Origin of the sequence: Paraburkholderia sp. PREW-6R, assembly GCF_039621805.1 — a bacterium.
Taxonomy (GTDB): domain Bacteria; phylum Pseudomonadota; class Gammaproteobacteria; order Burkholderiales; family Burkholderiaceae; genus Paraburkholderia.
Window position 1 is genome coordinate 1492505 of sequence record NZ_CP155073.1, and the last position, 230686, is coordinate 1723190.

Below are 230686 nucleotides of genomic sequence, written 5' to 3' on the forward strand. Positions count from 1 at the left end.
CAAGTATTTGCCGCCGCAATAAGCGATACGACCATGCCGAAATCGAAGCGCCGCCCGCCGCAAGCCGAGTCTGAGACGATCAGCGATGCCTTGTCCGCCTCGGTGGACGAAAGCGGCGCTTCGGAAGTGGAAGAAGAGGTTGCTGAAGAACGCGATCTCGACGAGCGCCAGGCCGGCGCAGAAGAGAGCGGCGAGGCGCGCGAAGGCACGGCCGAAGCGCCGCCGGACGCAGACGATTTTCGCGCGCTGTTACAAGCCGAACTCACGGCTGACACAATTCAGCATTACCTGAACCGTATCAGCGTCAAACCGCTGCTCACCGTCGAGGAAGAGCAGAAGTATTCGCGGCTCGCCAAGGCGGGTGAATTCGAAGCGCGCCAGGTGATGATCGAGCGCAATTTGCGCCTCGTCGTGAGCATCGCAAAAGGTTATCTGAATCGCGGCGTGCCACTGCTCGATCTGATCGAGGAAGGCAATCTCGGACTGATGCACGCGATCGAAAAATTCGATCCCACACGCGGCTTCCGATTCTCCACTTACGCCACCTGGTGGATCCGCCAGAGCATCGAGCGCGCGATCATGAATCAGGCGCGCACGGTGCGGTTGCCGGTTCACGTCATTCGTGAGCTTAACCAGGTACTGCGCGCAAAACGCCATCTTGAAAAGAACTCGATGAACTCGGGCGAAGCCGCCGAGCGGCGCGACGCCAGCATCGACGATATCGCCTATCTGACCGGCAAGACCACCGACGAGGTGACCGACATCCTCGCGCTGAACGAGCACACCGCGTCGCTCGACGCGCCGCTCGATCTCGACCCGGCGAGCAGCCTGCTCGACCTGCTGTCGGACGACCAGAGCCAGTCGCCGGACGCCGAAGTGCAGCACCGCGAACTCGAAACGCTCACGCGCGCGTGGCTCGCCCGGCTGTCGGACAAGCACCGCCATGTGATCGAACGCCGCTTCGGTCTGAATCACATCGAGCCCGCCACGCTCGAAGAGCTGGCCGATGAAATGGGCCTCACGCGCGAGCGGGTCCGCCAGATCCAACAGGAAGCGCTCGTGCGGTTAAAGCGCTTCTTCGCCTCCAACGGTGTTCGCAAGGACGCCGTTCTCTAACCTGATGACACCGATTCTTGTTTTCGACATCGAGACGATTCCCGATGTCGCCGGCATTCGCCGCCTCGAAGATTTGCCCGCCAGTCTGTCCGATGCCGAAGTCGCCGAGCACGCGTTCGCCGCGCGCCGCGAAAAAACCGGCAGCGATTTCCTGCCGCACCATCTGCAACGCGTCGCCGCCATTTCCTGCGTGTTTCGCGACAACAACGGCTTTCGCGTGCGCTCGCTCGGCACGCCGGAAGACGGCGAAGCGGCGCTCGTCCAGTCGTTCTATCGTGTGATCGAAAAGTACACGCCGCAACTCGTGTCGTGGAACGGCGGCGGCTTCGACCTGCCGGTATTGAACTACCGTGCGCTCGTCAATGGCATTCCGGCGTACCGTTTCTGGGATCTCGGCGAGGACGACCGCGAGTTCAAGTGGAACAACTACATCAGCCGTTACCATGCGCGTCACACGGATCTGATGGACGTGCTCGCGATGTACCAGGCGCGCGCCAACGCGCCGCTCGACGCGCTCGCGAAGATGTGCGGGTTTCCCGGCAAGATGGGCATGGACGGCAGCCAGGTGTGGCACGCTTACCAGCAAGGGCGAATCGACGAAATCCGCAATTACTGTGAGACGGATGTCGTCAACACGTATCTGCTGTATTGCCGGTTCCAGTTGATTCGGGGCGCGTTCTCCGCTGCCGAGTACGCCGACGAGATCAACCTCGTGAAGAACGCGCTGGCCCTCGAAACGGCGCCGCAGTGGGCCGAGTACCTCGCCGCGTTCGACGCCTGAGTCGAAGCGGAACTCGACGGCCGACTCGTCGCCGAATCCAACGCCCGACCTGACGCGCGACCCGTCGTCCGATTCGACGCCGCAGCCCGATCGTCTACAATCTTGCCTTTCCCCACAAGATTGTCAGGAAGTCGCAGGTGTCCACAACTGCTCCACAACGCCGCTTGCCAAAACGCCCCAAGCCACACAGGCAGCACAAGTCGAATAAGGCACGCCAGGCCCATGCGCCGGCGCCTCGGTCGGTCGTCACGGGCAACGAGCCGGTTATCGAGATCGTTTCGCTCGACATGGAAGCGCGCGGCGTTGGCCGCATCGAAGGCGAAGACGGCGCGCCCGGCAAGGTAATCTTCGTGGAAGGCGCGCTGCCCGGCGAGCGCGTCAGCTATTCGACGCATCGCAGCAAGCCGAAATACGAACAGGCTGAAGTCGTGCAGGTGTTCCGCGAGAGCGTCATTCGCACGAAGCCGAAATGCATGTACTTCGATATCTGCGGCGGCTGTTCGATGCAGCATCTCGATATTCGCGCGCAGGTGGCGGTCAAGCAGCGCGTGCTCGAAGACAATCTGCAGCATCTGGCCAAACTGCGTCCTGAAACGGTGTTTCGGCCCATTCACGGACCGGCGTGGGGTTATCGTTATCGCGCGCGTCTGGCCGTACGCTTTCTGCCGGAAAAGGGCGGCATGCGCATCGGCTTTCACGAGAAGAAAAGCAGCTATATCGCCGACATGAAAACGTGCGAGGTGCTGCCGCCGCACGTGTCGGCAATGCTGATGCCGCTGCGCTTCATGGTGCGCAAGTTGTCGATCTACGACCGCATGCCGCAGATCGAACTGGCGGTGGGCTCGTCGGTGACGGCGTTGGTCGTGCGCAACCTCGAACCGATCACCGAAGCCGACGAACAGGTGCTGCGCGATTTCGCCGACGAGCACAACGTCCAGTTCTGGCTGCAGCCGAAGGGTCCGGATACGGTCGCGCCGTTCTATCCGCTCGACGTGCAGCTCGATTACACGCTGCCCGAGTACGGCATCCGCATGCCATTCAAGCCAACCGATTTCACGCAGGTGAACCACGCGATCAACCGCGTGCTGGTCAGCCGCGCGTTGCGGTTGCTTGCGCCGTCGCGCACGGATCGCGTGCTCGACCTGTTTTGCGGTATCGGCAATTTCACATTGCCGCTCGCGCGGATATCGAAGGAAGTGGTGGGGATCGAAGGCAGTGAAGTGCTGACTTCACGCGCGCTCGCCAACGCCGAACTGAATGGCGTGGCGGGACATACGTCGTTTGCGTGCCGCAATCTGTTCGACGTGACCGCCGACGACATCCGCGCGCTCGGCCACTTCGACAAGTTTCTGATCGATCCGCCGCGCGAAGGCGCGCTCGCCGTCGCCAAGGCGCTTGCCGAAATCGCGCAGAGCGGCGCAGGACCGCTGCCGACGCGCATCGTCTACGTGTCGTGCAACCCGGCAACGCTCGCACGCGATGCGGGGCTGCTCGTGCACGAGGCGGGCTACCGGCTGGTTGGCGCCGGCGTGGTCAATATGTTCCCGCATACGTCGCACGTGGAATCGATTGCTTTGTTCGAGCGCGATTGATCGGACGCGGTGTGGGCGGTGCACGGCCGGCGTTTGTGCAGGTGAAATAAAAAAGCCACGAAAATGATCGTGGCTTTTTTCATTTGCCGGCTGATTCGGGCAGCGCGGCTTTCAGTCAGTCTGAACCCAATGGCGATGAGCGCGCAAAGCCGCTCAGAACTGCCACCAGGACTTCTCCGTACCCGGACGCGCATGGCCGGTGATGTACGGGCTGTCCGGGAACGTACCGGCCAGCACGCGGCGCGTGTCGTCGGCGAGTTGCGGCTGGTTCAGCTTCTGATACGACAACACCATGATATGCAGCGCGTCTTCGATCGCCGGCGCGTTCTTGTACTGCGTGAGCGCCAGTTGTGCGCGGTTGATTGCAGCAACATAGGCGCCGCGACGGTAGTAATAGTCTGCCGCGTGAACCTCGTGCGACGCCAGCGCGTTCACGATATACCGCATGCGTTGCGCGGCATCCGGCGCATACTTGCTGTTCGGGTATTTGTCCACCACGACCTTGAATGCGTCGTACGACTCGCGCAGCGATTTCGGGTCGCGCTCGCTCATGTCCTGACCGGAGAAGCGGCCGAACAGACCAAGGTCGTCGTTGAAGTGAATCATGCCCTTCAGGTAGTACGCGTACGAAATGTCCGGGTGATCCGGGTGCAGCTGGATGAAGCGGTCGATCGCCTGGTCGGCCGCCGCGTTCTCGTTGTCTTTCCAGTTGCAGTACGCGACGTTGATCTGCGCCTGCTGCGCGAAGTGGCCGAACGGGTCACGGCCTTCCAGCAACTCGAAGTATTTCGCGCACTTGCCGTAATCACCACCGGTCAAGGCGTCGTTCGCCTCCGTATATAATTTGTTGTTGTTCCACGTTGCCGTTTCGTCCGTCTTTTCCGGCAGGCCGTGACAAGCCGCAACAACGGCGACGGCTGCAGCGCACGCAATGTATCCGGCCACTTTCCGGGCCGCCTTCTTGATGGCCGCCAAATTGATCGCCGCTTCAGTGATGGTGTTCAAGGCTCGCATTTTCCAGTCTAGCTTTACGTCCAGGTGACCCAGACTCAATGACCCGCTCAAATACTCCAGGCGCCGCAACTGGCGCAGGGAATAGCAACAAAGATTATAGCTTAAGCGCCGAGCCCTCCGACGCATTGGAGAACGACTCGCTCGACGACGATCTCGGCAGCGACGCCCTTGCCGCCGCGGCCGTGAGCGCGGTGCCGACCGTCGCGAGTCCGGTCGCGGACGAAAGCCCGCGCAGCGTCGTGGTGCCGGACGAACTGGCCGGCGAGCGGCTCGACAAGGTGCTCGCGCGCGTGTTTCCCGAATTCTCGCGCAACCGCCTGCAAAGCTGGATCGAGGCCGAACGCGTGCATGTCGACGGCAAGCCGGCGAAGATCCGTCAGCCGGTGCCGCTGGGCGCGACCATCGAACTCGTGCCGGATCTGCTGCCCGAGCAACTGGCGTTCACGCCGGAGCCGGTCGCGCTCGACATCGTGTACGAGGACGACACGCTGGTCGTCATCAACAAGCCGGCCGGCATGGTCGTGCATCCGGCCGCCGGCAACTGGAGCGGCACCCTGCTGAACGGTCTGCTGTACCGTTATGGGGATGCTGCGGCGGGGCTGCCGCGCGCGGGCATCGTGCACCGGCTCGACAAGGAAACGTCCGGGCTGATGGTGGTGGCGCGCACGTTGGAAGCGCAGACCGATCTCGTGCGCCAGCTGCAGGCGCGCACGGTGAAGCGCCGCTATCTCGCGCTCGTGTGGGGCAACATGCCTGAAGAAGGCACGATCGACGCGCCGATCGGCCGCGATCCGCGCGAACGCACACGCATGGCCGTGGTGAAGAGCGCGTCGGGCAAGCCCGCGCGCACGCATTTCCGGCGCGTCGATTCGGCGATCTGGCAGCGTCAGCCGGTCACGGCGATTCACTGCGATCTGGAGACGGGCCGCACTCACCAGATTCGCGTGCATTGCGCGCACATCGGTCATCCGCTGCTCGGCGACCCGGTGTATGGACGCGCGCGCGGCCAGCGCTCGGTGACGCCGTTGCCCGACGGTTTTGCGCGTCAGGCGTTGCATGCGTGGCGGCTGGGTCTGGTGCACCCGACAACCGGCCGCACGATGCAGTGGCGCGCCGACGCGCCGGCGGACATGGAACAGTTATCGGCGGCGCTCGGTCTTGGCCGCGACGACGCGGGCGCGTTCGACCAGACGTACTATGAGGAAGACGACTACGACGCATCGCTCGATGGAGAAGAAGACGAATTCTTCAACGACGACGACGCTGACGACACCGCCCACCCCGACGCCGACGACGAGGACGATCACGCATGAGTTTGCCCGAGCTGAGCTTTGCCGATGTCGTGCAACCGGCGTGGAACGTGTCGCCGCGCGTGCGCGCGCTCGTCACCACCCGTAACGGCGGAGTGAGCGAACCGCCGTTCGGCCGCTGGAGCCACGGCGTGGATCAGCCTGGGGGCCTGAATCTCGGCATGAAGTCGGGCGACGATCCCGCCGCCGTCGCCGCTAACAGGGCGCGGCTATTGAGCCTTGCGGGCGTCGATGAGGCGGCCTGGCTCGAACAGATTCACGGCGCGGGCATCGTGCGCGCGGAGGACGTGCTGGCGCAATTGCGTGTGAGCGGCACGCCGACGCGCGCCGATGCGAGCGTTACCGATCGCGCGGGCACCGTATGTGTCGTGATGGTGGCCGACTGCATGCCGGTGCTCATCTGCGACGAAGCGGGGCGGGCGGTCGGCGCGGCGCACGCGGGGTGGCGCGGACTGGCTGCGGGCATCGTCGAGCAGACCGCGCAGCGCGTCGCCGGACTCGCCGGTGTCGAAGCATCCTTGTTGCATGCGTACCTGGGGCCGTCGATCGGGCCCGACGCATTCGAGGTCGGTGCAGACGTGCGTGACGCCTTCATGAACGGTGTCGACGGTGCACAACGCGATGCGACCGCGAACGCGTTCGTCGATCATCCCCGTCACGCGGGCAAGTATCTCGCCGATCTGCCGGCGCTTGCGCGGCTGAGGCTGCAGCGGCTCGGCGTAACGCGCATTACTGGCGGCGATCTGTGCACGGTCACGCTGCGTGAGCAGTTCTATTCTTATCGGCGTGATCGCGAGACGGGCCGCATGGCCGCGCTCATCTGGATCGACGATCACGCGCAGAGCATCGCGGACTAGCCGCGTGTCGCTATCGGCCTGCCCGATACGTCCGACCCCTGTCTGCCTTTATGCGGGTTTATTCTGAGCGGCGCCGCGCGGTTTTGCTGCGCTGCCAGAATTGCGCGCGCTTGCGTGAATCTGCCGCAAAATGGTGGCCTCACGAATCGATAAACACATCTAAGCCCGTGCAATCTGGCAGCTTTTTTCCCTCATGCGATCCCGGTTCACGTCGCGCGTAAAAGCGCGATCTGCTACACAGGGAAAACGATAATTAAAAAACTATCGCACTGCGGCAAAATCAGGAACAAGCATTGACATGCCTTGCGATGGGGAGCAAGAATGTTCCTCACAGCTCCTCGCACATGGGACAGGGCGTGACGAGGCGGCGAGCAATCGCCCGCGTGCGCATAACCTGCCTTCTCAAACCGTCCGCAAGGACTCACCGGTCAAAAGCAGGCATGGCAGCATCACATTCCTCAGCTTCCCCCCGCACGGACTCCTCAACGGAGAAGACGCAGCAGGCCGGCACGAGCAGCGCAGCCCCAGCCGCCGGCATGCAGCCGTTTATCGACGCATGGATGAACGCGTGGCGCTCGCTCGGCGTGGACCCAGGCGGCAACGGCATGCCTTTCGCCATGCCGCAGACGCCGCACGCACAACAAGCGCCGCAGATGCCGCAAATGCCACAAATGCCGCAGTTTTCCGGCATGCCGCAGATGCCGTCGCTGGCATCGGTATTTCAGGGCCTCTTTCCGGGTGCGACGCCGGGTGTGATTCCGGGTCTGCCATCGGGCGCTTTCCCCGGTCAATTTCCCGGTATGCCTGACTTCACGAAGCTGGCTGCCAGCGCGATGCCGTCGCTGCCGTCGTTCGCCGGTCTGAGCATTCCTACGGCAGCGATTCCTGCGGAGCGTCTGCAGAAACTCCAGGCAGACTATTCACGCGACGCAATGGAATTGATCCGGCAATCCGCCGGATCGACTGCGAGGCCACCCGAACTCAAGGACCGGCGCTTTAGCGCCGAAGCATGGAGCGCGACGCCCGCTTATGCATTCACCGCGGCGTGGTATCTGCTGAACGCACGCTACCTGCAGGAAATGGTCGACGCGCTCGACACCGAACCGAAAGTGCGCGAGCGTATCCGCTTTGCGGTTCAGCAATGGACCGCCGCGGCCGCGCCGAGCAACTTTTTCGCGCTGAATCCCGAAGCGCAGAAAACGCTGCTCGAGAGCAACGGTGAGAGCTTGCGCCAGGGCGTGATGAACCTCTTGAGCGACCTGCAGCGCGGCAAGATTTCGCAAACGGACGAATCGCGTTTCGTGGTCGGAGAGAACCTCGCGAACACGGAAGGCTCGGTGGTGTTCGAGAACGAGATCATGCAGCTCATTCAGTACAAGCCGCGTACGGCGACCGTGCGTGAACGCCCGCTGCTGATCGTGCCGCCGTGCATCAACAAGTTCTATATCCTAGACCTGCAGCCGGAGAACTCGCTGGTTGCGCACGCGCTCGACTCGGGCCACCAGGTGTTTCTGATTTCGTGGCGCAACGCCGATGCGTCGATCGCCCACAAGACATGGGACGACTACATCGGCGAAGGTGTGCTCGAAGCGATCGCAACCGCCAGCAAGATCAGCGGCCGTGAGCAGATCAATACGCTCGGTTTCTGCGTGGGCGGCACGATGCTCGCCACCGCCCTGGCCGTCGCCGCGGCGCGCGGTCAGCGTCCCGCGTCGTCAATGACGCTGCTCACCGCCATGCTCGATTTCTCGGACACCGGCGTGCTCGATATCTTCGTCGACGAGGCGCACGTGCAGATGCGCGAGCAGACCATCGGCGGCAAGAACGGCACGCCGCCGGGACTCATGCGCGGCCTCGAATTCGCGAACACGTTCTCGTTCCTGCGGCCGAACGATCTGGTGTGGAACTACGTCGTCGACAACTACCTCAAAGGACGCACGCCGGTGCCGTTCGATCTGCTGTACTGGAACAGCGATTCGACGAGCCTGCCCGGTCCGATGTATGTCTGGTATCTGCGCAACACGTATCTCGAGAATCGCCTGCGCGAGCCCGGTGCGTTGACCACCTGCGGCGAACCGGTCGATCTCACCAAGATCGATGTGCCCACCTTCATCTACGGTTCACGCGAAGACCATATCGTGCCGTGGCAAACCGCCTATGCGTCGGTGCCGCTGCTCGCCGGGCCGTTGAAATTCGTGCTGGGTGCGTCGGGGCATATTGCAGGGGTGATCAATCCGCCGGCCAAGAAAAAGCGCAGTTTCTGGATGCTCGAGGGCGACGCGCAGGCGCTGCCGGAGAGCGCGCAAGCGTGGTTCGATCAGGCAACCGAGCTACCCGGCAGCTGGTGGCCCGAGTGGACCCGCTGGCTCGATCAGCAAAGCGGCAAGAAGATCAAGCCGCGCGCCGAAGCAGGGTCAGCCGAGTTCCCGGTGATCGAGCCGGCGCCGGGGCGCTACGTGCGGGTACGCGAGTAGGACCGGAACAGGGTTCAGAAGCAACGTGATTTTTAACTTGACGGGCAGCGGTGCGTCTCGCCGGCAGCCCGGAGGATATGGAAATGACTGATGTTGTGATCGTATCGGCCGCGCGGACGGCAGTAGGCAAATTCGGTGGGTCGCTCGCGAAGGTCGCCGCGCCCGAACTCGGCGCCACGGTGATTCGCGGCGTGCTCGAGCGTGCCGGGATGAAGCCCGAGCAGGTGAGCGAAGTCATTCTCGGCCAGGTGCTGACGGCCGGCTCCGGCCAGAACCCGGCGCGTCAGGCGCTTATCAAGGCAGGCTTGCCCAACGCCGTACCCGGCATGACGATCAACGTGGTGTGCGGCTCGGGCCTGAAGGCGGTGATGCTCGCCGCAAACGCGATCATTGCGGGCGACGCCGACATCGTGGTGGCGGGCGGCCAGGAAAACATGAGTGCCGCGCCGCACGTGCTGCCGGGTTCGCGCGACGGGTTCCGCATGGGCGACGCGAAGCTCATCGACTCGATGATCGTCGACGGCTTGTGGGACGTGTACAACCAGTACCACATGGGCGTGACCGCGGAGAATGTCGCGAAGGAATACGGGATCACGCGCGAGCAGCAGGACGCGTTCGCGGCGCTGTCGCAGAACAAGGCGGAAGCCGCGCAGAAGGCGGGCCGCTTCGACGCCGAAATCGTGCCGGTCGAGATTCCGCAACGCAAGGGCGAACCGCTGCGTTTCGCGACCGACGAATTCGTGCGCCACGGCGTGACGGCTGAATCGCTCGCGGGCCTCAAACCCGCGTTCTCGAAGGAAGGCTCGGTCACCGCGGCCAATGCTTCCGGCCTGAACGACGGCGCGGCGGCGGTGCTGGTCATGTCGGCGAAGAAAGCCGAGGCGCTCGGCCTGACGCCGCTTGCGCGCATCAAGGCATACGCCACGTCGGGTCTCGATCCAAAGCTGATGGGCATGGGTCCGGTGCCGGCTTCGCGCCGCTGCCTCGAACGCGCGGGCTGGACGCCGGCCGACCTCGACCTGATGGAAATCAATGAGGCGTTCGCCGCGCAGGCGTGCGCCGTCAATCAGCAGATGGGTTGGGACACGTCGAAGATCAATGTGAACGGCGGCGCGATCGCGATCGGCCATCCGATCGGCGCATCCGGCTGCCGGATTCTCGTCACGCTGCTGCACGAAATGCAGAGGCGCGATGCGAAGAAGGGTCTGGCTTCGCTGTGTATCGGCGGCGGCATGGGTGTGGCGCTCGCGCTCGAGCGTTCTTGAGAAGGCGGCGCGCGTTAAGGCGGGCGAGCGTCGAGCCGGCGCGCTTGCCGCCCACCTCGCCGCGCGCCCAACCAGACAGTGCCCGCGCACGGGCGCATGGCGGCAGGCAATGCGGCACGCATGGCAGTAGACGGTAAGCGGTAGGCAGGGCCTCGTCGGCCGGTCGCCCGGCGGCAGCGGAGATGAAGCGAGAGACGAGGGAAGAGGCAGCCGGTCGGCGCCTCGAAAACGATAACGGAGTGTAGTTTATGACAGAGCGAATTGCGTACGTAACGGGCGGGATGGGCGGCATCGGCACGAGCATTTGCCAGCGGCTGCACAAGGAAGGCTACAAGGTCATCGCGGGCTGCGGCCCGAACTCGCCGCGCCGCGTGAAGTGGCTCGACGAGCAGAAGGCCCTGGGCTTCGATTTCATCGCGTCCGAAGGTAACGTCGGTGACTGGGAATCCACCAAGGCCGCGTTCGACAAGGTCAAGGCCGAAGTCGGCGAAATCGACGTGCTGGTGAACAATGCCGGCATCACGCGCGACGTCGTGTTCCGCAAGATGACGCATGAAGACTGGACGGCGGTGATCGACACCAACCTCACCAGCCTGTTCAACGTCACCAAGCAGGTGATCGACGGCATGGTCGAGCGTGGCTTCGGCCGCATCATCAACATTTCGTCGGTGAACGGCCAGAAGGGCCAGTTTGGCCAGACCAATTATTCGACCGCGAAGGCCGGCATTCACGGCTTCACGATGTCGCTCGCGCAGGAAGTGGCCACCAAGGGCGTGACGGTCAACACCGTGTCGCCGGGCTACATCGGCACCGACATGGTCAAGTCGATCCGTCCCGACGTGCTGGAGAAGATCGTGGCGACCATTCCGGTGCGCCGCCTCGGTCAACCGGACGAAATCGGTTCGATCGTCGCGTGGCTTGCATCGGACGAATCGGGTTTCGCGACGGGCGCTGATTTTTCGCTGAATGGTGGTTTGCATATGGGCTGAGTCACGGCGCACCGCTCACGAAGCGGCGCGCTTCGGCTCAGATGGTTCCGGCGGCGTCCCGCTCGTGCAATCGCCCGGTTGCACGGCCGGCATGACGCCGTTTCCGCGCTCAACTCGCGCTCAAAGGCGTTACATGACTACTACTACAAAGAAAACAGCCGAACGACTGATCAAGAAATATCCGAATCGTCGGCTCTACGATACCGAGACAAGCACGTACATCACGCTGACAGACGTGAAGCAGCTCGTGCTCGATCAGGAGGATTTCAAGGTCATCGATGCGAAGAGCAACGAGGATCTGACGCGCGCCATCCTGTTGCAGATCATTCTCGAGGAGGAAAGCGGCGGCCTGCCGATGTTCTCGTCGTCGATGCTGTCGCAGATCATCCGTTTTTACGGGCATGCGATGCAAGGCATGATGGGCACGTATCTGGAAAAGAACATCCAGGCCTTCATCGACATTCAGGCGAAGCTCGCCGACCAGTCGAAGAATCTGTACGAAGGCAAGGCGATGAATCCCGAGGTCTGGTCGCAATTCATGAACATGCAGGCGCCGATGATGCAGGGCATGATGACCAGCTACATCGAACAGTCGAAGAACATGTTCGTGCAGATGCAGGAGCAGATGCAGAACCAGGCGAAGTCGATGTTCGCGACGTTCCCGTTCACACCTGGCGGCGCGGTCAATGCGGGCGGTGCGGCCGCTGCGCCGTCCACCTCGGCCGCGACCACGCAAAGCAATCCCGAACCCGAGAAGAAATAAGGCATCAGCAGGGTACGAAGAGAGGGGCGAAGCCGTGCGCGCTGCGGCTCGCGGGCGGCATCGCGGTACGGTCGGGGTACAATCGCGGACCGCGTCTAGCGCGCATTGTCCTTGGTACGTCGATCCGGCCGCTTCGCACCGCGCGAGTTCGACCATGTCGCGAGTGCGGCATGGCCTTCGCAAACGCCGCTCCGGTCGTTCGGCCGCTAATGTCCCTCATGTTCCAGCCGCCCGTTTCCATGCTGCATTTCTCCTTCGCTTCGTCTCGCGGCGCTCGCCGGTTGTCGACGCGGTTCGCCGCATGAGCCGGCTTTTTCTCGCTCCGATGGAAGGCGTCGCGGACTATGTGCTGCGCGACGTACTGACTGGCGTTGGAGGATTCGCCGGCTGCGTGTCCGAATTCATTCGTGTCACGGGTTCGCTGCTGCCCAACCGTGTCTACGAGCGCGAGGCGCCGGAAGTGTTGCACGGCGGACGCACGCTTGCCGGCACGCCGATGGTGGTGCAACTGCTGGGCAGTGATCCCCGATGGATGGCGCTGAACGCAGCGCATGCCGCGACGCTGTCGCCACATGGCGTCGATCTCAACTTCGGCTGTCCCGCGAAGATCGTGAACCAGCACGGCGGCGGGGCCATGCTGCTATCGGACCCGAAGCAACTTAACCGGATCGTCGCCGCGGTTCGCGCGGCGGTGCCTGCCGGCATCCCGGTGACCGCAAAAATGCGGCTGGGTGTTTCCGATACCGCACGAGCGGTCGACTGCGCGGTGGCATTGGCCGAAGCCGGCGCGGCCTCTCTCGTCGTGCACGCGAGAACGCGCGACGAGGGCTACAGGCCGCCTGCGCACTGGGAGTGGATCGCGCAGATCGATGCGGCCGTGGATGTGCCGGTCGTTGCGAATGGCGAGGTCTGGACCGTAGCCGACTGGGAGCGTTGCCGCGCCGTCAGCGGCTGCGCGGACGTGATGATCGGGCGCGGCGCCGTGTCGGACCCATTCCTCGCATTGCGGATTCAGGGGCTGATGGAACGGTTGCCTTGTAAAGACGAATGGCCGGTGGTGCTGGGCTTTCTCGCCGGTTATCTCAGGAAGCTGCAGAACCGCGTGGCCTGCCGACACGAGCACGGGCGCGTGAAAATGTGGCTCGGCTATCTGAAGCGGACATGGCCGCAGGCAGCCGGGATGCACGACGCCGTCCGCCGCCTGAACGATTCGCGCGAGATCCTCGCCGCGATCGAGAACGCGCTGGCGCTCGAACAGCCGATGTCGGACTGCCGGGATGCGTCGGCTGGCGAACTGGACGCAGCCATGTTCAGCGCCGCTTGAGCCGGTAGGAAGCTCACGCGCGGGGCGGCCGCCTGCCCCAAGGTCTTTGATCGGGAAAGCGCCGGGCCGGCGACCCGGCGACCCGGCGAACCACGCATCGGCAGATCATCGCCAAACCTGGCGCGGGCGCTACAAGCGCCCCTCGCGGTACAATGCGAGGTTACGTTTACCGCCTTCTGCCGGACCGCCCCCATGTCACAAGTTTCGTCCTCTTCGTCCCCCGTCACGCCCGTCCAGGCTGCCCCCAAAGTCGGCTTCGTGTCGCTTGGCTGCCCCAAAGCCCTCGTCGACTCCGAACAGATCATCACCCAGCTTCGCGCCGAGGGTTACGAGATTTCCGGCACGTATGACGGAGCGGATCTCGTCGTCGTGAACACCTGCGGCTTTATCGACGAGGCCGTGCAGGAATCTCTGGACGCGATCGGCGAGGCGCTGAACGAAAACGGCAAGGTGATCGTCACCGGCTGTCTCGGCGCGAAAAAGAGCGGCAGCGGCTCGGGCCTGATCGAAGAAGTGCATCCGAAGGTGCTCGCCGTGACCGGCCCGCACGCCGTTGGCGAAGTGATGCAGCATGTGCACACGCATCTGCCGAAGCCGCACGATCCGTTCGTCGATCTGGTGCCGGCTGCGGGTATCAAACTCACGCCGCGCCATTACGCATACCTGAAAATTTCCGAAGGCTGTAATCACCGCTGCACGTTCTGCATCATCCCGTCCATGCGCGGCGACCTCGTGTCGCGCCCGGTCGCCGAGGTGATGCTCGAAGCGGAGAATCTCTTCAAGTCCGGCGTGAAGGAACTGCTGGTCATCTCTCAGGACACGAGCGCGTATGGCGTCGATGTGAAATATCGCACGGGCTTCTGGAACGGCAAGCCGATCAAGACGCGCATGACGGAGCTGGTCGGTGCGCTCGGCGAGCTGGCCGCGCAATACGGTGCGTGGGTTCGTCTGCATTACGTGTATCCGTATCCGAGCGTCGACGAAATCATTCCGATGATGGCCGAAGGTCCGTTCAAAGGCCACGTGCTCCCGTATCTCGACGTGCCGTTCCAGCACGCGCATCCGGAAGTGCTCAAGCGCATGAAACGCCCGGCGAACGCAGAGAAAGTGATGGAGCGCGTGAAGGCATGGCGCGAGATCTGTCCGGATCTGACGATTCGTAGCACCTTTATCGCGGGCTTTCCGGGCGAGACGGAAGAACAGTTCGAAACGCTGCTCGATTTCATCCGCGAGGCGGAGCTGGATCGGGTCGGCTGCTTTGCGTACTCGCCGGTCGAAGGTGCGGGCGCCAACGAACTCGACGGCGCACTGCCCGACGAAGTGCGCGAGGCGCGCCGCGCGCGTTTCATGGAAGTGGCCGAGGAAGTGTCGGCCAGACGCATCGCGAAGAAGGTCGGCAAGACGCTGAAGGTGCTCGTCGACGAGATCAACGCCGATGGCGGCATTGGCCGCACGGCTGCGGACGCGCCGGAGATCGACGGCGTGGTGTATATCGCGCCCGCCACGAAGGCGTCGAAACGCTACAAGGTGGGCGATTTCGTGTCGGTGAAAATCACCGGCGCAGATGGTCACGACCTGTGGGGCGAGGTCTGACCGGTCGCGGGAAGCGCCAGCACGCACCCAGGCAGGATCACTAATCGAGACCAGAAAGGAGCGAGCGATGCAACGTGAAGTCGTAGTGGTCAGCGGAGTACGAACGGCAATCGGCGGTTTCGGCGGCAGTCTGAAGGACTTTGCGCCGACCGATCTGGCCGCTCGCGTCGTGCGTGAAGTGCTGTCGCGTGCCGACGTGTCGGGCGACGAAGTCGGCCATGTGGTATTCGGCAACGTCGTGCATACCGAGCCGAAAGACATGTACCTCGCGCGGGTTGCCGCGATCAATGGCGGCGTTGCTCAGCACACGCCGGCGCTGACCGTGAACCGGCTGTGCGGCTCGGGTCTTCAGGCCATCATTTCAGCGGCGCAGAGCGTGCTGCTTGGCGATGCGGATATCGCGATCGGCGGCGGCGCGGAAAACATGAGCCGCGCACCGTATTCAATGCCGGCCGCGCGCTTTGGCCAGCGCATGGGCGACGCGCGCCTCGTCGACATGATGGTCGGTGCGCTGAACGACCCGTTTCAGTCGATTCACATGGGTGTGACCGCGGAAAATGTCGCGCGTAAATACGACATTTCGCGCGACGCACAAGATGCGCTCGCACTGGAATCGCATCGCCGCGCGGCCCATGCGATCACGAGCGGCTACTTCAAGGAACAGATCCTGCCGGTGACGCTGGCGTCGAAGAAGGGCGACGTGGTGTTCGACACGGACGAGCACACGCGCATGAATGCTTCGGCCGACGACTTCGCGAAGCTCAAGCCCGTCTTCGCGAAGGAAAATGGCACGGTGACGGCCGGCAATGCGTCGGGCATCAACGATGCGGCGGCGGCGGTCGTGCTGATGGAGCGCAGCGTGGCCGAACAGCGCGGCGTCAAACCGTTGGCGCGGCTCGTGTCTTACGCGCATGCGGGCGTCGATCCGGCTTATATGGGCATCGGCCCGGTGCCCGCGAGCCGCAAGGCGCTCGAGCGCGCCGGCCTCACGGTGGCCGACCTCGACGTGATCGAGGCCAATGAAGCATTCGCAGCGCAGGCGTGCGCGGTCAGCAAGGAACTCGGCTTCGATCCGGCCAAGGTCAATCCGAACGGCTCGGGCATCTCGCTCGGACATCCGATCGGTGCGACCGGTGCGCTGATTACCGTCAAGGCGCTATACGAGTTGCAGCGCGTTGGCGGCCGTTATGCGCTGGTGACGATGTGCATCGGCGGCGGGCAGGGTATTGCTGCGGTCTTCGAGCGGATCTGACGATCATTCGTTATGTGTAGCCCGCAGACACTGGGCCTGCGGGCTACGCGCGTCACCCGCGCAATATCTGGCATCACCCGCGCGGAACAGGCAATGAGGAAGAAACGGATGCAGCAAATACAAGCGATTCGACGCGGGCCGCGCCATCGCGGCTGGGCAACAATGAGCGCGGCGATATGGCTGTGCGTCAGCGTCGGCTTCACTCTCGTACCCGATGCGGCGCAGGCGGAAAGCGACGCAGTCAAGGAATTGGCGGCGCCGCCGCCGATTCAGTTGCCGCTGCGACCGAGCGCCGAGTTTGCGAAATTTCCGCGTTATGCCGGCATGCTCGGCGCGCGTCAGATCGTGTTGCGCCTCGGCCCGAAAACCGATGACCCTTCTGGCGTTCACGGCGAGTATCAGTTCACGGATACCGGCGAGGTCATCCTGATCGCCGGCGACCGCGACGGCGACACGCTCGAAGTCGAGGAGTCGAACGACGGCACGCACATTACCGGGAACTGGGTCGGCAAATTTGCCGCGGATGGATCGGTGGCGGGCGACCGGATGAATGTCGACGACTCCGATCCACAAGGCTTCGATCTGAAGCCGCTTGCCGCAGGGCAGCCCGTGCCGCCTCCTGGCGCACCGGCTGTGGCGTCGGGCAAAGCCGACGATACGCCGCAGGGTGCGGCGTCGTCTTCCATGGCGCCGGCTGCGGCGTCGGCGGCTGCAACGGGCGGCCATGCCGTTGGCGGCGTCGGCAACCTGCAAACGGGCGAATGATCGTGCGGCCGCGCGTGCTCGGTGATCTGCGCGCGGTTTTGCAACCTGCAAGTCGCTATGGGATACGTCCGATGCACGCTTCTTCGCGCGTCACTTCGTCTGCACTTCACTGAACAACACCATGACCCAAAACAAACTCAAACGCGGTCTGCAAACCCGCATCGTCAGGACCGAGGACCAGATTACGCCGGGCTTCGAATCGTTCTCGGTGCCGGTCACGCGCGCGTCGACGGTCGTGTTCCCCGATCTCGCCACGATGCGCGCGCTCGACTGGAAAAACGACGCGCAATGGCGCTACGGCCTGCATGCCACGCCCATTTCGATTGCGCTGGCGCAGCGCCTTGCCGCGATCGAGGGCGGCAATCATGCGTTGCTGCAACCGTCGGGGTTATCGGCCATTTCAAACGTCTACTTTGGGCTCGTCAAATCCGGCGACGACGTGCTGATTCCCGACAATGTGTACTCGCCGAACCGCGATCACGGCGACTGGCTGGCGCGCGACTTTGGCGTGACGGTGCGTTACTACGATCCGATGATCGGCGCGGGCATTGCCAGTCTGATCCAGCCGAATACGCGCCTGATCTGGCTGGAGGCGCCCGGCTCGGTGACGATGGAAGTGCCCGATGTACCCGCGATCACGGCGGCGGCGCGCGCGCGCAACGTCGTCACGGCGATCGACAATACGTGGTCGGCCGGTCTCGGCTTCCGTCCTTTCGATCACGGGGTGGACATTTCGGTGCAGGCGCTGACGAAGTACCAGTCGGGCGGCGGTGACGTACTGATGGGCGCGACGATTACCGTCGATAGCGAATTGCATTTCAGACTGAAGGCGGCGCGCATGCGCATGGGCCTCGGCGTTTCGGCGGACGACTGTTCGCTGATTTTGCGCAGTTTGCCGACCATGCAGTTGCGTTTCCAGCAGCATGATCGCGCGGCGCTCGGCCTCGCCCAATGGCTGAAAACACGTCCGGAAATTGCGGCGGTGTTGCATCCGGCGCTGGCCGACTGTCCGGGTCACGAGTTTTACGAGCGCGATTTCACCGGCGCAGGCGGCCTGTTTTCAGTCGTGTTCGACGCGCGTTACAGCCCGGCGCAAATCGACACGTTCTGCGAATCGCTCGAACTCTTTTCGCTCGGCTGGAGTTGGGGCGGTGCGCATAGCCTTGCCATGCCGTACGACGTCGCATCCATGCGCACGGCCGCCCAATGGCCTTATCGCGGCACGCTCGTGAGGTTTTACATCGGCCTCGAAGAAGAGGCCGATCTGCGCGCTGATATCGAACAGCGTTTGACGGCGCTGGGCTGATCGTTCGGCCGATAGTGGCCTGACGTTCGTCCATCTGTTTCAGACGAGCCTGCGGGGAATACCGGCCGATTTCAGAAGAGCCGCAGCAGGCCGTCGAGCCCCACATGATTGAACGCTACGCTGGCCGCTTCGCGTACTACCGGCTTTGCGCGGAACGCAACGGAGAAGCCGGCCGCGGCCATCATCTTCAGATCGTTCGAGCCGTCACCCATCGCAATCGCACGCGTAGGTTCAATGCTCAGTGCGGCACAGGTTTCGCGCAAGGTCCGCGCTTTCACCTCCGCGTTGACGATTTCGCCGACGACCTTGCCCGTCAGCTTTCCGTTCACGATTTCGAGCGTGTTGGCACGCGTGAAATCCAGTCCGAGCCGCGCCTTCAGTTTTTCGGTGAAGAAGGTAAAACCACCCGACACCAGCAGCGTTTTCAGGCCAGCCGCCTTCGCGCCCGCGAGCATCCTTTCCGCGCCGGGCGACAGTTGCAGGCGCTCGTCATACACGCGTTCGAGCGCGCTTGCGTCGAGGCCCTGAAGCAGCGCCACGCGACGTGTCAGGCTCTCGTTGAAGTCCTTGATTTCACCGCGCATGGCCGCCTCGGTGATCGCGGCCACTTCGGCCTTGAGTCCGCAAAAGTCGGCGATCTCGTCGATGCATTCGATCGTGATGAGCGTGGAGTCCATGTCCATTGCCACCAGACCAAAGTCGCGCAACTGCCGATCGGCGTCGACATACGCATAGTCCAGTTCGTGCGTGGCGCAATAGGTTTGCACATCGGCGCGTTGCGCGCGGTCCGCGCCGGCGATGCGGACCGCGTTGGCGTCGACCGGGGTGACCCGTGATCCGCGCGCAAGCGCAACGAGCGTTGTGTGGTGGTCGGCAGACAGAGGGCCGGTGCTTTGGATGACGAGATTCATGGACGAATGGACGGCGCTTTTCACGCGGATCAGGACGGGGAAGGGCAAGGAGAAGCCGCAACGAAAACTGCACTCAAAACGGTACGAACCGGGCAACGTGTGCGCAGTGTGCTGCCACGCCGCCATTGTAACGGGTCGGCCAGTGGCGTTTGACCGACCTATAACCGTCCTCACCCGAAACAGACCGTAGCTTTTGCCGACTTATCGCAAGACTTACAGTCCAGGTGTCACATCACAGCGACTTTAATGCTGCTGTCATCCGTATAAGCCGTGGCACGCTTGCTGCTTGTCCGTAGGTCTTGGGCTCGCGGGCCCTGGACTCACGGGAGTGCGCGATGGCACACATGATCTGGAAAGGCGCAATCAGCTTTGGCCTCGTCCACGTTCCGGTGCAGTTATACCCGGCGACGCAGTCGGAGAAGGTCGGCTTCAATCTGCTGGATAAGCGCTCGATCGATCCGATCGGCTACAAGCAGATCAACAAGCGCACGGGCAAAGACGTCACGCGCGATAACATCGTGCGCGGATTCGAGTACGAGAAGGACAAATATGTGGTGCTGTCCGACGACGAAATCCGCTCGGCCAATCCCGAGTCGACCCAGACTGTCGACATCCTTGCTTTCGTCGACGCACCCGACATCTCCTTTCTCTATCTCGACACGCCTTATTACCTCACGCCCGACCGCAAGGGCGACAAGGTGTACGCGCTGCTGCGCGAAGCGATGAAGGCCTCGGGCAAGATTGGCGTAGCCAGTGTCGTGCTGCACAACAAGCAGCATCTGGCCGCGTTGATTCCCGTCGGGCCGATGCTGGCGCTGAATACGCTGCGCTGGGCCGCGGAAGTACGCGACATGGACGAGTTCAAAGTGCCGGCCGACGGCGTGAAGGCGGCAGGCGTCACGCCACGCGAGCTGGACATGGCGAAGAAGCTGATCGACGACATGAGCGACGCCTGGGACCCGGCCAATTATCACGACACGTTCCGCGACGACATCATGGCGCTCGTCGATCGAAAGATTCGCGCGGGCAAGACCGAGGAGATCACCGATGTCGAAGCGCCGCATGAAGCGCGACAGTCGGCTGACATTCTTGATCTGTCCGATCTGCTGAAGCGTAGTCTTGGGCGCGGCAAAGCGAAGCCCGCATCGGGCGGCCGCAAACGTGCCGCCGACGATGAAGAAGACGAGACCGATGCCGATGCCGGGAGCGCCGGGTCAGCCGCACCCGCGCGGAAAAAGGCGCGCACCGCTCGCCCATCGACGACGACGCGCAGCGCGCGTGGCAGCGGCAGCAGCGGCAGCAGTGGCGGTAGCGCCAAATCCGCGCCAGCAGCGCGCAAGCGCCGCGCCGCGGCGTAGCCCAAGCCGACCCGCCAGCAGCGGCATGCTCTTCTCATCTCCGACGACGTCATCATCGCCATGAACGACAGACTCGATCTTTACAACCGCAAGCGCCGCTTCGACGAAACGCCGGAGCCTTCCGGCACCGCTGCGCGCCGCAAAAGCGCGGGGCGCGGCAAGGCGGCGCGTGCATCGGCGCATGCGTTGTCCTATGTGATCCAGGAGCATGACGCAAGGCGACTGCATTACGACTTCCGGCTCGAACTGAACGGCACGTTGCTGTCGTGGGCCGTGCCGAAGGGCCCCAGCCTCGACCCGTCGGTCAAACGGCTCGCCGTGCATGTGGAAGATCATCCCATTGAATACGGCTCGTTCGAAGGCGAGATTCCGGCGGGCAATTACGGCGCGGGCACGGTGATCGTCTGGGATCGCGGCACCTGGGAGCCCGTGGGCGGAGAGAAGGAAGCGCTGCGCTCGTACGAGGCCGGCAAGCTCAAATTCACGCTCGACGGCGACAAGCTGCAGGGTGGCTGGACGCTGGTGCGCAGCCATATGCGCGGCAGCGGCGACAAGGAGCAATGGCTTCTCATCAAGGAACGCGACGAGGCTGCGCGCAATGAAAGCGAGTACGACGTTCTGAAGGAGCGCCCCGGAAGCGTGCTGAACGGCGGGAAAGCGGCGGCAAAGCGCGCGTCTGGGGCGTCGGGCAAGGTGTCGCGTGCTGCGGACGGTCAGTCCGCCGCCAGCTCCGCCAGCAAATCCGCAGCGGATAAAAAGACTGCCGCCGCGTCCGCTGCCAGTGCCCAGCAGACCAGCGCGAAAGGAGCCAGCCGCCGCCGCGCAAGCCCATCCGGCGACCCCAAACGACCCGACATCGTCGCGACGCGCAGCAGCGAATCGCTGCGCGAGCTGGCCGCGTCTCCGTCGATCGAGGGCGCGGTCAAGGCGAAGTTGCCCGCCACCTTCAAGCCGGAACTGGCGACCCTCGTGGACGCTGCGCCACCCGGCGATGAGTGGTCATACGAAATCAAGTTCGACGGCTACCGCGTTCTGGCGCGCATCGAACACGGCGCAAAAAGCGCGACGAAGAAAGGTGCCGTGCAAGTCTTCACTCGCGCGGGCAACGACTGGACAGCGCGCTTCGGCAAGCAGGTTGCGGCCCTGGAGCAACTGGACATAGAAAGCGCGTGGCTCGACGGCGAAGCCGTGGTGCTGGACGGGAACGGTGTGCCGAGTTTTCAGGCGCTGCAAAACGCGTTCGATTCGAACCGTCCGCAGGACATCGTGATCTACCTGTTCGATCTGCCGTTCCTGAATGGCTACGACCTGCGCGAGGTGCCGCTCGAACAGCGCCGCGCGATTCTGCGCGCGTTGCTTGACAACGAGCGCGACGACAGCCTGCTGCGCTTTTCGAACAACTTCGATTTCAGCGCCGACGATCTGCTGCGCAGCGCGTGCGACATGGCGCTCGAGGGAATCATCGGCAAGCGGCGCGACAGTGGCTATGTGTCGGGACGTTCATCGTCGTGGATCAAGCTGAAATGCCGCCGCCGCCAGGAGTTCGTGATTGGAGGCTATTCGGAACCGGCAGGCAGCCGCGCGGCGTTCGGTGCGTTGCTGCTCGGCGTGTACGACAGCAAGGGCAAACTGCAATACGCCGGGCGGGTGGGCACGGGCTTTGACGCCGCATTGCTGCGCTCGGTGAAGAAAGAGCTCGACGCGCACGAAACCAGCCGCATGCCGTTTGCGTCGCAGCCACGCGAGCGCAGCCGCACACCGGTGCATTGGGTCGACCCGGTGCTCGTCGCCGAATGCAATTTCGCTGAATGGACGGGGGACGGCATCGTGCGCCAGGCATCGTTCGTAAGTCTGCGAAACGACAAGCCCGCGCGTCAGATCGTCAAGGAAGCACCTCGCAAAGGAGCCGACGTGCAACAGCAAACCGATACCGCGGGCGACGCCGCGCCGAAAAAAAAGGCGCCGCGAAAGACCGCCGCCGGATCTGCGAGGTCCGACGCTGCCCCGGAGCCGACGGCGTCCAGGAAGACTGCGTCTGGGCCGACCGCGTCTAAGCCGACCGCGTCTAAGCCGACCGCGTCTAAGCCGACCGCGTCTAAGCCGACCGCGTCTAAGCCGACCGCATCCAAGCCGACTGCATCGAAGCAGACTGCGACGAAGCAGTCCGCATCTAAGCCGACCGCATCCAAGCAGGCTGCATCCAAGCAGACTGCATCCAAGCCGACTGCATCGAAAACGCCGGACTCCAAAGCATCGAACACGCCCGGGGAAATCGCCGGTGTGCGTGTATCCCATCCCGACCGTGTCATCGACAAGACGTCGGGCACACGCAAGATCGATCTGGTGCGCTACTACGAGTCCGTCGCCGAATGGATGTTGCCGCATCTGCAAAACCGCCCGGTCTCGCTTGTGCGCGCGCCGGAGGACATTGGCGGCGAACTGTTTTTCCAGAAGCACAGCCAGAAGCTGTCGATTCCGAATGTGACGCAGCACCCGGGGCTCGACGCCGGGCATCCACCGCTCATTACCGTCGATACCCTCAAGGCGCTGGTCGGCGCCGCGCAGATGGGCACGGTGGAATTTCACACGTGGAATGCGGTGGTGTCGAATATCGAGAAGCCGGACCGAGTGGTGTTCGACCTCGACCCGGACGCGTCGCTCGGCTGGGAACGGATGATCGAAGCCGCGCAGCTCACCCGCTCCCTACTGGAAGAACTCGGGCTTACGTCGTTCTGCAAGACGAGCGGCGGCAAGGGATTTCACGTGGTCGTGCCGCTCGCCAAACAGGCCGGCTGGGACGAGGTCAAAGACTTTTCGCAAGCGGTCGCACAGCACATGGCGACAACGCTGCCCAAGTACTTCAGCGCGAAGATGGGCGCGCAGAACCGCAAGCAGAAAATTTTCGTCGACTACCTGCGCAACAACCGCGGTTCCAGTACGGTCGCGGCGTTCTCCGCACGTGCGCGGCCGGGACTGGGCGTGTCGGTGCCGCTCGCGTGGGACGAGGTCGCGAGCACGACGGGCGGCGACCAATGGACTATCGAGAATCTGCACGAGCGCCTCGCCGACCTCAAGCGCGACCCGTGGGCGGATTACGCGAAAACGCGCCAACGCATCACCGCAGCCATGAAACGACGCCTCGACGAAGCGAAGTAACGCAGTCACGCCCGAGAGGCTCGCTGATGGCAACAACAAGGAGCACACGATGAAGACATCACCGCAATCGTCCGACGGCGACAAGCAAGCCGATCCGCACGCGGCCAAACATGCCGATTCGATGCAGGAGGCCGCCGCGCCGCTGCCGCACGAAACCGACCAGCATTCCGAATCACAGCACGAGGACAATCCGCGCCAGATCGGCAAGCAGGCGCACAAGGATGTCGAAAAAGGATTGCAGGACACCGATCGGCGTGGCGGCGGCGAGTACCAGCAGCAGACGCAAAACGACGCGCACGCGGACGTCAATTCGGACGGCAAATCCGACTGACCGTGTAGGCAACGCGTCGGTTGACACGCTTTAGCGCGGCATATGGGCCGGTGGCTTGCGTGCGCTTCTGCGGCTGTTCGCCGGCGCGTTGCCGTGGCTTGCGGGGGCGACGTCCCAATAGGGCGGATCGCCGAAATGCGCGGCAAGGAACTCGATGAACGCGAGCGTCCTCGGCGGCACGAATGCGCGGCTCGGATAGACTGCCCAGATCGCGACGTGGTCGGCGAGCGGGTAGCTGTCCAGCACGCTAACGAGTTCGCCGCTGCGCAGATACGGCGCAACGTCCCACGTCGATTTGAGCGCAATGCCGAAGCCTGCGAGCAGCGCGTCACGGATCACTTCGCCGTTATCCGTGACAAGCCGTCCGCTGACGCGCACGTCGATGGAGCCGGCAGGCGTGACGAATGCCCAGTCGCGCTGACCGGATAGAAGGATGCACTCGTGTTCCACCAGGTCCGACGGGTGATGAGGCGTGCCGCGCGCGGCCAGGTAAGCTGGCGCCGCGCACAGCACGCGCCGGTTCACGGCCAGCTTGCGCGCGACGAGCGACGAATCCTTCAGCGCGCCGATCCGGATGGCCACGTCGATTCCCGCATCGACCAGATCGACCAGCTGGTCGGTCAGCCGCAAGTCCACGCTGACGCCCGGATAGCGGCGCAGAAAGTCGCTGATCACAGGCGACACGTGTTGTCGCCCAAACGACGAGGGCATCGACACCCGCAGCCGCCCCTGCGGCTCTGCCTGCGCGCGTCCGACCGACGCACGCGCGGCCGCGGCGGCGTCGAGCAGCGCTTCGGCACGCGTCATGAACACTTCGCCGTCCTGTGTCAGGCTGACGCGGCGCGTGGTCCGATGCAGCAGCCGCGCGCCCAGCAGTTTCTCCAATTGCGCAAGGCGTGCGCTCGCGACGGCTGCCGACAGTCCGAAATCGCGTCCCGCCGCCGACACGTTGGCGAGCAGCGCGGCCCGCACAAACAGCGCGACATCGAGCAGATCGAGCCGTTCGCGGTCATTCGACGCGGTCTTTGACGAGCCCGTTGTGTCGTTCATTTTCAGGATATTCAAAAGAATGTTTCAGCCATTATGATGGTTTTCCGAAATTAAAAATCCCCTTAGCATGGCGCCACTGGATCGGCAGCGCCGCGTCCCTTGCGCCGTCTGACCGGTCCGCCACTTGATTTGAACAACAGGAGCTCGTATGAAAGCCGTAGGTCTTTATCGCTATCTGCCAATCGATCACGCGGAGTCGCTGGTCGATGTCGACATGGCGCAACCCGAAGCCACGGGCCACGATCTGCTGGTGAAGGTCGAGGCAGTCTCGGTCAATCCCGTCGATACGAAAGTGCGCGCGCCGAAAGACACCGTCGAGAAAGCGCCGCGCGTGCTCGGCTGGGATGCCGCCGGCACGGTCGTCGCGGTTGGCCCGGATGTCAATCTGTTCAAGGTCGGCGATCCGGTGTTTTACGCGGGCAGTATTACGCGGCCAGGCGCGAACAGCGAGTTTCATCTGGTCGATGAGCGGATTGCCGGGCGCAAGCCGGCATCGCTCGATTTCACGCACGCGGCCGCCCTGCCGCTGACGGCGATCACCGCGTGGGAAGCGCTGTTCGACCGGCTCGGCGTGTCGCCGCAAGGGGCGAACGAAGGTCAGTCCGTGCTGATTTTCGGCGGTGCGGGCGGCGTGGGCTCGATCGGTATCCAGCTGGCCAAACAACTCGCCAAGCTGAAGGTGATCGCCACTGCGTCGCGTCCGGAATCGGCGAAATGGGCAAAGGATCTTGGCGCGGATCATATCGTCGATCATTTCGGCGACGTGCCCGCGCAGTTGAAGGAACTCGGCATGGGGCAGGTCGACTACGTGCTGATATTTAACGATACCGACAAGAATTTCCCCGTCGCGGCTGACGTCATCAAGCCACAGGGCGGTATCTGCTCGATCGTCGAAAACAGCAAGCCGGTGCCGGTCGAACTGTTGAAGTCGAAGAGCGCCGCGTTTCACTGGGAATTCATGTTCACGCGTTCCATGTTCGCCACGCCCGACATGATCGAGCAGCATAAACTGCTGACAGAAGTGGCGCGTCTTTTCGATGCGGGTGTGCTGCGCACGACCGTCGGCCAGGACCTCGGCAAGATCAACGCGGCGAATCTGCGCCGCGCGCATCAGATACTCGAAGAAGGGCGCGCGATCGGCAAGCTGGTGTTGACGGGATTCTGATCGCCGTTCCATATTGACGGCCAACCTGGCATACGAGCCGGCGACGCAGCGTTGCGCGCCGGCTCTTTTTGATTGCCGGCGAGGTTGCCGGGCTCATGGCGCGCGTTCTGGCTCGACTCCTCGCTCGCCACATCCCGCACGCAGAAAATGAGGCGCCGCAAGCGGGTTAACACCCGATCCGAGCGCGTCGCACAGCATGTCGCTTGGCGTTAGACTGGTGGGGCATCATGCTAAAACAGTTGCGCGTCTTGCGGCCGGTGGCACCGCAGTCCAACGGGGCGGCATTAGCGTTGGGCGCTGTACAGGCAGTCACGCCGGAAGAGGCGCGCAGCGGCACAACAAGGAGGTGACAGTATGAACTCCCGCTTCAGACTCTCCGCCGTTTCAGTTGCCGTTCCTCTCGCCTGCGCGCTCGCGTCCGGCGTTCTCGCGCCTCTCGCACACGCGGCCACGCCGATCACCGTCACGTCCCAGTCCGCTCTCGACGGCCCGATCCGTTACACGGTGCGCGTCACGTCGAAGCAGTTCGGCGATTCCCAGGAAACACGCACGATCCGCTCTGGCGAGTCGGACGACTTCACGTGGAAAACGGTGCCGCCCGGCGGCGCGGTGCCCGCCACGGACGCGTGCCCGAATTACGCGTCGCTGCCGCTCGACAGCAACGGCGCGATGATTCGCCAGACGCAGATCCGCTTTGCGCCGGTAGTGGGCAGCGACGGAACCGCGACCGTGCAGATGAGCTTTCAGGCGCAGATGCCGCATGGCGTGAAGAGCGTCACGAACGCCGGCAAAACGCTCAAGTGTCCGAACGACGTCACCGTCAGCCAGATTGTGCGCTTCACGATGCCGACCAACGGCAGCACGAAGACGCTCACGCTGAGCGACGGCACCGCCGTGGCGGTCAGCGCGAAGCGCTAGACGCTTCCTGTTAGCGCGCCGACCCGGCGCGTTCAACGAGCCGCGCCGCAAGGAACCGGTGTTCGGCTGAAAAGAGACGCCGATAGGTCAGCAGCACCGCGCCGACCGTGCCCAGCGCGGACGATGCCGCGATCAGGAACATGATCACGATCTGGTATCGCACCGCCTGCAACGGCGACTGTCCTGCGAGCACCTGTCCGGTCATCATGCCGGGCAGGCTCACCACGCCGACCACGGCCATCTGGTTGAGCGTCGGCATCATGCCCGCCCGCACCGCCTGGCGCGCCGGCGCCTGTGCGGCTTCCCAACGCGTCGCGCCAAGCGCAAGCGCCATGTCGACGCGATCGCGCCGCGATGTCAGTTCCTCGGTCATCCGTTCGATGCCGAGCGAGACGCCCGTCAGCGTATTGCCGAGAATCATGCCGAGGATCGGAATGGCATATTGCGGCTCGTACCACGGGTGAATGCGGATCACCGCGAAGAGTCCTACCGCGCCCACGAGCCACGAACTCACCCAGATCGACACCACGCTGTCCGCGCGCTGGCCGGCATAAGTGCGGCTGCCGCGATTCGCCCCGGCAAATCCTGCGATCAGCGTCATCAGGATCATCAGCGGCAACACCACGAACCAGTGGCCGTTGCGGAACACCCAGCCGAGCACGTAGCCGATCGCCAGCAACTGCACGACGGTTCGCACTGCCGCCCATGCGAGCTTGCGTTCCAGATCGAGTTTGAGGGCGACCGAGATCGCGCCGTTCACAACGATCAGCAGCGCCGCAATCGCGACATCCCACAAACTCAGATTCTGCAAGGTCATGGCTGGAGTTCCCCGTGTGCGGACGTGACCGCTGTTTCGTCGAGCACACCGGCGCGCATGCTTAGATGCCGCTCGCTCATGCGCGCCGCTTGCGCAGGATCATGCGAGACCCAGATCGACGCACGACGGCTGCGATCGGCGTCGAACCATGCACGCACCAGCCCCTCGATCGCGAGCGACGACTCCGGGTCGAGCGACGCGGTCGGCTCGTCGAGCAGCAGGACTTCGGGCGCGAGTTGCAGCACGCGGATCAGCGCGGTGATCTGCGCCTCGCCGCCGGATAACTCGCTCGCGTGTTTGTCGAGGAAGTCGTCGCCACGACCGGCCTGCGCGGCGAGACTCGCTGCGCGCGCACGATCGAAGCGCACATCGCGGTAGGCCTGCAGCGCGAACGGATAGCGCAGGTTGTCTTCGACATTCCCGTCGAGCAGCGCGGGACGTTGCCGGATATAAGCCACACTGCGCCGGTAACGCGGAATGCCGGCGCGGGCGACCGGCGCACCGTGCCACAGGATGCGCCCCGCATCGAGTGGATCGAGCAGCGCAAGCGCTCGCAAGAAGACGCTTTTGCCCGAACCGGACGGTCCGCTGATCGCGACACGGTCGCCTGCTTGCAGTGCAAAGGTGGTCGCCTGTAAAAGCATCTGGCCACGCGAGGCTTCGCGCCGCACGATGCCCTCGGCGAGCACGACGGGATCGCCGGCTGTATCCGGTCGCGATGGCGAAGGACGCATCAGGTCTGAAGTGGGTTTCAAGATGTGAGTGGGGTCCTGAAGCTGGTGGGATGATGCGGCAGAAAGCTTATCGCAACGTTAAGCGAGGTTCAGCACTGCGAAAGCGGCATACGCGAGAACCGCTGCGTGGCGGTAAAACGCTGAAAGCCGGGCACGATCCGTGCTATCGAGTCCACACTGTTCAAAAGAAGACGGAGCGGCTCAATGGCAGTGTCGAACACGATCGGAAGACGGATCGGAAAAATCATCGCGTGGCTGGTGGCGATCATTGTCGTTCTCATTGTGGCGCTGGTCATTTTCATCCTCACGTTCGACTGGAATCGCGCACGCCCATATATCAACGACAAGGTGACGCAGGCGATCGGCCGTCCCTTCGCCATCAACGGCGATCTGAAAGTGGGCTGGCGGCATCCGGTCGGCGAAACGGGCTGGCGCGCGTGGGTGCTCTGGCCGCGTTTCTCGGCGGCCAACATCACGGTGGGCAATCCTGATTGGGCCAGGCGTCCGCAATTCGCCACGCTCGACGAGATCGACTTCGAAGTCAAGGTCCTGCCGCTGCTCGCGCATGACATCGTGATCCCCGTCATCAACCTGGTGAATCCGTCGGTCGATATCGAGCGCGTGCTCGACGGCCGCAACAACTGGACGTTCAAGATGGCGTCGTCGAGCGGGCCTTCCGAATGGAAGCTCGACTTGCATGACATCGCCTTTTCGAAGGGCAATATCGCGTTGTCGGACCAGCAGAACAAGGTCGATCTGCAAATGGTCGTGGATACGCTCGGTCAGCCGATTCCGATCGGCGAAGCGATGAAGCAGCAGGAGGAGGCGTCGCGCCGTTCGTCGGCCGACGCAATCGGCAAGGCGGGCGCGAGCAAGCTGACGCAGCAGGCCAACGCGCAGGCAGCGTCCGAGGCCGCGGCGGCTTCCGCCGCTGCCGCCTCGGGCGCTTCGGCGACGGACATCTCCGCGTCGGGCGCCACGCCGGCCACCGGCGCATCGGGTGCGCTGGTGACAGGCGCGGCGAGCGGCGGCGCAATGGCGTCGGCACCGGCATCGAACGCGAGCGGCGCGAATGCGACGGCTGCGTCGAAGCGCGAGATTCCGCCGTATGCGATTGGCTGGACCGTCAAAGGCACTTATAACAGGACGCCGGTATCGGGCAGCGGCAAGGTGGGCGGTGTGCTCGCTTTGCAGGACGCCGACCGGCCGTTCCCGGTGCAGGCCGACGTGAAGGCGGGCGACCTGCATGTCGCGCTGGTCGGAACGATCACCGACCCCGCGCACCTGGCGGCCGTGGATCTACGGCTCTGGCTGCAAGGCAACAGCATGGCGAAGCTCTATCCGCTGACCGGCGTGACGCTGCCGGACACGCCGCCTTATGCAACTGAGGGGCGGCTCGTCGGGCAGTTCAAATCGAGCGGCAACGTTTTTAAATATGAAAATTTTACAGGCCGCGTGGGCGGCAGCGATCTCAATGGCTCGCTGACCTATACGGCGCGTAAGCCGCGTCCGTTGCTTCAGGGCGAACTCGTGTCGCACCTGCTGCGCTTTGCCGACCTCGCGCCGATCGTGGGTGCCGATTCGAATGCCAGCAAGGCCAAACGTGGCGATGCGGCCGCGCAACCCAGCAACAAGGCGCTGCCGGTCGAAGAATTCCGAACCGACCGCTGGAAAGCCATCGACGCCGACGTGAAGTTCACGGGCCGGCGCATCGTGAAGGACGAGAATCTGCCGATCACGGATCTGTACACGCACGTGGTGATGACGGACGGCGTGCTCTCGCTCGAACCGCTGAAATTCGGCGTGGCCGGCGGGTCGCTCTCGTCCAACATTCATCTGGACGGCAGCGGCACGCCGCTGAAGGGCCGTTTCGCGACTTCGGCGCGACATCTGAAGCTCAAGCAACTGTTCCCGAACGTCAAGACGATGCAGAGCGCGCTCGGTGAAATCAACGGCGACGCAGCGTTGACCGCGACCGGCAATTCGCCGGCGGCACTGGCCGCGTCGTCCAACGGTGAGGTCAAGGCGCTGATCACCGACGGTACGGTGAGCCGGCTCATCATGGAAGCCGCGGGCTTGAACGTGGCGAACGTCATCTATGAAAAGCTGTTCGGCAATCGCGATGTGAAGATCAACTGCGCGGCGGCGGACTTCGTCGTCACCAACGGTGTGCTCGATTCACGCATCTTCGCGCTCGACACGGACGACGCGGTCATCGATATCGACGGCAACGTGAACATGCGCGACGAAACGCTGGACCTCGGCGTGCATCCGCATACGAAGGGCTTCCGGATTTTCTCGCTGCGCTCGCCGCTGTATGCGAAGGGCACGTTCAAGGACCCGCACGTGGGCGTCAACGCGGCGGCTCTGGCACTGCGCGGTGGCGCGGCAGTCGGGCTGGGACTGATCAATCCGTTCGCGGCGTTGATTCCGTTGCTTGCGCCGAGCGACAACAAGCCGCTGCCCTGCACGCAGTTGCTCCAGCAGGTGCGGCAGGCGCCGACAGCACCGCCGCCGGGCGTCAAGCAGCAACCGAAGCCGGCGATCTCGCTGGAAGGCGCGCCGGTGAACAAGTCGTCGAGCGGGTCTTCGTCGGCGCCGGGCGCTGCGTCACGCAAGCCGGCGGTCATGTCGCCGGCGAGCGCCGCCGAGTACAAGGGGAGCTGAAGATGCCGATCGTATTGCCCGCCAACTGGCTAGGCTGGCTGCTGGGCAGCGGGTTGGCCTTCGCTTTCCTTTGGATAATCAGTGTGCCGCCGATGCGTGAGCGCGTCGGCGAGACGTTGGCCGAGTAGGCGGGGCAGTGGGAAAGACGCCTGCGTGACTGACAGGCGGGTTGAATCAGATAACCTGGCTCGCGTCGTCTAGCGCAGCGAGCGTGGCGCGGCATCACCGGCCGCATCCTGCCGACGAACACCGCGACGGGCACCCACGCGGGTGGCGCCGAATTCCGTCAGGATCTTGCCGCGGGCGCGGCTTGCGAACACAAGAAAACCGAAACCGTCGGCCTCGTACCAGTAGCCGCCGTTTTCGAGACCGTCGAGCGGTTGCTCCAAGGCGTTCGTAATGGATTCGACACAGCGCCGCCGCAACTCCGCGGGCGCCGGGTAGGGCGGTTGCGCGCCACGCACGCTGCATAGGAGCACATCGAGCCCAGGCAACACATGCGCGTACAGTACCGGCTCGTCTTGCGCGCGAGCGCGCGCAATCTTGGTATCGAGCTGGCCGAACGGCTTGAAATGCCGTAGCACCGCGAGAAACGACTCATCGCCGTCCACCTTCGCGCGCCTACGCTTTTTCGGGAAGGACATAAAAATTCGCCTGAAAAAGAATTGCAGAAAACGCAGCGTCCTCATGCGACAACTCCCGGCTTCGCGCGCCGCACGTCGATCTTTTATAGCATACGACAAGGCCGGATTCACGGTGATTCGACGACTGCGCCGCCTCACCGCTCACCGCACGAATCATGCCGAACCGCCTCGCCGCGCGCTTTCACATTCCAGCACATGTGTCTCCATTCACTTCAATCATAGACGCACGAGGCCGCAAAAAAACATCTCCCATCAATAAAAAAGTCAGTTTTGTGTGAGCGGCCGCCCGTCGGCGCTCCGTTGAAATATCTCGAATTCGCGTCGATAATGGCCCGTCCGGCTGCACTGCGTCGTGTCCGCCAGTCCGTTGTCAGGCATTCGTCTTCAGGGCGGAGGCGACCGGTCTCGCGGGCCGCTGCGGCTTGAACGACCTTTGGGCGAACATGAAACTATCCACCAAGGGTCTGCTGCTGATTGCAGTGCCGAGCGTGCTCGAGCTGGCGCTTCTTGGCGTCGTCTTCGATACCCAGGAACAGACGGCTCAGGCCGCGCAATGGGTCAACAATAGCAAGCAGATCCTTTATCAGTCGTCGGCTATCGTCGATCCGCTCCTGCGTCAGGCTGCGCGCGTGCGCACGGGCATGGCGGTCGGCGATCCGTCGTTCATCGACCGCCATACGGTATGGGTCGATGTGGGCGACCGTCTTGCCAATCTCGACGCACTCGTGGCCGACACACCGCAACAGGTCGCTCGCGTGCAAAAGATGAAGCAGGCGATCGACGCATACCGTCTTCAGACCGTTTCCATTTCGCAAGCGTTGCATGCGGGCCAGAGCCCAGGGTCGTTCGTCGCGCTGGAGACGGGCGCGCTGCCTCGGCAGATCGCCGTTTTTCGAGACGAGCTTGCTGCGTTCGGCGAAGAAGCGTCGCGTCTCGATGCCGCGCGCGGCGCGGCGCTCGCGCGGCGTCGCGAGCGTCAGCAGTATGCGCTGATGGCTGCCGTCCTCGGCTCCATGCTGGTCTGGGCGGCCACCGCAGCGGTGTTCGCGCGCAGCATCGGCCGGCGGCTCGAAGTGCTGACCGGCAATGCCGAGCGGCTTGGCGGCGATCGCCCGCTGGCGCCGCCGCTCTCCGGCAACGATGAGATCGCCGCGCTCGACGCCGTGCTCCATCAGACCGGCGCGCGGCTGCGTGCCGCGGAGAGCGAGCAGGCGAAGCTGAAGGCGCGGCTCGAAACGCGCGCGCAGGAACTTGCGGGCGTCAACGAAGAGTTGCGCCAGGAAACGCAGGACAACGAGATGTTCATTTACAGCGTGTCGCATGACCTGCGCTCGCCGCTGGTGAATCTGCAAGGGTTTTCTAAGGAACTGCAGGTGTCGTGCGACGAGTTGAACGAGATCGTCGCCGGCGCCGGACTGCCGGAGCACGAACATCGACGCATGGCGCATATCCTCGAAGGGGACGTGCGCGAGTCCTTGCAGTATCTGCGCACGGCCGTCACGCGCGCAGCGGCGATCATCGACGCGCTGTTGCGCATCTCGCGCGCCGGCCGCCTCGAATACCAGTGGCAGCGGGTGAGCGTGGGCCGCGTGGTGAACCGGGTGGTCGATGCGCTCCAGCCGTCGATCGCCCAGCACGCGGCCGTCGTCACCGTGCGCGAGTTGCCGCCGGTATGGGGCGACCCGAGCGCGATCGAGCAGATTTTCAGCAACCTGATCAGCAATGCGCTGAATTACCTCGATTCGTCGCGTCACGGGCGAATCGAGGTCGGCGCACTGGAACCCGAACCGGTCGACGAAACCGAACCGCACGCCGTGCGCATGCGCACCTATTACGTGCGCGACAACGGCCTCGGCATTCCGGCCGCCTACATGTCGAAAGTGTTTCGCGCATTTCAGCGCCTGCACGGCGAGGTGGCGCGCGGCGACGGAATCGGCCTTGCAGTGGTGCGGCGAACCGTCGAACGGCACGGCGGCCGCGTGTGGGTCGAGTCGGCAGAAGGGGCGGGGTCGACGTTCTTTGTCGTGTTACCCGAGCAGCCCACGCGCATGTGATGCGCGGCGCCACATGGACAATGGTGTGGAGAAACAAAAAGGGCAGGCATAATCAGGGTGTTAGCACGGAGGGCATATGAGTCACGGGGAAACGGTCAGCATCGTGCTGGTCGAAGATGACGACGGCCACGCCACGCTCGTAGAGCGTAATTTGCGCCGCGCCGGCGTCACGAACTGTTTCGTGCGCTTTCGCGACGGGCAGGAGGCGCTGGCCTATTTTTTTGGACCGCTCCCGGCGTCCTCATCCGATGTCGCAGCGAGCGCCGCCGCATTGACCACCGACGCCGGTCTCGCCGCCAACCCGGCACCGCAGGCTGCGGCTCATACGCTTCCGTCGCGCGAAGATCTGACGAACTTCGTCGTCCTGCTCGATCTGAAAATGCCGCGCGTGGACGGGTTTGAAGTGCTTCGGCGGCTCAAGGAATCGCCACAAACGGCGGCCGTGCCGGTCATCATCCTGACCACGACCGACGACCCGCGCGAGATTGCGCGCTGCTATGAACTCGGCTGCAACGTCTACATTACGAAGCCGGTTGAATACGATGCGTTCATTGAGGCCGTGCGCCGCCTCGGGTTCTTTCTTCAGGTGGTGAAGCTTCCGCCGGGGCATCGGCTCGCTGCGCATTGACGCAAGCGTCGCGTGAAGCCGCCTGAAACATGCACGTCGCAAGATCAACATCCGACCTCGTCATAGAAGACTCCGCATGACCGAAGATGTGTCCACGCAGCATGCCGCGTACGTACTCGTCGTCGATGACGACGAAGGCATTCTGCGCCTCGCTCGTAAATCGCTCGAACGGGCCGGGTGCCGCGTCGCGCTCTGCTCCAGTGCCGACGCCGCGCGTGAACGGCTTACCGCTGGCGGCCCCGACCTGCTCGTGCTCGACTACCAGCTAAGCGGGCCCGAAACCGGGCTCGACTTCTTTCGCCGGTTGCGCTCGGAAGGTGTGCGGATTCCCGCCATCCTCGTGACCGGTTTCACGGACGAGTCGCGTGTGATCGAAGCGTTGCGCGCGGGCGTCTCGGACGTCGTGCCTAAATCGGGCGGCTATCTGGATTATCTGCCGGAGGCGGTGGAGCGCGCGCTGTCACAAGTGCGTCTGCAACGTGCGTCCGACGAAGCGTTGCTGCTGCGTGACCGTGAACAGCATTACCGCACGCTGTCCGAAGCTTTGCCGCATCTCGTGTTGACCTGCAACGCCGCGGGCGATTGCGATTTTTTGTCGAAGCAGTGGTACGACTACACCGGCTTGCCGGAAAACAGTTCGTACGGGCTCGCGTGGCTCGACGCCGTGCATCCGGACGACTGCGAAGAGATCCGTCGTAGCTGGCTCCATGCGGCGGGCGGCAACACCGGCGACTATCGGCATGAGATGCGGATTCGCCGTGACGATGGCGAATACCGCTGGTTCGACGTACGCATGGTCGCCATGCGCGATGCAGAGGGCAACATCAGCAAATGGTTCGGCAGTTGCACGGACGTCCACACGCAGCGCGAGGCGATCGAGGAGCGCGAGCGGCTGCTTGCTTCCGAGCAGGCCGCGCGCCAGACCGCCGAGGAGGCCAACCGGGCCAAGGACCGTTTTCTGGCCATGCTGTCGCACGAGTTGCGCACGCCACTCACGCCGGTACTCGCCGGCGCGAGCATGCTGGAGCGCATGGCGGACTTGCCGGAGCCGGTGCGTTCCAGCGTGCGCATGATCCGCCGCAACGTCGAACTGGAGGCGCGGCTGATCGACGACCTGCTCGATCTGACGCGCGTGGCGAACGGCAAGCTGCGACTGTCGCTCGAAACCGTGGATGTGCACGAAATGATGGACAGCGTGCTCGACCTGTTTCGCAGCGAAATTCAGGTCAAGCAGCAGGACGTGCATGTGCACAAGAACGCGAAGCATCATTACGTGCTCGCCGACCGCGCGCGTTTGCAGCAGATGCTCTGGAATCTGATCCGCAACGCCGCGAAGTTCACGCCGGACGGCGGCCATATCTACGTGCGCACGCGCGACGAGCGCATGCACGTGCAGATCCTCGTCGAAGATACGGGTATTGGTATCGAGCCCGAACAGATCGGCAAACTCTTCAATGCATTCGAGCAGGGCAGTCAGAACATGACACGCCAGTTCGGCGGCCTGGGTCTCGGGCTTGCGATCACGAGAGCACTGACCGACGCGCACGGCGGCACGGTCATGGCACAGAGTCCCGGTGCGCACTGTGGCGCAACCTTCACCATTACACTGCCGACCGCAGCCGCGCCCGAGCCGGTGCTGCCAGTGGCGGAGCCCGACCAGGTGCATCCGGCAGGTCTGCTGACTATTCTGCTGATCGAGGATCACCTCGATACCGCCGAGGTCATGGAGCAACTGATCCGCAGCCTGGGTCACGATGTCACGACGGTGGGTCGTGTGGACGACGCACTGGCTGCCACGCAGTTACAGACGTTCGATCTGGTCGTGAGCGACGTCGGGTTGCCGGACGGCACCGGCCTCGATTTCATCAAGGCCTTCCGCGAGCACTCGGATGCGCCGGCTGTTGCGCTGACTGGCTTCGGTACAGACGAAGACGTGCGGCGTTGTCTGAGCGCCGGCTTTACGTCGCATCTGACGAAGCCGGTTAATTTCAGTCAGCTTGAGACAATGATCGAGAGTGCGGTGAAGCGGAAAGGGACGACCGACGCGTCCCACTGAGAGATGCTACTGCCCGTGATGCACGGGACGGTGCATGCAGCGTGGCGGCATCAGGCAAGTCAGGGGCCGCTTGAGCGGCTGCATGAGCGGCTACCTGAGCGACCACCCGGTCATGCAAAAGATGCGAAAGGCCTGTTGCGCGTGAATCGCAACAGGCCTTTTACCGCGCTCGCCAACGAGCGCCGTACGTGTGACGTGCTTCTACGCTTAACGCGGCGGCGCGTTCTTGAGCGAGTCGCGAATTTCACGCAGCAGCAGCACGTCTTCCGGCGTGGGCGGCGGCGCGGGCGGTGCTTCGACCGGCTTACGCAGATTGTTGATGAACTTGACCATCAGGAAAATGATGAAAGCCAGAATGATGAAGTTGATCGCCACCGTAATGAACGAGCCATAACCGAACACGGCCACGCCTGCCGTTTGCAGATCTTTATACGATTCAGGACTGCCTTTGAAACTGGGCGGTATCTCGCCGAGCCTGATGAACTTGTTGGAGAAATCAAGGCCGCCAGTAGCAAGACCGACCACTGGCATGATCAGGTCTTTAACAACCGAATTGACGATGGTGGAAAACGCGCCGCCGATAATCACACCGACTGCGAGATCCATCACATTGCCTTTGAGAGCAAATTCCTTGAATTCCTTGATCATGCTCATAGAGGTTCCTCCTGGACATCGATAGTCGAATGATACCAACCTGAGAGGGATAGGCTAGCCCCTCACGCAGGAAAAACCCGGATTGAATTGTCATTCGGGAAACTGCGACCCGCTATGGCGCGCACGTTCCAGATGCGCGGCAAAACTGACCGGGTCGGTATTGGTGCCGCACAGCAGCACGCCCACGCGCTTGCCACGCACCTCGTCACGCAACGGTCCCAGCAACGCGGCCGTTGCCGCCGCGCATGCGGGCTCGACTGCAAGCTTCAGTTGTCCGAACAAGGTGAGCATGGCGGAGCGCAACTGATCGTCCGATACCGTTACGAGCTGATCGATATGACGGCGGCACAACTCATAGCTATATTGCTCGGTGTGCGGCGCCATCAGCGAATCGGCAATGCTGTGCATCGGGCCCATCTTTACCGTGTGATTGGCGGCAAAGCTCTTGCCCATGGCGTCCGCGCCTTCAGGTTCGACACCGTAAAGATGCACACGCGGATTCGCAAGACGCATGGCGGTCGACACGCCCGCCGCGAGTCCGCCGCCGCCGATCGGCACGATCACCGCTTCGAGGTCCGGCGTTTGCGTGGTCCACTCGTAACCGAGCGTGGCCGAGCCGAGCACCGTGCGATAACCGTTGAACGGATGCACGAAGTAGCGGCCTTCTTCCGCCTCGATGCGACGCACGAGTTCGAACGCTTCGGCGAGGTCCTCGGCGTAGACGATCTCGGCGAGATATTGGCGGCACAGCGCGACACGCGCCGGATTGGCGCCTCTGAACAGAACGACCTTCGCGCTGATCCCCAGCCGCATGGCCGCATAGGCGACGGCCACCGCATGATTGCCGCCCGACACGCAGGTCACGCCCGCGCTGCGTTGTGCGTCCTCGAGGGCGAGCAGGTTGCTGAACGCGCCGCGCGCCTTGAAGCTGCCACCCGCCTGCAGCAGTTCGAATTTGAAATTCACCACTGTGCCTTCGAGCGAGGCGAAGTCTTGCCGGTCTAAAACCGGCGTGCGTGTGACCCACGGCGACAACGCAAAATGCTGGGACGCGATGTCGTCGAGCGACGGGATCGGCTCGCCGTCGATCGTTTGAGCGGTGTGCGGCGGGATGGCGGCTGACATGGCGTGGGCGCGGTTCTCTGGATAGAAGTCGGACTCTTGTTAAACGTCAGTCGGTTTCACTGCGCGTGGGCCTCGACCGACATGCTGTGAATGAATTTCTGCAGGAAGCGCTCGCACGCGGCGAGCTGGTCCAGCGCAACGAATTCATTCGCTTTGTGCGCCTGTTGAATATCGCCAGGCCCGCACACAATGCTCGGAATGCCGGCTAGTGAAAAGAGTCCGGCCTCGGTGCCATACGCGACCTTGCGCTTGTCCTGATCGGCAGTGAGCGCGCGCACGAGTTGGGTAATCGCGGCCTGTTCGGACGAATCGAGTCCGGGCGCCGCCGCAATTCGGGTTAGCTCGATGGCCCCCGACGGATGCTCGCGCAGCATTTTCGGCAACAGCGTCTGCTGTGCGTACTGCTGGATACGCGCGAAGATCGGCTCCGGATCGAGCGTGGGCAGATTGCGGAATTCGAACTGGAACTTGCACTCGGCCGGCACCGTGTTGATGGCGTTGCCGCCTGTGATGGTGCTGGTCTGCGCGGTGGTGAAGGGCACGTCGTACAGTTCATCGAACGGACCCTGTTCACGGAACTGGTCGGCCATGTCACGGATGTAGCAGATCAGACGCGCGGCGTATTCGATTGCGTTCAGGCCCTTCGGCGTCAGCGACGAATGCGCCGCCTGCCCACGTACGCAACACTGGTAGGCGTTAATGCCTTTGTGCGCGACGATCGGGCGCATGCTGGTCGGTTCACCGACGATGCAGCCGTCCGGCTTCACACCGCGCTTCATCAGGTCGGCGATCAGCAGCGGTGCGCCCACACAGCCTACTTCCTCGTCGAACGAGAGCGCAAAGTGAATCGGCTTGGCGAGCTTCGTGCGTTGCATGTCGGGCACGAGCGAAAGCGCCGCGCCAATAAAACCCTTCATGTCACAGGTGCCGCGGCCATAAAGTTTGTCGCCGCGAATTTCCGGTTTGAACGGGTCACTGTCCCATTGCTGGCCATCGACGGGGACGACATCCGTGTGGCCGGACAGCACCACGCCGCCGTTCGTTTCGCCGTCGTGCGCCGGAATGGTGGCAAACAGGTTGGCCCATTTGCCGCTCTCGTCGGTGGTGAGCGTCGATTCGACGCCGGCCGCGCGCAGTTCGTCGCGCACGGTTTCGATAAGTCCAAGATTGGGATTGCGGCTGACCGTGTCCATTGACACGAGTCGGGTGACCCACGCAAGCGAAGCAGGAGACTGGGAAGATTGCTGTGACGACTGCGCTGATTCAGCGACGTGAGACATGACAAGACTCCGGCATTGGGGTCTTTCGATCATACCCAAAAAAAACTCTACCGTATGCGGCAGAGCGCGTTGCGCACCGCAGCACGGACCGACGGGGCTGGCGGAAAAGCGCGATACGTACCCCGCTTTTACGCCATGCCGTGACGCCTCAAGTCATGACCGGGTGCAGAATTCAGCAGGCGGTCAGCGCGCGGCCGCGCTGACCGCTGCCGTCCCACGACCCGGCGTGCCGAGCGCGCGCAACGTTTCCTTCACGGTAGCCACGCGCACTGCGAGATCGGGGCTGCGCGTTTCAATGCGCAGCTTGTCCTGTCCCGCGAGCTTGATGTGCTTGTGTTTCTGCACCATTTCAATGATCCGCATTGCGTCGATCGGCGGATTCGGGATGAACTGCAAGCCGATCACGGCTTCGCCCGCGTCGATCTTCGAAATGCCCAAAGGCTTTGCGGCGAGCCGCAAGCGATGGGTCTCGATCAGCGCGTGCGCCTGCGGCGGCAGCTTGCCGAAACGGTCGATCAACTCCTCCTGAATGCCGTCGATCGAATCGTTGTGCTCGCAATTAGCCAGACGCTTGTAAAGCGACAAACGCTCCTGCACGTCGCCGCAATAATCGGCGGGCAGAATGGCGGGCGCATGCAGATTGATCTCGGTCGTGGCGGCGAGCGGCGCGGTCAGGTCTGGCTCCTTGCCTTCCTTGAGTGCCTTCACTGCGTCGTTCAGCATGTCGGTGTAAAGCTGGAAACCGATCTCCTGAATCTCGCCCGATTGTTTGTCGCCGAGCACTTCGCCCGTGCCGCGAATTTCCAGGTCGTGCATCGCGAGATAGAAGCCCGAACCGAGTTCCTCCATCTGCTGGATGGCTTCGAGACGACGCTGCGCCTGCCTCGTCAGCCCTTGCGGATCGTGCACGAGCAGATACGAATAAGCCTGGTGATGCGAGCGGCCCACCCGCCCGCGCAACTGGTGCAACTGGGCAAGGCCGAACTTGTCCGCGCGATGGATCAGGATGGTGTTGGCGCTGGGCACGTCGATACCGGTTTCGATAATCGTCGTGCACAGCAGAACATTCGCACGCTGCGCGACGAAGTCACGCATCACGCGTTCGAGTTCGCGTTCGTGCATCTGACCGTGCGCCACCGCGATCCGCGCTTCGGGCACGAGCGCTTCGAGCATCTGCCGGCGATTCTCGATCGTCTCCACTTCGTTGTGCAGAAAGTAAACCTGGCCGCCGCGCTTCAATTCGCGCAGCATGGCTTCACGGATTACGCTGTCTTCCTCGCGACGCACGAACGTCTTGATCGCGAGGCGCTTTTGCGGCGCGGTGGCGATCACCGAGAAATCGCGCAAACCTTCGAGCGCCATGCCGAGCGTGCGTGGAATCGGCGTGGCGGTGAGCGTGAGCACGTCGACTTCCGCGCGCAGCGCCTTCAATGCTTCTTTCTGACGCACACCGAAGCGGTGCTCCTCGTCGATGATCACGAGGCCGAGCCGCTTGAACTGCACGTCGGAGGAGAGCAGCTTGTGCGTGCCGATCACGATATCGACACTGCCTTCGTTGATCTGCTGGATTGCCGCGTTGACTTCCTTCGTGGACTTGAAGCGCGACAGTTCGGCAATGCGTACCGGCCAGTCGGAGAAGCGGTCCGTGAAGGTTTGCGTGTGCTGTTCGGCGAGCAGCGTGGTGGGCGAGAGCAGCGCGACCTGTTTGCCGCCCATGACCGCGATGAACGCCGCGCGCAACGCCACTTCCGTCTTGCCGAAGCCGACGTCGCCGCACACGAGGCGGTCCATTGGTTTGCCGCTCGTCATGTCGCCGATCACGGCGGCAATCGCGGCGGCCTGGTCTGGTGTTTCCTCGAAGCCGAAGCTTTCGGCGAACTTCACGTAGTCCTTCGGTTCGAGCGCGAACGCATGGCCCGAGCGTGCTGCGCGGCGTGCGTACAGGTTCAGCAGTTCGGCTGCCGTGTCGCGGATCTGCTGGGCGGCCTTGCGCTTGGCCTTTTCCCACTGGCCCGAGCCGAGCGAATGCAACGGCGCGCTTTCCGGATCGGCGCCGCTATAGCGCGAAATCACGTGAAGCTGCGCAACGGGCACGTACAGCTTGCTGTCGCCCGAATACTCGAGATGCAGGAACTCGGTCTCGCCTTCACCGAGATCCATGGTGACGAGGCCCATATAGCGGCCAATGCCGTGCTGTGAATGAACGACGGGGTCGCCCACTTTCAGCTCGGACAGATCGCGCACCATCGAATCGACGTTGCTCGCCTGTTCCTGACGGCGGCGCCCCGCGCGCCGTGCGAGCGGCCCGTAAATCTCGGTCTCGGTGATGATCGCGATGCCGTCGGCGGGCACGGCAAAGCCATTGGCGAGCGGCGCGACGCCGAGCGAAAAACGGGCGTCGCTTTGCAGCCAGTCATGGAAGCTGTCGCTCGAAGCGGGTCTTAGTTGATTGTCCGCGAGCAGTTGCAGCAGCGTTTCGCGCCGGCCGGCCGACTCGGCGGCAAACAGCACGCGGTTCGGCGTGGTGTCGAGGTAGGTTCGCAGCGCCGCGACCGGATCTTCCGCGTGACGGTCGATCGCAAGATTCGGCAACGGGATGGACCAGCCGCCGCCTGCGTTGGCCGGTAGCACGAGTCGCGCAAACGGCTTGGCGAGCGTGAAGAAATCCTCGTCTGACAGAAAGAGCCGCTGCGGTTCGAGAATCGGCCGGTCGCGATCGTGCGACAGGAAGTTGTAGCGCTGCTTCGTGTCGTTGCTAAAGCGCCGGATCGCCGCGTCCAGATCGCCGACGAATGCGAGTTGCGCGCCTTCGGGCAGATAGTGGAACAGCGTGGCGGTGTCGTCGAAGAACAGCGGCAGATAGTATTCGATGCCGGCGGACGGCACGCCGTTGCCGATGTCTTTATAGATCGACGCGCGGCTCGGGTCGCCCTCGAAGGTTTCGCGCCAGCGGCTGCGAAAGGCGGTGCGCGCCGCTTCGTCGAACGGGAATTCACGGCCGGGCAACAGACGCACGTCTTTCACCGGGTACAGGCTGCGTTGCGTGTCGGGATCGAACGCGCGGATCGAGTCGACCTGATCGTCGAACAAGTCGATCCGGTAGGGCAGTGGCGAGCCCATCGGATAAAGATCGAGCAGCGAGCCGCGCACGCAGTATTCGCCCGGACGCACGACCTGGCTCACGTGCTCGTAGCCGGCGAGCGTCAGTTGCGCCTTGAGTCTGGCTTCGTCCAGACGCTCGCCCTGCGAGAACGCGAACGTATAGGCCGCGAGGAACGACGCGGGCGGCATCCGGTAGAGTGCCGTGGTGGCGGGCACGAGCAGGATGTCGCAGCGGCCTTCGCCGAGATCGTGCAGCGTGGCGAGGCGCTCGGAAACGAGGTCCTGGTGTGGCGAAAAGGTATCGTAAGGCAGCGTTTCCCAGTCGGGCAACAGGCGCACCCGCGCTTCGGGCGCAAAAAAGCCGATTTCCTGCGACAGGCGCTGCGCGTCGACGGCGCTTTCACACACGACCGCCAGCAGCGGCACTTTCTGCCGGTAAGCGAGGTGGTAGCGGGCGATCAGCAGCGCATCGGACGAGCCATGCGTGCCGTCGAAGGCGAAACGCTGGCCGGGCTTGACTAGCGCGACAGGCGGGGCGTACTGCGATAATGCGGCGTTGTCTGGCATAAATGAGAAAAAGCGGCCTTGGGCTCACACGTGATCGGCAAGTTTACGCGTGTCGGGGCGTGGATGCGAAGCACCTATTATAAAATCCGTCTTTTACTTTGACTTCGCGGCTTCCGCACTCGTGACTTCCCGTCTATTCGCCCTGATTCCGTGCGCTGGCACCGGCAGCCGCTCCGGCGCCATGATGCCCAAACAGTACCGCAGCGTCGCGGGCCGCGACATGCTGCACTATTCGCTTGCCGCTTTCGACGCCTGCAACGAGTTCGCGCAGACACTCCTCGTGATCGCCCCAGACGATCATCATTTCGACGCGCGCCGCTTCGGCGGCCTGCGCTTCGCAGTGCGCCGCTGCGGCGGGGCGTCGCGTCAGGCTTCGGTGCTCAACGGTCTGCACGGCCTTGCCGAATTCGGCGCGCACGACGACGACTGGGTGCTGGTGCACGACGCCGCGCGCCCCGGCATCACGCCGGCGCTGATCCGCACGCTGGTTGCCGCACTCAAGGACGACGCGGTGGGCGGGATCATGGCAATGCCGGTGGCCGATACGCTCAAACGCATCGACGGGGCGTCGTCCGACGGGCGGATTGCCCGCACTGAGCCACGCGACGGCCTCTGGCAGGCCCAGACGCCGCAAATGTTTCGCGTGGGCATGCTACGCGACGCGATTTTGCGCGCGCAGGCCGACGGCCACGATCTCACCGACGAAGCCAGTGCGATCGAATGGCTCGGTCACTCGCCCAAGCTGGTGCAGGGCAGCCTGCGCAACTTCAAGGTGACCTACCCGGAAGACTTTGATCTGGCCGAGGCGATCCTGAACCAGCCGGTTGCGGCGGCCAAGCCGACTCTGGTAGTGACCGAGTTGCGTGACCGGGCGCCGTGAGCCGGCCGGCACGGTGAGCTATGCGTCAAACACATCAAACCTGAAAGAGCGAACTTGAAGCGTATGGATTTAAGAATTGGACAAGGCTACGACGTGCATGCGCTGGTGCCGGGGCGCCCGTTGATCATCGGCGGCGTGACGATTCCGTATGAGCGCGGCCTGCTTGGCCATTCGGACGCCGACGTGCTGCTGCATGCCATTACCGACGCGCTGTTCGGCGCGGCCGCATTGGGCGACATCGGCCGTCATTTCTCGGATACCGACGCCAGATTCGCCGGCGCGGACAGCCGTGCGCTGTTGCGCGAATGCGTTGCCCGCGTGAAGGCGGCGGGTTTTTCGATTGCGAACGTGGACAGCAGCGTGGTGGCGCAGGCGCCGAAGCTCGCGCCGCATATCGAAGCGATGCGCGCCCATATTGCCGCTGACCTCGGCTTGCCGGTCGATCGAGTCAACGTGAAGGCCAAGACCAACGAGAAGCTCGGCTATCTGGGCCGCAGTGAGGGGATCGAAGCGCAGGCGGCAGTGCTGCTGATCAAGGGATGAACTGGAGATGTAAATTCGGGGCACGGGTTGGGAGCAACCGGATTCAAAGCTGAAGCCGGCCGCCCTCCGGAGTGCGCCGCGCAGCCGCCGGAGGGCCCCGCACGACGCGCCGTCAGCCGGCCCGGATCACTTGCCCTCAGCGGCGATACACTGCGCGGCCGCGTTCACCACGGCCGCAATCCGGCCTACGTCGCGTAACTGCGTGGAACTCATGCCCTCGGCGACCAGCGTGTCGAAGTGCGACTTCACGCAGAAGTGGCATTTGCCGATGATCGACGCCGCCAGCGCATACATCTCGAAGCGCCGCTTGTCCACGCCGCCATGCGACGCGTAAGCGTTCATCCGTAGCTGCGCCGGCTGTGATTTCAGATCCGCGCTGCCCGCCATCTCGATGTACGGATACCAGACATTGTTCATGCCCATCAATGCGGCGGCGGTCAGCGCGCCATTGGTTTCTTCGGGCGAGAGCACGCCGGCGTTGCGGATTGCATCGACGATCACGGTGCTCTTCGCCGCGAAGGCCGCCGCGAGCGCAACGCCCACCGCGTCGTGGCCTTCCAGCGACGAGCGTGCAATGGTGCCGTCCAGATTCAGCCGGATATCTTTCGCGTAGTCAGGCACGAGTGCCTTGATCGAAGCCAGGAATTCCATGGGCGCCTCATTCAGTTTGTCGATAAAAAAAGCCCGCTGCTCCGATAGAGTAGCGGGCTTCTGACAGCACGGCTTAAAGCGTTGCGCCGCCGACTGCGCGGTTGCACGGGCATAGTTCGTCCGTTTGCAGACCGTCGAGAATGCGCAGCACTTCTTCCGGGTTGCGGCCGACGTTCAGGTTGTTGACCGACACGTGCTGGATCGTGTTGTCCGGGTCGACGATAAAGGTGGCGCGCAGCGCGACGCCCGCTTCCTTGTCGCGCACGCCGAGCTGGTCGATCAGTTCGCCTTTCACGTCGCCGAAAGAATAGTGATTGAGCTTGTCCAGATCCTTATGCTCGCGGCGCCATGCGAGCTTGACGAACTCATTGTCGACACTGCCGCCCATCAACACCGCGTCGCGTTCTTCGAAATCTTTCGCGAGCTTGCCGAATTCGACGATCTCCGTCGGGCATACGAACGTGAAATCCTTCGGATAGAAGTAGATGATTTTCCACTTGCCCGGGAACGACTGCTCCGTGATTTCTTCGAAGGCCGACACGCCGTTCTCTTCGTGATGGTTAAAGCCCGGCTTCGCAGCCGTGACGGTGAACGCTTCGAGTTTATCGCCAACAGTTTTCATGCGAGTGCTCCTTCGTGTGTTGGAAAAAAAGCATGTTGAGGCTATCAGCTCGTCATAACGAGCGCGTTACACGTTTTGACTATAACTCTATTAAATTGTGAGCCCGATAGTTATTTGATAAAGAGGCAGATAGTTATTGTTTAACGGGGAAGCGCGCCTTGAAAAGCGCTGCAGCGGCCGCTGCTTACACGCCTTTGGCGAGCGGAAACTCGATCGTCACCTCGAGCCCCGGACCGGGCGTGCGATTGCGCAGGCGCAGCGCGCCGCGGTAACGACCGACGAGGCGCTGGACAATGGCCATGCCCAAGCCCGTGCCATTCGCTTGCGTGCGCGCCGAGTTAACACGATAGAACGGCCGCGTGACGAGCGCCAGCTGATCCTCCGGAATACCGGGTCCTTCGTCGACTACCGACAGCTCCACACGCGAATGCGACACGCGCGTCTCCAGGATCACATGCGGAATGCCGTCGCCGTCGCTCAAGCCATATTTGCGCGCATTCTCCAGCAGATTGCCGACCACGCGCCGCATGTCGGTTTCGTCCGCTTCGATCACCGCCGACGGCGCAAGCCGCGTGATGAGCCGCATGCTGTCTTCGCTTTGCATTCGCGCCGCCAGTTCTCCTGCGATCACCGAAAGGTCGACAGGTTCCGGCACGCGTTGCACGGGCCGCGCGTAGTCGAGAAAGCGCCCGATGATCATGTCCATCTGTTCGATGTCGTCCACCATCGCATCTTTGGTGCTCTGGTCGGACGGGCTCATTTCGGTTTCGAGCCGCAGGCGCGCGAGCGGCGTGCGCAGGTCGTGCGAGATGCCGGCCAGCATCAGCGCGCGATCGGCCTCCAGCTGTTCGAGATCCTGCACCATCTGGTTGAAACTGCGGTTGGTCTCGGCGGCCACACCCATGCCGCGCTCCGGCAATGGCTCCGGCGACTGACCGGAACCGACCTTGCGCGCGGCCATCGCGAGCCGGGCGAATGGCCGGTTCACGAGGCTCGTGATGAACGCCGCGCCGAATAGCGAGAGCGCGAGCGCGAAGACGCCCCAGCCGGCCCACTGCAATCCGGTCGCGTTGTCGAGCTGGTCGCGGTCGAGCGCAACCCAGTAATCGTCGTCGTCGATCTTGAAGCTGATCCATACGCCGGGGATGTCGTTGACACTCTGCGCGATCACGGTGTCGTCGCCAAGGCGGCCGCGAATGTCATGCTCGATCAGCCGATTGAGCGATTCGTCGGGTTGGAGCTTGTACTTGTCGGTGGTTTCGCGCGGGTACACGCGCACCCCTTCATTGCTTTCCAGATCCTGCAGCAACGCGCGCCGCAAGTCGGGATCGGAATAAAGGAGTGCGGTGCGTGTGAGCTTGACGATAGCGACCAGCTGCAGCGCCACGCGCTGCGCGCGCGGCTCGCGTTCGATCACCCGGAAGCTCTGGAACCACGCGGCGAGACTGACTGCGATCAGCAGTGCGATCAGCAGAAAGGTCCGCCAGAAAAGGCCGCCGAACGCGAGCGTCAGGAGGCGCCGGTCGATCCGCATGGGCCCTTCTTATCAGAAATCAAAGGCGGGACGGGAGAGCAAACTCAGGCTGCACCGTCGGGGATGAATACGTAGCCCAGACCCCACACTGTCTGAATGAAACGCGGGCTGCCCGGGTCCGGTTCGATCAGCTTGCGCAGACGCGAAATCTGCACGTCGAGGCTGCGGTCGAACACTTCGTATTCACGGCCGCGTGCCAGTTCCATCAACTTTTCACGCGACAGCGGCTGGCGCGGATGACGCGCAAACACCTTCAGCACGGAGAACTCGCCGGTGGTAAGCGGAATTTCCTGGCCGGCCTTGGTGAGCGTGCGCGTGGCGAGGTTCAGTGCAAACTCACCGAACTCGAACACCTCGGTGGTCTCGGACGGCGCGCCCGGCAGTTCGGACGGCGACTGACGGCGCAGCACCGCATGAATGCGAGCGACCAGTTCGCGCGGATTGAACGGCTTGGGCAGGTAGTCGTCGGCGCCCATTTCCAGGCCGACGATACGGTCGACGTCTTCACCCTTCGCGGTGAGCATGATGATCGGCGTGCGGTCGTTACTGCCGCGCAGACGGCGGCAGATCGACAGGCCGTCCTCGCCGGGCAGCATCAGATCCAGCACGAGCAGGTCGAATCGCTCACGCACCCAGAGCTTGTTCATGGACGGCGCGTTCTCGGCAACGTAGACATTGAAGCCCTGTTCACCGAGGTAGCGGCGCAGCAGATCGCGCAGGCGTGGATCGTCGTCGACGACGAGGATTTTTGAAGGGTTTTTAGTTTCCATGGTCGGCATCTTAGCGCGATTAGAAAGGGGTGCGCGTTTGCATCATTTCGCGGGTTACAGTCAGTTACAAAATTTACCCCCACTGTGGCACGGCGTAAAGCACGGCCAGTTAGACTCCTTTACTGAATGCGGCTGTTCGGTGGATACTTCATTCGACTAAAACTCTCGCACCCGGCTTGTTACCGGGGTTTGTATACGCATTTGAGGTAGCCGGTTGCCGCGCCACGAAGGGAACAACATGAAGGGAGGGGTTTGGCCGAATGTGCGCCTGAGCGTGATCGCACTGGCGATAGCCGGCACGCTCGCAGGCTCACTGAACCCCACGCCCGCCTATGCCCAGCCTTCCGCCGACAGAGCTGCGAGTGAGCGCGCGCCCCGGTCAGGCAACCTCAGAAGCAGTCGCCGTAACGCCGTTCCCGACCATCCCGCCTCTGACGTAATGCTGCGCACGGCAGTCCCTCCCGACCTCGATCAGCGCCGCCGCGACGGCCACATGACGCCTGAAGAGCGGCGTCTGCTGCGTCAGCATATCGAAGACGCTGTCCGTGAACTGTATAAGCGTTAGCCAGTTGCGTGCCTGACGCAGGCCGTTCACCAGGCGGTTCGCAGCCTGACCTCGCGCGACCGAAACCTTGAGCGTGAGCTTGCGCCTTGCAACGGCGCAACCCGCTTTCAAGCGAGACCCTCAGGCTCCCGGCTAACACCCACCGCCTTGCCTGAAAATTTTCGTTGCACTTCCGGGGTCAACTTTCTGTCCATCCATGCCGTTGATCTGCCATGAGCGCCGCGTGCAACCGCACGGCGACGCTGACTCACGACGTCGGGCCAACCCGGGATTCGAAGATGACATGGCAGGCAGCAGGTAACGTAGGTCGACAGGTTGCAAAGTGTGCTACGACCGCGGCCGCGCTGACCGTGTGGGTCACATCGATCTGCGCGGCGCCGGCCACCGCCGCACCGGCATCCGCATTCGCATTCGCATCCGCATCCACCCAATCTGGCCAGTCTCAAGCCCGCCTTCAGCGCACGGCCCATCAGCCCCGCGCGAGGCAGCATGGGTCGAGGCCGGACGCGAGCCTGTCAACCGAAGCCGATCTGCTCGACGCAAACGACGCCCGCTTTTTCCTCACGCGCGTCGGTTTCGCGCCCGATGACGCCGAGCTTGCGCAGTACGTCGGACTCACGCGTGAACAGGCCGTCGACAAGGTGCTCGCCGGCACGCGCACCGAGGCGCTCTCGCCGTTGCCCGAGTGGGTGCTCGAACCGATCCCGTCGCGCGACGTCCGCAAGAGCTGGACAGACGATCAGCGGCGCGCCGAGCAGCGTCGCCGTGGTCAGCGTTATGACGAGTTGCGCGCGTGGTGGGTGCGCGAAATGTTGAGCACCACGACGCCGCTGACCGAACGCATGACACTTTTCTGGCACAACCATTTCACGTCCGGCGAGGACAAAGTGAGTTACCCCCAGTTGATGGCGCAGCAGAACATGCTGTTGCGGCGTGATGCGCTCGGCAACTTTGGCGAGCTTTTGCACGACGTCGCGAAAGATCCGGCCATGCTGCAATACCTGGACGGCGCGAGTAATCGCAAGGGCAAGCCGAACGAGAATTTTGCGCGCGAAGTGATGGAGCTGTTCACGCTCGGCGAGGGGCACTACTCACAGCGCGACGTGACCGAGGCCGCGCGCGCCTATACCGGCTGGAGCCTCGATCCCGATGCGCAGTCCTATGTGTGGCGAGCGAATCAGCACGACGACGGCGAGAAGACCGTGCTGGGTCAAACCGGTCCGTTCGATGGCGACCAGGTGCTCGATATCCTGCTCGCGCAGCCGGAAACCGCGACCTTCGTCACGACGAAGCTCTGGCGCGAGTTCGTCTCCGATACGCCCGACCCGGCGCGCATCGCGCCGATCGCCGCGCAATTTCGCGCGAGCCATTACGACATCAAGGTGGCATTGCGCGGCCTTTTTCTGACCGACGCGTTCTGGAGCGACGACGAGCGCGGCGTGCTGGTGAAATCGCCGGCCGAATTCGTCGTCGGCACGTTGCGCGAGTTCGATATCGGCTATGACAACACCGCGCCGTTCGTCGCCCAGATCCGCACGCTCGGTGAAAACCTGTTCTATCCACCGAACGTCAAAGGGTGGCCAGGCGGCACCAGCTGGATCAACAGTTCCACGCTGCTTGCGCGCAAGCAGTTCGTCGAGCAGCTTTTCCGCGCGACCGAGGCCGCGAATCTGAAGCGGATGAACCATGCGAGCGACGCGAGGCTCGCGGTGAACGCCGCGTCCGGCGGCGTCGAATCCGGCCAGCCGATGCAGCGCAGTGCGGCGCGGGTCGGACGGGCAGGCGAGGGCGGCGTACGCTTCGATATTGATACATGGCTCGCGCGCTACAACACTACGCCGACGTCACGACCGGGACTCTCTGTCGAGTTGCAGATGCAGCACGCGGTGTTGCCGCTTGCGCCCGTCGATGCGATCGAAACGGATTCGACCGCCAGCGCGTATCTTCAGGCATTGTTGATGGACCCGGCGTATCAGCTCAAATGAGCGCATGCGCTTGCATGGCGCAATCGGTGAATGGCAAATCGCATGGGCGTGCGGCACGAGCGGGCTCACGGGCATGACAGAAGAACGAGGTGCAGGATGAAACGACGCAGCTTTCTTTCGATGGGCGCGGCCGCGGGCGCAACGCTCTGGTTGCCGCGCGCGTTCGGCGGGCAGAGCGGCAGCCTCGACACCGGCGCGTTGCCGACTCGCGGTTATGACAACCTGCTCGTCCTGATCGAGCTGAAGGGCGGCAACGACGGACTGAACACCGTGATTCCGTTTGCCGATCCGCTGTACTACACGTTACGCCGGAATATCGGCATCAAACGCGAGCAGGCGATTCCGCTCGACGAGCGTACTGCGCTGCACCCGGCGCTCGAGCCGCTCATGCCGCTCTGGAACAGCCGGCAACTGGCGATCGTTCAGGGCGTGAGCTATGCGCAGCCGAACCTGTCGCATTTCCGCTCGATCGAGATATGGGATACCGCGTCGCGCTCCGACCAATATTTGCGCGAAGGCTGGCTCACACGGGCGTTCGCGCAGACGCCCGTGCCGCCGGGCTTCGCCGCGGACGGTGTGGTGATCGGCAGCGCCGAGATGGGGCCGCTCGCCAATGGCGCTCGCGCCATTGCGCTAGTCAATCCTGCGCAGTTCGTGAAGGCTTCGCGGCTTGTGACACCCGTGTCGTTGCATGAGCGCAATCCTGAACTGGCGCATATCCTCGATGTCGAGAACGACATCGTGAAGGCCGCGGACCGGCTGCGTCCCACCCAGGCGCAGGCGCAATTGAAGACCGTGTTTCCGGGCGGCGCATTCGGCAGTTCGATCAGGACGGCGATGCAGGTGTTGGCCGCAAGCGACGCCCCGGGCGCGGCCCGCTCGCCCGCCCAATCTGACAAGCCGCAATGGCTGCCGAAGAGCGGGCAGGGCGTCGCGGTGATACGGCTCACGCTGAACGGCTTCGATACGCATCAGAACCAGCCGGGTCAGCAGGCGGCGTTGCTCACGCAACTCGCGCAAGGACTGGCGGCCATGAAGTCGGCGCTGATCGAACTCGGCCGTTGGGACGACACCCTGATCATGACGTACGCCGAATTCGGCCGGCGTCCGCGTGAGAATCAAAGCAATGGGACGGATCACGGGACTGTCGCGCCGCATTTCGTCACCGGCGGCCGGGTGCGCGGCGGTCTGTTTGGCGTGCCGCCCGTACTCGCGCATCTGGACGGCAACGGCAATCTGCCAGTGGGCGTGGATTTCAGGCAGATGTATGCGACGGTGCTCGGACCGTGGTGGGGACTCGATGCGGCGACGATCCTGCAGCAGCGATTCGAGCCGTTGCCGATCTTGCGCGTGTAAGTGACGCGTGCGCGGGGTTTGGATTTGGGTTTGGCAATCGAACCGGGAGGTAAGTGGCCTATCGGACGCCGTATCAGGGCCCAACGGCAGTAGCCTTGTGCGCTATCGCTCAGGCTTGAAGAGAGGTGGCACAGGGCCGCGAGAATGTTTGCATAACCGCTATTCCGATTTGCCGTGCGGCGTGCCTCGGCTGTGCCTCGGCTGTGCTTCGAATGAAGATGCTGGTGCGTGAGGCCGGACTCGAACCGGCACACCCTTGCGGGCGTCAGGACCTAAACCTGGTGCGTCTACCAATTTCGCCACTCACGCGGATTTCTGTACGCTGCGAACCGGGCCGCGGGCACGGATTGCACCCGTGCATTCACTCAGCAACGGCCCGCGAGGAGCCGCCTGAACCGCACGCCCTGAAGCGTAAGCGCGAGATTCTAACCGATTGAACCGCGCTTGTCTGCACCTGCCCGAGCATCCTGAGGGCTGGCGCCAATGCTACAATTTTCGGCCCCGTTGCACGCCTGACGTGCCCTTCCTTTCCGGCCTTTCCCGCACAGTCCATCCAGTGAATTTCGACGAATATTGCCAGCAGAAAGCGGCGCCGCCCGGCTCGAGCACCTACTACGCCGTTCGGCAGGCGCCCGCGGCACGTCAGCCGCTGCTGACCGCACTGTTCGCGTTGCGCCGCGAGTTCGAGGAGACGGTCAAGGAAACCAGCGATCCGGCGATTGGCCGCACGAAGCTCGCATGGTGGCAGAAAGAACTGGCTGCGCTTGCGTCGGGCAACGCGTCGCATCCGGTCGCGAAGGCACTCGCGGCCTATCTGCCAGACGTCCAGTCCGAGTATCCGGCGCTGCAGGCATTGCTCGCCGGTTTCGAGATGGATCTCGACCAGGCGCGCTATCTCGACTATCCCAATCTGCGCCGTTACGTGCAGGCCGTGGGCGGAACGTTCGCTACGCTCGTCGCGCGCGCGAGCGCCAAGGAACCCGCGCAGGTCGAGAGTTGGGCCGCGCCGTTAGGAGAGGCATTGCTGCTGGCGCAATGCGTCGTCGAAACGGGTAATGATGCGCGGCACGGGCGCATCTATGTTCCTATCGACGAGATGCAGCGCTTCAATGTCACCGCAGCCAATCTGATCAACCGTCACTACAGCGACGCGTTCACCGAACTGATGCGCTTTGAGACGAAGCGCGCCCGCGACGCGCTGCAGTCCTCCGTCGCCGCTGTGCCGGCTGGCGAGCGTCGTGCACAGCGCACGCTGCTCGCGCAGGCCGCGCTGGCGCTTGCGCTGCTCGATGAAATCGAGCGCGACGGGTATCAGGTCCTGCACCAGCGCATCGCGCTGACACCGATCCGCAAGCTATGGATTGCATGGCGGGCCAGATAGGCCGACGCGGCGCGCGGGCGTTGCATCATCGATAGCACGCGTTGAGCGATATGCTTTGCGGCGCGTGGCAACTAGCCGACGCGCCGCGTTCTCTTCACGCGTGCGGCGCCGAGGGTTCGTTGCCCGGCAAGTCGGCCTGGGCCGCGCCTTCGAGAAAACGCCGCGTCGATTCGAACGCCTGCAGCATCGGATCGGGCCACGGCGTTTGCAACATCACGGCCTGATGATTTTCGAATGCCGATGACAGCAACTTGACGAGTTCCGGCGAGCGCAGATGACGCAAGAGCACACTGACGGCGATCGCTGTGGCCTGGCTTGCGCCGGCGGTCTGAAGTTCCGAAGCGGTGAGGGCCGCTACCTGCTTGTTGATGTCCACTGAAGCTATCCTGAATGAGGGGGTGCCGGCGTTGCCGGGGTCGCAAAACTATCGCCGGTGGCACCATGTGCTGAAGATTGCGGCGACACCGGGCGATAAAAGGCCGGTGGCCCATCGGCGAATTTTGACACGGTTGGCGTTCGCCGCGAAACCGCCGCTTCATCCCGCTCGCGCCGAGCATTTCCATTGGCCTCGGGCTGTCCTCGGGCGTCAGTCCGACTCGCCGTTTGGACAATGTCAGAGACTGCACTGGCGAGCCTGTCATACACCGATAACACCCGCAACGCTGGTCGCACGGGTTGCGCTCGTGCCATGGCCGGCAACTGCCCGCAATGGCATCGAGGCGTGGAGAATCGCGTTGCGCTGGCTATACTCATGCTGTGCTCATCCCGGGCTTATCGTGTGGTTCAATGCGCAGTCGCTGCGGGCGCTGCATCGACAGGCCGGTTGAGCGAGCGAATGGCGCAAGCGCATCGTCGGCGGCGCGCTGCTGAGGGCGATCATCATCAAACCGGTTTCTGTTCAACCTGTCCCGTGTGACGCTTTTACGCCGATCGTGTCGTTCATCGGCGTGCGGCCAATGTTGTTGATGTTGCTGATGTTGTTGCCGTCCGGCGACGCCTCGCCGTTGCCGCCCACCACCGTGTTTCTGGAAACTAAGCAATGAAGCGGGTGTGGACCCTCAGTGGCGCATGCTTTGTATTTGTATCGGCGGCTGTGTCGATGTGCGCGCCTGCCCAGGCGTTTGCCGACGACGGCTTTGCGCGCCGCTTCGCGCTCGAGGGCGCGCCGGGCGCGGCCATTTACAGCGTGACGCTGCCGGCTTCCGTCTACGTGGCGAGCCAGCGCAGCGACCTGGGCGACCTGCGGGTCTTCAACGACGCAGGCGAGGCGGTGCCGTACTCGCTCGATGCTCCGCCCGAACCCACGCGCACACCGCCCACGCTGCGCACCGCACGCTGGTTGCCGCTGCTGCCCACCGCGCCTGCCAGTCACCGCTTGCCACCAGGTGTGATGATCGCTGTCGACGGCTCGTTGCGCGCCACGTCGGCGCCACCGGCGCGTGCGCAGCACGACACGGATCTCGTCGATGCAGGCAACGCCGCGCGCGCGGGCCGGGTCAGCGCGCTGATCGTGCACCTGCGGGACGACAACTATCAGGGGCGCGTCAGCGCCGAGGCGAGCGACGATCTGCGCACATGGCAACCCGCCGGCGACGCGCAACTGCTCAAGGTCAGCTACAACGGCAGCACGCTCAGTCAGGACCGTGTCGAACTGGATGTCGCGCATGCTCGCTATGTGCGCTTGCACTGGCTCGACGGCGTGCCGTACGTCGACTCGATCGAGCTGGAAGTGCAGGCCGCGGGCGCCGACCACGCGCAGCGCTCGGATGCGCAGCGCGTGTGGCGCGAGGGCATCGTTGCACGTGCGGGACCGAGAGAGGGGGAATATTTTTTCGAGTCGGGCGGCCCGTACCCCGTCGACCGTTTGCGTCTGAACCTGCCTCAACCCAACACGGTGGCGCCGGCCGTCGTCTATTCGCGAGCGGGGCTTGCCGATGCGTGGCGCGAAGTGTCGAGTGCCACGCTCTTCCGGTTGCATAACGGCGACGTGGAGCAGAGCAACCCTTCGCTCGAACTGAAGCCGGACACGGATCGGCAATGGCGGGTGGTGATCGACACGCGTAACGGCGGACTGGGCAGCGGCGCGTTGACCATCTCGGCGGGATGGCGGCCGGCAACACTGACCTTCATCGCTCGCGGCGGCGGTCCGTTCTCGCTGGCGGTGGGCAATGCTGCCACCGTGTCGTCGGCGGTAGGCCTGGACGAGCTGATGAGGGCGGCGTCGGCGGTGCCCGTGACCGCGCGTGTCGGCGACGTGCTGCCGGTTGCGCCAGGCGCAGGCGCTCCGCTGGGCGCGCTGGATTCGGAAGCTTCGCGCCGGTATTGGCTGTGGGGAGCGCTGGTACTTGCTGTGGGTTCGCTCGCCGCAGTTGCATGGCGGCTCGTGCGCCGGACGCGGGGGCATGAGCCGGCAGCCGTTCAAACATACGCTCAATCCGCTGCGGGTGAGGCGGCAAGCACGGGGAGCGGTGAGGCTGGCGTAGCTGGCGCAAGCGGCGTAGCTGGCAGAGGCGGCGCGGCCGACGCACCTGGCGGCGCGCCGACCGCAAGCACCGCTTATTCAGGCGGCACCGACGCTAAAGGACCCAGCGACGGCCCAGGCTGAGCGCACTGCGGACTCGCGTTGGATCAGACGCAATGTGCGTGACTCGTCGCAGCTCGCGCTGCGCTTGACGCCGGGCTCATTCGCCGGACGCGGTCATCGTCTCGATGATCTTGTCGAGCGCCTGGCCCAGCGCGATCTTTTCCTGCTCGTCCAGACATTCGAAAAGGTCGCCGTTCCACTTGCGGGCGATCGGCATCACCTTGCGATAAAGCGCGCGCCCCTGCGGCGTCAGCGAGACGAGCACGAGCCGGCCGTCGTCAGCACTTGCTTCACGCTTGACCAGACCCTGCCTGATCAATGCCTCGGCAGCGCGGCTCGCCTGGCTTTTGTCCAGATTGGCATGACGCGCGAGTTCCATGATGGAGAACGGCCCGAACGAACCCACCGACGCAATGACCCGCGCCTCCGGCAGCGTGACGCCGAGCTTGTCCTGATAGCGCTCGCTGATGCCGCGCTCTGCCAGCTTGTTCAGCACATGCAGACGATACGTGAGGAACTGTTCTAGCCCGGCTTTGGCTGAATCCTTCATGGTGTTCCCGAGGTGAGTGAGCGGTCGAGGCGCTGTGATTGTTGCCGCAACCGCTCTGCGGGTCAACGCGCGCCGTATTTCAGCCGGGTGAGTTGCTCGGCCTCGTCGGCAAGCAGGCGCGCGGCTTCGCGAATGGCGATCTCGAGCGTGATAGGCCCAGGCGCCGGCGAGAAACAGCCGCTGAAATATTCGCTCAGTCGAGGCAGCGCCGCCGGGTCGACGCCACCGGACAACAGCGTGGCCGGCACGCCCGCCGCCTGGGCGTGACGGCACGCGATGAAGGGTGCCTTGCCATGCAGTGTCTGCACGTCCGAACGGCCTTCGCCGGTGATGAGCCAGTCTGCGCCGTCGAGTGCCGCATCGAGGCCGATCTGCCGCGCAACGGTTTCCGCGCCCGGTTCGAACCGGGCGCCGAGCATATGCAGCGCAAAACCGAGGCCGCCCGCTGCGCCCGCGCCGGGCTGGTTGCGCATCGTGCGGGCGAGCGCCGGTTCGAGCACGTCGGCAAAGCGGGCGAGGGCCGCGTCGAGCGACGCAACCTGTTCCGGCTTCACGCCTTTTTGCGGGCCGAAGATGGCGGTGGCGCCATGCTCGCCATTCAGCGGATTGTCCACGTCCGACATGCCCACGAATTGCGTATCCGCCAGCCGGGCGTCGAGTTGCGACACGTCCACGCGCGCAACGCGGGCGAGGTGTTCGGGCGTGGGCTCGAGTTCGTTGTCCTGCGAGTCGAACAGTTTCGCGCCGAGACCGACCAGCATGCCGGCGCCGCCGTCGTTCGTGCTGCTGCCGCCTAGCGCGACGTAAAAGCGCCGCACACCCGCGTCGAGCAGTGCGCGGATCGCTTCGCCCATGCCGCGCGTGCTGCGCGTTTCGACCGGCACGCCCATGCCCACCGGGTCTGTAATGCCGACAATCTCCGCGGTTTCGATGATTGCGCTGCCGTCGGCAAGGATGCCCGTGATGGCCTCGCGCACGGCGCCCGCTGCGCCTCGCACGGTCAGCCTGCGGCGCTCGCCGCCGCTCGTCAGCATCGCGTCGAGCGTGCCTTCGCCGCCGTCGGCCATCGGGCAGATACGCACCGTGGCGTCGGCGCGTGCGCGCAGGATGCCGTTGGCGATTGCCCGCGCGACTTCCTCTGCGCTAAGCGAGCCTTTAAAAGAATCGGGAGCAATGACGACGACGGGCGAGGACGGCGAATTCGGCATGGTGTCTCTGACTGGTTGGAATCGTTGCGAAAGCGGGCGGCATGGCGCGGGCGAAGCGGCCGAAAGACGGACTCGCGGGTCGCGCAGCCCGTGCGCGACCGTAAGCTTAGCAGCATGGACGCATCGGCTGAATATGTCGAACGGCATAGCCGGGATCGTCGGCAGTCATGCCGCAAACGCGCGCAAAGCGTACGGAAATGGCCCGGAAAGCGGCCAGAAACCCAGAAAATCGCCCCTCAAAGCGCGGGCGATCATCGAATCCCGGCTAGGCGCTCAAATAGTTTGCTAAAATATTCGGCTCTTTGGACCCAACCGTGCTGCCGGCCGCCTGTAAGCGCGCGGCGCAGGCGCGTAATCGATGCAAACCGCGCGATGCAAACCACGCGATGCAAACCGCGCGATGCAAACCGCGCGATGCAAACCGCGCGATGCAATCACGCTCTAGCCACGTCGAGCCACCTCGAAAGCGGCGACATCGAAAAGCGGCACGGAGAAGATAACTGATTCGCTCGAATAATTTTAGGACGATTGAAGCCATGGCTAACGTTGTTGAGAACCTCGGCAAGCTCGAACGCCGCATCACGATTTCCCTGCCGAAGGATGCCGTGCAGAAGGAAGTGGACTCGCGTATCCGTCAACTCGCGAAGAACGTGCGCATGCCGGGCTTCCGCCCGGGCAAGGTGCCGCTCAAGATGGTGACGCAACAGTACTCGGGCCAGGTGGAAGCAGAAGTGCTGAGCGACAAGGTCGGCAAGGAATTCTTCGACATCAGCCGCGCGGAAAACCTGCGCGTGGCCGGCCAGCCGAGCTTCGCGCCGAAGGCCGACGCAACGGAAGGCGATTACGCATTCGACGCGACGTTCGAGGTGTATCCGGAAGTAAAGCTGGGTGACGTCGCGACGGCTGAAATCGAGCGCACCACGACCACCATCACCGAAGCGGAAATCGACCGCACGCTCGACATCCTGCGCAAGCAGCGCGTGCACTTCCACGCTCGCGGCGAAGCCGGCGAGCATGGCGACGGTGGCGCCGATACCGCGGCGAAAGAAGGCGACCGCGTGTCGGTGGACTTCGTCGGCAAGATTGGCGGTGAAGTGTTCGAAGGCGGCAGCGCGGAAGACTTCGCGTTCGTGCTGGGCGAAGGCCGCATGCTGCCGGAGTTCGAGCAGGCGGCTACGGGCCTGAAGGTCGGCGAGTCGAAGGAATTCGACCTGGCTTTCCCCGAGGACTATCACGGCAAGGAAGTCGCCGGCAAGACTGCGCAGTTCACGATCACGATGAAGAAGATCGAGTGGCCGCATCTGCCGGAAATCGACGCGGAATTCGCGAAGTCGCTCGGTATTGAAGATGGCGACCTGACCAAGATGCGCGCCGAGATCAAGGACAACCTGGAGCGTGAAGCGAAGCGCCGCACGCAAGCCATCGTAAAGAACCAGGTCATGGACGCGCTCCTCAAGATTTCGGAGCTCGACGTGCCCAACGCACTGATCGAGCAGGATCAGGAACGCCTCGTCGCAATGGCTCGTCAGGATCTGGAGCAACGCGGCGTGCCGAATGCGAAAGACGCGCCGATCCCGGCTGCCATGTTCAAGGAACAGGCCGAGCGCCGCGTCAAGCTTGGCCTCGTGCTGGCCGAACTGGTCAAGGCCAACGAACTGCAAGCCAAGCCGGAGCAGATTCGCGCCGAAGTGGACGAATTCGCGAAAAGCTACGAAGACCCGAAGGAAGTCGTCCGCTGGTATTATTCGAACCAGCAACGTCTTGCTGAAATGGAAGCGTACGTCGTTGAAGCCAACGTCGTCGACTTCGTGCTCAGCAAGGCAAAGGTGACGGACAAGGAAGTGAGCTTCGAAGAACTGGCAAGCGCAACGGCGCAAGCGTAAGTTTCGCTGCAACGGCGTGCCGGCTGTCGGAGCGACGGCCGGCACGCCGTTTTTCCGTGCGTGCGGTGAATGTGCTTGGAGCTGAGTGTTTTGCGTGGTGCATCAAAGGCTGCTGGACGCTCGCCGGTTGTCGGGCACTTGAACATTCGCTTGCCGACCACACCTGTCCAGCACCTGAAATTCAGAATATTTCCAGACAAGGATCCATTGCATGACCTTTCGCGCTCAAATGCTGGACACGTTGACCTCCCAGTCGTCCCGGGATCTCGAAGCGCAGGCGCTCGGACTGGTGCCGATCGTCGTGGAAACAAGCGGTCGGGGCGAGCGCTCGTACGACATCTATTCGCGCCTTCTGAAGGAGCGGATCGTGTTTCTGGTCGGAGAAGTGAATGACCAGACGGCCAACCTCGTCGTGGCGCAAATGCTGTTTCTCGAAAGCGAAAATCCGGACAAGGACATCAGCTTCTATATCAACAGCCCGGGCGGTTCGGTATCGGCCGGCATGGCGATTTACGACACCATGCAATTCATCAAGCCGGACGTTTCCACCTTGTGCATGGGCCTTGCGGCCAGCATGGGCGCATTCCTGCTGGCAGCCGGCGCGAAAGGCAAGCGCTTTGCTTTGCCCAACTCGCGGGTCATGATCCATCAGCCGCTCGGCGGCGCGCGAGGTCAGGCGTCGGACATCGAAATTCAGGCACGTGAAATTCTGTACCTGAAGGAGCGTCTGAACGGACTGCTGGCACACCACACCGGCCAGCCAGTCGAGCGCATTGCGCGTGACACCGACCGCGACAACTTCATGTCAGCCGACGATGCGCAAGCTTACGGTCTCGTTGACCAGGTGGCGCACAAGCGTCCTTGATTCGTCCTCGGTCCACTTCAAATCGTGCCTGACTGGTGCATGTTTGCCCCGAATTGGGGCATTAACGCCATCAAGTCGGTTGTGAAATAATTGAGACTCGTCCGAGCGCCTGCGGCAACCGCCGTGTTCCTGCTCATCGCCTGGCCGCTCGAACTGTGTGGCTGAGGCAAACGGCGTATCATGTAATCGAGTGTCCGGAGGCTCGTACATCTATGGCGGACAAGAAAGGTTCTAACAGCGAAAAGCTGTTGTATTGCTCGTTTTGCGGCAAAAGCCAGCATGAAGTGAAGAAACTGATTGCTGGCCCGTCGGTGTTCATCTGCGATGAATGTATCGACCTGTGCAACGAAATCATTCGTGACGAGGCAGCAGGAGCGGGCATCGAGGCGGGCTTGTCCAGGTCCGATCTGCCGAGCCCGCAGGAAATTCGTGAAATCCTCGACCAGTACGTGATCGGTCAGGAACGCGCGAAGAAGATTCTCGCGGTCGCGGTGTACAACCACTACAAGCGCCTCAAGCATCTCGACAAGAAGGACGAAATCGAACTGTCGAAGAGCAACATCCTGCTGATCGGTCCGACCGGATCCGGCAAGACTTTGCTTGCACAGACGCTCGCCCGTCTTCTGAACGTCCCGTTCGTGATTGCCGATGCAACCACGCTTACGGAGGCTGGCTACGTCGGTGAAGACGTCGAGAACATCATCCAGAAGCTACTGCAGAACTGCAATTACGAAGTCGACAAGGCCCAGCGCGGTATTGTCTACATCGACGAAATCGACAAGATCAGCCGCAAGTCGGATAACCCGTCGATCACGCGCGACGTGTCGGGCGAAGGCGTGCAGCAGGCGCTCCTGAAGCTGGTTGAAGGCACGATGGCGTCAGTGCCGCCGCAGGGCGGTCGCAAGCATCCGAATCAGGACTTCATCCAGGTCGACACCACGAATATCCTGTTTATTTGTGGCGGCGCGTTCGACGGTCTGGAAAAGGTCATTGTCGATCGTACGGAAAAGACCGGGATTGGCTTTGGCGCCAGCGTGAAGAGCAAGCAGGACCGTGACGCCGGCGAAGTGCTGCGCGAGGTGGAACCGGAAGATCTGATCAAGTTCGGTCTGATTCCGGAACTGATCGGCCGTTTGCCCGTGGTCGCAACGCTCGGCAAGCTGGACGAAACGGCACTGATGAAAATTCTCGTCGAGCCGAAGAATGCGCTCGTCAAGCAATATCACAAGCTCTTCAACATGGAGCGCGTCGAGCTTGAAATTCGCCCGGCCGCTTTGCAGGCAGTGGCGCGTAAAGCGATCCGCCGCAAGACGGGCGCGCGTGGTCTGCGCTCCATCCTGGAACAGGCGTTGCTTGATGTGATGTATGACCTGCCGCAAATGAAAGGCGTTAGCAAGGTCATCATCGACGACAACGTGATCGACGGCGACGGTAAACCGCTCCTGATCTACGAAGACGCGCCGAAAGTCGCGGGTTCAAACTGATCGGCTGCGAGTTCTGTAAAAAAGCCGTTCATGGCGACGTGAACGGCTTTTTCGTTTATCGTGTGGTCAATGAGGCTTGTTTTCACAATGGAGTCACTGAACCTTCGGAGTCACTGAACTTTTCCCACACGCGGAGGCTTGCATAATTTCCTGCTGGCCTCACCTATCGAACGAACTGATTCCACTCATGGGGAAATGAAATGTCAGGAACCCAACTCCTTCCGCCGGAACGCATTACGCTCCCGCTGCTCCCGCTGCGAGACGTAGTCGTCTTCCCGCACATGGTGATTCCGCTCTTCGTAGGCCGCCCGAAGTCGATCAAGGCTCTCGAAGCAGCGATGGAAGGCGGCAAGCACATCATGCTCGTCGCCCAGAAAACGGCTGCGAAAGATGAGCCGACCGAAAAGGACATGTACGAAGTAGGGTGTATCGCCAACATCCTCCAGATGCTGAAGCTGCCCGACGGTACCGTGAAGGTGCTCGTCGAAGGATTGCAGCGCGCAAAGACGATTTCCATCGAAGAACAGGAAACGCAGTTCTCGTGCGAAGTCATGCCGCTCGAGCCCGACCACGCCGACAGCGCTGAAACCGAAGCGCTGCGCCGCGCGATCGTGTCGCAGTTCGATCAGTACGTGAAGCTGAACAAGAAGATTCCGCCGGAGATCCTGACGTCGCTGTCGGGTATCGACGAGGCGGGTCGTCTGGCCGACACGATTGCGGCACATCTGCCGCTCAAGCTCGACCAGAAGCAGCACATCCTCGAGATGTTCCCGGTGATCGAGCGTCTTGAGCATCTGCTCGCGCAGCTCGAAGCCGAGATTGACATCCTGCAGGTCGAAAAGCGCATCCGTGGGCGTGTGAAACGCCAGATGGAAAAGAGTCAGCGCGAGTACTACCTGAACGAGCAGGTCAAGGCGATCCAGAAAGAACTCGGCGAAGGCGAAGAAGGTGCGGACCTCGAAGAACTCGAGAAGCGCATCACGGCTGCCCGCATGCCGAAGGAAGCCAAGAAAAAGGCCGACGCCGAGCTGAAGAAGCTCAAGCTGATGTCGCCCATGTCGGCTGAAGCCACCGTCGTGCGCAATTACATCGACACGCTGATCGGTCTGCCATGGCGCAAAAAGAGCAAGGTCAATAACGACCTCTCGAATGCGGAACGCGTGCTCGACGAGGACCACTTTGGTCTCGAGAAAGTGAAAGAACGCATTCTCGAATACCTCGCGGTCCAGCAACGTGTCGACAAGGTGAAAGCGCCGATCCTTTGCCTCGTTGGGCCTCCGGGCGTCGGTAAGACGTCGCTGGGTCAGTCGATCGCTCGCGCCACGAACCGCAAGTTCGTGCGCATGGCGCTCGGCGGTGTGCGTGACGAAGCCGAGATTCGCGGCCACCGTCGTACGTACATCGGTTCGATGCCTGGCAAGATCCTGCAAAGCCTGACCAAGGTCGGCGTGCGCAATCCGCTCTTCCTGCTCGACGAAGTCGACAAGATGGGCCAGGATTTCCGCGGCGATCCGTCGTCTGCGTTGCTGGAAGTGCTCGATCCGGAACAGAACCATACGTTCGCCGATCACTATGTCGAAGTCGACTTCGATCTGTCGGACGTGATGTTCGTGGCAACGTCGAACTCGCTGAACATACCGCCGCCGCTGCTCGACCGGATGGAAGTGATCCGTCTGTCGGGTTACACGGAAGACGAGAAAGTCAGCATCGCGCAGCGTTATCTGTTGCCGAAGCAGAAGAAGAACAACGGCCTGAAGGAAGGCGAGGTCGATGTCACGGAAACTGCCATCCGCGACATCATTCGTTACTACACGCGTGAAGCGGGCGTTCGTTCGCTCGAGCGTGAAATGTCGAAGATCTGCCGCAAGGTCGTGAAGATGCTTCTGCTGAAGAAGGCGGAAGGCGCGGTGAAGGTCGACGGCAGCAACCTCGACACGTTCCTTGGCGTGCGCAAGTACGACTTCGGTCTGGCTGCCAAGGAGAACCAGGTTGGCCAGGTTACCGGTCTCGCATGGACGGAAGTGGGCGGCGATCTGCTGACCATCGAAGCCGCGGTGATGCCTGGTAAGGGCAACGTGATCCGCACGGGTTCGCTTGGCGACGTGATGAAGGAGTCGGTCGAGGCAGCACGCTCGGTGGTTCGTTCGCGTTCGCGTCGTCTCGGCGTCAAGGACGAAGCGTTCGAGAAGCAGGACATTCACATCCACGTGCCGGAAGGCGCGACGCCGAAAGACGGTCCGTCGGCCGGTATCGCGATGACCACGGCGTTGGTGTCGGTGCTGACCGGTATTCCGGTTCGCGCAGACGTCGCCATGACGGGTGAAATCACGTTGCGTGGTGAAGTTCTGCCGATCGGCGGCCTGAAGGAAAAACTGCTGGCGGCGCATCGCGGCGGCATCAAACTGGTGCTGATCCCGGAGGAAAACGTCAAGGATCTGACGGAGATTCCGGATAACGTGAAGAACGCAATCGAAATCGTGCCGGTCCGCTGGATCGACAAGGTGCTCGAACTCGCGCTCGAACGTGTGCCGGAGGCGTTGCCCGAGGAGGAACCGAAGCCGGCTGCCGCGCCCGTCGCGGCGGAACCCGGCAAGGATTCCAATGCAACTGAAGTCGTCAAACATTAAGCGGTAATTGTGAATCTGGCAGTGTGCGGTGAAAGCCGATCATTGCCAGTCGGTAGGACAAGAAAACCCGCGGCGCTCGCCGCGGGTTTTTTATTGTCCGCGCCTGTTCAGTGTCACCTCTGTACCGACGCGTTTCCCATCTATTGAGCGACGCGTAGCACCGTTGCGAGCGCGCCCATTCCCCTATGGTTTCGTTGCAAGAATCAGTGATAGGAAAGCGCTTCCAAAAACGCCCGAATCAGGCTCAACCCCGCTTGACACAAGGGTTTCGGACAATTCTAATGACTCGGCCCGGCATTGCCCGGCGGCTGCGTGATGTCAGGTGCCGATGGGCGCCGTCACGAAAGCCATTTCGTTCTCGGGGGTAGGAATGAACAAAACGGAATTGATCGATCACATTGCTCAGCAAGCCGACATTTCGAAGGCAGCGGCAGGCCGTGCGCTGGATGCCGTGATCGGTGGTGTCAAAGGTACGTTGAAAAAAGGCGGTTCAGTGACGCTGGTCGGTTTCGGAACATTTGCGGTGGGTAAGCGCACCGCGCGCACCGGACGTAATCCGCGCACAGGTGCCGCGATCAAGATCAAGGCGGCCAAGGTGCCCAAATTTAGGCCTGGCAAAGCTCTGAAGGATGCGCTAAACTAATGGGCTTGCTGCTTGAGGAAACGGTCGGGTCAACGGCCGATTATTCAGGCAGCGAACACGGAGCACGCTGAATCGAAACGGGTGCTTAGCTCAGTTGGTAGAGCGGCGCCCTTACAAGGCGTAGGTCGGGAGTTCGAGCCTCTCAGCACCCACCAGTTTCAGATTCAAGCCAGGTGTTTCGGGCGCAAGTAGCTGGGCGCAGTTGTGAGTGTCCGGCGCAGTTCAAGCGCAGTATCAGGAGTGGTAGTTCAGTCGGTTAGAATACCGGCCTGTCACGCCGGGGGTCGCGGGTTCGAGTCCCGTCCACTCCGCCAGTATCCTCGAAAGGCGAACTCCGGTTCGCCTTTTTTATTGCCCGCTGTTGTAAGATCGGGCCTTCCGTTTTTGGCACTCCTTACGCATGCTCGATTTTTTCCGTAATCACAAACGCCTGATGATGTTCATGCTCATCCTCGTCATTGTGCCGGGGTTGGGTTTTGTGGGTATTCAGGGCTTTCGCGGCTTCTTTGACGAAAGTGCAAATGTCGCAAGCGTCAACGGTCACAAAATCACTCGTGCAGAGTTCGACGACGCGATGCGGCAACAACTCGACCGTGCGCGTCAAATGCTTGGCGCCCAGTTCGATATGAAGTCGTTCGACACACCCGAGCGCCGCAACCAGATGCTCGACGGTCTGATCGAACAACGCGTGCTTGCCGATGAGACTCAACGCCTGCATCTCACCGCATCGGACGACGCCGTGCGTCGCGTGCTGTTGAACGACCCGGTGATCTCATCGCTGAAAAACCCCGACGGTTCGATCGATGTCGATCGTTACAAGCAGCTGCTCGCCATGCAGGGCATGACGCCCGATCAATACGATGAACGCGTCCGTTACACGCTCGCCACGCAGCAGTTGCCGGCCGCGATCCAGAGCAGCGCCTTCACGTCGAAAACGCTCGCACAGCATTTGACCGAGCTTGCCGAACAGCAGCGTGAGGTTCAGGGACTGGCGTTCCATCCGCGCGACTATGCCGCGAAAATACAGCCGACGGACGCGCAACTTCAGGCGTACTACGACGCGCATCGCAACGAATTCGCTACGCCGGCTACGGCCACGATTCAATATCTGGTATTGTCGCCGGCCACGCTCGGTGCATCGATCCAGCCGAGCGACGCTGATCTGAAAAAATACTACGACGACAACATCGCGCACTACCGCACCGAAGGTGAAGTGCGCGCAAGCCACATCCTGATCGCCGCATCGAAAGATGCCAGCGCGGCGGACAAAGCCAAGGCGAAGCAGAAAGCTGAAGACCTGCTTGCCCAGATCAAGGCGCATCCTGAGCAGTTTGCCCAGATCGCGCAACAAAATTCCCAGGACCCGGGATCGGCGTCGAAAGGCGGTGATCTCGGTTACTTCAGTCGCGGCATGATTGCGGGCGGCCAGTCGTTCGACGACGCGGCCTTCGCGTTGAAGAAAGACGAGGTCAGCGGCATCGTGCAGACGGACTTCGGTTATCACATCATCAAGGTGACGGACGTGAAGCCGGCGGTCACCAAACCGTTCGACGAAGTCAAAGACCAGATCGCAAAGGAAGTGAAGACGCAGCAGGCCAGCAAGGCTTTCAGCGATGATTCGGAAGGCTTCACATCGCTCGTCTATGAAAAGGCGAAGAGCCTGCAACCGGCCGCTGATAAATACAAGCTGCAACTGCAGACCGCCACGGTCACGCCTCAGGCTGATCCGAAGCTGCCGCCCGACAGCCCGTTGAACAATCCTAAGTTCCTTGCCGCGGTGTTCGCGACCGACTCGGTGAACGCGCGCAACAACACGCAGGCCATCGATGTCGGTGGCAACACGCTGATCGCTGCGCACGTCACCGACTACAAGGCTGCCACGGTGCCGGCGCTCGACGCCGTAAAGGACGCGGTGCGCCAGAAAGTGATTGCAGTGCAGTCGGATGAAGCTGCGCATAAGGATGGCATCGCGAAGCTGGCCGAGCTCGACAAGTCGAAGTCCACCGCAGGTTTCTCGTCACCGTTGAAGGTGTCGCGCAACGATGCGCAGGGCATGCCACCGGCAGCATTGAGTGCAATCTACAAGGCCGATGCGCAAAAGTTGCCCGCGTATGTCGGCGTGGATCTCGGTGACGACGGCTATGCCATCTATCGCGTGAACGCCGTGATCGCAGCAGGGCCGAGCGATCCGCAGCGTCTCGCCGCGGCACAGCAGCAAATTGCCCAGGTCGATGCGCAGTCCGAAGCAGAGGCCTATCTGCAGGCGCTGCGTGCCCGCTCGAAGGTGAAGTTGTATGGGTCGCTCGATAGCAGCAACGCGCAGGCAAACGGCGACTAGGGATTCAATCCGCAGTTAGCCCGCACAAACAGAAAGCCCCGCATTTGCGGGGCTTTTCTGTTTAACGATGCCGAGGCTGCCAGGCGTCGCCTGACCGTTAATTGATGATCTGCTTCGACTACGTCTGAAACGTTACAGGCAGGCGCTGATGCCGCTCGTGGCGTCGCTGCCCGCTGCGCCATTCGCGCGGAAACCGACCCACGAACCCTTGCCCGAATACGAAGGACGCACGACGGCGGCGGCGCCATTCGGCGGCTGCTGGCCCGGAACGAAAACGTCCACGGCCTGGTCGTTCGCGAGCGTGTCTTGCGACACGACTTGTTGCTGCGAGCTATCTGCCCACTTTTGCGCGATGCAGGTAGCAACGGCTTTCGGCGGTTGCTGGCTTTGGCCGACAGATTGAACGCCTGCAGGCGGTTGAGCGGCGCACGCAGAGATTGCCACGGTCAAAGCGATTAACGGTAAATATTTCACGTTATCTCCTCAAAAGTCGCTCAAAATCGAGCCAGGTTACACGGGATTCCGTAAGTGTCGGAGAAGACCTTAGCGATCCGCGTTCCCCAAGTTCTGGAAACAAGTCGTTAGCAGGCTTTTCAGTGCGGCGAACTTGTATGAAGGAGTGGCTGGACTGCAGGCCACACGTTGTTCAGTAGCACTGGCTGTGCCTGCTGAGTCGGATGAATCTGATCTGCCTGGAACATCTCCGGCTTGTCCGCGATGCCCGCGAGCAAAAATGGCACAAGCGGCACGCGGAATTGCTTCGACAGATCCCCAGAGAGTCCATGGAACTTTTGCGAATAGTCCGGGCCGTAATTAGGTGGAACATACATGCCTACCAGCACGACCTTCGCATGTCCCTGCTGGGCCTCTTCGATGATCGTGCGCAGATTGTCTTCGGTGGTGGAAAGCGGCACACCTCGCAATGCATCGTTGCCACCCAGCTCGACGATCACGATAGTCGGCTTCAGGCGCTCCATGAGCGCGGGCAAGCGTGCCCGTCCGCCGCTCGTGGTGTCGCCGCTGATGCTTGCATTAGCAACGCTATAATCGATCCGCTGATCGGCAAGGCGCTGGCGCATCAGGGCCACCCAACCCGTGTCGCGAGGCAGGCCGTACTCGGCGGAGATGCTGTCGCCGAGCACCACGATGACCGGTCTGGCCTGTTCCGGCGCGTTCGCCGCGCTTGCCGCGACGGGCATTGAAAAAAGAGTAGCGGCCAGCACGGCCGAGCCGAATGCCGTAGTCAGCGCAGCCGCGCGAGGCGCCACGGCGCGCACTTTCAACCTACGCTTCACCATGCTAAACAAAACTGATCCAGTCATTGAAGTGCGGGGTTTGTGCAAAAGGGTTAAGGATGCAACGGGCGAACTGACGATTCTCGAGAACATTGATCTTGCCATCGAGGCCGGCAGCAGTGTGGCGATCGTCGGTGCATCCGGGTCCGGCAAGTCTACGCTGCTAGGCTTGCTCGCAGGGTTGGACAGCGCAAGCTCGGGCTCGGTTCGCCTGCTCGGCCGCGAACTCGCCGAACTGAACGAAGACGAGCGCGCTGCATTACGCAGCGGCTCCGTCGGATTCGTATTCCAGTCGTTCCAATTGATGCCGCATCTGACCGCGCTCGAAAACGTCACGTTGCCGCTCGAACTGCAAGGTGGAATCGGCACGCGCGAAGCCGCGGCGCGCGCTCGCGGTCTGCTGGAGCAGGTGGGGCTCGGCAAGCGCACCGGTCACTACCCGAAGCTCCTGTCGGGCGGTGAGCAGCAGCGTGTTGCGTTGGCACGCGCGTTCGTGACGCACCCCGCCATTCTGTTCGCGGACGAACCCACCGGCAGTCTGGATGCGGCCACGGGCCATGCGGTGATCGACCTGATGTTCCAGATGAATCGCGCGAACGGCGCCACACTGATTCTCGTCACACACGACATTGAACTCGCAAGACGTTGCGACACCACGGTGACGATCGAGGCAGGACGGTTGGCTTGAGGTTCGGCTAACGCGGGCGCCAATGCAAAGCGGGCCATCTGGGCCCGCTTTGTCGTTGCCGTCTCAGCTTTGCTTCATTCGGCCGGCGCCATTGAATGTCACTTCTTCAACGCGGCGCGCGCACGTTCGATCAACGCCGACGTCGACGAGTCATGCTTCTTGACGTCCGCACCCGGCGACGTGAGATCGGCCTCGACGACCTTGCCGAGGATCTTGCCCAACTCCACGCCCCATTGATCGAACGGATTGATGTCCCACACCGACGCCTGCACGAGCACCTTGTGTTCGTACAGGGCGATCAACGCACCGAGTGAACGCGCGGTCAGCGCGTCGACGATAATCGTCGTAGTGGGGCGGTTGCCAGGGAACACCAGGTGCGGCGCAAGATCGGGCTTGTCCGCGCCGGCGACTTTCTTCGCTTCTTCGAGCGTGCGGCCGAGCATCAGCGCTTCACTCTGCGCAAAGCAATTGGCGAGCAGCTTCGGATGATGGCTGACAAGCGGATGCTCCGGCGTCAGTACGGCGATGAAGTCGATCGGCACGATGGTCGAACCTTGATGCAGCATCTGAAAGAATGCATGCTGACCGTTCGTGCCCGGCTCGCCCCATGTGACGGCGGCGGTCGGATAGTCGACCATCGCGCCATCGAGCCGCGCCGACTTGCCATTGCTCTCCATCTCGAGCTGTTGCAGATACGAGGGCAGGAAATGCATCGCTTCCGAATACGGCGCGACCAGATAGCTTTGCGAGCCGAAAAAGTTGCGATACCAGATGCCGATCATGCCGAGCAGTACCGGCAGGTTCTTGTCGAGCGGCGCGGTACGGAAATGCTGGTCCATGTCGTTCGCGCCGGCGAGCAGTTCGTTGAACTGGTCGGGCCCGATCGCGATCATGATGGACAGGCCCACCGCTGACCACAGCGAGTAGCGGCCACCCACCCAGTCCCACATCTGGAACACGTTCTCTTTCGCGATGCCGAACTTCACGACCTCGGCGGGATTGGCCGACACGCCGACGAAATGCTTCGCCAGTTCGCTTTCCGGGCAGCCCTTGCTGATGAACCAGTCGCGCATGGAGTGCGCATTGGTCATGGTCTCAAGCGTAGTGAACGTCTTCGAGACGACGATCACGAGCGTTTCCTCGGGATCGATCTGTTGCATCACGTTGTAGATATCCGCGCCGTCAACATTCGACACGAAGTGCGACGTGATTTCTCGCGTGGCCAGATGATGCAACGCGCTCACGACCATCTTCGGCCCGAGATCGGAGCCGCCGATGCCGATGTTCACCACATAGCGGATACGCTTGCCCGTGTAGCCTTTCCACTCACCGCTGCGCACCTTGTCGGCAAACGCCGCCATCCTGGCGCGCTCGGCCTGTACCTCGGCATGGAACGGCGCGTTCGGATCGTTCGAGCGCAATGCGGTATGCAGTGCCGCGCGGTGTTCGGTCGGATTGACGATATCGCCCGCAAACATGGCGTCGCGCCGCTTCTCGACGCCCGCTTCGCGCGCGAGCTGCACGAGCAGCTTCAGCGTTTCATCGGTGATGCGGTTCTTCGAGAAATCGATTGCGAGGCCGCCGCCCGAGAACGCGAAGCGCTCGGCACGGGTAGGCGCGGGGTCGTTCTCGGGTGCAAACCAGTCGCGCATGTGGGCATCGCGAATCTTCTCGTAATGCGTTTGCAGCGAGGACCAGGAAGGGAGCGAGTTCTGGGTCATAGCGTCCGTTTAACCAGGGGAACGAGGGAAGGCCAGCGCGCCAGAGGCGCTGCCGGGGATGTTGCAACGTTGCTGTCAACGTGATGCCGCACGGCCGGGTTCGGCTCATATTGCCGCAAGATTCGACGAGTTGGAAAAGTCGCTCGCCAGCGCGGCAATGTCGCCGCCGCCCGTGCCGACACCTCACGTTAAACCTTGCGCTAACCGCTGCCGTATTCGCCGCGCGGCAAGCAGGCTGGCCGCGGGTCAGCAGCAGGACAGCAGCGCAGTCAGTGAATCAGTATAGCGGCCCCGCGTGACAGAGGAAGGTGGAGTGAACATCGCGCGCAAAGTCGGGGAACGCGAACGCCCGTGCACAGGGTTGCCGCATCAACCATGCGACGGATAGAAAAGCCGGTTGAGCAACGTGCGCACCATCGGCGCGAGTTCGCCGGCGGTCAGCCCGGCCGGGCCGTGCCCTTGAGCGCTGAGCGTATCGGCGGCGAGCCCGTGCAGGTACACGCCCGCCAAAGCCGCCTCGAAGCGCGGCAAATGCTGCGCGAGCAGTGCGCCGATTATGCCGCCGAGCACGTCGCCAGTGCCGCACGTGGCGAGCGCGGCGTTGCCTGTCGGGTTGATCGCGATGCGGCCGTCCGGCGTGGCAATCACGGTGCCGGTTCCTTTCAGCACGATGACGCTCGCAAAGCGCGCGGCGAGCGCGCGCGCGGCGGCAAGCCGGTCGGCCTGCACGGTGGGCGCGTCGGTGCCGAGCAGACGAGCCGCTTCGAGTGGATGCGGCGTCAGCACGCAAGGGTCGCCCTGCGTGCCGCGCGCGGTCACTTCGGCCGCGAGCGACGCATCTTTCGAAATCAGGTTGAGCGCGTCGGCGTCGAACAGCTTGGGCACGTCGAGTCGCAGCACATCGTGCAGCACGCGCGTGGCGCGCTCCCCATGACCCATCCCGCAGCCGACGGCCAGCGCGTCCATGGTGTCGAGCGGCAGATCGTCGATGGCGTGCAACATCAGTTCGGGATGCGGCGGATCGTAGGGCGGCGCGCCTTCGCCGAGCAGCGCGACATGCACCTTGCCCGCACCGGTGTACAGCGCGGCGCGCGACGCGAGGATCGGCGCGCCGCACATGCCGGTGTCGCCGCCCACTACCGCAAGACTGCCGAACGTGCCTTTGTTCGTCGCGAAATCGCGCGGCGGCAGGCTCGCCGCGAACAACTCCGGCGCGTTCAGTTGCACGGCTGTGCGCTGGCTGCAGTCGAGCCCGATCGGCGCGACCGTGACCGAGCCGGCGAGATCGCGTCCCTGCGCGGTGAAAAGCCCCGGTTTGGCCGCGATGAACGTCACGGTATGCGTGGCGTGGACGGCGGCGCTGTCTTTGCCGCCGACGACCGTGCCGGTGTCGCTGTCAAGGCCGCTCGGCACGTCGAGCGCCAGCACGCCGCCCTTGCGCGGGCGCGCTTTCGCCCGCTGCGTCAGTTGACGGGCCACGCTGGCAAAAACGCCGTCCAATTCGCGCGTGAGACCGATCCCGAACATGCCGTCCACGAGCCATGTGTAGCCGGCCAGCGAGGCCGGCATGTCGGCGGTGATCGGCACGCCGGCGGCGCGGGCCGTGGCGAGCGCCCAGCGGGCGTCGTCCGCTTTCACTTCGACCGGCATGCACAGTTCGACGGCGATGCCGGCCTCGTGCAACTCAGCCGCGAGGATGAGCGCATCGCCGCCGTTGTTGCCGGGGCCCGCGATCAGCCACACCTTCTGCTTCGATTTCTCGATCGACGTGTCGCGCGTGATCTGTTCGAGGAGGAAACTCGCGGCCGATTTGCCGGCGCGCGCCATCAGCGTATAGGGCGGCAAGGCGGCCGACGCCTGGGTTTCGGCGATCCGCAATTCGGTGAGCGTCAGAAGCGGCAGCGCACGGTCGTGCGGGTTGATCAGCGTGGGCAGTGTGGTGTCGGCGTTTGTCATGTCGGGGTCGGCGCAGGTCTGGCGGGTCTGGCGGGTGTGGCGGGTGTGGAGTTGGCCCGAGGCGGCGGGTACTGGGAAACGCTTATCCTGGGGCCCACGCGAGTTTCGCGCGGCTCTCAAGGTCGTCCGGAAGTCGCCCCGATGACAGCTTACCGGAAGCGCTCGGCCCGCAGCGCAGCGAGCGTGTCGTCGGGAACCTCGGGCGTCGTGCCCGAGATCAGATCAGCAATCAGCTTGCCCGAGCCGCAGGCGAGACCCCATCCCGCGGGACCATGACCGGCGTTGACGAACAGGCGCGGATGCAGCGCGTTGCCGATCACCGGCAAGCCGTCCGGCGACAACAGTCTGACCCCTTCCCACGGCAACGCCGCCGAAATCCGCGCGGCGCCCGGAATCCAGTCGTGCGTCGCCTGGCCGAGGAGCGCGAGCGCCTCTTCCGTGACCGCCTCGCCAAGCGGCTTGTCGATATCTTTTGCGTTTTGCAGCACTGCGCCGCCCGCGATCCGCAGACGGTGGTTCATCCGGCTGATCGCAATGCGCTTCACTGCATCCACGATCGCCACGTGCGGCGCACATTCCTCATGCGCAATCGGCGCAACCAGCGTATGCAGGCGCAGCGGATAAAGCGGCAAGCGCAGACCGAGCCGTTCGAGCAGCGTCAAACTGCCGTATCCGGCCGCGACGACCACACAGTCGGCGTGAATCACGTCCACTTCGCGCGAACGCGAGCCCGCGTCCGGCCGCGACGTCAGTTCCACCGACGCCCGCTGACCTTCGAGGCGAATACCCGACACTTCGCGGCCGAGCATGAACTGCACGCCGCCTTCCATATCCAGCGTCTGCTTGATGAGCTTGGTGAAAAGCGGGCTGTTGCCCGTGCGTTCCTGATCGAACAGCACGCCGCCCGCGAATTCGGGTTCGGTGCGCACCGAGTGTTCGAACGACGCGCACTGTTCGGGCGTCAACTCGTGGTGCGGCACTTCGTAATGACGCAGCAGACCGAGCGCCGGCCGGAGCTGTTCCCACTCTTCGTGCGAGCGCACGAGATACAGCAGCCCGCTCGTCTGCTCGAATTCGAGCCCGGAGCGGGCCTCCATGCCGGCTATCGTGTCCCGGGACAATTCGACCAGCGGCCGCAGCAGTCCGTATTGATGACCGAACGCATTGGGTTCCTGCAGTTCGGCGAGTTGCCTGACGAACTGGCGCGCCGGTCCCGAAAAACCGCTCCTGTTGACAACGCCGTTCTTCGCGTTCTGGCGGCTCGCCATGAAAGTCGGGCCGAACCACACGTCGAGCGGCGTGGGCAGCAGGGTGCCGCCGTGCCCGTAAGTGGCGCCTTGCGCGACTGTTGCGTGGCGCTCCACGACACAGACCCGGTGGCCGGCCGCGCGCAGGTGATAAGCGGTGGCGACGCCCGCAATCCCGCCGCCGATGACGATGACATCCATGTTCTGATTCGAGTTGCCGCCGGGACGCGAGACACCGCGCCTGCCGTCAGGCGTGACATGCGGCGCGATGGCGAGCCTGCTTCAGGCCCATCGCACCGATCTGATGAAAGGCCGAATGATAGCAGTCAAACCTGCCGCGGGGCCACGCGCGCCATGGGCGCCACGTCGTTCGGACCGTTGCGCGGCCCCGGCTGGAAGCCCGTTCCCGGGGTATAATCTCGGACTTCCTTTCCGCCTCACGTCGCCTTTTACGCGCGGCTCATCGGCATCACTCATCGGCATCATTAGCGACGCAACGTCAAGTCCATGGCCCACTTCTCGTGTTTCCCCGGCGCTTCGGCCCTTTCCGATTTCCGTCAAACCCGCCTGCTCGAAACGCTGACGCGCATCGATCCAAATATCACCGGCGTGCGTGCGCAATATCTGCACTTCGTTAACGCGCAGAGCCCGCTGTCCGCCGAAGACACCGCGAAAATCGAAGCGCTGATGCACTACGGCGATCCGCTCGAAGCAACGAAAGAGCGCGGCGCGGCCGAAACGTTTCTCGTCGTGCCGCGTTTTGGCACGGTGTCGCCGTGGGCCAGCAAGGCAACGGATATCGCTCATCTGTGCGGGCTCGCGCAGGTGCGGCGCATCGAGCGCGGCGTCGAATACACGGTTACGCTGAAAAGCGGTCTGCTGGGCGGCAAGAAGGCGTTGTCCGACGAAGCGCGCGCCGCCGTGGTCGCCGCGTTGCACGACCGCATGACGGAAAGCGTGGCGGCTTCGCGCGATCAGGCCATGCATCTGTTCGACGAACTGCCGGCCAAGCCGCTGCAAACCGTCGACGTCTTGAGCAACGGCCGTGGCGCGCTGGAAGTGGCGAATACCGAGCTGGGCCTCGCGCTCGCCGACGACGAAATCGACTACCTCGTGGACGCTTTCACGAAGCTCGGCCGCAACCCGACCGACGTCGAACTGATGATGTTCGCGCAAGCCAACAGCGAACACTGCCGGCACAAGATTTTCAACGCGGAATGGACGATCGACGGGGAAAAGCAGGACATGTCGCTGTTCAACATGATCCGCAATACGGAAAAGCTGAATCCGCAAGGCACGATCGTCGCGTATTCGGATAACTCGGCGATCATGGCGGGCGGCATGGCGGAACGCTGGTTCCCGCGCACGCCGGCTCAGCTTGGCGCAAGCGAACTGCCCGAGCATTACCTGCGCAGCAACGAGCTCACGCACACGTTGATGAAGGTGGAGACGCACAACCACCCCACGGCAATTTCGCCGTTTCCGGGTGCGGCAACGGGTGCGGGCGGCGAAATTCGCGACGAAGGCGCAACGGGCCGCGGTGCGCGTCCGAAGGCCGGCCTCACGGGCTTTACGGTGTCGAACCTGGAATTGCCGGACGGCGTGCAGACGTGGGAAAACGCGCGCGACGCCGCTCAGCCGCTCGCCTATCGCAATCCAGACGACCGACACGAGGCGTATGGCCGTCCCGACCGCATTGCGTCGCCGCTGCAGATCATGATCGACGGCCCGCTCGGCGGCGCCGCGTTCAACAACGAATTCGGCCGGCCCAATCTGGGCGGCTATTTCCGCGTGTATGAGCAGAACGTCGCGGGCCGGGTGCGCGGCTATCACAAACCGATCATGATCGCGGGCGGCATCGGCAATATCTCCGACCAGCACACGCACAAGCTCGATCTGCCCGAAGGCTCGCTGCTGATCCAGATCGGCGGTCCCGGCATGCGCATCGGCATGGGCGGCGGCGCGGCGAGTTCCATGGCCACCGGCACCAACACCGCTGAACTGGATTTCGATTCCGTGCAGCGCGGCAATCCTGAAATCGAGCGCCGCGCGCAGGAAGTGATCAACGCGTGCTGGCAACTCGGCGAAAACAATCCGATTCTAAGCATTCACGACGTCGGCGCGGGCGGTCTGTCGAACGCGTTCCCGGAAGTGGTGGACGGCGCAGGCAAGGGCGCGCTGTTCGATCTGCGCAAGATCCAGCTGGAAGAGAGCGGTTTGTCGCCACGCGAAATCTGGTCGAACGAAGCGCAGGAGCGCTATGTTCTGGCCATCGCACCGGCTGACCTGCCGACATTCGAAGCCCTGTGCAGGCGCGAGCGTTGCCCGTTTGCAGTGATCGGTACGGCGACGGCCGAACGCCAGTTGAAGGTGATCGATTCTGAGCAGAACGGCGCGACGCATGAGCCGGTCGACATGCCGATGGAAGTGCTGCTCGGCAAGGCGCCGCGCATGCACCGCGATGTGAAGCGCGTCGAACAGAAACTGGAACCGGTCGAGGTCACCGGCATCGCGCTGCCGGAGGTGGCGGCGAGCGTGCTGCGTCACCCGACGGTGGCGAGCAAGTCGTTCCTGATCACGATCGGCGACCGCTCGGTGGGCGGCACGACGGCGCGCGACCAGATGGTCGGTCCGTGGCAGGTGCCGGTCGCCGACGTCGCCATCACCACGATGGATTACGCGGGCTTCCGCGGCGAAGCCATGACCATGGCCGAGCGCACGCCGCTTGCCGTGATCGACGCGCCGGCGTCGGGCCGCATGGCGGTGGGCGAGGCGGTCACGAATATCGCGGCCGCGCCGATCGCGTCGCTCGACAAGCTCAAGCTGTCGGCGAACTGGATGGCCGCGTGCGGCGCGCCGGGCGAAGATGCGGCGCTGTACGACACGGTGAAGGCCATCGGCATGGAGCTGTGCCCTGCGCTAGGCATCAGCATTCCGGTCGGCAAGGATTCGCTTTCCATGCGCACCAAGTGGGAAGACCGCGGCGTCGCCAAAGAAGTGGTCGCACCCGTCTCGCTGATCATCTCGGCGTTCGCGCCGGTCGAAGACGTGCGTCGCCATCTCACGCCGCAGTTGCGCCGCATGTCCGGCGCGGACGGCGTGGGGGAATCCGTGCTGATCGCAATCGACCTCGGACGCGGCAAGCAGCGTCTGGGCGGCAGCATTCTCGCGCAGGTCACGCAACAGGTCGGCGACACGGTGCCGGACGTCGACGATCCGGAAGACCTGAAGCGGTTCTTCAACGTGATCCAGGCACTGAATAAGGACGGCAAGCTGCTCGCGTACCACGACCGCTCGGACGGCGGGCTGTGGGCGACCGTCTGCGAAATGGCGTTCGCGGGCCACGTGGGCGTGTCGTTGAACGTCGACATGCTGGTGCTCGATCCGCATCACGAATCCGATTATGGCGACGCGAAAGACTGGGCGAAGCAGACCAGCGGCCGCCGCGAAGACCGCACGATCCGCGCGCTCTTTAACGAGGAACTCGGTGGCGTGATCCAGGTGCGCGCGTCCGAGCGCGACGCCGTGCTGGCCGTGCTGCGCGAACACGGTCTGTCGGCATGCTCGCATGTGATCGGCAAGGTCAACGAGCGCGACACAATCGAAATCTATCGCGACGCGAAGAAAATTTACGAAGCGCCGCGCACGGAGCTGCATCGCACATGGAGCGAGGTGAGCTGGCGTATTGCGCGCCTGCGTGACAACCCCGCGTGCGCCGACGCCGAGTACGACGCGATTTCCGACGCCGCCGACCCCGGCATGACGCCCGTGCTGACTTTCGACCCGGCCGAAGAAGTGTCGGCGCCGTTCATCGGCCGGAGGGCGCGTCCGCGCGTCGCGGTCCTGCGCGAGCAGGGCGTGAATTCGCACCTCGAAACGGCGTACGCGTTCGACCGCGCAGGCTTCGACGCGCACGACGTTCACATGAGCGATCTGCTGGCAGGCCGCGCGAATCTGGCGGACTTCGCCGGCGCGGTTGCGTGTGGCGGCTTTTCCTACGGCGACACGCTGGGCGCAGGCGAGGGCTGGGCCAAGACGATCCGCTTCAACGCGCAACTAGCCGACATGTTCGCCGCGTTCTTTGCCCGTGAGGACACTTTCGCGCTCGGCATCTGCAACGGTTGCCAGATGATGAGCAGCCTCGCGTCGATGATTCCGGGTGCGCAAGCGTGGCCGAAGTTCACGCGCAACAAGTCGGAGAAGTTCGAGGCGCGCTTCTCGCTGGTCGAAGTGCAGCCATCGCCGTCCATTTTCTTCGCCGGCATGGAAGGCTCGCGCATTCCGGTGGCCGTTGCGCACGGCGAAGGTTTTGCGGACTTTTCGCAGCAGGGCGATGCGTCGAAGGTGGCGGTGGCGATGCGTTACGTCGACCATCGGGGCCAGCCGACCGAGCAGTACCCGTTCAACCCGAACGGCTCGCCGGACGGCATTACGTCGGTCACGACGCCAGACGGCCGCTTCACGGTGCTGATGCCGCACACCGAGCGCGTGCATCGTGCGGTACAGATGAGCTGGCATCCGGAAGGCTGGGGCGAGGGTGCGACAGACGCGAGTCCCTGGATGCGCGTGTTCGAAAACGCGCGTCGCTGGCTGGGATAACGACGCGGCAACCGCCTGGCAGGCTGCCGCGTACGGTTCGCGCGGCAGCTTCCCCGTGCTGTACGGTGCCCGGCTGCCGGCTGGTAGGCTCGCTGCAGTCGTGAGACGCAAACCGTGGCCTACGTACCCGCTCGGGTACGAAACAACCCGATTTCACACTATTTTCAGCCCTTCGTACCCGACCGGGTACGAAGTAACCGTTTCGGGTGCACAAAGCGCCGTTTCGTACCCGAACGGGTACGAAATCTGTCCTGTGCCGCGATCGAATGGCATAATGTCCCCGAGCGGGTACGGACTCGCGAGGGGCGCACCGTGACGCAATCCAACGTTTTCATAACAAACACTACCGAGTTGGGCGAGCTCGTGCGCGCGTCGAGGCTCGCGCAAGGCCTCACGCGCGACGACGTCGCCACGTCCACTGGCCTTTCTCCCAAATTCATCACGCACATCGAGGCGGGCAAGTCGACCGCGCAGATCGGCAAGGTGCTGCAACTGCTAAGCGAACTGGGCATCAGCCTGCGGGCGCAGGTTTCGGTCGATATTCCGGCCGCCATAGCCAGCAAGGCGCAGCAGCGCAGGCGGACCACTCATGGCCGCTAGAACGCTCGTCGCCTATGCGAATGGCCAGCGTGTCGGCGTGGTGAGCGACGACAGCGGCGTCTGGTCCTTCACCTACGACGAAGGCTGGCTCGCGCAAGCCGGCGCTTTTGCGCTGTCGCCCGCGTTCCCGCTCAACGCGGAGCCTTTCGTCGACGGATCGAGCCAGCGGCCGGTGCAATGGTTCTTCGACAACCTGCTGCCCGAAGAGGAGATGCGCACGGCGCTCGCGCGTGAGGCGAAAGTGAATGCGAGCGACGCGTGGGGTTTGCTTGCCTACTATGGCCGCGAATCGGCTGGCGCATTGACGCTTCTTCCGGAGGGCGAGCACGAGGCCTCCGGCGGTTTGCAGGCTTTGTCCGAGGCGGATCTGGACGCACGCATTCAGGCCATGCCGCAGCGCGCGCTGACGGCCACCGCGCCCAAACGCATGTCTGCCGCAGGCGCCCAGCAAAAACTGTTGCTCACCTTGCGTGGCGACGCGCCGCACTACGAGCTTTTCGAGCCGCTCGGCAATGAACCGTCGATGCATCTGCTGAAGCCCGATATGAAGAGCACGGGCTACCCGCATTCGGCGATCAATGAATTTTTCTGCATGCAGCTTGCGCAGGCGTTGGGCGTGAACGTGCCGCCCACGCATTTCCTGCGCGTGCCTTCGGCCTGCTATGTCATCGACCGTTTCGACCGTGACATGTCCGCGGAGCCGGTGCGTCGCCTGCACACGGTGGACGCCATGCAACTGCTGAATTACGACCGTCATTTCAAATACCAGAACGCGACCGCGCAGGTACTGAGGGACGCCATTGAGAAAACCGCCACGCGTGCGCTGGCGCGTCTTGAGGTCTTTCGGTGGGCGATTTTCAACGTGCTGATCGGCAACGCGGATTCGCATCTGAAAAACCTGTCGTTCTTCGTTAGCAACCGCGGCTACATGCTCGCGCCGTTCTACGATCTGGTGAGCACGGTCGTCTACCATACGCCGACTTATCAGCCGCAGCAGCGCGACCGCTGGCCTCACTGCGATCTGACCATGCCGATTGGCGAAGCCATGCAATTCGCAGACGTCTCCAGAAAAAACATGCTGGCCTTCGGCGAAGCGCTTCGCCTGCCGCCGAAGGGCGCGCAAAGATTACTGGATGGCATGCTGGCCGAGCTGGACACCAAAGTGGCCAGCACGCGCCGCGCTGTCGACGTCATCGCGCAGCCCACCGCGGGCGAGATCCGTCTGCTCGACTCGATTGTCGCGATGCCCATCGCCGAGATGAGCCGCGCGTTACGCTCCTAGATAACCAGATCCTGGTCAGGCATGGCGGACCGCGCCGCCTGAGCCGGATACGACGCCATGAAAAAGCCCCGTTCAGTCGCGGACTGAACGGGGCTTTAGCGAGAACAGAACCGCTTACTGGATCTTCGCGTTCTTGCGCAGGCCTTCTTCGAATGCCTGCAGCTTTTCCTGCTGGATCTGCTGGACGATCTGCGCGCGCACCTGTTCGAGCGGCGGCGGCGTGACATTGCGCACGTCGTCGACACGGATGATGTGCCAGCCGAATTGCGTATGGACCGGCGAGTTCGTCATCTGGCCTTTTTGCAGATGCGTGGCCGCTTCAGCGAATTCAGGCACGTAGGCTTTCGGGTCCGACCAGTCGAGGTCGCCGCCGTTCTTGCCCGATCCCGGGTCCTTCGAGTATTGCTTCGCCAGATCTTCGAAGCTTGCGCCGGCCTTGATCTTCGCGATCAGATCCTTGGCCTGCTGCTCGTTGTCGACGAGGATGTGGTGCAGGTGATATTCCTTGCCGCCCGCGTCCTTGACCAACGCGTTGTAGCGCGCGGTCACTTCGGCGTCGGTCGGCTGGTTGTTCTTCACGAAGTCTTCGATCAGCGCGCGCAGCACAACGGTTTGCTGGGCAACGGCGATCTGCGCCTTGACATCCGGGCGATTCGGCAGGCCGCGGCGCAGCGCTTCCTGCATCAGGATTTCGCGGTTCACCAGTTCTTCACGCACGGCCTGTTGCAGTTGCGGCGTGTTCTGCTGGCCTTGATGCACGAGTTGGTCGACCAGCGCATCGGCGCGCGCTTTGGGAATCGGCGTTCCGTTCACGACGGCAATGTTCTGTGCGAATGCAGGTGCGGCCGCAAATGCAGCCACCAATACCCAAAGGCGGGTTTTCTTCAAGGTCATCGAAAATTTTCCTAGCGGGGCAACAAAGCGAATTCTTCGGGCGTGTAAGCCGTGATGGCAAGGGCGTGGATGCCGCGCTGCATGGCATCGGCCAGCGCATCATACACCATGCGATGCCGCGCCACGCGGGCTTTCCCGGCGAACGCGGCCGCCACGATCGTGACACTGAAATGACCGCCGGCGGAGGCGCCAGCGTGGCCTGCGTGCTGTGCGCTATCGTCCGTGATCTGGATCGACGCGACGGGCGCAAGCGCTGCGGTGAGGCGCGCTTCGATCAGCGCGGCGCGCTCCGCGGTGGTGGCGTGCATGAATGCGTCGTTGCTCGTCATGTCATTCTTCCTTCATGTACTTCGACAGCCACAGACTCTGTCCGACGATGAACACCACGAGGCATCCCGTTGCGCCGAACAGCTTGAAATTGACCCACTGGTCGGTCGTGTAGTTGTACGCGACGAACAGATTGACGAGCCCGAGCAGCACGAAAAAGATTGCCCAGACCACGTTCAGCTTGCCCCATATGGCGTGCGGCAGTGTGATCTGCTTGCCCATCATCGCTTCGATCAGATTTTTGTTGAAGGCCATTTGCGACACGATCAGCGCGACCGAGAACGCCCAGTACAGCACGGTCGGCTTCCACTTGATGAACGTGTCGTTGTGCAGCACGAGCGTTGCGCCGCCGAACACGGTGACCACGCCCAGGCTCACCCAGAGCATCGGGTCGACCTTGCGATGCCGGAAAGCCACCCACGCGATCTGCACCAGCGTGGCGACGATCGCCACTGCCGTCGCCGTAAAAATGCCCCAGATCTTGAAGGCGACGAAGAACAGGATGATCGGGAACAGATCGAACAAAAATTTCATTATCTGGTCGGGAAGACGGAAGAAGTGAGTGAGAGTATGAGGGACGCAGACGACACGGCGCGCGCGACGCTCGGCCGCCAACCCGGCCGCGGCGCCATGGCGGTGTCCTCCGGTGTTCTCATCAGACACGTTCCTGCCACGCCCGTGCGCCGGTGATATGACGGAAACATGCCGGAAACATGCCGGAGAACGGAACCGATGACATGCACCAGTGCCACCTAACGATGACCCGCACCGATGCAGGACGCTCGTCACAGCCGGAAAATTCCAGTTCGCCGAAGTGCCGTGCCACGGGCGCTGCGATGGACCGCGCACCGGTGATCGCCTTGCAAGCCGGATGAAGGCAATCGCGGCCGGCCGAGACCTTTCACCGGCGCGGCCGGCAACGCGTCGGATTTCGTCCCGCGTTACTTGGGCTCGAATTGTAACGCAGCCGAGTTGATGCAGTAGCGCAGACCAGTGGGTGCCGGTCCGTCTTCGAACACATGCCCGAGATGCGCGCCGCAGTTCTTGCATTGCACTTCGATGCGCAGCATGCCGTGCGAGCGGTCGGTTTTCTCGGCGATCACTTCGCCGTTGATCGGCTTGAAATAGCTCGGCCAGCCGCAGCCGGCGTCGAACTTGGTGTCCGATTCGAAGAGCGGCGTGCCGCAGCAGACGCAGTCGTAAACACCGCGGTCCCAGTGGTCATGATAGCGGCCGGTAAACGGCCGTTCGGTGGCCGCATGGCGCGTCACCTGATATTCGATATCCGAAAGCTGCTTGCGCCATTCGGCGTCGTCTTTCTGCACGGCGGGAACGTCGGGATTGAGGTCGTCGGGCTTGTTCATGATCGGTTCCTGTATCGGGTAGTGGTAAGTGCATGCGTGCGCGTGTCGCGCGGTGATCCGAACGACTGCGAACGGCTCAGGATGAACAGCTGACTTCGAGCGAGCCGGCCCAGTCGGGCGGCAGTCCGGCATACGCTTCGTTATCCGGCTGTTCATCGAACGGACGGCGCAGCACGGCCACTAAACGTTCCACTTCGGAATAATCCTTCTCTTTCGCGCGGCGGATCGCCGTTTCCGCCAGATGATTGCGAAGGATGAATTTGGGGTTCACACAGTTCATTGCAATGGCCCGCGCGGCGTCGTCCCGTGTTTCCTCGGACAGCCGTACGCGATAGTCGTTCGCCCACGCGTCGAACGCGGCGCGGTCGAGGAACAGGTCGCGCACCGACGCGTCGCCGCGCGCGTCGTGCTTCGACACGCGCGCCAGATTGCGGAACGTCAGCGTGAAGTCCGCGCGATTGGCGTGCATCACTTCAAAAAGACGATTGACGAGCGTGTCGTCGCCGTCGCGCGCGATCTCGAGCCCGAGCTTTGCGCGCATGCGCTGCTCCAGTGCCGGCGCGAAGCGATCCTTAAAGCCGCCTAGCACGCGCTGCGCGTCTTCGATCGCCTTGTCGGCGCGTACGCTCTCGTCGTGCTGCGCTCCAAGCAGCGGCAGCAGGCCCTGCGCGAGGCAGAACAGGTTCCAGTACGCGATCTGCGGTTGCATCCTGTATGCGTAGCGGCCTTGCGTGTCGGAGTGATTGCAGATGTAGCCGGCGTCGAAGCCGTCCATGAAACCGAACGGGCCGTAGTCGATCGTGAGACCGAGGATCGACATGTTGTCGGTGTTCATCACGCCGTGGCAGAAGCCGACCGCCTGCCAATGCACCATCAGGTCCGCGGTCGAGATCACTGCTTCGTTCAGCAGCGCGAGATACGGATCGTCCGCTTCGCGGCAATGCGGATAGAACCGCTCGATCACGTGATCGGCGAGCGCGCGCAAAGCGTCGGTGCGATCGTTCGCGTAGAAATGCTCGAAGTGACCAAAACGTACGAAACTCGGCGCCACGCGTGTGACGACGGCGGCAGTCTCGACTTCCTCGCGACGCACCGGCTGATCGGAGCCGATCACGCACAGCGCGCGCGTGGTGGGTATTCCGAGGTGATGCATGGCTTCCGAGCACAGGAACTCGCGGATCGACGAACGCAACACCGCGCGGCCGTCGCCCATGCGTGAATAAGGCGTGCGTCCTGCGCCTTTGAGCTGTAATTCAAAGCGCCTGCCGTCGTGGTCCAGCTCACCGAGGCCAAGCGCACGGCCGTCGCCGAGCTGACCGGCCCAGACGCCGAACTGGTGCCCTGAGTAGACCGATGCATACGGCAGCGCCTCTGAAGGCCATTCGCGCGTGGCGTTGCCGCTGAACAGTTCGGCGAAACCGGGGTCGTTCTGAATGTCCGGTGCGAGACCGAGCAGCGCGGCGGTCTGCGCGGAGAAGCCAACCACGTAGGGGTCACTGAGCGGCGCCGCCGGCAGGCGCGTGAGAAACGTGCTGCCGAGCCGCGCGAACGCGTCTCCGGGTGATTCGACGAGTAATTCGGATAAAGCCGACAGCGGACCGGATAACCCTGCAATGCTTGGGGAAAACGACATATTGAGCGCCTCTCGATTAGCCGATATTGTAAATCCGCGCTTGCGGGCCCGCTGGCGGCCGCAAATCTCAATGAAGCGAACAGGCGAGGAGACCCTTCTTTATGACGACGCCGCTGCTTGGCCAGATGATGGACATACCGCTGACCGTGCCCTCACTGCTTGCCCATGCCGCGCGGCATTTCGGCAGCACGGAGATCGTGTCGCGGCGCATCGAAGGCGATCTGCATCGGTATACGTATCGTGATTGTGAAAAGCGCGCGAAGCAACTCGCCCAGGCGCTGATCGCGCTAGGCGTCGAACCCGGTGAGCGGATTGGAACACTCGCGTGGAATGGTTACCGGCACCTCGAGGCATATTACGGCACGACCGGCTTTGGCGCCGTGTGCCACACAATCAACCCGCGTCTGTTCTGCGATCAGATCGCCTACATCATCAACCATGCGGACGACGCCTACGTGCTGTTCGACACCACGTTCGCGCCGCTCGTCGATACGCTCGCACCGCAGTGCCCGAAAGTGCGCGGCTGGATCGCGCTGGCCGACGAGGCCGATCTGCCGGCAATGCAAACGCCCGCGCTCAGCTACGAAACGCTGGTCGACGCGCAGGACGGCAGCTTCGAATGGCCGCCGCTCGACGAGCGCCAGGCTTCGTATCTCTGCTATACGTCCGGCACCACGGGCAATCCGAAGGGGGCGCTGTACTCGCATCGCTCGACCGTGCTGCATGCGTTCGGCGCGTCGCTGCCCGATGCGATGAGCCTGTCCGCGCGCGACAGCGTTTTGCCCGTCGTGCCGATGTTCCATGTGAACGCGTGGGGCATTCCGCACGCCGCGCCGCTCACGGGCGCCAAGCTCGTGCTTCCCGGCAAGGACCTCGACGGCAAGTCGCTCTACGAACTGATGGAAAGCGAACGCGTCACGTACTCGGCCGGCGTGCCGACGGTCTGGCTGGGTCTGCTCAACTATCTGCGCGAGGCGAAAGTGCGCTTTTCGTCGCTCAATCGCACGGTGATTGGCGGCAGTGCATGTCCGCCCGCCATGCTGCGTACTTTCGAAGACGATTACGGCGTGCAGGTGATCCATGCGTGGGGCATGACGGAAATGTCGCCGCTCGGCACGTTGTCCAAACTCACGTGGGCGCAGAGCCAGCGTCCGCTGGAGGATCAGCGCAAGCTGCTGGAAAAGCAGGGACACGCGCTTTATGGCGTGGATATGAAAATCGTCGGCGAAGACGGCCGCGAGTTGCCTTGGGACGGCGTTGCGTTCGGCGATCTGCATGTACGTGGACCGTGGGTGATCGACCGTTATTTTCGTCGGGACGACTCGCCGCTCGTGGACGGCTGGTTTCCGACCGGCGACGTTGCGACCATCGACCCCGACAGCTTCCTGAACATCACGGACCGCTCCAAGGACGTCATCAAGTCAGGCGGCGAATGGATCAGTTCGATCGACATCGAGAACGTAGCGATCGCTCATCCGGGCGTAGCGGAAGCGGCGTGTATCGCCTGCGCGCATCCGCGCTGGACCGAGCGTCCGCTGCTGGTGGTGGTGAGGCGGCCGGGCTTCGATGTCACGCGTGAGGAACTGCTCGCGTTCTACGACGGCAAGGTCGCCAAATGGTGGATTCCCGACGACGTCGCGTTCGTCGACGAACTCCCGCACACGGCCACCGGCAAGCTGCAAAAGCTGAAGTTGCGCGACATCTTCCGCGATCATGTGCTGCCGTCCGCGCGGGAAGAGGAAAAGGACTGCCCGCTGACGCCGCTTGCCAGGGGAAACCCCGCCTGACGATAATTGAACGAGCGTGCTTTTTTGTGTATTCTGCCTGCTGACCGGAAAGTCGAACACAAAAGTCGGAGAATGAGCCGACGCGATGAACCGGACGGGCGGCGCACCATGCGCCGTCCTCATCGCACGATCCGCATGGAGGCAGGCAGATGGCAGTGGACTACACAACCCATGACGGCGTAGCCGTCATCACGCTGAACAATCCGCCGGTGAACGGGCTCGGCCTTTCCACGCGCGTTAGCGTCGTCGAAGGCATCGAGCGTGCGCAGAACGATCCTGCCATCAAGGCGATCGTTTTGACAGGCGCCGGCAAAGCCTTTTCCGGCGGCGCGGATATCACCGAATTCAACACGCCGAAGGCCACCCAGGAGCCGACGCTCCATACCGTCATCAGGACCGTGGAAAGCAGCGCGAAGCCGGTGGTCGCGGCCATTCACAGCGTCGCGATGGGCGGCGGACTGGAACTGGCGCTCGGCGCGCACTACCGCATCGCGGCGCCCGGCGCGCAGATCGCGCTGCCCGAAGTGAAGCTCGGCATTCTGCCGGGCGCGGGCGGCACGCAGCGCCTGCCGCGCGCAATCGGTCTCGAAGCCGCGCTCAACATGATCGTGTCCGGCACGCCGGTGCTATCGGAGAAACTGACCGACTCGGGCCTCTTCGACGAAGTCGTGCAAGGCGATCTGGCAGAAGCGGCGATCGCTTTCGCGCGCAAGGTCGGCGCGAAAGAGGGCCCGCACCCGAAACTGCGCGAGCGCAATATCGAGCACCCGAACGCCGCGGGGTTCATCCAGTTCGCACGCAATACGGTCGGCGCAATCGCTAAGCATTTCCCCGCGCCGCTCAAGTGTATCGACGCCGTTGAAGCGGGCGTGCTGAACGGATTCGACAAGGGGCTCGCGATCGAACGGGAGTGTTTCGTCGCACTCTTGCAGACGCCTGAAAGCCGTGCGTTGCGTCATGCGTTTTTCGGCGAACGGGCGGCCAGCAAGATACCCGATGTGCCGTCCGATACGCCGGTGCGCGAAATCAGTCAGGTGGCCGTGATCGGCGCGGGCACGATGGGCGGCGGCATCGCGATGAATTTCATCAACGCGGGCATACCGGTCACGTTGCTGGAGATGAAACAGGACGCACTCGAGCGCGGCATCGCGACGATTCGCAAGAACTACGAAGCAACGGTAAAGAAGGGCAAGCTGAAGCCGGAAGCGCTCGAACAGCGCATGGCGCTCATTACGCCCACACTGTCCTACGACGACCTGAAGCACGCCGACCTGATCGTCGAGGCGGTGTTCGAAGAACTCGGCGTGAAAGAGCAGGTGTTCAGGCGGCTCGATGAGGTCGCCAAACCCGGCGCCATCCTGGCGTCGAATACATCCACGCTCGACGTCGACAGGATCGCCGCGTTCACGAAGCGTCCGCAAGACGTGGTCGGCATGCATTTTTTCAGCCCGGCCAACGTGATGAAGCTGCTCGAAGTGGTGCGCGGCAAGGAAATAGCGAAAGACGTGCTCGCCACCGTGATGCAACTCGCGAAGAAGATCCGCAAAACGGCAGTGGTGTCGGGCGTGTGCGATGGTTTTATCGGCAACCGCATGGTCGAGCAGTACATCCGTCAGGCGCTCTTCATGCTCGAAGAAGGCGCGTTGCCCGCACAGGTCGACCGCGCAATCGAGAAGTTCGGTTTCGCAATGGGGCCGTTCCGCATGAGCGATCTGGCCGGCAACGACATCGGCTGGGCGATTCGCAAGCGCCGGTATCAGGAACAGCCGGAGATGCATTACTCGAAGATCGCCGACCGGTTGTGCGAGACGGGGCGCTTCGGCCAGAAGACCGGCGGCGGCTGGTATGACTACAAGCCAGGCGATCGCACCGCGTATCCGTCGAAAGCGGTGGACGACATGATCGTCGCATTCTCGAACGAAACGGGCGTGACGCGCCGCAGGATCAGCGACGAGGAAATCGTCGAGCGGCTCGTGTTCGCGCTCGTGAACGAAGGCGCGAAGATTCTGGATGAAGGCATTGCGTCGAAGGCGTCGGACATCGACATGGTTTATCTGACCGGCTACGGCTTTCCGCTTCATCGCGGCGGCCCGATGCTCTATGCGGACACGGTTGGGCTCTACAACGTCGAGCGCGCGATTCGCCGCTATGCGTCGCAGCCGAACGGCGATGCGTGGCAACTGGCGCCGCGCATCGCGGCGCTGGCGCAGAAGGGCCAAGGCTTCAACGGCTGAGGCGGTTCGAGCTTCGGCAGGAGCCTCGCCGACCCCCTCTATCGCGACGCGCCACACTTGACATCTGGAAGCAGGAGACATGCATGACTGACGCCGTAATCGTATCGACCGCCCGCACTGGCCTTGCCAAATCCTGGCGCGGCGGTTTCAACATGACCCACGGCGCGACGCTCGGCGGCCACGTGACGCGGGCCGCCGTCGAGCGAGCGAAGCTCGACCCGGCGCGCGTCGAAGACGTGATCATGGGCTGCGCGAATCCCGAAGGCGCGACGGGTGCGAACATCGCGCGGCAGATCGCATTGCGCGCCGGCTTGCCGGTGAGCGTGCCGGGCATGACGGTGAACCGTTTCTGCTCGTCGGGTTTGCAGACGATCGCGCTTGCCGCGCAACGCGTGATTGCCGGTGAAGGCGACGTGTTCGTCGCGGGCGGCGTCGAGTCCATTTCGTGCGTGCAGAACGAAATGAACCGCCACATGCTCGCCGAAGGCTGGCTGAGCGAACACAAGCCGGAAATCTACTGGTCCATGCTGCAGACCGCGGAAAACGTCGCGAAACGTTATTCGATCTCGAAGGAGCGTCAGGACGAATACGGCGTGCGCTCGCAACAGCGCGCGGCGGCCGCGCTCGAAGCAGGCAGGTTCAAGGACGAAATCGTGCCGTTGACAGTGCTCGCCGGCGTTGCCGACAAAGCGAGCGGACGCCTCTTCACGAAGGAAGTCACCGTCAGCGGCGACGAAGGCATACGCGCCGACACGACGCTCGAAGGCGTGTCGAAGATACGCACGGCGCTGCCCGGCGGTGTGATCACGGCAGGCAATGCGAGCCAGTTTTCGGACGGCGCGTCGGCGTGCGTGGTAATGAACGCGAAGGTCGCGGAGCGCGAAGGGTTGCAGCCGCTCGGCATTTTTCGCGGCTTCGCGGTGGCCGGTTGCGAACCGGATGAAATGGGCATCGGCCCGGTGTTCGCGGTGCCGAAGCTGCTCAGGCAGGCGGGCCTCAAGGTCGACGACATCGACCTGTGGGAGCTGAACGAGGCGTTCGCCGTTCAGGTGCTGTACTGCGCCGATACGCTCGGCATTGCGCATGACCGTTTGAACGTGAACGGCGGCGCGATCGCCGTGGGTCATCCGTACGGTGTGTCGGGTGCGCGCCTGACCGGGCACGCGTTGATCGAAGGCAAGCGGCGCGGCGCGAGGTTTGTCGTCGTGACGATGTGTATTGGCGGCGGCCAGGGCGCGGCGGGATTGTTCGAAGTGGTGTGAGCGGGCGCATGTTGGATGGCGAAGCGCTTCGCCGCCGTCATTCGCGGAAGGGGCGCTTCACGGCATCGGCATGCCGAGCGAGGGCAGATTCAGCGTGCCCTGGTCGACGAAGCGTGTCGTGCCGGTCAGCCCGGCCGCGAGCTTGCCGCGCAACAGGTACGGAATCTGTCCGGACTGCGCCGCGTCTGCGAACGCAAACGCCTGCCGCACGGCGGCGAACGCCGGCACTGTCAGCGGCACGGTCACGAGCGTTTCGCCATAGCGCGGCACACTGCCGCTCTGGTTGCTGACGCCGCTCGCGAACGGCTTGCCGTTCACTTCGACATCGACCGACACGCCGTCGAAGTCGACCGCCGATTCGTTCGGGTTCTGTACCCGCAGTTTGACGTTAAAGCGCATTTCCATGCCCTGGCTGACGGCGGGTTCGATGCCGGCCACGTTCACCCGCAGCGGATCGCCGCCGAAGAGTCCGGCGCAGCCGCTCAACGCGAACATGAAGAACGCGACGAGGGCGGTGGGAGCCGCCCCGCGGGACAGGCGAGAGCGACGTCCGCAGAGCAGCGCATGGAGACCGCGGAAGATGAACATGACCGGCACCTCGAACGAAGCGGATAGGGTCCTGCATTGTACCGGCGCGTTGGCATGCGCAAAGCCCGATCAGGCGGCATTTGCCTTCGCGCGAAGTGATGGACGCGAGCGGCGCGGTTTTGTGTCAACCAGCGCAGGCGCTGGCCGCCATGCCGGCTTCTTCGATGGGCTCAGGCCATAGCGGTTATCATTTCCTGTCACCCGGATGCGCTGCGAAGCTCGCGACAGAGACGCTGACAACCGCAACTGCAACGCAGCGCGCATGAACGCCTCGACTACCCAATTGAAATCCGCAATGACCACGTCTTCCCCGTCCTCATCCACATCCGCATCGTCGGCCACACCCGGCGGCGCGTCGCTGCCTGAGAGCCCGTTCGTCGACCGCCTCGGCGCGCAACTGCTCAGCGCGACGGACGGCACGAGCGAAGTGCTGCTGCCGCTGCAACCCGATCACATGAACACGTGGGACGTCGCGCATGGCGGCGTCACGATGACGCTCGCGGACGTCGCGCTCGCAATGGCCGCGCGGAGTCTCGCCGGCGACGGCGTCGGCGTGGTCACCGTCGAAATGAAAGTGAACTTCATGCAGCCTGGGCGCGGCGAACTGCGCGCCACCGGCCGCGTGCTGCACCGCTCGACCACGATGGCCTACTGCGAAGGCGAGATCCGCGACAGCGAAGGGCACTTCGTCGCCAAGGCGCTCGGCACCTTCAAATACATGCGGCGGCTCGCGGTAGGCCGTGATATCACACGGCAGCGCCTGCGCAGCGATCCGTCCGCCAAACCCGGTCCGAGCGACGGTTGAGCACAGTACGGGCACCTACAGCCAATCGCAGCATCGACGATCCAACCGATTACCCAGGAGACGCACCTCATGACCCAGATCAACCGTCAATTCGTGCTGGCATCGCGTCCGCAAGGCGCTGTCACGCCGGATAATTTCAAGCTGGTCGAAACGCCTCTGGCACCGCTCGCCGACGGCGAAATTCGTGTGCGCAACCATTTCCTGTCGCTCGATCCGTATATGCGCGGCCGCATGAACGACGCCAAATCCTACGCGCCTCCGCAACCGCTGAACGAAGTGATGATCGGCGGCACGGTGGGCGAAGTGGTCGAGTCGAAAAACCCGAAGTTCGCGGTTGGCGACAAGGTGGTCGCGATGTTCGGCTGGCAGGAATACGGCACGTCCAACGGTGCGGGCGTGCAGAAAGTCGACGCTACGCACGTGCCGCTGTCCGCGTATCTCGGTCCGGTCGGCATGCCCGGCGTGACTGCATGGTATGGGCTAAACAGAATCATCGCGCCGAAAGCGGGCGAGACCGTGGTGGTCAGCGCGGCGAGCGGCGCGGTGGGCAGCGTGGTCGGTCAGCTCGCGAAGCTGGCCGGCGCGCGCGCGATCGGCATTGCGGGCGGCGAAGACAAATGCCGCTACGTGGAGCAGACGCTCGGCTTCGATGCGTGCGTCGACTACAAGGCCGGCAATCTGTATAAGGACCTGAAGGCGGTCACGCCGGACGGCGTGGACGGCTACTTCGAAAACGTCGGCGGCGAAGTGCTCGACGCGACACTCGCGCGGATGAACGCGTTCGGACGCATCGCGCTGTGCGGCTTCATTGCCGGATACGACGGTCAGCCGATCCCGCTGCAGCACCCGTCGCTGATCCTCACGCAGCGGCTGCTCGTGCAGGGGTTCATCGTCAGCGAACATATGGACGTGTGGCCCGAAGCGCTCACGCAACTCGGCACGCTGGTCGCTCAGAACAAGCTGCAATATCGCGAAACCATCGCGCAGGGACTCGACGCGGCGCCCGAAGCGTTTATCGGCCTGCTCAAGGGCAAGAACTTCGGCAAGCAGCTGGTCAAGCTCATCTGAAAATTTGCGCAGGGTTTGCGCTTGCGCTGCGTTGGCGTAGGCGTCGGCGTTTGCATTTGGCATTTGCGTGGCGTGGCGTGGCGTGGCGTGGCGGGGCGGCGCCACACGAGGCGATGCGAGGCGATGCAATGCGAGGCGAGCAGCTGCGCCGCGCACTCGCAGGCAGGCGCGTCGGCGCCGGCCGCTCCGGACATCACTCGATCGCTACGCACGGGCGCCGGAACACGCATCCACACAGGAGACCAACAATGTTCGACTTTGCAGGGAAGGTGGCGGTGATCACCGGCGCGGCGAGTGGTTTTGGCCATGCGTTCGCGCAGAAGGGGGCTACGCTCGGCATGAAGCTGGTCCTTGCCGACGTCAATCCCGAAGCGCTCGCGCAAAGCGTCGAAGCGTTGCGCGCCGGTGGCGTCGAGGTGATCGGCGTGCCGACCGACGTGTCGGACGCAGCGCAGGTGGACGCGCTGGCGAAAGCCGCGCTCGACGCGTTCGGCAGGGTGCATCTGCTCTTTAACAATGCGGGCGTCGGCTCGGGCGGCTTCCTGTGGGAAAGTTCGGCAAACGACTGGTCGTGGGTATTCGGCGTCAACGTGCTGGGCGTCGCGCATGGCGTGCGCGCGTTCACGCCGGTCATGCTGGCGCAGAACGAACCCGCGCATATCGTCAATACGGCGTCCGTGGCGGGCCTGCTGTCGCCGCCCGCGATGGGCGTCTACAACGCGTCGAAACACGCCGTCGTGGCGCTGACCGAAACGCTGTATCACGACCTGCAACTCGCGCAGTCCGCTCGGCCCGAGGGCACGGCGCAGGATGGCCTCGTGGGCTGCTCGTTGCTGTGCCCGGCCTTCGTGCCGACCGGCATTGCCGACGCGGAGCGCGCGCGGCCTGCTGGCTTGCGCAACACGAGCGGCCCGACCCGCTCGCAGATTGCGGCCGGCAAGCAACTGCATCGCGCAGTGCAGTCGGGCAAGCTGACCGCTGCCGACGTCGCCGACATCACGTTCGAGGCGATTGCCGCGCGGCGTTTTTACGTGATCACGCACCCTGGCATCATGGCGACGGTGAAGCTGCGTCACGAGGACATCGAGCAAATGCGCAGTCCAACCGATCCGATGTCGCTCAAGCCGGAAGTGAAAAACGCGGGCTAGTCGCACACGACGGGGCAGCACGCTGGGGCTCCAGTCAGGACTGCCTACCCTCCACATTTATCGGGCGCTATGCGCGCTGACGCACGATGCCGTTGAATCCGAAGATCGAGCAGGTGCTCGACATGATCGCGCGCGCGAAGCACCCGCAACTCCACGAACTGACGCCGCAGGCGGCGCGCGCGTCTTACGAAAGAAGCGCGCCGATCCTGGAGATTGCCCGCGCGCCGATGTTCGCCGTCGACGACCTGCGCGTGCCGACGCGCGACGGCGCGACGATTCGCGCGCGGCTGTATCAACCGGTCGAGCCGAGCTGGGCGGATCCGGCACCCGCATTGGTCTACTACCACGGCGGCGGCTTCACGGTGGGCAGCGTCGATACGCACGATGCGCTGTGCCGGATGTTCGCGCGCGACGCACGGTGCGCGGTGTTGTCCGTGGATTACCGGCTCGCGCCTGAGCACCGTTTCCCCACGGCGGTCAACGACGCTTTCGACGGGCTCACCTGGCTCTACACGCACGCTGCGGAGTACGGCATCGACCCCGCGCGTCTGGCGGTGGGCGGCGACAGCGCGGGCGGCACCCTTGCGACGGTCAGCGCCGTCATCGCGCGCGACACGGGCATCGAGCTCGCGTTGCAACTGCTGATCTATCCGGGCACGACCGGCTACCAGCAAACGGATTCGCACTCGCGCCTCGCCAACGGTTTTCTGCTCTCCGGCGAGACGATCCAGTGGTTCTTCGATCAATACGTGCGCGAAACAGGGGACCGCGACGACTGGCGTTTCGCGCCGCTCGACGGCACGCGCGGCGGCACGCGCGGCGCGCCCGATTTCAGCGGACTCGCGCCCGCATGGATCGCGGTTGCCGAATACGACCCATTGAGCGACGAGGGCGTGGCGTATGCCGCGAAGTTGCGCGCGGCCGGCAACCGCGTCACGCTGGTGCGCTATCCGGGCATGATCCACGAGTTCTTCAAGATGGGCGGCTTCGTGCCCGAGGTTGCGCATGCGCATGCCGACGCAGCGGCCGCTTTGCGTGCGGCCTTCGGCGCGGAGTGAGCGGGCGGCTTACGCCCCGCTAGGCCGGCTCGCGCTCCACGTTGAACGCGAAGCTACGCTCGAATTCACCGGGGCGTACGACGCGGTGCGAGCCGTTGTCGTCGCTGCGCTCGGCGACGGCGACGCTCGTCACGCTGCCCAGTGAGGCCACACGTAATGCGGTGGTGCCGCGTGTGCCGTACTCGGGCGTCTCGATGAAGGCTGCCGACAGCGCGCGTTCGCGTTCCAGCCCAATGCCCGTGGAGGGCAATTCGTCATCACGGGCAACGCGTGGGTCGCGCATCAGATCGATCAGGCGTTCGAGCGGCGGCATGGCATGGCGCGCGAGCAGCGCGCCGAGTTCCGCGCGTTTTTTCACGAGTTTCGGCCATGGGGTATCGAGCACCGCGTTAGAGATGCCGTGCGTGCCCGCTTCGAGCAATGCGGGCGGCAGCGCGGAGCGGTTGCAGTACCAGGCAAGCTCCCGGCGGGTCCAGTCGCCGACCAGCAGGTTAAAGCCGTTGTAGATGTCGCCGGTTTGCGCGACGTGCCGCAGATAGCCGAGCGGCGTGGTGGCTGCGTCAGCGGCGTGAGCGGCGTGAGCGGCGTCGCCCACCGCCGCGCGGTTGAGCCAGTCGCTCACGAGCGTGCCGCGGGTCGGCGCGTCGGCGCGCATCTCGTGCGGCGCACGGTAATTGGTGAGCGCGGCGAAACGGCCGTCGCGCGAGACCCCCAGCCACGTGCCGCCGCCGACCAGATCGCGTCCGGCCAGCACGCCCGGCGCGTCCTCCCACCAGTGGATCGGCTGCGCAGTGCGGCGGAAGAATTCATCGCGATTCGCCGCGAGCGTAAAGAGCGGGCCGTCGACCGCATCGGGCCGCCAGTCGAAGACGATCAGGCACATGCGGGGCAGGTCTCCCGTGGGTGGCGTAGTGCCGCGTTAAAAGGCGAGCCGAACGCGAGGCAGACTGAACTGCAAACCAGACGGCCGCGCCGTTTTTCAAACCTCGGCCGGCAGACCGTAGGGCAATGGGATAAAAGTCAGTGCCGGGCCGTCTGCGGTGCCCAGATGCACTGAGCCATTTTCGAGCGCCGCGAGCTTGATCTCGACCAGCAGATCGACGCCACCCGCTTGCGCGCACGCCGCATTGACGACCATGCCGCACGGCTGGCCCGGGTCGTCTGAATGAAACAGTTCGGCGCCCGGCTTTACCGTGTCGAGTTCGCCGGCGACGTTCGCCAGTGACGTGCGCCGCTTGATCGTGCCGCGGTACTGGCTACGCGCGACCACTTCCTGGCCGGGATAGCAGCCCTTGCGGAAATTGACCGCGCCGAGCACGTCGAAATTGACCATTTGCGGCACGAACTGTTCGGCCACCGGCTGTGTGATGCGCGGCTCGCCTGCGCGGATATCGAGCCAGTCCCACACCGCCGGCGACACACGTTTGAGCTTGCCATCGATGCGCGACAATTGCGCTTCGATCTGCGCCTTTGGACCCACCCAAAGATAGCGCAGCCGGTCGAGCGCGTCCGGCACGCGGATCAGCGAGCCTGCCTCACCGTCCACCTTCACGTGCACCCCGTCCGGCAGCGCATCGAACACGCCGGACAGCGCATGGCGCACGTCGCCGGCAAGACCGATCACGGCGGTTTCGCCAGTGGCGTCCGCGAGCTTCGCCTTCGCGCGCAGTATGAACATGGACAGCCGTTTCTGGACCGCGGCCTGCACGTCTTTCGACACCAGAAGATGGATCGTGTCGCCGCTGCGCCACGTCAGGAACGACGCCAGCAGGCGGCCTTTCGCGGAGCAGTAGCCGGCAAGACGGGCATTCGCCGCGTCCAGGTGCTGGGTGTCGTTGGTCAGCTGGCCGTGCAGGAAGCTCGCGGCGTCGTCGCCGGTGGCGTCGATCACGCCGAATTGCGCGAGCGGCATATACGCACCGTGCTCGAGCACCGCGTCGAATTCAGCGGCTGACGGGCGCGGCAGCGCGGGCAACTCGAATGCCGCGACAGCAGCGCCCGGGGCTGCGCCAACGGGCGTGGAAGAAGCGACTGACGGCGTGCCTGAAGCGGGAGCGAGCGGTGTGTTCATGGATTTCCGGAACAGTCAATTCTGACTTTGGCTAAGGCAAACTTGTATTATATGCAGTCCACCCCTGCCACGTTTCCATGTCCCTCCTGAAGAAATGTTTGATCGCCGGCTCGATTCTCGTCGTGCTGGGCGCAGCTGCGATTGGCGGCGGATATCACTGGGCGAATAGCCCGCTCGAACTGAATCCGGCGCAACTCGATGTCACGGTCAAGCCGCATAGCAGCCTGCGCAGTGTCACGCTGCAACTGAATCGCGGCGGTGTGCCGGTCGAACCGGAATTGTTCGTGATCATGACGCGGCTTCTGGGACTGCAAAGCGACCTCAAATCGGGCAACTACGAATTCAAGACCGGCGTGACGCCGTACGAAGTGTTGCAGAAAATCGCACGCGGCGACGTCAACGAGTACGTGGCGACTATCATTGAAGGCTGGACCTTCAAGCGCATGCGCGCCGAGCTGGACGCCAATCCTGCGCTCAGGCACGACACGGCCGGCATGAGCGACGCCGACCTGATGACGGCGATCGGCGCGCCGGAGGCGTCGATCGGCAATGGCGAAGGGCTGTTTTTCCCGGACACTTATCTGTTTGACAAGAACACCAGCGATCTGGACGTGTATCGGCGCGCTTACCATCTGATGCGCGAGCGTCTGGACGAAGCATGGCTCGCCCGGTCGCCGAACCTGCCGTACAAGACGCCGTACGATGCGCTGACCATGGCGTCGATCATCGAAAAGGAAACCGGCAGGAAGTCGGACCGGCCGATGGTGGCTGCCGTGTTCGCCAACCGGCTGCGGGCTGGCATGCCGCTGCAGACCGACCCCACCGTGATCTACGGAATGGGCGACAGCTATGCCGGGCACATCAGAAAGAAAGATCTGCAAACGGACACTCCCTACAATACCTACACCCGGATGGGTTTGCCGCCAACGCCCATCTCGCTGCCGGGGGTCGCGTCGCTTCAGGCCGCGATGAATCCGGCGCAATCCACTGCGTTGTATTTTGTGTCGCGCGGCGACGGCAGCAGTATTTTTTCTGACACCCTCGGCGAACACAACAAGGCCGTGGACAAATACATTCGAGGGCAATGATGGCGCGGGGCAAATTCATTACGTTCGAGGGCATCGACGGAGCGGGCAAAACCACTCACCTGAGCTGGTTCCGCGAGCGCCTCGAGGAAAAGGTCGCGCGTGCCGGCCGCTCGGTCGTGATGACGCGTGAGCCGGGTGGCACGTCCCTTGGCGAGCAGATTCGCGAAATCGTGCTGCATCAGAAAATGGACCTGGAAACCGAGGCGCTGCTGATGTTCGCGCTGCGCCGGCAGCATCTGGCCGAGGTTATCGAGCCAGCGCTCGCGCGCGGCGACTGGGTGCTGTCGGACCGTTTCACGGATGCCACTTTCGCCTATCAGGGCGGCGGACGCGGCCTGCCGCGCGACAAGCTGGAAACGCTGGAGCGCTGGGTTCAGGGCGGATTCCAGCCGGATCTGACGGTGTTGTTCGACCTCGCGCCCGGGATCGCCAGCGAACGCCGCAGCGCCGCGCGCGATCCGGACCGTTTCGAGAGTGAATCGGAGGCATTCTTCGATCGTACACGCACCGAGTATCTGCGCCGTGCGGAAGAAGCGCCGTACCGGTTCGCTATCATTGACTCTTCGCAAAGCATCATTCGCATTCAGAAACAGCTTGAAGAACTGATTGCAACGCTTTGATTTAATGAGAAAGTCGTAGCTCATCCAAATTCTCAGGATGCGCTCTCAACAAACTGATTCAAAGAGAAAAGATGATTTTTCCGTGGCAAGCCGACGACTGGAACCGCCTGCAGCAGTTGCGCGGCCACTGGCCGCACGCATTGCTGCTGCATGGCCAGGCGGGCATCGGCAAGCTGCGCTTCGCGCAGCATCTCGCGCAAGGCTTGTTATGCGAAGCGCAGCAGGCCAATGGCGAGCCCTGCGGCGCGTGTGTCGCGTGCACGTGGTTTTCGCAGGGCAACCATCCTGATTACCGGATCGTCGTGCCCGAAGCGCTCGCCGCCGAAGCCGGACTCGCAAACGGCGCGGACGAAAAAGCCGAGAAAGCCGACGGCGAGGAAGGCAAAAAGACCCGCACGCCAAGCAAGGAAATCCGGATCGAACAGATTCGGGGTCTGCTTGACTTCGTCGGCGTAGGTTCGCATCGGGGCGGCGCGCGCGTGGTCGTGTTGTATCCGGCCGAGGCGCTGAATATCGCCGCGGCCAACGCGCTTCTGAAAACACTGGAGGAGCCGCCCGCGGGCGTGGTATTCCTGATGGTGTCGGCGCGCATCGATCGCCTGCTGCCTACGATCATCAGCCGCTGCCGCCAGTGGCCGATGAGCACGCCCGCGCAGGACATCGCGACCAGGTGGCTGGCGGCGCAACGCGTCGAACAGCCGGCCGCGCTGCTTGCCGAGGCCGGGGGCGCACCGCTCACGGCGCTGGCGCTCGCGAGCGACGACAATCGCGCGTTGCGCGACTGGACGCTCAAGCAACTCGCGGCCGGGCCGGCGTGCGACGCGTTCGCATGCGGGGAGGCGCTGCAGAAGTTGCCGGTGCCGCTCGTGCTGGGGTGGCTGCAGCGCTGGATGTACGACCTGCTGGCGCAACGTACGGCCGGCGCGCCGCGCTATTTTCCGCAGGCGTCCGCGGCGTTGACACGGTGTGCGTCGCAAGCGGACGCCAGTGCGTTCGCGCGCTTCATGCGCACGATCACGCGTCAGCGCGCGGTCGAAAATCATCCGCTCAATGCGCGGCTGGTGTTCGAAGAACTGTTTATCGGCTACCGCGAGTTGTTCTCCTGAGCGCGCGCAAGAGGCATCGCGCGGTGCCGGTCGGTGCATCACCGGCTCGCTCTGCTGCGCTTTGCTGCGTTTTGCTGTACCAGCGGCTGCGCGTTCTTCACCGCAGCGTGCTTTCTCTTCCGCTTTCATTTCACGTCAACGCACCATGAGCCTTTCCTACCGCGATGCCACGCTCGACGATCTGCCCGCGATCGTCGCCATTTACAACTCCACCGTGCCGTCGCGGCAAGTCACGGCGGACCTGGAGCCGGTGAGCGTCGAGAGCCGTCTTGCATGGTTTCATGCGCATGGCCCGCAAAAGCGCCCGCTGTGGGTGGTCGACGATCCGCAGCAGCCCGGCCGCGTGATCGCGTGGCTGAGCTTTTCCGATTTCTACGGACGGCCGGCCTATTTGCGCACCGCCGAAGTCAGCATTTATCTGGACGAAAGCGCGCGCGGCCAGGGTCTGGGCAAGAAGTTGTTGGCGGCCTCGCTCGCGACAGCGCCGGCACTTGGCATCGACACCGTGCTGGGCTTCATCTTCGGCCACAATGACGCGAGCCTGCGCCTCTTCCGCGGCTTCGGTTTCGAGACTTGGGGCTCGCTGCCGCGCGTCGCGGTGCTGGACGGCGTGGAGCGGGATCTGATCATCGTCGGCAAGCGGCTCGACGCCGACCGCGCCGCCTGAGCGACCGCGCGGGTCATCTTCAGTTTTCTGCAAGCGGGAATTCATCATGTTTGTCGATTCGCATTGCCATATCAATTTCGAAGGACTCGCCGACCGGCTGCCTCAAGTGCTGGAAAACATGCGCAGCCACGCCGTGACGCACGCGCTGTGCGTGTCGGTCGATCTGGAGACGCTGCCGTCGGTGCTGGACATTGCGAGCCGCCACGAGAACGTCTATGCGTCGGTGGGCGTGCATCCCGATCACGAAGACATGCGCGAGCCAGATCTCGCCGAACTGATCGAACTGGCGCAGCACCCCAAGGTCGTGGCGATCGGCGAAACCGGCCTTGACTATTACCGGCTCGAAGGGCGCTCGATCGCCGACATGGAATGGCAGCGCGAGCGCTTTCGCACGCATATCCGCGCCGCGCATGCCACACGCAAGCCGCTGATCATCCATACGCGCTCGTCGTCCGAGGACACGCTGCGCATCATGGCCGAGGAACGCGCGAGCGAGCCGGGCGGCGTGATGCACTGCTTCACCGAGCCCTGGGCGATCGCCGAGCAGGCGCTCGCGCAGAACTTCTACATATCGCTGTCGGGCATTGTCACCTTCAAGAAAGCGGTGGACGTGCAGGACGTCGCGCGCCGCGTGCCGCTCGACCGTCTGCTGATCGAAACGGACTCGCCGTATCTCGCGCCGGTGCCTTATCGGGGCAAGCCTAATGAACCTGCTTACGTAAGTTATGTCGGACGCTTCATCGCGGAACAACGCGAGATGCCGGACACGGCGCTGGCCGCCGCGACCACGCAAAATTTCTTCCGCCTTTTCCGGATTCCCGCGCCCGCTAGCGCTTGAAATGGAAAGGCGTTTAATATCAATAAGATAAAAAATTTGGTGAAGTGAAATATGAGAACTAAATCCATGTCGAATGCAGCGTTTCAACAGATTTCCCCGGGGCGTGCCGCGCTGGTATGGGCGCGCCATGGCGCATCACGGATTGCGCTCGTGGCTGCGCTCGCGTGCGCCGCTCTGGCCTCGCTGATCGCGTCGCCGGCTCAGGCCGCGCCAATCGATTCGCTGATCAAGTCGGTCAAGTTCGACGACGTCGACGGCGTCAACAAGCTGCTGGCGAAGGGCATGGACCCGAACAGCGTCGATAACCAGGGCATCCCATTGCTGGTGCTGGCCGCGCGTGAGAAGTCGGACAAGGTCGGCGCCGCCCTGTTGGCAAATCCCAAAACCAATATCGAGATCCAGGACAAAGCGGGCGAGAACGCGATGATGATGGCCGCGCTGAACGGCGACATCGACTTCGTCAACCAACTGATCGCGAAAGACGCCGAGGTCAACAAGAAGGGCTGGGCGCCGCTGCACTACGCTGCCGCCAACGGTCACGACGACATCGTCAAGCTGCTGCTCGACCATTCTGCCTATGTCGACGCAGGTTCGCCGAACGGCACCACGCCGCTGATGATGGCCGCGCGCGGCGGCCACGTATCGACGGTCAAACTGTTGCTGGATAACGGCGCAGATCTCACCGTGGAAAACCAGATCGGCATGACGGCGCTCGACTTCGCAAAGGCATACAAAGAGCCGGACGTGGTCGAAGGGCTGACAGCGCGTTTGCAGCAAACGCAGCAGAAATAGGCTCGCCAACGGGCGCGAGCCGAGAAGCTGAATACCCTGTGCAAAACGGGCGTCACGCGCCGCTGCCCGGCTTTCCCGGGGAGTTGCGGCAGTGTGCGAGCCCGCGCACAGATTTGCCTGAAGATTGCCTTGGCGGCATGACTGTCGCATGGCAAAACAGTGCAGAATGACGAACATTGGCGCGCTGCCTTGGCGCGCCGTCCGGATGCGGCGAAAGACCGCCTGATAAACACCCTGGAAAGGAACACCATGCTGCGGGCTTTGATTTTCGCCAGCGCGCTTGCCGCACCTCTGTCGGCATTCGCGTTTACGGGAGGCGACCTCAACAAGCTGTGCACCAAGACCGACGTGGCATCGCGAAGCGCGTGCGCCGCGTACATCGAAGGCGCGGCTGACGGCATCTTCAATACCATTGACGCCATTGGCGGCACCACCGGTCCGCGCGTCGGCCAGTACTTCTGTCTGCCGCAAGACGCACGTTCGTCGTTGCTGACCGACGCGGTGCGCAAATACATCGCCGAAAATCCCGATGCGGCAGGCTACAACGCCAGCACGGCAATTTCACTAGGACTGGGCAAGGCGTTTCCCTGCAAGAGCGGAAGCTGATCTGCAATGCATGACGCCGCGGGCATCGGCGACCGTGCCCCGGCCATGGCGCGTTTCTGCCTTTTTCCTCGCCTGACTCTCCCAAGCCCCGCGGCCTCGCTGGAACGCCGCGTAGCCGCGTCACCTTCGTCACTATAGCGGCTGTCATCACGTCCAATTTGCGATTCCGCGTGTCCTGGCAACGAGCGACGCTGGTGAACTCCGCACCCGATCCTGTGTCTTCCCAAAAAATGCTGCAGTGCGGGCAACTTTTTCGAACCTTCGCCGGTGAGCGCCTAAGATAGGTAGTGAAGAGTGTCGGCGCGCGCGCCGGCCCGCGCGCTCTGTGACGCGTGGGCAAGCCGGGGGCGGCGCTGCATGTCCGACACGCGGCTGTGCGCCGCCCCCTTCATCCGGCAACCGGACGCTCTCGGGTCGCGCCATGTGCGCCGCAGCATTCGTTGCCGTCAATTCACCCCATGTGGCGTCGTCCACATTCAGGTCAGGAGGACATACCCCATGCTCACTCTCGACGACCTCAGCCGTATCGCCGAAGCGCCCATGCATGCGTGGCCGGGCGCGCTGTTCGTCTCCGTCATTGCCACGCTGCTGGCGCTGGGCGTTCACCGTGTCGGCGCGCGCATCGTCATGCGTATCGCGCGGCCTTACCCGTTGATGAGCGTCGTGCTGCGCTATATCGACAAACCATCGCAATTCGTGCTGGTCGTGCTCGCGCTCGAAGCCGTCTGGTGGGAAGCGCCTGACACGCTGAACTTCGTCACGCCGTTGCGCGACGTGGCGGGCATCGCGCTGATCGGCGGAATCACGTGGCTTTCCGTGCGCTCGGCGGCGGCGATCGGCGAAGCGATCATTCAGGCCCATCCGCTCGACACCGCCGACAACCTGCACGCGCGCCGCATCCATACGCAGGCGAGAGTGCTCGCGCGCTCGGTGATGCTCGTGATCGTGGTGATCGGCGTCGGCGGGGCGCTCATGACGTTTCCGAACGTGCGGCAGATCGGCGCGAGTCTGCTTGCGTCGGCGGGCGTCGCCGGTCTGGTCGCCGGTATCGCCGCGCGGCCGGTGCTCGGCAATCTGATCGCCGGTCTGCAAATCGCGTTGTCACAGCCCATCCGTCTCGACGACGTGGTCGTGATCGAGGGCGAGTGGGGGCGCATCGAGGAAATCACGGGCACTTATGTGTCGGTGCGTCTGTGGGACCAGCGGCGGCTCATCGTGCCGCTGCAATGGTTCATCGAAAACCCGTTTTCCAACTGGACGCGCAGCAGTTCGCAGATCATCGGCACAGTATTCCTGTACGTCGATTACCGGATGCCGATGGCGCCGCTGCGCGAAGAACTGGCGCGGCTCGTGGAGAGCGCGCCCGAATGGGATGGACGTGTGCAGGTGCTGCAGGTCACGGACGGCACCGAGCGTTCGATGCAGTTGCGCGCACTCGTCAGCTCGCTCGACTCCGGCCTTAACTGGGACCTGCGCTGCCGTGTGCGCGAAGGCTTGCTCGGCTTCATCCAGCAGCATTATCCGCAGTACCTGCCGCGAGCGCGCGCCGAGGTGTCGGCGGAACTGGAAAACGGCAAAGGACAGCCGCTCGACTGGGTGCCGCGCAGCATGAAGACACCCGCCGGCAGCACCGCCGCGCACACGGAAGCCGATCCGGTCGCGACGCGCGCGGGCCGTCCGCCTGTCAGCGAGAGGGCACCGCGGGAAAAGGAAAACGCGTAGCCCGGCGCGGCAGATTGCCATCGATGCAACTGATCGGGCACTTAAGTAGTCGAACCTTGCATTAAACTGCATGAACCACGGAGGACAAAGTAAATGGGCCGACTGATCGTCGTGTCGAATCGCGTCGCAACACCGACGGAAACCAAAGGATCGGCGGGCGGCCTCGCGGTCGGCGTGTTCGGTGCGCTGAAAGACGCGGGAGGCGTCTGGTTCGGCTGGAGCGGCGACGTGGTGAGTGAAACCGTTGCGAATGCGGGCCCCACGCTCGAACAGGACGGCGCGGTGACCTTTGCGACCGTCGGTCTCACGCGCAAGGACTACGACCAGTACTACCGGGGCTTCTCCAACGCCACGCTGTGGCCGGTGTTCCACTATCGCAACGACCTCGCCCGTTACGAGCGCGAAGAATATGCGGGCTACCGCCGGGTGAACGCCTGGCTCGCGCACAAGCTGATCAAGCTGCTCGAACCCGACGACGTGATCTGGATTCACGACTACCATCTGATCCCGTTCGCCGAAGCGCTGCGCAACGAGGGGATCACGAACCGGATCGGCTTTTTCCTGCACATTCCGTTTCCCGCGCCGCAAATCCTGCTGAACATTCCGCCGCACGAAGAGCTGGTGAAGTCGCTATCGTGCTACGACCTGCTGGGCTTCCAGACCGTCACTGACCAGCAGGCGTTCCACGATTACGTCGTGCGCCATGCTCGCGGCACCGTCACCGACGGCAATCACGTGGAGGCTTTCGGGCGCAAGCTGCGCACTGGCGTCTACCGGATCGGCGTGTTTCCCGACGAAATCGCCGAGCAGGCGAAGCGCTACGAAAGCCGGCAGCACGTGCTCGAACTCAAGCAGAGCCTGGAAGGGCGCAAGCTGATCATGAGCGTCGACCGGCTGGACTACTCGAAGGGGCTCGTTGAGCGCTTTCGCGCGTTCGAACATCTGCTGGAGCGTTCGCCGGAATGGCGCGGCAATGTCACACTGGTGCAGATCGCGCCGCCCACGCGCTCGGACGTCGCCACTTACCAGAAGATCCGCCAGGATCTGGAGTACGAAGCGGGGCGTATCAACGGCCGCTATTCAGGCCTCGACTACACGCCGATCCGCTATCTGAACCAGCAGTACGACCGCTGGAAGCTCATGTCGCTCTTTCGCGAGTCGCAGATCGGCTTCGTCACGCCGTTGCATGACGGGATGAATCTCGTCGCCAAGGAATACGTGGCTGCTCAGAATCCCGACGATCCGGGCGTGCTGGTGCTGTCGATTTTCGCGGGCGCGGCGCAGGAGTTGACCGGCGCGCTGCTCGTCAATCCACACGACGCCATCGGCATGTGCGAAGCGTTGCAGCGCGCGTTGCAAATGCCGCTGGATGCGCGGCAGCGTCGTCATGAGATCAACATGGCCGCGCTGCGCCAGAACGACCTCGGTGTCTGGCGCGATACGTTCCTGCACGACCTGCGTAGTGTGCCGGTGCAAAAGCCGGGCAAGGGCGGCGGCCATAAGTAATCGAATCGCGCGGCGGCCATGCTGCGCCACCGCAGGCGGGCTAAATACGCTGTTCTTGCGCGTTGCTGCGCGCGGCGCGACTGATCGCGCCGCCTTGGCGCCTGCAAGCCGTGTGTCATTTGCGCGCGAACGGCAGCTAGTCGATCGTGCAGGAGAATACATTGGCGCCCACCCGTCTATCTTCCGCAAATGCCTGCTTTCGACGTGACCATCGCATTAAGTGTTTGCAGGAAGGGCTTGTAAGCAGGGGCATCCTGTTGAAGCAGGTGTGTAAGCTGAATGTAACAGCGCGTAGTAAATGCAAGACAAGGGGCTATTTGCTGCACGCTCATCAATAATAGGTTTGGCCGAATTCCGTGCTAGCCGCCGTGCGATTCATCGCGCGCCGGGCGCGGCGTGATTCGGAGAGACAAGGCGCTGTCTGGCATACTCAGCGCCGCTGACACGCACCGCTGATGTGGCGCGAGCTGTCAGTTCATGGAGACACATAATGAAAATTGCGCAAATCGCCCCGTTGACCGAATCGGTGCCGCCCAAGCTGTATGGCGGCACGGAGCGGGTCGTATCGTATATCACCGAGGCGCTGGTCGATCTCGGCCATGACGTGACGCTGTTCGCGAGCGGCGATTCCATCACCAACGCAAAGCTCGAAGCAGTCTGGCCCCGCGCGCTGCGACTGGACCCCGGCATTCGCGATCGCATTGCGCCGCACATGCTGCTGATGGAACTGGTGCGTCGCCAGGCGGAAAACTTCGATGTCCTGCATTTTCACCTCGACTATTACTCGTTCTCGGTGTTCAAGCGCCAGGACACGCCATTCGTGACGACGATGCACGGGCGGCTGGACCTGCCGGAGCAGCAGCCGGTATTCGACACGTTCAGCACCGCGCCGGTGATCTCGATCTCCAACGCGCAGCGTCAACCGGTGCCGCAGGCGCGGTGGCTCACTACCGTCTATCACGGGCTGCCCGAAATGCTGTACACGCCGCAACCGGTCGAGCAGAAGTATCTGGCCTTTCTGGGACGCATCTCGCCGGAAAAACGGGTAGACACCGCCATTCGTATCGCGGGCCGCTGCGGTATGCCCATTCGCATTGCCGCCAAGGTGGACGCTGCCGACCGCGAATATTTCGAGCGGGATATCCGGCCGTTGCTGGACTTGCCTCACGTCGAATTTGTCGGCGAGATCGCGGACGACCAGAAAGCCGCATTTCTGTCAGGCGCGCATGCGTTGCTGTTTCCGATCGACTGGCCAGAGCCGTTCGGTCTCGTCATGATCGAAGCGATGGCTTGCGGCACGCCTGTGATCGCCTTTAATCGCGGATCGGTGCCGGAGGTGCTGGAAGAGGGGGTGACCGGTTATATCGTCGAGGACGAAATCGGCGCCGTGGCGGCGGTCAATCGTCTGCATAAGCTACCGCGCGCGGGTGTACGCAAGCGCTTCGAGGAGCGCTTTACGTCGCGCCGGATGGCTCAGCAATATGTGGACGCTTATCAGTCCGTGATTCGCGCGCAAAAGCGCTCGCGCTTCAAGGTGATCGACACGTCGGGTGGTTAAGCGTTGGCAGCCAGGCAGCGGTGGGCGCAGGCGTAAAAAAAGCGGCGATGACGACTCTGCATCGCCGTTTTCTTTGACGCCGCGCCCGGCAGCGAGATCAGATCTTCAGCCGCGAGACCTTGGTGCCCTGCAGTGACAGGTCGCCCATCAAACCTGCATTGGTCAGCACGAACACTTCGACCGGCGCCGTTGCGGTGTTCGAGTCGATTGCGCCGTTCGCACCCATCTTGACGAGCGCGACGGACGCATCGCCGCCGACGGACCAGCCGTCCGCGTTGCGGAATTTATCCAGCGCATCCTGCGTCATGAACAGGAAAATGATGGCCTTCGACTGCGCGCCGGCCTGCAGACCGAACGAGCCGGAAATCGTACTGTAATAGCCGACGGTGCCGCCACCGACGCGCAGCGAACCCTCGCCGTACTGACCACCGACGATAAAGCCGGCTTGCAGCACCGACGGAAATACGAGCACGCCGCGCGCTTTGGAGACGAGTTCGCGCGAACCCGGCACGGTGGTGAAGAGGCGCGACATGGTGCCTTCGACGCTGGCGTCGATCGACTGGCGTTTGGAAGCATCAGTGGAGGCGGTGTCGTGGTTGCTGCCATTCGTCGTACAACCCGCGAGTGCAAGGCCTCCGAAAGCGAGCGCAGCGGTCGTCTTCAACATGAAGTTTCGTCTTTGCATCGTTTTTCTCCATCATGGTTCCGGGGCGCAACCTCTGGTCTGGTGAGTGGGTTGCCTCAGTGTTATATCACACGCAAGCGTAAATGGCGTGCTCTGTGGTATCGCGAAAAGCCTTGTGCGACGGGGCTTTGCGGCAAGTCATCAGTCAGCATGCTGTAAATTTGACCGGCGATTCGGATGGCTTATTCTGCCCCGACGATACGCTTAAAAAGGGCACGGCACGAACCGCGTTGGCTGATCAAAGGTGGGCTGGCACGCATCTGAAGCGCGGTCGAAACGTTCGTTTTTACCGATTTCGCCGTGCGTCAGAAAGTGCGGAAATCCGGCATAAGTGTTGTCTGCATGCTGCACTCTTCACAACGTGAGAAACGTGCAACTGGCACGGGCGAACAACGGGTGATCGGCTGGCCCGGTAGCGGGTAGACCGCCTATTAGCCATGATTGGCAGGCGTCTTGACAGGCGGCGGCGGACGGCGCAGCGCGCGGCGCACCATGCCGACGAGCACGCCCAGCAGGAACAGGATGACTGCGGGGACGATCCAGTAGCCGACGAACGCATGCCAGAGATAAGCCATCAGGGTGGAGCGGCGCACGCTGTATTCATTACGCGCGTCCTGCTGACGCGGCGCGTTCGCGGCCAGTACCTCGGCGGGGCAGCCAGCGGCTTTTGCCTCGTCGGGATTGCCGCGGCAGCGCGCGGCGGCACCGGCCGCACGTTGTGCGTCAGTGACGTTCCACGTGGTCAGCGCGCGGTCGAGATCGACGGCGTTATAGGCCATTTCCTCCCGGATCTCGCTCACCGCGACGATCGCCACGGGCACGGCCCAGAAGACGATCACGACCAGCCACCGCCTCAACCAGCGGTTTTTATGTTTCGATACCATCCTTGCCTCCGATGGATGCCGTACGGCATCAACGACAAGATGGCGGCCCGTCTGATGTTATTTATGAGGGTGGGCCGTCTCCGCAGCCATCATAGAAGAAAAACGCCACCCTCGGGCAGTCAGTCCTGAATGGTCGGCCAAAGCAGCGTACCGGTAACAAAGCGGGACGAGAGGGCGACGCGCGGCGACGTCAGGAGGCAATTCGGCGGAGTGAAGCGGGCGTTGCACCGCACGGCCACCGCGCGGCGCAGGGGTATCGCGTGAAGGCGGCGGGTCTTACTTGGCGGGTGCCGACGACAGGCAGGTTTTCATGAACGCCTTGCGATCGTCGCCTTTCTTGCCGGTCGCCTGTGCGTTGCACGCCTTCATCTTGTCCTGCTGGCTCATTGGCGCGGCGGCGGGCTTGGCGGACAGACACGTCTTCATGAACGCTTTGCGGTCGTCGCCTTTCTTGTCGCCGGCCTGCTTGTTACAGTCGGCCATCTTCGTTTGCTGACTGTTCTGTGCGAATGCAGGCGAGACGAGGACAGCACCCAGAACCAGCGTAGCAATGGCGGATTGGATTTTCATATGACACTCCATCGGTGGTGAAAACGTTTCTGGTCGTTTATGCGCTTGAGCGTCAACGGCATCCGGGACCCTCGGCACACGCATTATGGCAAATGCTGTCTGCCAGAACGGACAAAGACACGTTCCCGTTGACCGGTGCCCAAGCTGGTTTTCCCTATGCAACGGAAAGATGCTCGTTCGTTCGATCAGACCATCTGAACGAACGGACGCCCGGCCCGAGTCTTGCGAACGAGAACTCGGTTGCCATGCGAGTGAGCAAACTCGCCGACGTTTGCTGCGGCGGATGCGAGATGGGTACAAGCGGCAATTGCCGCTGCAAGCGCGAGCAGAGACAGATCGGCAGATCAATGCCAGGCCCGGCGTTCGCGGATAGTTCAAACGAAGCACTCAGCGTCATACGTCATCGTGCGCGCTATGACATCACCTCAAGGAGACTCCTCATGCACTATCTGCTGGTCTACGAACTCGCGCCCGACTACCTCGAACGGCGCGACGCCTATCGGGACGCGCACCTTAAGCTCGCCTGGGAAGCCTCCGATGGCGGCGCTCTGCTGCTCGGTGGTGCGCTTGCGGCGCCCGCCGATTCCGCGATGTTGCTCTTTGAGGGCGACTCGCCGGCCGTCGCGGAAACTTTTGCTCGGGCGGATCCGTACGTTTCAAATGGATTAGTGGCGAGTTGGCGTGTGCGCGAATGGACGACTGTGGTTGGTGACGGCGCAACGAATCCATTGCGCTAGCGACGCGTTGAATATCGATAAAAAAAGTGAAGCGAAACGTATTAGAAGCGCTTTTTGCGAAGATTTGCAATTCACGAAAAAGTCGCGAGCGCGGGAGTTAATCGCCGGAGTGTCGTACGTTATCAACCCGCGGCGGCAAGGTCGGCTGATATCACGCAACCCGTGCAGCTATTGTCATGTGACCGTGGCAGCGCGCGCGGATCACTCACTGACACGTCCAGAACAGATACGTAAAAAATTCGCAACGGTTGAAAATAAATGTTTTGGACACGCAAATGTTTCCGGGCACTTGTCACAATGCGGCATATCCAACATAAATCACATTATTTTGGCGTTTCGCAAAATTTACCGCGTGAATCCGCCACCGTTTTTTGTTAGGCTTTTCCGCAATGCAGCAGGGCCCATCGGTCCGCGCAACCCAGTTCTAACCATTACGGAATGCCTACCATGCTGAAAGTCACCAAAGCAGTATTTCCTGTCGCCGGCCTCGGGACGCGATTCCTGCCGGCTACTAAAGCCAGTCCGAAGGAAATGCTGCCGATCGTTGACAAGCCGCTGATTCAATATGCGGTTGAGGAAGCCATTGCTGCTGGCATTACGGAAATGATCTTCGTGACGGGTCGCAGCAAGCGCGCGATTGAGGATCACTTCGACAAGTCGTATGAGATTGAAGCCGAACTCGAAGCACGCAACAAGCAGAAGCTGCTCGATCTCGTGCGCAGCATCAAGCCCGCCAATGTGGATTGCTTCTACGTGCGCCAGGCCGAAGCGCTCGGTCTCGGCCACGCGGTGCTGTGCGCCGAAAAGCTGGTGGGCGACAGCCCGTTCGCGGTGATTCTGGCTGACGATCTGCTACACAGCTCGAAGCCAGTCATGAGCCAGCTGGTGGACACGTTCAACCACTATCACAGCTCGGTGATCGGCGTGGAAACCATTGCCCGCGAAGACAGCCGCTCGTATGGCGTGGTCGATGGCCGCGAGTGGGAAGACAACGTGATCAAGCTGTCGGGCATTATCGAAAAGCCGGCACCGGACAAGGCGCCGTCGAACCTCGGCGTCGTCGGCCGTTACGTGCTGATGCCTACCATCTTCAAGCACATTCGCGCGCTGAAGCCGGGCGCAGGCGGCGAACTGCAACTCACGGACGCAGTGCAGTCGCTGCTGACCGAAGAGCAGGTGCTCGCGTATCGGTATTACGGCACGCGTTTCGATTGCGGCAGCAAACTCGGCTACCTGAAGGCGACCGTCGAATTCGCGCTGCGTCACCCGGAAGTGAAAGCGGATTTCGAGGCTTATCTGCACGCTTACATGCAAGCCAACATGCTGACCGGCGAGCCGGCCCAGTACACGGCAGAAGCGGCCTGAAAGATTTCAGGCGCGAATCAGGCGCTTGCATCCACACAGGCAGTATTCACGCGTCATGCGGCAGGTGCCGCGAGACGCGCGACGCAAGACGCAGCAATGCGTAGCAGGCATCACAAGGCATGAGCGCAAATTCAAACGGGCGCCGCGTACTACGCGGCGCCCGTCTTTTTTTGGAGCCCACGGTCAACGCTGAACCTCAGCGCCACCGATAGGCTCCGGCAGTCACGTCTATCGACTCTCTTTAACTTCCAGCCTGAACTTGTGCAGCAACGGTTCCGTGTAGCCGCTGGGTTGCTGGCGTCCTTCGAAGACCAGCGCCTGGGCGGCCTTGTACGCGATCGTGTCGAAGTTGGGCGCCATGGGCCGGTAATGCGGATCGCCGGCGTTCTGTTCGCCGACCACCTTCGCCATGCGCCTGAAAGTCTCGTCGACCTGCTCGCGCGTAACCACGCCGTGGTGCAGCCAGTTTGCAATGTGCTGGCTCGAAATACGCAACGTGGCACGGTCCTCCATCAGGCCGACGTTATGAATGTCCGGCACCTTCGAGCAACCCACGCCCTGATCGATCCAGCGCACCACGTAGCCGAGAATGCCCTGCACGTTGTTGTCGACTTCGCTGCGAATGTCCTCTTCGCTCCACTTCGCCGATTCGACGACCGGAATAGTCAGGAGTCCATCGAGCAGTTCGTCGCGCACCTTCGCGTAGTCCGTGCGCTCCAGCTCCTGCTGAACCGCCTGCACGTTCACCTGATGGTAGTGCAGCGCGTGCAGCGTCGCGGCGGTCGGCGAGGGCACCCACGCGGTGTTCGCGCCGGCCTTCGGATGGGCGATCTTCTGTTCGAGCATGGCATGCATCAGGTCGGGCATGGCCCACATGCCTTTGCCGATCTGCGCGCGGCCACGCAGGCCCGCGCTCAACCCGGCCAGCACGTTGCTGCGCTCGTAGGCCGCGATCCACGCGCTCGACTTCATGTCGCCCTTGCGCATCATCGGACCCGCTTCCATCGCGGTATGCATCTCGTCGCCGGTGCGGTCGAGAAAGCCCGTATTGATGAACGCAACACGCTCCTTCGCTTCGTCGATACAGGCGAGCAGGTTGACGCTGGTGCGGCGCTCCTCGTCCATGATGCCCATCTTGACCGTGTTGCGCGGCAGTCCGAGCAGATCCTCGACGCGTGCAAACAACTCGCTCGCGAACGCGACCTCGGCCGGTCCATGCATCTTCGGCTTGACGATGTAGATCGAGCCCGTGCGCGAGTTCAGCTTGTGCTTGCGATCATGCAGCGCGCACAGCGTGGTGATGACGGCGTCCAGAATGCCTTCGGGAATCTCGTGGCCGTCTTTCGTGAGGACAGCCGGATTCGTCATCAGATGACCCACGTTGCGAATGAACAGCAGCGAGCGGCCATGCAGCACGACCGGCGCCGTGCCATTCGCGGCGACGTACTTGCGGTCTTCGTTCAGCCGACGCGTGAAGGTCTTGTCGTTTTTCGTGACCTCTTCGGTCAGCTCGCCGGTCATCAGCCCGAGCCAGTTGCGATAGAGCTGCACCTTGTCGTCCGCATCGACGGCGGCGACCGAGTCTTCGCAGTCGATGATCGTGCTCACCGCCGCTTCGACCAGCACGTCCTTCACGTGCGCGGCGTCGGTCTTGCCAATCGAATCGTTCGGGTCGATCTGAATTTCGAAGTGCAGACCGTTGTGCTTGAGCAGCACAGCGGACGGCGCCCCTGCTTCGCCCTGATAGCCGATGAACTGCGCGGGCGTTTTCAGCTCGCTCGTGCCGCCGCTTTTCAGCGTGACGATCAGCTTGCCGCTGTCGACCTTGTAATTCGCGGCGTCCACATGCGAGCCGTTGGCGAGCGGCGCGGCTTCGTCGAGAAACTTGCGCGCGTAAGCGATGACGGCGGCGCCGCGCACCGGATTGAAGCTTTTCTGTTTTTCCGCGCCGTTCGTTTCCGGAATCGCGTCGGTGCCGTATAACGCGTCGTAGAGGCTGCCCCAGCGCGCGTTCGCCGCGTTCAGCGCATAACGCTGGTTCGACAGCGGCACGACGAGTTGCGGGCCGGCCTGTTCGGCGATTTCGGTGTCGACCTGGTCGGTCGTGGCTTTGACACTGGCGGGCGCGGGCACGATATAGCCGATGCCTTCGAGGAACGTCCGGTACGCACGCAGATCACGCACCGGACCCGGATTCGCGCGATGCCAGTTATCGAGTTCGGTTTGCAGACGGTCGCGCTCGACGAGCAGCGCGCGATTTTTGGGCGCCAACTCGTGCACGAGGGCGTCGAAACCCGACCAGAATGCCGCGCTGTCGATTCCGGTGCCGGGCAGGGCTTCGGTTTCGACGAACTGGTCGAGGTTGGCGGCGACTTGCAGTCCACCGCGCTGGTTCATCTGAGTCATCGACTGCTCCATGGGGCTGAATGGGACCGGTGAGGGGGCACCGGCCCGCGTTGTGATGCTGCGGATAATCAGGCGCCGAGCGCCTGTACACCGGCCTTGGCGACCTGGGCATCCTGATCCGGCTTGACGCCCGACACGCCGAGCGCGCCGATCACCTGGCCCTCGACGATCACGGGTACGCCGCCTTCCAGCGTGCCCAGCAACGGCGCGCTGAGAAACGCGGTACGGCCGTTGTTGATCATGTCTTCGTATAGCTTGGTTTCACGGCGGCCGAGCGCCGAAGTGCGGGCTTTTTCCGTCGCGATGTACGAGCTGGCCGGCGCACTGCCGTCCAGACGCAACATCCCGAGCGGGTGGCCGCCGTCGTCCACCACCACGATCGCGACCGCCCACTGGTTCTTTTCGGCTTCCGCGCGCGCGGCGTCGAGCATGCGGGTGGTTTCTGCAACGGTCAGCACGGGTTTGCTCAGCATAATGAATTTCCTGGTTCGTTTATGGTAGGGAAGCTTCTACCGCGGCACCGTGATGCAGGGGACGCGGCGTCGAGTTGTGCGTTGGATTGCTGACCGGCAGCGCTTGTGACGCATGGCGAGGGTCGTTGCGCAGCAGAGCATTGTGCGCGAATGCCGCGGCGCCGGTCCTGGTCTTTGCCCGCGCGCCTTGCTTTGCGATTTTACGTCCAAGCGCGGCTGGGCGAAACGGTGAGGCTCCCGCATACGGCGAGGCGGCGTGATTGTGGCCGCTGATCGTTGTCCTCGCGCGAACGTGCGCGGGCATTCGCGCGCCGCGCAATCCGGCGATAATGGGCGGCCCACATAAAACTGATTCTGCCCGTCACGCCATGCCCATCATCAGCGAACTGTTCGTCTATCCGGTCAAGTCCTGCGCCGGCATTGCGCTCGACGCGGCGCACCTTCTCGCCACCGGCTTCGAATACGACAGGAGCTGGATGGTGACGGACCCCGGCGGCGCGATGCTCACCCAGCGCGCGTATCCGCGCATGGCGCTCGTCGGGGTCGAGCTCGGCGAGCATGACCTCGTCCTGCGCGCGCCCGGCATGAGCGAGTTGCGCACGCCGCTCGACGCGGCGCGGCTTCACGCTCCGCACAAGGTCGAGACCACGGTCTGGCGCGACGCGGCCTATGGCCTCGACACGGGTGAGGCGAGCGCCGCATGGTTCTCCACTTTTCTCGGCGTGCCGGCGCGGCTTCTGCGCTTCGATCCCGAACGCGAGCGGATCGTCGATCCGGACTATACGGATAGCACCGGCGGTGCAACCACGCACTTTTCCGACGGGTTCCCGCTGCTGGTGATCGGCCAGGCATCGCTCGACGACCTGAACGCGCGCCTGAACCGCAAGGGCGCACCGTCCATTCCGATCGACCGCTTTCGGCCCAATCTCGTGCTGACGGGGCTCGACGCGTATGAAGAGGACTATGTCGAGACTTTGACCATCGACGGGGAAAGCAGCAGGACAATCCACGAAGCGAGCAGCGGAAAAGACAGTGGAAGAAGTAGCAGAACAAGCAGCGGAACAGGCAGCGGCAATGGCGGCCCGACCGTGCGGCTGCAACTGGTGAAGCCGTGCGCGCGCTGTCCCATGCCGACCATCGATCAGTCGAAAGGCGCGCCCGATCCGGACTGGCCCAACGAGCCGACCGACACGCTGAGCGTCTACCGCGCCAACCCGCGGCGCGGCGGCGCGCTCACGTTTGGCAATAACGCGCTCGTCGCGCAAGGGGCGGGCGCGTGGCTGCGCGTCGGTCAGCAGGTCGACGCTGAACTGGGTTTCGGAGATTGACGCGCCCCCCGCGGTGTCTCGAACCTCGTGCGATCAATGCCCGCGACGGCGGGTGAGCGCTGCGAGGATCGCTGACATAGGCACGGGCTTCACGAAATGATCGTTAAAGCCCGAGCGTAGCGACTCGTCGCGCTCCTCGTCTTGCGCGAGGCCCGTCACCGCGACCAGCGTGGGCGCCGGCTGGTCGGCGACGAAGCGGATGCGGCGAGCCACCGCGCGCCCATCGAGATGCGGCATTTCGACATCCAGCAAGGCGGCGTCGGGATGCCAGTCGCAATATTGCGCGAGCGCGTCAAGGCCGTTGGATGCGGTTCGAACGTCAAAGCCTTGCGCGCTGAAGTAGTTGTAATAAGCGGCCAGCAGGTTCGCGTCGTCATCGGCGATCAGCAGGCGGCCGGTTTGGTGGTTGGACATCCAGTTTCCCCAGGTTGCATTCCTCACACTGAGCAATTTGAAGACCCGGTAGAATTGATGCCTTGAATGTCCCACTTTCGAACCGGGCCGGGTGCATCGCAGACGAATTCATATGAACAAATTACCTTTTCGGCCCGACGAATCCGCGGAGATCGAGCGCGACATCCAGACAGTGCAGCGCATCGACGCCGTGCCGTCCATCCTGCGCCTGATCTGCAAGAACACCGGCATGGGCTTTGCCGCCGTTGCCAAGGTCACCGATCAAAGCTGGACCGCCTGCGCAGTGCAGGACGAGGTTCAGTTCGGGCTTGCGGCCGGCGGTCAGCTCGATCTGCACAGCACGTTATGCTTCGAATCACGTTCCGCGCGCGCCGCGATCGTGATCGACAATTTCAACGACGATCCGGCCTACCGGGGCCATCACACAGCGCAGATCTACAACCTCGGCAGTTATATTTCCGTGCCGATCATTCTGCCCAGCGGTGACTATTTCGGTAATCTCTGTGCAATCGACGCGCATCCCGCCGACGTATCGGACCCGCGTACATTGGGCATGTTCGAGGTGTTCGCGGAGCTGATCGCGATCCAGATCGAGTCGGCGAGCCGCCAGCAGGCTGCGGAGGCCGCGCTTTACACCGAGCGGGAAAACTCGGGGCTGCGCGAGCAGTTCATCGCAGTGCTCGGCCACGATCTGCGCAATCCGCTGTCTGCGGTGAGCGCCACCGCGGAACTGCTGACATTGCGCAAGACCGAGCCCGATCTCGTCAAGATCGGCCAGCGTCTGAAGTCCACCACGCTGCGCATGGCCCGTCTGATCGACGACGTGATGGACTTCGCGCGCGGCCGGCTCGGCTCGGGGATCGGCGTATCGATCGACGACGTCGACGACCTGGCTACCGCTTTGCGTGCGGTGGTCGCGGAAGTCCGCGAAGCCAACCCGGAGCGTACGCTCGTCGACGATATCGCTATTCCCACGCGCGTGCGCTGCGACCGGACGCGTGTTCAGCAATTGCTGTCGAATCTGCTTGGCAACGCCGTGACCCACGGCTCAGCCGAGTATCCCGTGAAGGTCCATGTGCGTGTGGAGAACGCCGAACTGCTGGTAAGCGTGATGAACGGCGGCAACGCGATCTCGCCCGACGCACTCGGCCGGGTCTTCGAACCCTACTGGCGGCCGGCCACCAGCAAACCGGGCGGCGGTCTCGGTTTGGGTCTGTATATCTGTAAGCAGATCGTGACCGCGCATGGCGGTTTGCTGGAAGTGTGCTCCTCCGACGAAGAAGGAACCTGTTTCGTCGCGAGGCTGCCTACCGGTATGTGACGGCCGCCATTGGCGTCGCGCACGCTTTGTGCGGCCTCTGTGGCAGCATTCGTGGCGCCCCGTTGGGCGGGATCAAGGCGGCATTCAGGTTAATCCCTTGGCGGCACCGATCAGGCCGCTTGCGCAACGCGCTCGCGAGCCTGCGTCGCATCGCGCTGCATCGGCAGCGTCGCCGTGTTGCCGCTTCCGTGTGCCGTCGCGTCGGTTTCAGCGCTTTCTCCCACTGCGCTTCCCACGAGAATCACCGCAGGGCTGCCGAACCCGCCGTCGCGCGCGTCGGCGGCGAGCCTGTCAAGGCGCGTCAACAGACGCCGCTCCCGTTCGCTGCCGGCCCACTGCACGACGGCCGCGGGCGTATCGGCCGGCAGGCTGGCCAGCAGGGCGGTGGCCAGACTCTCGATACGCCGCATTCCCATGTAGATCGCGAGCGTCATGCGCGTGGCTGCAAGCGCGGCCCAATCCGGCTCGTTGTGATCCTCCGTGTGAGCGGTCACGAAGCTCACACCGTGACAGTGCCGCCGGTGCGTCAACGAAACGCCGAGTCCCGCGGCTGCCGCGAATCCGGACGAAATCCCGTTGACGATTTCCACTGGAACCTGCGCGTCTCGCAACGCCGCGAGTTCTTCGCCCGCACGACCGAACAGCAGCGCGTCGCCGCCTTTGACCCGCACCACATGCAAGCCCTTGAGCGCATAGCGTCGCATCAGGCGCTCGATGAACGCTTGCGGCGTCGAACGGCAGCCGCCGCGTTTGCCCACGCGAATGACGCGTGCTCGCGGCGCGAGCGTCACGATGTCAGGGTTCGCGAGATCGTCGAGCAGCACGACGTCGGCGGTGGCGAGCGCTTTCGCGGCGCGAAGCGTCAGCAGGTCGAGTTCGCCTGGCCCCGCACTCAACAGCGTGACCTTGCCGGTAGTCGTGTTCATGGAAATGCTCCTGGTTCAGTTACGTGGGATGGGACCGCCTGCCTGGTCTGTACGGCCATGGCTGGAAAAACGCCCGCTTTGAAAACGCGGCTTTGCAGGCCCACCAAAAAAAACGGCGTCCGCTCGTGATGCTCACGAGGGGACGCCGTTGTCCGAATACTGCGCGCCAGGATGCGCTCATCGTGCAAGGGATCGAAGCCCCGCGGTGAGACGCACGAAACACTGCGCTGTGTTTCGCTCCGACGTGATGCGATGTGTTCCGTCGAGCGTGCGCAGCAGCGCATCACGTCGACTCGATTGCCTTGATGCAAGGATTACGCCATCAGATGATATTCACGCGGCAGTCGCCTGCAAATGCACGCCCGCCAATGCGCAAGAACCGTTCGACCCTACGTGCCTGACTGCTTGCACGCGCGTGCGTGCCGCACGCCGAGGGTGCTGCGTCGCACCATCCGTGTGCCTCGCTGCATCAAAACGTGACGGCCAACTGCTGCGCCGTTTAGCGTGCATCCGACCGCAGGCCATGCGCGAGCAAGCTTTGCGGGATTTTCCGAGCAATTGGCATAGGCTTTGCATTAGGCATTCGCAGCGGATCAACGCAGATCCGTTGCGGGCGCAACAACAAGGCGCTCGCCGCAGCACAGGTCAGGACAACGGCGTCCCCTGAATTCAGTCTTCAACTGGATTCGCGGGACGCCGTTTTTTTTCCGTCATCGCTTTCGCCACGTCACAGCACATCGAGGAATCCGCGGTCATGAAAATCATCGTTATCGGTCACGGAATGGTCGGCCACAAACTCGTGGAATGCCTCGCGCAAAACGCGGCGCACGGACTCGACATCACAGTGCTGTGCGAAGAATCGCGGCCCGCCTATGACCGGGTGCATCTGTCGGAATTCTTTGCGGGCAAGACTGCCGATGATCTGTCGCTGGTCGAACCGGGTTTCTTCGAACGCCAGAACGTACTGATCAAACTGAGCGCGAAAGCCGTGTCGATCGATCGCGAAGCGCGCACGGTGACCGTCTCGACCGGCGAAACGCTCGCCTACGACAAACTGGTGTTCGCTACGGGCTCCTATCCATTCGTGCCGCCGCTGCAGGGCCGCGAACGCGCGGATTGCTTCGTGTACCGAACGATCGATGATCTCGAAGCCATGCAGGAATGCGGTGCGCGCTCGAAAACCGGCACGGTGGTCGGCGGCGGCCTGTTGGGCCTCGAATGCGCGAAGGCGTTGCGCGACATGGGCCTCGTCACGCACGTCGTCGAATTCGCGCCGCGTCTGATGGCGGTTCAGGTCGACGAAGGCGGCGGACGCGTGCTGCGCACGAAGATCGAAGCTCTCGGCGTCACCGTGCATACGGAGAAGAACACCACGGCGATCGTCGACGGCGAAGCGGGCACGCATCGAATGCAATTTGCCGACGGCAGCTATCTCGACACGGACATGATCGTGTTTTCCGCAGGCATTCGTCCCCGCGACGACCTTGCTCGCGAGAGCGGTCTCACGCTCGGCCCGCGCGGCGGCATCGTGATCGACAACGCGTGCCGCACCAGCGATCCAGACATCTACGCAATCGGCGAATGTGCATTGTGGAACGGTCAGTTATTTGGCCTCGTCGCGCCCGGTTACGACATGGCGCGCGCGGTGGCGAAGCAACTGCTCGGCGACAACGCTGAATTTGCCGGCGCCGACATGAGCACCAAGCTCAAGCTGATGGGAGTGGACGTCGCGAGCATTGGCGACGCGCACGGCAAGACGCCGGGCAGCCGCGCGTATCAGTTCAGCGACGAGCGCAAGCAGGTCTACAAGAAGCTGGTGGTGTCCGAATGCGGCAAATATCTGCTCGGTGGCGTGATGGTGGGCGACGCAAGCGAATACGGCACGCTATTGCAGATGATGCTTAACCGGATCGAACTGCCCGAAGCGCCTGAATTCCTGATCCTGCCTCAAGCGGACGGCCATGCGAAACCCGCGCTCGGCGTGGGCTCGCTGCCGGCTTCGGCGCAAATCTGTTCGTGCAACAACGTCTCGAAGGGCGAGTTGTGCGCGGCGGTCTGCGCCGGCGCGACCGACATCGGCGCGCTCAAATGTGCGACCACAGCCGGCACCTCGTGCGGCGGCTGCGTGCCGCTCGTCACGCAGGTCATGAAGGCCGAAATGAAGAAGCAGGGGCTCGCAGTCAACAATCACGTGTGCGAGCACTTCCCGTTTTCGCGCCAGGAGCTTTATCACATCGTTCGCGTGGAAGGTGTGCGCAGCTTCGCCGAGTTGCTCGCCACGCACGGCCGCGGTCTCGGCTGCGATATCTGCAAGCCGGCAGTGGCCAGCATTCTTGCTTCGTGCTGGAACGAGTTCGTGTTGAAGAAAGAGCACGCGTCGCTGCAGGACAGCAACGATTACTACCTCGCCAATATCCAGCGCGACGGCACCTATTCGGTCGTGCCGCGTATGGCGGGCGGCGAAGTTACGCCCGACGGCCTGATCGCGGTCGGTCAGGTCGCGAAGAAATACGGCCTATATACGAAGATCACCGGTGGTCAGCGGGTCGATCTGTTCGGCGCACGTGTCGAACAGTTGCCGCTCATCTGGGAAGAACTGATCGCAGCCGGTTTCGAATCGGGGCATGCGTATGGCAAGTCGCTGCGTACCGTGAAGTCGTGCGTCGGCTCGACTTGGTGCCGCTATGGCGTCGGCGATTCCGTCGGCCTCGCGGTTGAGATCGAGAACCGCTACAAGGGACTGCGCACGCCGCACAAGATCAAGTTCGGCGTGTCGGGATGCACGCGCGAATGCGCGGAAGCCCAGGGCAAGGACGTCGGCATCATCGCCACCGAGAAGGGCTGGAACCTGTACGTGTGCGGCAACGGCGGCATGAAGCCGCGTCATGCCGAGCTGCTCGCGTCGGACCTCGACAAGGCAACGCTGGTGCGCTACATCGACCGCTTCCTGATGTTTTACGTGCGCACCGCGGACCGTTTGCAGCGCACGAGCGTCTGGCGCGACAACCTGGAAGGCGGCCTTCCGTATCTGATCGACGTGGTGGTCAACGACCGTCTTGGCGTCGCCGCCGAACTCGAAAGCGAGATGCAGCACGTGGTGAACACCTACGAATGTGAATGGAAGAAGGCGGTCAACGATCCCGAAACGCGTAAGCGCTTCCGTCATTTCGTCAATAGCGGCGAGTCCGATAGCAATGTCACGTTCGTCGAGGAGCGCGGCCAGATTCGCCCGGCGACGTCTGCTGAGCGGCTATCGAAACTCGCGGCCATTCCTGTCGTCGTCGAAACCGTCTGATCCTGTTTTCACTGCTTTTACCGCTATTGAACGGAGTTTGCGCCATGAATATCGAGCACCTGCCGCTTGCCTGGACACCCGTTTGCCCGCTCGAGGACATCGTGCCCAACACGGGTGTCTGTGCGCTCGTCGACGGGGAACAGGTGGCCGTGTTTCACGTCGATACCGGCAGCGACGAGGCGCGGGTCTATGCAATTGGAAATTACGATCCGGGTTCGCAGGCGGCCGTGCTGTCGCGCGGACTGATCGGCAGTCTCGGCGAGCGCATCGTGGTTGCCTCGCCCATCTATAAGCACCACTTCGATCTGCGCACCGGCGAATGCATCGAAACGCCGGCCTATTCGGTCAGCGCATTCGCCGCGCGAGTGGAAAACGGCCAGGTGTGGGTCGCTTCCGGCTGCGTGCAATCCTGAAGCCGATCACGAGTGAGTTCGCCTGTCATGTCCCCCACTAGCGTGAAAACCGTGTGTCCCTATTGCGGCGTCGGCTGCGGCATGGTGCTGCACGTCGAACGTGGAGAGGTCGTGAAGATCTCCGGCGACAAGGAGCATCCGGCGAACTTTGGCCGGCTGTGTACGAAAGGCCAGTCCGCGCATTTCGCCTTGCGCAAGTCCGGGCGTCTTGAAGGCGCGTTCGTGCGGCATGCGCGCGGTCAGGATCTCGCGCCGCTTCCAATGGCGCAGGCCATCCGTACCACAGCTGCCCGCTTGCGCGGCCTGCTCGACGAGCACGGCCCGCAAGCGTTGTCGTTCTATGTGTCCGGCCAGATGTCGATCGAGGCGCAGTATCTCGTCAACAAGCTGGCGAAAGGATTTGTCGGCACCCATAACATCGAATCGAATTCGCGCCTGTGCATGGCAAGCGCAGGCAGCGGCTACAAGCTTTCGCTCGGCGCCGACGGGCCGCCCGGCTCGTACGAGGACATCGATCATGCGGACCTGTTCTTCGTGATCGGCGCGAATATGGCCGACTGTCACCCGATTCTGTTCCTGCGCATGATGGACCGCGTGAAAGCCGGCGCAAAATTGATCGTGGTCGATCCGCGCCGCAATACCACTGCGGAGAAGGCTGACCTGTTCCTGCAGATCAAACCCGGCACTGATCTCGCGCTGCTCAACGGGCTGCTGCATCTGCTGCACGAAAACGGCCATACGGATGCGGCTTTCATCGCCGAAGCAACCGAAGGCTGGGACGCGATGCCCGCATTTCTGGCGGACTACACGCCGGAAAAGGTCGCGGCAATTACCGGTTTGAGCGAGCACGACATTCGCCGCGCCGCGCAGATGATCGGCGCCGCGCCCGAGTGGATCAGCTGCTGGACCATGGGTCTGAATCAGAGCACGCACGGCACGTGGCATACGAACGCGATCTGCAATCTGCATCTGGCGACGGGCAAAATCTGCCGTCGCGGCAGCGGGCCGCTCTCGTTGACAGGACAGCCGAATGCAATGGGCGGCCGCGAGATGGGGTATATGGGGCCCGGCTTGCCGGGGCAGCGTTCGGTGCTGGTCGAAGAAGACCGTGCATTTATCGAGGACTTGTGGGGCATCGCGCGCGGCGCGTTGAAGCCCACGGCCGGTCACGGCACGATCGACATGTTCTCGCGCATGGCGGCAGGTGAGATCAAGGCATGCTGGATCATCTGCACGAATCCGGTGGCGAGCGTCGCCAACCGGCAGAACGCCATTGCCGGTTTGCGCGCGGCGGAACTGGTGATCGCGCAGGACGCGTTTCTCGACACCGAAACCAACCGCTACGCGGACGTGCTGCTGCCCGGCGCGTTGTGGGCCGAAGCGCAAGGCGTGATGATCAACTCCGAGCGCAACCTTACGCTGATGCAAAAAGGCGTCGAACCGCCGGGCGCGGCGTTGCCGGACTGGCAGATCATTGCGCGCGTCGCGTGCGAAATGGGCTACGCCGATGCATTCAGCTACACGAGCGCCGAAGAAGTCTTTGCGGAAATCACCCGCGCATCGAATCCGAAAACGGGGTATGACCTGCGCGGCGCGAGTCATCGCCGGCTGAAAGAAACGCCGTTGCAGTGGCCGATCGCGTCGGCCACCGCGCATGATCGCAATCCCATCCGCTACCTGAACGACGGCGTGAGCCAGACGCTCAGCGAATCGCCCGACGGCACGCGCGCGCGACTCGTATTCCCGACCGCGAGCGGCAAGGCCATGTTTTTCGCACGCGCGTATGCAGCGCCGGCGGAGTTGCCGGATCGCGAGTTTCCGATCGTGCTGAACACCGGCCGCCTGCAACACCAATGGCACACGATGACCAAAACCGGCAAGGTTGCGATGCTCAACAAGCTCAATCCGCGGCCATTCGTCGAGATTCATCCGGAAGATGCGGCCACGTTGGGCATCAAACCCGAGGACCCCGTCGAGATCCGTTCGCGCAGGGGCCGCGCGGTGCTGCCCGCGGTCCTCACTGAACGCGTGAGTGCGGGCAACTGCTTTGCGCCAATGCATTGGAACGACGTGTTCGGCGACGACCTGTGCATCAATGCGGTAACGAGCGATGCGACCGACGCGATCTCCCAGCAACCCGAACTCAAATTCTGCGCCGTCGCGCTGACGCCTGTCACGGTTCCGGCGATCGAGCCTGGTGCGCAGCGCGAGACTGCGCATACCGCCGCTGCCCACGACGTACCTGTCTCGACGGCGAGCGCGACATTGGCGCGTGCCGGGGAATCGACCATGTCCGCTATCGACGCCCTAACGAGTCTGCTGCAATTGCCGCCGACGCCCGCACCGTCTTTTACTGAAAGCGAGCACACCTATCTGGCGGGTTTCGTGAGCGCGCTGCGTTCGACACAGGCGCAAGGCGATGGCACAGGACCGGTGCCCGTGTTGCCGGCAAGTGCGCCGTTTAACGCACATCATCGGCTGTATGTCGATGGGCTGCTCGCCGGCCTGTATAGCCGGAGCGCGACGCTTTGGCCAGCGCCCGCGTCCATTGCCGCAACGACGCCGCAGCCGGCAGACACCGAATCGGGCGTGCGTATCGTGCGTGCGCGGCCCAAGGTCACTTTGCTGTGGGCATCGCAAACCGGCAATACGGAGTCGCTCGTCGAGCGTTACGCAACCCGTCTGATGGAATCGGGTTTCGAGATTCGCACGTCATGCATGGCGGAATACGACGCTTCGTCACTCGCGAAAGCGCAGTATGTGTTGCTGATGACCAGCACGTTCGGCGACGGCGATTCGCCCGACAATGCGCAGGACTTCTGGAATCATTTGAACGCCGGTACGGCTTCACGTCTTGACGGCGTGCGTTTCGCGGTGCTCGCGCTCGGCGATCGCAACTACGATCAGTTCTGCGGTCACGGGCGCCGCCTCGATGAGCGCCTCGCCGCACTGGGCGCGCTGCGTCTGCTGGATCGCGTGGATTGCGACAGCGAGTATCAGGAAACCGCGGATGCATGGCTCGAACGCGTGGTCGTGCGCATCAACGAGGAGGATGCCGCGCTTCACGCCGTGCCGCCCGACGGCATGATCAACGCGGTCGTGCCGGGCATCGTCCCGACGAGGACGCGACCTGCCGCGTCGCGCGTTGTGACCAATCGGCGTCTGAACAAAGAGGGCGCCGCGAAGGATACGCGTTACGTGTCGTTGAGTACGGGCGATGCCGGCATCGAATACGAAGCGGGCGATGCACTCGGTGTATGGCCCAGTAACTGTCCCGAACTGGTCGACGAGTTGCTCGTGCTCGGCGGCTTGAGTGGGCACACGCCGGTGCATGTGTCCGGTGTCGGTGACATGTCGCTAGCCGATGCGCTTACGCGACATTATGAAATTGCACGTCCGAATCCCGATGCGCTGACATTCATCGCCGAGCGCAGCAACAACGGTGCGCTGCGCGAGCTGCTCAAACCCGAGCGTAAGGCGGAGCTCAAGCACTGGTTGTGGGGACAGCAACTGGCCGACGTACTGCACGAATTTCCAGTCGAGCTTACCGCACCCGAGCTGACCGGCATGCTTAAACGCTTGCAGCCGCGCTTGTACTCCATCGCGTCGAGCCCGAAAGCGCATCCCGGCGAAGTGCATCTGACCGTATCGGCGGTTCGCTACAGCAATGGGCGGCGCAACAGGAAGGGCGTGTCCTCCACGTTTCTCGCCGATCGCGCCGCTGACGGCAACGTCCCCGTCTTCGTGCAGAAGTCGGCCCATTTTCGTCCTCCTCATCATTCTGACACGCCGATGATCATGGTCGGCCCCGGTACGGGCGTTGCACCGTTTCGCGGCTTTCTGCACGAGCGGCGTGCACGCGGCGACACGGGACGCAACTGGCTTTTCTTCGGCGAGCAGCATGCCGACACCGATTTCTACTATCGCGACGAACTCGAGGCGCTGCGCGAGAGCGGGGTGCTGACGCGACTCGACGTCGCTTTCTCGCGGGATCAGGCGCAGAAAATCTATGTACAGGATCGCATGCGCGAGCAGGGCGCGCAGTTGTGGGCATGGCTCGAAGAGGGGGCTCATTTTTATGTCTGCGGCGACGCAAACCGGATGGCAAAGGATGTCGATGCGGCGCTCAAGGAAGTGGTCGCGCGGCACGGCGGCATGAGCGAGGACAAAGCGCATGAATACGTGAGCCGGCTCGCGCGCGATAAGCGCTATGCGCGTGACGTTTATTGATGAATGCGTCGATGCATCGACAGAAAGGGTGGCCGATGCGGGCCATGCGAGACGAGTTCTGAAAGTTCGAACGATTGAAAAAGTAAGCGGGAAACAGCTTGAACCGATGCACCCCCGATGGCATGGACGTTGCATGTTCGGACGGGTTTTCGAATCGTCATCATTCCGGTGCATAAGGTCAAACGCAGCCGCCCGGATGAGCGACAAATCCGTTTAATGAGGATGTCTGATGAAAAACGTGATGAATTCCTTGAAGAGTGGAGACTGGCGCGCGCTCGTCGCCTGTTTCCTCTATTTCGACACCGGCTTCACGGTCTGGGTGTTGTATGGACCGCTCGCCCCGTTTATCAGCAAGAGCATTGCCATGACGCCGGCGCAACAAGGCCTTCTGGTCGCCGTACCTGTGCTGTCGGCCGCGATTCTGCGCGTGACGCTCGGCAATCTGTACCAGTCGGCTCACGGCAAGCGGATTGCGCTGATGGGCGTGCTGCTGTCTGCGGTGCCGACGATCGTGTTGCCGCTGCTGCCATCCGTTCCGTCATACACCTTGCTGCTCGTGCTCGGCGTATTCCTCGGCGTGGGCGGCGCAAGCTTCGCGGTGGCGCTGCCGATGGCCGGGAGCAACTATCCGCCGAAGGTGCAAGGTCTCGTGCTGGGACTTGCAGCGGCCGGCAACATTGGCGCGGTGCTCGACGGGTTCCTGTTTCCGCAGCTTGCCACGCATTATGGCTGGCAAATGGCCGCCGGGGGCGCGCTGCCGTTGCTTGCCATTGCGGCGATCACGCTCTATTTCTGGGCGAACGACGCGGGCGTCAAGTCAGGCAGCGTGGTGCGTGCATTTGCCAGCTTCGCGGTGACGCTGGCCGGGCTCATCGTACTGGTGCTGCTCGTCGAAGCAGGACTGTTCGGCTCAGGGAAGACGGGCGTGCTGATCCTGCCGGTTGTCGGCGCGCTGCTGGCCATCGCCGTCTTGCCCAGGCGCTATCGTGCTGTCCTCGCCGAGCGTGATACGTGGGTCATCATGCTGGTGTACAGCATTACGTTTGGCGGATTCGTCGGCATGTCCTCGTACGTGACGCTGCTGCTCACGAATCTCTACCAGCTCTCGAAGATAGACGCGGGTCTGTTCATGGCGCTCCTTGCTGCAACCGGCGCGATGGTGCGCCCGCTCGGCGGCCTGATTGCCGACAGAATCTCCGGTGTGCGCGCGCTGACGTTTCTGCTGGCGATCATCTCGCTGTGCGACTTCCTGTTCGCCGCCGTCATGCCGACCATCGTGCCGGGCATTGCGTTGCTGTTGTGTCTTTACGTGGCGTTCGGGCTCGGCAACGGCGCGACGTTCCAGCTCGTGCCGCATCGCTGGGCCGGGCGCACCGGCCTGATGTCGGGCATCGTGGGAGCGGCGGGCGGTATCGGCGGCTTTTATCTGCCCGTCATCATGGGCATGGCGAAGGAAAGCACGGGCAGCTACCAGATGGGCTTCGCGACGTTCGGCGTGCTGGCAGCCTGTGCGTTCATGGCGATCGTTGCGCTGCGCCGCCCGTGGATGGCGTGGTCGATGCAAGGCGGTGTGATGCATGCGCACGCCACGGAGTGATGCAATAAAGGAGCAGTGCGCGCCCGTTTGCGGTGATGGTGCAGCGAAGGGGCGCGCCTCAACACTTTCTTGCTACAGGGAAGCGCGTCAAAAAAACTGAGAGCCACGACGCGATGACGCGCGCGCTTCATTCTTTTGCACGGGGCGGCCCGCGGAGGGCGGCCAGCACAGGGCGCGCCGCGCAGGGCGCCCCGCGCAGTTGAAGCGGACTTTAGTCAGCCATCCGCCGATCCGCCAAAGCATTCTGGCAATCCGCCAGAACCTGCTTGACCAGCCGCGCCTGCGGATCCAGCTCGTCGGTATCGAGAATTTCTTCGACCGCATCTCTCGCCCAGTCCGTCTCGACGAACTGCGCATGCCGCCGCGCGATTTCCAACGCAGTAGCGGACAACTTCGCGATAGATAACCAGTCAGCTTCCCGCGCCCGGCGGTCGAGCCATTTATGCGCGGTCTGGACGTGAAACGCCGCGTCCGGCCAGTCTTCATTCAGATAAAAAGCGCCAAGGCTCCCGCAGGTGAGCCAGCACAGCAGCTCCAGGCGGTCACGTGGACTTAGATGATGGCGTACATCACTCATAGCGACGCTCACTGCTGAAAATTGCGTTCCGGTGAGGACGGCAAACCACCGTCCCGCGCTTTGATTAAACAATATCACGCAGAATTCAGGCGCGGCAATGCCTGAGCTACCCTGACGCACCGGCGCGACACGCTATCGTCCCGCGCCGCTTTTGCAATGGGGTTCGCCACGGATTGGCGCTAACGCGTGGCGAGAACGGGCGGAATGCGCCGGATCGTCCAAGTTGCTTGCCTGATTCTATGGGCGCCTGGATTTTCTCGCGCGCCGGTGGCACATTGGGGGCTGAACGGCAACTTCGCGGGATCCAATGTGACGCCACACTCATCGCCGAGCCAGACCGGAGCCGACGCCCGCCAGCGCATGGTGGCGTTGCTCGGGCGACTCGCGCCGCTGGAAGGGTACAACCTGACGGTGCTGCCCGACGTGCGGTTTCTGCGCTCGAACCGTCCGCTCGATCGCACGCCCGTGCTTTACGATCCCGGCATCGTGATTGTCTGCCAGGGCCGCAAACGCGGCTACCTCGGCAAGACCGTGTATGTCTACGACGCGCAGCATTATCTGGCCGTCTCGGTGCCGGTGCCGTTCTCGATGGAAACGGAAGCCAGCGAAGCCGAGCCCCTTCTCGCCATTTATTTCCGGCTCGACTTCAAGGTCGCGGCCGAGCTTCTTCTGCAAATCGACGAACGCACTGAACGTGACGGCAGCGGCAAATGCGGGGCAAGCGGCGAATGCGGCAAAAGCGGCGGCAGCCTGCCTGCCGAGCCGCGCGGCATGGTGTCGACGCCGCTCGATGCGAGACTCAGCGCGTCGGTACTGCGTTTTCTCGAGGCAATGAGCAGCCCGCTCGAAGCGGATTTGCTGGGCCCCGCGCTCGTGCGTGAAATCTACTTTCACGTGCTGACCAGCGAGCAGGGCGGATCGATGCGCGCCGCGCTGACCGCACAGGGGCAATTCGCGAGAATAGCCAAAGTGATCCGCAAGATTCACGCGTGTTATCGCGAACCGCTCGACGTCGAGCAACTGGCGCTTGAGGCAAACATGAGCGTGCCCAGTTTCCATTCGCACTTCAAGGCCGTGACCCGCACCTCGCCCATGCAATATCTGAAATCGACGCGGCTTCACCAGGCGCGTCTGCTAATGGTGAGAAACGAGGTGACGGCGGCGTTGGCCTGCGTGCAGGTGGGCTATGAGAGCGCATCGCAGTTCAGTCGCGAATTCAAGCGGCTGTTCGGGCGCAGCCCGGTCGAGGAGGCGGAATACATGCGCCGCATGTTCGCCGTGCCGCCGCCCGCGCCGGGGTCGATTTTCGTCGCGTCCCACTGAATCCGGCGAGGCGCGCTTATCCGCCTGACGTACCGCGCGCACACTATGCCTGTCCGCCTTCACACGTCATTCTTACGCTATCAGCCCATGCTCCAGATACTCGGCAGGACCTCGTCGATCAACGTCCGCAAAGTGCTGTGGACGTGCTCCGAACTTCGGCTTCCATTCGAGCAGGAAGACTGGGGCGCCGGATTCCGGCCCCTCGACACGCCGGAGTTCCTCGCGCTCAACCCGAACGCCATGGTGCCCGTCATCAAGGACGGCGACTTCGTGCTTTGGGAGTCCAACTCGATCATCCGCTACCTGGCGGGCCGCTATCAGAACGGCGCGTTGTACCCGCCCGACGTGTACGCGCGCGCACGCTGCGACCAGTGGATCGACTGGCAGGCGAGCGAGTTGAATCGCGCGTGGAGCTATGCGTTTCTCGCACTGGTGCGGCGCTCTCCGGCGCATCAGGACGCGCGGCAGATCGAGCAATCGTGCGCGAACTGGGAGAAGCATATGACGCTCGTCGAGCGACAGTTGTCGAAGACCGGCGCCTACATCGCGGGTCAGAGCTTTTCGCTCGCGGATATTCCGCTTGCGCTGTCCATCAACCGCTGGCTGGAAACGCCGCTGCAACATGCGGACCTTCCGGCGGTGACGGCTTATATGCAGCGTCTCGCCGCGCGGGAGGGTTTTCGAGAGTATTGCCGCAACGGCACGCCATGAGCGCCGGCCGCTTACAGAATCCCTCGTAATACTTACGAATGTGCGACCCGCACATGCTCGGTGCGCGGCGCAGCAGACTCACCTACAATGCCGCTTTCGCGATATGGCATGAAGGTTCGACAATGCGGTTTTTGAAAATGACGCTGGCGCTGCTAGCCGCGTGTTTCGCACTCCATGCGAATGCCGAGATGACGGCTGCGCAGTACAAGCAGTGGGCGCATGCCGACAATAACTCGGTGTACGCGGCTTATATCACCGGTACGATCAACGCGTTAGGCTGGGCGAACGGCGATCAGGTCGCGAAAAAGCGGCCGCCGCTTTTTTGCCCGCCAAAAGATCTCGCGATCGGCAATCAGACTGTCTATCCGATGCTCGACGCGTTCTTCAACAATCACCCGGGTATTGACGACGATTTCCCGATTGGCCTCGCGATCTTGCGCTCGCTGCAATCGGCGTTTCCCTGTTGAGCGCCGGTCGCGCACGTAGCGGACAAAGACGCGAGGCCGTGGCCCCGCGCTGACCCGCGCTGACCCGATCACATCTGCACGAGCTTCGGAATCTGAACGTCCGGATTGACGTCAGCGTCGTAATCCACACCCGCGATCTCGAAGCCGAACAGGCGCAGGAAATCGGTCTTGTAGCCGGCGAAGTCCGTGAGCTCGTAAAGGTTGTCGTTGGTCACCTGAGTCCACAGCGCCTGAACCTTCTCCTGCACTTTGGGATCGAGTTCCTTGTAATCGGCGCGCAGGCGGCCTTCCTCGTCGATATGAGGCGTGCTGCCGTACAGGCTCTCCTTGTACAGCCCGTAGACCTGCTCGATACAGCCTTCGTGCGTGCCTTTTTCCTTCATGACCTTGAAGAGCAGCGACAGATACAGCGGCATCATCGGAATGGCCGAGCTCGCCTGCGTGACCACCGCCTTGAGCACGGCCACGCGCGCGTCGCCGCCCTTGGCCGCCAGTTTTTCGCGGATGCCGAGCACTTTCTGGTCGAGATCCTTCTTGGCCGCGCCGATCGAGCCGTTCCAGTAGATGTCGTGCGTGATCTTCTCGCCGAGGTAGGTGAACGCGGTGGTCTTCGCGCCGTCCGCGAGGACGCCCGCTTCCAGCAGCGCGTCGATCCACATCTGCCAGTCTTCGCCGCCCATCACCGCGACCGTGTGCTCGATTTCGGTTTGCGTGGCCGGTTCGAGCACCGTTTCCTTGATGATTTCCTTGTCGGTGTCGATGCCGCGCAGCGTCACCGCCTTGCCGATTGGCTTGAGCGTGGAACTGAACGTCTCACCGGTTTTCGGATGCGTGCGCTTGGGCGCGGCGAGGCTATACACGACCAGATCGACCTGGCCGAGATCGCGCCTGATGATTTTGATCGTGCGTTGCTTGACTTCGTCGGAGAACGCGTCGCCATTGATGCTGGTCGCGTACAAGCCTTTTTGCGTCGCGAATTTTTCGAAGGCGGCGGTGTTGTACCAGCCTGCCGTGCCGGCCTTCGTCTCACTGCCTGCCCGCTCGAAAAAGACGCCGAGGGTGGCCGCGTTCGAGCCGAACGCGGCGCTGATGCGCGCGGCGAGGCCATAGCCGGTGGATGCGCCGATCACGAGCACCTTCTTCGGGCCGTTGGCGATGGGGCCGCGGGCCTCGACATAGTCGATCTGTTCCTTGACATTCGCTTCGCAGCCCGTCGGATGGGTCGAAACGCAGATGAAGCCACGCACGCGCGGTTTGATGATCATGAAGCACCTCTTGTCAGAATTGGCGACATTATAGTGGGCTTGGGCTGATTGCCAGAGCGCGCCGCTTCAGGCGATCGCGTCGCCCGAAAAATCCGGCCCGCGCTTCGCATCTTGATAGGATTGCGCCTTTCCAAGCAGACGGTAAGCCAGTGAAGCGCCTGATTTCCTCATGTGTTGCGGCCCTCGATCGGGCATTGACCCTCGCGAACCCGCTTGTTGCGCAGGCGCTATCCGATCTTCGGCATCCGACCTGGCGCGGCGTACTCAAGGCCTGCGCGTCGTTGCCGCTCGTCTTCGTGCTGTACGTGCTCGTGCTGATCCCGTTCACGCCGGGCATCGGCGACATCCGCAAGGCGAAAATCGAGCAGCCGGCGCAGATCCTGTCCGCGGATGGCAAACTGCTGGCGGAATTCAAGCCTTCCAACCGCGAGTGGGTCAAACTCAAGGACATCTCGCCGAACGTGGTCAATGCGCTGATCGCCACCGAAGACCACCGCTTTTACCAGCATTTCGGGCTCGACTGGCGCCGCACGGCGTCGGCCGCGCTGCACACGTTTTCGGGCGAGCGCCAGGGCGGCTCGACCATCACGCAGCAACTCGCGCGCAATCTGTATCCCGACGAGATCGGCCGCGCGCCGACGCTTACGCGCAAGCTCAAGGAAGCGATCACCGCGTTCAAGATCGAGGCGCTCTACACCAAGGACGAAATTCTCGAAACCTACCTGAACACCGTGCCGTTTCTGTACAACGCGTACGGCATCGAAATGGCCGCGCGCACGTATTTCGACAAATCGGCGTCCGATCTAAATGTGCTGGAAAGCGCGACGCTCGCCGGTATGCTCAAGGGCAATAGCTACTACAACCCGGTGCTCAATCCCGGGCGCGCGCTCGAACGGCGTAACACGGTGCTCGCGCAGATGGTGAAGTTCGGCAAACTGACGCCCGCGAACTACGACACGCTCAAGCGCCGGCCGCTGCGCATCGACTTCGAGCGGCAGACCGAGCCGCCCGGACCCGCTCCGCACTTCGCGCAGCAGTTGCGCAAATGGCTCGCGTCGTGGGCCGACCGCAACGACTACAACATGTACGCCGACGGACTCGTGGTGCGTACGACGATCGATTCACGTCTGCAAAGCATGGCCACCCAGGCGGTGGTGCTGCAGGGCAACCAGTTGCAGGCAATCGCGAATTCGGCCTGGGGCACGCGGGCGGGGTGCTCGAACGGTAAAGACCTGCTGCAAACCTTCCTGCGCGAGACACCCGACTACCGCGCCGCCAAAGACGCAGGCCTCACCGACGACGATGCGATCAAGCGTGTCCTCGCTAACCGCGAACTCGTGAAATCCGTCTGCGACAGCAAGACACGCGTGCAGGCCGATTTTCTTGCAATGGACCCGCGCAACGGCCAGATTCGCGCGTGGGTCGGCAGCCGCGATTTCAGTCAGGACCCGTTCGATCACGTGCAGCAGGCGCGTCGTCAGCCGGGATCGACCTTCAAGCCGTTCGTCTACGCGGCGGCTTTCGAAAACGGCGCGAAGCCCACGGACACGCTGGTCGACAAGCCCGTGGAAATCCCGCTCGCGGGCGGCGAGATCTGGCGTCCGGCTGACGAGGATGAACCGAGCACGCGCGCGATCAGTCTGCGCGACGGCCTCGCTTATTCGCGCAACCGGATTACCGCGCAGTTGATGGAGTCGGTCGGGCCGGACAAGGTCGCGCGGCTCGCCCGCGCGATGGGCGTGCGCGACAGCGAGCTGGATCCGGTGCCGTCGCTCGCGCTCGGCACGAGCCCCGTCACGCTGAAGGAAATGGTGTCGGCCTACGGCACCATCGCGAATCTTGGCGGTTACGTGGAGCCGGTGATGGTCACGCGGATCGAGAACCGCAGCGGCGAGGTGCTGGCCGATTTTGCGCCCGCCACGGCGAACCAGGCGCTGCCTGTCGACATTGACCGGACGTTGATCGATGTGATGCGCGACGTGGTGAATCGCGGCACCGGTTCGGGTATTCGCAGCCGCTTCGGCGTGCGCGGCGACGTCGCGGGCAAGACGGGAACGACGCAGGGCAACGCGGACGGCTGGTTCATCCTGATTCATCCGCAACTCGTGGCGGGCGCGTGGGTCGGTTTCAACGACAGCCGCGTGACTTTGCGCAGCGATTACTGGGGGCAGGGCGCGCACAGCGCGTTGCCGATCGTCGGCGACTTCTTCCAGCGTGCGCAGCGCTCGCGGCTGGTGGATAGCCGCGTCAGGTTCGAGACGCGGCAGGAGCCGGGCTGGTTCGCGCAGCGAAGCGACAGATTGCGAGCGTGGTTTCAGCATGTTTTTGCGTCGACACCGGCGAAGCCGGAGGCGCGGACTTCGGGGCATGCGACGCGGCGGGGAGCCGGGGTCACGCAGGCGGCGCCGACTGCGCCGCAGCGCGGCTCGTTGCCTGGTCCGTTGCCTGGCTCGGCGCCCGCTGCGGTGTCTGCGCCTGTAGCGGGTGGCTCAGGCGTGGCGGGTCAGGCGCGCGCGGTGCCGCCGTTGCTGCCGTCGCCGGAGTCGATTCTGAACGGTGCAGTGGACGGCGAAGCGCACGGCAACGCCGAGCCCGCTCTGGCGCCGACACCGACGCCAGACGACGGCACCCCGCCGGATGCGGGCAGTTCGGCGAATGGTTCGCCGGGTGCAAGCAGTTCGCCGTGACGACCCGGTCGTTGTTCGGCACCTGAGTCTGTGTTCGCTTTTACGCTCGGCTGCGGCTGCGGCTGCAGCTACGCCGCGGCGAGGCAACGCGTGCTAGAATCCGCGCCGCTGGCACCGCTGGCACCGCTGGCACCGCTGGCACCGCTGGCACCGCAGGTACCGCAGGTACCGCTGGCACGGCAGCAGGCACCGCTGAGCGACTAGCGATGCCGTACGATCAGGTTCGCGCGGCCGTGGTGGCCGCTGCACCCTCGTCGGGAAGTTGACCGGCGGCCGTCTCCAGCGACCGGTCGTGGCGTAGCAGCAGTACCGCTCCCATGCCAACGAGGCCCGCGCCGGAAAGGCACAAAAGACCCGCGCCGAAACCGCCCGTGCTGTCCTTGATCCAGCCCATCGCGTAAGGTCCGAAGAAACCCGCCAGATTGCCGAGTGAATTGACCGCGGCGATGCCGCCCGCGGCCGCCGCGCCCGACAGGAACGCGGCCGGCAACGTCCAGATCACGGGCAGGCACCCGAAAATACCGAACCCCGCGATCGACAGGGCAATCATCTTCATTACCGGGTTGTCGAGTCCAGCCGCCGCCGCAATGCCGCCCGCCGCAACGAAAAGCGCGATCGCAACGTGAGCCTTCCTTTCGAGCTTGCGATCGGAATGCTGCCCCCAGTAAATCATGCTGATGACACCGACGATATACGGCAACGATGTCACGAAGCCGGTCTGCAGATTGGAGAGCCCGAACGCCTTGACGATTTGCGGCAGGAAAAAGCTCAAACCGTAGTTGGTTGCGTTCGCACCGAAATAGATCAGTGCGACGGCGAGCACGCGTGGAGTGAAGAGCGCCTCCCTCACCTTGAACTCGCGCACGGATTCGCGATGTTTGCGCTCCTGGTCCTGACGGGCGACGAGCCAGTTGCGCTCGTCCGTGGCGAGCCAGTGGGCGTCGGCCGGTCTGTCGGTCAGATAGAGCAGCACGGCAATCGACAGCAGCAGCGCGGGCGCCGCTTCGATCAGGTAGACCCACTGCCAGCCGGCCAGGCCGGCGATGCCATCCATCGACAGCAGCGCGCCGGAAATCGGAGCGCCAATCACCGTGGACAACGGAATGGCCGCCATGAAATAGCCGACCACGCGGCCTCGATAGGCGGCAGGAAACCATAAGGTCAGCAGAAAGATGATGCCCGGAAAAAAGCCCGCTTCCGCGACGCCCAGCAAAATTCGCAACCCGTAAAAGACGTGCGCGGAAGACATGCCGGTGAATCGCGCGATATGGGGGATGAAAGCCATGGCGCCGGCCAGGATGCCCCATGTGAACATGATCCGCGCAATCCAGCGGCGCGCGCCAAACCTGGCCAGCAACAGATTCGACGGCACTTCGAAGAAGAAATATGCAATGAAGAAAATCCCTGCGCCGAACCCGAAAGCACTTGCCGACAAGCCGAGCGCCTTGTTCATTTGCAGCGCAGCAAAACCCACGTTGACGCGGTCCAGATAGGCTACGAAATAGCAGAGCATCAGGAACGGTATGAGCCGCCTGATCACGCGTTTCATGGTGCGCTCTTCGATTTCCATCGATGTCTCCTCCGGTTTATATCCAGTTCGTCCAACTCGTCCGGTTAGCTCGACTGGCGTCGTTACAGACTAGTCGCAACTCGGCCATTCCGGAAGTAATTTACGAAGACTGGAGAGGAGCGATCACGTCCACGGAATATGGACCTTGTCCAGATTGCGATCCAGCTGGTAAGCCGCGCTGATGAGCGCGAGATGCGTAAGCGCCTGCGGAAAGTTGCCAAGCGCCTCGCCGCTCGTCGCCACTTCCTCGGAAAAGAGCCCGACGTGGTTGGCGTAAGCCAGCATCTTTTCGAACACGAGGCGGCCTTCCTCGACACGTCCGGCGCGCGCCAACGCCTCCGCGTACCAGAACGAACAGGCGCTGAAGCCGCCTTCGACACCGGACAGGCCGTCGAGCGTCGCACCGCGCGTGTAGCGGAACACCAGCGGATCGACGCGCAGTTCGCCGCCAATCGCGTCCAGCGTGCCGAGCCAGCGGGGGTCGGTGGGTCCGATGAAGCGCACGAGCGGCATCATGAGGGCGGACGCGTCGAGCGTGTTCGATTGCGACGTCTGCACGAACGAATTCAGTTCGGCGTTCCAGAAATTCTCGTGAATGTCCGCGTGGATGGCGTCGCGCGTTTCGAACCAGCGCTTGAGCGGCGCGGGAAGCGAGCGCTTTTCCGCGAGACGCAGCGCGCGGTCTACCGTCACCCAGCACATCAGCCGCGAATGCAGCAGCGGCCGTTGCCCGTTGCGAAACTCCCAGATGCCGTGGTCCGCCTCGCGCCAGTGCTCGACCACGTAATCGACCGTGCGGGTCACGTTGCGCCAGCCGTCATACGAAATCGCCTCGCCGTACTTGTTGTACAGATAAACCGCATCGAGCAGGGCGCCGTACACGTCGAGCTGGGTCTGGTCGCGCGCGCCATTGCCGATCAGCGGCACGCCCGCGCTGCCGTCGGACAGTGCATCGACTTCGGCTTCTTCGGGCGGCGCTTTGCCGTCCACGGTGTACATCACTTTCAACGAGCCGTCCGAATCGCAATGACCGCTTCGCTCGGCGATCCATTTCATGAAGTGTTGAGCCTCGCCGGTGTAACCGAGCCGAAGCAGCGCGTACACGGAGAATGCGGCATCGCGAATCCACGTAAAGCGATAGTCCCAGCGGCGCGAGCCGTCGAGCGCCTCGGCGAGTCCAAAGGTTGGGGCCGCAACAATGGCGCCGTGCTCGCTTGAGCTAAGCAGCTTCAAGGTGAGCGCCGAGCGCAGAACGACTTCGCGATAACGGCCGCGATAGGTGGATTGCTGCGACCAGTTCTTCCAGTAGCTGATCGTATCGGCAAGCGCCGTTTCGCAATCAAACGGTTTGTCGCGCAGAGCCGCTGCGTCGCCGAATGCAAATCCCGTGGTTTGACCGTCACGCAGTTCGAATTCCGCATGCGCCGCACCGTCCACGATGTGTAGCGGCAGCTTGCTGTGCAGGTAGAGCGTCAGGTCGGACGTGGCGAATTCGACACCTTCGTCCACCCCTTTCGTTTCGTGCCGCGCGCGTGCGTAATCGAAGCGCGGCGTGCACCGCAGATTGAAAGCCATGCTGCCGTGGACCATTCGCACTATCCGGATCACGCAGTTCGGCAACCATTCGCCGACGCCCGCGGAGTCGCCGTCCTGAGCCACCGGCATGAAGTCCAGCAGCTCGCACACGCCGTCCGCCGTCATGAAGCGTGTGAGCAGCACGTTGGTGTCCGGCAGATACATCTGCTTCACGTTGGCCCGTTCGTCGGCAGGTTCGATCGAAAATGCGCCACCGTTCGACGGCTCCAGCAGTCCCGCGAAGACCGTCGGCGAATCGATACGTGGAAAGCACATGAAATCGATCGACCCGCGCAGCGATACCAGCGCGGTTGTCTTCATATTGCCGATCATGCCGCGGGCGTCGGGTGGAAGCGTCGGCCGTGGCGGGATGGGACGCTCATCAGGCATGTCTCGGTACTCCTCAGGATAGATTCGCGCGGTGCGTTTCCGAACGGCTGTCACGTGCGACGTGCATCATGCACGACGTGTCCGTCCAGCGTGGCGGCGAAGTGAAGGCGTTCAATCGTCTTCGGATGGTGATAGCAACGCCTGTGCCGCGTGCCGGAGCGTCGGCCATTGCAGCGTTGGTCCGCACGCGTGGAAGCAGATAGAAAGCCGAGTGACACATAAAGCCTTCCAGCGGCATCAGCAGGCGCCAGCCGCTGTTCGAGTCGTCGTGTCCTGCGTCAGAGCTGAGCCGTCACTTGGGGCCGTTTCGCCACGAGCATTATTCATGCGGCGGCAACAGTGTGTTCAGGTTGTAGGGCATGACCGCGCGGGCAAGATTGCGGATAATTGCGCAACGGTCAGTGACACAGAATAGACAGGTGAAAGATGTTCAACGGCAGCTCATATTCCGCACGCAGGCGTGACCTGTCGCGCGTGGCAGGCGAAACACGAAGGTCGTGGTCGCGTCGCGTGAAAGCGTCGATCGCGATGGTCGTTTTCTGCGCGACCGGTGTGACCGGTGTGACGCTTGCGGGCTGTGCGTCGTCCACCAACGTGGTCGCGACCAGCAAGCCCGGCACGTATCAGGTGGCGGCCAGTGCCACCGGCGGCCGCATGGCATGGGCTCGCGCGCACGAGCACGCGCTGAGCGAGGCGCGCGACTACTGCGAGCAACGCGGAATGCAGGTTAGCGTCAGTGATGAAACCGTGCGCGGCGTGCAGATGCTGACCGAGCATGATTCGTCGGTCAACTTCGAATGCCATCCCAGATTTTGAGTCAGTGTGGCTACGGGCCATTCTGACGCGGCAGGTGGCGTGCCGTGTCGGCTGACAGATTGCTCGATCCTGCAGTCATATCCCGCCTTGTCGAACGAGCGGGTCATCGCATGACTTTGCGCACAGCGCGGCGTCTCTCTATCCGATGACGGTACACGCGACAGAAGCAGACGCTGACGCAGACGAGCGCCCGGAAACACGCTGCCCCCACTGCTTCGCCACCGCGTCCAGCTCGACACGCGCCCGTTCGAGCGCCTCGGTCCGTGCTTCCTGATCGGCGAACTGCAACGGCTGTGCGTCGACGAAAGTCGGCGCGGCCACACCGAGAAAGCCGAACGCGGCCTTCAACGCGGGCGTGAGCGCATCCATCCTTTCGTACGGCGAGCCAGGCCGTAAATCCGCGCCGCGGCTCGTGATGAACAGCACCTTCTGACGCGAAAGCTGCCCGACCACGCTGCCGTCTTCCGCAAACCTGTAAGTCAGGTTGGTGCGAATGATGTTGTCGATGAAAGCCTTGAATACGGACGGCATCGACCAGTTATACATCGGCATTGCAAAGACGAGCGCATCGGCGGCGAGCAGTCGTGCGCACAAAGCATCCGACGCCGCGAGGCGCGCGTTCATCTGCGCTGTACGCTCGTGCGCCGCCGTATAAGTGGCGATCGCGAATGCTTCGTCGACGTGCTCAGGCGTGTCGAGCGTCAGGTCGAGATAGTCGACTTCGATATCGTCGCGCTGCTCGCGCAGGCGCTCCAGAAAATAGCGGCTCAACGCGCGAGAGTTCGAACGTTCGCGTTTTGCGCTGGCGTCGACACGCAGGATCTTCATGTGTTCGTTCCTTCACGAGGGTTAGCTGGATACCGGTCGCGCGGTATGCGCCATCAGTCCGGCAGCTTGCGAAAAGCAATGGCAAAGCGGTTCCACGCGTTGATCGCACTGACCAGCAATGTCAGATCGACCAGTTCTTCGTCGCTGAAATGCGGACGGACGGCGTCCCATACGGTGTCGGGGACGTGATCCTGCGACACGAGGGTGAGCGCTTCGGTCCATTCGAGCGCAGCGCGTTCGCGGTCAGTGAAGAACGGCGTTTCACGCCACACCACGACGGTGGCCAGACGGCGCTCGGTCTCACCGCCTTTGCGGGCGTCGGTGGTATGCATGTCCACGCAGAACGCGCAGCCGTTGATCTGCGACGCTCGCAGGCGCACCAATTCGGCGAGCGAGCTTTCGAGCGTGCATTTGCTGATCCGCTCTTCAACGCCGCGCAGCGCCTTAATGGCGGCGGGGCTGGCCTGGTAGAAGTTCAGACGGTGTTCCATGATGGCTCCGGGTGTCGATGGAATGCATGCGAGGATGCGACGACGAAAGATTAGTGATCGAATTGGTTTAGATAAATGACCGATTTCGATTAATTTCAGGTAACCACTTTTGCTGCCGACCGGTGGACGCCCGACGATCCGCTCGTGCGGCTCTCAGTTTCAACAGAGGGTGAATTAGGTCATACAGTGATATATTCCGCGAATGGCTACGATCATTGACACCATTCGCCGCACCACGAGCCGGCGCACGCTGATGCGCGCGCGCCGCCTGTGGCTTCACTACGGCGTGTTCTGGCTCGGCGCAATTGCAGTCGGGCTTGTCGCGGTCGCGTACGCGCGGCTCATCGACTTCGGCTACGCGCAGTTTGTCGGTTATAGATCGCTTCATTGGTGGCTGCCGTTGGTGCTCACGCCGGCAGTCAGCGCGGTCTGTGTGTGGGCAACGCTGAAATTTTTTCCCGGCGCCGAGGGCAGCGGCATTCCGCAGGTCATCGCGTCGCTTCATGGGGCAAGCTCGATCTCCGCCAGATTGCTGACGTTGCGCATTCTGGTCGGCAAAATCCTGCTGTCGTTTATCGCGATCCTCGGCGGTTTTACGATTGGCCGCGAAGGGCCCACGATTCATGTCGGCGCGGCGCTCATGTACAACCTGCGTACGTTCTATCCAAGGCGTTTCCGCCTGTTGCGCGGCGCGAGTCTGGAGGGGCGGCTCGCGCTGGCGGGCGCGGCGGCGGGTTTGTCGGCGGCATTCAACGCGCCGTTGGCGGGCGTCGTGTTCGCCATCGAAGAATTGACGCGAAGCTTCGAGCAGCGAACCAGCGGCGTGCTGATCACGGCAATCATTTTTGCCGGTATCGTCGCGCTGAGTCTTCAGGGTAACTACACCTATTTCGGCACGATCAACATCGGCGGCCGTTTTCCCGATTCTCTCGCGCTCGCTGTCGTGCTGATCGGCGTGGTGAGCGGCGTGGCTGGCGGCGTGTTCTGCTGGCTGCTGCTCAATACGAGACGCTGGATGCCGCAACCAGTGCTCGCATTGCGCGCGCAACGCCCGGTCGTGTTCGGCGCGCTGTGCGGCCTCGTCATCGCCGTGATCGGCGTTGCATCGAGCGGGCATACGTTTGGAAGCGGCTACCTCGAGGCGCGCAATCTGCTCGAAGGTCATGCGCAACTGAGCATCTTCTATCCGGTGCTGAAAATGGCGTCGATGATCGGCTCGTATTTGCCGGGCGCACCGGGCGGCCTGTTCGCACCGTCGCTGGCAATCGGCGCGGGCATCGGCAATGTGCTGCATCTGCTTTTTGATCACATGCAATTGCCGATGCTCATTGCGCTGGGTATGGTCGGCTATCTCGCCGCCGTTACACAAAGCCCGATCACTTCGTTCGTGATCGTGATCGAGATGATCAACGGCCACGCGCTCGTCATTTCGCTGATGGCCACGGCGTTGATTGCAAGCCAGGTGTCGCGCCTGTTTGCACCGCCGCTCTATGAGGCGTTGTCCGTACGTTACGACGAGCCGAAGGCGAAACATGGCTGATCGACATCCGCGCGGCCATGCGCACGCTTTATATGTCCCTGACGGAAGCCGCAAAGGATGAGCAGCCGCGGCCGTGCTGCGTCGGCGAAGATGCCCGAAAAAAAAGATCTCGAGGCGATGTCGCTGTTTCGTTATCAACTGCGCCAGTTTCTTCGTTTTTCCGAAGAGGTCACGCATGCTGAAGGCGTCACGCCGCTGCAATATCAGATGATGCTGCACGTGCGCGGGTTCGCAGGGCGCGACTGGGCAACCATCGGCGAAATCGCGGAACGCCTGCAGGCGGCGCCGCATGGCACTGTCGCGCTCGTGTCTCGCTGCGAGGCCAGCGGACTCGTGGTGCGTCGAGCAAGCCGCGCGGATCGGCGGCAGGTGGAAGTGCACCTCACGGCAAAAGGCGAGCGCTGCCTCGCGAGACTCGCCTCGCAGCACAAGTCCGAGATCGACGCATTCGGATGGGTGTTCGAGCGCAACCGCGAATAAACTGCGGCTGCCCAGCACGTAAGCGCTAATTGATGTTGCGACGAAGGCCGAGCAGAGGCTGTCCGATCATTCAAATGTCAATGCGTTTGCCGAGCGCATGGTCGCGCTGAGCTCGGCTGAGTCCGCTCGCGCGTGGCGAATGCTTACAAGTGGACGCTTGTCACCGTCGGCTTTTCGGCGGTAGGCAGATCGAAGCGGAAAGTCGTGCCGGGACCGGCGTGATCGAGCAGGCGTATTTCGCTGCGATGCAATTGCAGCATGCGTCGTACGATCAGCAGGCCGAGTCCGCCGCCACGGTGTGCACCGGTCGAACTGAAGGGGCGCTCGAACAGACCCTCGCGCCGGTCGGCGGGAATGCCGGAACCGGTGTCGCTCACGGTGACCGACACTCTGCCTTCCTTGTGCGCTAGTTCGACCGCGATCACGCCATGCGCCGGCGTATGACGAAGCGCGTTGTCGAGCAGATTGGTGAGCACGCGTTCAATCATGCCGAGATCGGCGTACACGTTCGGCAGCTTCGGTGCGATGTTCGCGCGCAACTGGATGTGGCGCGCTTCCGCCGGCAACTCGAATTTCTGGAACACGTCCTGCACGAGATCGACCAGCGAAAACTGTTCGGGAGCGGGCTGCACGTTGCCATGTTCGAGTCTTGCCAGTTCAAAAAGCGCCTGCGCGAGCCGGCCGACTTTTACGCTTTGCGCCAGCGCGATGGCCAGATAGCGCTGGCGCTCGGATTCGTTCAGCGTGCTGGCCTTCAGCGACAGCGTTTCGAGGTAACCGTGCAACGACGTGAGCGGCGTGCGTAAATCGTGCGAGATGTTGGCGATCAGTTCGCGGCGTTGCTGGTCCTGGCGAGTCAGCGCGCGCCACTGGTCGCCAATGCGGTTCGCCATCTGTGCAAAAGTCGTCTCCAGTACGGCGATTTCGTCGCGTGATCCGGCAGCGGCCGAGCGCGGCACGGCAGGCTGGGCGTCCGGCTCGCCGTCGGCGTCGAAGCGTCGCATTGCGTCGGTCAGCCGGCGCAGCGGCCGCGTGATGAGGCCAAATGCCGTGAGGCCCGCAAGCAGCCCGAGCAGCGCAACAAGCGCCATCGACCACAGCGTGGTGCGCAAGACCGAGCTTGCGGCCACGCGAGCGGCGAGCGCATCATGCTCTTCGCCAAGGAGCACCACGTAGATATAGCCCGATGGTGCCTGTCCACCCAGCTGCAAAGGCGCCGCGCTGAAAACCTTCTTTCCGCCGACACTGCGCGGGTCGTCGCCGAGAATGGGCAACGGCTCGCCCGCAATGAACCGACGCAACGGTGCGAGATCGATCCGGTCGCGCTTCAGGTGGCCCGCAGGTGCGTCGTCCCCCTGGATTCGCCCTTGATTGTCCAGCAGATAAACCTCGACGCTCGGATTGACCATCATCAACTGCCCGAACAACTGGCGCACCGCGTCGGGTCGCAGGCCGTTCGCGTCCATCAATGTCGTGCGATGCGCGATGTGATCGGCGAGACTGCGTGAAAGGCTTTGCACGACTTCCATTTCGTGCAGATCGCTCGAACGGATCTGCAGCCACGCCGACGCCCCGCAGCACGCGAGCAGTAACGCGGAGAAAACGAGCGAGAGCCGCTGGGTGAGCGTCAGGTTCACGATGCGTCCTGGGCAGGGCCGGCGGGTGCGCGTGTGTCACCCGGCGCCGCCAGCCGGTAGCCGCGTCCCCATACGGTGAGAATGCGCTCGGGCTGCGCGGGATCGGCTTCGATCTTGGCGCGCAGCCGGTTGATGTGCGTGTTGACCGTATGTTCATAGCCTTCATGCTGATAGCCCCACACGGCGTTCAGCAGATCCATGCGTGAGAACACTTTGCCGGGATGTTGCACGAAGTAGTAGAGCAGATCGAACTCGCGCGGCGTGAGTTCGATCGCTTTGCCGTCGACGCTGGCTTCACGCGTCAGCGGGTCGATTGTCAAGCCCGCGAAGCGCAGCGTGCCCGCGTCGATTCGCGACGCTTTCGCCAGGGCTTCGACGCGCCGCAGCAGCGCTTTCACACGCGCCACCAGTTCGAGCACCGAGAATGGTTTGGCAAGGTAATCGTCCGCGCCGAGTTCGAGGCCGAGTATGCGATGCACCTCGCTGGAACGCGCACTGGTAATGATGATCGGCGTGTAGCGGGTCATTGCGCGGGCACGCCGGCAGATTTCGAGCCCGTCCACGCCGGGCAGCATCAGGTCGAGAATCAGCGCGTCCCAGCCGCCCTGTTCGAGCAGGCGCAGTCCTTCGTCGCCGTCGGCGCTGTGCACGACGTCGTAGCGCTCGTCGCGCAGGTGTAGGCTCAGCAGGTTGGCGATGTCGACGTCGTCTTCAACGATCAGGATGCGCTTTGGTCTGTCCATGGGGCCTTTCAGAATGGTTTTGCATGCAGCGGTGTTCCTCGAGCGTCACCACAGCCTGATCGCCGTGCAACGGCCGTTGCAACGCCGCCGCAGTCGCCTCCGCAGTCGCAGTCGCCAGAACTGGCCATCACGTCATTGTGCAAAATTTCCGGGCGACGAGTTATCACATTTAATTTAACTTTCCGTGAGGACTTCGACACCGCTCGTTGCCTAGTATGGGGGCACTTTCCTCAACCCTGGACCGGCGTTCATGCCCGGAGGCGCCATGCTACTCATCGTTCTCGCCTATCTTGGCGGCGCACTCACGATTCTGAGTCCCTGCATATTGCCCGTGCTGCCGTTCGTTTTCGCGCGGGCCGATCAGCCGTTCGTACGCAGTAGTTTGCCGTTGCTCGCGGGCATGGCGCTCACCTTTGCCGGGGTCGCGACGCTGGCGGCGCTCGGAGGCGGCTGGGTGACGCAAGCGAACCAGTATGGCCGATGGCTGGCCGTCGCGCTGCTTGCCGTGTTCGGGTTGACGCTGCTGTTGCCGCGTTTCGCCGACCACCTGATGCGCCCGCTCGTGAGCGCCGGCAATCGCCTGTCGAATCTTGCGCAGCGCGACGTGCGTCCGGCAGGCTTCGGTTCGTCTTTGCTGCTGGGTATCGCCACCGGACTGCTGTGGGCGCCCTGTGCGGGTCCGATTCTCGGACTGGTGCTGACCGGCGCCGCACTACGGGGCGCGAGCATCGGTACGACATTGCTGCTCGCGGCCTATGCGGCCGGCGCAGCGACGTCGCTCGCGGTGGCGCTGCTGGTCGGCGGCAAGGTGTTCATGGCAATGAAACGCTCGCTCGGTGCGGGCGAATGGATTCGCCGTGGGATCGGCGCAGCGATGCTGGCGGGCGTGGTGGGCATCGCGTTCGGGCTCGATACCGGCGTGCTGGCGCGAGTCTCGACCGTCGCCACGGGCGGTATCGAGCAGAAGCTCGTAGACAGGCTGTCCCCCAGTGCGACGCATGCGGCTACGGTTTCGGCCCATAGGACTGACACCGACGTCGCGCAGCCTGACGCACCGGCAAGCGGTGGGATCATGAAGGGCAACCAGGCTATCAAAGTCGACAACCCCGCCAGTGCCGTTGATGCCGGCACGGCCACGAACCCGAACTCGGGCGCGATGATGCGCGCGGCGGCGAGCACGCCCGCACCATTGCCTGTGGAAGGCGTGCTGCCGACCCTCAACGGCGCGGTCCAATGGCTGAATTCGCCGCCGCTGACCGTGGAGGGCTTGCGCGGCAAGGTGGTGCTGGTCGACTTCTGGACATACTCGTGCATCAACTGCCTGCACTCGCTGCCGTATGTGAAAGCCTGGGCGCAGAAATACCGGGATCAGGGCCTCGTCGTGATCGGCGTGCACGCACCAGAATTTGCGTTCGAACGTAATATCGACAATGTGAAGAAGGCCACACACGATCTCGGCGTCGATTATCCCGTCGCCATCGACAACAATTTTGTAATCTGGCGCGCGCTGAACAATCAGTACTGGCCGGCCCACTATTTCGTCGACGCGAAAGGCCAGATACGCTATCACCATTTCGGTGAGGGCGACTATGCGGAGTCTGAACAGGTGATCCAGCAGCTATTGGCGGAAGCGGGTCACGTCGGGGCGTCGAAGGTCTCGCCCGGCATGAGCGGCGAGACGCCGAAGGGCGCGCAACGCGTGCAAGCCGCGGCCGATAACGCCGACATGCACTCGCCCGAGACCTATATTGGCTATCAGCGGGCGCATCGTTTCATGTCGGCGCGCGACCTCCACCTCGTGCCGGGTCCGGGCAAGGACGGCAGGCCGGTGCGTTTGCGCGGCAGCGTGGACAGCGCGGCGCGAGGCGCGGCACACGGAATGGACGTCGCCGCCAACGGCAGCGGCACCGTCACGGCAGAGCGTCTTTACCAGCACGTCCGGCAACCGGGCGACGTCGCGGATCACACGTTTTCGATCGAGTTTCTCGATGCTGGTGTGCAGGCGTATGCATTTACGTTCGGCTGATCCAGCCGGACGCACGGAATCAAACCACTCTTTGAAGGACTGAAATCATGCATGGCATTCCTAACCGTAAGAGCCCGCGTGGCAGGCGTTCCGCTTTCGCGCGGATCGCGGCTGGTGTAGCCGTTGTAGCGGGCGTATTCGCCGCGCAGCGCGTCGCCAGTTCAGCCGAAGCCGCGGTGAAAATTCCACCGCCTGCGCAGGATGAGCGGGTGGGCGCGACCCACACCGAAACGGCGGTGTTCGCGGGTGGCTGCTTCTGGGGCGTGCAGGGCGTGTTCGAACACGTGCGCGGCGTGAAGCAGGTCGCATCGGGCTATGCCGGCGGGGCGGCGGACACCGCGCAATATGAAACCGTCAGCGAAGGGGATACGGGACACGCGGAGTCCGTGCAGATCACTTACGATCCGACCCAAGTCACTTATGGACGGCTGTTGCAGATCTTCTTTTCGGTCGCGCACGATCCAACCGAATTGAATTACCAGGGTCCGGATCATGGCACGCAGTACCGCTCGGCAATCTTCCCCGCCAACGCCGAGCAGCGTGACGTGGCGCAGTCGTATATTGCGCAGCTGAATAACGCACACGTGTTTTCAGCGCCGATCGTCACGCACGTGGAGAACTTCAAGGGCTTTTATCCGGCCGAGGCGTATCACCAGAATTTCCTTGCCCTTCATCCCGACTATCCGTACATCGCGATCAACGATCTGCCGAAGGTCGCGCAACTGAAACGCATGTTTCCGGACATCTACCGCAACGATCCGGTACTGCTCAAAGTGAGTGCGTCGTAACCGGCTCTGGCCTGCGCGTCGAATGCAACACTGGACCGTTCATGTCGCGCAAGGCCACCGTCTTTTTGTCCGCGCTCGCTCGCACGGTCACACGTGGCGCACCGTGGCCATGCCCGAGCGCATCCGGCGCACATGCCGCAATGCCGCCCGCGCCGTCTTCACCGCATCGACCAGGCGCTCGATGGAGCCTGCGGCAAATACCAGAAACAGCGCACCGACGATCGCCGCGTACGCGGTCACCGACATCACCGCATAACGCGAACTATCGTCGCTACTGTGCGATGCCCAGACGTCCGGCAACTGGAGCAGGATGAACCCGGTTCCGGCGGCAAGCGACGTCCACAGAAAAAACACGCCGATAGAAAACAGAAAGAAGCAAATGTTGAGTGTGGCTGCGCCAGCAGCGCGCTTATAGCTCATGACCGACTCCGTTAAAGGGATGATTCGGGCTTAATTACCGGTCCTACCGTCCCGATAACTTGATTACGGCACCCATGCCGCACGGCTTGATGTCGAACACGCGCTTAAAATCGGGCAGTTGGACTTCCCGTCCAGCAGGTCACGCTCGAGGCAATGCCGGTCGAACAGATCGGCTGACGGCCTTAAACTTGAGCCAGTCGGCGCGCGTTCGCGCCTGCATTCCGAAACACCACAAGGATTCTGGATGACACAACTTTTCGACCTGACTGGCCGCACGGCGCTCGTCACCGGTTCGGCGCGCGGTATCGGCCATGCGTTGGCCGAAGGGCTCGCGGCGGCGGGCGCTGCCGTGGTGCTCAACGGCACGCGCGCGGATACCGTGGCCGAGGCTGTCAGCGCATTGTCCGGCAAGGGCTACCGGGCGCAAGGCCGCGCGTTCGATGTCACCGACGAAGCCGCGGTCGCCGAAGCGTTCACGCAGTGGGACGCGGCTGGCGTGCACATCGATATTGTCATCAACAACGCGGGCATCCAGTTCCGCAAGCCGCTCGTCGAACTCGAACTGGGTGACTGGCAGCGTGTGATCGATACGAACCTGACGAGCGCGTTCATCGTCGCGAAGGAGGCCGCGCGGCGCATGATCGCGCGGGGCACGGGCGGCAAGATCATCAATGTCGGCTCGCTCACGAGCGAAGCAGCGCGCGCCACGGTGGGCGCCTATACGGCCGCGAAGGGCGGCATCAAGATGCTGACTCGCGCGATGAGCGCCGAGTGGGCGGCTTCGAACATCCAGGCGAATGCGATCGGCCCCGGCTACATTCTGACGGATATGAACAAGCCGTTGATCGAGAACGAAGCGTTCGACGCATGGGTTAAAAGCAGCAATCCATCGCAACGCTGGGGCAGGCCGGAAGAACTTGTCGGCACGGCCGTTTATCTTGCGTCGGCTGCATCGAGTTATGTGAACGGCCAGATCATTTACGTGGATGGTGGCTGGCTGGCGGTGTTGTGACGTACAACGCCGCGGCGTTTCGCGTCGCCTGACTCCTGTCGCGCGACGGCCCCGTTGGGCGTCGAGCATGACACGCATCGCGTCTGACGGCGAGCGGGCAGTTGCTGCGCGCAGGCAGCCAACCGGCTGCGGGATTACACTGGCGCGACCCGTGTTTGCAATGGAGAGGAGTGCATGGCACGTCAGCTTCGCCTCGGCGCTTTCATGCGTCCCACGACAATTCACACCGGCGCGTGGCGCTATCCCGGCGCGTACCCCGACGCCAACTTCAATTTCACGCATCTGAAGCGCTTTGCGCAGACGCTCGAGCGTGGATGTTTCGACGCATTCTTCATGGCTGATCACCTCGCCGTGCTGAACATGCCGCTGGCGGCGCTCAAGCATAGTCACACGGTGACGTCGTTCGAACCGCTTACGCTGCTGCCGGCGCTGGCAGCGGTGACCGAGCGGCTCGGCCTGATCGCGACGGCGTCTACCACATTCGACGCGCCGTATCATGTGGCAAGGCGTTTCGCGTCGCTCGACCATATCAGCGGCGGCCGCGCGGGCTGGAATCTGGTGACGACGTCGAACCCCGACGCCGCGCTCAACTTCGGCCTCGACGAGCATGTCGAACACGACGAGCGCTACCGGCGCGCGCGGGAGTTTTTCGACGTCGTCACAGGCCTGTGGGATAGCTGGGCCGACGACGCATTCATTCGCGATACGGAAAGCGGCACGTACTTCGATCCGCAGAAGCTGCATGTGCTGAATTACAGGAGCGAGAACTTTTCAGTGCGTGGGCCGCTGAACATCGCGCGTCCTGTTCAGGGTTGGCCCGTGATCGTGCAGGCCGGTTCGTCGGAGGCCGGGCGGCAGATCGCCGCCGAAACCGCCGAGGTCGTGTTCACCGCGCAAAGCACGCTCGCCGACGGCAAGCGCTTTTATGCAGACGTGAAAGGGCGGATGGAACACGCCGGGCGGCAGCGCGAGCACATGAAGATCTTGCCGGCGGCGTTTGTCGTGGTAGGCGACACGCTGGAAGAGGCGCGCGCGATACGAGCGCGGCTCGATACGTTCGTCCATTACGAAAGCGGGCTTGCGTCGCTATCGATCGCATTGGGCCATGATGTGTCCGGTTTCGATCCGGACGGTCCATTGCCGGAGATTCCGGAAACCAACGCGAGCCGCACGGCGCGCCAGCGGGTGGTGGAATGGGCGCAGCGCGACGGCTTGACCGTTCGTCAACTCGCGCAGCGCATCGGCGGATACTCCGGACTGGAAATGGTCGGCACGCCCGCGATGATCGCCGATCAGATGGAGCAGTGGCTGATGGAAGAGGGGTCGGACGGTTTCAACGTGATGTTCTCGCATCTGCCGGACGGACTCGACGATTTCGTCGGCAAGGTCGTGCCCGAGTTGCAACGGCGTGGGCTTTTGCGGCGCGAATACGAAGGCACGACGCTGCGTGAAAATCTCGGTCTGCCGCGGCCCGAGAACCGCTTTTTCCCGACGTGACGCAAGCTGGCTCCTGAATCTGGCGCGCCGGAGCTGGCGCGCCTCGCATGCGCCTTTAGTCGAACATATCCGGCTGCTGCTTCACCAGCTGGTCGTAGATCGTCTGGAAATGCAGCCAGCCGATGAACGGGCTGCCCACGTGCTCGCGACTGTAGCGGGCGCGCTCCGGCGTGACCATGGTGGGCGTGATGCCGGACGCCTCGACCAGCAACTGTTGCTGGCACGCGCGTTCGAGCGCGATAAACCAGAACGCCGCTTCGTCGATGCTATGCCGGCTCGCGGTCAGCAAACCGTGGTTCTTGTGGATGGCCGCCCGGACGCCCTTGAACCATCCAGCCACCGTGCAGCCGGCTTCTTCTTCGACCGCAACCTGGCCCGCTTCGTCGTCGATCACCACGTGGTCTTCGAAAAACGCGCATGCGTCCTGTGAAATCGGATCGAGCTTGCGGCCTGTCGCTGCCCACGCCGTGCCGTAGAGTGTGTGAGCGTGGCACATGGCGACGATATCCTGATGGGCTTCATGCACGGCCGCATGCAGAACGAAACCGGCCTGGTTGATCGCATAGTCGCCTTCCACCACACGGCCTTTATGATCCGCCAGAATCAGGTTGGACAGTTTGACCTCGGAGAAGTGTACGCACATCGGGTTGGTCCAGTACAGCTCGGGATGCTCAGGATCGCGAACCGTCAGATGGCCCGCGAAACCATAGTCGAAGTGATGCAGGTCGAACGCGCGGCAGGCGGCGACGAGGTGTTGCTTGCGATACAGCCGTTCGTCGGCCACGCTCGCAAATTCGGGAATTTCCGGAAACTTGAGGCCTTCCTGCTTCGGTTGATAAAGAGAGATGCGCTTTTTCGTGGTCGGCTGAACGCTCGCGCGTTCGATGATTTCGGACATGATGGTTCCTTTGGCAAGACGTTTCTGAGTTAGCGATTGACGAGGCGTCGGGGTACGGTCAGCGCGAGTAATCCGCCAATGGTGAGGCAGGCGGCAAGCGTGTACACGCCGAGATCGGTCGAGTGAGTTCTGTCGACGATCCAGCCGATCACATAAGGGCTCACGAAACCGGCGAGGTTGCCCACCGAGTTGACGACGGCGACACCCGTAGCGGCAGCCGCGCCGCTCAGCACGGCGGTTGGCAGACACCAGAATTGCGAAAGCGTGACCATGACGCCCATCGTCGCAACGGTGAGCGCGGCAATCGACAGCGCAATGCTCGAATGACCGGTGGACACGCTGACCAGCCACCCTACGGTGCCGATCAGGCCTGGCGCGGTGATGTGCCAGCGGCGCTCGCGGCGCTTGTCGGAACTGCGTCCCGCCACGACCATGGCGATAGCGGCCGCGGCATAGGGCAGCGTGGTCAGCAGACCGATCAGGAGCGGCTCGGTCACGCCAGAGCCCTTGATGAGCGTCGGCAGCCAGAAGCCGACGCCGTACAGCCCCATGATGAAAAAGAAATAGATGCCGCTGAGCAGCCAGACGATCGGCTGCGTAAAGCCGTCACGCAACGAATGCGATTGTGCTTGACTGCTGTCGGCTGCAATGTTCGCGGTGAGCAGCGCCTTTTCCGAATCGGTGAGCCAGTTGGCGTGCCGGATTCCGTCGTCGAGATAGACGATGACGAGCAGACCCATCAGCAGCGAAGGCAGCGCCTCCAGCAGGAACAGCCACTGCCACCCTGCAAGCCCATGCGCGCCGGACAACGCGTGCAGAATCCAGCCGGACAGCGGGCCGCCGATCACACCCGACATGGGAATACCCGTCATGAACAGCGCGATGATCTTGCCGCGGCGCTCCGATGGAAACCAGTAAGTCAGATAGAGAATTACACCCGGAAAGAGGCCGGCTTCCGCGAGACCGAGCGCGAAACGCATTACGTAGAACATCGTGGGCGTCCTGACGAACATCATCGCGCCGGAGATCACCCCCCACGTAATCATCACGCGTGCAATCCACAGCCGCGCGCCGACCTTATGAAGAATCACATTGCTTGGCACTTCGAACAGAAAATAGCCGATGAAAAAAACACCCGCACCAAGGCCATAGACGGTCTCACTGAAACCGAGATCGGACAGCATCTGAAGTTTGGCGAAGCCGACATTGACGCGGTCGAGATACGCGGCGACGTAACACAGGAACAGGAACGGAATGAGGCGCCATGCGACCCTGGTGTAGACGCTGGCTTCGTCGACTGCGACGGAGCCGAATGTGCGCTGCGGAAGCGGGGCGGATGCCTGAGACATGTCTCCTCCAGATTGACGGCCATGCACGTGACCACTGTCGATGCCGTCATCGGTATGGGACGGCTTGTCGGGGATGATCGCCGTGCCGTGAACAGTTGACAAACGACGAGTTTTCACGGAAAGATGAATCCATTTCACCTGAGATCGTCATGCGAAAGCTCCCGTCACTGCAGGCATTGAGGGCATTCGAAGCGGCCGCGCGTCTGCAGAGCTTCCTGCTGGCCGCCGCGGAACTGCACCTGACGCCCTCCGCGATCAGTCATCAGGTGCGCGCGCTGGAGGCTCACTTCGGGCAGCAGCTTTTCACGCGCGGCAACCGCCGCGTGGAGCTGACCGATTCGGGCGGACGCCTGCTGACGATGCTGTCCGCGGCGTTCGACATGATCGAGGAGGCCTGCCGCGAGCTTGCGCCGAAGATAACTACGGAGTCGCTGTCCGTGCATTGCACGCCAAGCTTCGCATCGAAATGGCTGGGGCCGCGGTTGCCGGCTTTCATGCGTGAATACCCGGGGCTCACCATCCGGATGTCGTCGAGCGCCGAGCCTGTCGATCTGCTCAAGGCGGCGGAACTGGACGTCGCGATTGCGTATGGGTCGGTGCGGCGCCAGGCGGGCGTGGTGATCGAGGCATTGGGCGCGGAGCGCATCGCGCCGCTCGCGTCGCCGAAACTGATTGGCAAGCGCTTCACCCGCGCCGACATCGCGAAGCTGACGCTGATCGAATCGAAGCTGAATCCGCTGCGCTGGCGCGAATGGTTCACACAGAACGGTCTGAAGATGCCCGAGAGTCCACAGCCTTCGTTCGACCGCGCCGCGCTGGTTCTTGCAGCCGCAGTCGATGGGCTCGGCGTGGCGCTCGAAAGTGTGAGGTTCGCCGAGCGTGAACTGGCGAGCGGCGAACTCGTGATCGTTGGAGACGGGCTTTACACGCCGATCGAACGCGAGACGCATTTCTTCTGCTATCGCGCGGCGGACCGCTCGTCACAGAAAATCCGGCATTTCCACGACTGGCTGTTGCGGGAATCGCGCGGGTTGTCGACCGACGAGTGACGGGTGCGGTGCGACATCTCGTGCAGCCGGCCCGGGCAGGGCGCTGACTTCGCTCGCCTTTCCTCTTGTGGCTGGCCCCGGCACGATTGTCGTGTTCATCGTTTTCGGCCATTGCCATGGCTCGGGACGGGACTGCTTGCGGCTCATCTTTGCACTTGACCCGAGCATTGCGCCATGTTTGAATTTTCCGGCGGTGTACGCGGTTTTGCCCATCTGACAACCGGAGGCCACTTGAGCCCGAATTCTTCGCCGATCCCGAACGCCCGGCAAGCACTCGACACCGAGCCGCAGTCCATCGACGCACCGCTCTCCGCGGTCGCGGCGTTTCTCGTGCTGGTCGTCAAGGACGATAAGGACTCGATCGCCAACGCCCGATCGGTGGTGGGCAGCCTCGACGACCTCGTGAAGGACGTTCGTATTCGCGGCAATCGTGGGCTGCTGACCTGCAATGTCGGCATTGCGCATCGTATCTGGGCGCCGCTCACCGGCAAACCCGCACCCAGCGAACTCAAACCATTCCGCGAAATAAAAGGCGCGAAGCATACGGCGGTTTCCACGCAGGGCGATCTGCTTTATCACATTCGCGCCGATTCGATGGACCTGGTGGTCGAGTTTGAAAAGCTGCTGCTCGAAGCGTTCGGCGACGCTGTTACAGCGGTGGATGACGTAGCGGGTTTTCGTTATTTCGACGGCCGTGATCTGCTCGAATTCGTCGACGGCACCGCGAATCCCGATGGCCTCGATCTGCCTGCCGCGACGATCGTCGGTGACGAAGATCCCGACTATGCTGGCGGAAGTTATGTCGTGATACAGAAGTATCTGCACGATCTGTCCGCATGGCGCGCGCAGAAAGTGGAGACGCAGGAAGCGATCATTGGGCGCACGAAGTTCGATAACGTCGAACTGCCGGATGCGACCGACGGCCAGAAGTCGCACAAGACACTTTGCACGATCGAGGACGAACAGGGCGAGCACGACATCCTGCGCGACAACATGCCGTTCGCCAATCCTGGGCGCGGCGAGTACGGCACCTATTTCATCGGCTATTCCCGGCACCTGTGGGTGATCGAGAAGATGATTGAGCGCATGTTCGTCGGCGATCCGCCGCCGCTTCATGACCGCATCCTCGATTTTTCGAAGGCCGTTGCCGGGGTGACTTTCTTTGCGCCCGCGCGCAAGTTCGTCGCGGACATGGGTGACTGAAATACGCCTGTTCTGCGCCTGTTCTGCGCCTCGACTGTGTCGTCGGGCCGCGCGATGGCCGTGCCGCGTTGCATCCGGCGGCAAATCGGCACGCTTCATAAGTAAATCCCAATTCAATAGTAGGCGCGAGCTGCCCGGGCTGGTTCAATAGACGATTAGCCCCTTCGTGGTGAGCCGGGTGCGCGCCGTCTGGTCGGCAACGCGCCGGGGTTCGCGCACACAGGCGGCCCAACCTGTCTGTTGAACCATCATGTCAAAGCTCGAATCGACGGCGCCGCCGTCGCCACTGCCCGAACGTCCCGATCCCGCGCGCGTCGCACGGATCGCCGACGACGCACAGGCGCTTGCCGCCTCCCACAGACTCGCTGCGCTGTTCGCGGCCGGCGCCGCCGAGCGTGACCGTCACCGCGTGCTGCCATGGGCGGAACTGACGCTGTGGTCCGAAAGCGGGCTCGGCGCGATGACTGTGCCGCGTGAATATGGGGGCGCCGACGTATCGTTCGCGACGCTCGCGGAAGTCTTCGTGAACCTGTGTGCTGCCGATCCCGCGCTTGGCCAGATCCCGCAGAATCATTTCGGTGTACTAGGCGTGCTGCGCGAGATCGGCACGCCGGCGCAGAAGGAGCGGCTGTACGGCGAAGTGCTCGCGGGCTTGCGGCTTGGCAATGCGGGACCGGAACGGCGCTCGGCTTCGGCCGCGACGATCCTGCAAGGCACCACACGGCTTCACACGACGCCCGATGGCTTGCGCCTTCATGGGCAGCGTTTCTATTCGACTGGCGCCCTGTTCGCGCACCGCGTGCCGTCGCGCGCGACCGACGACGAAGGCCGCACCGTCCAGGTCTGGGCGCGCCGCGACGCGCCGGGGCTGAGCGTAATCGACGACTGGAGCGCGTTCGGTCAGCGCACCACGGCGAGCGGCAGCGTGATCTTCGATCAGGTGCCGGTCGACCCGCAGGACGTGCTGCCGATCTGGCAACTGGCGGATCGGCCGGGCCTGTTCGGACCCACCTCGCAGTTGATCCAGGCGGCGATCGACCAGGGTATCGCGCAGGCCGCGATCGCCGACGCCCTCACGTTCGTGCGCGAGCGCGCGCGGCCGTGGGTCGATTCCGGCCTCGAACATGCAACCGACGATCCGTACATCATCGCCGACGTCGGCCGCTTGCAGATCGATCTGCACGCGGCGCATGAAGTGCTGCTCGATGCCGGCCGCACGCTCGACCTGATTTCCTCGCAGCCGGTCGATGCCGAAGCGAGCGCCCGCGCGTCCGTCGCGGTGGCCGAGGCGAAAGTGCTCACCACGCGCATCGCGCTCGAAGCCAGTGAGAAGCTGTTCGAACTGGCAGGCTCGTCAGCGACGCGCGCCGCGCACAACCTCGACCGGCACTGGCGCAATGCTCGCACGCATACACTGCACGACCCCGTGCGGTGGAAACTGCATCTGCTCGGCAACTATCATCTGAATCACGTGCTGCCCGCGCGCCATTCGTGGAACTGAGACATGACCATTGATCTTTTTGCGGCGCGAGGCGAGGCCGTTGCGCCGACTGTCCCGCATCATCAGGCCGACGTGTCAGCGCGTCCTGACGTGATTGCCGGCGACGCCGAAGCGCTTCACACCGCGCAACGTCTCGCCGTCGAATTCGCGCGCGAAGCGGCGTTACGCGATCGCGAGCGGCGGCTGCCGTGGGCCGAACTGGACGCGTTTGTCGCGAGCGGCCTGTGGGGCATCACCGTGCCGCGCGAATTCGGAGGCGCGGGTGTCAGCAATGGCACGCTAGCCGAAGTCACCGCGACGATCGCGGCGGCGGACGGCTCGCTCGGCCAGATACCGCAGAACCATTTCTATGCGCTCGAAGTGCTGCGCGTGGGCGGCAGCGCAGAGCAGCAGCATTATTTCTACTCAGAGGTGCTTGCCGGAAAGCGCTTCGGCAATGCGCTCGCCGAGATCGGCCACAAGGATTTCAAGCGCCGCACGCGGCTCACGCGTGACGCGGCGGGCTGGCGCATCGACGGGAAAAAGTTTTATTGCACCGGCGCGCTGTACGCGCACTGGATTCCCACGCTGGTGGTGGCCGACGAGGCTGGGCGCGACGTCACCTATCTGGCGTTCGTGCCGCGCGACACAGAAGGCGTCACGATCACGGACGACTGGGACGGCTTCGGTCAGCGTGTCACCGGTAGCGGATCGGTGCAGTTCGACCACGTGCGCGTCGAAGCCGAGTGGGTGGTGCCGTTTCAGGTATCGTTCGAGCGACCGACCACGATTGGACCGCTCGCGCAGATCATCCACGCGGCAATCGATCTGGGGCAGGCGCGCGGCGCCTTTGCCGCTGCCTTGCAATTCGTGCGCGAGCGTTCGCGGCCGTGGATCGACGCGAAAGTCGAGCGCGCCGCCGACGATCCGCTGACCATTGCGCAGGTCGGCGACCTGGCCGTGCGGCTGCGTGCAGCCGAGGCATTGCTGCGGCGCGCAGGCCGTTTCGTGGACGCCGCGCAGGCACGGCCCGAGCGTTCGGTTGCGCAGGCGTCGGTTGCGGTCGCTGAAGCGCGTGCGCTGACGACTACCGTTTCACTGGAGGCCGGCTCGCGCCTGTTCGAACTCGCCGGCACCGCCGCAACGCTCGACGGCCTCGGCCTCGACCGTTTCTGGCGCAATGCGCGCACGCATACACTGCATGACCCGGTGCGCTGGAAGTATCACGCCGTGGGCAACTTCTACCTCAACGACAAACTGCCGCCGCGGCACGGAGCTTTGTGATGGCGAAGAAACAGATCCTGCTCAACGCGTTCAACATGAATTGCGTGGGCCACATCAACCACGGGCTGTGGACGCATCCGCGCGACCGTTCGAGCGACTACCGGTTGCTGCCTTACTGGACCGACCTCGCGCGCACGCTGGAGCGTGGCCTTTTCGACGGGCTCTTTCTCGCCGATATCGTCGGCGTCTACGATGTCTATCAGCGCAATGTGGACGTGACGTTGCGCGAGTCGATCCAGTTGCCCGTCAACGATCCCACGCTGCTCGTGCCGGCCATGGCGGCGGTGACGGAGCATCTCGGTTTCGGCGTGACCGTCAATCTCACGTACGAACAGCCGTATCTGCTTGCGCGCCGTTTCTCGACGCTCGATCACCTGACACAAGGCAGGATTGGCTGGAACATCGTGACGGGTTATCTGGATAGTGCGGCACGCGCAATGGGCCTCGATGCGCAGTTGCCGCACGACGAGCGCTACGACCGCGCGGACGAATATCTCGACATTCTGTACAAGCTATGGGAAGGCAGCTGGGAGGAGGGCGCGGTGCGGCGCGACAAGGCCGGCCGCGTGTACTCGGACCCGGCAAAGGTTCATCCGGTGCGGCACGCGGGCCGGTTTTACAACGTCGACGGCTATCACCTCGCGGAGCCGTCGCCGCAACGCACGCCGGTGCTGTTTCAGGCGGGCAGTTCGGGGCGCGGTCAGCGCTTTGCGGCGCGCCACGCCGAATGCGTGTTCATCTCGCCGCCGAACCGGCAGGCCGCGCGCGAAACGGTGCGCACGTTGCGCGAGCAACTGGTGCAAGCCGGGCGTCAGCCCGACGACGTGAAGGTATTCGTCGGCGCGGCAGTGGTGACGGGCGCAACGCAACAGCAGGCCCGCGAAAAATACGCGGACTACCTGCAATACGCGAGCCGCGAAGCGGGCCTTGCGCATTTCGCGGCCAGCACGGGCATCGATTACGCGCAGTACGATCTCGATGCGCCCGTGGACTATGCGCCCGGCAACGCAATCGAGTCGGCCACGCGAACGGCGAAGCAGCACGGCTGGACGCGTCGCAAGCTGCTGGAGATGTTCGAACTCGGTGGCCGGTATCCGGCGATCGTCGGCAGTGCGGCGCAGGTAGCGGACGAGTTGCAGGCGTGGGTCGAGGAAACGGGCGTGGACGGCTTCAATCTGAGCCGCACGGTGGTGCCCGAAAGCTACGAGGATTTCATCGATCTGGTCGTGCCGGAATTGCAGAACCGTGGGCTGTACAAGACCTCGTATGCCGATGGTTCGCTGCGTCACAAGCTGTTTGGAGAGGGTGACCGGTTGCCGGCACGCCACGCGGCGAACGGTTTCCGGCGGCACGCGGCAGAAGCACTTTGAGCGCAGGAATGCGGCAGGAATGCGGCAGGAATGCGGCAGGAATGCGGCAGGAATGCGGCAGGAATGCGGCAAGACTGTGAGCGCTTCCCGCAACCGTTCCCGGAAAACGCTTCCGGCAAACGCTTCCGGCGACCGCGGGCAATGACCGAACCAGGCCGCCGGAACCTGCATTAAAAACGCGTTAAACCTTTTCGACAGAAGCCTGATAGATCTCGTCGATGGCGGCGGCGAGCGCGGCGTCGAATTCGCTGTCGCTCATGGAGTGCTTGAGGTCGTTGATCAGCGCACGCGAGAAACTTGCGATCATCCCGTGGTTCTCCGCGAGCTTTTCGCACGCTTCGGTTCGCGAATAGCCGCCTGACAGCGCCACGACCCGAGCGACACGCGGGTGTTCGATCAGCGGACGGTAGAAGTCGGGCACGTCCGGAATGGTGAGCTTCAGCATGACGCGCCGGCTCTCCGGCAACGCGTCGAGGCCTTTGGTCAGTTCCGCGAGCAGCGTGGCTTCGGCGCCCGCCTTGTCCGGGCTTTTAATCGACACTTCGGGTTCGAGAATCGGCATCAGACCATGCGAATCAATCTGCGCCGCCACCTCGAATTGCTGCTTGACGATTGCCGCGATGCCGGTCTGCGAATTGAGTTTGACGACCGAGCGCATCTTGGTGCCGCAGATGCCGAGTTTTACGGCCCGTTCGAGCAACGGGTCGAGACTGGGAATCGGCTTCATCAGCTGCACGCCGTCCGCCTCGTCCTGCAACCCCTTGTCGACCTTCAGGAACGGCACCACGCCGCGCTCTTCCCACAGGAAAGCCGGCACTGGCTTGCCCTGCGCCTGCCCGTCCATGGTGGCCTCGAACAGGATCGCGCCGATCACCTTTTCGCCGGTGAAAGCGGGCGCGGTGATGATGCGCACCCGCATTTCATGGATCAGTCTGAACATCTCAGCGTCGCCGCTGTACGCGCTTTCCGGAATGCCGTACAGCTTCAGCGCGCCGGGCGTCGATCCGCCGCTCTGGTCGAGCGCTGCAAAAAAGCCCTGCTTTTCACACACTTGCGCCAGCATTTTCGTATCTGCCACGATCATCTCCGTTGTTCAAAACCGGGTATCGGACCAGCGCGGGCTGGTCGGGATATGTTGCATTGAATACGTTCAGTGCCATGATCTTAAAGCAAATGTCAGGCGTCAGGTAAAGCCGGCCGGTGCCGCGTTCGCTGCAGCCAGGATCCGTTTCGTGTAATTTCCAGCGCGGCGACAGGTGAGTTTTGCACCGGCCGCGCAGGCGTTCGCGCGTTCGTGCGCGGCTCGCTTCCGCCTATGCATCGGCAATGGCAATCAGCAATCGGCAATCGACAATCCCGCATCGGTGAATGCATTCGTCAGTCAATTCTGTCAACCGCGCCTGTGTGCTCACGCAGCGCACGTGAGCGGACGTGCGCGTGAAACAGCGCGTGATCAACGCACCAGGAGCATCATGAACAACCCCGAATCCCCTGTACCCGGCTCGGTCAACGGCGCGCGCCGCGGCGGCGTCGTCGCCGGCCTCGTCTATGTGTTCGAGCAGGTCATGCCCGACCCGTTCGTGCTCGCGATCGGCCTGACCGTCGTCGTGAGCGCGCTGGCGGCGGTGTTTGCACCGCATGCGTCGTTACCCGTGCTACTGAGTTCGTGGTATGGCGGCACGTTCAACATCCTGGGCTTTGCGCTGCAGATGATCCTGATTCTGGCAACGGGCTACGCCATCGCCGACGCACCGCTCGTGCAACGCGGCTTGCGGGCGCTGGCTGCAAGGGTGCATTCGCCGACGCACGCGGCACTGCTCGTATTTCCGATCGTCGCGGTGGCCGCGTGGCTCAACTGGGGGCTGGGTCTCGTCGTCGGTGCGCTGCTGTCGCGTGAAATCGCGCGGCGCGTGAAGGTGGACTTCGCGTGGCTCGTGGCGGGCAGCTACTCGGCCTGGTCCGTTTGCAACAGCGGCCTGTCGAGTTCCATTGCGCTGTCGCAGGCCTCGCATGGCAACGCACTGAATCTCGTCGAGAAGGCAACCGGGCAGGTCATCCCGTTGAGCCAGACCGTGTTCGCGCCGTTCGTATTCATCCCGACCGTGCTGGTCGTGATCGTGATGACGGCGATCTTCATCCGCATGCATCCAGCAGAGGACAGCGTGGTTCCGTTCAGCGAACCGGACGCCGCGCCCGCCGCATCGGCCGACGCGGACCCGCACGCACGCAGTTCGGGCGCGTCGTCGTTCGCCGCGCGCGCGGAGCGCTCGGTGCTCGGTACGCTGATCGTGCTGGCGTTCGGCGTCGGCTATCTGGCAATGACCTGGGCCAGCAAAGGCTTCGAACTCGATATCAATACGACCATCCTGGTCTTCCTGCTGGTGGGCCTCGCATTGCAACGCACGCCGATCGCCTACGCGGATGCGATTCGCCGCGCGGCGCGCCAGACCGGCTCGATGCTGCTGCAATACCCGATGTACGGCGGCATCATGGGCATCATGACGGGAACGGGCCTCGCATCGACGATCGCCAAAACCTTCGTCGCGATTGCCACGCCGGTCACGCTTCCGGTGCTCAGCTACTTCAGCTCGCTCATCATCACGCTGCTGATCCCGAGCGCGGGCGGGCACTGGGCGGTGCAGGGGCCGTTCGTTCTGCCGGCCGCGCTCGGGCTGCATGCTTCGGTGGCGCGTACCGCGATGGGCGTGGCGATGGCAGAGAACGTGTCGAACATGCTGCAGCCTTTCTGGGCCGTGCCCGTGGTTGCGATTGCGGGGATCCGCATTCAGCGGGTCATGGGTTATACCGCCGTCACGTTCGCTGTGTCGCTCGTGATTTATGGCGTGGCGCTCTGGCTGATTCCGTGAGCGTTCGTAAGCGACGCCCGGTTGCGCCGTCGGCAGCCGCGTGTTGAATGGCGTGTCGCGACGGCTCGACGTCAGGGAACGGTTACTGCTGACAGGCTGGCGAAAGCAATGCGCCGGCGGAATGAGTGCGGCAACGCGGTGGGCGCTCACGCGGGGCAGACACCCTCATCCCGTCGGCTCGGACAATGGCAGCCGATGGGTCTTCATCCAGCAACCGTACAGGACAAGAACGAATGCCACAGATCACGGAAATCGACGTCGCCATTCTCGGCGCAGGAACCGCGGGCCTCAATGCGCTTCGACAGGTCAAAGAAGCGGGTAAGTCTTTCGTGCTGATCGAGCGCGGCGATCTTGGGACCATGTGCGCGCGCGTCGGCTGCATTCCGTCGAAAGCCGTGCTGCACGCGAGCGACCTGCTGCGAGCCTGCCGCGAGGCGGACGGGAGCGCGAGCGCAGCGCAACTCGCCGAACGCGCGAATGCGCTGTGGCAGCGGGCGCGCGCGACGCGCAACGAGTCGGTCAAAGGCATGGTCGACGAAACGCGCGAACTCGCTGGCGACGGACTGATTCAGGGCGACGCGCACATCGTCGGCCCGGGTGACATCCAGGTGGGCGAGCGCCTGTTCCGGGCCCGCGCGGTGGTGATCGCCACCGGCTCGGCGCCGGTCGTCCCACCAGCGTGGCAAGCGCTGGGCGACGGCGTGCTGAACACGGACTCGCTGTTCGATCTGCCTGTGCTGCCGCAAAGCATCGGGCTGATCGGGCTCGGCGCGATCGGCCTCGAAATGGGCGTGGCATTAAGCCGGCTCGGCGTGCGCGTGACGGGCGCGGACCAAAGCAATGTGGTGGGCGGCATCAAGGACCCATTGATCGCGCAAGCGGCGCGACAGCACTTTGAACGGGACCTGCCAATGTGGCTGGACGAGCCTGTCGACGTCAAACGCAGTCCCTCGGGGGCATTCGAAATATCGTCCGGTGAAGACGGCAAGCGGCGTGTCGAAGTGGAATGCGTGCTGGTCGCAATGGGGCGTCGTTCGACATTGGCCACGCTCGGGCTGGAGAAGGCCGGCATCGAACTGGACGCGCACGGCCATGCGCCGGTCGATCCGCACACCATGCGCGTGGGCGAGTCGAACTTCTATCTGGCGGGCGACGTCGACGCTACGCGTCCTTTGCAGCACGAAGCGGCCGACGAAGGCAGCATGGCGGGCTGGAACGCGGCAAGGCATGGTTCGGACGACCGCTGGCAGCGCCGCGTGCCGCTCTCCATTGCGTTCACGAACCCGGATATCGGCGCAATCGGCTGTCCGTTCGACACGTTGCCCGCCGGCACGCTCGTCGCCGAAGGCGGCGCGAAAGGCAATGCGCGCTCGGCGATCACGGGAGAGCGCGACAACGTCGTACGTCTTTATGTCGCGCCGGTCACGGGCAAGCTGCTCGGAGCGGCGCTCCTTGCCGGCGCGGGCGAGCATCTCGCGCATCTGCTCGCGTGGGCGGTTCAGCGCGGCGAGACGGTCGAACAACTGCTGCAGTTGCCGTTCTATCACCCGACCGTCGAGGAAATCGTCCAGAGCGCTTTGCGCGATGCGGTGTCGAAACTGCACCGGCCGCGTGGACTCGATCTCGCGCCCGCGGGCGCAGACAGGTAATTCGTCCCGCCGCTTCAGGACGAGCGGTTAATGTGACCCGACGCACCGAGCGGGCACCGTGCTTACGGCACAGTGTGCAAAACAGCGAGCGGAGGAGACTACCGTGTCGAGCACGTCATTAGCCCTGAAGAACGCCGTGACATCGGCCCCCAGAATTCTGTATGTCTGGATTCTGCTGTACATGATCCGTGAAGAGCAGGCCGCACGCTGAGCGCGTCTAGCCTTGCCAGCGCGGCGAACGCATGAGCGCCTCCAGCGGCATGGGTTTATCGAAGAAATAGCCTTGCGCCTGCGCGGCGCCCATTTCCCGAAGCATTGCAAGCGTGTCGGCGTCTTCGACGCCCTCCGCGACGAGCGTCAGCCCGAGCGACTCCGCCATGCGCACGATAGCGGTCACGATGGCGCGGCTGCGCGGACTGGCGGTGAGTTCGAGAATGAATGACTTGTCGATTTTCAGCCCGCTGAAACGGTACTGATGCACGTAGCTGAGCGACGAAAAGCCTGCGCCGAAGTCGTCGAGCACGACGGACATGCCGTTGTCCGAAAGGCGCTGCATCGTGTCGCGCGCGAGGTCGGGCTCGGCGACCAGCGCACCTTCCGTCAGTTCGAGGCATACGCGCGACGGCGCGACGCCATACCCATCGAGTATCGCGAGCACGTCGTCGGCAAACTCGCGGCGCGTGATGCTATAGCTCGAACAGTTCACGTGCACGGGTGGCCAGTTCGCGTGCTGGGGCTCGGACAGAATCGCCGCGATGCGCGTGAGCATGTAGAGATCCACCTTGCCGATCAGCTTCAGCCCTTCGACACGCGGCAGGAATTCGCCCGGCGCGACGATGCGTCCATCCGGCCGCCGCCAGCGGATCAACGCTTCGAGCGCCGCCACGCGACCCGTGCTCACGTCGACGATCGGCTGGAAAAACGGCAGCAGTTCATCGTCCCGTTTGAGCGCGTTGCGCAGCGCGCCTTCGCGCTCCACCTGGTCCGACACCTCGCGCCGCAGTTCATGATTGAACACGACGAAGTGGTCACGCCCCGCGTTTTTCACGCGATACATTGCGATATCGGCGTCGCGTAAAAGGTCGGCCGGTTCACGGTGATACTGCCCGTCTGCGCTCACGATGCCGATGCTGCACGACGAGAACACCACATGCTCGTCGATATGGAAAGGCAGATCGAATTCCGCGAGAACGCGCTCAGCGATCGTGACGGCGTTGTTGATGTGCGCCGTTTGCGACAGCACCGCGAACTCGTCGCCGCCCAGCCGCGCCAGCAGATCGCCCGGCTGCACGCATGCCTGCAGCCGGCCGGCGGCCTGCTGAAGCAGCATGTCGCCGCATTGATGGCCCAGGCTGTCGTTCACCACCTTGAAACGATCCAGGTCGATGAACATCACGGTCATCGGCGTGCCGTCCGTGCGGTACGCATGCCACGCGGCCTGCAGCCGGTTCAGCAGATGACTGCGGTTGGGCAGGCGGGTGAGCGCGTCGTGCGAATTTTCGTGGACGAGCCTCGCGTTGGCGTTATCGAGCTCCTGCGTGCGGACCTGCACACGCGCTTCGAGCTCCGCATTCGCCGCATGCAATGCCTCGGCGGCGCGGCGGCGTGACAGGGCAGTGTCGATATGGCGCGAGACGAATGTGAGCAGTTCCTGGTCGCGGCGTGAGTAGCTCACGAGCGGCGTGTAGCTCTGCACGGCGAGTACGCCGCGCACGTCATCGCCATCGAAAAGCGGCACGCCGAGCCACGAATGCAGACGCACGTCACGGCCGCCCAGGTCGACCGTGCCTTCGGCGTCCAGCCGCAACGCCTCTTCGTGATCGATCAGGCAAGGCTTACGCTGGCTGATCACATACTCGGTCAGACCGCGCCGCCCCAGACGCGGCAGCGGCGGTTCGACCACGCCCTCGTCGATGTAATACGGGAAAGAGACGACCTGCGTGTCGGTGTCGAACAGCGCAATGTAGAAGTTGCGCGCATACAGCAGATCGCCGACGATCCGGTGCAGGCTGCGAAAGAACTCGACCATGTCGCCCGGCCGGCTCGATAGCTCCGCGATCTGGAACAGCGCGGCCTGCAGATGTTCGGCGCGCTCGCGCTCGGCGATGCCTTCGCGTAATGCAACGTTGACGAGCGACAGCTCCGAGGTGCGCCGTGCGACCTGTTCCTCCAGATCGGTGCGATGCAAAATCCGGTCGAGCGCCATGGCAACGTGCCGCGCCACCACCAGAAAGAGTGCGCGGTCTTCCGCGCTGTAGACCCGCGAGACGTCGTACACCTGCATCGCAAGCATGCCGAACACTTCGTCGGACGCGTTTTTCAGCGGCGCGCCCATCCAGAATTCAGGCCGGTCGCCAATGCAGTAAAAGCGGCCCTCGGCCTCGGCGGCCCGGATCGTCGCCGCATCGATGAGCAGCGGCTGGCCGGTCGTCAGGACTGTCCCGGTCATCGAGAGGCGTGCCGGGTTGAGGAAGTCGTAGTTTTCCGGCTCTATCACGTCGGTGTCGATCACGTCGACATAGTACGGATAGGTGATCTTGCCGCTTTTGCGATCGTAGAGCGCGAGATAAAAGTTCTCGGCGTCGATCAGCATACCCAGACGCTCGTGCACGCACCGCAGGAACTCGGCGCGCTCGGGCACCGAGCTGGCCAGATAGGCGATCTCGTACAGCACGCGCTGCGTGTTCTGCGCGCGAGCGAGCGCGTCGGTCTGGGCGCGTTCGCCGAGACTGCGCGCGAATTCGTGCACGCTCGGTTCGCCGGCGAATCCGGCGGGCGCCACCAGCCAGCCGAGCACGCTCTCACCATAGCCGGTCGGCCATTGCTGCCAGCCGCGCGCCGCGCAAAGCTCGGCAAGGGTTTCCTCGCTGACGATTTTCGGCCACGCCGGCGACGTGCCGCCCTGGCCAGCAAGGTGCAACTGCTCGCCCGCGCGATACCAGACCCACGCCTGCGCCCATGGGTGGGCGCCGTCGTGCACCGCGCGAAACAGCGCTTCGATCGTCGGCACGCTGGAGGCGGTGCGGTCGGCGGCATTCCAGTCAATCAACGCATCAATCATGACAAGACACTCATTGGCCATACAAGGTCAACACTTCAGCACGCGTGAGCCGTGCAGCGGTGATCGGCGGCGGCGCGAGCGCGCGGCCGTCCACGTCTGCGCGCGCGTATCACGTCTATTGCATGCTAACGGCACCGGCACGGCGCGGCTTGAGAAACTTTATGTAGGCTCGACGAAAGCCTCAGGTTTTTCCCGGCTTGCCGATAAGACAGGGGATCTCCGCGAATGGTCGCTGATCGCACAGGCGGGCGCCGCGACGCGCCGACGCCGCGGCGCTTCGGCTTCGATCAGAGCATGATCGACGGTTCGTTCACGGGCGATCGCGACGCCACGGGCTTCCGGTGGGCGTTGCCTGCGCTTGCGCGGTCGGCAGGCGCAGGCCGGTCGAACGTTCGATGTCCGGCAAGCATCGGAATCAGAGTGGGAAGAGCGGCCCGGCTCGTGCGAGCGCTGCGCTAACAGGCCGCGTGGCGTTCCGTTCAGCGTGTGAGGCCGGCGCGGCGGGCCAATGGATTCGCAATGAAGCGCACTGCAAAATCGGAAAGAGGCGAGTAGGGAAAGAGGCAAAGACTCGACAAAGCGAGTGTGCCGATTTTCTTCTTGATGCCCCAGAAGGGGTTGGCAACGATCGAGTGAAGATAGCCGCGGGAATCGCGCATCATCCATCGCCAGCGCGTTCGCAGCGTGGCCCGATAGACGCCCGAACAGAAACGCGCCTTCTCGTGCGAGAAGTCATGAAAGGTCGACGGCAGGTCGATCGCGAGCCTGGTGTGCGCGATCTCCTGCAACGTACGCCATCTCCTGTCCTGCGCGCTCGACATTTTTGCGCCGCTTTCCGCGTTGGCGAAGGAGAAGCCGGCTGACTCGCTGTGATGAACCCGATAGCCGCCTAATGATCGCGTAATCGCGCCAACGGGACCCAGCAGCGCCGCGCCATAGATTGCGTAGAAATCGGCCCCATAGCGATTGACCGTCGTCTCGGGCACCGGAAAGATGCGCTTGAGCGCGCTGACACGATACGCATTTCCCGAGGCCGGCGGAGAAGGGTACAGCCAGCCGCGCCTGAGCAGACTGCCGCAGTCGGACGGCGGCTCGGAATGGGGCACATGCGCGCCGGTACGCTTGCCGGTGGAATCGATTACATCAAGATGAAACTGGACTTTCGAGTAGTCCCCCTCACTAAAGACGCGCATGACGTGAGAGACCGCATCGGGATAAAGGATGTCGTCGGAGTCGAGAAAGATCGCGTGCTCCGTGTCGAGCAGATCGATCGCATGGTTGTACACGGACACCTGGCCACCATTGGTCTTGAACACTGCTGAGATCAGCGAGCCATATCCCGCGATGATTTCACGCGAACGGTCAGTCGAGCCGTCGTCGATCACGATCACCCGGGTGGCAGGGTAAGTTTGAGATAGGGCCGAATCGATCGCCTGTGCAAGAAAGCGGTCGTAGTTGTAATTGCAGATCACAACATTGACGGGCTGCATGCTGTGTTGACTCCAAACGTCGGGAAGAAATAGATAGGCAAGCTAATTAAGGACAAAAGACGAGCCGGACACTATGGCAATACGGCATCTGTTCATTGTTTTCCGCAGCGACGGCCATTCACTGGAATGGACGCGCAACGCGTCGCCGCATATGACAGAAATTTGACGATGCGGCCTGCCGCTACGGGTTAACGCGTTGATACTAATGTTATGGTGCAGTGAAGCATGAAAACCGGAAAAGAAAAGCTCGAGGCGCAAAGTCTTGAACTATTGGCCGATAGTCTCGCGATTTGCAGGCAGGTTCGGTTTTCTCGTGTGGTCAGGCGCACGGAATTGTCGTGCGATCTTTTTAAGCGCCGACGGACTCCGAGCGCGTGTGACTTGCGCATGGCTGCCCGGCTGCGCGGTTGTACGGGCGGGGCATGCACTTTGCGAAGCAGGCGACAACGCCCATTAACAGGAACAGTCATGAGTTCAAGCGTCGCGCCCGTTTCACGCTCCCGGCTACTGAGGCCGCCGCGTCTCGTTGGAGCCCTGCTGCTTGCCGCCTCCTGTTCGACGCTGGCAGCAACCCTGTCGCAGCAGCCCTACGGCACCACGGCAGATGGCGAGGCCGTGACCCGCTACACGCTGCGCAACGCGCGCGGCTTGACAATCAGCTTTCTGAGCTACGGTGGAATCATCTGTGAGATTTTCGCGCCGGATCGTGACGGTCATACAGCCAACATCGCGCTCGGTTTCAGCAATCTGGCCGATTATGAAAAGTACAACGGCGACATTCACTTTGGCGCGTTGATCGGGCGATACGCCAACCGGATAGCAGGAGGCCGTTTTACGCTCGACGGCAACCGTTACAGCCTGCCGGTCAACGATCCGCCCAACACCCTGCACAGTGGCCCGCGCAGCTTCGACACGAAAGTGTGGACTGTCAAGCCGGTCCAGACGGAACGCGGCGCCGGTGCCGAGCTGACCTATGTGAGTCCGGACGGTGAAAACGGTTTTCCCGGACGACTGACCACCCATGTCACTTACACGCTGACCGACGACAACGTGTTCCGAATCGATTATCGAGCCACGACCGACAAGCCGACCGTCGTCAATCTGACGAACCATACCTATTTCAATCTGGCGGGCGAGGGCAGCGGAACAATTGAGCGTCAGACCATCCAGATCGCCGCCGCGCGCTATACGCCGACCGACGCCACATCGATTCCCACCGGCGAGCTGGCCAGCGTGATGGGTACACCGCTGGATTTGCGCAGGCAGACGGTGATCGGCGAGCATCTGCGCTCGCCGTTCCAGCAGATGCTCTATGCGCGCGGTTTCGATCACAACTGGGTGCTCGACAAACAGGCGGGCGCCGACCGGTCCGCTCCGCAATTCGCCGCGCGAGCCATCGACCCGGCGAGCGGGCGCGTGCTGGAGTTGTACACGACGCAGCCGGGGCTGCAGTTATATACCGGTAACAGCCTGCTCGGCAACGTGGTGGGATCGTCCGGAAAAACCTATCGGCAAAGCGACGGATTCGCACTGGAAGCCGAACATTTTCCGGATTCACCCAATCAGCCGTCGTTTCCAAGCACGGTCTTAAGGCCGGACCAGACGTTTCACGAAGTGACGGAGTGGCATTTCAGCACCCGGCAAGCGGGGCGCTAAGGGTCGCGCTCCGAATACTGGCACAATCGACGCTATTCGATCTGCCCGGAAGCCTTCATGCCGCATGCCGCCACCTCAGCGTCGCCTTCATCGCGTATCGGGCCTCTCTTTGCGCTGTTCCCATTCCTGCGTCCGTACGCGGGCCGCTGGGCGCTCGCGTTCCTTGCGCTCGTGACGTCGGCGGGAGCCACGCTGGTGCTGCCGGTGGCGTTCAAATATCTGATCGATCGCGGCTTCGCGTCAGGCGAGCGCGGGCATATCGACCGCTATTTTCTTGCGCTCCTTGTCGTCGCGCTGATACTGGCCGCAGGCACCGCACTCCGCTTTTATCTGGTGTCATGGCTTGGCGAGCGGGTCACGGCCGATTTGCGACGCGCAGTCTATGACCACATGCTGCAAATGAGTCCGCAATTTTTTGAAACCACGCAGACCGGCGAGGTGCTATCCCGTCTGACGGCTGACACGACATTGATCCAGGCAGTGGTCGGCACCAGCCTGTCATTGGGACTACGCAATATTTTTCTGCTGACTGGCGGCGTGGCGATGCTCGTAGCGACGAGCCCGGTGCTGTCCGCGTACATCATCGCCACGCTGGTCGTCGTCATCGCGCCTATCGTGCTCTTCGGCCGGCGCGTGCGGCGCCTTTCGCGCGCGAGCCAGGACCGGATCGCGAATACGAGCGCGTTGGCGGGCGAGGTGCTCAACGCAATGCCGACCGTACAGTCGTACACCCAGGAGCCGTTCGAAGCACGGCGCTTTGCCGGCGCGGTAGAGGCGGCCTTCGAGACCGCGCTTACGCGCATCCGTGCGCGTGCATGGCTGACTGCAGTGGTGATCGTGCTGGTGTTCAGCGCGATTGTCTTCGTGTTGTGGCTCGGTGCGCAGGCGGTGCTGGCCGGGTGGATGACAGCGGGTCAATTGTCGCAGTTCATTCTTTACGCCGTATTGACGGCCGGCGCAGTGGGAGCGGTTGCCGAGGTGTGGGGCGATCTGCAGCGCGCTGCCGGCGCAACTGAACGGCTGTTGCAATTGCTGGCCGCACGTTCGCCGGTCAAGGACGTGGAGACGCAAGCAGCGCCGCCGGCGCGAGGCGAGGGCATCCGTTTCGCGGACGTCGGCTTCTCGTATCCGTCGCGGCCCGGCATTGCGGCCCTCTCCGCGATCTCGCTCGATGTTCGCCCCGGCGAACACGTTGCGTTGGTCGGGCCGTCAGGCGCGGGCAAGACCACGCTGTTTCAACTGCTGTTGCGGTTTTTCGATCCACAATCCGGCCGCATCGAGATCAATGGGGTATCGACGCGAGAGGTGCCGCTCGCCGAATTGCGCAAGATGATCGGCGTGGTGCTGCAGGAATCGGTGATCTTTTCTGGCAGTGTGCTCGACAATATCCGCTACGGCGCGCCGGACGCGACGCTTGCGCAGGTTCGGCAGGCCGCGGATAGGGCGGCGGCGGCCGGCTTCATTGAGGAACTGCCGCAAGGCTATGACACCTTTCTCGGCGAGCGTGGCGTGCGGTTGTCCGGCGGGCAGCGTCAGCGGATCGCGATCGCCCGTGCGATCCTGAAAGATCCGCCCATTCTGTTGCTGGATGAAGCAACGAGTGCCTTGGATGCCGCCAGCGAGAGGCTCGTGCAGAAAGCGTTGGACAATGCCGCGCGAAACCGCACCACGCTCGTCATTGCTCACCGGCTCGCGACGGTTCAGCAGGCCGACCGCATCGTCGTGCTCGACCAGGGGCGTATCGTCGCGCAAGGTCGGCACGCGGAGCTTTTGCTGAGTTCGCCGCTTTATGCGCAGCTCGCCGCGCTGCAGTTTGGCGAGCAGATGGGGCCGATGCCGCAGCGCGATGCGGTGGATGCTTCGACGGGAATCGGGTGATGGGTGGTTAGGGTTTGCTGGGTGACGCGTCAGGTCGTTTTAAGTGGTTTTCGTATTTGACATAACATAAATTATCAACATTTCGTGTGTCAGAGCTTTTTAGAAATGTCCGGTTCTGGCTCATTGGAAATGTCCGGTTTTCCAACTCCGGGCTAGCTGTGGCGCATGCTGCGGCATCACAGCCAGCCCGGAGCCCGACCATGAACGGACGTGGATTCATCACGATCAGCATGCATGAGCTCGAGCGCGTGAAGGTCATTGAGGCGGTCGTCCAGCATCGACTGACGACCGTACGGGCGGCTGAACGTCTGCAACTGTGTGAGCGTCAGGTCAGACGGCTGGTGCGACGCTACGAGTCCGCTGGACCGGCCGGGCTCGTGTCGGCGCGGCGTGGACAGCCCAGTAATCGTGAACTGCCGGTTGATCTGCGGGCGCGAGCCATGGCGCTGGTGCGTGAGCGCTACACGGATTTTGGGCCGACGCTGGCGTGCGAGAAGCTATGCGAGTGTCATGGGCTCGTGCTCGCCAAGGAAACCGTGCGGCGCTGGATGCGTGAGGCCGGGTTGTGGATTCCACGCAAACAGCGGCCACCGAAGCTGCATCAGCCGAGAAACCGTCGTGCATGTCTGGGCGAGCTGGTGCAGATCGACGGCAGCGATCATCGCTGGTTCGAGGACCGCGCACCGGCCTGTACGCTGCTGGTGTTCATCGACGATGCGACGGGCCGGTTGATGGTGCTGCACTTCACCGCGACCGAATCGACCTTCAGCTATTTCGAGGCGATACGCGCGTACCTTGAGCAGCATGGCAAGCCGGTCGCGCTTTACAGCGACAAGGCCAGCGTGTTTCACTGCAACAGCCATTCGGTTACGCCTGGCAAGGGCGTGACGCAGTTTGGCAGGGCGCTGTATGAGCTGAATGTAGATACGTTCTGCGCCAACAGCAGTCAGGCGAAGGGCCGTGTCGAGAGGGCCAACCTGACGTTGCAGGATCGTCTGGTGAAGGAACTGCGGCTACGCGGCATCAGCACGAAGGAAGCTGCCAATGCTTACGCGCCCCACTTCATCGCTGACTTTAACGGCCGGTTTGGCAAGGTGCCGCGCAGCACGTTCGATGCACACCGGCCGCTGCGGGCGGATGACGATCTTGATCTGATCCTGACGGTTCGTGTGCCGCGGCGCGTGTCGAAAGTGTTGACGGTGCAATACGACCGTGTGATCTATCTGCTTGAAGATACGCCAGCGAACCGCAGCCTGATTCACGGGTATCTGGATGTGTTCGAGTATCCGGACGGACGTATCGAAATCCGGGTGAATGGTGCTGCCCTGCCCTATGTGCCTTATGACAGGCTCTCGGAGATCGATCAGGCTGCAGTGGTCGATAACAAGCGGCTTGGACACACGTTACAGATGGCGCAGTTGATCCAGGCGCAGCGCGATGACAGGCGGGCGTCGGGAGCTCCATCAAGGACCAATCAGGGTGAGGCTCCACGGTCGAAGGAGCGCAAGGTGGGTACCCGCAAGCAGCGCGAGTTGACCCGGGAGCAGTTGAATGAAGCGATTCTTGGAACTGCCGGAGCGCGGGTTGGCTCGGTGCTTAAGAGCCCTCTAACATAAAGATTTCTGAACCACAAAATCGGACATTTCTAAAAAGTCCAAACCCGGACATTTCAATCTGGCCTCGACAGTGTGTGTAGCAGCAATATGAGAATGTCTGGTTCGAGCCAGTTAGAAATGTCCGGTTCAGGCCTGCCGAGGCGCATGCTGTTGACGCGCAATCCGGCGGAGCCTGCCATGAACGAACCAAGACCCGAGCGGCTGCGATAAAGCGGCGATCTACCGCCCGCCCGCGACCGGCGACCCGGCCCGCTGCAGCGCAATGCCCAGCGCGTCCCGCACAGCCTGAAGCAGCCGGCTGTCGGCATCGTCCTTGCGCGTCACCACGGAGAGTTGCAGAGTCGGCGGCGACGCTCCGAGGCGCATCGTTCGCACCGGATAACGCTCGCAGATGCTCGGGTCGACTATCTGAAGCACGGACACGCCAAGCCCGGCGCTCACCATGGCGACGATGGCCGTCACGCTGTCGAGTTCGAGCGTGCTGCGCTTTTCCGGCATCATCCGGCGGACGTGTCGCGCGCCCATCGCTCCCGTCATCGAACTGCGGTCGTAGCGAATCCAGTCGTAACGTTCGAGCATGTCCCGTGCGGTGCCGCTTTTTTCATGCGGCGGCGCAATCAGCACAAGCTCGCGTTCAAGCAGTGGATACCAGACGAGTCCCGCCACCCTGCCGCGTTCGGGCTGCGCGACCACCGCCGCGTCCAGGGAGCCCGCCTTCACGTCGACGATCAGTCCCGCGCTGCGCCCCCGCTGCGGCTTTAACAGCACCCGCGGATGCCGTTCGCGCAGCGCGCGCATCGTTCCTGGCAGCACCAGCGGCTGGATCGATTCGATGAGCCCCAGCCTGACCGTCCCCTCCACGGCCACCGTATGACGGCGCTTCAGCGCATCGATCTGCTGCAGCCCGTCACGCATTGCCGCCATGACCTGATGCGCCATTGCCGTCGGCTGCACGTGTAGTCCTCCCCGGCTGAAAAGAGGTTGGCCGAGATACTGTTCGAGGTGCTTCATCTGCATGCTCACCGCGCTCGGCGTGAGATTCATCACGGTCGCCGCCGCGGCGAACGAGCCCTCCGAAATGACGGCGCCAAGCGTCTGGAAAGCTTCGAGCCTCATCAAAAATCCTTATGTACGGATTGAAATAAAGTCACTTTTGTTGACTATCCGCCGAGCCTATACTTTTTTCAAGCAGGCAAGGCCCGAGCGGCCGCGCACTCGCACAGGATTTCAACATTCGGAGACAACGTTTCATGCACACGTTCAGACCTGTTCCGTGGTTCGCTGCAGACGCGCAAACCGAGACCTCATGGGTTCAACAATTAAGCGCGAACGAAGTCGCCGGATTCGACGCAGCGCTCGCTCACGCAAAGACGGTTGGCCGGCCGCTGCTGGAGATGGTGCCTGACGATTTCCCGCTGAATGCCGCGGCTCGCGGAGCATTGAAGCGTGCGATCGACACGACGCAGGGCCGTTGGGGCATGTGTCTGTTGAAGGGTCTTCCCGTGGACCGCTGGTCTGAGGACGACACCCGGCTCGCTTACTGGGGATTGGGCCTGCACTGCGGCGTGGCTCGCACGCAGAATCGCGCCAGCGATATCCTCAACGACGTCCGCGACGTCGGCTCCGTCTACAAAGCCACCAACGGGCGGGGCTACAACACCAATGCGTCGCTCGACTTCCACATGGATTCGTGTGACGTGGTCGGCCTGCTCTGTCGGCGCGCCGCAAGGCATGGCGGCGAGAGCAAGGTGGTCAGCTCGATCGCTGTTTTCGACGAGATGAAGCGCGTGCGGCCGGATCTGGCCGAATTGCTGCGCGGACCGTTCTATTTCAGCTATCAGGGTGCACAGGACCCGGCGCAACCGCCCTATTACTGCTGCCCGATCATCGGCAATCATTCCGACTGTTTTGCGATGCGCACGAACCGCAAGAACATCGTAGCCGCGCAAAACGATTTCGCCGACGTGCCGCGTCTGTCCGACGCGCAGAATGCGGCGCTCGATCTGCTCGACGAACTGATGACCGACCCGCGCTTCTGTTTTTCGATGTCGCTGGAACCTGGCGATCTGCAGTTGCTGAACAATTACGTGACGATCCACTCGCGCACGAGTTTCGACGACTTCGACGAGCCGGACAAAAAGCGCCATCTGCTGCGCCTGTGGCTCGCCATTCCCGACGCGCAGCCTCTTCCCCCGAACTGGCTCGAGTACTTTGGCGACGTGCGCGCGGGCGCGGTGCGCGGCGGCTTGCGCGGCAGTCACCGCTCGTCTGCGTTCGAGGCTTACGAAGCGCGCCAGGCCGCGCTGATGGGCATGGCGCTGCGCGAATGGGCACCGGTCGCCCTGCCGCTCGCAACGGCGTGAGCGACGGTTGACCGGAACACAGTGCAGCCGCGTTTCATCGCCGAAGACGATTGACGCCGGATCACACGGCGCGACGTGAATCACAAGATCAATGAGGAGACGACATGGCATCACCGGAATCCATCGGTCTGCGGCTCGACGCATTGCCGATCAGCGGCTTTCACCGGCGCATGCTATGGCTGATCGCCGCCGGCATGTTTTTCGACAGCTTCGACATCACACTGGCAGGATCGGTCCTCGGCGCGCTCGTTCATAGCGGCGTGTCCAATCTCAAGTTGAACGGCTATTTCATCTCGGCCACTTTTGTCGGCATGGCGATTGGCGGCACGCTCGCGGGCATGCTGGGCGATCGCTTCGGCCGCAAATTCACGTACCAGGCGAACCTGCTGGTATTCGGGCTGGCGTCGATCGCGGCGGGCTTTGCATCGTCGATGCCGTGGCTGATCGCGCTTCGACTCATCATGGGCATCGGGCTCGGCGCGGAAATCGTCGTGGGCTATTCGACGCTCATCGAAGTGATTCCACCGCGACAGCGCGGACGCTATTCGGCGCTGCTCGCCCTCGTCACCAACAGCGCGCTGTTCGTTTCCTCGTTGACGGGCTATTTTTTGATTCCGTTATGGGGCTGGCGCTCCATGTTTTTCGTCTCCGGCGCCGGCGCGCTGCTCGTATGGGTCGCGCGCAAATCGATGCCCGAGTCGCCGCGTTGGCTCGCGGGCGAAGGCAGGCTCGACGAGGCGGACCAGATCGTCACGCGGATCGAGGAAGAGATTCACGGCAAGGGCTATCGCGCGCCCGAAGAGCCGCAAACGATCGAGGAACACGCGCCGATGCCGCCGTTGTCCGTGCTGTTCTCGCGCGAGGTCTGGACGCGCACGCTGGTCGGCTCGACGATCTCCATCGTGATCGGAATCGCGATTTACAGTTTCGTCACCTGGGTGCCCACGTTTCTGCTGAAACAGGGCCTCAGTCTGTCGTCGTCGCTCGGCTATAGCATGCTGATGTCGCTCGGCGGCCCGGTCGGCGCGGCGATCGGCGTGCTGTGCACCGACCGCTTCGGACGGCGCCGCTGCATCACCATTGCGTCGTTGCTCGGCGCGGTGATGGGTGTCAGCTATGCGCTCTCCACTTCACCGATGATGGCCGCCGTGATGGGCTTCCTGCTTTTCTGCTGCCTGTATGCGATCGTCGCCTTGGCGGTGGCCTGCTACATTCCCGAGTTGTTCGGCACGCGCTACCGTCTGCGGGGAAATGGCTTCTGCGCGGTGCTCGGCCGGATTGCTTCGTTCTGCGCGCCGGGCATCACGCTGCTCGTCTATCAGGCGGGTGGCATAAGCTATGTCGCGTTCAGTGTGGCGATGTTGCTCGTGCTGCAAGGCCTCATCGTCTTCGCGTTCGGCATCGAAACGCGCTCGCGCTCGCTCGAAGTGATCGAAGAACACGCTGGCGCGCTGGAACCGGTTGCCGCCCAGCTGTCGCAGAGATAGTCGTCGTGCAGGTGATTGACGGGACGCCGTGCCGGTGTCCCGCCAAGCCGCTTCACGAAGCCGCGCGACGCAGCACCGCTTCGCCCTGCTCGACATAAGCCCGAAGCAGATGATGCGCGATCGCGAACGGCTTGGGCGCCGACAGTCCGTCCGCATGCGTTCCCGCAAGCATCGCCGCGACTTGCGCGCGCGAAAACCACCTCGCGTCTTCGAGTTCGGTTGTATCGACAACGATATCGGTATCGCTCGCGCGTGCAAAACAGCCCATCATCAGCGACGACGGAAAGGGCCACGGCTGTGACGCGAAGTACACCACTTCCGCGCACGTCACATGAGCCTCCTCCATCACTTCGCGGCGCACGGCATCTTCGATGGTCTCGCCCGGCTCGACGAATCCGGCCAGCGCCGAATACATGCCAGGCGCGAATTGCCGCTGCCGCCCGAGCAGACACCGCTCGCCATCGATCACCAGCATGATCACGACCGGATCGACGCGCGGGAAATGGCGCGCGCCGCATGCATCGCAGACGCGTTGCCAGCCGGCCGCCGCCACGCGGGTCGCAGTGCCGCAATTCGCGCAGAACGAATGACGGCCGTGCCAGTCGAGCATCGACTTTGCCTCGGCCATGATGCCGAGCACGCTCTCGGCGACGAGGCCTCCAAGCGCAAGCGGGCGAAGCTCGATGCGCTCATGTGCGGCGTCCGGCGATGCTTGTTGTTGTGCTGATGCGCCGCTTGCCGTGGAAGCCGGCGCGATGCCGGGTCCGCTGCCAGGTGCCCTGCCAGACCCGGTTCCGAATGCGGACTCAGACGTGCTCCCAGTCGCGAATCCAAGCGCAAAGCGACCGCTTCCATCGCTTTGCACGCCGAGGAAAACGCTGTTGCGCGGCTCGCCGAAAGCGGTCGCCTCGCTTGCTACGAACCACGGGTCATATTCGCCGCGACGTTTGAGCACGGGCGCGTCGCCGTCGAAGACCAGAAAACGCGCAGCCGGATCGCTGCGTAGCGTGTCGATGAACCCGTGGTCGTCCCGCTTGTCGGAACGCCGGTCGAGCGGGTTGAAATTAAAGCCGATGGGCTCGGAGGAGGCGGGCTTCACAGTGGTTGGCATGGAAGTAACGGAAACCACCGAGTATGGCAGGCTTTGATGTGGGTCGCTCGGCGCCTCGCGCCTGACGGTCATTCCACTGTCAATCCGCCCTATCCCATTTGATCTCCTCCTCGCGGACGATCTTCTCGATCGTGTTCTGCACCGCTCGCGAAGCCGCATTCTGCGGCACGGCATTCGGCACGCACAGGCTGACCATGCGCCTGAGCGACGGCTCGACGATCCGCCGGCCAAGCAGCGCAGCGCCGGGCTGCCGTGCAAGTGCGCCGGAGAGGATCGAGCCGACCTTGCCCTCGCGCGCGATCGTCAGCATGGTGGGCAACGAATCGATATCCGCGACGACGTTCAGTTCCAGACCTTCACGGGCGAAGGTGCGTTCAATCAGCAGCCGCAGCCCGTTCGCCTTGCCGGGCAAAACGAGCGGCACGCCTGCTATCAGCGACAGTGCAACGTCGCCCGCGTGCGGATCGCCGACCCAGGGCACGCCGCATAGCGACAGATGTTCGGTGAAAAGCGGCGACACCGTGAGCCCGCGCGTTTCGGTCTCGCGAAACAGCACGGCCATGTCGAGCCGCCCATTCGCGAGCAACTCGATCAGGTAGCCACTCATGCTCTCGAACAGTTGCAACTCGATGTTCGGATAATCGGCTTGCAGACGATTGAACAGCGGGACTGCGATCACTGCCGCGATGCTGGTGGGCAGACCCACCGCCACCTGGCCCGATTCGCTATGCTCGCCGCGGCGCACGTCGCCGCGCATCTGTTCGAACTGTTTGAGAATGGTGCGGGCATGCCGGTAGAGCGCCATGCCGGCTTCGGTCGGCCGCACACCGGATGGACTGCGCAACAGCAGCGGCACGCCAAGATCGTCTTCCATGCCGACAATCTGCTGACTCAGCGAGGGTTGCGACACCGACAACCGCACTGCCGCCTTGGACAGGCTGCCCGTATCGACGACCGTAGCGAAATAGCGTAGCTGGCGAATGTCCATCTGAACCCTCACGAAGCCCTGCTCTTCGGGCCGCAAGCATTCGCGCCGGCGTCCACGCCAAAGGCTATAAGCGCGGACTATAGCATCAGCGTGCATCCCGCGCGCGACTGCGTGTGAGTGTCAGGTGAAATCCGCCCGCGAGGACGGCCGCCGTTGATACATGACGATACAAAAGCCCCGTGTCGGGACCTAGCATTCGCAACCACGTCAACCGCGCTCAGCCATCGCGAGCAGTCGCTGCGCCATACGGACATTGGCGTAGTCGACCATCCTGCCGTTCACCGACACCGCGGCGAGTCCCGCGGCCTCCGCCTGCGCCATCGCGTCGAGCGTGGCCTCGGCCGCGCGGATTTCTTCATCGCTGGGTATGAATGCAGCGCGTGTCGCGGCGATCTGCTCCGGATGGATCACCTGCTTGCCGTCGAAGCCCATTGCCGCCGCCTTCAACGCGAGCGAACGCGTGAGCACCGGGTCGCGGAATGCGCCGCACGGGCCGTCGATCGCACGAAGATCGAACGCGCGCGCCGCAACGAGCATGCGCATCATCGGGTAGCCCCACAAGTCGAGCGGCGCGGTGACGTAGTTGCCGATCTCGTCGCGGCGCGTGACCGCATAGCCGGCATGCGTGCCGCCCACGTCGACGTTGCGTGCACCAATCGACGCGGAAAAATCGCCTACCCCGAAATGCAGCGCGGCGAGCCGGCCTCCGGCGGCCGCGATCATGTCCACGTTGACGATCCCGCGAGCGGTTTCGATCAATGCCTCGATCTGAAGTGGTGGATTGGCGCCGCTATGTTCGTCCAGCAACGCTTCGGTCTGTGCCAGTACGGCTGTGCATTCGACCTTGGGTACAAGAATCGCGTCGAGCCGCGCCGCGTCGCCGGCGAGCGCAACGACCTCGGATTCGAGTACGCCCGATGCGTCCACATTCACTCGCACGGCGACATGTTTTGCGCCCCAGTCCAGTTCGCCGAGCGCGCGTATTGCAGAGCGCAACGCGGCGCTTTTTTCATCGGGCGGCACTGCGTCTTCGAGATCGATGAATACCGCGTCGGCCGCACTGGCCGCTGCGGACTCCAGCATTCGCCAGCGGTGGCCGGGCACCGCCAGAACGGTGCGCATCGGCCGCACGGCCTGGGATGTCACGGGCGCATCGCTCATGATCGCGTGCCTCGCGCCGGTCCGGCGATGTGCTTTTCTTCGGCCAGTTCCGCGAGAATCCGTGCCGTATGTTCGCCGACCGCGGGCACCGGCCCCATGACCGGCTCGACGCCGGGAATCGTCACGGCCGGCAAGAACAGATCGTGCGTGCCGCTTTCCGTTTCGACGGGTCGATACCTGTTGCGCTCGACCACTTGCGGGTGATTGAGCAGTCCATCGACATCGTTCATGCGCCCATTGGCAATGGCTGCTTTATCGAGCCTTGCAATGACCTGTTCACTCGACAACGCCGCAAAGTGGCGCGTAATCAGCTTCTCGAGCGCCGCGCGGTTGGCAAGCCGCAGCGAGTTCGTCACGAAGCGCGCGTCGACGGCAACCGCGGGATCATCCAGCACGGTCCCACAAAAGCTCGTCCATTCGCGTTCGTTCTGGATTCCGAAGAATATGCTGCCGCCGTCTCCAGCCGTGAAAGGCCCGTATGGTGCGATCGTCGCATGGCGTGCACCAGTGCGCGGCAACGGCCGACCCGTGCCGCGCGCGTAATACGCGGGGTAGCTCATCCATTCCGTCATCGCATCGAAGAGCGAAACTTCGAACGCCATGCCTTTGCCGGTGCGCGCGCGCTGATGCAATCCCATCAGAATGCCGTTCAACGCGTACATACCGGTGGCGATATCGGCAATCGCAATGCCGCATTTTGCGGGCGACTCTTCGGTGCCGTTGATCGACAGAAAACCGCTCTCGCATTGCACCAGCAGATCGTAGGCCTTCTTCTTGCCGTAAGGTCCATCCGCTCCGTACCCCGAGATATCGCACGCGACCAGTTGCGGAAAACGCTCGCTCAGCGTGCGCGCATCGAGCCCCTGACGGCGCGCGGCACCGGGCGCGAGGTTCTGGATGAACACGTCCGCGCGCGCAAGCAGCGACTCCAGCGTTTCCTGCCCGGCTTCGGTCTTGATGTCGATGGCGAGACTTTCCTTCGAGCGGTTCACCCACACGAACTGGCTCGACATACCTTCCATGACCGTGTCGTAGTGGCGCGCGAAGTCGCCGGTTTCCGGACGTTCGATCTTGATGACCCGCGCGCCCCAGTCAGCCAGATGACGGCTCGCGAGCGGCGCGGCGATCGCCTGTTCGATCGAAACGACGAGAATGTCGTCGAGAGGAAGAGTCATGTTGGCGTCCCCATGTTGTAGATCGTCCGCGCATTCACCCCTACGCGGACGTTGATCCGATGCGTGAACGACAAATGTACTGAAGGATCGGAGTGAAGAGGAAATACTGTTTTTGCCTACCCGCTATAGGATCGGCTTATAGCCAGGCCACCTCGCACCGCGTCAGTAGCGTCGCTGCACGTAAGCGACTAGTGGGCTCGAACCCGAGCGTTCGAACCGAAGCGACCGAAGGCAAACATCCAAACCCAGGCGCTCGGACCTAAAGTGAGTTTTCGTCGCGACAGCGAGAAATCATTTCGTTTGATCTGCGCGGCGCGGCGGCCCTATAGTCGGAACCGACCTCCTCCGGCCATCTTGTGCAGCCACTCACCTACGCAGGTCCAGAAAAATGACGAACGAGACAAAAGTTGCCCTCATCACCGGCGCCGCGAGCGGCATTGGCGAAGCGACCGCGCAGTTGCTGGCAGGCCGCGGCTATCGTGTTGCCATCGCCGATCTGCGCGAGGAACCCGCCGCCGCCGCGGCAGAACGAATCCGCGCGAAGGGCTTGGACGCCATGCCCGTCAAGGTCGATGTCGCCGACGAAGCCAGCGTCAAGGCCATGATTGAAACCGTGGTGTCCCGATGGGGACGCGTCGATGCCCTCGTCAACAGCGCCGGCCTTGAAAGCGCCCGGCCGTTTCTCGAGATTCCGCTCGCGGAATTTCGCAAAGTGATGGACGTGAATACGATGGGCACGTGGCTGTGCTGCCAGCAGGCAATTGCGCAAATGCTGAGGCAGCAGAGCGGCTCGATCGTGAATCTGAGCTCCATTGCAGGTCAGAAAGGCGGCGGCATGCTGGGCACCGCCGCATATGCAACGTCCAAAGGCGCGGTCATCGCGCTGACCAAGTCGCTTGCGCGCGAATTCGCGCGCTCCGGCATTCGCGTGAACGCGGTCGCCCCTGCATTCACCCTGACGGATTTCGTGCGCCGCCAGCTCGACACCAAACCGCCGGGCTTCATCGATACGATTTATGCGGCCACGCCAATGGGCCGCGGCGCGCAACCCGCGGAAATTGCAGCTGTGGTGGCTTTCCTTGCATCCGAAGAAGCGTCGTTCGTCACCGGTCACGTGTATAACGCCGACGGCGGCACGGCGATCTAGGCCGGCGCGCCCTCGGCGTCGCGCAACTCGGCGCCGAGCCACTCGACGAGCGCAACTGTTTGCGGCCGCGTCTGCAGATGCGGCGCGACCCACAGCACCAGCTTGCGTGGACCCGGCACGAAACCGAACGGCGCAACGAGTGCGCCCGAGTCGAGTTCATCACGCACCAGCATGCGCGGCACGTTTGCAATGCCGAGCCCGCATTTGGCTGCCTGAATCAGCAGATAGAAATGTTCGAACGATTCGGCGATAGACGGCTTCATGGCGGACAGCTGCGCGGAATCGAACCAGTCCTGCCACGCGCCGGGTCGCGTATTGGTAGCGAGAAGACGGGCGCGGTTCAGATCGTCGGGCGCCTTGATCATCGTGGCGCGCAGGTACTCGGGCGCACAGACCGGGCCGATCCATTCGTCGATCAGCGGCTGGGGCTCGACATCTCTCGGCGCCTTGATCGTATCCAGCCGGATCGCGACACTGATGTTTTCCCGCGTGAAATCGATCTCGCCGGATCCCGTGTTCAAGCTCACTTCGAGAGACGCATGCCGGCGATGCAGTTTGCCGAGTCGCGGCAGCAGCCAGTACATCATGATCGACGCCGAACACGATAGCGTGAGCGGCCCGGGTCTCACCTGCTCCACACTCGCCTGAATCAGATTGAATGCCCGCGAAAGGCCTTCGGCGAGCCGCGCGCCTTCGGGTGTGGGTTCGGTGGAATGCGCGTTGCGCAACAGCAGCATCACGCCGAGCGTGTCTTCGAGCGAGCGGATATGACGGCTGATCGCGCCGTGTGTCACTGACAATTCTTCCGCCGCGTCGCCGAAACTGCGCAGGCGCGCCGTGGCTTCGAAAGCCCGCAATGCGTTCAGTGATGGTCGTGGCACGAGTGGTTCCTTGCCGGAAGCATTTTCCGGTGCAGTCTCTCTATTGTGAGTTTTTCGCAGTACTGCGGGAAATCATATCGTTTGATGGTTTTTCGGGTCAATCATATATTCGGTCATGCCACGCAGACGTTCGTCGCGAACGGCGTGCACCTCCCATTCGCCATGAAAAACGTAGTGCGGCGCGAATCGCCGGCCTGCGCGACTGGGCCGGAACGGCCTGCTAACCAGGCGAGATAAAGAGCAGACAACGAGCAGACAACGAGCCAGATAATGAGCCAAGTGATATCCCCTATTTCCGGTTCGCGCGCCGAGTTCACCGCGCGTTATTTCGTCGAAAGCTCGGTTCCCATCGCGAAAGCGGCTGAAGTGATTGCGGGTGAGCAGTCGAGCGGCACGTTCCTGTCACTGCCTGGCGAAACGGAAGCACTGAAACAGCGTGCACGCGCACGCGTGCTGAAAGTCGATTCGCTGCCGCCCGCTTTCGAGCCGTCGCTCGCGAGCGCCTTTGTAGAACGCAAGGAGAAGGCGAACGTGTTTTACCGCGGCGAGATCGAGATTGCCTTCCCGGTGGACAACGTCGGACCCAACCTGCCGACCCTGCTCGCGACGATCGCCGGCAATCTGTTCGAACTCGGCGAAGTAACTGGCCTGAAACTGCTCGACCTCGATCTGCCCGACACCTACGCGCGCCAGTTTCCAGGGCCGCGCTTCGGCATTGCCGGCACGCGCGAAGCGGCTGGCGTGTACGGCCGTCCCATGATCGGCACGATCATCAAACCGAGTATTGGGCTGACGCCCGAGCAGACCGCGGAGATGGTGGACGACCTGTGCGCCGCCGACATCGATTTCATCAAGGACGACGAACTGCTCGCGGACCCGACGTACGCATCATTCGACGCCCGGCTCAATGCCGTGATGCCGGTGCTCAAGCGTCACGCGGACCGGATGGGACGCATGCCGATGTATGCGATCAATATTTCCGGCAGTGTCGACGACCTGCTCAAACGCCACGACGCCGTGCTCGCCGCAGGGGGCACCTGTGTGATGGCGAGCATCAACTGGGTAGGCTTTGCCGGGCTCGAACATTTGCGCAAGCACGCGCAGTTGCCGATTCACGGGCACCGCAACGGATGGGGCGCATTCACACGCTGTCCGCAATTGGGCCTTTCGTTCACCGCGTATCAGAAGCTGTGGCGACTCGCCGGTATCGATCATGTGCACGTCAACGGCATTCGTAGCAAATTCTGGGAGCCGGACGCATCGGTGATCACCTCGGCGCGCGCCTGTCTCGCGCCGTTCGCGGGGCTTTCGCCGCTGATGCCCGTGTTCTCGTCCGGGCAATGGGCGGGACAGGCGCCGGATCTTTTCAACATGCTGAAGTCCGTCGACCTGATGCATCTCGCGGGCGGTGGCATCATTGGACATCCGCAAGGCATCGCGGCGGGCGTTGCCAGTATGCGCGAAGGCTGGGAGGCTGCGGTTGAAGGCGTGAGCCTCGAAGACTACGCGCGCACGCGCCCCGCGCTGCGTGCGGCCCTTTCACACTTCAAGGCGATCTGAGCATGCAGCAGGACAAGAGCAGGGATTTGCGCATTGCATTCTACGGCGACGATTTCACTGGCTCGACCGATGCGCTCGAAGTCCTCGCGTTTTCGGGTCTGCGTTGCGCGCTCTTTCTGAAAGCGCCCACGCGTGCGCAACTCGACGCGCTTGGCGGTTTCGACGCGATCGGCATTGCAGGCGCGAGCCGCGCGATGTCGCCCACGGAAATGGACGACGCGTTGCCTGCCGTTTTCAGCGCAATGCGCGAGCTGCGCGCGCCGCTCGTTCACTACAAGGTGTGCTCGACGTTCGACAGCGCGCCCAACATCGGCAGTATCGGCCATGTGATGGAGATTGCGCGCGCCACGTTCGGCGATGCGACGATTCCGATCGTGGCGGGCACCCCGGCGTTGCTGCGCTACTGCCTGTTCGGCAACCTGTTCGCGCGTTCGGGCACCGACGGCCAGATCTATCGGATCGACCGGCATCCAATCATGAGCGTGCATCCGGTCACGCCAATGGACGAGGCGGACCTGATCCGCCATTTCAACCGGCAGACTGAATTGCGGATCGCAAGCTTCAACCTCACGCAGTTCGAAGGCGGCAGGCCCGCAGTGGATCGTGCGCTCGACGCCGCGCTCGCAGACAAACCCGCGGGCCTCCTGTTCGATACGGCGCATAGCGGGCATCTCACGGAAGTGGGCCGCCTGCTTGAAACCATGTCAGCGCGCGCGCCGGTGACGTTCACGGTGGGCTCCTCGGGTGTTGAATACGCGCTGACCCAATGGTGGGCTGAAACCGGACGACTGCCGGCGGTGACGCGCTCATACGACGAATGCGCACCCGCCACACCCATTCTTGCCGTGTCGGGAAGCGCATCGCCGCTGAGCGCCGTGCAGATCGACACGGCCATTGCTGCAGGTTTCACCGATCTCGCCGTCGACGCGTGCGAACTTGTCCACAACACACGGTGGCACGACGCGTTGCAGCGTCTCGTGGATCGCGCGAGCATTGCGCTGCGCTCGGGCCAGAGCGTCGTCATGCACACCGCGCGCGGACCACAGGACCCACGTGTGGCTGCAATGATCGATTCGCTGACGAAAACCGGTTTGAGCCGCGATGAAGCGAAGCATCAGGGCGGCCGTCTGCTTGGGCAACGCCTCGGTGCGATCGTCGAAGCCATTTTGCAGGCGGTGCCGCTGCGTCGCCTGATTCTGTCGGGCGGCGACACGTCGAGCATGGTTACGCAGGTGCTCGGCCCCGACGCGCTGGAAATCGACGCGCGGCTCACGCCAGGCGCACCGCTGTGCCGGGTGATTTCAGCCAGGCCGCATCTGCGCGATCTGGAGATCGCCCTCAAGGGTGGGCAAATGGGTGGCGCGGATTACTTCGTTGTGGCGCAGGTGGGGCGCAGCGCCGGTTAGTGCGGCCGTTAGTGAGGCCGTTAGTAAGAAGGCCGTTAGTCCGGCGCTTGGTACTGCGGTTGGTACTGCGGTTGGTACGGCGCAAAGCGCGGCGGCAAGCCATCCGGCTTGCCGTTTTTCATTTCCATCCATACGGCTTCGATTCAGGATCAACCACGCGCGAGAAAGCCCGTTGAAATCCAAGGCACCGCGGCGACCACCACGATCCCGATAAACAGCGCGACCATGTAGCCGATGATCGGGCGGATGCCTTCGTCCGGATGAATTTTGCTGACCGCGCAAGCACCGTAGTAACCCACGCCGAACGGTGGTGAGAACAGGCCGAGTCCCATCGAGAGAATCACGACCATCGCGTACTGCACCTCGTTGATGCCGACTTCGCGCGCGATCGGAAAGAGCAGCGGGCCAAACAGCACGATCGCCGGAATGCCTTCGAGCACGCTGCCAAGCAGCACGAACATCAGTACGGAGACGGCCATGAACGCCACCGCGCCGCCTGGCAGATGTTCCATGAACGCCGCGAGACTGTGCGAAAAGCCGGACTGCGTCAGCGCCCACGCCATCGCCGTTGCAGTGCCGATGATGATGAGGATCGCCCCGGACAGTGCCGCGGTTTCCATGAGCATCGGCGCGATGCGCCTGAGATCGAAGCGCCGGTAAATCAGCAGGCCGGCGAGCGTCGCATACACGATTCCGACGGTCGACACTTCGGTAGCCGTCGCAATACCCTCCACTACCGCAATGCGAATGACGGCGGGCAGCGCGAGCGCCGGAATGGCCACCAGCAGCGTCGTGCCGATTTCTCGCAGCGAGGCGCGTTTGGCCGACGCCGGGCGCGTCTTGCGCGAGCGCCACCACACCAGTGCGCATAGCGCGAGCGCAAGCACGAAACCCGGCAACAGGCCGCCCGTGAAGAGCGCGGAAATGGACACGCCCGTCACCGAGCCGATCGTTATCAGCACGATGCTGGGCGGCACCGTTTCGGTCTGCGCACCCGTGGCGGACAGCAGCGCCACCAGTTCGCCGGGCCGCTCGCCGCGCTTTTTCATTTCAGGGAACAGGATCGGTGCGACCGCGGCCATGTCCGCGGCTTTGGAACCGGAAATCCCGGAGATCAGATACATCGCGCCCACCAGCACGTACGACAAACCGCCGCGCACATGTCCGAGCAGCGACGCGAGGAAATTGATCATTGCGCGCGCCATGCCGGTCATTTCGATCAGCAAGCCGAGAAACACGAACATGGGCACGGCGAGCAGCAACAGCTGCGACATGCCCTCGTCCATGCGGCTCACGACGATTTCGAGCGGCATCGACGTGCTTAGCGTGAGATACGAGAACACCGCAAGGCCGAACGAGAACGCGATCGGCATGCCGCTGAGCACGGTAAAGCCGACCACGCCGACGAAAAAGATCAGCAGGTTCAGGTTGCCGAGCGACTGCAGCAACGGACCCGCCGTGTCGAGGCCGGCGACCACGAGCGCGGACAGCACGACGCCGACAAGCGCCGGCTTCCAGCCGAGCGCGAGCAATTTGACGACACACATCAGCAGCATCACGACGGTGCCGTACAGCATCGCGGCGACGCGCCAGCCGTCGTTGAATTCGAGCGCGGGTGTGACGATCATCCACTGTTGCTGGATATACGCGTAGGCGGGCGCGGCGATCAGGCCAAGAAACATCATGCTGGCCACGAGCGCGACGACGTCCCAGGTGTTGGCCCATTTCGCGCCCGAGCGGTTGACGATCGCCGTCATCCGCATGTGCGCGCCGCGATGCAGCGCAGTGGCCGCGCCCGTCATGGCAAGCCAGAGAAAGAGAATACCGGCCAGCTCGTCGCCCCAGACGAGCGGCCGATGAAAACCATACCGCGCACAGACGCCCGCAAAGAGCAGCACGATTTCCGCCAGCACCAGCAAGGCCGCCGGCACCGCGACGATCAACCCGAGCACGCGGTCGGCCACCGCCAGCCAGTGCGGCGCCGAGGGTAGCGGTTTCGACGCGGCGTCGTTCTCGGTTGCCTGTGCGAAAGACTGAGCGAGGTGAGTTCTCATGCCAGTTTCCCGGTTACCTTTTCCAAGAGCGCCCATTCGTCTTCGCCGAAGAACTGCTTCTGCTCGGCATAGAAGCCGCTTTTTCGCAACATGTCGCGAAATGCGTCCATATCGGGCTGGTTGAACGCGAGCCCCTTGCCCTCCAGGGTTTTCTGCAGCGACGAGTTCAGCTGTGCCACGTCCTTACGCTGTTGCAGCGCGGACGCGTTGAGGTTCTTCGATATGCTGTCGCGCACCGTTGCCGGCAGCTTTTCCCATGCGGTGCGATTGCCGAGAAACCAGAAACCGTCCCACATGTGGCTTGTCATCGAACAGTACTTCTGCACTTCATAAAGCTTGGCCGTCTCGACCACGGCCAGTGCGTTTTCCTGACCTTCAACGACTTTCGTCTGCAACGCGGAATACACCTCGTTGAAGCTGATCGAAGTCGGTGCCGCAGATAGCGCACGGAACAGCGAAATCCACAGACGCCCGGGCGGCACGCGAATCTTCATGCCCTGCAAGTCGCCGGGTGACCTGATCGGCTTGCCGCTGCTCGTGATCTGACGAAAGCCGTTGTCCCACACCTTGTCCTGTACGACCAGACCTGCATTGGTAATGAGCCCGCGCAGGTGCGCACCGAGTTCGCCGTCGAGCGCGCCAAACACCTGGTCATAGTTCTTAAACGCGAAGCCCACGCCCGAGATCGCCGCCTTCGGCACGAGCGACGACAACGCGTTCGCCCCTGACAGCGTAAAGAACTCGAGCGCGCCGGCCCGCAATTGCGCAAACATGTCCGGATCGCCGCCCAACTGATTGTTCGGGAACACGCGGATTTCCATGCGGCCGTCGGTCTCTTTCTTGATCGCATTCGCCGCCTCCTGAATGCGCACATTCAACGGATGCGATGCCGGCAGGTCCGTGCCGACCTTGTAGGAAAACTCAGCGGCTTGCGCCCGTCTGATCCAGGGCGCACCGGCGAGGCCCGATGCAGCGGCAGCGGCAACCGAACCCGCGCCGGCAACGAGGAAGCTGCGACGATTGAAAGCCATTGTTGTCTCCTTTATAGGTTGCCGATGGGTCGGCATGTTGTCCGCGTTGCGATAAAAGCCTGCCCTGCTCGCCCGCCTTCCTGCTTTTCGTGTCTACCGAGCCTCTCGTGCTTCTCGTACTTGTTGTACTTGTCGTGTCTCGGATGCGTCCGGCGGGTCCGGTGCGTCTGCTGCCCGTCCTGTTCACCTGCCGGCTGCGTCGTGCTTCCATGATTGCTGCGAAACCCGGGTCCGATGCGATCCACGCTATCGCCGTGTCGTGACACGCTCATTCAACCATGATCACCGGCTTGATTTCCTCGAAGTTCTTCATGCGCGTAAGTGCGAGATTCACGTCGTCGAGCTTGTAGCGGCCGGTAATCATCTGGTGAAACGGAAAGTCATGCTGATGCGCTTCGAGAAACTGCAACGCGAGTGAATAGCTGCGCGCATCCCCGGAAAACGAGCCGATCACCTGCAGGTTCTTCTTGACGATCATCGACGGTTGCATCGTGGTCGTGGCCTCGCCCAATTGCCCCACCACCAGATAGCGGCCACCTTTGCGCGCGAGCGCGAGTCCTTCGGCAAACGCAGCAGGCACGCCCGTGAATTCCATCACGATGTCCGCGCCGCGACCGCTGGTTTGCGCAAGCACGCTGTTCAACCGCTCCTCGGGCGTCGTGCCTTCCACCGGGATACAGACGTCCGCGCCGAAGAGCCTTGCCATCTCAAGACGCGGCGCAGGCGAGCCGACCACGATGATCTTCTTCGCGCCACGCACCCGCGCATTGGCGGTGGCCAGCAGGCCGAGCGGTCCCGCGCCCTGAATCAGCACCGTGTCCGTCGGTTCGATCTCGCCGAGTTGCGAATATGCGTTCATCACCGAGCGCAACGCGCAGCTCGACAGGCTCGCCAGCTCATTGGGCACCGAGTCCGGCACGCGCAGCCGTCCCGCTTGTGGCAGCACATAGCCATATTCGGAGAAGCCACCGAGCAGATAAGGCGCCTGTTCGATGTTCTCGTACATGTACGCGCGACGGTTCGTGCACAATGTTGGCTTGCGCGCAGTCGTGCAGAAATAGCAGCCGCCGCAGGAGGTATGCGTGTACACGATGCGGTCGCCGACCTTCAGCGGCGTGCCGACGGAATCGGTGGCGACGCCCACGCCCGCACGGATCACACGTCCCACCATCTCGTGGCCGATAATCACCGGCAGGTTCACTTTCAACGACAACGAGCCTTGCCACAAATGGACATCCGTGCCGCAGATCGAACACATCTCGATCTTCACGAGCGCGGCGCCCGCTTCGGTCTCCGGCGGCACCGGGACTTCTTCGATCCGCAGCGGCGACTTGAATTCGCGCAGCACGGCAGCGCGGGAAAACTCTGGAACGGCAGTCATCCGGTTTGGTCTCCTGGTTCTGATCTTTTCGCGAGTGAAGCGTAGATACGGGTGAGGCAGCCGCGAATGCCGTCGCTGTAGCCGGCGCGGTCGCGACAATCGCGACAATCGCGGCAATCGCGGCAATCGCGGCGAAGGCCCGAATCGGCGTTAGCCGTGGCGCAACACGATCGTCTTTGCCACCGTGTACTCCTTGAGCGCTTCGAGCCCTTTCTCGCGCCCGTGGCCGCTGCGCTTCACGCCGCCGAACGGCAGTTCGATGCCGCCGCCCGCACCGTAGTTGTTGATGAAGACCTGCCCTACGCGCAGCTTTTTGGCGACGCGCATCTGGCGTGCTCCGTTCTCCGTCCACAGGCCCGCGACAAGGCCGTAAGGCGTGCCGTTGGCGATACGGATCGCGTCGGCTTCGTCGTCGAATGGAATCGCGGCGAGCACCGGGCCGAACACTTCGTCCTGCGCCAGTTCGTGATCGGACGGTACAGGGCCGAATAACGTTGGCTTCACGTAATAGCCGGATTGCGCGGCGCTCGCATCGAGCTTGCCTTGCGCCAGCACGCCGATCCCGGCTTCGCCCGCGCGGTCGAGAAAGCCCTGCACCTTGCCTGCCTGAGTGCTGTTGATCACGGGCCCGCATTCGAGGTCCGCCGCCGGCGCGCCCACGCGAATCGCGGCCATGCGCTCTACCAGCATCTTCACGAAGCGGTCGTACGCCGAGCGCTGAATCAGCACACGGCTGCCGGCCGAACACGTTTGCCCCGCGTTCTGTACGATCACGCCGACGATGGTTTGCGCGGCGCGCTCGAAGTCGGCGTCGTCGAAAACGATCTGCGGCGACTTGCCACCCAGTTCCAGCACGCACGGCACGTGGTTTTTCGCGGCCTCCGTCTGGATCAGCGTGCCAACCTCGGGCGAACCGGTGAAGGACAGAAAGTCGACATCGGGATGCCGGGACAGCGCAGCGCCCGCCTCTTCGCCCAGACCCGTGACGAGGTTCAGCACGCCGGCCGGCAAGCCCGCCTCTGCGGCGAGCGCGGTCAGGCGGATGCAGCTCATGCTTGCATCTTCCGCCGGCTTCAGGACCGCGACGTTGCCCGTGGCGAGCGCGGGTCCGAGCGTGCGGCCGAACATCGACGCCGGATAATTCCACGGAATGATCAGCCCGACCACACCGCGCGCTTCCCGCTGCACGGTGACCTGATAGCCGTCGAGAAACGGCAGTACGTCGCCGAGGACCTTGTCGGCCGCGCCGGCGTAGAACTCGAAGTAGCGCGCGGTGGCCTTGATATCGGTTCGCGCCTGAGTGATGGGCTTGCCCGTATCGCGCGCTTCGAGTTGCGCGAGTTCTTCACTGTTGGCGAGAATCAGGTCCGACAGCCTCGTCAGAATGCGCCCGCGTTCAAAGCCGGCCATGGTGCCCCACGCACCGTCGAGCGCGCGCCGCGCGGCGGCCACCGCGTGATCGATTTCGTGCTGGCCACCGCGCGAGATCGCGGCGAATACCTCACCGTCTGCAGGCGAGCGAACGTCGATCACCTGCGCCGATTCGGCGCCCATCCATTCGCCTGCGATGAAGATTGTCTGTGCCTGCGCGGACATGCTGTGTCTCCTGATCCATGTAAAACGGGTTATGTTTCGCCGGCGTCGTGTTTCAGCGTGATTGCCCACGCACGACGCTCCTCTCCTTCTGTGAAAAAAAGTATAAGGAGTTCGACATAACCGCTACAAATACGAATTCACAATAGAGGATATAAAACCGGCCTATATCCGTATAACTACCGCTCGCCTGTTGCTCGCCTGTTTTGAATGGTTGCGGGCGCAACATGTCGAGTCGCGCGGACCAGCCAGTACGGCAGCGTCACACGGCGCCCGCGCCCCACGACAGGAAGCCGCCGTCCACGGGCAGCACGACGCCGGTGACATAGCCGGCGTCGTCGGACGCGAGGTAGCACACCGCAGCAGCGATTTCGGACGTGGTGCCATAGCGCTTCATCGGGATCGCACGGGAATATTCTTCGCGGAACTGGGCGGAATGAAGGACTTGGGTCATGGGTGTATCGACCGGTCCGGGCGACACCGCATTGGCCGTGATGCCGTACTCGCACAATTCGACCGCCATCTGCCTCGTGAGCGCGATCACGGCGCCCTTGGACGTCCCATACGCGGTTCGCCCCGTTCCTACCGCACGCATGCCGGCCACGGACGCAATGTTGACGATGCGTCCCCAACCGTTGGGCTTCATCATCCGGGCGGCATGCTGCGCGCACAGCAGCGTGCCGGTCACGTTGACCTGCATGGTCTTGAGAAATACATCGAGCGGATAGTCGATGAATGGCAGGATCGTCGCAATGCCCGCGCAGTTGACGAGCACGTCGCACCGGCCAGCGTCACGTTCTATGACGGCGAAGCCTTCGGCGATCGACGCGGCATCGCCCACATCCATTGCCACCGCGGACGCGGAAAGGCCTTGCTCCTGCAACTTGCCGGCCGTCTCCTCTGCCGCACCGCGATTGATGTCGGAGAGCACCGCGTGATAGCCGCTGCGCGCGAGCCGCTCTGCCACATCCGCTCCAATGCCCATTGCGCCGCCCGTGATGACCGCGACTTTGCCCCGCCCACTCCCGCTGTTCTGTTCCACTTCGTCTCCTTCATCGCGCGTTTCTGATGGACGAATTATCGGAGGCGGACGAAGGCGACTCAATGGATATTAAGGCTCGCTAGTGTGAGGAAAAGTCACCGCTATGGACGGCGACAAATGACCTCCGTGATCGAGAATGAGTGGGCGCGGCCTTATAGACCTTAGGCAGCTCCGTCAATCCACTTTCATCCGTGTCATACGTGCAGGTGGTCGTGCTGATCTTCGGCGCTGCCGTGGTGGTGCCGCAGGCGCTCGAGCGACACCGGAATCATGTGCAGCCGCGCGAAGCGCACGCCGCGCTGGCTCGACACGCTGTCCGCGAAAGCCGCGACTTCCTGCGAGCGACCGCGCAGTACCGACGATTCCAGCAGGCTGTCGTGGTCCAGATGCACGCGCATGTTCGCCACCGACATGTCGTGACGGTCGTGATGCGCCTGCGTGATGCGCCGCGCAAGATCGCGCGTGGCGTGATCGTACACATAGGTCAGCGTTGCCACGCAGAGGTCGCCCGGGTGGGTGGCGGGCGCCCGGGTCTGGCTCTCTCTCACCAGATCCCGGAGCGCTTCCGAGCGGCTCGTATAACCGCGCTGCTCGACCATGCTATCCACGGTGGCAAGCAGGTCGTCGTCGATCGTGATGGTGATGCGCTGCATGGCGTCCTCGCGAGTGGCGGGTAAAGGGGTAATGGGGGTAATGGGGGTAATGCGATAATTCTAGTGTGAGGTTTTTTTGAAAAGGTATTATCTTTCACCAGAACAAAGTCGGGTATTGCGCGCTGTCGCGACGCCTCATCATTTTTCAGGGATCTCAATGGCCGATCTGATCAAGGCACTGTCCGGCAACGAACATGGCCGTCTTCGCCAGAAAATTGGCGGCCTTTACCTGTTTTTGATCGCGTTCAACATCATCGCCTGGGTCTGGGCATTCGTCGCTTTTCACCGGTATCCGCTGCTGATGGGCACGTGCCTGCTCGCGTACTCGTTCGGACTGCGGCATGCGGTCGACGCGGACCACATCGCGGCGATCGACAACGTGACGCGCAAGCTGATGCAAGGCGGCAAGCGGCCCGTCACGATCGGCCTCGCTTTTTCGCTCGGCCACTCCACCATTGTCGTACTCGCGTCGGCCGGCATCGCGGCCACCGCGATGGCGCTGCAAAGCCGGATGGCGGCTTTCAAGGATATCGGCGGATTGATCGGCACGATCGTCTCCACGCTTTTTCTGTTTGCGATCGCGTTGATGAATCTGTGGATTCTTGGCTCAGTGATTCGCGCGTTCCGCAGGGTTCGACGCGGCGAACCGTACGTCGACGAGGATTTCGACATGCTGCTCGCCGACCGTGGCTTCCTTGCACGGATTTTCCGGCCGCTGTTCGGGCTCGTCACGAAGAGCTGGCACATGTACTTTCTCGGCTTCCTGTTCGGGCTGGGATTCGATACCGCGACCGAGGTCGGCCTGCTCGGCCTCTCCGCAGCGGGGGCGACACAAGGGATGCCGATCTGGTCGATCCTCGTGTTCCCCGTGCTTTTCACCGCGGGCATGACGCTGATCGATACGACAGACAGTGTCCTGATGCTGGGCGCCTATGGCTGGGCGTTCGTCAAGCCGATTCGCAAGCTCTACTACAACATCACGATCACTACGATCTCCGCGCTGGTTGCACTGCTGGTAGGCAGCGTGGAAGGACTCGGCCTCGCTGCCGACAGGTTGCAGCTCACCGGCAGTTTCTGGAACCTGATTGGCAGCCTGAACGACCATTTCGGCATGATCGGCTACGTGATCATCGGCGTATTTATCGTGAGTTGGCTGGTCTCGGCGGCGTTCTACAAGTGGAAGCGTTTCGACGAACTGGACGCACGTTCGAGCGAGGCCTGAACCGACGCCTTCCGAGCGCTTATCTACGCATTCCTTAGCATCCGGATGTTGCATCGCAATGCGGGCCGCGTTCCTGCCTCGTTCCTGGTATGTGACACTCGCGTTCAAAGTTTGCATCGCTGATAGACGGGGTCTACGCTCTTTGTATGAGTCGAGGGTCGAATTTCCTCGATAAAACCGATGCCCAGGCGCTTCGGAAGGAGACACGATCATGCGCCCGCTATCCGCGCTCAGCAGCTTTCCTGCTTTTGCAATCGCCCTCTTGTGCCTGTTTCTCGCCAGTTGTGGAGGCAGCGTCGACAGTCCGGGCGCAATCTCCTCTGGCAACCCCGATCCCGGCATCGCGCTCGTTCAGGCCCGTTTCAGGACGCCGCCAATGGGCTGGAACTCGTGGAATACCTTTGGCTGCAACAATAGCGAGGCGACGATCAAGTCGGTGGCGGACGCAATCGCGTCGAACGGCATGGCGGCAGCCGGCTACCAGTATGTGACCGTCGACGACTGCTGGGTCGGCGGCCGCAATCCAACCACGGGTCAGCTCTATTCGAACGCCACCACGTTCCCCGATGGCATTCAGGCACTCGCGGCTTACGTGCATGCCAAGGGCCTGAAATTCGGTCTTTATACGTCGGCCGGTACGAACACGTGCGCCGGACTTTCGCACGGCGCACGGCCCCCCTCCTATCCGCCGGGCGTGGGGGCCGGCAGCCTCGGTCATGAAAGTGTGGATGCACAGACGTTTGCCAACTGGGGCGTCGATTACATCAAGTTCGACTACTGCGGCGGCAGTCTCACTGCATTTCCGGCCATGCGCGCCGGCATTGCCGCAACAGGGCGCACGATGTACCTGAGCATCAACCCGTACAGCGCGAACGCAACGCTGCCGACCAACTTCGCCTCCGACGGAACGCTGTACGTGCCGGCCTACGCCGACATGTCCCGCATCTCGCAGGACATTACCGCAAAGTTCACGTCAGTGACGTCGATCATCGACATCAGTGCAGCAGACGCCGCGTGGGCGGTGCCGGGCTATTTCAACGACATGGACATGCTCGAAGTCGGCAATGGCATGACCGCCGATCAGGACACCGCTCACTTTGTGATGTGGGCCATGATGTCGAGCGGACTGAATGCCGGTAATGACGTGCGCACGCAAAGCGCTGCCACGCAAGCGTTGCTGACCAACGCGTCGATCATTGCCGTGAATCAGGACGCGCTCGCACTGCAAGCCGTGCTCGACACGGCGGACAGTTCCGGCTCGCTGCAGGTATGGACCAAGCCATTGTCCGCAACCGGTACGCGCGCAGTGGCATTACTCAACCGCGGCGCGACGGCCGCGCCCATTACGGTCAAGCTGGCGAATCTCGGACTGACCGGTGCAGTGCAGGCCACCAACCTCGTGACCGGTGCGAGCCTCGGCAGCGTATCGCAGAGCCTCACGCAAACCGTGCCGGCTACCGGCGCGGTTCTGGTCAAGCTCACGGGCACCGACCCGGTTGCTACGACGGGTTCGCTGGCGCCACAGACGCCGGTCTGGTCTGCGGTGCAGTCAGGCAGTGTCGCGGTGAAAGTCGGTCCCGAGGGCGCGGCGTTGCCGGTCGGCACATCGGCAACCGGGGCCGTGGTCGTCCATGGAACCAGCTATGTGGACGGTATGACAGTGAACGCGCCCGCGCAGATCGTGTATCGGCTCAATGGACACTGCACGACGTTCCAGAGCGATATCGGACTGGACGCGGCCGCGCAAGGCGCGGGGTCGGTGGACTACCAGGTGTGGGCCGACAATGTCGAACTGTACGACAGCGGCTTCGTCACGAATTCGACGCCGGTCAAGACGGTGCGCGTCAGTGTGGCGGGACGCAACACGCTGCGCCTCGTCGTCACCGACGGCCATGACGGCGTAACGGGAGATATCGCGGATTGGGCGAACCCATCGCTCGTCTGTTCGTGAGCGTCCGTGCTATGCCGGACGCTCGTAGCAGCCTGGACGCACGGCAGTGCAGGTCTTAGCGCTGCACGCCCCAGCGACGCACGGTCATGCGCTCCAGCGTGTCGAACACGAGATGCTCGACCAGCAGTCCTATCACGATCACCGCGGCAAGACCCGCAAAAACGCGATCCGTATATAGCTCGTTGCGATTCTGGAAAATGTACCAGCCGAGCCCGCCGCTGCCCGAACTCGCGCCAAACACGAGTTCCGCGGCGATCAGCGTGCGCCATGCGAACGCCCAGCCCACCCGCAAGCCGGCGAGAATAGCCGGCAACGCGGCAGGCACCAGAATCAGCAGCACGTGGCGCAGGCCGGTGAGCCCGTAGTTTCGCCCTGTCATGCGCAGCGTCTCGGGCACCGACTGGAAGCCCGAGTAAGTATTCAGCGCGAGCGGCCATAGCACCGAATGCACCAGCACGAACAGCAGGCTGCCTGTGCCCAGACCGAACCAGAGCAATGCGATCGGCAGCAACGCGATGGACGGCAACGGGTTGAACATCGCCGTGAGCATCGAGAGCACGTCGCGGCCCACGCGTGTGGATACCGCCAGCGACGTAAGCAGAAAAGCGAGCGCGGCGCCAAGCAGATAGCCGCGCAGCAGCACTGACATCGACACGGCCGTTTTCTGCAGCAGCTCGCCCGACCAGACGCCCTGGACGAAAGCGCTGAGCGTGGCGCCGAACGTCGGCAACAGCAGATCGTTATTGATTGCGCGCGCGGCGATTTCCCATAGCCCGACAAGCACGAGCGCGATCAGCGTTTTACGCAAACCGCTCTGCGCGAAGACTCGCTTGCCGAGCGGCAACGGCGCTTCGACGGCGATTTCGCGAAGCGGCTCCAGAGTCCGTTCGTATTCCTCTCGAACCGGCGGCGACAATGTGGCGGGAGAACTCATTGCACGGCCTCCGTCTGCTCGAACAACAGATGATGAATCCGGGCGACCGTATGCTGGAAGTCACTGCGCCCAAAGCTGTCCTGCGAATACTGATGGCTGTTGAGTTCCGCACGCACGCGTCCGGGATGGGGCGAGAGCAGCAGAATCCGGTTGCCGATCACGAGCGCTTCCTCGATCGAATGGGTGACGAACAGCAGCGTGAAATTGACTTCTTCCCACAGGCGCAGCAGTTCTTCCTGCATCTTGCGACGCGTGAGTGCGTCGAGCGCAGCGAATGGCTCGTCCATCAGCAGCACGCGCGGCTGCATGGCGAGCGCGCGCGCGATCGCCACGCGCTGTTTCATCCCACCGGATAACGTATGCGGATAAGCGTCGGCGAATGACGCGAGCCCCACCTTCTCCAGATAGTGCAACGCACGCTCTCTGGCTTGCGCACGCGACAGTTTTTTCGCCACCCGCAGCGGGAACGCCACGTTTTGCAGCACGGTTTTCCACGGCGGCAACTGGTCGAACTCCTGAAACACGACGATGCGATCGGCACCAGGTCCCTTGATCGTCTGGCCGTCGAGCGTCATGCGGCCGGACGTGGGCGGGATAAAGCCCGCCACGGCCTTGAGCAACGTGGATTTGCCGCAGCCCGACGGACCCAGTAAGACAAAACGGTCGCCACCGTAGACGTCGAAACTGACGTCGTGGGTCGCGCGAACGACCCGCTCGCGCGTGCGATATTCGAGATTGACGTTCTCGACCGCAAGCAGCTTCTCACTGGTCGCCACGGCCTGATTGACGCGGCTCGGAAAAAGCACGGTAGGATTCGCCACCATCAGATCGCTCCTGTATATCGGCACGTAGGGGCCGGCGGGTGGGCAGGAAGGTTCGGGTACGCGTTCATGGCTAGCTGCCCGCCGCGGTTGCCGGGTCGTCGAAGAAATAGTCTTTCCACGACTTCGGTTCGTTTTTGATCGCGCCGACGCGATGCATGAATTGCGCAAGCCCGAGTGTGTTCTGCGGCGCAACCTTGAACTGCACCTGCGGATCCTTGATCACCTTCAGCAGCAGATTACGGTCGATCTTCGACTGATTGGTGCGGATATAAATGTCGGCGGCAGCGTCGGGATTCGTCGAGATGAAACGGGCCGCGTCGGCGAGCGCATCGACGAACGCGCGATAGGTCTTCGGGTTGCTGTTGCGGAATTTTTCCGTGGCATACAGCACGGTCGCGGAACTCGGGCCGCCCAGCACGTCGTAGGAGTTCAGCACGATATGCGCCTTCGGGTTGCCGGCCAGTTCCTGCTCCTGGAACGGCGGATTGCCGAAATGCCCGGTGATTTCCGTGCCGCCCGCGATGATCGCCGCGGCGGCGTCCGGATGAGGCAACGCCTGGGTGTATCTGTCGAGACGGTTGTAATCCTTGTCGCCCCAGCGTTTGGCCGCCGCATATTGCAGAACGCGGGACTGCACCGACACGCTCACAGCCGGCACCGCGATACGGTCTTTGTCCGTGAAGTCGGCGATCGTCTTCACGTTCGGGTTGTTGCTGACGAGGTAGTACGGCAGATTGCCGAGCGACGCGACGCCCTTTACATTCTGCCTGCCGTAGGTGCGGTCCCAGATCGTCAGCAAAGGCCCCACGCCGGCGCCTGCGATATCCACCGCGCCCGAAAGCAGCGCGTCGTTGACCGCTGCGCCGCCGGACAGTTTGACCCAGTCGACCTTGATGTCCAGACCCTGCTTGCGCCCTTCCTTCTCGACGAACTGCTGATCACGCGCCACGTTCAGCAGCAGATAGACCACGCCGAACTGCTCGGCGATCCTTATCTGTCCTTCAGCCCGCGCGGGCAGCGCCGCGCCCACGCCTGCCAGCCCCAGTGAGATGGTGAGCAGCGAGGCAGTCGCGCGGCAAGCAAAAGTCGACCGCGCGGCGGTTGGACGGAACCTGGTGATCATTCGGACTCCAGAGGGTGTTAAATGAGCGTGATATCGGCGTAAAGCAAGCGTGGCGCAAAGACGGACTACGCGGCCATCAAAAAGGCACATCGCCCTCGATAGTGGTGCGATAGAGTTTGCGGCGCAGATGGTCCGGCGTGCCGGCGGCCAGATGCATCAGCGAACGGTTGTCCCAGAACACCATGTCGTGTTCGGCCCATTGATGCCGGTACAGGTGTTCCGGCCGCACGCTGTGTGCGAAGAGTTCTTCGAGCAGCTGCCTGCTCTCGTCTTCAGGTACACCGATGATGCGCGTCGTGAAATGCTCGCTCACGAAGAGCGCCTTGCGCCCGGTTTCCGGATGCTCGCGCACCACGGGGTGCACCACCGGTTTCACCTGCGCGATCTGCCCGGCGGACAGATTCGGCCGCCACGGGCTGCGCTTTTGCAATTCCGCGTACTTCGCAAGGTAGGTATGCTCGGCCGAGCGTCCTTCTACGGCCGTACGCAAATGCGTGGGCAGCGTGTCCCACGCGAGATGCATGTTCGCAAACAGCGTGTCGCCACCTTCCGCCGGCAATTCCTGCGCATGCAGCAGCGATCCCAGGCTCGGTTTCTCCTTGTACGACAGATCCGAATGCCAGAAGTGACCCGCGTCGCCGAGCCCGATCGGCTGCCCGTTTTCGACGACATTCGACACCACCAGCACCTCCGGAAAACCGGGCAGCTGGAATTGATGCAACACGTGAATCTGCAAGGGGCCGAAGCGTCGGCTGAACGCAATCTGCTGATCCGGCGTGATGCGCTGCTCGCGAAACACGAGCACGTGGTGATCCAGATGCGCGCGGTGAATGCGGGCGAAATCGTGCTGGCTGAGCGGCCGGCCAAGGTCGAGTCCGATCACTTCGGCGCCGAGCGGGCCATCGAATGCACGAATCACGATCGGCTGATCGGGAACGGAATGGCCGGCGTCGCCGGCGTTAGTTGCGAGGGCAATCGTCACAGGAAACTCGTCGTCGAATGGTCGGAAAGCGTCCGAAGGCACCAGAGGTAGCCAGAAGGCGCAGACAGACGAATCTACCGGGCGACGCGCGCGCCGACAACGAAGCAAATGCGATACGGTTATCTGCTGGAGTGATAAACCCGATGTTTAAACGCGCGGCACGATGGGCGCCACGCAAAACCTTGCTCGCAGCGCGGTTTTGCACGACGCCATGCGGCCCGATCAAAGCTGCCCGGGACGCGGATCGGGCACGAATCCCGCGCGGTTGGGCATGACTATGCGCGGCAACGACGCGGCATCGAGCCGCGTGTCGGCGGGCACGATTCCGTTCTGATTGAGCAGGAATGCGCTTACCGCATACACCTCGTCGGCGGAAAGCGACTCGGGCGCGTTGTACGGCATGGCGCGGCGGATATAGTCGAACAGCGTCGTTGCATACGGCCAGTAGCTGCCGACCGTGCGCATGGGCTTCGTGCTCGCGAGCGTCCCCTGCCCGCCCACCAGCGCATCGCCCAGGCCGCCTTGCCCGTGGGCACCGTGACATGCCGCGCATTTCGTCGCGAACACGTGCGCGCCGGTGGCCACGTCCCCGCTGCCGGCAGGCAGTCCCCGCCCGTCCGGCGCCACGTCGATATTCCACGCGGCGACATCCGCTGCGGTGAGCGGCGTACCGATATCGTGCGGTGCTTCCCGCTGTAGCGGACCGTCGCGGGCTTGCGGCGCAACGGACGAACACGACGCGAACACCAACAGCAGACACACTGCGGACAGTGCAACACGTCCACGTGGAGGCTTGTAGCGCGCCTCACGCATTGCGCACCTCACCGTTCACTTCCACGCGCCATTGCTGGATCGCGTTGTAGTGATACTGCGAATTCACACCGCGCGCCGCGACGAGTTCGGCGCGGGTAGGTTGCACGTAGCCGGTCGAATCGGTTGCGCGCGAGAGGATGGCCGCTGCGCCGCCATCCCAGCGCCAGTCCGCTTCGAAGCGCGTGAGCGCGCGATCGTTCACCGCCCCGACGAGCCGCGCAACGCGCCACGTGTGGCCGCCATCTGTCGATACTTCCACTTTGCGCACGGTCCCGCGTCCCGACCACGCGAGACCGGTGATCGGGTAATAGCCGTGCGTGCTGAGCCGCTGTCCCGGCGACGGCCGCGTGATCACCGACTTCGCGTCCATCTCGAACGCGAACTGACGTGCAGTGCCGTTCGCCAGCAGGCTCGTGTATTTCGATGTCTCTTCGCGTGTCTGCAACGGCGCGTCCACCACCTTCAGGCGCCGCAACCACTTCACGTTCGTGTTGCCCTCGAAGCCCGGCACGATCAGCCGCAACGGATAGCCGTTTTCCGGCCGCAGTCGCTCGCCGTTTTGCGCATAGACGACGAGCGCGCGGTCGAGAATACGGTCGATCGGCAGGCTGCGCGTCATCGCGGCGGCGTCCGCGCCCTCGGCGAGCAGCCAGCCGCCCGTCGGCGTCGTGCCGCCCACCTCTTCGAACAACGTCGACAGACGTACGCCCGTCCATTCGCAACAGGACAGCAGTCCATGCGTGAGTTGCACCGGCTGGCCGCTCGGACCGTTCCATTCGCTGCCGGTATTGCCCGAACATTCGAGAAAATGGATTCGCGACTCGGACGGCAGCCGCAGCAGATCATCCATCGTGAACAGTTTCGGTGTGCGCACGAGGCCGTGGATCGCAAGGCGATGCTGATCCGGGTCGATGTCTGGTACGCCGCCATGATGGCGCTCGTACACGAGGCCGTTGGGCGTGATCGTGCCGTGCAGTTCGGCGAGCGGCGTCATCGACGAAGCGGCGCCGGGCAACGGCCACGCACGCGCGCTGCGCCGCACGACGCCGGCCTCATGCGCGGACGGCACACCGTAAGGGTGTTCGAGTATCGGCGCACCGGGCACGCGGCTCGACGGCGCGACGTCGAGCGGCTTGAGGAGTTCGCTGGCCGCCGCGGCGTGGGATACGACGAGGCCGCCGGCTGCCAGACGCCCCAGCAGGCGACGGCGGCCACGCGACGGCAAAGCAGGTTCAAAAGTCATCATTTCGACGGAGCGTCATGAGCAGGCTCACTAGCGTAGCGAGGCTTGCCGCGCCGGCCAAACGATAAATTCATATATCGTTCGACGCAAAAGCGCGTGCCTTGCGCATCAAGACCGCTGCGCGTTGGATTCGAGATGAGCGGACATCAGCGTTGCGCCGGCTGCGCGTAATCCTCACCGTCGATGTCATACCCCGACGGCTCCCAGCGAATGACCAGCAGCACGAGCAGCGAACTCAGCGGTGCGATTGCGATCAGCCAGAACACTTTCGTGCCGAGCGCGGCGGCGAGCACGGGAAACAGAAACAGCGATACCGTCGACGCACTGCGCACCAGCGTCTGATTGAAGCCTACGCCGATGCCACGCAGCGACGTCGGATAGCTGAGCGATGCGTACGTCATCGAATGCGAGCCGGGACCGAAGCCCTGTCCGAACAGATAACCACCCAGCAGCAGAATCGCCACCACCACGAGTGCGCCGCTTGTCGGCTTGCCGATCAGCGCGAGCCCGATCAGCGACGCGAACTGCAACGCATGTCCGAGCACCGTCATCTTCCATGCGCCGACAGTCGGCGCCGTCTTCACGCCGATCAGGCCGCCCACGAATGCAAACGCGAGATTCAGCGCGAGCGCCGCGACGATCGTCGTGAGCGGGCCCTGATGGAAAAAGCTCGTGATGATGACCGGCAAGCCGAAAATGATCGCGTTGTAGCCGAACGACGACGCACTGCCGATCACTGCGGCGAGAATCGTGCGTCGCCGGTAGGTCGCATTGAACAGCACGCCATAGTTGCGCCACGATGCCGCGCGTGGCGGCTGCGCGGGTGCGTCGCTGCGCTCGACCACGGCGTCCACACCGTATGAGCGCTTCAGAATGCGCGCGGCTTCGTCGAGATCACCCTGATTCGCGGCCCATACCGGCGACTCGCTGATATAGCGGCTGCGCACGAGAATGATCGCAATCGCCGGGACCGCGCCGAACGCGAGCGTCAGACGCCACAGCCACCCCAACTGATGCTCGGGCAAAAGCGCATAGAGCCCGAGAATGAGCAGATAGCAGGTACTGGTCGCCGCGTACCACGCGGGGCACCATGCAGCGACGCTCGCCGCCTTGTTGCCTTTGCCGGCCACGCGCGAAAACTCCGCCAGAAACGCCATCGCCACCGGCAGATCCAGACCGACGCCAAAGCCCATCAGAAACCGCGCGCCACCCAGCACCCACGCATTGGGCGCGAGCCCGGCCGCAATCGCCGCGACCACGAAGAACAGCATGTCCGCCATGAACACGCGATAACGGCCGATGCGGTCCGTCAGATACCCGCCGAAGAGCGCGCCGAGAATCGCGCCGAACGTAATAGCGGATGAAACGAAGCCAACCTGGACAGGCGACAGCGAAAACTGCCGCGCAATGTCCTTGATGCCGTAGGCGAGCGAGGTCAGATCGTACGCGTCGAGAAAGACACCGCCGAGCGCAATCGCAATCACGACGCGCGCATTGCTGCCGTGCGCCGCACCGGCATTGACGATGCGCGACACGTCCTGCGCGCTGCGAATGACAATGGGCCGCGCCGCGTGATCGGTGGCGGTCGACTGTTCGACGCCGGCAGAAGGATAGGCAACTGTGGACATGATGCGGGCTTTGCATGAGAGGGTGAAGCGTTGAATGGTAGCCATGCGGTTCGAGCCCGCAAACCGATGAATTCAACTATGCAAATCGGGATTCATGCGGTTGTCTGGCGTACTGCAAAGCACTGCCGAACCTGGCGTCGCTTACGATCATGATTCGCAGTTCTGCATATTTTCTTATCTGCAATCATTGGTTGGATTCGGACGCGCGCGAATCTAACGTGTAGTGCCGGCCGACCGGGCACTGCAGGCACTGCAGGCACTGCAGGCACTGCGGCCGCCGGCAAACGGCTCCCCTTCCCTCGATTGGTATTCGCGCATGCGCTCTTTCCGTCTGCTAAAAATTCTCCTCGCTGTCGCAACGCTTTCAATGGCGGCGTCGCACGCCTACGCCGACAAGCCGGCGGTGATCCGCATCGGCGTTGCGCAGCAAGGCACCGGCGATCCGCCCACGTTCGGCGGTTCGCCTGCGGCAACGGTTCAACTGCAGCAGTCGCTCGAAAAGGAGTTCGCGGCGGACGGCATCAAGGTCGAATGGCTGTTCTTCAAGGGCGCGGGGCCTGCCGTCAACGAAGCGATCGCCGATAAATCGCTCGACTTCGCGTTCCAGGGTGATCTGCCCGCCGTGCTCGCTCGCGCCAACGGTCTGAAAACGCACCTGCTGCTCGCTACGGGCGTGCGTACCGGCATCAAGGTCGCCGTGCCGGCCGATTCGGATGTGCGCACACTCAAGGATCTAAAGGGGCGCCGCGTGTCGATCTTTCGCGGCACGAATCTGCAACTCGTCGCGGACAACGCGCTCGCAGCGAACCAGCTTAACGAACGCGATCTGCGTGTGATCAATCTGGATACTGCCAGTTCACTCGCGGCGCTTGCCTCAAAAGGCATCGACGCGTCCGTGAACGATTATCACGTGTACAAGCTGCGCGATCAGGGGCTGGCGAAAGTCGTCTACGAGTCACAGAACGATGGTCCGCAATTCACGCGACAGTCGCATCTTCTCGTGCTCGACGACTTCGATCACGCGCATCCGGAGATCGTGCAGCGCGTGGTCAACGTGTTCGTGCAGGGCGCGCAATGGTCGTCCGACGAAGCAAACCGTGACGCGCTTTTCAAACTGTGGGCGAAAAGCGGCGTCCCTTATTCGTCATGGCAGGCCGAGTTCGCCCATCAGAGTCTGAAGGATCGCAACTCGCCGCTGATCGACCCGTTTATCGTCGCGCGCTACAAGGCCGTGGCGGCGGACGCGTTGAAGCTGAAGCTGATCCGTCAGCCGGTGGAAGTGGATAGCTGGTTCGAAACGAAGTATCTCGACAACGCGCTGCGCACGCAAAAGCTCGATCACTACTGGACGCGCTACGACGCCGCCGGTAAGCCGCTCGGTTGACCGCTTAGTTAGCCGCTTAGTTAGCCGCTCCGCTACCCGACTGGAACGACCCCGATGAGCGATACCGCACTCCCGGCCAAGCGCGAACGGCGTGCACACGCCAGCGCGCCCGAGGCCTCGACGCATCTCATGCAGGCACCGGCGCGTCGCCATGCGATGCTGTACGCGCTCGCGTGGCGGCTCGCTCCGTGGGTACTGCCCGCCGTGCTGTTCACGTTATGGAGTGTGGGTTGCGAGCGCGGCTGGATCGCGCCGCAAATTCTGCCGCCGCCCGAGCGCGTGTTCGATACGCTCGTCGACCTCGCGCGAAGCGGCGACCTCGCGCGTCATACGCTGGTCAGCCTGCAACGCGTGCTGCTCGGCTTTGGTGCGGGCGCGCTGCTCGGCCTGGTGCTCGGCGCGGCACTGGGTCTGTCACGCACGTTCGAAGCTTATGTGCTGCCCGGCTTCAATGCGCTCGTGCAGATTCCGGTACTCGGCTGGCTGCCGTTTCTGCTGCTGCTCGTGGGTGTGGGCGAGCCGCTCAAATACATTCTGATCGCCCATGCCGCACTGGTGCCGGTCACGCTGAGTACGCTGCAAGGATTCCGGCAAACCCCTGCCGCGCTCGACGAAGTGGCACGCGTGTTCGGGTACAGCGGCTGGCAACGCATCGCGTTTCTGGTGTTGCCGGCCGCAGTGCCGACACTCGCCACCGGCGTGCGTCTCGCGTTCACCAAGGCCTGGCTCGCACTGGTCGTGGTGGAACTCGTGGCGTCGTCCGAAGGGCTCGGCTATCTGATCGTCTACGGGCGGCAACTGTTCCAGCTCGATCTGGTGATGGCATCGGTCGTCGTGGTCGGCGCGATCGGCTACACGGTAAACCGCTTGCTCGACGCACTCGAAGCACGCCTGCGACGCGGCCAGCCTTCGGCATTTCGCGAGTGATCGCGCGCAGCACATGAGGAACACGTGATGAACTTTGCCCCGTTCAAACGCCGGAACCCGTCCCGACACTCCGCCGATATTGTGTGCGACTGCACCGCGCCCGCCTCTTTCCGGCGCGCCGCCGCGCGCTCACCCACACGCCTGCCGTGGTTGCCACGCATCGACTTTCGCGGCGCCGTGCTGCCTGTCATCGCGATTGCAATCTGGTGGGGCGTTTGCGTCTCCCATCCGCTCAAAAGCGGCCTGCTGGTAAGCCCTGCCCAAGTGCTTGCCACGGCACGTGAGCAGATTGTCAGCGGCGCGCTGCTCAAAGCGCTGTCCGCGTCGCTCGTACGTGAGGCGAGCGGTTTCGTGATCGGCACCGCGGGCGGTCTGCTGCTTGGCAGCGTGCTCGGCTTTTCGCGTGTGGCGACGCGCATGATCGGTCCAAGCTTCGACACGTTCAAGCAGATATCCCTCTTTGCGTGGATCCCGTTGATCTCGGTATGGTTCGGTCTCGGCGATGCGGCGAAGGTCGTGTTCCTCTCGCTCGCCGCGTTGCTGCCGGTCACGGCGCACACCTGCGACGGCATCCACGCGGTGCCGCGGGCCTATATCGAGGTCGCGCGCGCTTTCCGGTATTCGCGCTGGCAACTGATCCGTGCAGTGATTCTGCCGGCCGCGTTGCCGTCGATCTTCACCGGCATTTACCTCGCGCTGATCTATTCGTGGCTCGCAACGCTCGGCGCGGAATACCTGCTGGTGGCCGGCAGCGGTATCGGCAACACGCTGATCGACGGTAGCGAACAGTTCCGCATGGACCTCGTGCTGTTCGGCGTGATCGTTGTCGGCACAACAGGATGGGCGCTCAATGCGCTGGCCCGCGCAGCCGAACGCGCGATTTTCGCGCGTCGCCTTGAGTCGGCAACGCGCGCCGCTGACCTGTAACCGATACCCGCCAGGCACCGGCCAGGATTCATACCTTTGGAACCGCCCATGACACTTTCCACGCTTTCCGACAGCATCGACATCCGGCACGTCAGCAAGCATTACCCCCAGCAACGCGAGGCGCCGCTCGCCGTGCTCGACGACATCAATCTGCGCGTGCGTGCCGGCGAATTCGTCAGCGTGCTTGGCTCGAGCGGTTGCGGTAAATCGACTTTGCTGCGGCTCATTGCAGGGCTCGATACCGACTATCGCGGTGAGATCGTCGTAGCCGGCGACAGGGTGCGCGATACGTCGCTCGAGCGCGGGATCGTCTTTCAGGACCATCGGCTCTTTCCGTGGCTCACCGCGTCGCAGAATATTCTCGCGGCGTTGCGCAACGCGCCGCTCTCCACCTCGCAAAAGCGTGAGGCTGTGGCCGACCACATCGCGCTCGTCGGTCTCAAGGGTTTTGAAAATGCTTATCCGCATCAACTGTCCGGCGGCATGGCGCAGCGTGTGGCGATTGCACGCGGACTCGTCAATCGTCCGCGCGTGCTGCTGCTCGACGAACCGTTCGGCGCGCTCGACGCGCTCACCCGTGCCCGCTTGCAGAACGAACTGCAGCGCATCTGGGAACAGGAGCGCATCACGATGATTCTCGTCACGCACGACGTGGATGAAGCGCTGTATCTCGGCGACCGGGTTGTCACGATGGCGCCGCGCCCGGGCCGTATCAAAAGGATCGTCGACGTTGCGCTGCCGCGCTCGCGCGACCGCAATGATCCGCGTTTCGTGCGGTTACGCGACGAAATACTGGCCGATTTCGCCGACCAGCATGACCAGCCGCCCGCGTCACGAAAACCTCGCGACCCGCACGGAGACGACGCGCCGCAAGGCGGCACGCGAATGCCTGCTGCGAGTGCGCCGATCACCGAATGGCGCCTCGCGTGGTGATGCGCCACGTGGTTATGACAGAAAACACTAATTTATGGAGCCGATCATGAGTGACCAGAAGACACGCGTGAACAAGCCGAAGCGGCAGATCAAACTGGGCGCTTTTCTGATGGAAACGGGCCACCACATCGCCGCATGGCGGCATCCGGACGCCCACGCCGGCGGTGGCCTCGACTTTGCACATTACGCGGAACTGGCACAGACCGCCGAGCGCGCGAAGTTCGACGCGATTTTCTTCGCCGATAGCGTCAGCGTGCGCGATACGCACCTCGCTTCGTTGTCGCGCACTGCGCGCGCCGATCATTTCGAGCCGTTGACTTTGCTGTCGGCGTTGTCGGTCGTAACGAAAAACATCGGCCTGATCGCGACGGTCTCCACCACATTCAACGAGCCGTACAATCTCGCACGAAAATTCGCGTCGCTCGATCATCTGAGTGGCGGCCGCTCGGGCTGGAATCTCGTCACGTCGAACACGGAAGCCGAGGCGCTGAACTTCGGCTTCGAGCGGCATCCGGAACATGCGCTGCGCTATGAGCGCGCGAGAGAGTTCTACGACGTGGTGGCCGGCCTGTGGGATAGCTGGGAGGACGACGCGTTCGTGCGCGACAAGCAGAGCGGCGTGTATTTCGATCCGGACAAGCTTCATGTGCTCAAGCACGTCGGCAAACATTTCAAGGTGCGCGGGCCGCTGAACGTTGCGCGCTCTCCACAAGGCTGGCCAGTGGTCGTGCAGGCAGGCGCGTCCGATGCGGGCCGCGAACTCGCGGCGCAAACGGCGGAGGTGATCTTCGTCGCGCATCAGACGCTGGAAGAAGCGCAATCGTTCTATCGCGATGTCAAGGCACGCCTCGTGAAATATGGACGTGCGCCTGAGTATCTGAAGATCATGCCGGGCATTTTCCCTGTGGTGGGGCGAACGCAGCAGGAAGCCGACGACAAATTCGCCGCGCTGCAAGACCTGATTCATCCGGCCGTCGGGCTTTCACTGCTGTCCAACATGTCGGGCGGTGTGGACCTCTCGCAGTATCCCGTCGACGGGCCGTTGCCCGAACTGCCGGAAACCAACGGCGGCAAGAGCCGGCAACGTCTGTTATTCGATCTCGCCCGGCGCGAAAACCTGACGATCCGCGATCTGTATCTGCGCATTGCCGGTGCGCGCGGGCATCAGCAAGTGGTCGGCACACCGCAGAATATCGCGGACCAATTGCAGCAATGGTTCGAGGAAGAAGGCGCGGACGGCTTCAACATCATGTCGCCGTGGCTGCCTGGCGGTCTGAGCGAATTCGCGGATCACGTCGTGCCCGAATTGCAGCGGCGCGGGCTGTTCCGCACCGAGTACGACGGCACGACACTGCGTGAGAACCTCGGGCTGCCCCGGCCCGCGAATCGCTACGCGGCGAGCGCGCCGCGCGCGGCAGCGGCAGCGGCAGCGGGCCGCTAGTGCGATCACCCACCAGCCGTACACAACGTTCATATCGCGAGGAGGCTTTCATGAGTGCAGCCGCAGTGCAGGACGTCCAGTCCATTCAGGTCAACCCGCTTTCCGCGCACATCGGAGCGGAAATTCATGGCGTGGACCTCACACAGAAACTGACCGCGCAACAGATCGCGGGCATTCGCGCGGCGCTGCTTCGGTGGCGCGTGGTGTTCTTTCGCGAGCAGTTTCTCACGCATGAACAGCATGTGGCGTTCTCCGCGCAGTTCGGCGAACTGACGCTCGGGCACCCCGTATTTGGCCACGTGGACGGTCATCCGGAAATCTACTCGATCTCCAAGTACCGCAAGGCCACCCGTTTCGAAGGCCAGGCACTGCAGCGTCCGTGGACAGGCTGGCATACCGACGTCACCGCCGCGCTGAACCCACCGTGGGCATCGATCCTGCGCGGCGTGACGATCCCGCCGTACGGCGGCGACACACAATGGACCAACCTCGTCGCCGCGTACGAGAAGCTGTCGGCGCCGCTGCGGCACTTCGTGGACGGTCTGCGTGGCGTTCACCGCTTCACCGCGCCCGCCGGCGCAAGCGGCACGGAAGCGTTCACGAAGGCGGTCGAGCAGCGGATACTCGTGACCGAGCATCCGCTCGTGAGGGTGCATCCGGAGACAAACGAGCGTGCGCTCTATGTCAGCCCGAGCTTTCTCAAGTCGATTGCTGGCGTCAGTCCGCGCGAGAGCCAGGTGTTGCTCGAACTGCTGTGGGAACACGTGACGCGGCCGGAATTTACGGTGCGCTTCAAATGGGAAGCCGGCAGCGTCGCGTTCTGGGACAACCGCGCGACCGCGCACCTCGCGCCCACCGATATCTTCGATCTTGAATTCGACCGTCAACTGTATCGCACGACGCTGGTCGGCGATGTGCCCGTTGGGCCGGATGGAAAACAGTCGGTAGCGATCGAAGGGTCACCGGTGAGCGCGGCTGCGGCCGTCGCGCTGAACTGATGCCTTACTGATCGCAAAACAACACAACGGTTGCGGCTGTCTTTATCGTGAGCCTGTCTGGCAGGACGTTGTAATGCGATGCCGCAGCGCCAATGCTGTATTTACCGGCGGCCAGTAGTCCCGCACGATAGAAGATGTTCGCGATCGTCTGCTGCTCGCTGAAGTTCTGGGCATAGACCGCGCGCACTGCGTCATTGCGGCGCGAATTGGCACGCTCGATCGTCGCGGCATCGAAGCTCCAGAGCGGCACGGGCAGTTTCGCCGCGTCGTCGGGATCGGCGAGCGTTTCAACTTCGGTTATCAGAAAAACAGATAACGTGACACCCCATATCCTTATCGCGTTTTATTGTTTGTCCAGTTAGTTCGGCATGCTTATGTTAATGGGTCGCCACGATCTGGACATCGGAAAACATGAGCACAGTTCAAACCTTCTCTGCCAGCCTGACTATCAGCGTCCCGCATCAAGGAGCCACCCCTGCACCGTTCGCCGTCGAGCCGCTCGACGCCGCCCTCGGCGCGCAGGTCACAGGTCTCGACGCGTCGCGCGAATTGACCGCACGCCAGGTGCTCGCGCTCAAGCAAGGGCTGCTCGACCATCGCATTCTGGTGTTTCGACACCAGCGACTGAATCATCCGCAGTTTCGCCGCCTCGCGTCCTACTTCGGTTCGATCTATACCCCACCGCGCAATGCGCCGGTTTTGGGTTCGGACGCGGCCGGTGTCGTACCCGATATCGTGGTCGTGTCGAATGTCGATGACGGTCTGCTCGGCAACCACGACCTGCCGCCCCACTCCGATCATCACTGGACGCCCGAACCGTCGTCCGGATCGCTGCTGTATGCGGTCGAAGTGCCGGAACAAGGCGGCGATACGAGCTGGTACGACCTCGTCGCAGCGTATGAGGCGCTCGACGAGCCCACGCGTGAACAGATCGACGGCCTCAAGCTCATCACGTACAACCCGTTTCTACGCAGGCGTTTTCCGCTAAAAGGCGGCTCGCCGCTCTACCGCACGCCGGACATCACGCCCCTCGAACCGTGGACGGTGCATCCATTGGTGCGCACTCATCCGCAAAGCGGCAAGCGCCTGTTGTATCTGGGGGCGCGCACTGAAGTCGAGATCGTCGATTACGATCCCGTGGCGGGTGCGGCACTGATTGAAAAGTTGCGCGCGCATCTAACCTCGCCGCGATTTTTCTATACTCATCGCTGGCAGGCCGGCGATATCGTCTACTGGGACAATCAGGCGACATTGCATGCGCGCACGGAGTTCGACCCGTTGCAACGCCGCGTGCTCAAGCGCATCAGCCTGTCGGGCAGCAGGCCGTTCTGATCGGCCATGCAACCGTGCTAGGCGCGCGTTGCCGCATTGACCACCAGCGACAGCGCGCCGACGGCGATCAGGCTCGCCGCCCAGATCGTGTCCAGATTGAACCAGCTTCGCGATACGAAGCGCAGCCCGAGATAGCGGTAGGCGAGCCATGCGAGCAGGCCGCCTGCCAGCAGCATCGCGCCGGCATGTGCGCCTGACACGAGCAGCGCCATCCCGAGATGCGCTTCGATCAGCGTTTGCGCGGCACGGTGCGCGCCGTCCAGGTCGCCGGCGCGGCACAGTCCAAGATAGACGGGTACGAGCATCAGTCCCGCGCCGTGCGCAGTGGCGACGGCAAACGACCAGAGCGCGAGCCGCGACGGCGGTATCCGCGCAAGCAGACGCGGATGCCGCCGCCAGATCAGCAGAAACGCGCCGAAGCCGATCACGAGCACGCTCGCCCCGATCTGGATCTGGCGCTGCCACGCGAGCAGCAACGCCAGTAACGCAAACGGCAGCATCACCGCGAACATCGCCAGCACGTGGCCGGCGGCAAGATAGACGAGCGCGCCGAACAGTGCGCGCGGGCGCCGTTCCATCAGGCCGTTCGCCACGGCGAGCGGCCATCCCATGGCCGGATTGATGCCGTGATAAAGGCCGCTGGCAAGAACAGCGGCCCACAGTCCAACCTGCGACCAACCATTGACGATCAAACGCCCGCCGATGGATAGCAAAACGAATCGGTCGAGCAGTCGCCGCCTTCGAGGCGGATCTGGTGCGCGCGGTAGCCGTCGGGGAAATCGACCCAGTAGTCGCTCGCGAGCGTGAGACCGCCGGCGGGTCCTGCGTGCGCCATGACCTGTGCAGCGGGAACGCCCTCCGGGTAGAACTGGTTATCCCAGGTCGAATACAGCGAGTTGGTCCAGTAGACACGTTTGCCGTCGCGGCTGATTTCGAGCATCTGTGGTCCGCCTGCGAAACTTTTGCCACTCGGATGTGGCGTGCGCCGCGCAATGCCGCCAATATGGACGGATCCGGCGAGCTTCGGCTTGCGCGGATCGGTCACGTCGTATTGACGCAATTCGCCGGTTCCCCAGCAGGCCACGTATAGAAATCTGTCGTCGATCGACAGGTCGATGTCCGTGACGAGCGGCGGCACTGCGCCGAAGCCTTGCAACAAAGGCGGCAACTGTTCCGTGCCTGCCGGTTCAGGCGGAATGGTCACTGTTTTTTCAATGTGAAACTCGCCCTTCTCACGCCACCACGTCCAGATCGATCCTTCAAGATTCGTCGTATCGACCACCACGCCGACAAAACCGTATTCACGGCTCGGGTCGTGCGCGGGCCGCACTTCGAGCGCCATCTGATGTTTCGCACCGAGGTCGAGCGTCTGCACGTTGCGCCGTCCTCGCAGATCCCAGAAATGGATGCGGTGTCCATAGCGGTTGGCCAGCAGGTCTTCGGGTACGATGCCGTTTTCGAATTGCGGCGGCAACGCCCACTCGCTCGACACCATGTAGTCGCGCGGCAGGTTCCACCAGAAGTCGTAGTGCTTCTCCTGAATGCCGCGGTCGATCTCCCAGCGCCCGAGCACGTCGAACGTTTCGCAGTCCATGATGAAAATGCCGGGCGGCCCGTCGGTGCCGTCCACGCCTTCTCCACCGAGGGTGCTGATGTAAATGCCCTCGGGCCCGCAATGGACCGTGTGCGGACGCGAATAGCCGGTCTTGCGGAAGATTTCCTCCGGCTCGATGATCTTGTGAATTTTTGCCTGAGTGGGATGCGGCTTCGTATCGACGATATAGAGACGTGAAGAACGCATGCCCGGAATGATCAGAAAGCGCCGTTCGAGAAACGCGTGACCGGTCAATGGCGACAGCGAAGAAGAACACGCGTTCCAGCCGAAGTGATGGAATTCGTCGCCCTTGTAGGGCACCGGCACCGTGTGAACCACCTGGCTGTAGGTCGGCGAACCGGGTTTCACGTCGATCACCGCGAGCGCGTCGGGTTGCGAGAAGTCAGGGCTCAGCAGCACCGTGTAAGCGTAGTCTTCCGGCGGCGCTTCCATCGCGAGTTTCGGCGAGGCGTGAAAGGTGGGATCAGGGCGCATTCCCATGATGGCAGTCTCCTTGTCGATTCTCTTCAAGGGCCTGACGTTCAGCCCGGTATCGCACCGAACGCCCGACCGATCTCACCCGTTACCGGTGGCGCCTGCGCAGGCAGGACGCGCTAGTGCCAGATTTAATCCATGCCGGCACGCAGGACAACCAAAATATTTCGATAAGCTTTTCGCGCACCCGCTTTTGTCATATTTAAGCGCTATATTCGGAAAGGTAACAGTCACGCAGTTTTAAAACGGCGACTTTAGAATGCCGGCTTCGGTATCCTGTTTTTTGATGGACAACTCATGGTTCTCTACCATCGTGGCGCCGCGATCCAACCGTCCAGCACGAGGTGCGGCAATACTTACATGGCGCGCGTCTGCATTCTGAAAGAGGACGGCGAATCCACCTCACTCGGCAACCTCGGGCAATTTGCGAGCCGCAATTGCGCTTATGCGTTCGCGGTACGATGCGCGACCGCCTACGTGGACGGCTTGCCCCTGCCGCGCTCTCCGTTCGGCGTCATCCAGTAAGCTGACCACGTTGCCGTCTAGCCGCTGCTCGCCGCAGCGGGCGCGACTGCCGGAAGGGGAATGTGTGGCACAGCCGCAAGGGTGTCAGCGCCAGCACGGACGAAGTGCGGGCGAAGTGCGGCCAAAGACGGGCGCAGTGCGCTGTCCGCATCACCGTTCGCGCCACGGCGCCATCGCCTCGAATACTCCGTCTCGCCTCACCAGCGCATGCAGCAACGCCGCCGCGAGATGCAGCACGATCAGCGCGAAAAAACACAACGCAAGTGTACGGTGCGCATTCCACAGCAGCGTATGCAGACCGTTGCTATGCGGGAGGAAGGACGGCAGGTGCACGCCGAACACGACGACCGGATAGTCCGCCGCGGACAGCATGCCCCAGCCGAGCAGCGGCAGCGCGATCATCAGAATGTAGAACGCGATATGCGACAGATAGGCGGCGAGTTTCATCGGCTCGGGCATCGACGCCGGCAACGGCGGCGAACCGCGAACGAACCTCACCACGAGGCGGATCAGCGCGAGAACAAGGATCGTGATGCCCAACGGTTTGTGGATCGACACCAGCGACAGATAATCCTGACCGATGGTGGACACCATGCCGACGCCGATAAACAGCATCGCGAGAATACAGACGGCCATGATCCAGTGCAGCGCGCGCTGCAATGGCGAAAAGCGGGCGTGGCTCGGGGTCATGGCGTGGCTCCTCCCGCCGGATGGCGCGGATAATCCTTGTCTTCCGCCGTTCGCCGGTTGAACGACACGGAATAGGCGGCTGAACGCGCGGCCGGGAATGGGTCGTCCGACACATGCATGCCGGACGGCAGTACAGTCGGGTCGAAATTGAGGTCGCGGCACGGGCCGTCAGGCTCGGGCTCGATCGCGCTGACCACGAGCGTTCCCGCATCCACCGTGCGGCGATCCTCCGGCCACGCCTTGCTCGGGTCGGCCGTCGGATCGCCCGGATTGGCGACCGTAATGAGCATGGTCCAACGCTGCGGTCCGCTTTGCACCCGCTGCGTGATGTCCGTGTCAAGGAAGTCGGCGCCCTTCTGCTTCAACTGGTCAGGCGTCATGGGTTCGGGCTTCGCCGCCGGTACGAACGACCAGCGCACGGCCGTATCCTGACCGGACGCGTTGGTGAAGATGAAACTGTTCAGGCTGTTGTAGCGCTCCTGCGCAAATGAGCCCGTCCACGGCGCGCTGCCGGCCCATTTCACGAAATCGCCAAACTCGGGGTGCGCGGCCGCAAATTGCTTCATGGCATCGGGGTCGCTTTTGTCGGCCGACGCCTGCAGCAGCCCATAGAAGGCCTGCGGGGTGGCAACCGGGAACACGGGGGCGTCGATCATGGCCGAGCGCCACTCGCTGCCATCCGGGCCAACAACGCGCAAACTCAGGCCTCGTACGCGAACCGTCGCATCCGGCGCCTTGGGGTCGGCGGTCGCGAGGTTGAAACGTCCGGTCACCGGATACGAGCCCGGCGCGAACATCGGCGCCTTCGAGAGGGCCACAGCTGCGCCATTCGAATCGAAAGTGCCCGTGAAACAGATGCCCTTGGCATGATTGCGCCGGAAGCCCAGCGCCGGGCCGCCCGGAGGCGCGAGGGCGTTGACGATCTTTGCGGGCGTTAGCCGGGCCGGTGAGAGCCAGCCCGCCGTATAGGCGAACACCGCGACGAGCGCGACCACGACAACCGCAATGAGGAACAGCGAACGGACGGTCGAACCGTTGGAAGTCGGTCTGTCGGCCATCGATCTCTCCCGATCAATGAAACGGCTGAAAGGAAATGCTGCAAAGCGGGCACAATATTGCCATTGATTCGAGCGGCGTGCTTCTACGGTCCGCGCCGTTCCGTCATGGCGGCGATCAAATCACCAATCTGCTCCGATGGGCTCATCGACGTTGCGCGGCCAGAAACGGGGTCGCATTTGAAAATGCGACCCCATCATAAGCATTCTGCGCGGGCATTGGCAACCCGGACATTAATGCGGTGACGACTGCGGCTCCGGATTCGTCAATCCATGCGGCGATTTGCTTAGGACTCGATAGGTTCAGAAAGCCACCGATGTCCGGCTGCAGTACGTGTCGCAGATCAAAGATCAAAGGCGCCGCGCTATCGGTCGTCAGCATCGGAGCGGGTATTGATCTCGACGAGCACGTCGCCCGGCGTGGTCTGAGCGGAAAGGGCTTCGCGGATCGAGACATGAAGATGGCAATAAGACGGCTTGTGTTCTACTCTTGCTCAAACACCCGTGAAATGCCGGGCTGCCGTGGCGTTCTGAGGCGGCGCGGATCACTCATCGACCACTCATCGACGGAGAACCGAAGCGTGGCACAGCCAGATCGAGAGCGCGAGAGGAGTTTCAGCCGACGGCTGATGTGGTTCGTCGGCTTATGGTTGCTTGGGGTGGCCGGCGCGATCGTGCTTGCATTGCCGTTCCGGCTTCTGATCGCCGCCGCCATGCACTATCAGCGCTGACGCCGCGCCGCTTTTTGGCACGGCATTCAGTGCGGGTCGAGGCTTTTAGGCAACTGGCCGAGCTGGCGAAATATCGAGAGCCAATCTTCCAGATGCCAGGTCTTTTCGATCAGGTTCTCGCGCATCTGATGAAACGAATGAATCGCGAATCTCAGCGATTTCGCACTTGCGGCAATGCCGAGGAATTGGCCGGTTTGCGTGCCGCTGATTTCCGCGCGAACGCCGACGCGGTCGCCATGAATCAGCACGTCGAGGATATGGACTTTCATGTCCGGCATCGCCGTGGCGATGTTGTGGAACACCGGCACCATCTGGTCAGGCCCGGACGACACGCCGGGCGGTTCAGGAAGATACTGCCAGTCCGCGGTGACGACCTTTCTCAATAGCTCGACGTTTCTCTGTTCGAACGCATGGTAAAACGTTTCGATCGTTTCCCGAACGACCGCTTCGCCTGGCTGTGAGGACATGGCCGCTACTCCTGAAGAATGCACTCGATCAAATATAGGCGCACATTTGCGCGCCCCGCTCGCGTGAGCCCGTCCACGACTCATGCGGCCTTGGGTTCAATGGTAGCCGGCGTCCCCTTCCCTCACCTTGCCGCGAAACACGCGGTACTGCATTGCGTTATAGACGAGGATCAGCGGCAAGACGATCACCGTGCCCACGAGCGCAAATTGCTGGCTCGAGTGGCTCGACGACGCCTCCCAGATCGTCAGCGACGGCGGCACGATATTCGGCCAGATGCTGATGACCAGGCCGCTGTAACCGAGAAAACACAACGCGAGCGTGAGCACGAATGGCAGCGCTTCATGCCGCAAACGCAGCGAACGGAAAATGCCCCATACGCACGCGACCACGAGAACCGGCACTGGCGCAAACCACGCAAGATTGCCGCTGCCGAACCAGCGATGGGCGACCGCAGGCAGACCGACCACGGTCCAGAGGCTCACGATCACCACAATGCCCAGCAGCACGCTCACCATGGGCCGCATCACTTCGCGCATCCTCGTTTGCAGTGGCCCCTCTGTCTTGAGGATCAGCCAGCCGCAACCGAGCGTTGCATACGTGAAGAGCACGCCGAAGCCGCAAAACAGGCTGAACGGCGAGAGCCAGTCGAACGGGCCGCCGGCAAATTGCCGATCGACGATCCTGATGCCTTGCAGCAGCGAGCCGAGTACGATGCCCTGACAGAAGCCCGCAAGCGCGGACCCCGCAATGAATGCAAGATCCCACGCATGCTGGGTGCGATTCGCTTTGGCCCGCAATTCGAACGCGGCGCCGCGAAAAATCAGGCCCACTACCATCAGGATCAGGGGCAGATAGTTGGCAGGCAGCAGCGTCGAGTAGACGACCGGAAACGCGCCATAAAGTCCCGCGCCGCCGAGGACGAGGAACGTTTCGTTGCCGTCCCAGACCGGTGCAATGGTGTTGAGCATGACCTCGCGATCGGCTGTGGCCTCAAAGAAGGGAAACAGCAGGCCGATGCCGAGATCGAAGCCGTCCAGCATCACATAGATGAAAACACCGAGCCCGATGATCGCCGCCCAAACGACCGGAAGATCGATCTCCATGACTCACTCCGATTCCATTGCATCGAGCGGGCGATTGCTGCGCAATACCGGATGCCTGACGCTTTCGCGGCTGGCTACCCGCGATTCCGGGCCGCGCTTCATCATTTTCATCATGTAGTAGACCCCCATGCCGAACACCAGGAAATAGACGATCACGAAGATCAGCAGCGACACGCCCGCCTGCTGAGCGGTGATCGGCGACATTGAATTTTCCGTGCGCAGTACGCCGTAGACGGTCCACGGCTGACGCCCGACTTCCGTCGTGACCCATCCGGCCAGCAGCGCGACGATGCCCGACGGTCCCATGCACACGACGAAACCCTGAAACCAGCGCGTTTCATAAAGACGCCCCCGGACTCGCAGCAGAAGTCCGAGCAAGGCGGTCAACAGCATCAGCATGCCAAGCCCCGCCATGATGCGGAACGTCCAGAAGATGACTGGCGAATAGGGCCGGTCGCGCGCGGGAAACTCTTTGAGTCCGCGGACTTCGCCGTTCCAGCTATGCGTGAGTATCAGGCTGCCGAGATGAGGAATCTGCACGGCATAGCGCGTCACTTCCGCATTCATGTCGGGCAGCCCGACCAGATTGAGCGCGGTGCCTTTCTCGGTCTGCCAGAGCCCTTCGATGGCCGCGATCTTGGCCGGCTGATATTGACGCGTGTTCAATCCGTGCGCGTCGCCGATAAAAATCTGTACCGGCGTCAGTAACAGAAGGATCCACAATGCCATCGAAAAGCTGCGCTTGACCGGCTCGTCGCGGCGTCCCTGCATCAGATGCCACGCTCCGCATGCGGCGACGATAAACCCCGCGACGATGAACGCGGCAATCGTCATATGCGCGAGCCGGTACGGAAACGACGGGTTGAACACCACCTTCCACCAGTCCACCGGCACGATACGGCCGCTTTCGATTGCAAAGCCCTGCGGCGTTTGCATGAAACTGTTCGACGCGAGAATCCAGAACGTGGAGATCAAGGTGCCTGCCGCGACCATCAACGTGGCGAAGAAATGCGCGCGCGGGCTGACGCGTTGCCAGCCGAACAGCATCACCCCGAGAAACCCCGCTTCGAGAAAAAACGCCGTGAGTACTTCGTAAGTCAGCAACGGCCCGGTGATATTGCCTGCGATGTTCGAAAAGCCGCTCCAGTTGGTGCCGAACTCATAGGCCATCACGACACCGGACACCACGCCCATCCCGAAGCCGACCGCAAAGATCTTCGACCAGAACAGGAACATGTCTTTATAGGCGATATCGCCGGTCAGGAGCCAGCGCCCCTCCAGCACCGCGAGAAAACTCGCCATGCCGATACTGATCGCGGGAAAGATGATGTGAAACGAAACCGTGAACGCAAACTGCAATCGGGCGAGGTGGAATGCGTCGAAGATTTCCATGATTGATCAGCGGCTCCTCAGGCGATCCAGTCGAGAGACTTGCGCGGATTGGCTCTGCGATCATACCTCGCCAGAGAACGCCGTGCGCGCAGCGCACGAAGATGGCCGCGGGGCGCCAGGCCCCCGCGTGCCGCCATCCACCGCGCGGGTTCGCGCCGCGCGGCGCTGTCAGGAGCCTGCGCGTTCGGTCGATTCCGGACTGCCGACCTCGTCCGTCGATTTTTTCCTGGCGCGCGCCCCGCTGCGCTTCGCTTTGGGAGCCGGTGTCTCCTCGTTGGCCGGCGTAAATTTGATGGTGTCGCTGTCCTTGTCGTAAGTCACTTCGGCGACATCGCCGGATTTCAGATTGCCGTTCAGAATTTCCCTTGCGAGCCGCGTTTCCAGTTCCTGCCTGATCTGACGCTTGAGCTCGCGCGCACCGAACTCGGGCTTGAAACCGGCTTCCGCCAGATGGTCGATGACCGAATCGTCGATCCTGAGCGTGATGTCCTGCGCCGCCGCGGTGCGTGTCACCCGTTCGAGCTGGATCTGAACGATCGAGCGAATGTTCTCGCGTGACAACCCGTGGAAGACGATCACTTCGTCGATCCGGTTCAGGAATTCCGGACGGAAGTGCCCTTTGAGCACACCCATCAGTTCCTCGCGCAGCTTCTTCTCCGGCAGCTGGTCCGCCTGTGGCTTCTCGAGGTTGTCCATGATGATGTGCGCGCCGAGATTGCTCGTGGCGATGATGATCGTATTGCTGAAATCCACCACTCGGCCTTTGCCGTCGGTCAGGCGTCCGTCGTCGAAAACCTGTAGCAGCACATTGCTCACGTCCGCGTGCGCCTTCTCGATCTCGTCGAGCAGGATCACGCTATAGGGCCGCCGCCGCACGCGCTCGGTCAACTGGCCGCCCTCGTCATAACCCACGTAACCCGGTGGCGCACCGATCAGCCGCGCCACCGCATGACGCTCCATATACTCGGACATGTCGATGCGGATCACCGCCGACTCGTCGCCGAACACCGTTTCCGCCAGGGCCTTGGCCAGTTCGGTCTTGCCGACGCCGGTCGGTCCGAGAAACAGGAACGTTGCGATGGGCCGGTTCGCCTGACCGAGGCCGGCGCGCGACAGACGCACTGCATCGCTCACGGCGAGCACGGCGTCGTCCTGCCCCACCACGCGTTCGCGCAGCTTGTTCTCCATGTCGAGCAGCTTCTGACGTTCCTCCTGAGTGAGTTCCGTCACCGGAATCCCGGTAAGGCGCGACACGACTTCGGCAATCGACGCCACCGTCACTTCCAGCGTTTCCGAGCCCGTCTTGCGCTGCCAGGCTTCCGTGTCCTCGTCGAGTTTGGCCTGTTTCTCGTTGATGCGTTCTTCGAACTTCTTCGCCTCGTCGAAGCGCTTGCGGGAGGACGAGTAATCCTGCTCGCGCTTTAACTGCGCGATTTCGGCTTCCAGTTCCTGCATGTCCGCCGGACGCGAAGTCGCGCCGATCCGCACGCGCGCCGCAGCCTGGTCGATCAGGTCGATGGCCTTGTCGGGCAGATAGCGCGACGTGATGTAGCGGTCCGACATTTCGGCGGCGGCGACAAAGGCGTCGTCGGCAAACGTGACCTGATGATGTGCTTCGAGTCTGTCGCGCAGACCGCGCAGAATAACGATGGTTTGTTCGACGGTCGGCTCGGGCACCAGCACCGGCTGGAAGCGCCGTTCGAGCGCGGCGTCTTTCTCGATGTGCTTCTGGTATTCGTTGAGCGTAGTCGCACCGATCAGGCTCAGCTCGCCGCGCGCGAGCGCCGGCTTCAGCACGTTCGCAATATCGAGTCCACCTTCGCCGCCGCCCTGGCCCGCACCGACGATCATGTGCAACTCGTCGATGAACAGCACCAGTTCGTCTTTCCTCGCGGTCACTTCATCGATCAGCGTTTTCGCGCGCTCCTCGAATTCGCCCCGGTACTTCGCGCCTGCGACCATCGAATTGATATTGACCTCGACGAGCCGCTTGTTGCGCAGATTTTCCGGCACGTCGTCATTGACGATACGCTGCGCGAGCCCTTCGACAATCGCGGTCTTGCCGACGCCGGGCTCTCCGATCAGCACCGGATTGTTTTTCCGGCGCCGCGCGAGCACTTCGATCGTGCTCTCGATTTCCTGCGCGCGACCGAGCACCGGGTCGAGCTTGCCCTGGCGCGCAAGGGCCGTCAGGTCACGGCCGAATTTGTCGAGCGTCGGCGTGCCACTTGGTGTGTCGACACGGCCGTCTTCCGCACCCTTGCCCACGAGCTTGACTACTTTTTGCCGCAATGCTTCCGGCGTCACGCCATACTTCTTCAGCAGCGCACCGGCAATGCTGTCGGGAACCGCGGCGAGCCCGATCAGCAAGTGTTCCGGCCCGATGTACGAGTGCCCGAGATCGCGCGACGCCTGAAAGGCGTGCTGAATTGCTTTCTTGATACGCGGCGAGAGGGTCATCCGGTCCATTGGCGCGTCGGGACTGGCGGTCCCCTTTTGCGCGTGCTGGTCGATATAGCCTTTGATGTCTTGCGCCGAAAGCTTCAATTCTTTCAGCAATGCCGTCGCGACGTCGTTATCGGCGAGCACATACAGCAGATGTTCGGTGTCGAGTTCGTTGCGCTGCAACTCGTGTGCTTTTTCGGCCGCGCGCTGCAGGAGCTCGACCGTCTGTTCGCTGAACGCATCGGTGGCATCCACGGATTCGCGCGGCACTTCCGCCGAATATCGGTTCCCGGCTTCGTCGTCCTCGTCATCGTTGCGTGCGCCCGCGCCGGGAAGATTGCCGAAGAAGCGCGACAAGCCGCTTCCGCCCAGCAGCGAATCGAACGGATTCGTCATGCTTTGATGCCGCATTAACTGCCGGTAATCGTAGTCGCAGATTGATAGTGTCTTCCGCTCGCCATTCTGTACAACAGTCACACGGGCGACGGCAGGACGAGCATTACAGATTTCGCAGAGGGCGGGCATCGTAAAGTCACCTTGTCAGTTAGAGCGCCCGGTTCTAATTTTTTTTGGGGGACGCGTTCACGAGAGAGGATAAGACCGGGCGAAACCGGGTTGCGGGACGGGAAAATCGGACACAGGTTCTGCGAAGCACGCCAGTACACGAGCATGATTAGCATAACGAACCCTGGATTCGCAGTTCAATTCTATGAATGAAACGCCGGAAAGGGATCATTGGTTTTTCCGATTGCGTGCAACGACCGACCTGATCGTTGCTATCACGATGCGGGACGTCAACGAGGGCATACAATCGTATCGACGTGACACGCGTGTGATGGCCTGGCAAGTGCGTTATCGTGTGTCGCGTACGCTACCTGACGGGCTGTTCTGGCAAACATCCACTGGCGGAAAGTCACATGCGCATTCAGACGTCATTCCTGTTCGATCTCGACGGCACGCTGGTCGACAGCGTTTATCAGCACGTTCTCGCATGGAAGCAGGCGCTCGACAGCGAAGGCATTGCGCTATCGGTCTGGCGAATCCATCGAAAGATCGGCATGAGCGGCGGGCTGTTTACCAACCAGCTTCTACGCGAGACGCACGCCGACATCAGCGAGGAACTCGGCGAGCGGCTTCGCCGTGCGCACGCCGCTGCTTATCAACGGCTGCGCGATCAGGTGTGTCCACTGCCCGGTGCACGCGAGCTGCTCGACGCGCTGACGAAAGCCGGTACGCCTTGGGCCGTCGCGACGAGCGGCCGGATGGAAACGGCGTCGCTGAACCTGCAGGCGCTCGGCGTGGATCCCGCGAAGGCCGTGGTGGTCACACGCGATGACGTCAAGTACGCCAAGCCCGATCCCGACCTGTTCATTGCCGCCGCACAGCGGCTTGGCGTGCCGATCGAGCAGGCCGTCGTGGTTGGCGATTCGATCTGGGACATGCTGGCGGCGCAGCGCTGCCGCGCGCTTGGCGTAGGCTTGCTGTCAGGTGGGTACGGCACAGAGGAACTGGAGCGCGCAGGCGCGCTGCGCGTGTACGACGATCCGGCCGATCTGCTCGTTCATCTGGATGAAGTCGCATCGCGGCCCTGATGCGCGTGTTTGACGTCGCGAATATGACGGCGCGCATCTGCTGGGCAGACGCACGCCGGTCGCTCGCTGCGTGACGGGTCTCGGGGACCGATTTCAGACGCTGAGTCCGTGTCTGGACACGACGCGCTTATGCGCTGCGCGCTTCGCGCCGCTCCTGCTCCGCGACCGTGTAGATCGCTTCGGGCATCGCCTCCAGCCGCGCTTTCGGAATCGGGTCGCCGCTCTCGTCCGACAGACCGTAGGTCCCGTCTTCGATCTTCTGCAGCGCACGTGCAATGTCGGCAATGCGGTGATCATTCACGTTGCGCAGCGACTGGTTGATCTCGTCCTGCGCCATGCCTTGCGCGTCGTCCTCGAATTCCCTTGGTTCGTCGCCATGCTCTTCCATGGACAATCGTTCTTCGCCAATGGTACTTTCCTCGCCGCCCAGCAGTTCACGGCGCATTGCCTCGAGGCGCGCGCGCTGTTGTGCGATAAACGCGTCGCTCAAATCACTCCGTTGGCCAGGCATGGTTAATCTCCCTTGGATAGAAGCGTTGTATTAAATCAGCGGCGCTCGCCGGCCGATATGCACCGGGTTCCAGAAAAGCGGAACCTCGGTGGTGCTTCCGAAACTCAACGACGCTTTCGCGTTTCCTCATACGACTACAATGGCGCGAGACAGGCAGGTGCATCATGGGCTTGCATCATGGGGTTGCAATACGCGCACCCTTCAGCAATTCTACGAGCATGTCACATCCTCGCGTGACCAACATCAGGGAGAATACGATGTCAGAAAGCACGGTTTCTTATGGCGGTTACGAGATTGTCGTTCATTCCTCGACCAACCGTCTGGGTGCGTGGGTGGCCGGCGTCAGCCTGAAAGACGGCACGGGAAAGACGGTGGACCTTCGGCCTGAGACGGTTCAGCCCGAATGGCTGACTGAAGAAGAAGCGATTCGCGATGCGGTCGAATGGGGTCGCCGCTATATCGACCGCGAGTTCAAGACGTCGGAGCAGCATTCATGGGTTGCCGATCGTGCCCGTGCGGAAACCTGGTTTCAGGACGAAGAAGAGAAGACGCGCGGCCCGGAAATCGGCAGCTAAACGTTCGGGACGCGCATCGGCAGCGGGGAACCGCTGCGCCTCGCTGGGTCCATCAATGCCGTGCCTTGTCGATCGCCGTCACCGCGAGCACGCGCGCGAGGTCCGCGTACAACTCGGCCCACTTGCCGAGCAGGCTTGGATCGTCGGTGAGAAAAAGCGGATGCTCCACCCATGCGCTGACGTTCGCGTCTTTCCACGCGAGCTCGAAAACGCGTAGCTCTTCGTCTTCGCTGACGCCAATATCAACCAGTTCCTTGAACGACGCGAGATTGGACAGCCACACCTTGTCTGCGGAGATACCGTGGATTGCCGCCAGCGCGCCGCTTGCGCGATGACGCGCGTTCTCGCGACTATCGGCGATCAGGAATACGATGCTTTCGCTGTGGGCACTGCTGAACACGGCGCGATACAGTGAAGTCCTGCAGCGATGGCTGAGTTGCGTGCCCATGGTGACGTGCACTCCCGAAAGCACTGCATTATTTTTCCCGGCGGTCTGGCCGGCGCCGGATTTCTGCCTTCCGCTCGACGGCTTTGTGCCTGTCTGCCTGACGGATTGACGCTGCCGGGCGCGATAGCGCTCGCTGCTCCAGTAAAGATACAGGCTGCACACGACCAGACAGGCCAGTGCGAGCATCCCGACGCCCCCAAGTACCGCCAGATCGGCATGCGCCATGTCAGGCCTCCTTCAGTCTCGCACGTGGATTCGTCGCCCGCCGTTGGCCTTGCAGCGCTGTTTTCATAGTGGGGACGATGAACCGAGTATCCGGCGCGCGTTCGGTTTGAGCAACTGGGCACAGGTCTCTATTGACCAATCTACCCCGCTGTAGGAGTCTATCTGGCTTGGGCCTGTGTCCCGCGGCGGCTGCCGTTCGTCGTCGGATAGGGCTGCTTCGGGCGGCATCGCCCTTTATAGCAATGCGATGCAGACAATCACGAGCCCGCTCAGCGTAAAAGCAGTCGTCAATCGCATACAAGGGATTGCGAGGTAAAGCGTGAGCGCAGTTCAGCTTGTCCTGCGTTTGCCGCTGTCCGCGTGCTCAGCCGCTGCGGCCGGCTCGACGGGCTCTTCGAGGAAGTCAAAATCGCAGCCCCGGTTCGCCTGCGTGACGTGCAACTGGTGCATCACGCCGAAGCCTCGCTCGAACGGACGCTTCGGCGCTTGCCACGCGGCCTTTCGCGCGCGGAGTTCGGCGTCGCTCACGTCGAGGTGCAAACGACGCGCACGAACGTCCAGCTCGATCATGTCGCCATCCTTGACGAGTGCAAGCGGGCCGCCCACGAACGACTCGGGCGCGACGTGCAGCACGCAGGCGCCGTAACTGGTGCCACTCATGCGCGCATCGGAAATGCGCAGCATGTCGCGCACGCCCTCCTTCAGCAGCTTTTGCGGGATCGGCAACTGGCCCCATTCGGGCATGCCAGGGGCGCCCACCGGCCCCGCGTGCTGCAGGACCAACACCGAATCTTTCGTGACGTTCAACGCTTCCGAGTCGATGCGTGCGGCCATATCGCCATAATCACTGAATACGACGGCCGGCCCGCGATGTTTCAGCAGATGCGTTTCCATGGCCGCGGGTTTGATCACCGCGCCGTCGGGCGCGAGATTGCCGCTCACCACCGCCAGGCCGTCACTGGCGACAATGGGATTGCCGCGGCGGCGGATCACATCGTCGTTAAAGATTTCCGCACCCGCGATGTTCTCGCCGAGCGTCGATCCGGTGACCGTCATCTGTGTGCCGTCGATCAGTTCGCCTAGCTCCGCGAGCAACGCGCGCAGGCCGCCCGCATAGAAAAAGTCTTCCATCAGGTACTGGCCGGCCGGGCGCACGTTCGCAAGCACCGGCGTCGTGCGGGCGAGTTCGTCGAAGCGGCTGATTCGCAGGTCGATGCCCGCCCGGCGAGCGAGCGCGACGAGATGGACGATCGCATTGGTCGAGCCGGACATCGAGAGCACGGTCGTCACGGCGTTGTCGAAGGATCGGGCGGTGAGCATGTCCGAGGGCTTCTGATCGGTCCACACCATCTCGACAATGCGCTGGCCCGTCAACGACGCGAACTGCGCATGCCGCGAATCGACTGCGGGGATCGACGAAAATCCGGACAGCGTGAGGCCGAGCGCTTCGACGGCGCTCGTCATCGTCGACGCGGTGCCCATCGTCATGCAGTGGCCCGGCGAGCGCGCAATGCCGCTTTCGATGCCTTTCCACTCTGCTTCGCTGATCGTGCCGGCGCGCAACTCGGCCCAATATTTCCATGTGTCCGAGCCACTGCCGAGTGTGCGTCCGTTCCAGTTGCCGCGTAGCATCGGGCCGGCGGGCAGGAAGATGGCCGGCAGGTCCATGCTGATCGCGCCCATCAACAGGCCGGGCGTCGTCTTGTCGCAACCGCCCATCAACGCGCAGCCGTCGAACGGATAGGACTTCAGCAACTCCTCCGTCTCCATCGCGAGAAAGTTGCGATAGAGCATCGTGGTCGGCTTCTGGAATGGCTCGGCTAGCGTCATGACCGGCATTTCGACCGGAAACCCGCCGGCTTGCCAGACGCCGCGCTTCACTTCTTCCACGCGCTGTCTGAAGTGCGTGTGGCAGGAATTGATCTCGCTCCACGTGTTGACGACCGCGATCACCGGTTTGCCCAGGTAATCGGACGCGTGATAGCCCATCTGCGCGGTGCGGGAACGGTGGCCGAACGAGCGAAGGTCATTCACGCCGTACCAGCGATAGCTGCGAAGCTGTTCAGGTGTTTTGCGCGCGATCGGCACTGATCTCTCCATGCTCTCCAGCGGATCGCCACCCATTTGACTGGCAAAGCGCAGACGCCGCGGGGCGGTTCGTCAGGCCGATGGTAGCGACACCACCGGCACACGTCGTTAAGGGAATTCACCGACGCAGCGCGGGCGGCCACGGTGGCTCGAAGCAGGCGTGAGTGCCATAATCCCCCGGCTATATGCGTGCACGTAGTCGTTATTGTCCTCGCTTCGAACAAGGAGTTTCAGATGAGCAAAGGTTATTGGGTCACCGCTTACCGCGCGACGAAAGATCCGGCAAAGCTCGCCGCTTACGCACAACTCGCCGCGCCCGCCGTCGCGGCCGCCGGCGGTAAATTCATCGTGCGTGGCGTAGCGGACGAAGTGCACGAGCAGGGCTTGAAAGAGCGCACGGTCGTGATCGAGTTTTCCAGCTACGAGGCCGCTGTTGCCGCGTATGACAGCGAAGCCTATCGCAAAGCGCTGGACGCATTGGGCGACGGTGTCGAGCGCGA

At 63.0% G+C, this 230686-nt stretch carries 189 protein-coding genes, 3 tRNA genes and 1 pseudogene (2 of these 193 cut by a window edge); 109 read left to right on the forward strand and 84 right to left on the reverse strand.

Annotated elements, in window-relative coordinates; translation table 11 throughout:
• From AAGS40_RS06495 to rlmD, 4 genes are all read left to right on the forward strand, one after another.
• Positions 1-22: the end of a peptidoglycan DD-metalloendopeptidase family protein gene (locus AAGS40_RS06495; protein ID WP_345813959.1), read on the forward strand. 914 nt of this gene lie to the left of the window's left edge; 22 of the gene's 936 nt are visible here — the last part of the coding sequence; the start codon falls outside the window, past its left edge; the stop codon is at positions 20-22.
• 11 nt (positions 23-33) lie between these two features.
• A complete protein-coding gene (rpoS, locus tag AAGS40_RS06500; protein ID WP_345813960.1) occupies positions 34-1116 on the forward strand; it encodes an RNA polymerase sigma factor RpoS in 1083 nt (360 codons plus the stop codon).
• 4 nt (positions 1117-1120) lie between these two features.
• Entirely contained in the window at positions 1121-1897 is a 777-nt protein-coding gene (locus tag AAGS40_RS06505) for a 3'-5' exonuclease (RefSeq protein ID WP_345813961.1), read from the forward strand.
• A gap of 137 nt (positions 1898-2034) precedes the next feature.
• Positions 2035-3489, forward strand: a complete 1455-nt coding sequence (gene rlmD, locus AAGS40_RS06510) for a 23S rRNA (uracil(1939)-C(5))-methyltransferase RlmD (protein WP_345813962.1) — start codon at positions 2035-2037, stop codon at positions 3487-3489.
• Positions 3490-3642: 153 nt separating this feature from the next.
• Here rlmD and AAGS40_RS06515 read toward each other — a convergent pair whose 3' ends face one another.
• Positions 3643-4503 (reverse strand): outer membrane protein assembly factor BamD, encoded by an 861-nt coding sequence (locus AAGS40_RS06515; protein ID WP_345813963.1) that lies wholly within the window; start codon positions 4501-4503, stop codon positions 3643-3645.
• Between the two features lie 38 nt (positions 4504-4541).
• Here AAGS40_RS06515 and AAGS40_RS06520 point away from each other — a divergent pair, with 38 nt between their 5' ends.
• The 11 genes from AAGS40_RS06520 (at position 4542) to AAGS40_RS06570 (ending at position 18401) form a co-directional block, all read left to right on the forward strand.
• On the forward strand, positions 4542-5816 hold the full coding sequence (locus tag AAGS40_RS06520) for an RluA family pseudouridine synthase (RefSeq protein WP_345813964.1): 1275 nt from the start codon (positions 4542-4544) through the stop codon (positions 5814-5816).
• Positions 5813-6670, forward strand: a complete 858-nt coding sequence (gene pgeF / locus AAGS40_RS06525) for a peptidoglycan editing factor PgeF (RefSeq protein WP_345813965.1) — start codon at positions 5813-5815, stop codon at positions 6668-6670. Before AAGS40_RS06520 ends, pgeF begins: the two co-directional genes overlap by 4 nt.
• Positions 6671-7206: 536 nt before the next feature.
• Positions 7207-9144 (forward strand): class I poly(R)-hydroxyalkanoic acid synthase, encoded by a 1938-nt coding sequence (phaC, locus tag AAGS40_RS06530; protein WP_345813966.1) that lies wholly within the window; start codon positions 7207-7209, stop codon positions 9142-9144.
• 83 nt (positions 9145-9227) lie between these two features.
• Complete coding sequence (locus tag AAGS40_RS06535) at positions 9228-10409, forward strand: acetyl-CoA C-acetyltransferase (protein WP_345813967.1); 1182 nt, start codon at positions 9228-9230, stop codon at positions 10407-10409.
• Positions 10410-10657: 248 nt separating this feature from the next.
• Positions 10658-11398, forward strand: a complete 741-nt coding sequence (locus AAGS40_RS06540; RefSeq protein ID WP_345813968.1) for a 3-ketoacyl-ACP reductase — start codon at positions 10658-10660, stop codon at positions 11396-11398.
• 133 nt (positions 11399-11531) lie between these two features.
• A complete protein-coding gene (gene phaR / locus AAGS40_RS06545; RefSeq protein ID WP_345813969.1) occupies positions 11532-12161 on the forward strand; it encodes a polyhydroxyalkanoate synthesis repressor PhaR in 630 nt (209 codons plus the stop codon).
• 301 nt (positions 12162-12462) lie between these two features.
• Complete coding sequence (locus tag AAGS40_RS06550) at positions 12463-13485, forward strand: tRNA-dihydrouridine synthase (RefSeq protein WP_345813970.1); 1023 nt, start codon at positions 12463-12465, stop codon at positions 13483-13485.
• Between the two features lie 192 nt (positions 13486-13677).
• A complete protein-coding gene (gene rimO, locus AAGS40_RS06555) occupies positions 13678-15078 on the forward strand; it encodes a 30S ribosomal protein S12 methylthiotransferase RimO (RefSeq protein ID WP_345813972.1) in 1401 nt (466 codons plus the stop codon).
• A 67-nt stretch (positions 15079-15145) separates the two neighbouring features.
• Positions 15146-16330 carry a beta-ketothiolase BktB gene (gene bktB, locus AAGS40_RS06560; RefSeq protein WP_345813973.1) on the forward strand — a complete coding sequence of 395 codons (1185 nt, stop codon included), beginning with the start codon at positions 15146-15148 and terminating at the stop codon, positions 16328-16330.
• 108 nt (positions 16331-16438) lie between these two features.
• On the forward strand, positions 16439-17095 hold the full coding sequence (locus AAGS40_RS06565) for a hypothetical protein (protein ID WP_345813974.1): 657 nt from the start codon (positions 16439-16441) through the stop codon (positions 17093-17095).
• 121 nt (positions 17096-17216) lie between these two features.
• The gene (locus AAGS40_RS06570; protein ID WP_345813976.1) at positions 17217-18401 is read left to right on the forward strand and encodes a cystathionine beta-lyase; all 1185 of its coding nucleotides are present in this window, start codon (positions 17217-17219) and stop codon (positions 18399-18401) included.
• Positions 18402-18472: 71 nt separating this feature from the next.
• Here the strand turns inward: AAGS40_RS06570 and serB are convergent, their stop codons facing one another.
• On the reverse strand, positions 18473-19312 hold the full coding sequence (gene serB, locus AAGS40_RS06575; RefSeq protein WP_345813977.1) for a phosphoserine phosphatase SerB: 840 nt from the start codon (positions 19310-19312) through the stop codon (positions 18473-18475).
• 335 nt (positions 19313-19647) lie between these two features.
• Here serB and AAGS40_RS06580 point away from each other — a divergent pair, with 335 nt between their 5' ends.
• Genes AAGS40_RS06580 through AAGS40_RS06590 form a run of 3 tightly spaced genes read left to right on the forward strand, consistent with a single transcriptional unit; the run spans position 19648 to position 24157 of the window.
• The gene (locus tag AAGS40_RS06580) at positions 19648-20670 is read left to right on the forward strand and encodes a Ku protein (protein WP_345813979.1); all 1023 of its coding nucleotides are present in this window, start codon (positions 19648-19650) and stop codon (positions 20668-20670) included.
• A gap of 60 nt (positions 20671-20730) precedes the next feature.
• Positions 20731-23826 (forward strand): DNA ligase D, encoded by a 3096-nt coding sequence (ligD, locus tag AAGS40_RS06585; protein WP_345813980.1) that lies wholly within the window; start codon positions 20731-20733, stop codon positions 23824-23826.
• A 49-nt stretch (positions 23827-23875) separates the two neighbouring features.
• Complete coding sequence (locus AAGS40_RS06590) at positions 23876-24157, forward strand: hypothetical protein (RefSeq protein WP_345813981.1); 282 nt, start codon at positions 23876-23878, stop codon at positions 24155-24157.
• Positions 24158-24187: 30 nt separating this feature from the next.
• On the opposite strand, the gene AAGS40_RS06595 is transcribed toward AAGS40_RS06590, so the two are convergent.
• Positions 24188-25207 (reverse strand): LysR family transcriptional regulator, encoded by a 1020-nt coding sequence (locus tag AAGS40_RS06595; protein ID WP_345813983.1) that lies wholly within the window; start codon positions 25205-25207, stop codon positions 24188-24190.
• Positions 25208-25355: 148 nt separating this feature from the next.
• Between AAGS40_RS06595 and AAGS40_RS06600 the strand changes: the two genes are divergently transcribed.
• Together AAGS40_RS06600 and AAGS40_RS06605 are read left to right on the forward strand one after the other, a co-directional pair.
• Positions 25356-26372 carry a zinc-binding alcohol dehydrogenase family protein gene (locus AAGS40_RS06600; protein WP_345813984.1) on the forward strand — a complete coding sequence of 339 codons (1017 nt, stop codon included), beginning with the start codon at positions 25356-25358 and terminating at the stop codon, positions 26370-26372.
• 354 nt (positions 26373-26726) lie between these two features.
• Positions 26727-27290 carry a DUF6013 family protein gene (locus tag AAGS40_RS06605; protein WP_345813986.1) on the forward strand — a complete coding sequence of 188 codons (564 nt, stop codon included), beginning with the start codon at positions 26727-26729 and terminating at the stop codon, positions 27288-27290.
• Positions 27291-27300: 10 nt separating this feature from the next.
• Here the strand turns inward: AAGS40_RS06605 and fetB are convergent, their stop codons facing one another.
• Complete coding sequence (gene fetB, locus AAGS40_RS06610; protein WP_345813988.1) at positions 27301-28107, reverse strand: iron export ABC transporter permease subunit FetB; 807 nt, start codon at positions 28105-28107, stop codon at positions 27301-27303.
• Positions 28104-28841, reverse strand: a complete 738-nt coding sequence (locus tag AAGS40_RS06615) for an ATP-binding cassette domain-containing protein (protein WP_345814297.1) — start codon at positions 28839-28841, stop codon at positions 28104-28106. Before AAGS40_RS06615 ends, fetB begins: the two co-directional genes overlap by 4 nt.
• Positions 28842-29045: 204 nt before the next feature.
• Here AAGS40_RS06615 and AAGS40_RS06620 point away from each other — a divergent pair, with 204 nt between their 5' ends.
• Together AAGS40_RS06620 and AAGS40_RS06625 are read left to right on the forward strand one after the other, a co-directional pair.
• A complete protein-coding gene (locus AAGS40_RS06620; RefSeq protein ID WP_345813990.1) occupies positions 29046-31508 on the forward strand; it encodes an AsmA family protein in 2463 nt (820 codons plus the stop codon).
• Between the two features lie 2 nt (positions 31509-31510).
• Positions 31511-31636, forward strand: coding sequence for a hypothetical protein (locus AAGS40_RS06625; protein ID WP_345813991.1), 126 nt, complete (start codon positions 31511-31513; stop codon positions 31634-31636).
• 69 nt (positions 31637-31705) lie between these two features.
• Here AAGS40_RS06625 and AAGS40_RS06630 read toward each other — a convergent pair whose 3' ends face one another.
• The gene (locus AAGS40_RS06630; protein ID WP_345813993.1) at positions 31706-32197 is read right to left on the reverse strand and encodes a hypothetical protein; all 492 of its coding nucleotides are present in this window, start codon (positions 32195-32197) and stop codon (positions 31706-31708) included.
• A gap of 398 nt (positions 32198-32595) precedes the next feature.
• Between AAGS40_RS06630 and AAGS40_RS06635 the strand changes: the two genes are divergently transcribed.
• From AAGS40_RS06635 to AAGS40_RS06645, 3 genes are all read left to right on the forward strand, one after another.
• Positions 32596-34206 (forward strand): ATP-binding protein, encoded by a 1611-nt coding sequence (locus tag AAGS40_RS06635; RefSeq protein ID WP_345813995.1) that lies wholly within the window; start codon positions 32596-32598, stop codon positions 34204-34206.
• Positions 34207-34282: 76 nt separating this feature from the next.
• A complete protein-coding gene (locus AAGS40_RS06640) occupies positions 34283-34834 on the forward strand; it encodes a response regulator (RefSeq protein WP_345813997.1) in 552 nt (183 codons plus the stop codon).
• A gap of 76 nt (positions 34835-34910) precedes the next feature.
• Complete coding sequence (locus tag AAGS40_RS06645; protein ID WP_345813998.1) at positions 34911-36890, forward strand: response regulator; 1980 nt, start codon at positions 34911-34913, stop codon at positions 36888-36890.
• Between the two features lie 207 nt (positions 36891-37097).
• On the opposite strand, the gene mscL is transcribed toward AAGS40_RS06645, so the two are convergent.
• The 4 genes from mscL to mfd form a co-directional block, all read right to left on the reverse strand.
• Complete coding sequence (gene mscL / locus AAGS40_RS06650) at positions 37098-37544, reverse strand: large conductance mechanosensitive channel protein MscL (RefSeq protein ID WP_345813999.1); 447 nt, start codon at positions 37542-37544, stop codon at positions 37098-37100.
• Positions 37545-37634: 90 nt separating this feature from the next.
• On the reverse strand, positions 37635-38669 hold the full coding sequence (locus tag AAGS40_RS06655; RefSeq protein WP_345814001.1) for a threonine/serine dehydratase: 1035 nt from the start codon (positions 38667-38669) through the stop codon (positions 37635-37637).
• 56 nt (positions 38670-38725) lie between these two features.
• A complete protein-coding gene (argE, locus tag AAGS40_RS06660; RefSeq protein ID WP_345814002.1) occupies positions 38726-39949 on the reverse strand; it encodes an acetylornithine deacetylase in 1224 nt (407 codons plus the stop codon).
• A gap of 183 nt (positions 39950-40132) precedes the next feature.
• Positions 40133-43618 carry a transcription-repair coupling factor gene (mfd, locus tag AAGS40_RS06665; protein WP_345814004.1) on the reverse strand — a complete coding sequence of 1162 codons (3486 nt, stop codon included), beginning with the start codon at positions 43616-43618 and terminating at the stop codon, positions 40133-40135.
• 121 nt (positions 43619-43739) lie between these two features.
• On the opposite strand from mfd, the gene ispD reads away from it, so the two are divergent.
• On the forward strand, positions 43740-44498 hold the full coding sequence (gene ispD / locus AAGS40_RS06670) for a 2-C-methyl-D-erythritol 4-phosphate cytidylyltransferase (protein ID WP_345814005.1): 759 nt from the start codon (positions 43740-43742) through the stop codon (positions 44496-44498).
• A 63-nt stretch (positions 44499-44561) separates the two neighbouring features.
• Entirely contained in the window at positions 44562-45041 is a 480-nt protein-coding gene (ispF, locus tag AAGS40_RS06675; RefSeq protein ID WP_345814006.1) for a 2-C-methyl-D-erythritol 2,4-cyclodiphosphate synthase, read from the forward strand.
• Between the two features lie 126 nt (positions 45042-45167).
• Here ispF and AAGS40_RS06680 read toward each other — a convergent pair whose 3' ends face one another.
• The 4 genes from AAGS40_RS06680 to ompR all read right to left on the reverse strand — a co-directional run bounded on the left by AAGS40_RS06680 (position 45168) and on the right by ompR (position 48618).
• A complete protein-coding gene (locus tag AAGS40_RS06680; RefSeq protein ID WP_345814007.1) occupies positions 45168-45692 on the reverse strand; it encodes a carboxymuconolactone decarboxylase family protein in 525 nt (174 codons plus the stop codon).
• 73 nt (positions 45693-45765) lie between these two features.
• Entirely contained in the window at positions 45766-46314 is a 549-nt protein-coding gene (locus tag AAGS40_RS06685; protein ID WP_345814008.1) for a peroxiredoxin, read from the reverse strand.
• 184 nt (positions 46315-46498) lie between these two features.
• Positions 46499-47848: an ATP-binding protein gene (locus AAGS40_RS06690; RefSeq protein WP_144143415.1), complete on the reverse strand. Its 1350-nt coding sequence runs from the start codon at positions 47846-47848 to the stop codon at positions 46499-46501.
• 44 nt (positions 47849-47892) lie between these two features.
• Positions 47893-48618, reverse strand: coding sequence for a two-component system response regulator OmpR (gene ompR / locus AAGS40_RS06695; protein WP_033379433.1), 726 nt, complete (start codon positions 48616-48618; stop codon positions 47893-47895).
• 238 nt (positions 48619-48856) lie between these two features.
• Between ompR and AAGS40_RS06700 the strand changes: the two genes are divergently transcribed.
• From AAGS40_RS06700 to AAGS40_RS06710, 3 genes are all read left to right on the forward strand, one after another.
• Positions 48857-49183, forward strand: a complete 327-nt coding sequence (locus AAGS40_RS06700; RefSeq protein ID WP_345814017.1) for a hypothetical protein — start codon at positions 48857-48859, stop codon at positions 49181-49183.
• A gap of 212 nt (positions 49184-49395) precedes the next feature.
• Positions 49396-51168, forward strand: a complete 1773-nt coding sequence (locus AAGS40_RS06705) for a DUF1800 domain-containing protein (RefSeq protein WP_345814018.1) — start codon at positions 49396-49398, stop codon at positions 51166-51168.
• 96 nt (positions 51169-51264) lie between these two features.
• The gene (locus tag AAGS40_RS06710; RefSeq protein WP_345814020.1) at positions 51265-52524 is read left to right on the forward strand and encodes a DUF1501 domain-containing protein; all 1260 of its coding nucleotides are present in this window, start codon (positions 51265-51267) and stop codon (positions 52522-52524) included.
• A 222-nt stretch (positions 52525-52746) separates the two neighbouring features.
• Here the strand turns inward: AAGS40_RS06710 and AAGS40_RS06715 are convergent.
• Positions 52747-52833 (reverse strand) — tRNA-Leu (locus tag AAGS40_RS06715).
• Between the two features lie 247 nt (positions 52834-53080).
• On the opposite strand from AAGS40_RS06715, the gene AAGS40_RS06720 reads away from it, so the two are divergent.
• A complete protein-coding gene (locus AAGS40_RS06720) occupies positions 53081-53905 on the forward strand; it encodes a squalene/phytoene synthase family protein (RefSeq protein WP_345814022.1) in 825 nt (274 codons plus the stop codon).
• Between the two features lie 94 nt (positions 53906-53999).
• On the opposite strand, the gene AAGS40_RS06725 is transcribed toward AAGS40_RS06720, so the two are convergent.
• Positions 54000-54281, reverse strand: a complete 282-nt coding sequence (locus AAGS40_RS06725; protein ID WP_345814023.1) for a hypothetical protein — start codon at positions 54279-54281, stop codon at positions 54000-54002.
• A gap of 663 nt (positions 54282-54944) precedes the next feature.
• Between AAGS40_RS06725 and AAGS40_RS06730 the strand changes: the two genes are divergently transcribed.
• A complete protein-coding gene (locus tag AAGS40_RS06730) occupies positions 54945-56510 on the forward strand; it encodes a DUF3999 domain-containing protein (RefSeq protein ID WP_345814025.1) in 1566 nt (521 codons plus the stop codon).
• A 76-nt stretch (positions 56511-56586) separates the two neighbouring features.
• Here AAGS40_RS06730 and AAGS40_RS06735 read toward each other — a convergent pair whose 3' ends face one another.
• Together AAGS40_RS06735 and AAGS40_RS06740 are read right to left on the reverse strand one after the other, a co-directional pair.
• On the reverse strand, positions 56587-57039 hold the full coding sequence (locus AAGS40_RS06735) for a MarR family transcriptional regulator (RefSeq protein WP_345814027.1): 453 nt from the start codon (positions 57037-57039) through the stop codon (positions 56587-56589).
• A 62-nt stretch (positions 57040-57101) separates the two neighbouring features.
• A complete protein-coding gene (locus tag AAGS40_RS06740; protein ID WP_345814029.1) occupies positions 57102-58247 on the reverse strand; it encodes a glycerate kinase in 1146 nt (381 codons plus the stop codon).
• 536 nt (positions 58248-58783) lie between these two features.
• Between AAGS40_RS06740 and tig the strand changes: the two genes are divergently transcribed.
• The 8 genes from tig (at position 58784) to AAGS40_RS06780 (ending at position 68087) form a co-directional block, all read left to right on the forward strand.
• A complete protein-coding gene (gene tig / locus AAGS40_RS06745; RefSeq protein ID WP_345814031.1) occupies positions 58784-60130 on the forward strand; it encodes a trigger factor in 1347 nt (448 codons plus the stop codon).
• Between the two features lie 211 nt (positions 60131-60341).
• Positions 60342-60995, forward strand: coding sequence for an ATP-dependent Clp endopeptidase proteolytic subunit ClpP (clpP, locus tag AAGS40_RS06750; protein WP_345814032.1), 654 nt, complete (start codon positions 60342-60344; stop codon positions 60993-60995).
• Positions 60996-61207: 212 nt separating this feature from the next.
• Complete coding sequence (gene clpX / locus AAGS40_RS06755; RefSeq protein WP_345814034.1) at positions 61208-62479, forward strand: ATP-dependent Clp protease ATP-binding subunit ClpX; 1272 nt, start codon at positions 61208-61210, stop codon at positions 62477-62479.
• A 200-nt stretch (positions 62480-62679) separates the two neighbouring features.
• Positions 62680-65106, forward strand: coding sequence for an endopeptidase La (gene lon / locus AAGS40_RS06760; protein ID WP_345814036.1), 2427 nt, complete (start codon positions 62680-62682; stop codon positions 65104-65106).
• Between the two features lie 370 nt (positions 65107-65476).
• The gene (locus AAGS40_RS06765; protein ID WP_007585907.1) at positions 65477-65749 is read left to right on the forward strand and encodes an HU family DNA-binding protein; all 273 of its coding nucleotides are present in this window, start codon (positions 65477-65479) and stop codon (positions 65747-65749) included.
• Positions 65750-65828: 79 nt separating this feature from the next.
• A tRNA-Val gene (locus tag AAGS40_RS06770) sits at positions 65829-65904 on the forward strand.
• Between the two features lie 82 nt (positions 65905-65986).
• A tRNA-Asp gene (locus AAGS40_RS06775) sits at positions 65987-66063 on the forward strand.
• Between the two features lie 86 nt (positions 66064-66149).
• The gene (locus AAGS40_RS06780) at positions 66150-68087 is read left to right on the forward strand and encodes a SurA N-terminal domain-containing protein (RefSeq protein WP_345814053.1); all 1938 of its coding nucleotides are present in this window, start codon (positions 66150-66152) and stop codon (positions 68085-68087) included.
• A gap of 132 nt (positions 68088-68219) precedes the next feature.
• Here the strand turns inward: AAGS40_RS06780 and AAGS40_RS06785 are convergent, their stop codons facing one another.
• Together AAGS40_RS06785 and AAGS40_RS06790 are read right to left on the reverse strand one after the other, a co-directional pair.
• Positions 68220-68561 (reverse strand): hypothetical protein, encoded by a 342-nt coding sequence (locus AAGS40_RS06785; protein WP_345814054.1) that lies wholly within the window; start codon positions 68559-68561, stop codon positions 68220-68222.
• Positions 68562-68680: 119 nt separating this feature from the next.
• The gene (locus tag AAGS40_RS06790) at positions 68681-69385 is read right to left on the reverse strand and encodes an arylesterase (protein ID WP_345814055.1); all 705 of its coding nucleotides are present in this window, start codon (positions 69383-69385) and stop codon (positions 68681-68683) included.
• Between AAGS40_RS06790 and AAGS40_RS06795 the strand changes: the two genes are divergently transcribed.
• Positions 69384-70070, forward strand: a complete 687-nt coding sequence (locus AAGS40_RS06795) for an ABC transporter ATP-binding protein (RefSeq protein WP_345814057.1) — start codon at positions 69384-69386, stop codon at positions 70068-70070. The genes AAGS40_RS06790 and AAGS40_RS06795 overlap by 2 nt on opposite strands.
• Before the next feature lie 98 nt (positions 70071-70168).
• Here AAGS40_RS06795 and pgi read toward each other — a convergent pair whose 3' ends face one another.
• The 3 genes from pgi to AAGS40_RS06810 all read right to left on the reverse strand — a co-directional run bounded on the left by pgi (position 70169) and on the right by AAGS40_RS06810 (position 75195).
• Positions 70169-71791: a glucose-6-phosphate isomerase gene (pgi, locus tag AAGS40_RS06800; protein WP_345814058.1), complete on the reverse strand. Its 1623-nt coding sequence runs from the start codon at positions 71789-71791 to the stop codon at positions 70169-70171.
• Between the two features lie 369 nt (positions 71792-72160).
• A complete protein-coding gene (locus AAGS40_RS06805) occupies positions 72161-73747 on the reverse strand; it encodes an NAD(P)H-hydrate dehydratase (RefSeq protein WP_345814059.1) in 1587 nt (528 codons plus the stop codon).
• A gap of 149 nt (positions 73748-73896) precedes the next feature.
• On the reverse strand, positions 73897-75195 hold the full coding sequence (locus AAGS40_RS06810; RefSeq protein WP_345814061.1) for an FAD-dependent oxidoreductase: 1299 nt from the start codon (positions 75193-75195) through the stop codon (positions 73897-73899).
• Between the two features lie 306 nt (positions 75196-75501).
• On the opposite strand from AAGS40_RS06810, the gene purL reads away from it, so the two are divergent.
• The 3 genes from purL to AAGS40_RS06825 all read left to right on the forward strand — a co-directional run bounded on the left by purL (position 75502) and on the right by AAGS40_RS06825 (position 81475).
• The gene (purL, locus tag AAGS40_RS06815; protein WP_345814063.1) at positions 75502-79593 is read left to right on the forward strand and encodes a phosphoribosylformylglycinamidine synthase; all 4092 of its coding nucleotides are present in this window, start codon (positions 75502-75504) and stop codon (positions 79591-79593) included.
• A gap of 312 nt (positions 79594-79905) precedes the next feature.
• The gene (locus AAGS40_RS06820; protein WP_345814065.1) at positions 79906-80193 is read left to right on the forward strand and encodes a helix-turn-helix domain-containing protein; all 288 of its coding nucleotides are present in this window, start codon (positions 79906-79908) and stop codon (positions 80191-80193) included.
• A complete protein-coding gene (locus AAGS40_RS06825; protein WP_345814067.1) occupies positions 80183-81475 on the forward strand; it encodes a HipA domain-containing protein in 1293 nt (430 codons plus the stop codon). The genes AAGS40_RS06820 and AAGS40_RS06825 overlap by 11 nt, the downstream gene beginning before the upstream one ends.
• 114 nt (positions 81476-81589) lie before the next feature.
• Here the strand turns inward: AAGS40_RS06825 and AAGS40_RS06830 are convergent, their stop codons facing one another.
• From AAGS40_RS06830 to AAGS40_RS06850, 5 genes are all read right to left on the reverse strand, one after another.
• Positions 81590-82369, reverse strand: coding sequence for a peptidylprolyl isomerase (locus AAGS40_RS06830; RefSeq protein ID WP_345814068.1), 780 nt, complete (start codon positions 82367-82369; stop codon positions 81590-81592).
• 11 nt (positions 82370-82380) lie between these two features.
• A complete protein-coding gene (locus AAGS40_RS06835; protein ID WP_345814070.1) occupies positions 82381-82698 on the reverse strand; it encodes a BolA family protein in 318 nt (105 codons plus the stop codon).
• Between the two features lies 1 nt (position 82699).
• Positions 82700-83230, reverse strand: a complete 531-nt coding sequence (locus AAGS40_RS06840) for a septation protein A (protein WP_345814072.1) — start codon at positions 83228-83230, stop codon at positions 82700-82702.
• A gap of 407 nt (positions 83231-83637) precedes the next feature.
• The gene (gene msrB / locus AAGS40_RS06845) at positions 83638-84060 is read right to left on the reverse strand and encodes a peptide-methionine (R)-S-oxide reductase MsrB (protein WP_345814074.1); all 423 of its coding nucleotides are present in this window, start codon (positions 84058-84060) and stop codon (positions 83638-83640) included.
• 76 nt (positions 84061-84136) lie between these two features.
• Positions 84137-85693 (reverse strand): protein adenylyltransferase SelO, encoded by a 1557-nt coding sequence (locus AAGS40_RS06850; protein WP_345814075.1) that lies wholly within the window; start codon positions 85691-85693, stop codon positions 84137-84139.
• A gap of 101 nt (positions 85694-85794) precedes the next feature.
• Between AAGS40_RS06850 and AAGS40_RS06855 the strand changes: the two genes are divergently transcribed.
• From AAGS40_RS06855 to AAGS40_RS06865, 3 genes are all read left to right on the forward strand, one after another.
• The gene (locus tag AAGS40_RS06855) at positions 85795-87480 is read left to right on the forward strand and encodes a 3-(methylthio)propionyl-CoA ligase (RefSeq protein ID WP_345814076.1); all 1686 of its coding nucleotides are present in this window, start codon (positions 85795-85797) and stop codon (positions 87478-87480) included.
• Positions 87481-87629: 149 nt separating this feature from the next.
• Complete coding sequence (locus AAGS40_RS06860) at positions 87630-89714, forward strand: 3-hydroxyacyl-CoA dehydrogenase NAD-binding domain-containing protein (RefSeq protein ID WP_345814077.1); 2085 nt, start codon at positions 87630-87632, stop codon at positions 89712-89714.
• Between the two features lie 83 nt (positions 89715-89797).
• A complete protein-coding gene (locus AAGS40_RS06865; protein ID WP_345814078.1) occupies positions 89798-90976 on the forward strand; it encodes an acetyl-CoA C-acyltransferase in 1179 nt (392 codons plus the stop codon).
• A 57-nt stretch (positions 90977-91033) separates the two neighbouring features.
• Here the strand turns inward: AAGS40_RS06865 and AAGS40_RS06870 are convergent, their stop codons facing one another.
• On the reverse strand, positions 91034-91564 hold the full coding sequence (locus AAGS40_RS06870; protein WP_345814080.1) for an LEA type 2 family protein: 531 nt from the start codon (positions 91562-91564) through the stop codon (positions 91034-91036).
• Between the two features lie 295 nt (positions 91565-91859).
• On the opposite strand from AAGS40_RS06870, the gene AAGS40_RS06875 reads away from it, so the two are divergent.
• The 4 genes from AAGS40_RS06875 to AAGS40_RS06890 all read left to right on the forward strand — a co-directional run bounded on the left by AAGS40_RS06875 (position 91860) and on the right by AAGS40_RS06890 (position 95643).
• On the forward strand, positions 91860-92369 hold the full coding sequence (locus tag AAGS40_RS06875; RefSeq protein ID WP_345814082.1) for a PaaI family thioesterase: 510 nt from the start codon (positions 91860-91862) through the stop codon (positions 92367-92369).
• 69 nt (positions 92370-92438) lie between these two features.
• Complete coding sequence (locus AAGS40_RS06880) at positions 92439-93437, forward strand: NADP-dependent oxidoreductase (RefSeq protein ID WP_345814084.1); 999 nt, start codon at positions 92439-92441, stop codon at positions 93435-93437.
• A 248-nt stretch (positions 93438-93685) separates the two neighbouring features.
• A complete protein-coding gene (locus tag AAGS40_RS06885) occupies positions 93686-94585 on the forward strand; it encodes an SDR family oxidoreductase (RefSeq protein ID WP_345814085.1) in 900 nt (299 codons plus the stop codon).
• An 86-nt stretch (positions 94586-94671) separates the two neighbouring features.
• Positions 94672-95643 carry an alpha/beta hydrolase gene (locus AAGS40_RS06890; RefSeq protein ID WP_345814087.1) on the forward strand — a complete coding sequence of 324 codons (972 nt, stop codon included), beginning with the start codon at positions 94672-94674 and terminating at the stop codon, positions 95641-95643.
• A gap of 19 nt (positions 95644-95662) precedes the next feature.
• Here the strand turns inward: AAGS40_RS06890 and AAGS40_RS06895 are convergent, their stop codons facing one another.
• Positions 95663-96526 carry an NRDE family protein gene (locus AAGS40_RS06895; RefSeq protein WP_345814088.1) on the reverse strand — a complete coding sequence of 288 codons (864 nt, stop codon included), beginning with the start codon at positions 96524-96526 and terminating at the stop codon, positions 95663-95665.
• Between the two features lie 96 nt (positions 96527-96622).
• Positions 96623-97714 (reverse strand): folate-binding protein, encoded by a 1092-nt coding sequence (locus tag AAGS40_RS06900; RefSeq protein WP_345814089.1) that lies wholly within the window; start codon positions 97712-97714, stop codon positions 96623-96625.
• A gap of 77 nt (positions 97715-97791) precedes the next feature.
• Between AAGS40_RS06900 and mltG the strand changes: the two genes are divergently transcribed.
• The 10 genes from mltG to AAGS40_RS06950 all read left to right on the forward strand — a co-directional run bounded on the left by mltG (position 97792) and on the right by AAGS40_RS06950 (position 108217).
• A complete protein-coding gene (gene mltG, locus AAGS40_RS06905) occupies positions 97792-98802 on the forward strand; it encodes an endolytic transglycosylase MltG (RefSeq protein ID WP_345814090.1) in 1011 nt (336 codons plus the stop codon).
• A complete protein-coding gene (gene tmk, locus AAGS40_RS06910) occupies positions 98802-99422 on the forward strand; it encodes a dTMP kinase (protein ID WP_345814298.1) in 621 nt (206 codons plus the stop codon). Before mltG ends, tmk begins: the two co-directional genes overlap by 1 nt.
• A 71-nt stretch (positions 99423-99493) precedes the next feature.
• Positions 99494-100528 carry a DNA polymerase III subunit delta' gene (locus AAGS40_RS06915; RefSeq protein ID WP_345814091.1) on the forward strand — a complete coding sequence of 345 codons (1035 nt, stop codon included), beginning with the start codon at positions 99494-99496 and terminating at the stop codon, positions 100526-100528.
• A 145-nt stretch (positions 100529-100673) separates the two neighbouring features.
• Positions 100674-101195: an N-acetyltransferase family protein gene (locus AAGS40_RS06920; RefSeq protein ID WP_345814092.1), complete on the forward strand. Its 522-nt coding sequence runs from the start codon at positions 100674-100676 to the stop codon at positions 101193-101195.
• A 46-nt stretch (positions 101196-101241) separates the two neighbouring features.
• Entirely contained in the window at positions 101242-102033 is a 792-nt protein-coding gene (locus AAGS40_RS06925) for a TatD family hydrolase (RefSeq protein WP_345814093.1), read from the forward strand.
• A gap of 51 nt (positions 102034-102084) precedes the next feature.
• The gene (locus tag AAGS40_RS06930) at positions 102085-102825 is read left to right on the forward strand and encodes an ankyrin repeat domain-containing protein (protein WP_345814094.1); all 741 of its coding nucleotides are present in this window, start codon (positions 102085-102087) and stop codon (positions 102823-102825) included.
• 249 nt (positions 102826-103074) lie between these two features.
• Complete coding sequence (locus AAGS40_RS06935) at positions 103075-103431, forward strand: Rap1a/Tai family immunity protein (RefSeq protein ID WP_345814300.1); 357 nt, start codon at positions 103075-103077, stop codon at positions 103429-103431.
• A 498-nt stretch (positions 103432-103929) separates the two neighbouring features.
• On the forward strand, positions 103930-105153 hold the full coding sequence (locus tag AAGS40_RS06940) for a mechanosensitive ion channel domain-containing protein (protein WP_345814095.1): 1224 nt from the start codon (positions 103930-103932) through the stop codon (positions 105151-105153).
• A gap of 93 nt (positions 105154-105246) precedes the next feature.
• Complete coding sequence (gene otsA, locus AAGS40_RS06945) at positions 105247-106659, forward strand: alpha,alpha-trehalose-phosphate synthase (UDP-forming) (RefSeq protein WP_345814096.1); 1413 nt, start codon at positions 105247-105249, stop codon at positions 106657-106659.
• A 490-nt stretch (positions 106660-107149) separates the two neighbouring features.
• The gene (locus tag AAGS40_RS06950; RefSeq protein ID WP_345814097.1) at positions 107150-108217 is read left to right on the forward strand and encodes a glycosyltransferase family 4 protein; all 1068 of its coding nucleotides are present in this window, start codon (positions 107150-107152) and stop codon (positions 108215-108217) included.
• A gap of 97 nt (positions 108218-108314) precedes the next feature.
• Here AAGS40_RS06950 and AAGS40_RS06955 read toward each other — a convergent pair whose 3' ends face one another.
• The 3 genes from AAGS40_RS06955 to AAGS40_RS06965 form a co-directional block, all read right to left on the reverse strand.
• Positions 108315-108902, reverse strand: coding sequence for a YSC84-related protein (locus tag AAGS40_RS06955; RefSeq protein WP_345814098.1), 588 nt, complete (start codon positions 108900-108902; stop codon positions 108315-108317).
• A gap of 431 nt (positions 108903-109333) precedes the next feature.
• Positions 109334-109786, reverse strand: a complete 453-nt coding sequence (locus AAGS40_RS06960; protein ID WP_345814100.1) for a hypothetical protein — start codon at positions 109784-109786, stop codon at positions 109334-109336.
• A gap of 276 nt (positions 109787-110062) precedes the next feature.
• Positions 110063-110356 (reverse strand): PsiF family protein, encoded by a 294-nt coding sequence (locus AAGS40_RS06965; protein WP_345814101.1) that lies wholly within the window; start codon positions 110354-110356, stop codon positions 110063-110065.
• A gap of 440 nt (positions 110357-110796) precedes the next feature.
• Between AAGS40_RS06965 and AAGS40_RS06970 the strand changes: the two genes are divergently transcribed.
• Together AAGS40_RS06970 and galU are read left to right on the forward strand one after the other, a co-directional pair.
• A complete protein-coding gene (locus AAGS40_RS06970) occupies positions 110797-111093 on the forward strand; it encodes a YciI-like protein (protein WP_345814102.1) in 297 nt (98 codons plus the stop codon).
• A 447-nt stretch (positions 111094-111540) separates the two neighbouring features.
• Positions 111541-112458, forward strand: a complete 918-nt coding sequence (galU, locus tag AAGS40_RS06975) for a UTP--glucose-1-phosphate uridylyltransferase GalU (protein WP_345814103.1) — start codon at positions 111541-111543, stop codon at positions 112456-112458.
• Positions 112459-112686: 228 nt separating this feature from the next.
• Here galU and AAGS40_RS06980 read toward each other — a convergent pair whose 3' ends face one another.
• Together AAGS40_RS06980 and AAGS40_RS06985 are read right to left on the reverse strand one after the other, a co-directional pair.
• Positions 112687-114864, reverse strand: a complete 2178-nt coding sequence (locus AAGS40_RS06980) for a malate synthase G (protein WP_345814104.1) — start codon at positions 114862-114864, stop codon at positions 112687-112689.
• Between the two features lie 68 nt (positions 114865-114932).
• A complete protein-coding gene (locus AAGS40_RS06985; protein ID WP_345814105.1) occupies positions 114933-115337 on the reverse strand; it encodes a heme-binding protein in 405 nt (134 codons plus the stop codon).
• A 368-nt stretch (positions 115338-115705) separates the two neighbouring features.
• Here AAGS40_RS06985 and AAGS40_RS06990 point away from each other — a divergent pair, with 368 nt between their 5' ends.
• Positions 115706-116665 carry an MOSC N-terminal beta barrel domain-containing protein gene (locus AAGS40_RS06990; RefSeq protein WP_345814107.1) on the forward strand — a complete coding sequence of 320 codons (960 nt, stop codon included), beginning with the start codon at positions 115706-115708 and terminating at the stop codon, positions 116663-116665.
• 33 nt (positions 116666-116698) lie between these two features.
• Here AAGS40_RS06990 and AAGS40_RS06995 read toward each other — a convergent pair whose 3' ends face one another.
• Positions 116699-117079, reverse strand: a complete 381-nt coding sequence (locus AAGS40_RS06995; protein ID WP_345814108.1) for a response regulator — start codon at positions 117077-117079, stop codon at positions 116699-116701.
• 112 nt (positions 117080-117191) lie between these two features.
• Here AAGS40_RS06995 and AAGS40_RS07000 point away from each other — a divergent pair, with 112 nt between their 5' ends.
• Complete coding sequence (locus tag AAGS40_RS07000) at positions 117192-118400, forward strand: GAF domain-containing sensor histidine kinase (RefSeq protein ID WP_345814109.1); 1209 nt, start codon at positions 117192-117194, stop codon at positions 118398-118400.
• Between the two features lie 110 nt (positions 118401-118510).
• Here the strand turns inward: AAGS40_RS07000 and cobA are convergent, their stop codons facing one another.
• Positions 118511-119326: a uroporphyrinogen-III C-methyltransferase gene (cobA, locus tag AAGS40_RS07005; RefSeq protein WP_345814110.1), complete on the reverse strand. Its 816-nt coding sequence runs from the start codon at positions 119324-119326 to the stop codon at positions 118511-118513.
• 754 nt (positions 119327-120080) lie between these two features.
• On the opposite strand from cobA, the gene nirB reads away from it, so the two are divergent.
• The 4 genes from nirB (at position 120081) to AAGS40_RS07025 (ending at position 128861) form a co-directional block, all read left to right on the forward strand.
• Entirely contained in the window at positions 120081-122621 is a 2541-nt protein-coding gene (gene nirB / locus AAGS40_RS07010; protein ID WP_345814111.1) for a nitrite reductase large subunit NirB, read from the forward strand.
• A 44-nt stretch (positions 122622-122665) separates the two neighbouring features.
• The gene (gene nirD, locus AAGS40_RS07015) at positions 122666-123034 is read left to right on the forward strand and encodes a nitrite reductase small subunit NirD (RefSeq protein ID WP_345814113.1); all 369 of its coding nucleotides are present in this window, start codon (positions 122666-122668) and stop codon (positions 123032-123034) included.
• A 27-nt stretch (positions 123035-123061) separates the two neighbouring features.
• Positions 123062-127264, forward strand: coding sequence for a sulfite reductase subunit alpha (locus AAGS40_RS07020; protein WP_345814114.1), 4203 nt, complete (start codon positions 123062-123064; stop codon positions 127262-127264).
• Positions 127265-127493: 229 nt separating this feature from the next.
• Positions 127494-128861: an MFS transporter gene (locus AAGS40_RS07025; RefSeq protein ID WP_345814116.1), complete on the forward strand. Its 1368-nt coding sequence runs from the start codon at positions 127494-127496 to the stop codon at positions 128859-128861.
• Between the two features lie 211 nt (positions 128862-129072).
• On the opposite strand, the gene AAGS40_RS07030 is transcribed toward AAGS40_RS07025, so the two are convergent.
• Entirely contained in the window at positions 129073-129438 is a 366-nt protein-coding gene (locus AAGS40_RS07030; RefSeq protein WP_345814117.1) for a hypothetical protein, read from the reverse strand.
• Positions 129439-129798: 360 nt separating this feature from the next.
• Between AAGS40_RS07030 and AAGS40_RS07035 the strand changes: the two genes are divergently transcribed.
• The 3 genes from AAGS40_RS07035 (at position 129799) to AAGS40_RS07045 (ending at position 131939) form a co-directional block, all read left to right on the forward strand.
• Positions 129799-130761: an AraC family transcriptional regulator gene (locus tag AAGS40_RS07035; RefSeq protein ID WP_345814301.1), complete on the forward strand. Its 963-nt coding sequence runs from the start codon at positions 129799-129801 to the stop codon at positions 130759-130761.
• Between the two features lie 87 nt (positions 130762-130848).
• Entirely contained in the window at positions 130849-131472 is a 624-nt protein-coding gene (locus AAGS40_RS07040; RefSeq protein WP_345814118.1) for a glutathione S-transferase, read from the forward strand.
• 122 nt (positions 131473-131594) lie between these two features.
• On the forward strand, positions 131595-131939 hold the full coding sequence (locus AAGS40_RS07045; RefSeq protein ID WP_345814119.1) for a hypothetical protein: 345 nt from the start codon (positions 131595-131597) through the stop codon (positions 131937-131939).
• 68 nt (positions 131940-132007) lie between these two features.
• Here AAGS40_RS07045 and fabV read toward each other — a convergent pair whose 3' ends face one another.
• The gene (gene fabV, locus AAGS40_RS07050) at positions 132008-133204 is read right to left on the reverse strand and encodes an enoyl-ACP reductase FabV (protein WP_345814120.1); all 1197 of its coding nucleotides are present in this window, start codon (positions 133202-133204) and stop codon (positions 132008-132010) included.
• A gap of 149 nt (positions 133205-133353) precedes the next feature.
• On the opposite strand from fabV, the gene AAGS40_RS07055 reads away from it, so the two are divergent.
• Entirely contained in the window at positions 133354-135891 is a 2538-nt protein-coding gene (locus AAGS40_RS07055; RefSeq protein WP_345814121.1) for a transglycosylase domain-containing protein, read from the forward strand.
• 217 nt (positions 135892-136108) lie between these two features.
• Here the strand turns inward: AAGS40_RS07055 and AAGS40_RS07060 are convergent, their stop codons facing one another.
• Complete coding sequence (locus tag AAGS40_RS07060) at positions 136109-137461, reverse strand: MFS transporter (RefSeq protein WP_345814122.1); 1353 nt, start codon at positions 137459-137461, stop codon at positions 136109-136111.
• A gap of 123 nt (positions 137462-137584) precedes the next feature.
• Positions 137585-139426 carry a glycoside hydrolase family 15 protein gene (locus AAGS40_RS07065; protein ID WP_345814123.1) on the reverse strand — a complete coding sequence of 614 codons (1842 nt, stop codon included), beginning with the start codon at positions 139424-139426 and terminating at the stop codon, positions 137585-137587.
• Positions 139427-139954: 528 nt separating this feature from the next.
• Here AAGS40_RS07065 and AAGS40_RS07070 point away from each other — a divergent pair.
• Complete coding sequence (locus tag AAGS40_RS07070) at positions 139955-140242, forward strand: hypothetical protein (protein ID WP_345814303.1); 288 nt, start codon at positions 139955-139957, stop codon at positions 140240-140242.
• 138 nt (positions 140243-140380) lie between these two features.
• Here the strand turns inward: AAGS40_RS07070 and AAGS40_RS07075 are convergent, their stop codons facing one another.
• On the reverse strand, positions 140381-141070 hold the full coding sequence (locus AAGS40_RS07075) for an NAD(P)H-dependent oxidoreductase (RefSeq protein WP_345814124.1): 690 nt from the start codon (positions 141068-141070) through the stop codon (positions 140381-140383).
• A 53-nt stretch (positions 141071-141123) separates the two neighbouring features.
• Positions 141124-141561, reverse strand: a complete 438-nt coding sequence (locus AAGS40_RS07080; protein ID WP_345814125.1) for a carboxymuconolactone decarboxylase family protein — start codon at positions 141559-141561, stop codon at positions 141124-141126.
• A gap of 202 nt (positions 141562-141763) precedes the next feature.
• Between AAGS40_RS07080 and AAGS40_RS07085 the strand changes: the two genes are divergently transcribed.
• Together AAGS40_RS07085 and AAGS40_RS07090 are read left to right on the forward strand one after the other, a co-directional pair.
• Positions 141764-143101: a chloride channel protein gene (locus tag AAGS40_RS07085; protein WP_345814126.1), complete on the forward strand. Its 1338-nt coding sequence runs from the start codon at positions 141764-141766 to the stop codon at positions 143099-143101.
• 57 nt (positions 143102-143158) lie between these two features.
• Complete coding sequence (locus AAGS40_RS07090) at positions 143159-143581, forward strand: MarR family winged helix-turn-helix transcriptional regulator (protein WP_345814127.1); 423 nt, start codon at positions 143159-143161, stop codon at positions 143579-143581.
• A gap of 143 nt (positions 143582-143724) precedes the next feature.
• Here AAGS40_RS07090 and AAGS40_RS07095 read toward each other — a convergent pair whose 3' ends face one another.
• Both AAGS40_RS07095 and AAGS40_RS07100 read right to left on the reverse strand, forming a co-directional pair.
• Entirely contained in the window at positions 143725-145218 is a 1494-nt protein-coding gene (locus AAGS40_RS07095) for a HAMP domain-containing sensor histidine kinase (RefSeq protein ID WP_345814128.1), read from the reverse strand.
• Complete coding sequence (locus AAGS40_RS07100) at positions 145215-145961, reverse strand: response regulator transcription factor (RefSeq protein ID WP_345814129.1); 747 nt, start codon at positions 145959-145961, stop codon at positions 145215-145217. The genes AAGS40_RS07095 and AAGS40_RS07100 overlap by 4 nt, the downstream gene beginning before the upstream one ends.
• A gap of 265 nt (positions 145962-146226) precedes the next feature.
• Between AAGS40_RS07100 and AAGS40_RS07105 the strand changes: the two genes are divergently transcribed.
• Positions 146227-147987 carry a cytochrome c biogenesis protein DipZ gene (locus tag AAGS40_RS07105; protein WP_345814130.1) on the forward strand — a complete coding sequence of 587 codons (1761 nt, stop codon included), beginning with the start codon at positions 146227-146229 and terminating at the stop codon, positions 147985-147987.
• 47 nt (positions 147988-148034) lie between these two features.
• Positions 148035-148775 (forward strand): peptide-methionine (S)-S-oxide reductase MsrA, encoded by a 741-nt coding sequence (gene msrA / locus AAGS40_RS07110; RefSeq protein ID WP_345814131.1) that lies wholly within the window; start codon positions 148035-148037, stop codon positions 148773-148775.
• Positions 148776-148862: 87 nt separating this feature from the next.
• On the opposite strand, the gene AAGS40_RS07115 is transcribed toward msrA, so the two are convergent.
• Positions 148863-149195 carry a hypothetical protein gene (locus AAGS40_RS07115; RefSeq protein WP_345814133.1) on the reverse strand — a complete coding sequence of 111 codons (333 nt, stop codon included), beginning with the start codon at positions 149193-149195 and terminating at the stop codon, positions 148863-148865.
• Positions 149196-149439: 244 nt separating this feature from the next.
• On the opposite strand from AAGS40_RS07115, the gene AAGS40_RS07120 reads away from it, so the two are divergent.
• On the forward strand, positions 149440-150207 hold the full coding sequence (locus AAGS40_RS07120; protein WP_345814135.1) for an SDR family oxidoreductase: 768 nt from the start codon (positions 149440-149442) through the stop codon (positions 150205-150207).
• 174 nt (positions 150208-150381) lie between these two features.
• Positions 150382-151704, forward strand: a complete 1323-nt coding sequence (locus tag AAGS40_RS07125) for an LLM class flavin-dependent oxidoreductase (RefSeq protein ID WP_345814136.1) — start codon at positions 150382-150384, stop codon at positions 151702-151704.
• A gap of 55 nt (positions 151705-151759) precedes the next feature.
• Here the strand turns inward: AAGS40_RS07125 and AAGS40_RS07130 are convergent, their stop codons facing one another.
• Together AAGS40_RS07130 and AAGS40_RS07135 are read right to left on the reverse strand one after the other, a co-directional pair.
• A complete protein-coding gene (locus AAGS40_RS07130) occupies positions 151760-152602 on the reverse strand; it encodes a class II aldolase/adducin family protein (protein ID WP_345814138.1) in 843 nt (280 codons plus the stop codon).
• A 29-nt stretch (positions 152603-152631) separates the two neighbouring features.
• The gene (locus AAGS40_RS07135; protein ID WP_345814139.1) at positions 152632-153951 is read right to left on the reverse strand and encodes an MFS transporter; all 1320 of its coding nucleotides are present in this window, start codon (positions 153949-153951) and stop codon (positions 152632-152634) included.
• Between the two features lie 149 nt (positions 153952-154100).
• On the opposite strand from AAGS40_RS07135, the gene AAGS40_RS07140 reads away from it, so the two are divergent.
• The 5 genes from AAGS40_RS07140 to AAGS40_RS07160 all read left to right on the forward strand — a co-directional run bounded on the left by AAGS40_RS07140 (position 154101) and on the right by AAGS40_RS07160 (position 160337).
• Positions 154101-155000, forward strand: a complete 900-nt coding sequence (locus tag AAGS40_RS07140; protein ID WP_345814141.1) for a LysR substrate-binding domain-containing protein — start codon at positions 154101-154103, stop codon at positions 154998-155000.
• Positions 155001-155231: 231 nt separating this feature from the next.
• Positions 155232-156203 carry a Dyp-type peroxidase gene (locus AAGS40_RS07145; RefSeq protein ID WP_345814142.1) on the forward strand — a complete coding sequence of 324 codons (972 nt, stop codon included), beginning with the start codon at positions 155232-155234 and terminating at the stop codon, positions 156201-156203.
• A 250-nt stretch (positions 156204-156453) separates the two neighbouring features.
• Complete coding sequence (locus tag AAGS40_RS07150; RefSeq protein WP_345814143.1) at positions 156454-157704, forward strand: SfnB family sulfur acquisition oxidoreductase; 1251 nt, start codon at positions 156454-156456, stop codon at positions 157702-157704.
• 3 nt (positions 157705-157707) lie between these two features.
• A complete protein-coding gene (locus AAGS40_RS07155) occupies positions 157708-158967 on the forward strand; it encodes an SfnB family sulfur acquisition oxidoreductase (RefSeq protein ID WP_345814145.1) in 1260 nt (419 codons plus the stop codon).
• Positions 158967-160337, forward strand: coding sequence for an LLM class flavin-dependent oxidoreductase (locus tag AAGS40_RS07160; protein ID WP_345814147.1), 1371 nt, complete (start codon positions 158967-158969; stop codon positions 160335-160337). Before AAGS40_RS07155 ends, AAGS40_RS07160 begins: the two co-directional genes overlap by 1 nt.
• Before the next feature lie 181 nt (positions 160338-160518).
• Here the strand turns inward: AAGS40_RS07160 and AAGS40_RS07165 are convergent, their stop codons facing one another.
• Positions 160519-161421, reverse strand: a complete 903-nt coding sequence (locus AAGS40_RS07165) for a fructose bisphosphate aldolase (protein ID WP_345814148.1) — start codon at positions 161419-161421, stop codon at positions 160519-160521.
• Between the two features lie 388 nt (positions 161422-161809).
• On the opposite strand from AAGS40_RS07165, the gene AAGS40_RS07170 reads away from it, so the two are divergent.
• Both AAGS40_RS07170 and AAGS40_RS07175 read left to right on the forward strand, forming a co-directional pair.
• Positions 161810-163204 (forward strand): TIGR00366 family protein, encoded by a 1395-nt coding sequence (locus AAGS40_RS07170; protein ID WP_345814149.1) that lies wholly within the window; start codon positions 161810-161812, stop codon positions 163202-163204.
• 233 nt (positions 163205-163437) lie between these two features.
• A complete protein-coding gene (locus AAGS40_RS07175) occupies positions 163438-164853 on the forward strand; it encodes a dihydrolipoyl dehydrogenase (RefSeq protein WP_345814150.1) in 1416 nt (471 codons plus the stop codon).
• 217 nt (positions 164854-165070) lie between these two features.
• Here the strand turns inward: AAGS40_RS07175 and AAGS40_RS07180 are convergent, their stop codons facing one another.
• A complete protein-coding gene (locus AAGS40_RS07180) occupies positions 165071-167914 on the reverse strand; it encodes an EAL domain-containing protein (protein WP_345814151.1) in 2844 nt (947 codons plus the stop codon).
• A gap of 479 nt (positions 167915-168393) precedes the next feature.
• The gene (locus AAGS40_RS07185) at positions 168394-169404 is read right to left on the reverse strand and encodes a glycosyltransferase family A protein (RefSeq protein ID WP_345814152.1); all 1011 of its coding nucleotides are present in this window, start codon (positions 169402-169404) and stop codon (positions 168394-168396) included.
• Positions 169405-169872: 468 nt separating this feature from the next.
• Here AAGS40_RS07185 and AAGS40_RS07190 point away from each other — a divergent pair, with 468 nt between their 5' ends.
• From AAGS40_RS07190 to AAGS40_RS07200, 3 genes are all read left to right on the forward strand, one after another.
• Positions 169873-171060, forward strand: a complete 1188-nt coding sequence (locus AAGS40_RS07190) for an aldose epimerase family protein (RefSeq protein WP_345814153.1) — start codon at positions 169873-169875, stop codon at positions 171058-171060.
• Between the two features lie 57 nt (positions 171061-171117).
• Positions 171118-172938, forward strand: coding sequence for an ABC transporter transmembrane domain-containing protein (locus tag AAGS40_RS07195; protein ID WP_345814154.1), 1821 nt, complete (start codon positions 171118-171120; stop codon positions 172936-172938).
• 200 nt (positions 172939-173138) lie between these two features.
• Positions 173139-174554: an ISNCY family transposase gene (locus tag AAGS40_RS07200; RefSeq protein ID WP_345814155.1), complete on the forward strand. Its 1416-nt coding sequence runs from the start codon at positions 173139-173141 to the stop codon at positions 174552-174554.
• A 219-nt stretch (positions 174555-174773) separates the two neighbouring features.
• Here AAGS40_RS07200 and AAGS40_RS07205 read toward each other — a convergent pair whose 3' ends face one another.
• Positions 174774-175670 (reverse strand): LysR family transcriptional regulator, encoded by an 897-nt coding sequence (locus AAGS40_RS07205; protein WP_345814156.1) that lies wholly within the window; start codon positions 175668-175670, stop codon positions 174774-174776.
• Positions 175671-175804: 134 nt separating this feature from the next.
• Between AAGS40_RS07205 and AAGS40_RS07210 the strand changes: the two genes are divergently transcribed.
• Positions 175805-176917: a TauD/TfdA family dioxygenase gene (locus AAGS40_RS07210; RefSeq protein WP_345814157.1), complete on the forward strand. Its 1113-nt coding sequence runs from the start codon at positions 175805-175807 to the stop codon at positions 176915-176917.
• Positions 176918-177021: 104 nt separating this feature from the next.
• Positions 177022-178404, forward strand: a complete 1383-nt coding sequence (locus tag AAGS40_RS07215; RefSeq protein ID WP_345814158.1) for an MFS transporter — start codon at positions 177022-177024, stop codon at positions 178402-178404.
• Between the two features lie 52 nt (positions 178405-178456).
• Here the strand turns inward: AAGS40_RS07215 and nudC are convergent, their stop codons facing one another.
• From nudC to AAGS40_RS07235, 4 genes are all read right to left on the reverse strand, one after another.
• Entirely contained in the window at positions 178457-179515 is a 1059-nt protein-coding gene (nudC, locus tag AAGS40_RS07220) for an NAD(+) diphosphatase (protein WP_345814159.1), read from the reverse strand.
• A gap of 79 nt (positions 179516-179594) precedes the next feature.
• Positions 179595-180503, reverse strand: a complete 909-nt coding sequence (locus AAGS40_RS07225) for a LysR substrate-binding domain-containing protein (protein ID WP_345814161.1) — start codon at positions 180501-180503, stop codon at positions 179595-179597.
• Between the two features lie 207 nt (positions 180504-180710).
• The gene (locus AAGS40_RS07230; RefSeq protein ID WP_345814162.1) at positions 180711-181664 is read right to left on the reverse strand and encodes a CoA ester lyase; all 954 of its coding nucleotides are present in this window, start codon (positions 181662-181664) and stop codon (positions 180711-180713) included.
• On the reverse strand, positions 181661-182839 hold the full coding sequence (locus tag AAGS40_RS07235; RefSeq protein WP_345814163.1) for a CaiB/BaiF CoA-transferase family protein: 1179 nt from the start codon (positions 182837-182839) through the stop codon (positions 181661-181663). Before AAGS40_RS07235 ends, AAGS40_RS07230 begins: the two co-directional genes overlap by 4 nt.
• A 388-nt stretch (positions 182840-183227) precedes the next feature.
• Here AAGS40_RS07235 and AAGS40_RS07240 point away from each other — a divergent pair, with 388 nt between their 5' ends.
• Positions 183228-183986 (forward strand): SDR family oxidoreductase, encoded by a 759-nt coding sequence (locus AAGS40_RS07240; RefSeq protein WP_345814164.1) that lies wholly within the window; start codon positions 183228-183230, stop codon positions 183984-183986.
• Here AAGS40_RS07240 and AAGS40_RS07245 read toward each other — a convergent pair.
• The gene (locus AAGS40_RS07245) at positions 183983-184867 is read right to left on the reverse strand and encodes a LysR substrate-binding domain-containing protein (protein WP_345814165.1); all 885 of its coding nucleotides are present in this window, start codon (positions 184865-184867) and stop codon (positions 183983-183985) included. The two genes, AAGS40_RS07240 and AAGS40_RS07245, sit on opposite strands and share 4 nt — an antisense overlap.
• Positions 184868-185137: 270 nt before the next feature.
• Here AAGS40_RS07245 and AAGS40_RS07250 point away from each other — a divergent pair, with 270 nt between their 5' ends.
• Entirely contained in the window at positions 185138-186427 is a 1290-nt protein-coding gene (locus AAGS40_RS07250) for a ribulose-bisphosphate carboxylase large subunit family protein (RefSeq protein ID WP_345814166.1), read from the forward strand.
• 2 nt (positions 186428-186429) lie between these two features.
• Positions 186430-187833: a four-carbon acid sugar kinase family protein gene (locus AAGS40_RS07255; protein WP_345814167.1), complete on the forward strand. Its 1404-nt coding sequence runs from the start codon at positions 186430-186432 to the stop codon at positions 187831-187833.
• Positions 187834-187982: 149 nt separating this feature from the next.
• Here AAGS40_RS07255 and AAGS40_RS07260 read toward each other — a convergent pair whose 3' ends face one another.
• The 6 genes from AAGS40_RS07260 to nikR all read right to left on the reverse strand — a co-directional run bounded on the left by AAGS40_RS07260 (position 187983) and on the right by nikR (position 195587).
• Positions 187983-189887, reverse strand: coding sequence for a TRAP transporter large permease subunit (locus AAGS40_RS07260; protein WP_345814168.1), 1905 nt, complete (start codon positions 189885-189887; stop codon positions 187983-187985).
• The gene (locus tag AAGS40_RS07265; RefSeq protein ID WP_345814169.1) at positions 189884-190918 is read right to left on the reverse strand and encodes a TRAP transporter substrate-binding protein; all 1035 of its coding nucleotides are present in this window, start codon (positions 190916-190918) and stop codon (positions 189884-189886) included. Before AAGS40_RS07265 ends, AAGS40_RS07260 begins: the two co-directional genes overlap by 4 nt.
• 268 nt (positions 190919-191186) lie before the next feature.
• Positions 191187-192299: a zinc-binding dehydrogenase gene (locus AAGS40_RS07270; protein ID WP_345814171.1), complete on the reverse strand. Its 1113-nt coding sequence runs from the start codon at positions 192297-192299 to the stop codon at positions 191187-191189.
• 150 nt (positions 192300-192449) lie between these two features.
• Complete coding sequence (locus AAGS40_RS07275) at positions 192450-193895, reverse strand: aldehyde dehydrogenase family protein (protein WP_345814173.1); 1446 nt, start codon at positions 193893-193895, stop codon at positions 192450-192452.
• 259 nt (positions 193896-194154) lie between these two features.
• Positions 194155-194934 (reverse strand): SDR family NAD(P)-dependent oxidoreductase, encoded by a 780-nt coding sequence (locus AAGS40_RS07280; RefSeq protein ID WP_345814175.1) that lies wholly within the window; start codon positions 194932-194934, stop codon positions 194155-194157.
• Positions 194935-195128: 194 nt separating this feature from the next.
• Entirely contained in the window at positions 195129-195587 is a 459-nt protein-coding gene (gene nikR / locus AAGS40_RS07285; RefSeq protein WP_345814176.1) for a nickel-responsive transcriptional regulator NikR, read from the reverse strand.
• A gap of 157 nt (positions 195588-195744) precedes the next feature.
• On the opposite strand from nikR, the gene AAGS40_RS07290 reads away from it, so the two are divergent.
• Entirely contained in the window at positions 195745-196809 is a 1065-nt protein-coding gene (locus AAGS40_RS07290) for a HoxN/HupN/NixA family nickel/cobalt transporter (RefSeq protein WP_345814177.1), read from the forward strand.
• Between the two features lie 211 nt (positions 196810-197020).
• Positions 197021-198760 (forward strand): NPCBM/NEW2 domain-containing protein, encoded by a 1740-nt coding sequence (locus AAGS40_RS07295; RefSeq protein ID WP_345814178.1) that lies wholly within the window; start codon positions 197021-197023, stop codon positions 198758-198760.
• Between the two features lie 55 nt (positions 198761-198815).
• On the opposite strand, the gene AAGS40_RS07300 is transcribed toward AAGS40_RS07295, so the two are convergent.
• The 7 genes from AAGS40_RS07300 to AAGS40_RS07330 all read right to left on the reverse strand — a co-directional run bounded on the left by AAGS40_RS07300 (position 198816) and on the right by AAGS40_RS07330 (position 206307).
• Positions 198816-199694, reverse strand: a complete 879-nt coding sequence (locus AAGS40_RS07300) for an ABC transporter permease (RefSeq protein WP_345814179.1) — start codon at positions 199692-199694, stop codon at positions 198816-198818.
• Complete coding sequence (locus tag AAGS40_RS07305) at positions 199691-200518, reverse strand: ABC transporter ATP-binding protein (RefSeq protein WP_345814180.1); 828 nt, start codon at positions 200516-200518, stop codon at positions 199691-199693. Before AAGS40_RS07305 ends, AAGS40_RS07300 begins: the two co-directional genes overlap by 4 nt.
• A gap of 70 nt (positions 200519-200588) precedes the next feature.
• Complete coding sequence (locus AAGS40_RS07310; protein ID WP_345814181.1) at positions 200589-201641, reverse strand: ABC transporter substrate-binding protein; 1053 nt, start codon at positions 201639-201641, stop codon at positions 200589-200591.
• Between the two features lie 76 nt (positions 201642-201717).
• Positions 201718-202623, reverse strand: coding sequence for a TauD/TfdA family dioxygenase (locus tag AAGS40_RS07315; RefSeq protein WP_345814183.1), 906 nt, complete (start codon positions 202621-202623; stop codon positions 201718-201720).
• Positions 202624-202845: 222 nt separating this feature from the next.
• Positions 202846-203436 carry a c-type cytochrome gene (locus tag AAGS40_RS07320; RefSeq protein WP_345814184.1) on the reverse strand — a complete coding sequence of 197 codons (591 nt, stop codon included), beginning with the start codon at positions 203434-203436 and terminating at the stop codon, positions 202846-202848.
• Positions 203429-204679 carry a sulfite dehydrogenase gene (soxC, locus tag AAGS40_RS07325; protein WP_345814304.1) on the reverse strand — a complete coding sequence of 417 codons (1251 nt, stop codon included), beginning with the start codon at positions 204677-204679 and terminating at the stop codon, positions 203429-203431. Before soxC ends, AAGS40_RS07320 begins: the two co-directional genes overlap by 8 nt.
• Before the next feature lie 146 nt (positions 204680-204825).
• Entirely contained in the window at positions 204826-206307 is a 1482-nt protein-coding gene (locus tag AAGS40_RS07330; RefSeq protein WP_345814185.1) for an MFS transporter, read from the reverse strand.
• A gap of 316 nt (positions 206308-206623) precedes the next feature.
• Between AAGS40_RS07330 and AAGS40_RS07335 the strand changes: the two genes are divergently transcribed.
• From AAGS40_RS07335 to AAGS40_RS07360, 6 genes are all read left to right on the forward strand, one after another.
• Positions 206624-207691: an ABC transporter substrate-binding protein gene (locus AAGS40_RS07335; protein ID WP_345814186.1), complete on the forward strand. Its 1068-nt coding sequence runs from the start codon at positions 206624-206626 to the stop codon at positions 207689-207691.
• 129 nt (positions 207692-207820) lie between these two features.
• Positions 207821-208618 carry an ABC transporter permease gene (locus AAGS40_RS07340; protein WP_345814306.1) on the forward strand — a complete coding sequence of 266 codons (798 nt, stop codon included), beginning with the start codon at positions 207821-207823 and terminating at the stop codon, positions 208616-208618.
• 27 nt (positions 208619-208645) lie between these two features.
• Positions 208646-209545, forward strand: coding sequence for an ABC transporter permease (locus AAGS40_RS07345; protein ID WP_345814187.1), 900 nt, complete (start codon positions 208646-208648; stop codon positions 209543-209545).
• Positions 209546-209593: 48 nt separating this feature from the next.
• The gene (locus AAGS40_RS07350) at positions 209594-210478 is read left to right on the forward strand and encodes an ABC transporter ATP-binding protein (protein ID WP_345814188.1); all 885 of its coding nucleotides are present in this window, start codon (positions 209594-209596) and stop codon (positions 210476-210478) included.
• Positions 210479-210524: 46 nt separating this feature from the next.
• Positions 210525-211919, forward strand: coding sequence for an LLM class flavin-dependent oxidoreductase (locus AAGS40_RS07355; RefSeq protein ID WP_345814189.1), 1395 nt, complete (start codon positions 210525-210527; stop codon positions 211917-211919).
• A 50-nt stretch (positions 211920-211969) separates the two neighbouring features.
• Complete coding sequence (locus AAGS40_RS07360) at positions 211970-212917, forward strand: TauD/TfdA family dioxygenase (protein ID WP_345814190.1); 948 nt, start codon at positions 211970-211972, stop codon at positions 212915-212917.
• 106 nt (positions 212918-213023) lie between these two features.
• On the opposite strand, the pseudogene AAGS40_RS07365 reads toward AAGS40_RS07360, so the two are convergent.
• Positions 213024-213197: pseudogene (locus AAGS40_RS07365) on the reverse strand (aliphatic sulfonate ABC transporter substrate-binding protein); the annotation flags it as partial.
• A 131-nt stretch (positions 213198-213328) separates the two neighbouring features.
• On the opposite strand from AAGS40_RS07365, the gene AAGS40_RS07370 reads away from it, so the two are divergent.
• Positions 213329-214249, forward strand: a complete 921-nt coding sequence (locus AAGS40_RS07370; RefSeq protein WP_345814191.1) for a TauD/TfdA family dioxygenase — start codon at positions 213329-213331, stop codon at positions 214247-214249.
• 17 nt (positions 214250-214266) lie between these two features.
• Here AAGS40_RS07370 and AAGS40_RS07375 read toward each other — a convergent pair whose 3' ends face one another.
• Positions 214267-214941, reverse strand: a complete 675-nt coding sequence (locus AAGS40_RS07375) for a hypothetical protein (RefSeq protein WP_345814192.1) — start codon at positions 214939-214941, stop codon at positions 214267-214269.
• Complete coding sequence (locus AAGS40_RS07380) at positions 214938-216344, reverse strand: selenium-binding protein SBP56-related protein (protein ID WP_345814193.1); 1407 nt, start codon at positions 216342-216344, stop codon at positions 214938-214940. The genes AAGS40_RS07375 and AAGS40_RS07380 overlap by 4 nt, the downstream gene beginning before the upstream one ends.
• Positions 216345-216635: 291 nt before the next feature.
• On the opposite strand from AAGS40_RS07380, the gene AAGS40_RS07385 reads away from it, so the two are divergent.
• Positions 216636-216863 carry a hypothetical protein gene (locus tag AAGS40_RS07385; protein WP_345814194.1) on the forward strand — a complete coding sequence of 76 codons (228 nt, stop codon included), beginning with the start codon at positions 216636-216638 and terminating at the stop codon, positions 216861-216863.
• Between the two features lie 150 nt (positions 216864-217013).
• On the opposite strand, the gene AAGS40_RS07390 is transcribed toward AAGS40_RS07385, so the two are convergent.
• The 3 genes from AAGS40_RS07390 to AAGS40_RS07400 form a co-directional block, all read right to left on the reverse strand.
• Positions 217014-217553, reverse strand: a complete 540-nt coding sequence (locus tag AAGS40_RS07390; protein WP_345814195.1) for a cytochrome b/b6 domain-containing protein — start codon at positions 217551-217553, stop codon at positions 217014-217016.
• Positions 217550-218611: a catalase family peroxidase gene (locus AAGS40_RS07395; protein ID WP_345814196.1), complete on the reverse strand. Its 1062-nt coding sequence runs from the start codon at positions 218609-218611 to the stop codon at positions 217550-217552. Before AAGS40_RS07395 ends, AAGS40_RS07390 begins: the two co-directional genes overlap by 4 nt.
• A 142-nt stretch (positions 218612-218753) precedes the next feature.
• Positions 218754-218990, reverse strand: a complete 237-nt coding sequence (locus tag AAGS40_RS07400; RefSeq protein ID WP_345814197.1) for a hypothetical protein — start codon at positions 218988-218990, stop codon at positions 218754-218756.
• Between the two features lie 199 nt (positions 218991-219189).
• Between AAGS40_RS07400 and AAGS40_RS07405 the strand changes: the two genes are divergently transcribed.
• A complete protein-coding gene (locus AAGS40_RS07405) occupies positions 219190-219339 on the forward strand; it encodes a hypothetical protein (protein WP_345814198.1) in 150 nt (49 codons plus the stop codon).
• A 26-nt stretch (positions 219340-219365) separates the two neighbouring features.
• On the opposite strand, the gene AAGS40_RS07410 is transcribed toward AAGS40_RS07405, so the two are convergent.
• The 4 genes from AAGS40_RS07410 to AAGS40_RS07425 all read right to left on the reverse strand — a co-directional run bounded on the left by AAGS40_RS07410 (position 219366) and on the right by AAGS40_RS07425 (position 225272).
• Positions 219366-219806 (reverse strand): ester cyclase, encoded by a 441-nt coding sequence (locus tag AAGS40_RS07410; protein WP_345814199.1) that lies wholly within the window; start codon positions 219804-219806, stop codon positions 219366-219368.
• Positions 219807-219902: 96 nt separating this feature from the next.
• Positions 219903-220910, reverse strand: coding sequence for a cytochrome d ubiquinol oxidase subunit II (gene cydB / locus AAGS40_RS07415; protein ID WP_345814201.1), 1008 nt, complete (start codon positions 220908-220910; stop codon positions 219903-219905).
• A gap of 3 nt (positions 220911-220913) precedes the next feature.
• Positions 220914-222302, reverse strand: a complete 1389-nt coding sequence (locus tag AAGS40_RS07420) for a cytochrome ubiquinol oxidase subunit I (protein ID WP_345814203.1) — start codon at positions 222300-222302, stop codon at positions 220914-220916.
• A 168-nt stretch (positions 222303-222470) separates the two neighbouring features.
• Positions 222471-225272 (reverse strand): ATP-dependent Clp protease ATP-binding subunit, encoded by a 2802-nt coding sequence (locus AAGS40_RS07425; RefSeq protein WP_345814205.1) that lies wholly within the window; start codon positions 225270-225272, stop codon positions 222471-222473.
• Positions 225273-225664: 392 nt separating this feature from the next.
• Between AAGS40_RS07425 and AAGS40_RS07430 the strand changes: the two genes are divergently transcribed.
• Positions 225665-226339: an HAD family hydrolase gene (locus AAGS40_RS07430; RefSeq protein WP_345814206.1), complete on the forward strand. Its 675-nt coding sequence runs from the start codon at positions 225665-225667 to the stop codon at positions 226337-226339.
• Between the two features lie 127 nt (positions 226340-226466).
• Here the strand turns inward: AAGS40_RS07430 and AAGS40_RS07435 are convergent, their stop codons facing one another.
• Positions 226467-226850, reverse strand: a complete 384-nt coding sequence (locus AAGS40_RS07435; RefSeq protein WP_345814207.1) for a TraR/DksA family transcriptional regulator — start codon at positions 226848-226850, stop codon at positions 226467-226469.
• A gap of 257 nt (positions 226851-227107) precedes the next feature.
• Between AAGS40_RS07435 and AAGS40_RS07440 the strand changes: the two genes are divergently transcribed.
• The gene (locus AAGS40_RS07440; protein ID WP_345814208.1) at positions 227108-227425 is read left to right on the forward strand and encodes a DUF6566 family protein; all 318 of its coding nucleotides are present in this window, start codon (positions 227108-227110) and stop codon (positions 227423-227425) included.
• A 52-nt stretch (positions 227426-227477) separates the two neighbouring features.
• Here the strand turns inward: AAGS40_RS07440 and AAGS40_RS07445 are convergent, their stop codons facing one another.
• The gene (locus tag AAGS40_RS07445) at positions 227478-228098 is read right to left on the reverse strand and encodes a hypothetical protein (RefSeq protein WP_345814209.1); all 621 of its coding nucleotides are present in this window, start codon (positions 228096-228098) and stop codon (positions 227478-227480) included.
• Between the two features lie 330 nt (positions 228099-228428).
• Positions 228429-230198 (reverse strand): L-arabinonate dehydratase, encoded by a 1770-nt coding sequence (gene araD, locus AAGS40_RS07450; RefSeq protein WP_345814210.1) that lies wholly within the window; start codon positions 230196-230198, stop codon positions 228429-228431.
• 222 nt (positions 230199-230420) lie between these two features.
• Here araD and AAGS40_RS07455 point away from each other — a divergent pair, with 222 nt between their 5' ends.
• Positions 230421-230686, forward strand: partial view of a DUF1330 domain-containing protein gene (locus AAGS40_RS07455; RefSeq protein ID WP_345814211.1) — the 5' portion only. 28 nt of this gene lie beyond the right edge of the window; 266 of the gene's 294 nt are visible here — the first part of the coding sequence; the start codon lies at positions 230421-230423; its stop codon lies off the right edge, out of view.

Excerpts from the sequence above, each read along its gene's own strand:
- AAGS40_RS06915 (WP_345814091.1), top strand. The coding sequence starts at position 99,494 with ATGATTTTTCCGTGGCAAGCCGACGACTGGAACCGCCTGCAGCAGTTG.
- mltG (WP_345814090.1), top strand. The coding sequence starts at position 97,792 with ATGTCCCTCCTGAAGAAATGTTTGATCGCCGGCTCGATTCTCGTCGTG.
- AAGS40_RS07410 (WP_345814199.1), bottom strand. The coding sequence starts at position 219,806 with ATGTCCTCACAGCCAGGCGAAGCGGTCGTTCGGGAAACGATCGAAACG.
- AAGS40_RS06625 (WP_345813991.1), top strand. The coding sequence starts at position 31,511 with ATGCCGATCGTATTGCCCGCCAACTGGCTAGGCTGGCTGCTGGGCAGC.
- ligD (WP_345813980.1), top strand. The coding sequence starts at position 20,731 with ATGAACGACAGACTCGATCTTTACAACCGCAAGCGCCGCTTCGACGAA.
- AAGS40_RS07225 (WP_345814161.1), bottom strand. The coding sequence starts at position 180,503 with ATGGACATTCGCCAGCTACGCTATTTCGCTACGGTCGTCGATACGGGC.
- AAGS40_RS06645 (WP_345813998.1), top strand. The coding sequence starts at position 34,911 with ATGACCGAAGATGTGTCCACGCAGCATGCCGCGTACGTACTCGTCGTC.
- AAGS40_RS06875 (WP_345814082.1), top strand. The coding sequence starts at position 91,860 with ATGACCACGTCTTCCCCGTCCTCATCCACATCCGCATCGTCGGCCACA.
- AAGS40_RS07020 (WP_345814114.1), top strand. The coding sequence starts at position 123,062 with ATGTCCCCCACTAGCGTGAAAACCGTGTGTCCCTATTGCGGCGTCGGC.
- AAGS40_RS07230 (WP_345814162.1), bottom strand. The coding sequence starts at position 181,664 with ATGAGCGATGCGCCCGTGACATCCCAGGCCGTGCGGCCGATGCGCACC.
- AAGS40_RS07385 (WP_345814194.1), top strand. The coding sequence starts at position 216,636 with ATGGTTCTCTACCATCGTGGCGCCGCGATCCAACCGTCCAGCACGAGG.
- AAGS40_RS06890 (WP_345814087.1), top strand. The coding sequence starts at position 94,672 with ATGCCGTTGAATCCGAAGATCGAGCAGGTGCTCGACATGATCGCGCGC.
- AAGS40_RS07275 (WP_345814173.1), bottom strand. The coding sequence starts at position 193,895 with ATGTCCGCGCAGGCACAGACAATCTTCATCGCAGGCGAATGGATGGGC.
- AAGS40_RS06685 (WP_345814008.1), bottom strand. The coding sequence starts at position 46,314 with ATGAAAACTGTTGGCGATAAACTCGAAGCGTTCACCGTCACGGCTGCG.
- AAGS40_RS06505 (WP_345813961.1), top strand. The coding sequence starts at position 1,121 with ATGACACCGATTCTTGTTTTCGACATCGAGACGATTCCCGATGTCGCC.
- AAGS40_RS06865 (WP_345814078.1), top strand. The coding sequence starts at position 89,798 with ATGACTGACGCCGTAATCGTATCGACCGCCCGCACTGGCCTTGCCAAA.
- purL (WP_345814063.1), top strand. The coding sequence starts at position 75,502 with ATGGCCCACTTCTCGTGTTTCCCCGGCGCTTCGGCCCTTTCCGATTTC.
- AAGS40_RS06565 (WP_345813974.1), top strand. The coding sequence starts at position 16,439 with ATGCAGCAAATACAAGCGATTCGACGCGGGCCGCGCCATCGCGGCTGG.
- AAGS40_RS07300 (WP_345814179.1), bottom strand. The coding sequence starts at position 199,694 with ATGAGTTCTCCCGCCACATTGTCGCCGCCGGTTCGAGAGGAATACGAA.
- AAGS40_RS07200 (WP_345814155.1), top strand. The coding sequence starts at position 173,139 with ATGAACGGACGTGGATTCATCACGATCAGCATGCATGAGCTCGAGCGC.
- AAGS40_RS06850 (WP_345814075.1), bottom strand. The coding sequence starts at position 85,693 with ATGTCGTTTTCCCCAAGCATTGCAGGGTTATCCGGTCCGCTGTCGGCT.
- AAGS40_RS07100 (WP_345814129.1), bottom strand. The coding sequence starts at position 145,961 with ATGGACAGACCAAAGCGCATCCTGATCGTTGAAGACGACGTCGACATC.
- tig (WP_345814031.1), top strand. The coding sequence starts at position 58,784 with ATGGCTAACGTTGTTGAGAACCTCGGCAAGCTCGAACGCCGCATCACG.
- AAGS40_RS06795 (WP_345814057.1), top strand. The coding sequence starts at position 69,384 with ATGCTAAACAAAACTGATCCAGTCATTGAAGTGCGGGGTTTGTGCAAA.
- AAGS40_RS07040 (WP_345814118.1), top strand. The coding sequence starts at position 130,849 with ATGCTCCAGATACTCGGCAGGACCTCGTCGATCAACGTCCGCAAAGTG.
- fetB (WP_345813988.1), bottom strand. The coding sequence starts at position 28,107 with ATGACCTTGCAGAATCTGAGTTTGTGGGATGTCGCGATTGCGGCGCTG.
- nudC (WP_345814159.1), bottom strand. The coding sequence starts at position 179,515 with ATGCCAACCACTGTGAAGCCCGCCTCCTCCGAGCCCATCGGCTTTAAT.
- AAGS40_RS06680 (WP_345814007.1), bottom strand. The coding sequence starts at position 45,692 with ATGGAATTCCTGGCTTCGATCAAGGCACTCGTGCCTGACTACGCGAAA.
- rpoS (WP_345813960.1), top strand. The coding sequence starts at position 34 with ATGCCGAAATCGAAGCGCCGCCCGCCGCAAGCCGAGTCTGAGACGATC.
- nikR (WP_345814176.1), bottom strand. The coding sequence starts at position 195,587 with ATGCAGCGCATCACCATCACGATCGACGACGACCTGCTTGCCACCGTG.
- AAGS40_RS07320 (WP_345814184.1), bottom strand. The coding sequence starts at position 203,436 with ATGCGTGAGGCGCGCTACAAGCCTCCACGTGGACGTGTTGCACTGTCC.
- AAGS40_RS07380 (WP_345814193.1), bottom strand. The coding sequence starts at position 216,344 with ATGGGAATGCGCCCTGATCCCACCTTTCACGCCTCGCCGAAACTCGCG.
- AAGS40_RS07395 (WP_345814196.1), bottom strand. The coding sequence starts at position 218,611 with ATGGCCGACAGACCGACTTCCAACGGTTCGACCGTCCGTTCGCTGTTC.
- rimO (WP_345813972.1), top strand. The coding sequence starts at position 13,678 with ATGTCACAAGTTTCGTCCTCTTCGTCCCCCGTCACGCCCGTCCAGGCT.
- AAGS40_RS07185 (WP_345814152.1), bottom strand. The coding sequence starts at position 169,404 with ATGCAGCCCGTCAATGTTGTGATCTGCAATTACAACTACGACCGCTTT.
- AAGS40_RS06780 (WP_345814053.1), top strand. The coding sequence starts at position 66,150 with ATGCTCGATTTTTTCCGTAATCACAAACGCCTGATGATGTTCATGCTC.
- AAGS40_RS07235 (WP_345814163.1), bottom strand. The coding sequence starts at position 182,839 with ATGACTCTTCCTCTCGACGACATTCTCGTCGTTTCGATCGAACAGGCG.
- AAGS40_RS07390 (WP_345814195.1), bottom strand. The coding sequence starts at position 217,553 with ATGACCCCGAGCCACGCCCGCTTTTCGCCATTGCAGCGCGCGCTGCAC.
- AAGS40_RS06855 (WP_345814076.1), top strand. The coding sequence starts at position 85,795 with ATGACGACGCCGCTGCTTGGCCAGATGATGGACATACCGCTGACCGTG.
- AAGS40_RS06980 (WP_345814104.1), bottom strand. The coding sequence starts at position 114,864 with ATGACTCAGATGAACCAGCGCGGTGGACTGCAAGTCGCCGCCAACCTC.
- AAGS40_RS06535 (WP_345813967.1), top strand. The coding sequence starts at position 9,228 with ATGACTGATGTTGTGATCGTATCGGCCGCGCGGACGGCAGTAGGCAAA.
- AAGS40_RS06900 (WP_345814089.1), bottom strand. The coding sequence starts at position 97,714 with ATGAACACACCGCTCGCTCCCGCTTCAGGCACGCCGTCAGTCGCTTCT.
- AAGS40_RS07170 (WP_345814149.1), top strand. The coding sequence starts at position 161,810 with ATGAACAACCCCGAATCCCCTGTACCCGGCTCGGTCAACGGCGCGCGC.
- AAGS40_RS06740 (WP_345814029.1), bottom strand. The coding sequence starts at position 58,247 with ATGCCGAATTCGCCGTCCTCGCCCGTCGTCGTCATTGCTCCCGATTCT.
- AAGS40_RS06880 (WP_345814084.1), top strand. The coding sequence starts at position 92,439 with ATGACCCAGATCAACCGTCAATTCGTGCTGGCATCGCGTCCGCAAGGC.
- AAGS40_RS07330 (WP_345814185.1), bottom strand. The coding sequence starts at position 206,307 with ATGTCCACAGTTGCCTATCCTTCTGCCGGCGTCGAACAGTCGACCGCC.
- AAGS40_RS06705 (WP_345814018.1), top strand. The coding sequence starts at position 49,396 with ATGAGCGCCGCGTGCAACCGCACGGCGACGCTGACTCACGACGTCGGG.
- AAGS40_RS07045 (WP_345814119.1), top strand. The coding sequence starts at position 131,595 with ATGCGGTTTTTGAAAATGACGCTGGCGCTGCTAGCCGCGTGTTTCGCA.
- AAGS40_RS07080 (WP_345814125.1), bottom strand. The coding sequence starts at position 141,561 with ATGGAACACCGTCTGAACTTCTACCAGGCCAGCCCCGCCGCCATTAAG.
- clpX (WP_345814034.1), top strand. The coding sequence starts at position 61,208 with ATGGCGGACAAGAAAGGTTCTAACAGCGAAAAGCTGTTGTATTGCTCG.
- msrA (WP_345814131.1), top strand. The coding sequence starts at position 148,035 with ATGCATGGCATTCCTAACCGTAAGAGCCCGCGTGGCAGGCGTTCCGCT.
- ompR (WP_033379433.1), bottom strand. The coding sequence starts at position 48,618 with ATGGAAACTAAAAACCCTTCAAAAATCCTCGTCGTCGACGACGATCCA.
- AAGS40_RS07205 (WP_345814156.1), bottom strand. The coding sequence starts at position 175,670 with ATGAGGCTCGAAGCTTTCCAGACGCTTGGCGCCGTCATTTCGGAGGGC.
- AAGS40_RS07150 (WP_345814143.1), top strand. The coding sequence starts at position 156,454 with ATGTCAAAGCTCGAATCGACGGCGCCGCCGTCGCCACTGCCCGAACGT.
- AAGS40_RS06595 (WP_345813983.1), bottom strand. The coding sequence starts at position 25,207 with ATGAACGACACAACGGGCTCGTCAAAGACCGCGTCGAATGACCGCGAA.
- AAGS40_RS07290 (WP_345814177.1), top strand. The coding sequence starts at position 195,745 with ATGGCCGATCTGATCAAGGCACTGTCCGGCAACGAACATGGCCGTCTT.
- AAGS40_RS06735 (WP_345814027.1), bottom strand. The coding sequence starts at position 57,039 with ATGAAGGATTCAGCCAAAGCCGGGCTAGAACAGTTCCTCACGTATCGT.
- phaR (WP_345813969.1), top strand. The coding sequence starts at position 11,532 with ATGACTACTACTACAAAGAAAACAGCCGAACGACTGATCAAGAAATAT.
- galU (WP_345814103.1), top strand. The coding sequence starts at position 111,541 with ATGCTGAAAGTCACCAAAGCAGTATTTCCTGTCGCCGGCCTCGGGACG.
- AAGS40_RS07025 (WP_345814116.1), top strand. The coding sequence starts at position 127,494 with ATGAAAAACGTGATGAATTCCTTGAAGAGTGGAGACTGGCGCGCGCTC.
- AAGS40_RS07250 (WP_345814166.1), top strand. The coding sequence starts at position 185,138 with ATGAGCCAAGTGATATCCCCTATTTCCGGTTCGCGCGCCGAGTTCACC.
- AAGS40_RS06570 (WP_345813976.1), top strand. The coding sequence starts at position 17,217 with ATGACCCAAAACAAACTCAAACGCGGTCTGCAAACCCGCATCGTCAGG.
- AAGS40_RS06960 (WP_345814100.1), bottom strand. The coding sequence starts at position 109,786 with ATGGTATCGAAACATAAAAACCGCTGGTTGAGGCGGTGGCTGGTCGTG.
- AAGS40_RS06515 (WP_345813963.1), bottom strand. The coding sequence starts at position 4,503 with ATGCGAGCCTTGAACACCATCACTGAAGCGGCGATCAATTTGGCGGCC.
- AAGS40_RS07085 (WP_345814126.1), top strand. The coding sequence starts at position 141,764 with ATGGCTACGATCATTGACACCATTCGCCGCACCACGAGCCGGCGCACG.
- AAGS40_RS07215 (WP_345814158.1), top strand. The coding sequence starts at position 177,022 with ATGGCATCACCGGAATCCATCGGTCTGCGGCTCGACGCATTGCCGATC.
- AAGS40_RS07140 (WP_345814141.1), top strand. The coding sequence starts at position 154,101 with ATGCGAAAGCTCCCGTCACTGCAGGCATTGAGGGCATTCGAAGCGGCC.
- AAGS40_RS06990 (WP_345814107.1), top strand. The coding sequence starts at position 115,706 with ATGCCCATCATCAGCGAACTGTTCGTCTATCCGGTCAAGTCCTGCGCC.
- AAGS40_RS06620 (WP_345813990.1), top strand. The coding sequence starts at position 29,046 with ATGGCAGTGTCGAACACGATCGGAAGACGGATCGGAAAAATCATCGCG.
- AAGS40_RS07180 (WP_345814151.1), bottom strand. The coding sequence starts at position 167,914 with ATGATTGATGCGTTGATTGACTGGAATGCCGCCGACCGCACCGCCTCC.
- AAGS40_RS07355 (WP_345814189.1), top strand. The coding sequence starts at position 210,525 with ATGAGTGACCAGAAGACACGCGTGAACAAGCCGAAGCGGCAGATCAAA.
- AAGS40_RS06810 (WP_345814061.1), bottom strand. The coding sequence starts at position 75,195 with ATGGATGTCATCGTCATCGGCGGCGGGATTGCGGGCGTCGCCACCGCT.
- AAGS40_RS07120 (WP_345814135.1), top strand. The coding sequence starts at position 149,440 with ATGACACAACTTTTCGACCTGACTGGCCGCACGGCGCTCGTCACCGGT.
- pgi (WP_345814058.1), bottom strand. The coding sequence starts at position 71,791 with ATGACCCAGAACTCGCTCCCTTCCTGGTCCTCGCTGCAAACGCATTAC.
- AAGS40_RS06640 (WP_345813997.1), top strand. The coding sequence starts at position 34,283 with ATGAGTCACGGGGAAACGGTCAGCATCGTGCTGGTCGAAGATGACGAC.
- otsA (WP_345814096.1), top strand. The coding sequence starts at position 105,247 with ATGGGCCGACTGATCGTCGTGTCGAATCGCGTCGCAACACCGACGGAA.
- AAGS40_RS06690 (WP_144143415.1), bottom strand. The coding sequence starts at position 47,848 with ATGCGGATCGACCGGCGCCTCCTGACGCTCGCGTTCGGCGGCCTTTTC.
- phaC (WP_345813966.1), top strand. The coding sequence starts at position 7,207 with ATGCAGCCGTTTATCGACGCATGGATGAACGCGTGGCGCTCGCTCGGC.
- AAGS40_RS07070 (WP_345814303.1), top strand. The coding sequence starts at position 139,955 with ATGGTCGTTTTCTGCGCGACCGGTGTGACCGGTGTGACGCTTGCGGGC.
- AAGS40_RS06955 (WP_345814098.1), bottom strand. The coding sequence starts at position 108,902 with ATGCAAAGACGAAACTTCATGTTGAAGACGACCGCTGCGCTCGCTTTC.
- AAGS40_RS06635 (WP_345813995.1), top strand. The coding sequence starts at position 32,596 with ATGAAACTATCCACCAAGGGTCTGCTGCTGATTGCAGTGCCGAGCGTG.
- AAGS40_RS06580 (WP_345813979.1), top strand. The coding sequence starts at position 19,648 with ATGGCACACATGATCTGGAAAGGCGCAATCAGCTTTGGCCTCGTCCAC.
- AAGS40_RS06940 (WP_345814095.1), top strand. The coding sequence starts at position 103,930 with ATGCTCACTCTCGACGACCTCAGCCGTATCGCCGAAGCGCCCATGCAT.
- AAGS40_RS06995 (WP_345814108.1), bottom strand. The coding sequence starts at position 117,079 with ATGTCCAACCACCAAACCGGCCGCCTGCTGATCGCCGATGACGACGCG.
- AAGS40_RS07440 (WP_345814208.1), top strand. The coding sequence starts at position 227,108 with ATGTCAGAAAGCACGGTTTCTTATGGCGGTTACGAGATTGTCGTTCAT.
- AAGS40_RS07255 (WP_345814167.1), top strand. The coding sequence starts at position 186,430 with ATGCAGCAGGACAAGAGCAGGGATTTGCGCATTGCATTCTACGGCGAC.
- AAGS40_RS07195 (WP_345814154.1), top strand. The coding sequence starts at position 171,118 with ATGCCGCATGCCGCCACCTCAGCGTCGCCTTCATCGCGTATCGGGCCT.
- AAGS40_RS06825 (WP_345814067.1), top strand. The coding sequence starts at position 80,183 with ATGGCCGCTAGAACGCTCGTCGCCTATGCGAATGGCCAGCGTGTCGGC.
- AAGS40_RS06540 (WP_345813968.1), top strand. The coding sequence starts at position 10,658 with ATGACAGAGCGAATTGCGTACGTAACGGGCGGGATGGGCGGCATCGGC.
- AAGS40_RS07350 (WP_345814188.1), top strand. The coding sequence starts at position 209,594 with ATGACACTTTCCACGCTTTCCGACAGCATCGACATCCGGCACGTCAGC.
- AAGS40_RS07400 (WP_345814197.1), bottom strand. The coding sequence starts at position 218,990 with ATGCTGACGACCGATAGCGCGGCGCCTTTGATCTTTGATCTGCGACAC.
- AAGS40_RS07030 (WP_345814117.1), bottom strand. The coding sequence starts at position 129,438 with ATGAGTGATGTACGCCATCATCTAAGTCCACGTGACCGCCTGGAGCTG.
- clpP (WP_345814032.1), top strand. The coding sequence starts at position 60,342 with ATGACCTTTCGCGCTCAAATGCTGGACACGTTGACCTCCCAGTCGTCC.
- AAGS40_RS07135 (WP_345814139.1), bottom strand. The coding sequence starts at position 153,951 with ATGTCTCAGGCATCCGCCCCGCTTCCGCAGCGCACATTCGGCTCCGTC.
- AAGS40_RS07345 (WP_345814187.1), top strand. The coding sequence starts at position 208,646 with ATGAACTTTGCCCCGTTCAAACGCCGGAACCCGTCCCGACACTCCGCC.
- cydB (WP_345814201.1), bottom strand. The coding sequence starts at position 220,910 with ATGGAGATCGATCTTCCGGTCGTTTGGGCGGCGATCATCGGGCTCGGT.
- AAGS40_RS07075 (WP_345814124.1), bottom strand. The coding sequence starts at position 141,070 with ATGAAGATCCTGCGTGTCGACGCCAGCGCAAAACGCGAACGTTCGAAC.
- AAGS40_RS06830 (WP_345814068.1), bottom strand. The coding sequence starts at position 82,369 with ATGACCTTGAAGAAAACCCGCCTTTGGGTATTGGTGGCTGCATTTGCG.
- AAGS40_RS06805 (WP_345814059.1), bottom strand. The coding sequence starts at position 73,747 with ATGACAAACGCCGACACCACACTGCCCACGCTGATCAACCCGCACGAC.
- AAGS40_RS06600 (WP_345813984.1), top strand. The coding sequence starts at position 25,356 with ATGAAAGCCGTAGGTCTTTATCGCTATCTGCCAATCGATCACGCGGAG.
- AAGS40_RS06870 (WP_345814080.1), bottom strand. The coding sequence starts at position 91,564 with ATGTTCATCTTCCGCGGTCTCCATGCGCTGCTCTGCGGACGTCGCTCT.
- AAGS40_RS07340 (WP_345814306.1), top strand. The coding sequence starts at position 207,821 with ATGCAGGCACCGGCGCGTCGCCATGCGATGCTGTACGCGCTCGCGTGG.
- AAGS40_RS07165 (WP_345814148.1), bottom strand. The coding sequence starts at position 161,421 with ATGATCGTGGCAGATACGAAAATGCTGGCGCAAGTGTGTGAAAAGCAG.
- argE (WP_345814002.1), bottom strand. The coding sequence starts at position 39,949 with ATGTCTCACGTCGCTGAATCAGCGCAGTCGTCACAGCAATCTTCCCAG.
- AAGS40_RS07175 (WP_345814150.1), top strand. The coding sequence starts at position 163,438 with ATGCCACAGATCACGGAAATCGACGTCGCCATTCTCGGCGCAGGAACC.
- cobA (WP_345814110.1), bottom strand. The coding sequence starts at position 119,326 with ATGAACACGACTACCGGCAAGGTCACGCTGTTGAGTGCGGGGCCAGGC.
- AAGS40_RS07090 (WP_345814127.1), top strand. The coding sequence starts at position 143,159 with ATGAGCAGCCGCGGCCGTGCTGCGTCGGCGAAGATGCCCGAAAAAAAA.
- nirB (WP_345814111.1), top strand. The coding sequence starts at position 120,081 with ATGAAAATCATCGTTATCGGTCACGGAATGGTCGGCCACAAACTCGTG.
- AAGS40_RS07160 (WP_345814147.1), top strand. The coding sequence starts at position 158,967 with ATGGCGAAGAAACAGATCCTGCTCAACGCGTTCAACATGAATTGCGTG.
- AAGS40_RS07425 (WP_345814205.1), bottom strand. The coding sequence starts at position 225,272 with ATGCCCGCCCTCTGCGAAATCTGTAATGCTCGTCCTGCCGTCGCCCGT.
- tmk (WP_345814298.1), top strand. The coding sequence starts at position 98,802 with ATGGCGCGGGGCAAATTCATTACGTTCGAGGGCATCGACGGAGCGGGC.
- AAGS40_RS06885 (WP_345814085.1), top strand. The coding sequence starts at position 93,686 with ATGTTCGACTTTGCAGGGAAGGTGGCGGTGATCACCGGCGCGGCGAGT.
- AAGS40_RS07265 (WP_345814169.1), bottom strand. The coding sequence starts at position 190,918 with ATGGCTTTCAATCGTCGCAGCTTCCTCGTTGCCGGCGCGGGTTCGGTT.
- AAGS40_RS07295 (WP_345814178.1), top strand. The coding sequence starts at position 197,021 with ATGCGCCCGCTATCCGCGCTCAGCAGCTTTCCTGCTTTTGCAATCGCC.
- AAGS40_RS06655 (WP_345814001.1), bottom strand. The coding sequence starts at position 38,669 with ATGTCAGCCGCCATCCCGCCGCACACCGCTCAAACGATCGACGGCGAG.
- AAGS40_RS06730 (WP_345814025.1), top strand. The coding sequence starts at position 54,945 with ATGAAGCGGGTGTGGACCCTCAGTGGCGCATGCTTTGTATTTGTATCG.
- AAGS40_RS07305 (WP_345814180.1), bottom strand. The coding sequence starts at position 200,518 with ATGGTGGCGAATCCTACCGTGCTTTTTCCGAGCCGCGTCAATCAGGCC.
- AAGS40_RS07360 (WP_345814190.1), top strand. The coding sequence starts at position 211,970 with ATGAGTGCAGCCGCAGTGCAGGACGTCCAGTCCATTCAGGTCAACCCG.
- AAGS40_RS06710 (WP_345814020.1), top strand. The coding sequence starts at position 51,265 with ATGAAACGACGCAGCTTTCTTTCGATGGGCGCGGCCGCGGGCGCAACG.
- AAGS40_RS06860 (WP_345814077.1), top strand. The coding sequence starts at position 87,630 with ATGGCAGTGGACTACACAACCCATGACGGCGTAGCCGTCATCACGCTG.
- AAGS40_RS06790 (WP_345814055.1), bottom strand. The coding sequence starts at position 69,385 with ATGGTGAAGCGTAGGTTGAAAGTGCGCGCCGTGGCGCCTCGCGCGGCT.
- AAGS40_RS06840 (WP_345814072.1), bottom strand. The coding sequence starts at position 83,230 with ATGAAATTTTTGTTCGATCTGTTCCCGATCATCCTGTTCTTCGTCGCC.
- serB (WP_345813977.1), bottom strand. The coding sequence starts at position 19,312 with ATGAATCTCGTCATCCAAAGCACCGGCCCTCTGTCTGCCGACCACCAC.
- AAGS40_RS07105 (WP_345814130.1), top strand. The coding sequence starts at position 146,227 with ATGCTACTCATCGTTCTCGCCTATCTTGGCGGCGCACTCACGATTCTG.
- nirD (WP_345814113.1), top strand. The coding sequence starts at position 122,666 with ATGAATATCGAGCACCTGCCGCTTGCCTGGACACCCGTTTGCCCGCTC.
- pgeF (WP_345813965.1), top strand. The coding sequence starts at position 5,813 with ATGAGTTTGCCCGAGCTGAGCTTTGCCGATGTCGTGCAACCGGCGTGG.
- AAGS40_RS07065 (WP_345814123.1), bottom strand. The coding sequence starts at position 139,426 with ATGCCTGATGAGCGTCCCATCCCGCCACGGCCGACGCTTCCACCCGAC.
- AAGS40_RS07240 (WP_345814164.1), top strand. The coding sequence starts at position 183,228 with ATGACGAACGAGACAAAAGTTGCCCTCATCACCGGCGCCGCGAGCGGC.
- AAGS40_RS06835 (WP_345814070.1), bottom strand. The coding sequence starts at position 82,698 with ATGACGAGCAACGACGCATTCATGCACGCCACCACCGCGGAGCGCGCC.
- AAGS40_RS06950 (WP_345814097.1), top strand. The coding sequence starts at position 107,150 with ATGAAAATTGCGCAAATCGCCCCGTTGACCGAATCGGTGCCGCCCAAG.
- AAGS40_RS07310 (WP_345814181.1), bottom strand. The coding sequence starts at position 201,641 with ATGATCACCAGGTTCCGTCCAACCGCCGCGCGGTCGACTTTTGCTTGC.
- AAGS40_RS07125 (WP_345814136.1), top strand. The coding sequence starts at position 150,382 with ATGGCACGTCAGCTTCGCCTCGGCGCTTTCATGCGTCCCACGACAATT.
- AAGS40_RS07060 (WP_345814122.1), bottom strand. The coding sequence starts at position 137,461 with ATGGAAATCGAAGAGCGCACCATGAAACGCGTGATCAGGCGGCTCATA.
- AAGS40_RS07445 (WP_345814209.1), bottom strand. The coding sequence starts at position 228,098 with ATGGCGCATGCCGATCTGGCGGTACTTGGGGGCGTCGGGATGCTCGCA.
- lon (WP_345814036.1), top strand. The coding sequence starts at position 62,680 with ATGTCAGGAACCCAACTCCTTCCGCCGGAACGCATTACGCTCCCGCTG.
- AAGS40_RS06965 (WP_345814101.1), bottom strand. The coding sequence starts at position 110,356 with ATGAAAATCCAATCCGCCATTGCTACGCTGGTTCTGGGTGCTGTCCTC.
- AAGS40_RS07130 (WP_345814138.1), bottom strand. The coding sequence starts at position 152,602 with ATGTCCGAAATCATCGAACGCGCGAGCGTTCAGCCGACCACGAAAAAG.
- AAGS40_RS07190 (WP_345814153.1), top strand. The coding sequence starts at position 169,873 with ATGAGTTCAAGCGTCGCGCCCGTTTCACGCTCCCGGCTACTGAGGCCG.
- AAGS40_RS06550 (WP_345813970.1), top strand. The coding sequence starts at position 12,463 with ATGAGCCGGCTTTTTCTCGCTCCGATGGAAGGCGTCGCGGACTATGTG.
- AAGS40_RS07155 (WP_345814145.1), top strand. The coding sequence starts at position 157,708 with ATGACCATTGATCTTTTTGCGGCGCGAGGCGAGGCCGTTGCGCCGACT.
- mfd (WP_345814004.1), bottom strand. The coding sequence starts at position 43,618 with ATGCCAGACAACGCCGCATTATCGCAGTACGCCCCGCCTGTCGCGCTA.
- AAGS40_RS07335 (WP_345814186.1), top strand. The coding sequence starts at position 206,624 with ATGCGCTCTTTCCGTCTGCTAAAAATTCTCCTCGCTGTCGCAACGCTT.
- AAGS40_RS06765 (WP_007585907.1), top strand. The coding sequence starts at position 65,477 with ATGAACAAAACGGAATTGATCGATCACATTGCTCAGCAAGCCGACATT.
- mscL (WP_345813999.1), bottom strand. The coding sequence starts at position 37,544 with ATGAGCATGATCAAGGAATTCAAGGAATTTGCTCTCAAAGGCAATGTG.
- AAGS40_RS06930 (WP_345814094.1), top strand. The coding sequence starts at position 102,085 with ATGAGAACTAAATCCATGTCGAATGCAGCGTTTCAACAGATTTCCCCG.
- AAGS40_RS06920 (WP_345814092.1), top strand. The coding sequence starts at position 100,674 with ATGAGCCTTTCCTACCGCGATGCCACGCTCGACGATCTGCCCGCGATC.
- AAGS40_RS07000 (WP_345814109.1), top strand. The coding sequence starts at position 117,192 with ATGAACAAATTACCTTTTCGGCCCGACGAATCCGCGGAGATCGAGCGC.
- AAGS40_RS06590 (WP_345813981.1), top strand. The coding sequence starts at position 23,876 with ATGAAGACATCACCGCAATCGTCCGACGGCGACAAGCAAGCCGATCCG.
- AAGS40_RS06630 (WP_345813993.1), bottom strand. The coding sequence starts at position 32,197 with ATGAGGACGCTGCGTTTTCTGCAATTCTTTTTCAGGCGAATTTTTATG.
- AAGS40_RS06615 (WP_345814297.1), bottom strand. The coding sequence starts at position 28,841 with ATGCGTCCTTCGCCATCGCGACCGGATACAGCCGGCGATCCCGTCGTG.
- AAGS40_RS06895 (WP_345814088.1), bottom strand. The coding sequence starts at position 96,526 with ATGTGCCTGATCGTCTTCGACTGGCGGCCCGATGCGGTCGACGGCCCG.
- AAGS40_RS06985 (WP_345814105.1), bottom strand. The coding sequence starts at position 115,337 with ATGCTGAGCAAACCCGTGCTGACCGTTGCAGAAACCACCCGCATGCTC.
- AAGS40_RS07370 (WP_345814191.1), top strand. The coding sequence starts at position 213,329 with ATGAGCACAGTTCAAACCTTCTCTGCCAGCCTGACTATCAGCGTCCCG.
- ispF (WP_345814006.1), top strand. The coding sequence starts at position 44,562 with ATGGATTTAAGAATTGGACAAGGCTACGACGTGCATGCGCTGGTGCCG.
- soxC (WP_345814304.1), bottom strand. The coding sequence starts at position 204,679 with ATGACTTTTGAACCTGCTTTGCCGTCGCGTGGCCGCCGTCGCCTGCTG.
- AAGS40_RS06605 (WP_345813986.1), top strand. The coding sequence starts at position 26,727 with ATGAACTCCCGCTTCAGACTCTCCGCCGTTTCAGTTGCCGTTCCTCTC.
- AAGS40_RS06520 (WP_345813964.1), top strand. The coding sequence starts at position 4,542 with ATGACCCGCTCAAATACTCCAGGCGCCGCAACTGGCGCAGGGAATAGC.
- bktB (WP_345813973.1), top strand. The coding sequence starts at position 15,146 with ATGCAACGTGAAGTCGTAGTGGTCAGCGGAGTACGAACGGCAATCGGC.
- AAGS40_RS07210 (WP_345814157.1), top strand. The coding sequence starts at position 175,805 with ATGCACACGTTCAGACCTGTTCCGTGGTTCGCTGCAGACGCGCAAACC.
- AAGS40_RS07035 (WP_345814301.1), top strand. The coding sequence starts at position 129,799 with ATGGTGGCGTTGCTCGGGCGACTCGCGCCGCTGGAAGGGTACAACCTG.
- AAGS40_RS07115 (WP_345814133.1), bottom strand. The coding sequence starts at position 149,195 with ATGAGCTATAAGCGCGCTGCTGGCGCAGCCACACTCAACATTTGCTTC.
- araD (WP_345814210.1), bottom strand. The coding sequence starts at position 230,198 with ATGGAGAGATCAGTGCCGATCGCGCGCAAAACACCTGAACAGCTTCGC.
- fabV (WP_345814120.1), bottom strand. The coding sequence starts at position 133,204 with ATGATCATCAAACCGCGCGTGCGTGGCTTCATCTGCGTTTCGACCCAT.
- AAGS40_RS06700 (WP_345814017.1), top strand. The coding sequence starts at position 48,857 with ATGAAGGGAGGGGTTTGGCCGAATGTGCGCCTGAGCGTGATCGCACTG.
- AAGS40_RS07270 (WP_345814171.1), bottom strand. The coding sequence starts at position 192,299 with ATGACTGCCGTTCCAGAGTTTTCCCGCGCTGCCGTGCTGCGCGAATTC.
- AAGS40_RS07420 (WP_345814203.1), bottom strand. The coding sequence starts at position 222,302 with ATGGAAATCTTCGACGCATTCCACCTCGCCCGATTGCAGTTTGCGTTC.
- AAGS40_RS06935 (WP_345814300.1), top strand. The coding sequence starts at position 103,075 with ATGCTGCGGGCTTTGATTTTCGCCAGCGCGCTTGCCGCACCTCTGTCG.
- AAGS40_RS07260 (WP_345814168.1), bottom strand. The coding sequence starts at position 189,887 with ATGAGAACTCACCTCGCTCAGTCTTTCGCACAGGCAACCGAGAACGAC.
- AAGS40_RS07430 (WP_345814206.1), top strand. The coding sequence starts at position 225,665 with ATGCGCATTCAGACGTCATTCCTGTTCGATCTCGACGGCACGCTGGTC.
- msrB (WP_345814074.1), bottom strand. The coding sequence starts at position 84,060 with ATGAACAAGCCCGACGACCTCAATCCCGACGTTCCCGCCGTGCAGAAA.
- AAGS40_RS07435 (WP_345814207.1), bottom strand. The coding sequence starts at position 226,850 with ATGCCTGGCCAACGGAGTGATTTGAGCGACGCGTTTATCGCACAACAG.
- AAGS40_RS06970 (WP_345814102.1), top strand. The coding sequence starts at position 110,797 with ATGCACTATCTGCTGGTCTACGAACTCGCGCCCGACTACCTCGAACGG.
- AAGS40_RS06925 (WP_345814093.1), top strand. The coding sequence starts at position 101,242 with ATGTTTGTCGATTCGCATTGCCATATCAATTTCGAAGGACTCGCCGAC.